The organism is Nocardia asteroides, from assembly GCF_900637185.1.
GTDB classification, from domain to species: domain Bacteria; phylum Actinomycetota; class Actinomycetes; order Mycobacteriales; family Mycobacteriaceae; genus Nocardia; species Nocardia asteroides.
The window spans coordinates 5,527,961-5,758,646 of sequence record NZ_LR134352.1 but is presented as its reverse complement, the minus strand read 5'-3'; the positions used below and the strand labels follow the sequence as shown (position 1 = coordinate 5,758,646).

Sequence of the window (230,686 nt, the reverse complement as noted above, 5' to 3'; positions counted from 1 at the left end):
TCGCGCAGGCTCTTGCGGCGCACCGGGTTCCGCAACCGCCCTATGCCGCCGTGCTCGACGTCGGCGGGGACGTGGCGCCGACCGCGCTCACCGACGTCTCCGACGGACTGCTCGCCGACCTCGGACACCTGGCCACCGCCTCCGGAGTCTCGATCGACGTGCACCGCGCCGCACTGGCCGACGCCGACCTGGCCGCCGTCGCCGCGCTGCTGGATGCCGATGCGGCGCAATGGATTCTGGCCGGCGGGGAGGACCACGCGTTCGCGGGGACCTGGCCCGCGGGCACCGCGCTGCCGCCCGGCTGGCGCCCGATCGGCGTGGTCGCCGCAGGCAGCGGCGTCACGGTGGACGGCGCGGCGCCCACCGGCGGCACCGGCTGGGAATCGTTCCGTGGGGCGGACGCCACGTCCGGGCACCCGAACCGATAGGTTGTGCGGTCATGGGTGCCAAACCACTGTCGGAGATCATCGATCCGGGCTGGGCCCGGGCACTGGAGCCGGTGTCGGACCGGATCAGCGAGATGGGCGAATTCCTGCGTGCCGAGAACGCCGCGGGCCGGGGCTATCTACCCGCCGGGGAGAACGTGCTGCGCGCGTTCCGCCGCCCGTTCGAGGCGGTCCGCGTGCTGATCGTCGGCCAGGATCCGTACCCGACGCCGGGACATGCCATGGGCCTGAGTTTCTCTGTCGCCCCCGATGTCTCGCCGGTGCCGCGCAGCCTGTCCAACATCTTCGCCGAGTACACCAAGGACCTCGGCTTCGACACACCCAGCTGCGGTGACCTGAGCCCGTGGTCGGATCAGGGTGTGCTGCTGCTGAACCGGGTCCTCACCGTGACGCCGGGCACCCCGGCCTCGCATCGCGGCAAGGGCTGGGAAGCGGTCACCGAGCAGGCCATCCGGGCCCTGGTGGCCCGGGACGAACCGCTCGTCGCCGTGCTGTGGGGCCGCGACGCGGGCTCGCTCAAGCCCACTCTCACCGAGGCCGAGATCCCCTACATCGAATCGGCCCACCCCTCACCCCTGTCGGCCTCGCGGGGATTCTTCGGTTCGCGACCCTTCTCCCGGGTGAACGAACTGCTCGACGAACTCGGCGCCGAACCCGTCGATTGGCGGCTGCCCTGACCCGGGGCGTCGCCCGCACCAGAAGAAAATGATGAAGGAGCACAACTCGATGCACACCACCACCGTCCGCGCCGCCGTCGCGACCGCCGCTGTCGCCGCCGCGCTCACCGCGGGCGCCGCCTCGGCGAGCGCGGCAGGCCTGGCCCTCGAGCCCTACAACGAGCAGGCCGCGCCGGTGGCCACCACCCAGGTCGGCGAGGAATGGACCTCCACCGGCACCTCCACCATCTCCTCCGGCGTGAACGCGAAGGTGACCTGCCTGCTGCAGAACACCTTCAGCGCTCTCGGCGCGCAGTGCTAGTCGGCGGCTGGTGCCGCGGGGTTTCGGCCTCGTAACCTCGCCGCCGAGGGGCGATACTGCGCCTGCGGCGTTCCGTCTCGCCCCTCGGCGGCGAGGCGGCCGAAACCGTGGGTGATCAGTTGAGCCCGAGGTAAGCAGGCTTGCGCTTGCCGACGAAGGCATCTACGCCTTCCCGGCCGGTTGCGCCGTTCGCGGCGGCGGCGATGCTGTCGCGTTCGGCGTCGAGCTGCTGGTCCAGGGTCGCGTTCGGCGACTGGGCCAGCAGCTTTTTCATGGCCGCGTAGGTGCTGCGCGGGCCGGTGACGAAGCTCTGCGCCACCCGCAGCGCCTCCGCGCGGACCTCGTCGTCGGCGACGGTGCGGCTCAGGATGCCCAGGCGCACGGCCTCCTCGGCGCCGATCACGGCGTCGGTGAGCAGGATCTCGGCGGCGCGGTTGGCGCCGACGACGCGCGGCAGCAGCCAGGACATGCCGCCGTCGGGGCTCAGGCCGATGCCCGGGTAGGCCGGACGCAGCTTGGTCGACGGGCCACCGATGGCGATGTCGGCGCCCAGCACCAGGCTCATGCCCGCGCCGGCGGCCCAGCCGTGCACCGAGGCGACGACCGGCACGGGGACGGCGTCCAGCGCGCGCACGAAATCGTGCAGCTCGGAGGCCAGCTGGTGCAGGTAGGCGCCGCGGTCCTCGGCACCGGCGAAGTGCATGACGTTGCCGCCTGCGCAGAAGTTGGCGCCGGACCCGGTCAGCAGCACGGCGCCGACCTCGGCGTCGAGCGAGCGCAGGGCCTCGGTGCCCGCGTTGATCAGGTCGAAGTTCATCGAGGTGCCCGCGGCGGCGGTGGCGATCGTCAGCTGCAGCACGCCGTCGACGACGGTCGGGGCGGTAACCGGTTCGGTGGTACTCATCCCGTCACCCTAGCGAGGGCCGCGGCGCCACAACTGTTCGGGCAGCAGGGTGAACGGGTCCACCCGGCGGACACCGGTGTCGGCGAACCCGTGCCTGCGATAGAAGGCGTGCGCGCGCGGATAGTCGCCGAACACCCACAGCGTGCAGCGGGTGCCGAGCACGGCGTCGTCGATGAGGGCGTCGGCCACGCCGGTGCCGTGCCAGGCGGCGCGGACGTAGAGCGCTTCCAGTTCGGTGGCGGTGGCGGCGGCGAAGCCGATCAGCTCGTCACCGGACAGGGCGACCGGGATGCGGTGCGTGCCGTCGGTGCGGCGGCGCTCCCAGGTGGCGGTGGACCGCTCGAGGTCGAAACCGGCGAGCACATGGCCGGGGACCACGGCGTCGTAGGCTTCGCGCCAGCTCGCGATGTGACAGGCCGCGAGGGCGGGGACGCGCTCGGCGGTCAGTGCGGCGAGGCGCCAGTCAGCCATGGCGGACCCCACTCACGACAAAGCCCCGGATCACCCACGAGGGGTGCCGGGGCGCTGTCGGCAGAATGTACGGGCTGAGAATCAGCCGCGGACGACCTTGCCCGCCTTCAGGCAGGAGGTGCACACGTTCATCCGGCGGGTGTTGCCAGGGGCAACCTGCGCACGCACGGTCTGGATGTTCGGGTTCCAGCGACGGTTGGTGCGCCGGTGCGAGTGCGAGACCGACTTCCCGAAACCGGGGCCCTTGGCGCAGACGTCGCAAACGGCAGCCATGTCGCGAGCTCCTTCATGTCATAAGCGGTCAGCGCGCACGAATGCCCGCAGAACCGGAAACTGATGTCGTCAATGCCTTGCCGACTGACGTCGGCCAGCGCAGACCGGGATCGGCCGCGCGAGGCAACCCTGCAAGGGTAGCTGGCCGGGCCGTGATCTTCCAAACCGGGTGTCCCGGTCGACACGCCGGGCACGGCCCGGATGACGGGCCCGTCCGCGCTCAGCATACCGCTGTCGGCCGCTGGCGCTAACCTGGCGTGCGGTGCCCGGCCGGCGGGCGCCCGACGACGGTGAGCGAGGTGGCGGTGTCGCAGGTGCGGGAGGCGCTCGACGGCGCCGAGCTGCTCGAGTGGGCCAGGACCTGCCGCACCGATCTGGAACGCCGCCGCGCCGAGATCGACGCGCTCAATGTCTTCCCCATCGCCGACTCCGACACCGGCACGAATCTGCTCGCGACCATGCGCGCGGCGGTGGCGGCGGCCGAAGCCGTCGTCATCGGCGGGGCCATGGCCGACGGCCGGGCGCGCATCGCCGGCCGGAAAGAAGCCGAAGGAACGGCCCGGCTGGCGGGGGCCGGCGAAGCCGACGGGCCGGGTGCGGTGGTGGCGCCTCGTCCGGCTGCTCCGTCGGCGGGCGGGGTCACGCCGACCGCGCACGTGGTCGCCAAGGCGCTGGCCCGCGGCGCGACGACCGGTGCGCGCGGCAACTCCGGGATCATCCTGTCGCAGGTGCTGCGCGGCATCGCCGAGGCGGTCACCGACGGCCCGCTGACCGGTTCCCGGCTGCGCACGGCCTTGCACCGGGCGGCGGTACTCGTCCGCACCGGACTCAGTGCCCCCGTGGAGGGCACGATCCTCACCGTGCTCGATCGCGCCGCGGTGGCCGCCGCCGAATCGGTGAGCGCGACGCTCGCGTCCGTGGCCGCGGCAGCCGCCGAAGGGGCGGCGCGGGCGCTGAACGAGACACCCGCCCAGCTGGGCGTGCTGCGCGCCGCCGGTGTCGTCGACGCGGGGGCCAGGGGTCTGCTGGTCCTGCTCGACTGCCTCGTGGGGCAGGTCTGCGGCGAAGCGCCCACCAGGGACAGATACACCCGCGCCACCGGGCCCACCGGCCGCATCGCGCAACCCGGCGAAGGATCTCGCGCGCCGGAGGCGTGGGTGGCAGATGGCGACGGGCATCCGTCGCCGTCGCCCGGTGGGCTGCCGTCGCCGGGTGCGCACGTGTCGTCCGGTGTGGCGCGCACGTCCGGAGCCGACGGGGCGCGGGGCGCCGACCTGTGGGATGAGCAGGAGCAGCGGGCGGAGGATCCGCACTTCGAGGTGATGTATGTGATCTCCGGGACCGACGAGGCCGCCGCGGGCACGCTGCGGGACCGGCTCGCCGTCCTCGGTGATTCGGTGGTCGTCGTCGGTGACGGGGACAGCACCTGGTCGGCGCATGTGCACTGCCGTGACGCGGGGGCGGCGATCGAAGCCGGACTCGCGGCCGGCAGCCTCACCGGAATCCGGATCGAGAGCTTCGCGGTGACGGCGCCACACGGCGGCCATGCCGTCGACCTCGTGCCGTGCGACGGCGATCGGGCGAACACCGCGGTCGACGCGCGGCACCAGGACAGCGGCGGTGCGGGCCGGACACCGGACGCGCGATCGGTCACCGTGCCGGAATCTCGCGTGGCGACGGACGGCGGGGCCGCCCAGGAAGCCAGGGTGCGGAGTCGGGACGGGTCCACGCCGGAACACCAGGGCGGTGCGGCGGCCGGTCTCGGCAGTCACGACCGTGGCATTCTCGCCGTCGCGTCCGGCGCCGCCGCCGCGCGCCTGTTCGAGGACGCGGGCGCGGTGGTGCTGCGCGGCGACCGTCAGCTGGACACCACCGCCCTGCTCACCGCCATCCGCGCCATGCCGAACCGGGAAGTGCTGGTGCTGCCCAACGGCGCGCTGCCCGCGCAGGAACTCGTCGCGGCCGGTGTGGCCGCGCGTGACGGGTCACGTGACGTCCTGCTGCTGCCGAGCGCCTCGATGGTGCAGGGGCTGGCCGCGCTGGCGGTGCACGATCGCGGGCGGATCGCGGTGGACGACGCGTTCGCCATGTCGGAGGCGGCCGCGACCACGCGCTGGGGCGCGCTGCGGGCGGCGCGGGTGCGCGCGCTGACCATGGTCGGCATGTGCTCGCCCGGCGACGGTCTGGGCCTGGTCGGCCACGACGTGGTGGTGATCGACCCCGATGTGGTCGGCGCGGGCCGCATCCTGCTGGACCGGATGCTCGGTCTCGGCGGCGAACTGGTGACTCTGCTGATGGGCGCCGACGCGGGGCCCGAACTGGCGCGGGTCCTCGCCGACCACGTGACGGCCGGTTTCCCCGGTGTCGAGGTCGTGGTGTATTCCGGTGGGCAGCAAGCGGATCTGGTGCAGATAGGGGTCGAGTAGGCGATGGCGACGTTGAGTGACCGGCTCGATCACGTGCTGGGTGTGAAGGCGGCCGACCGGCTGACCGAGGCGTTCGACATGACCACGGTCGAGGACCTGCTGCGCCACTATCCCGCGCGCTACGCCACCCAGGGGCAGCCGCTCACCGAGGAGGAGCCCGAGGAGAGCGCGCACATCACCGTCATCGGGCGGATCACCAAAACCGAACTGCGCCCGATGAAGAACCGTCGCGGCTCGCTGCTCAAGGTGCAGCTCGACACCGGTGCCGCCCGCCCGATCGAGGCCACCTTCTTCAACGGCGACAAGGTGCGCTACCTGGTGAAAGAGGGTGTGCGGGCGATGATGTCGGGCACCGTGCACTGGTGGCGCCCCGACCGCTGGAACCTCTCGCACCCGGACTACCTGATCCTGCCCGACAAGGCCGAGGCCGGTGTCGAGGAACTCACCTCGGTGCGCGGCAGCGGCGCGCTGCGCGGGCTGGCGCAGAGCGCGAAAGGCGCGGGGGGAGTGGATCCGGCGTTCTTCGAGCGCGAATTCGTCCCGGTGTATCCGGCGACGGCGAAGGTGCAGAGCTGGGACCTGCTGGCCTGCATCCGCCAGGTGCTCGACCAGCTCGACCCGATCGAGGACCCGCTGCCCGCCGACCTGCGCGAGGACCGCAACCTGCTCCCGGTGTCGGACGCGTTGCGCCTGATCCACCTGCCCGAACACAAGCTCGACATCGAGAAGGCCAGAGACCGGCTGCGTTTCGACGAGGCGCTGGCCCTGCAGCTGGTGCTGGCCGAACGCAGGCACGAGGTGGAAGGCCGCACCGCGCCCGCCTGCCCGCCCCGCGGTGACGGCATCGCCGCCGCCTTCGACGAGCGGCTGCCGTTCGAGCTGACCGAGGGCCAGCGGCAGGTGATCGACGAGATCTCCGCCGACCTGTCGCGCACCCGCCCCATGCACCGGCTGCTGCAGGGTGAGGTGGGTTCGGGCAAGACGATCGTGGCCCTGCACGCCATGCTGCAGGCGGTCGACGCGGGCCGCCAGTGCGCGCTGCTGGCCCCCACCGAAGTGCTTGCCGCCCAGCACTATCGGTCGCTGCGGGCGATGCTCGGTGATCTCGGGACCGCGGGTGAACTCGGCGCGGCCGAGCACTCCACGAAGGTGGTGCTGCTCACCGGCTCGATGTCGGCGGCGGCGAAGAAGACCGCCCTGCTGGACGCGATGACGGGCGAGGCGGGCCTGGTCATCGGCACCCACGCCCTCATCCAGGACGCGGTCGAGTTCTTCGACCTGGGCCTGGTGGTGGTCGACGAACAGCACCGCTTCGGCGTCGAGCAGCGAGACGCGTTGCGCGCCAAGGCCAAGAACGGCATCAGCCCGCACCTGCTGGTGATGACCGCGACGCCGATCCCGCGCACCATCGCGATGACCACCCTCGGTGATCTGGAGACCTCCACCCTCACCCAGCTGCCGCGCGGCCGCTCGCCGATCGTGTCGAAGGTGGTGCCGCGCAAGCTGCATCCGGGCTGGGTGGACCGGGCTTGGGAACGCATTCTCGAGGAGGTCGGCGCGGGCAGGCAGGCGTATGTGGTGTGCTCGCGGATCGGCGAGGACCCCGACGCCCCGCCGGCCAAGGGCAAGAAGGCCGAGGAGAAGGAAGGCTCCACCACTCAGGCGGCGGTCGAGATGTACGAGACGCTGAGCGCGGGTCCGCTGGCCGGGGTGCGGGTGGGGTTGCTGCACGGCAGGCTCCCGTCCGACGAGAAGGACCAGGTGATGCGTCAGTTCAACGACGGCGCCATCGATGTCCTGGTGTGCACCACCGTCGTCGAGGTGGGTGTCGACGTGCCGAACGCGACGGTGATGGTGATCGTCGACGCCGACCGGTTCGGCGTGAGCCAGCTGCACCAGCTGCGCGGCCGGATCGGGCGTGGCAAGCACCCCGGGCTGTGCCTGCTCGTCACCGACGCCGCGCCGGGCGGCACCGCCATGGCACGGCTGGAGGCGGTCGCCGCGACCACCGACGGGTTCGAGCTGTCGGTGCTGGACCTGCGGCAGCGGCGGGAGGGCGACGTGCTCGGCGCGGCCCAGTCCGGTACCGCGCGGTCGCTGCGGCTGCTGTCGCTGCTCGACGACCTCGAGGTGATCACCGCGGCACAGGAGCTGGCCCGTCAGGTGGTCGCCGAGGACCCGGGCCTGGTGAAGCACCCGGGGCTGGCGGGCATGATGGACGCCGCCGTCGACGGCGAACGCATCGAGTACCTCGCGAAGTCCTGACGCGCGGACTCAGCGCGGCAGGCGCGGATACGGCAGGTCGGTGCTGGTGTGCTCGGCCACCGCGAGCGGCCTGCCGATCTGCGGGAACGCGCGCTGCGGGCAGGCCGGCCGCTCGCAGACCTTGCACCCGGCCCCGATCGGCACCGCCACCTGCGGGTCGTCGAGTTGCAGACCCTGCGAGTACACCAGCCGGTCGGCGTATTCGATATCGCAGCCGAGCCCGATGACGAAGTTCTTCGACGCGGTCCCGTAGCCCTGCGGGGTGGCCGGCGTGGTGCGGGCGATCCACAGGTAGCGGCGGCCGTCGGGCATCTCCGAGACCTGGGTGAGGATGCGGCCCGGATGCGCGAATGCCTCGTGGGTGACCCACAGCGGGCAGCTGCCTCCGACCCGGGAGAAGTGGAAGGCGGTGGCGGACTGGCGTTTCGAGATGTTGCCCGCCCGGTCGGTGCGCACCAGGAAGAACGGCACCCCGCGCTGACCCTGTCGCTGCAGGGTGCTGAGCCGATGGCACACCGTCTCGAAACCCACTTCGAAACGCAGCGCCAGCATGTCCACGTCGTAGCGCAGTTCCTCGGCCGAACGCAGGAACCGCCCGTAGGGCAGGATCAGCGCGCCCGCGAAGTAGTTGGCCAGCCCGACCCGGGCCAGGGTGCGGGATTCGCCGGTGAGCGCTCGGGATTCGGCCAGCACGTTGTCGATCTCGCGGCCGTAGAGCAGCAGGCCGAGGGTGGTGGCGATCTGGAAGGCGCGCTGCCCCGGCCGCAGGCGCCGGGCCAGGGTGAGCGTGCGGGTGTCGGGGTCGTAGTGGCGTTTCGGGATGGTGGGGTCGGCGCCGTCGCCGCGGACCAGCACCGTGACGCCCGCGCGTTCCTCCGCGATCCGGGCCAGCTGCCGGTCCAGTGAGCCGATGCTCAACCCGGATTCCTCGAACAGCTGCTCGGCGGCGTGGTCCAGGGTGGAGATGTGATTGCGGTGGTCGTAGAAGAAATCGCGCACGTCCTCGTAGGGCATCGGGGTGCCCGGCGCGCCGCTGGGGGTGTCGACCCGCGACGACAGCAGATCGAGCTGATCGGTGGCCGCGCGCAGCCGCCGGTGCATGGCGATGACGATGCGAGCCACCTCCGGCAGCCGGGTGGCCAGCTCCTCGACCTCGGTGATCGGTGCGGTGTCGCCGCCGCCCGCGGCCTCCACCAGTACTTCGTGCAGGTCGGAGACGAGGCGCGCGTCGGAGTCGGCGGCGAAGAACTGCACGTCCAGGTCGAAGGTCGAGTTCAGTTTCAGCAGAACGGGAATGGTGAGCGGGCGCTGGTCGCGCTCGAGCTGATTGAGATAGCTGGGCGACAGATCCAGCGACTTCGCCAGCGCCGCTTGCGTCATCCGCCGTTCTTCCCGCAGCCGTCGTAGCCTGGCCCCCGCGTACATCTTGCGCACGCCGGAGATCCTAACTCGCCGGGTTCGCAAGGTTCGCTCGAAACGAGGATTGTCCGGGGAGAAGCGCAGTCCCGCAAGGGATTCTATCTGTGACTACCCGTGCGTAACGTGCGAAGAGACCGGCGGGTACGGCGACGGTGCGGGGACGGGGATTCGATGTCAGGCGCCGTCCCCCGGACGGGTTCCCATAGCGATCGGATATCACTCCTCGGACTCTAGCCGATCGATCTTCGCAAGCTTCGCCGATCGGCCGGGTGTCGCACACAAAAATACGCTTGTTCAGCGCGTTCACTTGAACTGAGTGAGTGCGTAGCGTGCGAATGGTGGCCGTGAACGAGCGGCCGGATTCGGAGGATCAGTGAAGAACCATCTTGTTCGCACGGTCGGGCCCGCCGAGGATTTCCCGCGAGAGCGGCACCTCGCCACCCTGCTCGCGGAGGTGGCCGTCGACCCCGTGCCGGTCGCCGGCGACGTCGCGGAGATGATCGTGAACCGGATCATCGACAACGCGGCGGTCGCGGCGGCGTCGGTGCTGCGCGGCCCGGTCCGTACGGCCAGGGCGCAGGCCGTGGCGCATCCGCTGCCCGCGACCGCGCGCGGATCGGGCGCCACCGTCACCGGACTGGGGCGCGCGCAGCGGTTCTCACCGGAGTGGGCGGCGCTGGCCAATGGAGTCGCGGTGCGCGAGCTCGACTTCCACGACACCTTCCTCGCCGCGGAGTACTCGCATCCGGGCGACAACATCCCGCCGATCCTGGCGGTGGCCCAGCACGCCGGGCGCGGCGGCGCCGACCTGATCCGCGGCCTGGCCACCGGCTACGAGATCCAGATCGACCTGGCGCGCGGGATCTGCCTGCACGAGCACAAGATCGACCACGTCGCCCACCTCGGTCCGTCCGTGGCCGCCGGCATCGGCACGCTGCTCGGCCTCGATCCGGCGACGATCTACCAGGCGATCGGGCAGTCCCTGCACACCACCACCGCCACCCGGCAGTCCCGCAAGGGCGAGATCTCGAGCTGGAAGGCCTACGCTCCCGCCTTCGCGGGGAAGATGGCGATCGAGGCGGTCGACCGGGCGATGCGCGGCGAGGGCGCGCCGGCCCCCATCTGGGAGGGTGCCGACGGCGTGATCGCCTGGCTGCTCGGTGGTCCCGACGCCGAGTACACGGTGCCGCTGCCCGGTCCGGGCGAGCCCAAGCGCGCCATCCTGGACAGCTACACCAAGGAGCATTCGGCCGAATACCAGAGCCAGGCCCCGGTCGACCTCGCCCGCAGACTGCGCGACCGGATCCCCGACACCGGCCGGATCCGGTCGATCGTGCTGCACACCAGTCATCACACGCACCACGTCATCGGCACCGGCTCCGGTGACCCGCAGAAGTTCGATCCGCACGCCAGCCGCGAGACCCTCGACCATTCGCTGCCGTACATCTTCGCCGTCGCCCTGCAGGACGGTGTCTGGCAGCACGAGCGGTCCTACGCGCCGGACCGGGCGCGCAGGCCCGACACGGTCGCGTTGTGGCACAGGATCTCCACGGTCGAGGACTCGGAGTGGACGCGGCGCTATCACGCGACCGATCCCGCGGAGAAGGCCTTCGGCGCCCGCGCGGTCGTCACCCTCGACGACGGCACGGTGATCGTGGACGAACTCGCCGTGGCCGACGCGCACCCCCTGGGCGCGCGCCCGTTCGCCCGTGAGCAGTACCTGGCGAAGTTCCGCGCGCTCGCCGACGGCGTGGTCCCGCCCGCCGAACAGGAGCGCTTCCTCGACGCCGCGCAGCGCACCGCCGAACTGGCGCCGGGGGAGCTCGACCAGCTGTCGTTCGCGATCGACCCGGCGCTGTTCGAGGTGCTGCCCGCCGACCGGGAAGGACTGTTCTGATGGAGGTCTCGGGACTGCTCGCCGCGCGCACGAGCCCGGCGGACAAGCGCGCGTCGATGCGCGCCGGACTCGCCTCCGGGCGCCTGCAGCGCTGGCCGGGCGCGATGAATCCACTGGTGGCCAGGGTGATCCAGAACATCGGGTTCGAGGGCGTGTACCTGTCCGGCGCGGTGGTCGCGGCGGAACTGGCGCTGCCCGACATCGGGCTCACCACGCTGACCGAGGTGGTCGAGCGGGGCAGACAGCTCGCGCGGGTCACCGAGCTGCCGGTCCTGGTCGACGCCGACACCGGGTTCGGCGAGCCGATGAACGCCGCCCGCACGGTGGCGCTGCTCGAGGACGCCGGTCTGGCCGGGTGCCATCTCGAAGACCAGGTCAACCCCAAGCGATGCGGTCATCTCGACGGGAAGGCGGTCGTCGGCACCGCGGAGATGGTGCGCCGCATCCGGGCCGCCGTCGCCGTGCGGCGCGATCCGGGGTTCGTGATCTGCGCCAGGACCGACGCGCGCGCCGTCGAAGGACTGGACGCGGCGATCACGCGCGCCAAGGCCTACGCCGACGCGGGCGCCGACCTGATCTTCACCGAGGCCCTGACCGGCGAGGCCGAATTCGCGGCGTTCCGCGCGGCGGTCGAGGTACCGCTGCTGGCGAACATGACCGAGTTCGGCAAGACTCCGCTGCTGTCCGCCCGGACGCTGACCGACCTCGGCTACAACGCGGTGATCTACCCGGTGACCACACTGCGGCTGGCCATGGGCGCCGTCGAGGACGGGCTGCGCGAGATCGCCACGGCCGGGACCCAGACCGCGCTGCTGGACCGGATGCAGCACCGGTCCCGGCTCTACGAGCTGCTGGGGTACCGGCACTACAACGAATTCGACTCCGGCATCTTCGACGTCACGGTGGGAGCAGGATCATGACCGATTCCGACATCGCCAAGGGGCTGGCCGGCGTCGTCGTCGACACGACGAGCATCTCCAAGGTGGTCACCGAGACCAACTCGCTTACCTACCGCGGCTATCCCGTCCAGGAGCTGGCCGGGCGCCGCACCTTCGAGGAGGTCGCCTACCTGCTCTGGTACGGCGAGCTCCCCGACGACGGGCAGCGGCAGCTGTTCTGCCAGCGCGAACGCGCGCAACGCCGGATCGACCGGTCGGTGCTGGCGCTGGTGGAGAAGATGCCGGACACCTGCCATCCGATGGATGTGGTGCGGACCGTCGTCAGCTACCTGGGCACCGAGGACGCCGCCTCCGAGAGCACCGCCGAGCGGGACCGGCTGGCCGCCGCGCTGCGCCTGACCGCCCTGCTGCCGACCGTGATCGCCACGGCGATGCGCCGGCGTCGGGGACTCGACCCGATCGCCCCGCACCCCCAGCTCGGGTTCGCCGAGAACTTCCTGTACATGTGCTTCGGCGAGGTGCCAGCGCCGCGGATCGTGCGCGCCTTCGAGATCTCGCTGATCCTCTACGCCGAGCACGGATTCAACGCCTCGACCTTCGCGGCCAGGGTGGTGACTTCCACCGGCTCGGATCTGTACAGCGCCGTCACCGCGGCCATCGGCGCGCTGAAGGGCCGGCTGCACGGTGGCGCCAACGAGGCCGTCATGCACACCATGCGCGAGATCGACGACCCCGACCGGGCGGCGGCGTGGGTGCGCGAGACCCTGGCCGCGCGGCGCAAGGTGATGGGCTTCGGCCATCGCGTGTACCGGCACGGCGACTCCCGCGTGCCGACGATGAAGGCCGCCCTCGACGAGGTCGCCGAGGCGACCGGGGGCCAGCGATGGGTGCGGATGTACGACGCGCTCGCCACGGCCATGGCCGAGCAGACCGGCATCGCGCCGAATCTCGACTTCCCGGCCGGACCGGCCTACCACCTGATGGGCTTCGACATCGAGATGTTCACGCCGATCTTCGTGATGAGCCGGATCACCGGCTGGACCGCGCACATCGCCGAGCAGTCCGCGGCCAACGCCCTGATCCGGCCGCTGTCGGAGTACCGCGGCGTCGAGCAGCGGCCGGTGCCGCTGTCGCGCGCCGCGCACTGAACGCCGTTCGTCCTCCCCTCATGGCGGACGAACGGCGCCCCGGCACTGCCCCGGACACCGAGAAGTGTCCGGGGCAGCGGTCTACCCGGCGTGGCGCGGCCGCGCGGCCGGACCGGTGCTCATCGCAGCGATCGCGCCGCCGTCACCAGATTGCGCAGCGCCGCCTCGACCTCCACCGGGCCCCTGGTCTTGAGCCCGCAGTCGGGGTTGACCCAGAGCCGTTCGGCCGGAACGGCTTTCACCGCGGCGGTCAGCGCCTCGGTGATCTCCGCGACCGAGGGCACCCGCGGGGAGTGGATGTCGTAGACGCCGGGACCGACGCCGAGGGCGAACCCGGCCGCGGTCAGATCGTCGAGGACCTCCATGTGTGAGCGGGCCGCCTCGATCGAGGTGACATCGGCGTCCAGGCCCGCGATGGCCGAGATCACCTCGCCGAACTCCGAATAGCACAGGTGGGTGTGCACCTGCGTGGTGTCGGCGACACCCGCGGTGGCCAGCCGGAACGCGTCCACCGACCAGCGCAGGTAGGCGGGCCGGTCGGCCGCCCGCAGGGGCAGCAGTTCGCGCAGCGCGGGCTCGTCGACTTGGATGATCCGCGCGCCCTGCGCTTCCAGGTCGACCGTCTCGTCCCGGATCGCCAGCGCGATCTGGCGCGCCGACTCGGCGAGCGGCTGGTCGTCGCGGACGAACGACCACGCCAGGATCGTCACCGGACCGGTGAGCATGCCCTTGACCGGCTTGGCCGTCAGCGACTGGGCGTAACCGATCCACGACAGCGTCATCGGCTCCGGCCGGGTGACATCGCCGAACAGGATCGGCGGACGCACGCAACGGGTGCCGTAGGACTGCACCCAGCCCGCCTCCGTGGTGGCGAAGCCGTCGAGGAGTTCGGCGAAGTACTGGACCATGTCGTTGCGCTCCGGCTCGCCGTGCACGAGCACATCCAGGCCGAGCCGTTCCTGCAGGCCCACGACATCGGCGATCTCGGCCCGCATCCGGCGCACGTACTCGGCGTCGTCGATCTCGCCCGCGCGCAGCGCGGCGCGGGCCAGGCGGATGGCCGAGGTCTGCGGGTAGGAGCCGATCGTGGTGGTCGGCAGCACCGGCAGGTCGAGGTGGGCGCGCTGCCGTGCGCGGCGTTCGTCGGCGGGGGAGCGGGTGAGGTCGCCGTCGTCCAGGGCCGCCAGGCGGGCCCGGACACGATCGTCGTGCAGGCGCGGGTCGCTGCGCCGGGTCGCCGCGGCGGTGCGCGCCGCCGCGAGTTCGGTCGCCACGGCGTCGGCGCCCTCGGCCAGCGCGGTCGCGAGAATCCTTACCTCGCCGACCTTTTCGGTCCCGAAGGCCAGCCACGAGCGCAGCCGCTCGTCGAGACCGGTCTCCGGGGTGAGCGAATACGGCACGTGCAGCAGCGAGCACGACGTGGACACAGCCACCCGACCGGCACTGCCGCGTAGTGCGTCGAGGGTGCCCAGCGCGGTGTCGAGGTCGGTGCGCCAGACATTGCGGCCGTCGACCACTCCGGCGACGAGCAGCTTGCCCGCCAGGTCGGGCACGGCGGCGCCCGCGGTGAGGTCGAGGGCGACGCCCTCGATCGCGGTGTCCGCCAGTGCCGTCAGCGCCGGGCCGGGATCACCGAAGTAGGTGGCGACCAGGATCGCGGGCCGATCGGCCGCGGCCGACAGCGCGGCGTAGGTGTCGTGCACCAGCCCGAGTTCGGCCTCGGTCAGGTCGGTGACCAGCACCGGCTCGTCGATCTGCACCCACTGCGCGCCCGCGCCGGCCAGGCGTGCCAGCAGGTCGCGGTACAGCGGCAGCAGGTCCGGCAGCCGGTCCAGGGCCGCGCCGTCGGCGGACTTGGCCAGCTTCAGGAAGGTGACCGGGCCGATGACCACCGGCCGGGCCGGCACGCCGAGCTGGATCGCCTCGGCCAGTTCGGCCAGCAGCGGTGCCGGATGCAGGGAAAACGTGGTGGCCGCGTCGATTTCGGGCACCAGGTAGTGGTAGTTGGTGTCGAACCACTTGGTCATCTCCAGCGGCGCGACGGTGTCGGTGCCGCGCGCGGCGGCGAAGTAGCGGTCCAGCGGGTCGGCGATCCCGGCCACCCGGCGGGGCAGCGCGCCGAGTAGCGCGGCCGTGTCGAGCATCTGGTCGTAGTAGGAGAAGGTGCCCACGGGCACCGAATCCAGTCCGGCCGCCCGCAGCTCGGTGAACTGTGCGGCGTGCAGCGCGCGGGCGACGTCGCGCAGGTGCCCGGCGTCGGCCCGGCCTGCCCAGTAGGCCTCGGTGGCGCGCTTGAGTTCCCGGCGCGGGCCCACCCGGGGCAGGCCGAGAACCGTTGCGGTGAACGGGGAATGCGAAACAGTCACGGAGATTCTCCAGTGTCGTGCGGGAGAGCCCTCGCCCTTCTCCGGGCGGCAACCGACACCGACGGGACCCGCCGCGCGCACGCGACAGGTCTCCCAGGGTGGTCCGCGCGCCCGATCCACGAGGCGGTGGCCGCCGGATACGGCGTATCCGGCACAGTCGGCAGGTCTTCGGACTCGCGGGCACCGGCCGAACTCGGCCGACCTACTGGCCGTCGCTTCCCGGGCGGTGCCCAGTGCTCATGACGGCGGTCGTTCCTGCATACCGCTGCGGGACAGTCCCGGATTCCCACCGGGTTCCCTCTTCACCCGGCATGGAGGCTTCCTGCCCGGGCTTCGACGCCGGCGCGGGAGGTCGGGGCTCCGACTCTTCCACCGCGCAGGCGAACCAGCTGCGTCACACAGCATAGGGCCTCGGCGCGCGCCGTTGTCACCACCGGTCTCGCGCGGACGGCGTGACCAGCGGATTGCGGCCGCACCGCGCGGGGCCGACCGCGGTGAGATGTGACGGCCGGATGAACGCAACTTCGCAGGTGGGCGGGCATGCGGTGTGAAGATTCTTGCGAAGCCACCGTGCGTGCGGGTGACGCGGCCCGGTCCGGGTACCGTGGTCCAATGTTCTCGAAAGTCTTGGTCGCCAATCGTGGTGAGATCGCCATTCGCGCCTTCCGCGCGGCATACGAACTCGGCATCGGAACGGTCGCGGTGTTCCCCCACGAGGATCGCAATTCCGTACACCGGTTGAAGGCGGCCGAGTCCTATCAGATCGGCGAGGAGGGACACCCGGTCCGGGCATACCTGTCGATCGAGGCCATCATCGAGGCCGCCAAGAGCGCGGGCGCCGACGCCATCTACCCCGGCTACGGCTTCCTCTCGGAGAACCCCGACCTCGCCGCCGCCTGTGAGCGCGAGGGCATCACCTTCATCGGACCTTCGGCCTCCGTGCTGGAGATGGCGGGCAACAAGGCCACCGCCATCGCCGCCGCCAAGGCCGCGGGCCTGCCGGTGCTGAAGTCCAGCGAGCCCTCGGCCGACATCGACGCGCTGCTGACCGCCTCGCAGGAGTTCGAGTACCCGATCTTCGTCAAGGCCGTCGCCGGTGGTGGTGGTCGCGGTATGCGCCGGGTGGCCGCGCCCGAGCAGCTGCGCGAGTCGATCGAGGCGGCCTCGCGCGAGGCCGAGTCGGCCTTCGGCGATCCGACCGTGTTCCTCGAGCAGGCCGTGGTGAACCCGCGCCACATCGAGGTGCAGATCCTGGCCGACCAGCACGGCAATGTCATGCACCTGTTCGAGCGCGACTGTTCGCTGCAGCGCCGTCACCAGAAGGTGATCGAGCTCGCGCCCGCGCCGAACCTGGATCCCGCACTGCGCGAACGGATCTGCGCCGACGCGGTGGCCTTCGCCCGCCAGATCGGTTACAGCAACGCCGGCACCGTGGAGTTCCTGCTCGACGAGCGCGGCAACCACGTGTTCATCGAGATGAACCCGCGTATCCAGGTCGAGCACACGGTGACCGAGGAGATCACCGACGTCGACCTGGTGCAGTCGCAGCTGCGGATCGCGTCGGGGGAGACCCTGGCCGATCTGGGCCTGAGCCAGGACAAGGTGTCGATCCGCGGCGCGGCGCTGCAGTGCCGCATCACCACCGAGGACCCGGCCAACGGCTTCCGTCCCGACACCGGCCGCATCACCGCCTACCGCACCCCCGGCGGCGCGGGCATCCGCCTCGACGGCGGCGCCAACCTGGGCGCGGAGATCGGCGCCTACTTCGACTCGATGCTGGTCAAGCTGACCTGCCGCGGCCGCGACCTGCCCGCCGCCGCCGCGCGCGCCCGGCGCGCGCTGGCCGAGTTCCGCATCCGTGGCGTCACGACCAACATCCCGTTCCTGCTGGCGGTGCTCGACGATCCCGACTTCCAGGCGGGCCGGGTCACCACCTCGTTCATCGACGAGCGCCCCGAGCTGCTCACCTCGCGCGGCTCGGCCGACCGCGGTACCAAGATCCTGAGCTACCTGGCCGACGTCACCGTCAACAAGCCGCACGGTGAGCGCCCGACCACGGTGTACCCCTACGACAAGCTGCCCGCCGTCGACCTGACGCTGCCGCCGCCGGACGGGTCGCGCCAGCGCCTGCTCACCCTCGGCCCCGACGGCTTCGCCCGCGCCCTGCGCGAACAGAAGGCGCTCGGCGTCACCGACACCACCTTCCGCGACGCGCACCAGTCGCTGCTGGCCACCCGGGTGCGCACCAACGGCCTGCTCGGCGTCGCCGGGCACGTCGCGCGGCTCACCCCGGAACTGCTCTCGATCGAGGCCTGGGGCGGCGCCACCTACGACGTGGCGTTGCGCTTCCTGCACGAGGACCCGTGGGAGCGGCTGGCTGCGCTGCGCGAGGCCGTGCCCAACATCTGCCTGCAGATGCTGCTGCGCGGCCGCAACACCGTCGGCTACACGCCGTACCCGGAGCAGGTCACCCGCGCGTTCGTGTCCGAGGCGGCGACCACCGGCATCGACATCTTCCGCATCTTCGACGCGCTCAACAATGTCGACCAGATGCGCCCGGCCATCGACGCGGTGCGCGAGACCGGCACGGCCGTCGCCGAAGTCGCGCTGTCCTACACCGGTGACCTGCTCGACCCGAACGAGTCGCTCTACACCCTCGACTACTACCTGAAGCTGGCCGAGCAGATCGTCGACGCGGGCGCGCACGTGCTCGCGATCAAGGACATGGCCGGTCTGCTGCGCGCGCCCGCCGCGGCGAAGCTGGTCACCGCGCTGCGCAGCAACTTCGATCTTCCGGTGCACGTGCACACCCACGACACCCCCGGCGGTCAGCTGGCCACCTACCTGGCGGCCTGGCAGGCCGGTGCCGACGCGGTCGACGGCGCCAGCGCCGCGATGGCGGGCACCACCTCCCAGCCCGCGCTGTCGGCCATCGTGGCCGCCGCCGCGCACACCGAGCACGACACCGGGCTGAACCTGCAGAACGTCTGCGATCTGGAGCCGTACTGGGAGGCGCTGCGCAAGGTGTACGCGCCGTTCGAGTCGGGTCTGCCCGCGCCGACCGGCCGCGTCTACACCCACGAGATCCCGGGTGGTCAGCTGTCGAACCTGCGGCAGCAGGCCATCGCGCTGGGGCTGGGCGACCGGTTCGAGGAGGTCGAGGCCAAGTACGCCGCGGCCGACCGGCTGCTGGGCCGCCTGATCAAGGTGACCCCGTCGTCGAAGGTCGTCGGTGACCTGGCGCTGGCGCTGGTCGGCACCGGCGTCGGCATCGAGGACTTCGCCGCCGATCCGGGCCGCTACGACATCCCGGACTCGGTGATCGGCTTCCTGCGCGGGGAGCTGGGCGAGCCCGCCGGTGGCTGGCCGGAGCCGTTCCGCAGCAAGGCGCTGGCCGGGCGCAACGAGCCCAAGCCGGAGACCCCGCTGACCGCGGCCGATCAGGCCGGTCTCGACGGCACCTCGCTGGAGCGTCGCGGCACCCTGAACCGGCTGCTGTTCCCCGGCCCGACCGCGGAGTTCCTCGCGCACCGGGAGAAGTACGGCGACACCACCGGCCTGTCGGAGAACCAGTTCTTCTACGGTCTGCGCCGCGGCGAGGAGCACCGGGTGCAGCTGGAGAAGGGCGTCACGCTGCTCATCGGCCTCGAGGCGATCTCCGAGCCGGACGAGAAGGGCATGCGCACCGTCATGTGCATCATGAACGGGCAGCTGCGCCCGGTCGCGGTGCGGGACCGGGCCATCGCCTCCGAGGTGCCCGCGGCGGAGAAGGCCGACAAGAACAACTCCGGCCACATCGCGGCGCCGTTCGCCGGTGTCGTCACCCTGGCGGTGACCGAAGGCGACGAGATCCACGCGGGCGACACCATCGGCACCATCGAGGCCATGAAGATGGAGGCCGCCATCACCGCGCCGCGCGGCGGCATCGTCGGCCGCATCGCGACGGCCAAGGTGCAGCAGGTCGAGGGCGGCGATCTGCTGGTGGAACTGGCTGCGCGCGAGTCGGAATGACGCGCATCGTCGCGGGTACGGCGGGCGGGCGGCGGCTGAAGGTGCCGCCCGCCGGTACCCGGCCCACCTCGGACCGGGTGCGCGAAGCCCTGTTCAGCGCGATCGACGCGCGCCTGGATCTCGACGGCGCGCGGGTGGTCGACCTGTACGCGGGGTCGGGCGCGCTCGGCCTGGAGGCACTCTCGCGCGGGGCCGCGCACGCCCTGCTGATCGAGTCCGATCGCAAGGCGGCCGCGGTGGTGCGCGCCAATATCGCCGAGCTCGGCCTGCCCGGCGCCGAGTTGCGCCTCGGCACGGTCGGTTCGGTGCTGGCGCACCCCGCGCCCACCGCGTTCGACGTGGTGTTCTCCGACCCGCCCTACGACGTGAGCACCACCGACGTGCTCGCCGACCTGACCGCGCTGGCGGCCAACGGCTGGCTCGCGCCCGACGCGCTGGTGATCGTCGAGCGGTCCATCCGGTCGCCCGAGATCGCCTGGCCCGCAGGCTATGCGGCGCTGAAGCCGCGCAAATACGGGGAGACCAGAATCGAGCTCGCCGAATTCGGTGCTAGCGTCTGAGCATGGCTGCAGCACTGTGCCCCGGCTCCTTCGACCCGGTCACCAACGGTCACCTCGATGTCTTCGCCCGCGCGGCCGCGCAGTTCGACGAAGTGATCGTCACGGTGATGGTGAACCCCAAGAAACAGGGCATGTTCACCGTCGACGAGCGCATCGAACTGCTGCGTGAGTCGGTCGCCCACCTGCCCAATGTGCGGGTCGCCTCCTGGCAGGGTCTGCTGGTGGACTTCGCCAAGCAGGAGGGCGTCGGCGCCATCGTGAAGGGCCTGCGCGACGCGGGCGACTTCGGCTACGAACTCCAGATGGCGCAGATGAACCACAAGCTGGCCGGCGTCGACACCTTCTTCATCGCCACCAACCCGGCCCTGAGCTTCCTGTCCAGCTCCCTGGTGAAGGAAGTCGCGGCCTACGGCGGCAATGTGAGCGACATGCTCCCGCCCGCGGTCCACAAGCGCCTCCTCGACCGCCTCGCCGAACGCCGGAGCTGATCTCAGCAGCACATGGGTAACTCGCCGGGGACGGGCGACGATCACTCACCGCTCTCCGTCGGCCGCCGACGCGCCGTGATTCCCGCCTGAATCTGGCCAGAGTCGCGGAGAGGCGGATCAGAAGACCAAGCCGCGCAGCGCGAGGAAGCGCATACCGCCGACGGCGGCGGTGATGGCGAGCACGGCCAGTGCCTGCACGCTGTCACCGAGGCCGGGCGCCCACACGCCGAGGGCGGCCAGGCCGGCCGTGGTGATGCCGAGGCCGAGCAGGGCCAGTCCGCCGCCTTCCCACTGGGCGGTGAACCAGGTGACCCGGTCCGCGGCGTGGAAGGTGAGCTGGCGGTGCAGCTCGTTGGCGATGACGGTGCTGACCACCGACCCCGCCACATTCGCGATCAGCGGCCCCACCCCGTGCATGGCGAAGAACAGCAGCACGTAGGCGATATTGCTGGAACCGCCGACCAGGGCGAAGCGGATGAGCTGGGGAAAGGCGCGGTCGCCGCGCAGGTAGGTGAGCGCCCGCTCGAACTGGGGGCGCAGGCTCGGCACCGGCTCCACGGGAACGACCGCGGGGAACGGGCCTGCCCAGGGTGCGAACATGCCCGCGACGTGCGACACCGAGGTTCTCGGTGTTTCCAGAACGGTCATGGTCGACTCCGATCGCAATGAACGAGCGTCGAGGAGTACAACAGCGGAGAACGTGCAGTGCTTCCCGGCGGACGGCGTTGTCGTGCCTTCCGATGGTAGCGGAAGTGGAGGGATTCACTCCACTTGATATCGATGCGATCTTGGACACTGTCGCGACACACCGCGACGACATTCGGAACACGCGCCGCCGACGGGCACACTGGGCGTCGGCGGTAGTGGGTTTCGCCGTGAGTCAGCAGGAGGGTAGTGAGCATGTATCGCGTATTCGAAGCGCTCGACGAACTGGTCGCCATCGTCGAAGAGGCGCGCGGCATCCCGCCGACCCGCAGCTGCATCGTGCCGCGCGGCGACGTCCTCGAACTGCTCGACGACGTCCGCGACGCCCTGCCCGGTGAGCTCGACGACGCCCAGGACGTCCTCGATCACCGCGACAAGATCGTCGGCGACGCCCGCACCGGCGCCGAGACCACCGTGAACTCGGCCAACGAGCAGGCCCGCACCACCATCGAGAACGCCCGCGCCGAGGCCGACCGGATCCTGTCCGACGCCAAGGCGCACGCCGACCGCATGGTCGCCGAGGCCACCGCGCACGCCGACCGCCTGGTCGCGACCGCGCAGTCCGAGGCCGAGCAGGTGATCGCCGACGGCAACGCCGAGTACGACGAGCTCACCGGCCGCGCCCAGATCGACGCCGACCGGGCCATCCAGGCCGGTAAGGACTCCTACGAGCGCTCGGTGGCCGACGGCAAGGCCGAGCAGGCCAGGCTGGTTGCCCAGACCGAGGTCGTGCGGGCCGCGCACGCCGAGTCGGCCCGGCTCATCGACACCGCCCAGGCCGAGGCCGACCGGGTCCGCGCCGAGTGTGACGACTACGTCGACGAGCGGATGGCCGATTTCGGCGGCAGGCTCGCCGAGATGGAGGAGACCCTCAGCACCACGCGGCGCTCGATCAGCCGCGGCCGCGCGCAGATGCGGGGTGGTCCGGCGGTCGACTACCCGGAATACGCCGCCGAGCACCGGCGCTGAGCAGCCGGGCGTTTTGAGTTCGGGCGGGGTCCTGCCGTACTGTTGAGTGGTTGCCCAAATCCCCTCAGAAGTAAGTGAGTCAGTGATGCCCGCCGCCTCCGGTTCGCCGTCGCGTCCGCACAAGACCAGTGGTCCTGTGTCCGACGCCGGCTTCGTGCTGGATGTCCGCAGTCTCGGCCGCAGGCCGGGAACCATGCGGGAGCTGCGTCGTACCGTCACCGACCATGAGCGGCTGGGTCTGGACCTGATCGCCATCCCGGCCGACGCCGCGGTGGAACTCGACCTGCAGTTGCAGGCCGTCTCGGAAGGCGTGCTGGTCACCGGCACGGTGTCCGGGCCGACGGTCGGGGAGTGCTCGCGCTGCCTCGAACCGTTCGACGACCAGGTCGAGATTCGTCTGACGGAGCTGTTCGCGTATCCGGACAGCACCACCGAACAGACGACCGAGGACGACGAGGTCTACCGCATGGAAGACGACCTCATCGATCTCGAGCCGGTGATCCTCGACGCCATCGGGCTGGAGCTTCCGCTGCAGCCGCTGTGCACCCCGGACTGCGCGGGCCTGTGCCCCGAGTGCGGTGTGCGGATGGCGATTGCGGGTCCTGATCATGGGCATGAGATACTGGACCCTCGCTGGGCCAAGTTGGCGAATTTCGCCGCTGACGCGCCCGGCACCGGCGACCCCGCTGAGGGTTCCACCACCCCAGACCGATCCGCTCCCGCGGCAGACGATGCCCGCGTGGTCAGCGAAAACACAGAGGAGAAGTAGCCGTGGCTGTTCCCAAGCGCCGGATGTCCCGTTCCAACACCCGGTCGCGGCGCAGCCAGTGGAAGGCCGTCGCGCCGACCCTGGTCACCTGCCCGAACCGTGCCTGCGGTGAGAAGACCCTCCCGCACATCGCGTGCCCGTCCTGCGGCACCTACAAGGGCCGCCAGGTCACCGCTGCTGTCTGATTCGTGACAGCCAGCAAAGATTCCGCGGGTTCGGCGGATCACGCCGACCTGCTCACCGCCCTCGGTGTCGACGTACGACCGGAGCTGCTGCGCCTCGCGCTGACGCACCGGTCGTACGCGTACGAGAACGGCGGTCTGCCGACCAACGAGCGCCTCGAGTTCCTCGGCGACTCGGTGCTCGGCCTCAGCATCACCGAGCGCCTCTACACCGAGCACCCGGACAAGTCCGAGGGTGAGCTCGCGAAGCTGCGCGCCAGTGTGGTGAACATGCACGCGCTCGCCGAGGTGGCCCGTGGCCTCGGCAACGGCGGCCTCGGTCAGTATCTGCTGCTCGGTAAGGGCGAAGAGCTCACCGGCGGCCGCGACAAGCCGAGCATCCTCGCCGACGGCATGGAGTCCCTGCTCGGCGCCGTCCATCTCGAGCACGGCATCGAAGTGGCCCGTGGCGTCGTGCTGCGCCTGTTCGCCGAACTCCTCGAGCGCGGCCCCCGCATGGGCGCCGGCCTCGACTGGAAGACCAGCCTGCAGGAGCTCACCGCCGAACGCGGTCTCGGTGTGCCCAGCTACGAGATCACCTCGACCGGTCCCGACCACAACAAGGAGTTCACCGCCACCACGGTGATCGCCGGTCGGCCCTACGGTTCGGGTGTCGGGCGCTCCAAGAAGGAAGCCGAGCAGAAGGCCGCCGGCGCCGCCTACCAGGCACTCACCGACGAATCCGCCACCGAAGCCGAAGCCTGACCGTTGCCCGAACTGCCCGAAGTCGAGGTGGTCCGGCGCGGTCTGGCCGAGCACGCGGTCGGCCGCGTCGTCGACACCGTCACCGTCACCCATCCCCGGGCTGTCCGCAGGCATCTCGGCGGCGGCGCCGATCTGGCCGCCCGGCTGACCGGGCGCACGATCGAGGCCGCGCGGCGGCGCGGCAAATACCTCTGGCTCACCTTCGACGAGCCCGGTACCGCCCTGGTCGTCCATCTCGGCATGAGCGGCCAGATGCTGGTGCAGCCCGCGGGCGCGCCGGTCGAGAAGCACGCCCACATCCGCGCCGCCCTCGGTGACGGCACCGAGCTGCGCTTCGTGGACCAGCGCACCTTCGGCGGCTGGGCGCTGGCCGAGCTCGTCGAGATCGACGGCACCGTGGTGCCCGACGTGGTCGCCCACATCGCTCGTGACCCGCTGGACCCGCGCTTCGACCGCGAAGCCGTGGTCGCGGCGGTGCGGGCCAAGAACACCGAGATCAAGCGCGTGCTGCTCGATCAGACGGTGGTGTCGGGCATCGGCAACATCTACGCGGACGAGGCGCTGTGGCGGGCCGGCCTGCACGGCACGCGGGTCGCGGCCGAGCTGACCCGCCCCGTGGTGCGGACCCTGCTCGACGGCGTCACCGCGGTCATGACCGAAGCGCTGGCCGTCGGCGGCACGTCCTTCGACGCGCTGTATGTGAACGTGAACGGTGAATCCGGCTATTTCTCCCGGTCACTGGCCGCTTACGGACGCGAGAACGAGCCGTGCGACCGGTGCGGCTCGCTGCTGATCCGCGAGCAATTCATGAATCGATCGTCGTTTTCCTGCCCGAAGTGTCAGCGGAAGCCGCGTCGCCGCTGATCCGGGCGCGCTACCGTTTCTCCTGACAGGTCGTTTCGGACCGGGTCCGTGCAGGAGGACGTTATGCGCAAGCTGACCTATTTCGTGGCATCGACGATCGACGGTTTCATCGCCGCCGAGGACGGGACCCTGGACTTCTTCCCGGTCGGCGGCGACCACATGCCCGCGATCATCTCGCAGTATCCGGAGACCCTGCCCACCAAGGTGCGCGAATCGCGCGGCATCGCGGCGGGCAACCTGTACTTCGACACCGTCGTCATGGGCCGCAAGACCCACGACTTCGGCGTGCGCACCGGGACCGCCAGCCCCTACGAGCACCTGCGCCAGTTCGTGGTGTCCACGACACTGCCCGAGGCGCCGGCGCCCGGTGTCGAGCTGATCGCGGACGACCCGCTCGGGGCCGTGCGCGCGCTGAAACGTGAACCCGGGCTCGGGATCTGGCTGTGCGGCGGCGGGGAGCTGGCCCAGACCCTGCTGCCCGAGATCGACCAGGTGTTCCTCAAACTGCATCCGGTGGTCCTGGGGACCGGCCGCCCGCTGTTCGGCGGTGGCGCGAAACTGCCCGCGCCGGAACGGTTCCGGGTGATCACCAGCCGCGTGTACGCCGACGGCGTCGCGTTCCTCAAATACGGTCGGATCAAGTAGCCGCCATGGCGACGGCGGCGGGGCCCGGTCCGGTGGCCGCACTGCGCGAGATCGCGTTCTGGCTCGAACGCTCCCGCGCGGAGACCCACCGGGTGAAGGCGTACCGCCGGGCCGCCGACGTCGTCGCGGGACTGACCGAGGCCGAGCAGGCCGCCAGGGCGCGCGAGCACAGCTGGCGCGAGCTGCCCGGCATCGGTCCCAAGACCGCGGCCGTCATCGAACAGGCATGGGCCGGAACGGTTCCCGACTATCTGACCGAACTGCGCGGCGCGGCCAAGCCCATCGGTCCTGACGGCGCGGCGCTGCGGACGCTGCTGCGCGGTGATCTGCACACCCACTCGGACTGGTCCGACGGTGGCAGCCCCATCGCCGAGATGATGGGCGTGGCCGCGGCGCTGGGGCACGAGTACTGCGCGCTGACCGACCACTCGCCCCGCCTGAAGGTGGCCAACGGCCTATCCGCCGACCGGCTGCTGCGCCAGCTCGACGTGATCGACGAACTCCGGGAACAGCTGGCGCCCTTCCGGATTCTCACCGGCATCGAGGTCGACATCCTCGACGACGGCGGCCTCGACCAGCGTGCCGACCTGCTCGAACGCCTCGACGTGGTGGTGGCCAGCGTGCACTCGCACCTGCGTGCCGACAGTGCCACCATGACCAAGCGCATGGTGTACGCGGTCGCCGACCCGAATGTCGACGTGCTCGGTCACTGCACCGGGCGACTGGTCACGGGCGGCCGCGGCACCCGGCCCGAGTCGACCTTCGACGCCGAGGTCGTCTTCGAGGCCTGCCGCACCTACGGCACCGCCGTCGAGATCAACTGCCGCCCCGAACGCCGTGACCCACCCGGGCGCCTGCTCGCGCTCGCCGTCGAGATGGGCTGCCACTTCAGCATCGACACCGACGCCCACGCCCCGGGCCAATTGGACTGGCAGGGTTACGGATGCGAGCGCGCCGTCGCCCACGCCGTGCCCGCCGAGCGGGTGATCAACACCTGGCCGGTGGACGAGCTGCTGGCCTGGTGCGCGACGACCACCGGGTGAAGACTCGCCGAACACCCGGCGTCGGGCGCCGCACGCGCGGATCCGCCTGATAGACAGTCGGAGACAGGTATCCGGGGTCAGGGGGAGTCGATGGGGGAGTTCCCGGTCGAGATCGTGCTGTCGACGCTGGGCCTGCTCGTGGCCACGGCGGCGTTCCTGCGCGAGTTCGTCTTCGTCGGGCGCAAACGCCTCGGCTATCGCGTGCAGATGAACACTCCGGCCAGCCGGATCCAGCTCACCGACGCCAACGGCGCCGCGGCACCGGACGCCACCGATCCGGTATCGGTGGTGCTGATCCGGATCGAGAACTACGGCTCCACGGTGATCGAGGACGACGACTACGCCGCCGCCGAGAGCCCGCGCCTGCTGTTCCCCCACCACACCATTCGCGCGCTGGAGGTGACCGAGCGGGTCACCCGCACCGGGCAATCGGTGCCGACGCACAGCGAGGCGCTGCGGGACTTGGCGCCGAGCACGGGCACCGACAACGTGGCGCGGATCGTGCTGCCGAGCGAGCGGCTCGAACGCGGCGAGCACTACAAGGTGCTGGCGGTGCTCACCGGCCCGGCGCCGGATCCGCAGGACGTCAACGCGGAGAAGGTGGTCCGCCAGGCGGGCAGCCTCAAAGGCGGCCGATTCGTCGAGACCACCAGCCGCTCGCGGCGCGAACCCGCGCTGCTGGGCCTGAGCGTGTTCCTCGCCCTGGTGGTGATGGTGCAGTTGCTGGCCACCGTGCTCCGCGGCGATCCACCGCCGCGCGACTGCGCCGCGGGCTCGCTGACGATCGTCGGCTCCACCGCCATGGCGCCAATGATCCGCCGGGCGGCCCAGACCTACGAGAAGACCTGCACCGGTGCGCACTTCACCTTCGACTTCGACGGCACCGAACCCGGGCTGCGCGCCCTGGCCACGGCGGGCCCGACCACGGGCATGCTGGCGATCGGCGACGGCTCCAAGGGCACCTCGTTCGAGACGCTGACCGAGCTGCCGCTGGCCCTGGCCTCGTTCTCGCTGGTGGTACATCCCGCGGTGGGCGTGAAAGATCTGACGACGCAGCAGATCAGGGACCTGTACCGGGGAAACATCCGCAACTGGAGCCAGATCGGCGGGCCGGATCTGCCGGTGGTGCTGATCGACCGGACCGCCGGATCCGGCACCCGGCGCGCACTGGAGGCGCGGCTGCTCGAGGACAACCGCAAGGTGTTCCGCTACACGAGCTGCGTCGGCATGGCCGCCGGCGGCGCGCAGTGCGAGGTGGACCTCACCGAGGAAGTGGCTGCGTTCGTTGCCAAAATCCCAGGGGCGGTGGGATATCTGGAGACCTCCGCCGTCCGGGACGGGGTGCGGGCGGTGACCGTCGACGGGGTGAGCCCGACGCCGACGACGATCCGGTCCGGCGACTACGAGTTCACCGGCGTCGAGTACGCCTACACGCACGGGCCGGTCGCCGGTGATTCGCTGGTTGCCCAGTTCCTGGACTATCTCACCCGGGGTAAGGCCAGGCTCACCATGACCGAGTTCGGCAACATCCCGTGCGTCGACCCGGTGGAACCGAAATTCTGTACACCGTAGACCGGCTCTGACGGCGTAATCTCCTGTCTTGTCGGGAAATCGCCGACAGACTCGGTCAGCAACCCACTGGTTTACTCCCGGGTAGCGGGGTACCTTCCACTACGGCCCCTCTGTTCAGACGGGCACCCGTGCGGTGCGCTCCGCGTCTGACCAGGCCAACCATGCCCCATGGACGGCGGTGAAGCTCTCGTCTCCACCCCGCCGAGGCGGCCATCTCTTGTTCGCGCAAGTGTTGCGAGGTTGTGTCCCTGGAAGGATGGTCATGAGTACAGATATGTCGGCAATGTCGCCGACCGGGTTCTCCACGTCCGATCTCTATTCGATCGAGCACAACGACGGCCCACTGCGGATCGCCATGGTGGTCCCACCGTATTTCGATGTCCCACCCAAGGCCTACGGCGGCGTCGAGGCCGTGGTCGCGGATCTGGTCGACGCACTGTGTGAGCGCGGCCATCACGTCACCCTGTTCGGGGCGGGCGAACCGGGCACCAAGGCGGAGTTCGTCCCGCTCTGGGACCGGATCGTGCCGGAACGCCTCGGCGATCCCTTTCCCGAGGTGGTGCACGCGCTGCGGGTGCGTCGCGCGATCGAGCGGCTGGCCGAGACCGACGGTATCGACCTGGTGCACGATCACACCTTCGCCGGTCCGCTGAACGCGCCCGCCTACGCCAATCTGGGCCTGCCGACGGTGGTCACCGTGCACGGTCCCGTCCAGGACGACTGCTACCGCTACTACCGCGAACTGGGCGAGGAATGCTCGCTCGTCGCGATCAGCGACCGGCAGCGGGAACTGGCGCCGGAACTGCCGTGGGCGGGGCGCGTGCACAACGCGCTGCGGCCGGACCTGTGGCCGTTCCAGACCGAGAAGCAGGACTACGCCCTGTTCCTCGGCCGCTTCACCATGGACAAGGGTCCACATCTGGCGCTCGACGCCGCGCACGAGGCCGGTATTCCGCTCATCCTGGCCGGTAAATGCTCCGAGCCGCCCGAAAAGGCGTACTTCGAGGAGTACGTGCGACCGCGGCTGACCGAGAGCGATCACGTATTCGGTCTCGCCGACGCGGCGGCCAAGCGTAAACTCTTGTCCGGAGCGAGGTGTCTGCTGTTCCCCATTCGCTGGGAGGAGCCGTTCGGCATGGTGATGATCGAGTCGATGGTCTGCGGAACGCCGGTCGTCGCGTTGCGCGGGGGAGCCGTGGCCGAGGTCCTGGTCGACGGCGTCACCGGACGCATCTGCGAGGAACCCGACGAACTGCCCGCTGCGATCGCCGAGGTCGCGTCGTTCGATCCGGCGGCCTGCCGGGCGCACGTGGAGGCGAACTTCGGCGCCGACACCCTCGGTGGTGGTTACGAGCAGGTCTACCGGCAATTGTTGGCCCGCACCACGATCGGCTACGGCAACGCGTTCGCGATGCCGATGCCCGTCGGGGCGGCGGTCAGCGGGCGCGTATGAGCCTGGACAGTACGTCGTCGCCGAGCCCGCTCAACGCGGGGGAACCCGCCGGGCTCGGCGGCAGCGGCGGCAACGTCACCCTCGTCGAAGGCGGCACCTTCTGCCTGTCCGACCGGCTCGGCGACATCGAGCCCGGCAAGCCGCAGGGCCTGTTCTTCCGTGACGCCCGGGTGATCTCGCGCTGGGAGCTGATGATCGACGGCAAGCGGCCCGAGCCGCTGTCGGTGCTCAGCCCGGAGGCCTTCGCGGCACGGTTCGTGCTGCGGAGGCCGCCGCAGCAGGGCCGGGCCGACAGCACGTTGCTCGTCGTGCGCGACCGCCTGGTCGCCGAGGGCATGCACGAGCTGATCACGCTGGAGAACATGAGCCGCGAGGCCACCGCGGTGGTGCTCGAGCTACACGTCGACGCCGATTTCGTCGACCTGTTCTCGGTGAAGGAAGGCCGGATGGGCGGCCGCCGGGCGGAGATGACCACCGCCGACGGTGAGCTGCTGCTGCACGACCGGGCCGACCTGTCGCGCGGACTCGCGCTCACCTCGACCGTGGAACCGATGGTGTTGCCCGGCACCATGATCTGGCGCGTCGTCGTCCCCGCGGGGGGACGCTGGCAGACCGAGATCACCGCGCAACCCGCGGGTGCCGCACAGCGCCCGCAGACCCAGGGCACCCCCGGCGAGCGCTACCGGGCCAGCGAGCCGGTGCGCAAGATCCAGGCGTGGCGGGCCACCGCCACCGACATCACCGCCGACTCGAGCCTGCTCAACCGGGTGCTGCGGCGCAGTGAGAGCGACCTGGGCGCGTTGCAGATCCACACCGATTCGGGCACGGGCAGGCCGTTCGTCGCCGCGGGCGCGCCCTGGTTCATGACGCTGTTCGGTCGCGACTCGCTGCTCACCGCGTGGATGTCGCTGCCGCTGGAGACCGATCTCGCCCTCGGCACCCTCCAGCAGCTCGCCGAATTGCAAGGTCAGACAGTGGATCCGCTGGTGGAGGAGGAGCCGGGCCGGATCATGCACGAGATGCGGCGCGGACCCGCCGTCGGCCAGGTGCTCGGCGGCCAGATCTACTACGGCACCGTCGACGCCACCCCGCTGTTCGTGATGCTGCTGGCCGAATGCCTGCGCTGGGGCGCCGAACCCGCCTCGATCGCGACGCTGCTGCCCGCGGCCGACGCCGCCATCGGCTGGATCACCGATTTCGGCGACCGTGACGACGACGGTTTCGTGGAGTACGTGCGCGCCACCGATCGCGGCCTGATCAATCAGGGCTGGAAGGACAGCTTCGACGGCATCAACGACGCCACCGGCCACATCGCCCAGGCCCCGATCGCGCTGTGCGAGGTGCAGGGCTACGTGTACGCGGCGTACCTGTCGCGCGCCGAACTCGCCGACGCCTTCGACGATCCCGCCCTGGCGACGCGGATGCGCGAGCGGGCCGCCGAGTTGCGGACCAAGTTCGCCGAACAGTTCTGGCTACCGCACTGCGGCTGGTACGCCGTGGCGCTGGACGGCAGCAAGCGCCAGATCGACGCGCTGACCAGCAACGCGGCGCACTGTCTGTGGTCGGGCATCGCCACCGACGAGCACGCCGAGATCCTGATCCGGAACCTGGCGAAGGCGGAGATGGATTCCGGGTTCGGGCTGCGCACGCTGGCCTCGAACATGGGCGCCTACAACCCGATGAGCTATCACTGCGGCTCGATCTGGCCCCACGACACGGCGATCGCGGTCGCCGGGCTGATGCGGTATCAGCACGTGCCGGGCGCGGTCGAACTGGCGACGAAGCTCTCGGCCGGCCTGCTCGACGCGGCCGCCGCGTTCGACGGCAGGCTGCCCGAACTGTTCTGTGGTTTCCCGCGCGCCCGCTTCGCGGCGCCGGTGCCCTACCCCACCTCCTGCTCCCCGCAGGCGTGGGCCAGTGCGGCGCCGCTGCTGCTGGTGCGGTCGTTCCTCGGGCTCGACCCCGACGTACCCGCCAAGACCCTGACGTTGCGGCCGCAGGTGCCGTCGACGTGGGGCTGCGTGCGGATGTCGGAGTTCCGGCTCGGTGGGGTCACCGTCGATCTCGAGGTCTGCGGGTCGGCGGTCACGGTGACCGGGCTGCCGGAAGGCTGGGCACTGATCACCGACGAGCAATGACACGGAGCGGGACCGGATCCGTCACGATCCGGCCCCGCCTCGGTCGTGGGTTCAGCCGCGCGGCGGGAACTGTTCGTCCAGTGCGAGATTGAGCTCGACGACATTCACCCGCGGCGCGCCGAGGAAGCCCAGCGTGCGGCCGTCGGTGTGGGCGTCGACCACCGCGCGCACCTGGTCGTCGGTGACGCCGCGTGCCCGCGCCACCCGCGCGACCTGGATGGCCGCGTACTCCGGGGAGATGTGCGGATCCAGACCACTGCCACTGGCGGTGACCGCGTCCGCGGGGACGGCCGGGTCGGCGGGGGCGTCCCCGAGGACCGGGATGATCCGGCCCACCGCGTAGTCCTCGCCGTCGCGCGCGCACTCCACCGCCACGTCACGGAAGGTGGCGAGGAACGGCCGCGCCGGGCAGAGTTCGTTGACGCTCACCACCTGGACAGGTCGGGACACGTCACCGTCGGCATCACGCGGCCCGATCACCGAGAGCACCGCGCCGACACCGTCTTTCGTGCAGAACTGCCGGGCGCCGTCGACCCCCTCACGGTCGCCGACCTCCTTCGATCGCGCGCATACGGTGCTCAGCAGACTCGTGCGGTCGGCGGTGTCGACGATGTCCTCCGGGCCGAGATTGCTCGCGCCGGTGGCCAGCGGGTCGTAGCCCTCGCCCGCCGCCGAGGGACGGCTCTGGAAGTACCGTGCCACCGCCTTGCCGTCGGCGTCGGTGAACGACTGCCCGATCAGGCTGGAGCCCACCAGCTTTCCGTCCCGCTCCAGCAGCGAGCCGTCGGCCTTCTCGCTGAGCCCCGGCAGCTGTGCCACCGCGAAAACCGCGACGGGGTAGACGATTCCGGTGATCACGGTCAGGACGAGCAGGGCGCGCAGCGCGGCCAGATGCTGACGGATCCAGGTTGACAGACGCATTTCAGGACATCCCGGGGAGGAGTTGAACGAGCAGGTCGATGAGCTTGATACCGAGGAACGGCGCGATGATGCCGCCCAGGCCGTAGATGGTCAGGTTGCGGCTCAACAGCGTCGAGGCATTGCTCGGCCGGTAGTCGACACCGCGCAGCGCCAGCGGGATCAACGCCACGATGATGATCGCGTTGAAGATCACCGCGGACAGGATCGCCGACTGCGGGCTGGCCAGGCGCATGATGTTGAGCGCGTCGAGGCCGGGGAACAGTCCCACGAACAATGCCGGGATGATGGCGAAGTACTTGGCGATGTCGTTGGCGATGGAGAACGTGGTGAGCGCGCCACGGGTGATGAGCAACTGCTTGCCGATCTCGACGATCTCGATCAGCTTGGTCGGGTCCGAATCCAGATCGACCATGTTGCCCGCCTCTTTGGCGGCCGAGGTGCCGGTGTTCATCGCCACGCCCACGTCGGCCTGGGCCAGGGCGGGGGCGTCGTTGGTGCCGTCGCCGGTCATCGCGACCAGGCGGCCACCGTCCTGTTCCTTCTTGATCAGGGCGAGCTTGTCCTCCGGCGTGGCCTCGGCGAGGAAGTCGTCGACCCCGGCCTCGTCGGCGATCGCCTTGGCGGTCAGCGGATTGTCGCCGGTGATCATCACCGTACGGATGCCCATGCGGCGCATCTCGTCGAAGCGTTCCCGCATGCCCTGTTTGACGACATCCTTGAGATGGATGACGCCGAGCAGCCGCGGCATGCCGTCCTTGACCTCACCGACCACCAGCGGCGTACCGCCCGACGCCGAGATGCCGTCGACGATCACCGCCGCCTGGCCCGGCACCGAACCACCCTGGGCGCGAACCCATTCGGTGACCGCACCGGCTGCCCCCTTGCGCAGCTGGTGCCCGTCGGCGAGGTCGACGCCCGACATGCGGGTCTGCGCGGTGAAGTCCACCCAGGTGGCACCGGGCAGCTCGCCCGCGGAGCGTTCCCGCTTGCCGAACGCCTGCTTGGCGAACACGACGATCGAGCGCCCCTCCGGCGTCTCGTCGGCGAGGCTGGACAGCTGCGCCGCGTCGGCCAGTTCGTCGTCGGGAATGCCCGGCATCGGAACGAATTCGGCGGCCTGGCGGTTGCCGAGGGTGATGGTGCCGGTCTTGTCGAGCAGCAGGGTGTTCACATCCCCGGCGGCCTCGACCGCGCGGCCCGACATGGCCAGCACATTGCGTTGCACGAGCCGGTCCATGCCCGCGATGCCGATGGCCGAGAGCAGCGCGCCGATGGTGGTCGGGATCAGGCACACCAGCAGCGAGACCAGCACGATGCCGGTGATGCCGTGCATGTCCAGCGCCGCGGTGTCGGGCACACCGGGGTTGTTCGACTTGGCGAAGATCGCCAGCGGCTGCAACGTGGCCACCGCGAAGACGAAGATGATCGTGAGCGCGGCCAGCAGGATGTTCAGCGCGATCTCGTTCGGCGTCTTCTGGCGACTGGCGCCTTCGACCAGGGCGATCATCTTGTCGATGAAACTGGCGCCCGGTTCCTGGGTGATCCGCACGACGATCCGATCCGAGAGCACCGTGGTGCCGCCGGTCACGGCCGAGCGGTCGCCGCCGGATTCGCGGATGACCGGGGCGGATTCGCCGGTGATGGCCGATTCGTCCACCGAGGCGATGCCTTCGACGACATCGCCGTCACCGGGGATGACCTGGCCTGCCTCGACCACCACGTGGTCACCGCGGCGCAGGTCGGGTGCGGCGACCCGCTCCTCGATGATGCGGCCGCCGGGAGTCCAGTCGGTCAGGCGGCGGGCGACGGTGTCGGTCTTGGCCTTTCGCAGGGTGTCGGCCTGGGCCTTGCCGCGGCCCTCGGCGACGGCCTCGGCCAGGTTGGCGAACACCACGGTCAGCCACAGCCACACCACGATCGCCCAGGCGAAGAAGCTCGGATCGGCGATCGCGAGGATGGTCGACCAGACCGCGCCGATCTCGACGATCAGCATGACGGGGTTCTTCCACAGCGTGCGGGGATCGAGTTTGCGCAGCGCGTCGGGCAGCGAGGTGAGCAGCAGCTTCGGATCGAGGACGCCCTTCTGAACGCCCTTGGTCCGGTGTTCGGGCCGGGGTGCGGCCGGTGTTTCGAGGGTGGGACTTGCCATCTCAGTGGATTCCTTCGGCGAGCGGCCCGAGCGCGAGCGCGGGCAGGAAGGTGAGCGCGACCAGGATCACCGTCACGCCGACGACCATGCCGACGAACTGCGGCCGGTGCGTCGGCAGCGTGCCGATCGACGCGGGAGTGGTGCCCTGGCGGGCCAGCGAACCGGCCAGTGCCAGGACGACGATGATCGGCAGGAACCGCCCGAACACCATGGCCAGGCCGAGCGCGGTGTTGAACCACTCGGTGTTGCCGGTGAGTCCGGCGAAGGCGGAACCGTTGTTGTTGGCCGCGGAGGTGAAGGCGTACAGCACCTCCGACAGACCGTGCGGGCCGCTGTTGAGCATGCTCGCCCGCTGGCCGGGCAGGGCCATGGCGACCGCGGTGCCGACCAGCACGATCAGCGGGCTCACCAGGAAATAGGAAGCGGCCAGCTTGATTTCGCGCGGCGTGATCTTCTTGCCGAGGTACTCGGGGGTGCGCCCGACCATCAGGCCGGCCACGAAGACCGTGATCACGGCGAGGATCAGCATGCCGTACAGGCCGGAACCGACGCCGCCGGGCGCGACCTCGCCCAGCTGCATGTTGAACATCGTCATCAGGCCGCCGAGGCTGGTGTAGGAATCGTGGAACGAGTTCACCGCGCCGGTCGAGGTGAGCGTGGTCGCGCCCGCGAAGGTCGCCGAATTCGCCACGCCGAAGCGGGTTTCCACGCCCTCCATCGACGCGCCGATCGCGGTCGGCACCGTGCCGTGGTGCTGCAGCTGGAACAGGTTGGTCAGCGCGATGCTCGTGAGCGCGATGGTGCCCATCACCGCCACGATCGCGTACCCCTGCTTGGTACTGCCGACCATCCAGCCGAACGTGCGCGGCAGCGAGAAGGCGATCACCATCAGCAGGAAGATCTCCAGGAAGTTGGTCCAGGTGCTCGCGTTCTCGAACGGATGCGCCGAGTTGGCGTTGTAGAAGCCGCCGCCGTTGGTGCCCAGTTCCTTGATGACCTCCTGGCCGGCGACCGGTCCGCCGGTGAGCGTCTGCTGCCCGCCGACGACGGTCTGCGCGACTTGATCGTGCAGGTGGAAGTTCTGGATGACGCCACCCGCGACCAGCACGATCGCGAAGACGAAGGCGATCGGCAGCAGGATCCGCAGCGTGCCGCGCACGAGGTCGACCCAGAAGTTGCCGAGGTCGCCGGTGTGGCGGCGGGCGAACCCGCGCACCAGCGCCACCGCCACCGCCATGCCGACGGCCGCGGAGACGAAGTTCTGCACGGCCAGGCCCGCCATCTGGACCAGGTGCCCCTGGGTGGACTCGCCGGAGTAGTTCTGCCAGTTGGTGTTGGTGACGAAACTGACCGCCGTGTTCCAGGCCAGCGCCGGGGTCATCTCGATGCCGGGATCGTTCAGGTGCAGCGGCAGCGCGCCCTGGACCAGCTGGAAGAAGAACAGGAACAGGATGCTCACCGCCGAGAACGCCAGCACGCTGCGGGCGTAGATCGGCCAGGTCTGCTCGACGTCGGGTTTGGCGCCGATGGCGCGGTAGATCAGCCGTTCGGCACGCGAGTGCTGGTCGCCGCTGTAGACCCGGTACATGTAGTCGCCCAGCGGTATGTGCACCAGGGCCAGCGCGAGGATCAGGGCCGCGACGAACGCGATCCCCGCTGTGGTCGTGTTCACCTAGAACCTCTCGGGGAAGAGCAGCGCCGCGATCATGTACACGGCGACGAGGACGGCCAGGGTGAGACCGGCAAGGTTCGCGATCACAGCTTTTCCACCCCCCGCTGGACCAGGCCCAGCAGCGCGAAGATCGCCACGGTGAGCACCGTGAACACCACGACAGACATTTCCAACCTCCTCGGCGCTCCGAGGTGAAGCGCCGAGGTGAGTGAAACGCCGATTCGGGCGCCGGCGTGGTTTCCTTACGACTTCTTGGCGGCCAAGCGCCCGGCCTTTGCGCGTTGTTGACGCCGAGGCCGCGCTGACCGGAAAAATGGCGTCAAGGTCGGGCCGATCCTCGTCAACACCCCGTAAAGATCCAGGTAGCAGCCGATGCCGGCCGGTAGAAAGTGGTCACCGGCGCGCGGTGGACGCGACCGGATCCCGCTCACGGAAAGAGAGATCGCGGTGTCTGCAGTGACCATTGCGGTGATCGCCGGGTTCGTCGGATCGCTGCTGACGATCCGGGCGCTGGGCCGGGCGAACCCGGCGCACGAGCCGATGACGGCCGTCGGTGTGTTGCCCGTGCGTGCGACGGACAACTCGCCGCGGCGCGCGATGATGGACCGGTGAAACGCGGACAGCTGCGCATCTACCTCGGTGCGGCGCCGGGTGTGGGCAAGACCTACGCCATGCTCGGCGAAGCGCACCGGCGGCGGGAACGCGGCCGCGACGTGGTGGCCGCCGTGGTGGAGACGCACGGCCGCACCAAGACCGCCGAGCTGCTCGACGGCATCGAGCGGATTCCGCCGAAGACCGTCGTCTACCGGGGCACCGCACTGCCCGAACTCGACGTCGACGCCGTGCTGGCCCGTCAACCCGCCGTGGTGCTCGTCGACGAACTGGCCCACACCAACGTCCCCGGCAGCGCGCACGAGAAGCGCTGGCAGGACGTGGAACAGCTGCTCGACGCCGGCATCGACGTGATCTCCACGGTGAACGTGCAGCACCTGGAGAGCCTCAACGACGTGGTCCGGCAGATCACCGGCATCGAGCAGCGCGAGACGGTGCCCGACGCGGTGGTGCGCGCCGCCGATCAGGTCGAGCTGGTCGACCTCACCCCGGAAGCGTTGCGGCGCAGGCTCTCCCACGGCAACGTCTACGCCGCCGACAAGGTCGACGCGGCGCTGCGCAACTACTTCCGGCCCGGCAACCTGACCGCCCTGCGCGAACTCGCGCTGCTGTGGCTGGCCGATCAGGTCGACGCCGCGCTCGCGAAATACCGGGCCGATCACCAGATCACCGAGCTGTGGGAGGCGCGCGAGCGGGTGGTCGTCGCGGTCACCGGCGGACCCGAATCCGAGACCATCGTGCGCCGGGCCGGGCGGATCGCGTCCAAGGCCAGCGCCGATCTGGTGGTGGTGCACGTGGTGCGCGGCGACGGACTGGCCGGGGTGTCGAGCGAGCGGATGAGCACGCTGCGCGAACTCGCGGCGGGCCTGGACGCCTCGCTGCACACGGTGACCGGCGACGACGTCCCCACCGCCCTGCTCGATTTCGCCCGCGAGATCAACGCGACGCAGCTGGTTCTGGGCACCTCGCGGCGGTCGCGCTGGGCCAGGATGCTCGACGAGGGCATCGGCGCCACGGTGGTGCAACGCTCGGGCAAGATCGACGTCCACATGGTGACCCACGAACACGCCCACCACGGGGCGCGCAAATGGCTGCGGCCACGCAGGCCGGTCACCGCGTGGCTGGCGGCGGTGCTGGTGCCGCTGCTGGTGAGCATGGTGTGCGGCGTGCTGCTGGATCGCTGGTTGCAGCTGGGCGGGCTCAGCGCGATGTTCTTCGTCGGCGTTGTCGCGGTCGCGCTGTTCGGCGGCGTGGTGCCCGCCGGGCTGTCCGCGCTGCTGTCGGGGCTGCTGCTGAACTGGTTCTACACCGATCCGCGCTACAGCCTCACCATCGCCGAGCCCGACAACTTCGTCACCGTGGTGGTGTTGCTGATCGTCGCGGTGGCCGTGGCGGCCCTGGTCGACGTGGCCGCCAAGCGAACGGTGCAGGCGCGCAAGGCCTCCCGCGAGGCCGAACTGCTCACGCTGTTCGCCGGCTCGGTGCTGCACGGCGCCGATCTGCCCAACCTGCTCGAACAGGTCCGCGAGACCTACGGCCAGCGCGCGGTGAGCGTGCGGTGCGGCGACCGGATCGTCGCCGCCGTCGGCCCGGAACCGCCGCAGCGGATCGCCGACGCCGAGACCGTCATCGAGGCGGGCGACGCGCGGAGTCACCTGCTGCTGTCGGGGCGCGCGATCACCGCCGCCGACCGGCCGGTGCTGAGCGCGGTCGCCAATCAGGCGGTCGGGCTGGTGCGGCAGGCGAAGCTGACCGAGGAGGCGGGCGCGGCCGCGGCGCTGCTCGAGGCCGACCGGTTGCGCCGGGCGCTGCTCTCGGCGGTCAGCCACGACCTGCGCACCCCGCTGGCGGGCGCCAAGGCGGCGGTGTCGAGCCTGCGCAGCGACGAGATCGAGTTCTCACCCGAGGACACCGGGGAGCTACTGGAAGCCATCGAGGAATCGGTCGACCAGCTCACCGCGCTGGTGGGCAATCTGCTCGACTCCTCCCGGCTCGCGGTCGGCGTCGTCAGCCCGCAGCCGCGGCAGGTGTACATGGACGAGGCGGTGCACCGGGCGCTGGTCAGCGTCGGCATGGGCACCCGTGGGCTGCGCCGCGCGGCGATGGACCGGGTGAAGGTGGAGGTCGGCGAGGTGTCCGTCCTCGCCGACAGTGGCCTGCTGGAACGGGTGCTGGCCAACCTGATCGACAACGCCCTGCGGCACTCCGGCCGCGAGACCCCGGTGCGGGTCACCGCCGAACCCGACGGCGACCGGGTGGCCGTCGCGGTCGTCGACGTGGGCCCCGGTGTCCCGGCCGGGACCGAGGAGCAGCTGTTCGAACCGTTCCAGCGGCTCGGCGACCGCGACAACACCACCGGCGTCGGCCTCGGCCTGTCGGTGGTGCGCGGTTTCGTCGAGGCGATGGGCGGCACGGTGCACGCCGAACCGACCCCCGGCGGCGGCCTGACCATGCTCGTCGACCTGCCCGCGGCCACGGTCCGAGCCCCGGACGCCGACGCCTCATGACAACCGAGGAAGGTGAGCACATGGGTAACTCATCGAGCACGGGCACACCCACCCCACCACCGGCCGACGACACCCACCACGCGCCCGAGTCCGGCCAGAAATCCCGGCGAGGCGGCACAGTGCTGGTGGTGGACGACGAGCCGCAGATCGTGCGCGCGCTGCGGATCAACCTGACGGTGCGCGGCTACGACGTCGTCACCGCGGGCAACGGCGCCGCCGCGTTGCGCGCCGCCGCCGAGAAGCACCCCGACGTCGTGATCCTCGACCTGGGCCTGCCCGACATGGACGGCATCGAGGTGCTCGCCGGGCTGCGCGGGTGGACCTCCGCGCCGGTGCTGGTGCTGTCGGCCCGGACCGACTCGGCCGACAAGGTCGAGGCGCTGGACGCGGGCGCCGACGACTACGTCACCAAACCGTTCGGGATGGACGAGCTGCTGGCCCGGCTGCGCGCGGCCGTGCGGCGCGGGGCGAGCGCGGCCGACAGCGTCGACCCGGTGGTCGTCACCGACGCGTTCACCGTCGACCTGGTCGCCAAGAAGGTCACCAAGCGCGGCGAGCCGGTGCACCTCACGCCCACCGAGTGGGGGATGCTCGAGATGCTGGTGCGGCATCGCGGAAAGCTGGTGGGGCGCAAGGAACTCCTGCGCGAGGTGTGGGGTCCCGCGTACGCTACCGAGACCCACTACCTGCGGGTCTATCTGGCCCAGCTGCGCCGCAAACTCGAGGACGACCCGGCCCACCCCCGGCACCTGCTCACCGAGGCGGGCATGGGGTACCGCTTCCAGGAGTGAGGCGTGCCCGGGGTCACCCCGCCGGAATGCCGCCGCGGGCGCGGACGTTCCCAGGCGTGAAACGTCTCCGACGCGAATGGCAGGATCTAGGACATGGCTGAGCAGAACGCACCCGTGACCACCGCGCCCACCGAGCTGTGGGTCGAGCGCACCGGCACCAGGGCCTACACCGGGCGCAGCAACCGCGGCGCCGAGGTACTGATCGCCTCGCAGGGCGTGGAAGGCGCGTTCACCCCCGGTGAACTGCTGAAGATCGCGCTGGCCGCCTGCACCGGACTCAGCTCCGACCTGCCGCTGTCGCGCCGCCTCGGCGACGACTTCGACGCCACCATCCGCGTCTACGGTGACGCCGACCGCGAGAACGAGCTGTACCCCCAGCTCGACGAGGTCCTCGAGCTCGACCTGTCGGAGCTGGACGAGGCCGCGCGCGAACGGCTGCTGGTCACCGTGCAGCGGGCCGTCGACAAGGTGTGCACCGTGGGCCGCACCCTCAAGGCGGGCACCAAGGTGACACTGAACTTCGCCGTCGACGCATGAGTGAACCGGCGCGGCTGAGCGCCTGGGTGCACGGCATGGTGCAGGGCGTGGGTTTCCGCTGGTGGACCCGTTCGCGCGCACTGGAACTCGGGCTGATCGGGTACGCCCGCAACCACGCCGACGGCCGGGTGCACGTGGTGGCCGAAGGACCACGAACGGCGGGCGAGAAGCTGCTCGAGCTGCTACGGTCCGGCCAGGCACCTGGCCGGGTCGAGCTGGTTGTGGAAAGCTGGGAGCCCGCGCGGGGCGACATGACGGGATTCGAGGAGCGCTAGTGGTGACTTCGGGGGCTAGGGGGCGGCAGCGGTGAGCACACAGAACCCTGGTCCGCCCGATCGGCCCGGCGAGCCCTCCGACGATGGCTCCGGCCGGTCCTCGTGGCAGCCACCGGATCCCGGGGCGGGCTGGCCGCCGCCCGATCCCGGGGCGGGGTGGCCACCGGCACCGCAGCAGCCGCCCGCCGCACCCGAACCACCCGCGGACCCGTCCGCGCGCCCGGGCCGGATGGCCAGGCAGGAACCCGGCGTCACGCAGCCGCGTCCGCCCACGGTCGCCGAGGCGCGAGCCCGCGACAAGGCGCGCAAGCAGGCCGACCAGGCGCAGCGCGCGGCCGCGGCGGCGGCCGAGGAGAAGAAGCGCACCAGGAAGCGGGTGATGATCGGCGGCGTCGCCATCGTCGGCGTCGCCGCGCTCGTCGGCGGCGGCTACCTGGCCTACCGCGCGATCACCGCGCCGGACCAGGTCACCGCCTCGTGCGTGCAGATCGACCAGAACGGCAACGAGATCGTCGTCCCCGACGACAACTGCGGTGACGGCAAGACCAACTTCCGCAGCGACACCAGCCACGGCGGCGCGGGCAGCCTGATCCTGCTCGGCTGGCCGCAGTACCGCTACCACTACGGCGGCACGCCGACCCTGGGCAAGCCGCCCGTCGGCGGCAGCTCGGTGAAGCCGCGCAACGCCACCATCACCACCAAGAGCGGCACCACGATCCAGCGCGGCGGGCTCGGCAGCAAGTCCACCGGCGGGAGCGGGTCCTAGTGCGGCGGACGACGAGTACGCCGCGACCGGGCTGGCAGCAGATCATCGAGAGTCAGGGCCTGGTCTACGGCGCGCCGGGCCGCGATGCCAGCGGCCAGCCGCGTCCGTATTGGGACGAGTCGGTGCACTACGAGTTCTCGATGGACGAGATCCTCGCGCTGGAAGCCGACGTGGAACTGCTGCAATCGATGTGCCTGCACGCGGCCGAGCAGGTGGTGCTCACCGAACGGTTCGCCGATTTCGGTCTGCCCGAATGGAGCTGGGGCCCGATCACCGAATCCTGGCGGCGCAGTGACCCGTACGTGTACGGCCGCTTCGACCTGCGCTACGACGCGCGTCGCCCGGCCAAGCTGCTCGAGTACAACGCCGACACCCCCACCTCGCTGCTCGAGGCCGCGATCATCCAGTGGCACTGGCTGCAGCAGGTGTATCCCGGTGGCGACCAATGGAATTCGCTGCACGAGAAGCTGGTGGAACGCTGGGGCACGCTGCGCGGCGTGCTGCCCGGCACCGAACTGCACTTCACCTGGTCGGGCGCCGACGCCACCGGCGAGGACAACGTGACCACCGCCTACATGCAGGAGACCGCCGCCGAGGCCGGGTTCGACACGGTCGCGCTGCCGATCGAGGAGATCGGTTTCGACACCGAGCTGCACCGCTTCGTCGACCTCGCCGAGGCGCCGATGGAGGCGGTCTTCAAGCTCTACCCGTGGGAGTGGATCCTCGACGACGACTTCGGCAAGCGCGTCGTCGAGAGCCTGCCCGCCACCGCCTGGATCGAGCCGCTGTGGACCACGCTGCTCAGCAACAAGGCGCTGCTGGCGGTGCTGTGGGAGATGTACCCGGGGCATCCGAACCTGCTGCCCGCCTACCTGGACAACCCGCACGAGCTCACCGAGTACATCCGCAAGCCCAAGCTGGGCCGCGAGGGCGCCAACATGACCATCGTCGGCGCGGGCATGGAGACCGCCACCGGCGGGGTCTACGGCGCCGAGGGCTTCGTCTACCAATTGCTGGACCCGCTGCCGGAATTCGACGGGATGCGCCCGGTGCTCGGCGCCTGGGTCGTCGGTGACACGGCGGCCGGGCTCGGCATCCGCGAAACCGCGGGCCTGATCACCGACGACGGCGCCGCCTTCGTCCCGCACCGCATCGTCGACTGACCCGTGACCACACAACACTGTTCGAAAGGACCACGATGACCGCCCTCGCCCTGGAATCGGGTTATTGGAGCGCGCTCGGTGAAGGCGTCGGCGCCATCATCCTGTACTGCCTGATCGGTCTGGTGCTGATGCTCATCGGCTTCTTCGCCATCGACCTGACCACCCCCGGCAAGCTGCGCGACCTGGTCGTCGCCGGCAAGCCCAACGCGCTGATCGTGTCCGCGGCGGGCATGGTGAGCATGGCGTTCATCGTCGTGTTCGCGGTGCTGGCCACCGGCGGCGTGAACAAGCTGTCCGAGGGGCTGATCGCCGCGGTGGTCTACGGCCTGGTCGGCATCGTCGCGCAGGTGGTCTCGGTGCGGGTGATCGAGAAGGTCACCGGCATCGACATCGGCCGCACCCTGCACGCCGAGACCTACACCCCCGAGGTGCTGGTGGTCGCGGCCGCGCACTTCGCGCTGGGTCTGGTGGTGGCGTTCGCCATCCTGTGATGCCGATCGGTTGACATCACACAGTGGAGGGTGGACGCTGGAACCAGCGGTCCACCGTGGTGGGTGAACGAGAGGATGCCGGCATGGACATCACACCGAGCACACGCGCGTCCGACGCCGAGCGCAACGCGATCGTCGCGCAGCTGGGCACCCACCTGGCCGACGGCCGCCTCGACCTGGCCGAATACGACCAGCGCGTCGCCAAGGTCTACGCCACCGCCACCCGCGACGAGCTCGCCGTGGTCCTCTCCGATCTGCCCGCGCTGACCAGCGAACAGCAGGCCGCCGCGGTCGCCGAACACAAGCCGCCTGTGCGCATCCCGGTCTGGCAGCGCATCGAGGCGGGCAGCTGGCTGGGCGTCAGCCTGATCACCGTGGTCATCTGGGGTCTCATCTCGCTCACCGCGGGCGAGCTCACCTACTTCTGGCCGATGTGGGTGATCGGTCCGTGGGGCGCGGTGCTGCTGTTCCGCGTGGTCACCGGCTGGGAGGCGACGCCGGGCACCCAGACCCATCTGCGCCAGCTCCAGAAGCAGATGAAGCACGTCCAGCACATGGATCCGCACAAGCCGCACTGAGCGGCGCCCGCGGACGGGCTGGTCGCGGAGCGGTTGCGGCAGCGGGCGTCGCCGGGCGGGCCGATACGTTCGGTGACGGCAGCCGCTTCCACTAGGCTCGGGGCTGCGTAGCGGTAGGTATGCTGACGCGGGCACATGGGTAACTCATCGGGGCCGCGTGCGCGGCATCCCCGCACCCGAGTCTGGCCCGAATCCCGGAGAGGCGGCACCGCGTGCATCTCAAGAGCTTGACCCTGAAGGGTTTCAAGTCCTTCGCGTCCGCGACCACGCTGCGCTTCGAACCGGGCATCACCTGCGTCGTCGGCCCGAACGGGTCGGGTAAGTCGAATGTCGTCGACGCCCTCACCTGGGTGATGGGCGAACAGGGTGCCAAGGCGCTGCGGGGCGGCAAGATGCAGGACGTCATCTTCGCCGGCACCGCGGGGCGCGCTCCGCTGGGGCGCGCCGAGGTGACGCTGACGATCGACAATTCCGACGGCGCGCTGCCGATCGACTACGCCGAGGTCTCGATCACCCGGCGGATGTTCCGCGACGGCGCGGGCGAGTACGAGATCAACGGCAGCAGCTGCCGGCTCATGGACGTGCAGGAACTGCTGTCGGACTCCGGCATCGGGCGCGAGATGCACGTCATCGTGGGGCAGGGCCAGCTCTCGGCGATCCTGGAGTCGCGTCCGGAGGACCGGCGCGCTTTTGTCGAAGAGGCCGCGGGCGTGCTCAAGCACCGCAGGCGCAAGGAGAAGGCGGTCCGCAAGCTCGACGCGATGCAGGCCAACCTGGCCCGGCTCACCGACCTCACCACCGAACTGCGTCGCCAGCTCAAGCCGCTGGGCAGGCAGGCCGAGGTGGCGCGGCGCGCGCAGACCGTGCAGGCCGACCTGCGCGACGCGCGACTGCGGCTGGCCGCCGACGACCTGGTCACCCGCCGCGGCGAACTGGCGTCCCAGCTCAGCAAGGAGGCCTACGCCCGCGAGCAGCAGATCACCGTGCAGTCCGAGCTCGACGCGGCCAATGCCGCGCTGGCCCAGCAGGAATTCCAGCTGTCGCGGCTGAGCCCGGGTGCCGAGGCCGCCGCGCAGACCTGGTTCCAGCTGTCCGCGCTGGCCGAACGGGTCAACGCCACCATCCGGATCGCCGGCGACCGGGCCAGGCATCTGCACACCGAGGTTCCGGTCGGGACCGGCCGCGACCCCGAGCAGCTCGAAGCCGAGGCCGACCGGATCGAGGCCGAGGAAGCCGAGCTGCGCTACGCGGTGGAAATGGCCACCGAGACCCTGGAGGCGGCCCGGGAAGCGCTGGCCGATCGCGAATACGCCGCCAAGGCCGCCGAGCAGGCGCATCTGGCCGCCGTGCGCGCCATCGCCGACCGGCGCGAGGGCCTGGCCCGGCTCTCCGGCCAGGTCGAGAACCTGCGGACCAAGGCGCAATCGGTGGACGCCGAGATCGCCCGGCTGTCGGTCGCGATCGCCGACGCCCGGCACCGCGGCGAGGCCGCCCAGGTCGAATACGACGCGGTGCAGGACGAACTCGGCGAACTCGACGCGGGGGAGAAGGGCCTGGACGCCCAGCACGAACACGCGGTCGCCGCCCTGGAACTGGCCGACGAGCGGGTCAGGGAACTGCGCGAACTCGACCGGGAGGCGAGCAAACTGGTCGCCCGGCTCGGTGCCCGCATCGAGGCGCTCGGGATGAACCTGGCCCGCAAGGACGGCGCGGCCTGGCTGCTCGAACACGGGGTGAGCGGTCTCGGCGACCGGCTCTCGGCGCGGCTGCGCGTCGACGCCGGCTTCGAGGCGGCCGTCGCGGCCCTGCTGGGCCCGTTGGCCGACGCCATCACCGCCGACACCGCCACCGTCGCCGACGCGGCCGTGCGCGAACTGCGCTCCGGCGACGGCGGCCGGGTCGCCTTCGTCTTCGCCACCGCCGGGCTGGTCCCCACCGAGCGTGGCGCGCTGCCCGCGGGCGCGCGCTGGCTGGCCGAGGTCGTCGACGGCGCCGAGGCGGTCCGCCCCGCGCTGGCGGCGCTCACCGCCGGGGTGGTGGTGGTCGACGATCTGGCCGCGGCCACCGGCCTCGTCGCCCAGCGTCCCGAGCTGCGGGTGGTCACCCGCGACGGCGACCTGGCCGGGTCCGGCTGGATCGTCGGCGGGTCGGAGCGGATGCCCAGCCAGCTCGAGGTGCAGGCCGAGATCGACACCGCCACCGCCGAACTGGCGGCCGCCCAGCGCCGCGCCGAGGAACTGGAAGCGGCACTGGCCGGCGCGCTGGCCGAGCAGACCGACCGCAAGGAATCCGCCGATCACGCGCTGATGGCGCTGCACGAATCCGATCAGGCGCTGCTGGCCATCTACGACCGGCTGGCCCGCGTCGGCCAGACCGCGCGCTCGGCACAGACCGAGGGTGAACGCCTGTCCGGGCAGCGGGCCGAGGCCGAGGCGGCGCGGGAGAAGTCCCTGGCCTCGCTCGCCGAGCTGGAGGACCGGCTGCGGCACGCGGAGATGGAACACGACGGCTCCGACGACAGCTTCGGCGCCGCGGGCACCGAGACCGCGGGCCGCGAACGCGAGGAGGCCGCGGCCGCGCTCGCCGAGGCGCGCACCATGGAGGTCGAGGCCCGGCTGGCCGTGCGCACCGCCGAGGAACGCGCCGAATCGGTACGCGGCAAAGCGGATTCGCTGCGCCGGGCCGCCCGCGCCGAACGCGAGTCCCGCGCCCGCGCCGAACGCGCGCAGGCCGCGCGCCGGCAGGCCGCCGCCGTGGCCGCCGCGGTGGCGGGCTCGGGCGCCAAGATCGCGCACGAGCTCGAACAGGTCGTGGCCGCGGCCGCCGCCCGCCGCGACGAACTGGTCCGCAGGCGCGGGGAGTGCGCCGCCGCGCTGGAGCAGGTGAAGGAACGTGCCCGCGCGCTGACCACCCAGCTGGCCCAGCTCACCGACGCCGTGCACCGCGACGAGGTCGCCAAAGCCCAGGCGGCGCTGCGCATCGAACAGCTCGAGACCACCATCTCCGAGCAGTTCGGCATCGCGCTGGCCGACCTGGTCGCCGAGTACGGCCCCGATGTGCCGCTGCCGCCGTCGGCGCTGGAGCTGCAGGAGTACGAGGATGCCAAGGGGCGCGGCGAGGAGGTCACCGCACCGCAGCCGATGCCCTACGACCGCGCGAGCCAGGAACGCCGGGCCAAGCGCGCCGAGAAGGACCTGACCACGCTCGGCAAGGTGAATCCGCTGGCGCTCGAGGAGTTCGCGGCGCTCGAGGAACGCTACAACTTCCTGGCCACCCAGCTGGAGGACGTCAAGAACGCGCGCAAGGACCTCCTGGACGTGGTCGCCGAGGTCGACGCCCGCATCCTGCAGGTGTTCACCGAGGCCTACGCCGATGTGGAACGCGAGTTCGTCGGGGTGTTCGCCAAGCTGTTCCCCGGCGGTGAGGGCCGGCTGGTGCTCACCGATCCCTCCGACATGCTCACCACCGGGATCGAGGTGGAGGCCAGGCCGCCGGGCAAGAAGGTCAAGCGGCTCTCGCTGCTCTCGGGTGGCGAGAAGTCGCTGACCGCGGTCGCGTTGCTGGTCAGCATCTTCCGCGCGCGGCCGTCGCCGTTCTATGTGATGGACGAGGTCGAGGCGGCGCTGGACGACACCAACCTGCGCAGGCTCATCGGCCTGTTCGAACAGCTGCGGGAGAAGAGCCAGCTGATCGTCATCACCCACCAGAAGCCGACCATGGAGATCGCCGACGCGCTGTACGGCGTGAGCATGCGCGGTGACGGCATCACCCAGGTGATCTCGCAGCGGCTGAACCGGGCCGAGGTGTCGGACCCCGATCCGGTGGGGGCCAACGTCTAGTCCCACTGTGTGGGATTGTGAAATTGCAACGCGTTTCATTGTGCTGGTGCGCTGTTAGCGTGCCAGAGATGAAACGTGTTACAGCATCTCTCGTGGTCGGCGTCGCGGCCGTGCTGCTCGCCCCGCTGCCCGCCGCGGGCGCCGACACCGGCTCGTCCTCGCTCTCCGGCGGCGGGTCGTCGTCGCTGTCGGGGAACAAGACCGAGCTGCCGCCGTACGCGCAGTGGCTCGGTGAGATCGTCCCCGTGGTGGCCGAGGCGAAGACCTACCTCGCGGGCAGGCTGCCCGGCGCGACCAAGCCGGCGATCGTGTTCGACATCGACAACACCACGCTGGAGACCTCCTACAACACCGGCCTGCTCATCCCGGCCATCCAGCCGGTGCGGGAACTGGCGATCTGGGCGAAGCAGAACGGTGCGGCGATCATCTTCGTCACCGGCAGGCCCGCCCTGGTCAACGCCTATTCGGAGGCCAACCTGACCTCGGTGGGCTACCCGGTGGACGACCTCTACGGCAGCGCGCCGACCACGCTGTCGGCGGGCAATGCCGGTCTGGCCGAATACAAGACGGCCAGTCGCGCCGACATCGAGGGCAAGGGCTACACGATCGTCGCCAACATCGGCAACAGTCCCTCGGACCTGTCCGGCGGGCACGCCGAACGCACCTTCAAGTTCCCGGACTACAACGGCGCGCTGAACTGAGATGCGCGCTCGGTCGCATCGGCGCCGGGCGGACGGGCATCCGCTCGGCGCCGGGGCGTGGTCCTCACCCCGCGTCACGCTGTTCGGGGCCGGTCGAGTCGCGGGGGCCGACGGCGACCAGGATCGCCGCGAGACCGATGGCGAGTGCCGCGAGCACGGCCGTCGCGGTCCAGCCGAACCAGGCGACCGCGGCCGCGCCGAACGCGGTGCCCAGGCTGCCGCCCACGAAGTAGGTCACCATGTAGGCGCTGTTGAAGCGCGCGGGGGCGGTCGGATCGATCGCCAGCACGGTGCTCTGGTTGGCGACCTGGGCGGCGAAGAGCCCGGCGTCGAACAGCGCGAGGCAGACGAGGGTCAGCGCGGTGCCGGTGAGCGCGCCGCCGAGGCAGAGCGCGGCGGCTCCCGCCACCGCCAGCCCGATCAGGACCACGCGGCGCGGACCGACCCGGTCGGTCCAGGTGCCCGCGACCCGCGTCGCCGCGATGCCCGACAGCCCGGCCAGCGCGTACAGGCCGATCCGTTCCGCCGAGTACGAGAACGGCGGTCCGGCCAGGGCCACGGCGAGCCCGCTCCACACCGCGCAGAACGCGAAGAACCACAGCGCGCCGCGGATCGACGCGCTGCGCAGCGTCGCGTGGCCTGCCACGAGCCCGGGCAGGGAGCGCAGCGTCGCGAGGTAACCCCGATCGGCCGCGCCGCGCGTGCCGGGCAGCAGAACCAGGCACGCGAGCGCCACGCACGCGCAGGCCGCGGCCACCGTGAGCTGCATGGCGCGCCAGCCGATCTCGTCGGCCAGCCTGCCGCCGACCATCCGTCCCGCCAGAATTCCGGCGGAGATCCCCGCGGTGACGATTCCGAGAACCGTGGCACGACGCCGCGCCGGAGCGAGCCGGGCCGCCACCGAGCTGAGCCCGGCGCCCACCGCCGAACAGGCGCCGACCACACCGATCACCAGCCCGAGCTGCCACGCGGTGCCTGCACCCGCGCACATCGCCGACGCCAGGGCCAGCACCCCGAACTGGATCGCGAGCAGACGCGAGGGCGGGAAGCGGTCGGCCAGCGGCACCAGCAGCGCGAGCCCGATCAGATACCCGACCGGCCCACCCGCCAGCGCCACCCCCACCACGGCGATCGACGTTCCCATCGAGTTCGCGACCTCGGCGACGGCGGGCTGCAACGGATACACCGCCGCGGTCCCCAACGCCGCGGCGAACGACATGAACCACACGACAGAGCCGGAGAGGGGAGTCCTGGTGCGCGGCACGGCAACGAGTTCGGCATTCACACCGACCGACGGTAAGAATCCGCCGCACCGGCCGCTGGCGGAATCCCGCCATCACCGTCCGGCACCGACACACGGCCGTCGGCCGGTCGGTGACTCGGTGGCCGTCGACGTCGCGCACTGCCACGCGGACGGGCGGGTGGGACTCGCCGGATCCGGGGCCGGGCTAGGTCACCGGGTAGGAGTTTTCCAGTCGGGCAAGGATTTTCGTCGCGCCGCCGGTGCTGAGCCAGTCGCGCAGGCTGGTGAGGTCCGGGTTCAGGCGGCGCAGGCCGGAAAGGTTGGCGTGCCACCCGCCGGATTCGCGGATCAGCCGCCAGGTGTTGCCCAGCTGGGGGCCGATCGCCTCGGCTTCGGCCTCGGTGATCTCGCGGTAGCGGACCGGCCGGCCGACGGCCGCGCTGATGGTGGCGGCCGCCTCGACGGGGGTCGGGGCGTCGCCGGCCAGTTCGAGGGCGCGACCGTGCCAGCCCACGGGATCGGCGAAGGCGAGGGTGGCGAACGCGGCGATGTCGGCGACGGCGATCATCTGCAGCGGCCGGTCGGCGGGGAACAGGTGGGGGTGTTCGCCTCCCGCGCGGACGCCGTCGACGGGCGAGCCTTCGAGCAGGTAGTTCTCCATGAACCGGACCGGGCGCAGCAGGGTGTAGCGCAGTTCGGTCGCGGCGATGGCGTCCTCGATGCGGCGCTTGCCCTCCTGACCCCAGGACTCCGCCGTGCCCAGCGTGGCGATGCCGGAGAAGACGATCTGTTCGGCCCCGGCCGCGCGCGCCGCCTCGACCACGGCGACGCCACGCTGCGCCTCGACGCCCGCCGTCCACCCGCTCGGGCCGTAATCGGCTGGGGGAACCAGGAATACGGCCCGCACGCCGAGGGCGGCGGTGCGCAGCGAGGCTGGATCGTCGAAATCGCCGATCGCCAGGTCGGCGCCGGCCTCGGCCAGGGCGCGGGCCGCCGGCGCGGCGGGATCGCGGACGAAAGCGCGGACCGGATGGCCGGCGGCGAGCAGAGCGCGCGCGGTGGCGCCGCCCTGCTTGCCGGTGGCGCCGGTGACCAGAACGGGATGTGCGGATGACATGGCGGATGAGCTCCGTTTCGTTGCCTAGAATCGGGCCGGGCGACCCGTATTCCGGACGGTACGGACGGTCGGCCCCGGCCGGCCAGCGATGGATGTGGGAAGGCGTAACGAAATGACCGTCGACAACGTCGTGGAACCGGCCCTGCGCGCGGACGCGCGGCGCAACCGCGCGCTCGTGCTGGCCGCGGCCCAGCGCGCGCTCGCCGAGCGGGGCGCCGGAGTGTCGCTGGCCGAGGTGGCGCGCCGGGCCGGGGTCGGCGCGGGCACGGTGCACCGGCACTTCCCGACCAAGACGGACCTGCTGGAGGCGGTGATGCAGCAGCGGGTCGACCGGCTGGCCGCACGCGCCGCCGAACATCTCGCCGATCCGGATCCGGGCGCGGCGTTCTTCGCGCTGTGCACGCACGTCATCGTCACCACGCCGGGCAACAAGGATTTGTGCGACCTGGTGCAGTCCGACGACGGCTGGCCCCGTGCGCTGCTGCGCGGCGCGGGCAACCGCTTCCATCGCGCCCTGGGCGCGTTGCTGGCCGCGGCGCAACGTCAGGGCGCGGTCCGCCCCGATGTCGTGGTCACCGATGTGCTCGACATCTTCACCGGCTGCGTGGCGATCCAGCGCCACCGCCGCCAGGGCGACCCGCTGGCGCCCGCCGTCACCCTCGTCCTCGACGCCCTGCGCGCCGTCCCGTCACCCGTCACGAAACACGCCACACCCGACCGTGACGAAACGACCACCCGTGACGAAACACCACGCTGCCCGATCTGCACCGGCCCGATCCACCGCTCCGCCACCGGCCGCCCGCCTCGCTACTGCTCCCCGGCCTGCCGCCAGAAAGCCCACCGCCGCCGCCACACCCCAGCCACGGACGAACCCCGGGTACGGCGCTAGAGCAGATCGCTGACGTCGTCGGGGACGTCGACCGCGTACTTGCGCAGGATGTCCATGGAGATGACCTCCAGCGCGTTCTCGTGTGTCGCGGCGAGCACCACCGGCGCGGCGACACCGTCCTCGTGGGCGTGCAGCCATCGCACCGCTACCACGCACCAGCGATCTCCCGGCTGCAGACCGGGGAAGTTGTTCTCCGGACGCGGAGTACTGAGGTCGTTGCCGATGGACGCCTGATGCTCCAGGAATTCCGCCGTCACGACGGTGCACACGGTGTGGCTGCCGAGATCCTCCGGACCGGTGCTGCAGCAGCCGTCCCGGTAGAAGCCCGTGAGAGGATCGGTGCCGCACTCTTCCAGCGGCCCCCCAAGCACGTTTCGATCGGTCACGCCGCCGATCCTATGGGTCCGGCGCCAGAAGTTCCGCAGGACAACGAATCTGTAGTGTTTCCCCGGCGTGCCGACGGCGGGCGCCGCGGCCCACCGACCCGCCGGGCCGACGCCGCCGACGTGCCGGAATCGGTCGCCCGAATAGACTCGGCCGGGTGAGTTCGCAAGCGTGGATCCTGATCGCCGCGATCGCCGCCGTCCTGGTGGTGGCGCTCGTCGCGGGTTTCGTCCTGTACAAGCGGCGCCAGATCTCCCTGGCCCCGCCGGAGCCGGACAAGGAGCTGACCGACCGGTCGGGTGGTTACACCGCCGCCGGTGGATTCAGTTTCAGTCAGGGCGGGTCGGCGGCCACGCTGCCGCGGCCCGAACCGGTCGGTGAGCGCACCGACGACGAGGGGCAGCCGCACGTCGGCGACGACGCCGCCGTCCCGCGCGACGCTCCCCGCCGCGGTATCACCAACGTCCCGCTGCCCGAGGCCGACGTGGAGTCCGCCGAGCCGGTGGTGGTCCCCGACGACCTGAGCTCCCTCGACACCACGCCCGCCACCGACACCGCGCCCGCCGACACCGCCCCGGCCGACACCGCGCCCACCGAGACCGCTCCGGCCGACAGCGCACCCACCGAGACGGCCCCGGCCGACGCACCGCAGGTCGACACCGCGCCCGCCGAGACCGCCCCGGCCGAGCCGGCCACCGAAGCTCCCACCGACACCGTCGCCGCGGAGATCGAGCAGATCGATCCCACCTCCGGCCGCCTGGTCCGCCTGCGCGGCCGCCTGTCGCGCTCCCAGAACGCCGTCGGCAAGAGCCTGCTCGGCCTGCTCGGCGGCGGCGATCTCGACGAGGACTCCTGGGAGGAGATCGAGGACACCCTGGTCCTGGCCGATATCGGCACCGCCAGCACGGCCAAGATCGTCGCCCGCCTGCGCGAGGAGATGGCCTCGCGCAGCGTCCGCACCCCGGAGCAGGCCCGCACGGCCCTGCGTGACGTGCTGATCGAGGCCCTGCGACCCGAGCTGGACCGGTCCATCCACGCCCTGCCGCACGCCGATCACCCGTCGATCCTGCTGGTCGTCGGCGTCAACGGCACCGGCAAGACCACCACCACCGGCAAGCTGGCCCGGGTCCTGGTCGCCGACGGCCGCCGGGTGCTGCTCGGCGCCGCCGACACCTTCCGCGCCGCCGCCGCCGACCAGCTGCAGACCTGGGGCGAACGGGTCGGCGCCGAGACCGTGCGCGGCAAGGAGGCCGCCGACCCGGCCGCCGTCGCCTTCGACGCGGTCACGGCGGGCATCGATCGCGGCGTCGACGCCGTCCTCATCGACACCGCCGGCCGCCTGCACACCAAGACCGGCCTGATGGACGAGCTGGGCAAGGTCAAGCGGGTGGTGGAGAAGAAGGCCGAGGTCGACGAGGTGCTGCTGGTGCTGGACTCCACCGTCGGCCAGAACGGGCTGATGCAGGCGCGGGTGTTCGCCGACGTCGTCGACATCACCGGCGTGGTGCTGACCAAGCTGGACGGCACCGCCAAGGGCGGCATCGTCTTCCAGGTCCAGCACGAGCTCGGTGTTCCGGTGAAGCTCGTCGGGCTGGGGGAGGGCGCCGACGATCTGGCGCCGTTCGAGCCCGGCGCCTTCGTCGACGCCCTGCTCGGCGGCGCCGCGTAACCCACTCCACCCTGCCCGCCCGATTCCCGCGATCGGGCGGGCAGTGCTGTGTCCAGGGGAAACACCCTGTCCGCCTCCCCGCGCGAACCCGCGGCGAACCGCACACTCGTACCAGCCTCACCGTGAGCCGACAGGCTGTGGCCAACCCCACGAAACCTGGAAGCAACACAACCGCGCTATCCGTTCACTCAGGTGAAACACCACAGCTCAACGGATGAAACACCGAGTGGCGACCCTTCTGTACAGGTCCTTGAGCCGTCATCGGCGAGGCCCGAGATGAGGAGGAAGACAAGGTGGCATTTCCACTGATCGGTACACCGGATACCGGTGACACCGCTTGGATGCTGGCGTCGGCAGCGCTCGTGCTGTTGATGACGCCGGGTCTGGCGTTCTTCTACGGCGGTATGGTCCGTGGCAAGAACGTGCTGAACATGATCATGATGAGCATCTCCGCGATGGGCGTGGTCACCGTCCTGTGGGTTCTCTACGGCTTCTCGATGGCCTTCGGTGAGGACAAGGGCAACCTCGTCGGTGACCCCCTCCAGTACTTCGGCCTGAAGAGCATCTTCGGCGGCACCGGTGCCGATTCGCCCGGTATCCCGCTGTTCACGGCCACGCCGGAGGACCCGACGGCCCCGATCACCGCGGGCATCCCGCTGACGGTGTTCGTCGCCTTCCAGCTCATGTTCGCGATCATCACCGTCGCACTCATCTCGGGCGCGGTCGCCGACCGCCTGAAGTTCGGCTCGTGGCTCGTATTTGCCGGAATCTGGGCCACGGTCGTCTACTTCCCCGTCGCGCACTGGGTCTTCGCCTTCGACGGCTACACCGCCGAGCAGGGCGGCTGGATCGCCAACAACCTCAAGGCCATCGACTTCGCCGGTGGTACCGCGGTGCACATCAACGCCGGTGCGGCGGGCCTGGTGCTCTGCCTGATCCTGGGCAAGCGCAAGGGCTGGCCGAAGTCCCCGTTCCGTCCGCACAACCTGCCGTTCGTGATGCTCGGCGCCGGTCTGCTGTGGTTCGGCTGGTACGGCTTCAACGCCGGTTCGGCGCTGGGCGCCAACGGCATCGCCGGTGCCACCTTCGTCACCACCACGGTCGCCACCGCCGCCGCCATGCTCGCCTGGCTGCTGGTGGAGCGCATCCGTGACGGTCACCCGACCTCCCTCGGCGCCGCCTCCGGCATCGTGGCCGGTCTGGTCGCGATCACCCCGGCCTGTTCCTCGGTGAACGTGGTCGGCGCGCTGGCCATCGGTGTGGTCTCGGGTGCGCTGTGCGCCCTGGCCGTCGGCCTGAAGTTCCGCTTCGGCTTCGACGACTCGCTCGACGTGGTCGGCGTCCACCTGGTCGGTGGTCTGGTCGGCACCCTGATGGTCGGCCTGGTCGCCACGGCCGAAGCTCCCGCAGCCGTCGAGGGTCTGTTCTACGGTGGTGGAGTCGAGCAGTTGAAGCTGCAGGCGGTCGGAGCCTTCACCGTCCTGGCCTACTCGCTCGTCGTGACGGCCGTCATCGCGTACGCGATCAAGTTCACCATCGGTCTGCGCGCGAGTGACGAGGCCGAGTCGGCGGGCCTGGACGAGTCCGAGCACGCGGAAACCGCTTACGATTTCGCTGCTGTGGGTGGCACGGCACGCTCGCTCGTCAAGGAGGCATGACGAACATGAAGTTGATCACGGCAATCGTCAAACCGTTCACGCTCGAAGATGTGAAGACCGGGCTGGAACAGGCAGGCGTGCTCGGCATGACCGTCAGCGAAGTCCAGGGGTACGGCCGCCAGAAGGGCCACACCGAGGTCTACCGCGGTGCGGAGTACTCGGTGGACTTCGTTCCGAAGGTCCGGGTCGAGGTCGTCGTCGACGACGCGTCGGTGGAGAAGGTCGTCGAGGTCATCGTCGAGGCCTCGCGCACCGGCAAGATCGGTGACGGCAAGGTGTGGGTGACCCCGGTGGACACCATCATCCGTGTCCGCACCGGCGAACGCGGTAGCGACGCACTGTAATTCGCCTCGCGGCGCACGGTTGTAAACGATCGAGCGGCGGCCCCGCTCCCACCGGCAGGACCGGTCGGGGCGGGGCCGCCCGCATGAATGGCGGTGGGACTGTGGCACAACAGAACGGCGGTATTCAGCACAACGGGGCGGCCGACCTGGTCAAGGCCAGGGCCCAGCTGCTCGACGGGGCGGGGACCCGCAATCCCCGGCTCGATCCGGAATCGCTGCGCTCGGCGCTGGTCGACCTGTTCGAACTGTGGCTCACGAGCAAGGGCAACGAACTCGGCATCACCGCCGACAGCGGGCTGGCCGTCGTCGCGGTCGGCGGTCTGGGCAGGCGCGAGATGCTGCCCTACTCCGACCTGGACCTGGTGCTGCTGCACGACGACGTCGACCCGGCGGTGGTGTCCGAGGTCGCCGACCAGCTCTGGTATCCGCTCTGGGACGCCCACATCAAGCTCGATCACAGCGTGCGCACGGTGCCGCAGGCGCTGCGGGTGGCCGCCGACGACATGATCGCCGCGCTCGGCCTGCTCGAGGCCCGGCACATCGTCGGCGACGAGGACCTGTCCAATCTGCTCATCGGCGGCGTGCGCCGGGAATGGCGGACCGGCATCAGGTCCCGCTTCGACGAGCTGATCGCGCAGACCACCGCGCGCTGGCAGCGCAGCGGCGAGATCGCCCACCGCGCCGAACCCGACCTGAAGAACGGGCGCGGCGGCCTGCGCGACATCCAGCTGCTCGACGCGCTGTCCATCGCCCAGCTCACCGACGCGATGCCCGGCCTGGGACCCGAGGTCCCCGGCGGCGGCCTGCAGCAGGCCCACCGCCGACTGCTCGACGTGCGCACCGAACTGCACCGGGTCGCCGGGCGCGCCCGCGACCAGCTGCGCGCCCAGGACGCCGACGAGATCGGGGCCGCACTGCGCATCGGCGACCGGTTCGACCTGGCCCGCACGCTGAGCGATTCGGCGCGCACGGTGAGCTACTCGACCGACGTCGGCCTGCGCACCGCCGCCAACGCGCTGCCGCGGCGCGGGCTGGCCCGGCTGCGCCGGATGCCGGTACGCCGACCACTCGATGAGGGGGTGGTCGAGCACTCCGGTGAGGTGGTGCTGGCCAGGGACGCGCGGCCGCAGCGCGATCCCGGCCTGATCCTGCGGGTCGCCGCCGCCTCGGCGCAGACCGGGCTGCCCATGTCGGCGACCACACTCAACCGGCTCTCCGAGGACGCGCCCGAGCTACGCGAGCCGTGGCCCAAGGACGCGCTCAACGATCTGCTGGTGCTGCTGGGCGCGGGCCGCGGCAGCATCGACGCGGTCGAGGCGCTGGACCGGACGGGCCTGTGGGGCAGGCTGTTTCCCGAGTGGGGCGCGGTGCGTGACCTGCCCCCGCGCGACGCGCTGCACACCTGGACCGTCGACCGGCACCTGATGGAGACCGTCGCCTACGCGGGCGGGCTCAGCACCAGGGTCGCCCGGCCCGACCTGCTCGCCCTGGGCGCGCTGCTGCACGACATCGGCAAGGGCAGGGCGGGCGATCACAGCGTGGTCGGCGCCGAACTGGCCACCCACATCGGCCGCAGGCTCGGCCTGTGGCCCTCCGACGTGCGCACGCTCAGCGCGATCGTGCGCCACCACCTGTTGCTGCCCGACACCGCGACCCGGCGCGACCTGGCCGACCCCGCGACCGTGCGCCACGTCGCCGACGCCCTCGACGGCGACGTCGGCCTGCTCGAACTGCTGCACGCGCTGGCCGAGGCCGACTCGATGGCCACCGGCCCCGGTGTCTGGGGCGAGTGGAAGGCCTCGCTGATCGGCGATCTGGTCCGCCGCTGCAAGCTGGTGATGGCGGGCGAGCCGCTACCCCAGCCCGAGCCGATCGACCCGGACCTGCTGGAGAAGGCACGGGCCGGCGGCGTGCACGTCACGCTGGCGCCGGGGGAGAGCAAGCACTCCCACGTGGTCACCGTCATCGCGCCCGACACGCCCGGCCTGCTGTCCGAGGCCGCCGGCGTGCTGGCCCTGCATTCGCTGCGTGTGCTCTCGGCCACGCTGGGCGGGGCGGGGGAGTCGGCGATCAACACCTTCGTCGTCACCCCGAAGTTCGGCGACCCGCCCGACGCCGGCCTGCTGCGCCAGGAACTGATCCGCGCGAGCACCGGCGCGCTGAACCTGCCCGAGGTACTGGCCAAGCGTGAAGCCGACGCGGTCGGCGCCGGCCCAGGCCGTTACGCCAGGGCACAGCCGCGGCTCATCTGGTCCGACGCGGGCACGCCCGGTCAGGTGATCCTGGAACTGCGTGCCGAGGACCGTGTCGGACTGCTCAGCAGGCTGGCCGGGGCCTTCGCCGCGGCGGGCGCCGATGTGCGCTGGGCCAAGGTGGTCACCATGGGTTCGGCCGTGGTCGACGCGTTCTGCCTCGAACTCGGCGACGCCGACGGACCGGCCCTGCGCGACCGCATCGAGAAGGCCGTGCTCGACGTGGTGCCCCAGCCGGCTCCGCCGCCACCGCCGACCACCGACGACACGAACTGAGATCATCAGGACACGGTTTCACCACCGATTGCTATCAGGTTGCCCCGCAAACCGCTTTCGCTGCCCGATCAGTCGAGATGGGACCTATAGCATTCGAGAGGTCTGGCTGTCACTCGTACGAGGGGAGCAGATCTGTGGCTATCGAAGTCGTTTCCGCATCGATGATGACCAGCGACGTGACCACGCACATCGCGCGCTGCGTCGGCGGTGACCTCTGGGTCGTGTCCTGGCTACCGGGCCGCACACTCAGCGGGCCGCAGGCACTGGCGGCGATGACCATCGCCTCGACCACCGCCCGGCACGTCGACAGTCCCGATGCCGAATGGGAACGGATCGAGTCGCTCGCCCGCGAGCTCGGCCTCACCGGCCGGGAAGCGGTGTACCTGGTGAACATCGAAAACCACGACTTGCGCCGCACCGCGCCACCGCACGTGCGCCACCGGGAATAACACCCATTACCCTGGGAGGGCAATAGACGTCCCTTTCAGATCAGGAGCGCGATCGGTGTTCGAATCCCTGTCCGACCGGCTTACCGGTGCACTGCAGGATCTGCGCGGTAAGGGGCGTCTGTCACCGGCCGACATCGACGCCACGGCGCGTGAGATCCGCCTCGCCCTCCTCGAAGCCGACGTCGCGCTGCCCGTGGTGCGCGGCTTCATCGCCAACGTCAAGGAACGCGCCAAGGGCGCCGAGGTCTCGGCCGCGCTGAACCCGGCGCAGCAGGTCGTCAAGATCGTCAACGAGGAACTGGTCAACATCCTCGGCGGCGAGACCCGCAGGCTCAACCTCGCCAAGAACCCGCCGACGGTCATCATGCTGGCCGGTCTGCAGGGTGCCGGTAAGACCACGCTCGCGGGCAAGCTCGCCAAGTGGCTCAAGGCCCAGGGCCATCAGCCCATCCTGGTCGCCTGTGACCTCCAGCGTCCCGGCGCCGTCACCCAGCTGCAGGTCGTCGGTGAGCGCGCGGGCGTGCCCGTGTTCGCCCCGCACCCCGGCACCTCGATCGGCGGCGGCGAGAACCCGCTCGGCATCACCGCGGCCGACCCGGTCGGCGTGGCCCGCGCCGGTGTCGAAGAGGCCAAGGCCAAGCAGTACGACGTGGTCATCGTCGACACCGCGGGCCGCCTCGGTATCGACGCCGAGCTCATGCGCCAGGCCGCGGGCATCCGCGACGCCGTGCAGCCCGACGAGACGCTGTTCGTGCTCGACGCCATGATCGGCCAGGACGCGGTCAGCACCGCCGAGGCGTTCCGCGACGGTGTCGGCTTCACCGGTGTCGTGCTCACCAAGCTCGACGGCGACGCCCGCGGTGGCGCCGCGCTGTCGGTGCGCAATGTGACCGGTTCGCCGATCATGTTCGCCTCCACCGGCGAGAAGCTCGAGGACTTCGACGTCTTCCACCCCGACCGGATGGCCTCGCGCATCCTCGGCATGGGTGACGTGCTCACGCTGATCGAGCAGGCCGAGCAGGTCTACGACGCCCAGCAGGCCGAGGAGACCGCCCGCAAGATCGGCAGCGGCGAGCTCACCCTCGAGGACTTCCTCGACCAGATGCTGGCCATCCGCAAGATGGGCCCGATCGGCAACCTGCTGGGCATGCTGCCCGGCGCCGGTCAGATGAAGGATGTGCTGGCCCAGGTCGACGACAAGCAGCTCGACCGGGTGCAGGCCATCATCCGCGGCATGACCCCCGCCGAGCGCGACAACCCGAAGATCATCAACGCCTCCCGCCGCCTGCGCATCGCCAACGGCTCGGGCGTGCAGGTCTCCGAGGTGAACCAGCTCGTCGACCGCTTCTTCGAGGCCAAGAAGATGATGGCCATGATGGGCCGTCAGATGGGCCTGCCCGGCGCTCGCCGCGGCAACAACAAGAAGGGCAAGAAGGGCAAGAAGGGTGGCCGCGGCCCCACTCCGCCGAAGATGCGCGGTGGTTTCCCCGGCATGCCCGCCGGTATGCCCGGGCTGCCCGCGGGGATGGATCTGTCGCAGATGCCGCCCGGTCTCGACCAGCTGCCGCCCGGTCTCGAGGGGATCGACCTGTCGCAGCTGAAGTTCCCCAAGAACTGAGCACACGTCACGACACCGCGCCCGGTGATCCGGGCGCGGTGTCGTCGGCTCCGGCTCAGATCACGCCAGGGATCAGCGCTTTGCGGTTCGCCGGGTACTCGACGAACTTCTCCCGGTACCAGCGGTGCGTGGCGAAGGCGCGCGGCACCAGATTGCCCGCGGTGATCAGGAAGATCGCGACACCGGCCAGCGACCAGGTGAGCAGCGCGAATCCCGCCCAGGCGATCAGCTCGCCCAGGTAGGCGGGGCTGCTGACGAACCGGAAGCCGCCGCCGAACGGGATGCGGTACTCCGCGGCGCCCGGATTGTTCTTGTCGCGCAGGTTGCGCACGATCGCCTCCGAGCGCACCAGCAGCCCGAAACCGCTCAGGTACACCACGAGCCCGATCAGGAAGCGGGGGTCGGTCAGCCACGCGGTGCCGTACTGATCCTTGTAGTCGTGGCTGAAGAAGGCGCCGTTGAGGTAGCCGTGCAGCGAGGTGACGAACACGCCGGCCGCGACCACCGAGAAGTTGAAACTGCTCTTCTTGCCCGGCACCTGCCGGATCGAGAGCGGGAAGAACCAGCCGCGATTGCCGTAGTGCAGCAGCCAGATCGCCGCCAGCACCAGCGGTACCGGCTCGAAACGGTCCGGGCCGGTCAGGTAGAACACCGCGAACACCACGGTCGCGGGCAGTTCCATCAGCCACCAGCCCAGTTTGGGATTGAGATTGAAGCCGATCGAGGTGGAGGCGAAGCGGCCGTAGGGGCTCTGGGCGAACAATCCGCCGACGATCACGAACGCGGCGAAGGCGAAGGCGATGGCCAGCACCGTGTCGTAGGTGGTGTTCCCGGTGTACCAGTCCATCGAGATTCCTTTGTGCGACAGAGCGCCGGCCACGATCGCCGACGCAAAACTAGAACACGTTCTATCATGGATCCGGCAGGGGGAGCGTGACTATGGAGGACGGACATGCCCGTGGATCGGACCGCTGAAGACCTGCTGGCGGCGGTACAGGCCTCACCGCGCGCGGTGGCCGCGCACGACAAGGGCGCCTGGGTCGGCCTGTTCGTCGACAACGCCGCGGTGCACGACCCCTACGGCGCGCGCGAGCACATCGGCCGCGAGGCCATCTCGCGGTTCTACAACGTGTTCATCGCGCCCAACTCGATCGCCTTCCGCGTCGACCGCGACCTGGTCGCCGGGCGCACGGTGGTGCGTGACCTGCACATCGAGACCACGATGTCGACCGGCGCCACCGTCACCGTGCCCATGCACCTGCGCTACGACCTGATCGAATCCGGTGACGGCTGGAAGATCGCGCGCCTGGCCGCGCACTGGGAGCTCGCGCTGATGATTCGGCGGCTGCTGGCCACCGGGCCGTCCGGGCTGCTGGCCGGGACCAAGCTGGGTCCGCAGCTGGTCGGCGAACTCGGCGTCGGCGGCGCGATGGGCATGATGCGCGGGCTGCGCGGGGTGGGCGCCACCGGCAAACGCGTCGTCGGCCGGCTGTTCGGCGCCGCTGCCGACGGGGATCTGGCCGGGGTGCAGGACCTGCTCGGCGCGCGGGCGGCGGTGGAGCTGCCCGCCGGTAACCCGGTCGCGGCGGCGGAGTTCGCCGAACTGGCCCGCGGGATCGAGTGGGACAAGATGATCGCCGCCGGGCGCACGGTCAGCGTGAGCGTGCGGATCGGGGCGCAGCGCGGGGTGGCCTTCGTCGACTTCGCGGCCGACGAGCCTCGGGTCGTGGCCCTGACGGTCTTCCTGGACGGGCCGCTGCCCGTCGGTTGATCGTCCGGCGCGTGCCGCCGAGCGGTGCGTGGCCGGGCGATGGGCGGTAGGTTGAGCCAAGGCCGACGTCTGGAGGTTCGTGTGCATCTGCGTGGTGTGGTTCTCCCCGGCGACGAGGAGCGCGATCTCTGGGTCGTCGACGGACACGTGACCTTCGAGCCGGTACCCGGGGCCGAAACCCTGTGTCGCACAGGGTGGATCGTGCCCGGCCTGGTCGACGCCCACTGCCATGTCGGCATCCGCTACGGCGGCGGCGACGAGACCACCGAGGGCGCGATCGATCAGGCCGAGACCGAACGCGACGCGGGCGCCCTGCTGCTGCGCGACGCGGGCTCGCCGATCGACACCCGCTTCATCGACGAGCACGCCGAACTCCCGCGCATCATCCGCGCCGGCCGCCACATCGCCCGGCCCAAGCGCTACATCCGCGAACTCGGCATCGAGCTCGACGACGAGCGCGACCTGCCCGACATCGTCGCCGAACAAGCCCGCTTCGGCGACGGCTGGGTGAAGATCGTCGGCGACTGGATCGACCGCTCCGTCGGTGACCTGCGCCCGCTGTGGAGTGACGACATCCTGAAACAGGCCATCGACGCCGCCCACGCCAACGGCGCCAGAGTCACCGCGCACGTCTTCGGCGAGGACGCCCTACCCGGCCTGATCAACGCGGGCATCGACTGCCTCGAACACGGCACCGGCCTCACCGACGACACCATCGAGCTGATGCTCACCCACGGCACCGCCCTGGTCCCGACCCTGATCAACATCGACACCTTCCCCGGCATCGCCGACAGCGCCACCAAGTTCCCCGTCTACGCCGCCCACATGCGTGACCTGCACCGACGCGTGCGCGACACGGTCGGCCGCGCCCACGAGGCCGGCGTGCCCATCTACGCGGGCACCGACGCGGGCGGCTCCATCCGCCACGGCCGCATCGCCGACGAGATCGCCGCCCTCACCGGCGCGGGCCTGTCCCCCCACGACGCCTTGGGCGCCGCCTCCTGGGACGCCCGCACCTGGCTGGGCCGCGAATCCGTCACCGAAGGCGCCCCCGCCGACTTCGTCGTCTACGCCGAAGACCCCCGCACCCACCCCGCCGCCCTCACCGACCCCCACTGGGTGGTCCTCCGCGGCCTCGTCGTCAAAACCCCGAACCCCGTCACCGGCCACCGCTGATACTGAACAGACCGGGCACGGCAAGCCCGCGCGGTTCTGGGGCTATACCCGTCGGCGAGACGGGCTACCGCCAGGAGGTCTTCGCTGCCGACGGCGAAGCGGTCAAGGCGCCGGGCCCGGTCCCGGTGGTCATCGACACCGCGCAGTTGCGGTGAGGTAGCAGCGCGAACCGGCAGGCGATTTCAGCTGGGCGCGGCCGGTCTGGCACAATGGTCAACCGTCCTTCCTGGACAGTGTCAGCCCGTCTCCGGTTCCGTACCGCGCGGCGGTCACGCACTCCATGCGCGAAACCGGACTCGCAGACCATGCGGGTCGCCGAATCGCGTGGTGACCACACTATCGAAAGAGGCAGATCAGCATGGCTGTTCGCATCAAGCTCACCCGCCTGGGCAAGATCCGCAACCCGCAGTACCGCGTGGTTGTCGCCGACGCCCGCACCCGTCGTGACGGCCGGGCCATCGAGTCCATCGGCAAGTACCACCCGAAGGAAGAGCCCTCGCTCATCGAGATCGATTCCGAGCGCGTGCAGTACTGGCTGGGTGTCGGCGCGCAGCCGACCGAGTCGGTGCAGCGTCTGCTGGAGATCACCGGCGACTGGCAGAAGTTCAAGGGCCTGCCGGGCGCCGAGGGCACCCTCAAGGTGAAGGCCGCCAAGCCGTCCAAGCTGGACCTGTTCAACGCCGCGCTGGCCGCCGCCGACAACGAGCCCGTCGCCGAGGCCGTCACCCCGAAGAAGAAGGCCGCCAAGAAGGACGAGGAGGCCGCCGAGGCCCCCGCCGCCGAGGCTGCCGAGTAATGACTGCCGTTGTTGCCGATGCCGTCGAACATCTGGTTCGCGGCATCGTCGCCAACCCCGACGACGTCCGTGTCGAGCTGATCACCGGCCGCCGCGGACGCACGGTCGAGGTGCACGTCCACCCTGAGGACCTGGGCAAGGTGATCGGGCGCGGTGGTCGTACCGCGACCGCGCTGCGCACCCTCGTCGCCGGTATCGGCGGCCGGGGCATCCGGGTCGACGTGGTCGACACCGACGCCTAGATGGAACTCGTCGTAGGCCGGGTCGCCAAGTCGCACGGCGTGCGCGGCGAACTCGTCGTCGAGGTCCGCACCGACGAGCCGGAACTCCGGTTCGCCCCCGGTGTGGTCCTGCACGGCAAGATGCCGAAGTCCGCGGCGATCCGCGACTACACCGTGAAGTCGGCCCGGGAGCACTCGGGCCGGCTTCTGGTGTTCGTCGAGGAGATCGCCGACCGCACCGCCGCCGACGCCCTGCGCGGCATGTTGTTCGTCGTCGACAGCGAGTCGTTGCCGCCCTCGGACGACGAGGACGCCTTCTACGACCACGAGCTCGAAGGCCTGCGCGTCGAGCTCGGCGACGGCACCGCCGTCGGCACGGTCACCGAGGTGCTGCACTCGGCCGCCGGCGAGCTGCTGTCGGTGCGCGCCGCCGACGACGGCCGCGAAATTCTCATTCCCTTTGTCACCGCCATCGTGCCGACCGTGTCGATCGCCGACGGACTGGTGGTCATCGATCCGCCCGAGGGCCTGCTCGATCCGGAGTAATTCGTGCAACTCGACGTCGTCACGATCTTCCCGGAGTACCTCGAGCCGCTGCGCACCGCGCTGCTCGGCAAGGCCGTCGACAAGGGCCTGATCTCGATCGGCGTGCACGATCTGCGTGACTGGACGCACGACGTGCACAAGTCCGTGGACGATTCGCCCTACGGCGGTGGCCCCGGCATGGTCATGAAGCCCACCGTGTGGGGCGACGCGCTCGACGCGGTGTGCCCCGACGACGCCCTGCTCGTCGTCCCCACCCCGGCCGGGGTGCCCTTCACCCAGGAGACCGCGCAGCGCTGGTCCACCGAGCGGCATCTGGTCTTCGCGTGCGGCCGCTACGAGGGCATCGATCAGCGGGTCTTCGACGACGCCGCCCGCCGGGTCCGCGTCGAGGAGGTGAGCATCGGCGACTACGTGCTCATCGGCGGCGAGGCCGCGGTCCTGGTGATGACCGAGGCCGTGGTGCGGCTGATTCCCGGCGTGCTCGGCAATCAGCAGTCCCACCAGGAGGATTCGTTCTCCGACGGACTGCTCGAGGGCCCCAGCTACACCCGCCCGGTGTCCTGGCGGGGGCTCGAGGTGCCGCCGATCCTGCTGTCCGGCGATCACGCCAAGGTCGCCGCGTGGCGGCACGAGCAGTCGCTGGAACGTACTCGTGCCCGCAGGCCGGATCTGCTGCCGGAGCAGTGATCGACGGGCCTAGGCCGGGACCACGCGGGTGGTGATGCAGAACGGATGCCCGGCCGGGTCGAGCAGCACCCGCCAGCGGGGATCCTGCTGGATCGGAGCGGGTTTCGCGCCGATCGCCATCGCGTGCTGTTCGCAGAGATCCAGGTCGGCGTCGGCGGCCAGCTCCAGCTGGACCGCGGCACTGCCCGGCCACTGCGGCGGGTAGTAGTCCTCGACGCGTTGCGCGGCCATGGTCAGTCCCGACGGCAGACGGATCCCGACGCTGTGCGCGTCGTTCCACAGGACCCGGCCACCGAGCAGCCCGAGATAGAAGCGGGCGAGGGTTTCGGGGTCGTCACAGTCCAGCGAGACGCCGGCCAGTTGAAAAGGCTCCGTCATCGGACCGACGGTACCGGGCCGAAACGACCGGCAGATTGTTTTGTCCCAAAGATGTTCGGGTATCCACAAGGGGCTTTCGTTGCGTCATCGTCCAAGCTGAGGGTTGCTGATTCCATCCGGAATCGGTTCCGCCGCAGTGATGTTCGTGCCGCCGCGGCGCACTGTGCGCGCAAGTGAGGCAACTGCCCAGTACAGACCATGTGCACCGTGCACTTTCGATGCTCGGAGCGGGCCGGTCGTCCGGGTTCTCCCGTGGTGCCCCACGGCAGCCGGGGTCGCCCTACGTTCACCCGGGGGCCACGAGCGAGTGCTCACCGCCCGACGAGTTGCGTTGTGAGGGTGACGAATTGCACATCAGGGCAGCAGCCCGTGACGCCGTGCGATCGCCACCGCCTCGTGCCGTGTGCGCGCGTCGAGTTTGGTCATCGCCTGCCGCAGGTAGCTCTTGACGGTCTCCGCGCCGAGCGAGAGCCGTAGCGCCGTCTCCTGATTCGTGCAGCCGAGCGCGATCTGGGCGAGCACGTCCAGCTCCCGTCGCGACAGCCGCGGCGCTTCGCCGGACGCTGTCCCGGTGAGCATCCCGGTGAGCCGGTCGCACACCCCGGACAGCTTGTCGCGCGTCGCGGTGTCGCCGGTGGCGGCGGCCATGGCGCGCAGGTCGGCGTGGATCTCGCGCAGTTCCTCGGTGACATCCGGCGCCGCGTGGGGTGCGGGCGCGGCGAGGGTGAGCAGCCGGACCCGGCGGTCCACCTCGTCGCGCACGGCGATCTCGGTCGCCAGCCTGCGGCTCGCCCGCACGATCACCTCGGTGGTGCGGTCACCGAGCGGGCCCGCGCCGCGGGTGGCCGCGTAGAGCACCGCCCGCGCCCGGTCGGCCACCACGACCGGGACGGCGACCACCGACCGCAGGCCCTCACCGACCACCGGCCCGTCGTAGTGGTGGGTGATGCCGGGCGCGCCCCGGTAGTCGGCCACCGAGGCGGGCCTGCCGAGCTCCATGACCTGGCCGCCGAGCCCGGAGCTGCGCAGCACCGACAGGCCGCGCAACCCGGTGGTGACGGTCCCGACGAACTCGGTGAGCAGCAGGGTGTCCTGGTCGACCGCGCCACCGAAGACCACCGGCACCCCGGCGTGCGAGGCCACCCAGCGGATCTCGGCGCGCAGGGCGTCGCCGTCGCGGGGGCGCAGCAGCGCGGTGGCCGACATCGGTCACCCCTTTTCGGGGGTAGTGGTGAACGTGAGGTGTGCCACATTCTAGGTCAGACCTGGCGGCCCGGCCCAGGCGATGAGGAGAACTGCGATGAGTACCGATCTGGACGCGCGGGTGCGCGACCTGCTCGAGCGTTACGACGGACCCGAGGCCTGCGCGGCCGAGCTGCTGTGCGACGGTCACCCGGCCGAGCGGGTCGCGTTCACGATCGTCGAGTCCGACCTGAGCGCGCACGCGCTGACCTACGGCGAACTGCGGGAGCGGTCGGCGCGGTTCGCCGCGGCGCTGGCCGACCTCGGCGTCGGTCCCGGCGACCGGGTCGCCACGCTGATGGGCAAGTCGGCCGAACTGGTGGTCGCGCTGCTGGGCATCTGGCGCCGCGGCGCGGTGCACGTGCCGCTGTTCACCGCGTTCGCCCCGCCCGCGATCGGCTTCCGGCTCACCGCGAGCCACGCGGCGGTGGTGGTCGCCGACGCCGATCAGGCGCCGAAGCTGGTGGTGAGCGACGACATCCCGGCCGATCCGGATCGCACCACGATCGTCGTCGGGCCCGCCGAGGTACCCGGCGCCCTGCGCTTCGACGAGCTGCTCGCCGCGGCCGATCCCGCGGACCCGCGCGCGGCGGCGGTGGCCGTGGGCGGCGACGGCTTGCTGGTCCAGCTGTTCACCAGCGGCACCACCGGCACTCCCAAGGGCGTGCCGATCCCGGTGCGGGCGCTCGCCTCCTTCCATGCGTACCAGGAGTTCGCCCTGGACGTGCGGCCCGACGACGTCTTCTGGAACGCGGCCGACCCGGGCTGGGCCTACGGGCTCTACTACGCGATCCTGGGGCCGCTGGCCACCGGCGTGCCCAGCCTGCTGTTGCACGCTGGCTTCTCCGCGCCGCTCACCCTGGAGGTGCTGCGCCGTTTCGAGGTCACCAATTTCGCCGCGGCGCCCACGGTCTACCGGGCGCTGCGGGCGGGTGCGGCGCCCGAGGGCATCGCGCTGCGACGGGCGTCGTCGGCAGGGGAGCCGCTCACCCCCGATGTCGTCGCGTGGTCCGAGCACGCGCTGGGCGTCGCCGTGCGCGACCACTACGGGCAGACCGAACACGGCATGGTCATCTGCCACGCCTGGCATCCCGATCTGGACCGGCCCGCGCCGGCCGGCTCGATGGGCGCCCAGCTGCCCGGCTGGACCTGCGCGGTCCTGGCCGAGGACGCCGACGTCGAGGCGGCGCCCGGCGAGGTCGGCCGGGTCGCGATCGACACAGACCACAGCCCGCTGCTGTGGTTCCTCGGCTACCTCGACGCGCCCGAACGCACCGCGAGCCGGTTCACCGCCGACGGCCGCTGGTATCTCACCGGCGATGTCGGCGCCCGTGACGCGGACGGCTTCTTCCGGTTCAGCTCCCGCGACGACGACGTGATCATCATGGCCGGCTACCGGATCGGCCCGTTCGAGGTGGAGAGCGTGCTAGTGCTACACGACCAGGTGGTCGAGGCGGCCGTGGTCGGCATGCCCGACGACCTGCGCGGCGAGGTGCTCGAGGCGTTCGTCGTCCTGCGCGACGGGGTCGCGGGCACTCCCGAACTGACCACGGAACTGCAGCGGCTGGTCAAGGACAAATTCGCCGCGCACGCCTACCCCCGCACGATCCACTACGTGCGGAGCCTGCCCAAGACACCCAGCGGCAAGGTGCAGCGATTCGTGCTGCGCGGCAAGGAGAACCACCGATGACCACCACCCTGAGCTACGCCTGCGGTCTGGCCGACACCCCGCTGCTGGGCGACACCATCGGCGCGAACCTGGACCGCACCGTGGCGGCGCACCCCGACCGCGACGCGCTGATCGACCGCCCGGCCGGGCGCCGCTGGACCTACCGCGAGGTGGGCGCCGCCGTCGACGCCGTCGCGACCGGCCTGGCGGCACGCGGGATCGAACCGGGCGACCGGGTCGGGATCTGGGCGCCCAACTGCGCCGAGTGGTACCTCGTCCAGTACGCCACCGCCAAGATCGGCGCGATCCTGGTGAACATCAACCCGGCTTACCGCACCAGCGAACTCGCCTACGTGCTCGGCCAGGCGGGCGTGCGGATGCTCATCGCCGCGCCGGAGTTCAAGACCTCGGACTATGTGGCGATGATCGAGGAGGTCCGGCCCGGCTGCGCCGACCTGGAGCAGGTGCTGATCCTCGGCACCGAGCCGTGGCGGCAGGTCGCCGCGACCGCACCCGACACCGAACGGCTGGCGATGATCGCGGCCACGCTCTCGGCCGACGACCCGATCAACATCCAATACACCTCGGGCACCACCGGTTTCCCGAAGGGCGCCACTCTCAGCCACCACAACATCCTCAACAACGGCTACTTCGTCGGCGAGCTGTGCGGGTACACCGAGGCCGACCGGATCTGCATCCCGGTGCCGTACTACCACTGCTTCGGAATGGTCATGGGCAATCTCGCCGCCACCTCGCACGGCGCGGCCGTGGTGATCCCGGCGCCCGCCTTCGATCCGGCCGCGACGCTGACCGCCGTCGCCGCCGAGCACTGCACCTCGCTCTACGGCGTGCCGACCATGTTCATCGCCATGCTGGCCGAACTCGACGCGGGCCTCGCGGTCGACCTGTCGAGCCTGCGCACCGGCATCATGGCGGGCTCGCCGTGCCCGGTGGAGGTGATGAAGCGGGTCATCGACCGGATGGGGATGAGCGAGGTGTCCATCTGTTACGGCATGACCGAGACGTCGCCGGTGTCCACCCAGACCCGCGCCGACGACAGCATCGACCGCCGCACCGCCACCGTCGGCCGGGTCGGGCCGCATCTCGAGGTGAAGGTGGTGGACCCGGCCACCGGCCGGACCCTGCCGCGCGGCGCCGCGGGCGAACTGTGCACCCGCGGCTATTCGGTGATGCTCGGCTACTGGAACCAGCCCGACAAGACCGCCGAGGCCATCGACGCCGCCCGCTGGATGCACACCGGCGACATCGGCGTCATGGACGACGCCGGCTACCTCTCGGTCACCGGCCGCATCAAGGACATGGTGATCCGCGGCGGCGAGAACATCTACCCCCGCGAGATCGAGGAGTTCCTCTACACCCACCCCGACATCGTCGACGCCCAGGTGATCGGCGTCCCCGACGCGAAATACGGTGAGGAACTGATGGTCTGGCTCCGCCTGCGCGACGGCGCCACCCCGCTCGACGCCGCCGCCCTGCGCGCCTTCTGCACCGGCCGCCTGGCCCACTACAAGATCCCCCGCTACGTCCACCTCGTCGACGAGTTCCCGATGACGGTCACCGGCAAGATCCGCAAGGCCGAAATGCGCGAACTGTCCCTGGACCTCATCGACTGACCGGCGCCCACCATCGGTCGCTCGACACTACGTAGCGGCCATGTTCGACAAATTCCTGCGGGCGCACACCGACACGCTGCTCGACCGGCCCGCGACCGAGCCCGAGCTGACGGCGGTCCGCTGACCTGGGCAGCGGCCGCGTGTCGGGGAAGGGCGGTAGTGTCTGCGGTCGTGACGACAGCGCCCGAGACCGCCCGTTCGACGTCGAACGGCACTCCGACCGACAGCACGACCACCACCCTGGCCAGCGTGGGCAGGCGGATCGCCGACGAACTGGGGGTGCGCGAAACCCAGGTCCGCGCCGCCGTAGAACTGCTCGACGGCGGTTCGACGGTGCCGTTCATCGCGCGCTACCGCAAGGAGGTCACCGGCGGCCTCGACGATGCCCAGCTGCGCCAGCTCGACGAGCGCCTCGGCTACCTGCGCGAACTCGACGAGCGCCGCGGCGCCATCATCGAATCCATCCGTGGCCAGGGCAAACTCGACCCCGCGCTGCACCAGCAGATCATGCTCGCCGAGACCAAGGCCCGCCTCGAGGACATCTACCTGCCGTACAAGCCCAAGCGGCGCACCAAGGCGCAGATCGCGCGTGAAGCGGGCCACGAGCCGGTGGCCGACGCGCTGATCGGCGACCCGACCACCGATCCGGCCGGCTACACCGCCGAGCAGCTCGACGGCGCCCGCGCGATCCTGGTCGAACGCTTCGCCGAGGACGCCGACCTCGTCGGTGAACTGCGCGAACTGATGTGGAACCGCGGCCAGGTCAGCTCGACCGTGCGCGCGGGCAAGGAGGAGGCGGGCGCCAAGTTCGCCGACTACTTCGAATTCAGCGAGCCCTTCCACAAACTGCCCTCGCACCGGATCCTGGCGCTGCTGCGCGGCGAGAAGGAAGAGGTGCTCACCCTGCACCTCGAACCCGACACCGAGGAACCCGCTCCCGGCGAACGTACGATCTACGAGGGCCGCATCGCGGTCGCGTTCGGCATCGCCGACCAGGGCCGCGCCGCCGACACCTGGCTGCTCGACACCGTGCGCTGGGCTTGGCGCACCAAACTGCAGGTGAGCCTGGGTATCGACACCAGGATGCGGCTGCGGCAGGCCGCCGAGAAGGACGCCGTCGACGTGTTCGCGGCCAACCTGCGCGACCTGCTGCTGGCCGCGCCCGCGGGCACCAGGACCACCATGGGCCTGGACCCGGGCTACCGCACCGGCGTCAAGGTCGCCGTCGTCGACGCCACCGGCAAGGCCGTGGCGACCGAGGTCATCTACCCGCACAAGCCGCAGGGCCAGACCGAGAAGTCCCTCGCGGTGCTCGCCGCGCTGGTCGCCCGGTTCAACGTCGAGCTCATCGCCATCGGCAACGGCACCGCCTCCCGCGAGACCGATGCCCTTGCCACCGAACTCATCTCGCGCATCCCCGAGAACAAGCCCACCAAGATCGTGGTGTCGGAAGCGGGCGCCTCGGTGTATTCGGCCTCGGCCTACGCCTCTGCCGAACTGCCCGACATGGACGTGTCGCTGCGCGGCGCGGTCTCCATCGCCCGCCGCCTGCAGGACCCGCTCGCCGAGCTGGTGAAGATCGATCCCAAGTCGATCGGCGTCGGCCAGTACCAGCACGACGTGTCGGAGACCCTGCTGGCCCGCTCGCTGGGCGCCGTCGTCGAGGACGCGGTGAACGCGGTCGGCGTCGACGTGAACACCGCCTCGGTGCCGCTGCTCTCGCGCGTCTCCGGCGTCTCCGGCTCGGTCGCGGAGAGCATCGTGGCCCACCGCGACCAGAACGGTCCCTTCCGCAGCCGCACCGCCCTGCTCGAAGTACCTCGGCTGGGCCCCAAGGCCTTCGAACAGTGCGCGGGCTTCCTGCGCATCCGCGGCGGCGACGACCCGCTCGACACCTCCGCCGTGCACCCCGAGGCCTACCCGGTGGTGCGCCGCATCCTGGAGCACACCGGCAGGCCGGTGGCCGAGGTCATCGGCAACACCGGCACCCTGCGCGCGCTGCGGCCCGCCGACTTCACCGACGAGAAGTTCGGTGTGCCCACCGTCAGCGACATCATCGCCGAGCTGGAGAAGCCGGGCCGTGACCCGCGCCCGGAGTTCAAGACCGCCGAATTCGCCGCGGGCGTGGAGAAGGTCGCCGACCTGGAGCCGGGCATGGTGCTCGAAGGCGTCGTCACGAATGTGGCCGCGTTCGGTGCGTTCGTCGACGTCGGCGTGCACCAGGACGGCCTCGTGCACGTCTCCGCCATGTCGCACACCTTCGTCAAGGATCCGCGCGAGGTGGTCAAGTCCGGTGACGTGGTGAAGGTCAAGGTGCTGGAGGTCGACGTGGCCCGGCAGCGGATCGGTTTGAGTTTGCGCCTCGACGACGAGCCGGGAAAGCCCGCGCAGGGGGACAATCGTGGTGGCGGCGCGGCGCGCGGCCAGGGTCGGGGTCAGGGCCGTCCGCCGGGCGGCCGTGGCCAGGGTTCGGAACGTGGGCAGGCGCAGGGTCGCGGCCAGGGACAAGGCCAGGGACGCGGCGGCAACCAGCGCAGGCAGGCGGCCGAGCCGAGCGGATCGATGGCCGACGCGTTGCGGCGGGCGGGCTTCGGCGGCAAGTAACTCGACGACAGGGCGGGCGGCATGCGACGGTGGCTCGAAGACGATGTGATCGCGCACGGCCGCCTGCCCCTGCTCTGTTTCCTGCTGGGATTCATGCTGGGGTTCGTCGTCATCCGGGTCAGCGTGCGGCTGATCCGGGCGAACGTGCGCTGGTGGCCGGGCAACATCAAGGCCGGCGACACGCACATCCACCACATGGTCTTCGGCGTGGTGACGGTGCTGCTGTCGGGCCTCGGGCTGATCGCGACCGCCGAGGACTCGACCCAGGTCACCTCCAGCGTGCTGGCGGCACTGTTCGGGATCGGCGCCGCGCTGGTGCTGGACGAGTTCGCGCTGATCTTCTATCTGCGTGACGTCTACTGGTCCGAGCAGGGCCGCACCTCGGTCGACGCGGTCTTCGTCGCTTTCGCGGTCACCGGGCTGCTGCTGCTCGGCGTGCAGCCCTCGACGTTCCTCGACTACGACAGCTTCCGGCAGTCCCGCGGTCTCGGGGTGCGCATCGGCGTGCTCGCCACCATCGCCCTGAACCTGGTGCTGGCCGGGGTGGTGATCGCCAAGGGCAAGATCTGGACCGGCCTGTTCGGGATGTTCTTCACCCCGCTACTGCTGATCGGCGCGATCCGGCTCAGCAGGCCGAGCGCGCCGTGGGCTCGCTGGCGCTACGGCAATCGTCCCAAGACCATGACCAAGGCGGTCAACCGGGAGCGCACGCTGCGGCGGCCGGTGATCCGGGCCAAGATCTTCATCCAGGACCTGATCGCGGGCAAACCCGACGTCGCGCACGCCAAGACCGCGGCCGAGGCCGAGTTGCAGCGCACCGTCGTCCCGGCGCCGTCCGCGCCGGTACCGCACCCGCACCTGCTGCCGCGCCGCCGGGCCGACGCCACCGCCGACTCGGCCGCGGGCGAGTGACCAGGGCCGGCCGATTTCGATCCGGGGTACCCGGTCTGGCACAATGAACCGGTTGCCTCGGCCGAGTCCTGTCCGAGAGCACTCCTGTTCTGAGCATGAACCGGTCGAGCGCGTCAGTGCCGCCAGGTTCCTCTGTTCGCGCAAAGAATCCGAAAAGGTGGAAAATGAACACCCTTGACTTCGTCGACGAGAAGTCGCTGCGCAGCGATGTCCCCGACTTCCGTCCGGGCGACACCCTGAACGTGCACGTGAAGGTCATCGAAGGCTCGAAGGAGCGCATCCAGGTCTTCAAGGGCGTCGTGATCCGGCGTCAGGGCGGCGGCATCGGCGAGACCTTCACGGTCCGCAAGGTGTCCTTCGGTGTGGGTGTCGAGCGCACCTTCCCGGTGCACAGCCCCAACATCGACCACATCGATGTCGTGACCCGCGGTGACGTGCGTCGCGCCAAGCTGTACTACCTGCGCGACCTGCGCGGTAAGGCCGCCAAGATCAAGGAAAAGCGCTGATCTCGCGGTAGCTGTTTTCAGCACAGAGGTTTTCGTAGCCCGGCGCTCCGACTTCGGTCGGGGCGCCGGGCTACTCTGTTCGGCGTGGCAGACGAAAGTGGGTCGGTGTCGGTGTCCGATTCGGGTGACGAAGGTGGACGGCGCAAGAGAAAGCGCGGCGGCGACAAGAAGCAGCGGCCGTTCTGGCAGGAGCTGCCGATTCTGATCGTGATCGCCGCGGTGATCGCCGCGCTGATGGTCACCTTCGTCGGCCGTCCGTATGTGATCCCGTCGCAGTCGATGGAGAACACGCTGCTGATCGGCGACCGCATCTACGTCGAGAAGATCAGCTACTACGGCTCCGAACCGGGCCCCGGCGACGTCGTGGTCTTCGTCGGGCCGCCGTCCTGGAACGGGCACTACAAGTCGGTGCGCTCCGACAACACCGTGGTGCGGGGCGTGCAGAACTTCCTGTCCTACTTCGGTCTCGTCCCGCCGGACGAGAACGACCTGGTCAAGCGGGTCATCGCGGTGGGCGGTCAGACCGTCCAGTGCTGCGATCCGCAGGGCCGGGTGATGGTCGACGGCAAACCGCTCGACGAGCCGTACATCAAGAAGGACTACCCCTGGTTCACCGACCGCCCCAACGCCGTCTACCCGGCGGGCCGGGTGTTCGGCCCGGTGAAGGTGCCCGAGGGCAACCTGTGGGTGATGGGCGACAACCGCAACGAGTCGGCCGATTCGCGCGCCCACGTCAGCGACGATCTGCAGGGCACCGTGCCGGTGGACAATGTGCGCGGCAAGACGGTCTTCAAGATCTGGCCGCCGAGCCGGATCGGTCCGGTGCACTCGCAGAACGCGCAGGACAACTGACACACGAACGAGACGACACGGGGACAATCGAACTGTGGGGCAGGATCGGACCAATTGGCCGCCGCGGGTGGTGATGCGCCGGGCCGGGGGACTGCGCACGCTCGAGGCGGCCCTCATCCGCGGTGGTCTCGGCCCGGTGGCCGGCGTCGACGAGGCGGGCCGCGGCCCGTGCGCGGGACCGCTGGTGATCGCCGCGTGCCTGCTGGCGCCCAAGGCCTACGACAAGCTGTCCGGGCTCGACGACTCCAAGAAACTCACGGAGGCGGCGCGTGAGGAGCTGTTCCCGGTGGTCCAGCGGCTGGCGCTGGCCTGGAGTGTGGTGGTGGTCCCCGCCTGGGAGATCGACTCGATCGGGATCCATGTCGCCAATATCGAGGGGATGCGGCGGGCCGTGGCCGGTCTCGGCCACACCCCCGGCTACATCCTGACCGACGGCTTCAAGGTGCCGGGCCTGCCCGCGCCGTCGCTGCCGGTCATCGGGGGCGACGCCACGGCGGCCTGTATCGCGGCCGCCAGCATCCTGGCCAAGGTCACCAGGGACCGCATGATGGTCGAGCTGGACGGACAGCTGCCCGGGTACGGTTTCGCCGCCCACAAGGGCTACAACACGCCCGAACACACGGCCGCGCTGCGCGTGCTCGGACCCAGCACCGAACACCGCCGGTCCTGGCGGAATGTGCGCGAACTCGAGGTGCCGGGTGGTAGCCGAGTGGCTACCGGCGCCGCGCATGCGCGATGATGTCATCAACGAACGCGGCGCTGCGAGAAGGAGGACGTCCCACCCGATGAGTGCTGAGGACCTCGAGAAGTACGAAACCGAGATGGAACTGTCGTTGTACCGCGAGTACAAGGACATCGTCGGTCAGTTCTCGTACGTGGTGGAGACCGAACGTCGCTTCTACCTGGCCAATTCTGTCGAATTGCGGCCGCAGAACGCCGACGGCGAGGTCTATTTCGAAGTGCGGATGAGCGATGCGTGGGTATGGGACATGTACCGTCCCGCGCGCTTCGTCAAGCACGTTCGAGTCATCACGTTCAAGGACGTGAACATCGAAGAACTGGAGAAGCCGGACCTGCGGCTGCCGGAGTGACCCGGCACCGTCCGCCGGTGGTTGTCCACAGGCGGGCGGTTGTCCACAGGGTTGTCGTTCGCCCAGGTCGGCGGGCCGCTGTCGAGGGTGCCGGTCGGCATGCTTCGACCCGTGGCAGACAAACAGGCGCTCGGCGCATACGGGGAGAAACTGGCCGCGCAGTACCTGCGTGAGTCGGGGATGGAGATCGTCGCCCGCAATTGGCGATGCCGCTACGGCGAGCTGGACCTGATCGTCCAGGATCCGACGGTGACGGTGTTCGTCGAGGTCAAGACCCGCTCGGGCCTCGGGTTCGGTACCCCGGCCGAGTCGGTGACCTTCGGCAAACAGCAGCGGATCCGCAGGCTCGCCCTGCTGTGGCTGGCCGAGCGGGAAGGGCCATGGCGCCGGATCCGGTTCGACGTGGTGTCGGTGCTGGTCAGGCGGGGATACCGGCCGGTCATCGACCATCTGGCCGGAGCGTTCTGATGGCGCTCGGGCGGGCGCTGTCGGTGGCGGTCACCGGAGTCGACGGTCAGCTGGTCGAGATCGAAGCCGATATCGGGCAGGGATTGCCGTCGGTGAACCTCGTCGGCCTGCCCGACACCGCGTTGCAGGAGTCGCGGAACCGGGTGCGGTCGGCGGTGGCCAACACGGGGGAGAAGTGGCCGGACGGCCGGGTGATCCTGGCACTGTCCCCGGCGACCCTTCCGAAGGTCGGTTCCGTCTACGACCTGGCGCTCGCGGTGTCGGTGCTGGACGCCTCCGGCGCGGTACCGGGGGAGCGGCTGGCCAAGACGGTGCTGCTCGGTGAGCTGGCGCTGGACGGCCGCGTACGCCGGGTGCGCGGGGTGCTGCCCGCCGTGATCGCGGCGCGCACCGCGGGCGTACCGACGGTGGTGGTGCCTGCCGCGGCGGTGGCCGAGGCGGCGCTGGTGGAGGGGATCGAGGTACTCGGCGCCACCAGTCTGCGGGCGGTCGTCACCTGGTTGCGTGGGGAAGGCTCGCTCCTGGAACCCGACGGGGAGCTCCCGGACGCCCAGGTCGTCTGCGGTGACCTGAGCGATGTGGTGGGGCAGGACGAGGCGCGCTGGGCGCTGGAGGTGGCGGCCGCGGGCGGCCATCACCTGCTGCTGACCGGACCGCCCGGCATCGGCAAAACGATGCTGGCGCAACGCCTCCCGGGCTTGCTGCCGCCGCTGTCGGAAGCCGAATCGCTCGAGGTCACCGCGATCCACTCGATGGCGGGGTCGCTGTCGGCGGCACAACCGCTGATGACGGTGGCGCCGTTCGTCGCCCCGCACCATTCCACCTCGGTCACCGCCATGATCGGTGGTGGATCGGGCATGGCCAGGCCCGGTGCGGTCAGCCGGGCCCATCGCGGCGTGTTGTTCCTCGACGAATGCGCCGAACTGGGCACGAAAGTGCTGGAGGCCCTGCGTACTCCGCTCGAGGAGGGCGAAGTGCGCATCGCCCGGCGCGACGGTGTCGCGCGCTATCCCGCCAGGTTCCAGCTGGTGCTGGCCGCCAACCCGTGTCCGTGCGCGCCCGCACGCGATGTCGACTGCATCTGCGCCCCGCTGGCCCGGCGCCGCTACCTGGGCAAACTGTCCGGACCACTGCTCGATCGCATCGATATCTGGGTACGCATGCACGGTCAGGCGGGCGCCACCTTCGGTGACGACAGCACCGAGACCAGTGCCACCGTGGCCGCCAGGGTGGCGCGGGCCAGAGAACGGGCCGTCCAGCGCTGGAGTGCCGACGGCTGGGCCACCAATGCCGAAGTGCCGGGCCATATCCTGCGTCAGCGGTTCCGCTTGCCCCGCGAGTCCATCGCGCCGATCGATACGGCGCTGCGGCTCGGCCGGATGTCGGCGCGCGGCGCGGACCGGGCGATCCGGGTGGCCTGGACGGTGTGCGATCTGCGCGGTGGCGAGATGCCCAGCGTCCAGGACGTCCTGTCGGCCTTGAACTTCCGGCAGCGAGGTGCGCAGTGATCCGCCCGGCGGCCGCGCCGGTCGATCTGGACGGTGACAGCGACGAACGCCGACTGGCATGGGTGTATCTGTCCCGGGTCGTCCAGGGGCCGTGCGCCCCGCTGTCGGCGCTGATCGCCTCGGTCGGGGTGTGCGAGGCGGCGCGGGCGGTCCGCGAGCACGAACTTCCGGAGGCACTCCGCGGACCGACGGCGGCCCGGCGCGAGATCGACCGGGCAGCAGCCGATCTGGAGGAGATGGCCCGGCTCGGCGGTCGTGTGATCACGCCGGACGACGACGAGTGGCCCGGCTGGCGCATGCTGGGACTGGACCAGCTCGACACCGAACGTGAGCGCGATGCCGCGGTACCGCTGGTGCTGTGGGCGCGGGGACCGCTCTCGCTGCGGACCGCATCGGAACGCGCCGTCGCCGTGGTCGGTTCACGATGCAGCAGTGGCTACGGCGTGCAGGTGGCCGGCGAGATCACCTGCGAGCTGGCAGGCCGGGGCTGGACTATCGTGTCCGGTGCCGCCTTCGGTATCGATGCGGCCGCGCACCGGGCGGCCCTCGGCGTCGGCGGCTCGACCGTCGCCGTCCTGGCCTGCGGCGTCGACCGTCCCTACCCCGCCCAACATGAGCGCCTGCTCGCCGCGATCGCCGAATCCGGCGTGGTCGTCAGCGAGTACCCGCCGGGCACCAGCGCGCAGAAGCACCGGTTCCTGGCCCGGAACCGGCTCATCGCCACCCTGGGCGACGGTGTCGTCGTCGTCGAAGCGGGCCTGCGCAGCGGCGCTCGCAATACCGTCAAATGGGCCCGGCGTCTCGGCCGTCCCGCCATGGCGGTGCCCGGCCCGGTCGGATCGGTGTCCTCGACCGGCTGTCACCGCATGATCCGCGAGGGCGAAGCCCTGCTGGTGACCAGTGCCGAGGACGTCATCGACGAGGCAGGTCCCCTCCGTCTGCCCGTAGGCGAGAACCCCGCCGACCCCGCGGCCCACCTCCGTGGCGCCGAAGCCGAGGTCTACGCGGCCCTGCCCTCGATCGGCTCCCGCCGCCCGGTAGAGCTGGCCCGCCAATCCGGCCTCGACCTGGCCACCGTCCGCGCCGTCTTACCCGGGTTGGAACTGGCGGACCTGGTCGGATGCGATTCCGACGGATGGTTCCGGATCCGTGCTCGTCCGCACTGAGGGGATCGGCGTTCAGGACAGGACAGGTTCGGCGAGCAGGGTCGCCACGGCACGGGCGTACTCGGCGGTCGCGGACCGGGCGTGCGGGTCGGTGAGCATGCTCACGAAACCGTGGGGCAGGTTGTCGAAGCGCCGCACTTCGGCGTCGACCCCGGCCTCGCGGAGCCGGGTGACGAGTGAGTCCCCCTGATCGCGCAGCACATCCATGCCCGCGGTCGCGACATAGGTGCGCGGCAGGGCCGACAAGTCCGGTGCCGACAGCACCGAGAACCGCGGATCCGCCTGGAGCTCGGGGGTGGGGGCGTACCACCGCATGGCACGACGGACATTGTCCGCGTCGAGCGGGACGGTGAACATCGCCGTCGACCGATGGTGCTCCAGGTTCCAGTCCAGCGCCGGGTACAGCAACGCCACCGCCGCGGGACGATACGTCGCTTCGGCCGTCATGGCGACCGCGGTCGCGAGGTTGCCACCGGCGCTGTCGCCGCCGAGCCCGATCCGGGCGGTGTCTATGCCCCAGCGTTCGGCGTGGTCGACCGCGTACCGCCAGGTCGCGCTGACATCGTCGAACGCGGCGGGAAACGGGTGTTCCGGGGCCAGCCGATAGTCCGCCGCCAGCACGGAGACCCCGGCACGATCCGCGAGGAACCGGAGTGTGTTCGCGTAACCCGCCACGCTGCCGACGTGCCAGCCACCGCCGTGCACGAAGACGAGCAGCGACGGTGGTCGAGTGTGCTGTTCGGGTTGGTACAGCCGCGCGGCCACCGGTCCCGCGGGCCCGGGGATCGTCAACTCCGACGTACGGACCGGTCCCGTTCGCGTTGTCGTCGCGACCCGCATCAGCCGGTCGAGCCGGGCCCGGCTGCGCGCCGTGGGCGCCCGACGGGCGAGCAGATCGCGTTTGCCCAGCACGGCGAGCAGATGCAGGCGTGGGTTCATGCGCTGGCCGTCGAGCACCGGGGGCCGGAGCGGCAACCGATCGGTGACTATCGGCGACATCGCCAGTGCCGAGCCGAGCACCTGCTCAGCCACCATTCCGGCGGCGTCCATGACACGGAACCGCAATCTTTTCCCTCGATCCGCCTGCTCGGCTGTGCATCCGACCGGATTCTAAGCACCGGCCGCGGGTTTGTGTGCCCATTCCGACACGCCGCTATCCGTCCGCTGCGACGTGCTCGACCTGGCGGCGCGCGGCGGCGTGGTGGGTTGCGTGGGGTGCGGGCAGCGGCCACGGTGGGAGGATGGACGTGCTGCCCGAGGATCTGACCGCGCTGCTCACCGAGTTCGGGCGGCACTTGCGGTTGGGGCGGAATCGGTCGGCGCACACCGTGCGCGCGTATCTCGGAGATGTGCGCTCGCTGCTGGAACACCTCTACGCGCGGTCGGCGGATTCGGCGATCCGGGAACTGGATCTGCCGTTGCTGCGGTCCTGGCTGGCCGAACTCGCTGCGGCGGGTGCCGCGCGCACGACCCTGTCCCGCCGGGCCTCCGCAGCAAAGACATTCACCGCCTGGCTCACCGAGACCGGGCGCCTGGCCGTCGACCCCGGGCTGCGCTTGCAGGCACCGAAAGCGCATCGGGTGCTGCCCGCGGTGCTCGCCCAGGTGCAGGCGGTGGAGGCGATGGACGCGGCGGAATCCGGGGCAGCTCAGCAGGATCCGATGGCGCTGCGCGACCGGTTGATCGTCGAGTTGCTGTACGCCACCGGAATTCGCGTCAGCGAGCTGTGCGGGCTCGATATCGACGACATCGACCGGGAACGCAGGCTCGTGCGGGTCCTCGGCAAAGGCAACAAAGAACGCGCGGTCCCGTTCGGAGATCCCGCCGACACCGCGCTCGACGCGTGGCTGCGAGCCGGACGGCCGTCGCTGGCGGGCGATCGATCCGGTCGTGCGCTGCTGCTCGGACAACGCGGTCGCAGGCTCGATCAGCGCCAAGCCCGCACGGTGGTCCACGAGGTGGTGTCGGCGATCCCGGGCGCACCGGACATGGGTCCGCACGGCCTGCGGCACACCGCGGCCACCCACCTTCTCGAAGGGGGCGCCGACCTGCGCGTCGTCCAGGAACTGCTCGGCCACGCCAGCATGGCCACCACCCAGCTCTACACCCACGTCTCGGTCGAACGCCTCAAACGCGTCCACGATCAAGCCCACCCGCGAGCATGACCATCGATCCGTGCCTCGTGCCGCCCGTCGGCGCGTTGCCCCCGGGGTATCAACCGGCACGGCAAGATGGGCTGCGGAGGTGGCGGACATGACGAGGTGGCGGACATGACACTGCCCGAGGTCGGAGCCGAATCCGACGACGGCGAGGAAGAACTGGATTACCGATTCACCCTCGCCAACGAGCGCACATTCCTGGCCTGGATCCGGACCGCCCTGGGCCTGCTCGCCGGCGGAGTCGCCGTGCACACCCTGATCCAGCCCCTGCGCCTGGCCGGCTTGGGCGGCGCCATCGCCCTGAGCTGCCTGGTCATGTCCTTCGCGGTCGCCCTCGGCGCCTTCCGCCACTGGCGCCGGGTAGACGTCGCCATGCGCACCGGACACCCCCTCCCCGGCACCGTCCTCGTCCCCGTCCTCTCGGTCGGCGTCGCCCTCGTCGCGGCCTTGGCCTGCCTGGCCGTCCTCCTCTCATGACTCCGCCACCGCCGACCCCGGCACCCACCGGGACCCGGAACTCCGAGCGCGGCACCCCGGGCCCCGCCGGCGGCGCCGGTCGGCAACCGGTGCGGCGCCGAGTCGACCCGCCGCCACACCGTCGCTGTTTCGCTGGTGCTCGGACCAGACCGCCGGCAGTGCGCCGACGGCGGGGGAACCCGCGACGAGCCCAGAGAGAACTCCACGGAACCGCGATCGTGCCGGTCGAAGCCGGGCCTTCTGCGGTGGAGGCGTCCGGATGACACAGGCGACTCTGGCGATGGAACGGACGGCGTTGGCTTGGCGCCGGACCGCGTTGGGCGCGGCGGGATGCGCGCTGTTGTTCGCGCACGAGGTGACCCGGGACGGCTGGCCCACCAATGCGCTGCCGATGGCAGCGGTCGTGGTCGCGCTGCTGCTGAGCTTCCTGGGGTGGTGGCGCGGCCGGGCGCTACATCACGGGCGGATGACCATCGGCCGGCGCGAAGTCACCACCGTGACAGTCGCAGTGGCGGTGATCACACTCATCGCAGTGGTCGGGGTGCTGGTGAACCGGTTCATCGTCTGATCGAGACGAAAGGCATATGCCGATGCCGGGCACCCGTGCGCCGCTGCCGCGGCACCGCGCAGGGGGACGTGGTCGGGATGGCGGCGATCGGGACGCGGCGGGGAATCGGGACGCGACGGGATGGCGCGGGAATCACGACGCGACGTGGACCGCAAGAGGGTGTGCGGATGACGCCCCGGGGATCGCAGGCGAAATCGTTCGACGGGAGCCGGTTCCCGTCACTACCCTCGGCGTTCATGACCACCGAATCTCTGGGGACGCCTGATCAGGCCCTGCGTGAGCGCCTGCGCGCCGCGCTGAAACCGGCGATGAAGGCGCGCGATCGTAGCGCCGTCGCGGCTCTGCGTTCGGTGCTCGGCGCCATCGACAATGCCGAGGCGATCGATGCCCCGGAGGTGAAAGCCGGTGCGCTGGAGGACAGCGCGGTCGGGCTCGGCGCCGCGGAGATGCCCCGGCGCGAGCTCTCCGAGGACGACATCGCCGCGATCGTACGCCGTGAGATCGACGAAAGGCGCAGTGCCGCAGCAGAATATGGGCGCCTCGGGCAGTCCGAGCGGCAGGATTCACTCACGGCCGAGGCGGACGCGCTCGCCGCGCTGCTGTAAAACCGATGAGAGCACGAGTCTGCGAGACGACCCACTTCGGTGAACAGCCACTCTCCCTGCGCGCAGGGAGAGACTGGTTCAGCTGTTGTGCGGGAGTGTCTCGAGATAGCGGCGGGCGAACCAGCGCTGGATCAGCCGGACGACGGGGCCACCCAACCGCACATACCAGGCACCGGGCTGGGAGAAGGACGTGATCAGGCCGTACACCGTGTCATCGGCCGGGTCGTATTCGACGGCGAACAGTTCCTCGCCGACCAGGGGATGGCCGGGCAGTGTGCCGTAGGCGAATCCGCGCCGGTCCGGTTCGTTCAGGACGTAGACGACGCGGCACGGCGCCGTGAAGCCGAGGGGTCCGAATCTCAGACGTACCGTCAATTCCGTTCCCGCCACAGCGGTTCCGGAGTTCGCGCGCTGGAATATGCCGGAACTCTTCTGAATTCCGAAGGTGAGGATATGAGCCTCGGCCCGGTCGAGCAGCGCGCGGCCGTGGCCGATCGGCCGCCGGTATCGGAAATGGTGGTAGCCGAGCGGAAAGTTGGATCGGGTGGCGCCCACCTCCGGATAGGTGAGAGGCGGGGACTCTTCCGGCATCCCGCGAGTATCCGCCCACCGAACTGTGCGCGCGGTGTGGGCCCGCATCGCCCGCGAGAGATGACGGTCCACAGTTCAGGCGCCGGTGGGCAGAGTACTGAGGTAGCGGTGGGCGAACCAGCGCTGGAAGCCGCGCGCGATCGGTCCGCCGACGCGGGTGTACCAGGTTCCCGGCCGCGAGAACGCGGTGACCAGGCCGTAGACGGAGTCGTCGGCGGGGTCGTATTCGACCGCGAACAGTTCCTCGCCGATCTCGGGGTGCCCGGGCAGCGTGCCGTAGGCGAAGCCCCGGCGGTTCGGCTCGTGCAGCACGTACACCACACGGCACGGGGCGACGATCCCCAGCGGCCCGACACCGAGCCGGATCGTCAATTCCGTGCCGGCCTCGGCGGTGTCGGTGTCGGCGTGCGCGAAGATTCCGACGCCTTTCTGCATACCGAAGGCGAAGATATGGGCGGCGGCCTGTTCGAAGAGGTCACGGCCGTGCCCGAGTGATCGGGTGTGCCGGAGCCGCTGGTATCCGGCGGGGAACCCGGCGCGGGTGGCGCCGACATCGGGGTAGGTGAACGGCGCTGGTTTCTCGGACACCCCTCGATTGTGGGCCCGCCGTCGCCGGCGGTGCCAGTCACCGCGGCGAGTGGTTGGTCACCTCGAGCGGCTTCAACCGCACCGGCACATCGTGCAGCAGACCCAGCGGGTCCACGTACTCCCGCCTGCCGTGGTCGCTCGCCTCGCGGCGCGCGCCCCAGTGCAGACAGGCGGCGACCGGGCACCCCTCGTGCCCGGCCACCAAGGCGCCGATCGGCGTGCCCCGCTCCACCCGGCTCCCCACCGTGACCGTCGCCTCGACCGGTTCGTACGTGGTGCGCAGGCCACCGGGATGGTCGACGGACACCACCGGCTTGCCCGCGACCTCTCCGGCGAACACCACGATGCCCGCGCCCGCGGCCAGCACCCGCTGCCCGGCCGTACCCGCCAGATCCACCCCGCGGTGCCCCGCCAGCCAGTCCCGCACCGGCTTGTCGAACCGCCGTTCCACACTCGGCCGCGGCCGCAACGGCCACCCGAACACGCCTTCGTCGACGGCCCGCACCGGCCCCGCCCCACCCGCCATCAGCCCCACCAGACAGGACAACACCACTGCCCCGCGCCCGACCACCCGCCCCCGCCTCTCCCGAAGCCCTACCTCCGCACGCGCAGCGGGCTCCTGCGGATTCGGGCGCGGCGACGCAGGGCGATGCGCGAGGGGTTTTGTGGCCCGGTCGACCAGGGCATATCTGTGACTCGACACTGCGGGCGTGAAACGATGCCGACCACGTCGAGTCGCCCGACCGGGTAGGCGCGGCACGGGGTGGGCCCATCGAAGGCGGGGATGGTCGTTCATCGGTCAGCGGTGCGGGCGGGGAGCGGGGACGCGTTGCGGTGTGACGACCGCGCGCACCAGATCGCGCAGCACCGTCGGCAGCTCCGCCGCGGAACCGCCGCCGCCGCCCCGGACGATGATCTCCACCTCCACCGGCGCCGCTCGGCCCGCGGCGGGTGGGACAGCGGTCAGGTCGTGGACGGTGACACGGACCGGGACCGGCTCGGGCGCGCTGTCCGCGCGAGGCGTCGTTGGGGCCGCGGCGGTGTGGCGTTCGGCTGGTGCGGGCTTGCCGGGCGAACCGGAGCACACCGGAACCGCGGGGTGGGCCGCGACGGGCGCGGCGAATACACCGGCGGCACAGACCAGCGGGAACGTGGAGAGCAGGGTTCGGGTGAAGGAGTTCATGACTCGACTTTCGGGCCCGAACAGCCGCCGCGGAGAGTACGTCGCACAATTGGGGACAACCTCGCCGGTTGTGGATACCGTGCACTTCACCACCTGTTTCGGCGGTCGTGGCGAGGGGGCGATTTCGGGCCTGGCCCTGCTCCGCGTAGACTGATCAACGCGGTTTGTGCTGTGCACAGCAGGAACCGACTTCGCGCGCCACCCGTGCTCGTCCATCCGGTCGCCGCTCGCAACGCAGGCAGTCCGTGAGGGCATGTCCGTGCGAGTTCTCCGACGGATGAACAGTGGAATCGTCGGCTGGTCCCGGTCTCTCCAGATCTGGGTCCGGCGGTTTCGGTGGCGCCAGGGCAGACGATCGCCGATCGGCTGCGTCAACCGGCAACGAAAGAGAGATACGGGAGCTATGGCTGTCGTAACCATGAAGCAGCTGCTCGACAGCGGCGCGCACTTCGGGCACCAGACTCGTCGGTGGAACCCGAAGATGAAGCGGTTCATCTTCACCGACCGCAACGGCATCTACATCATCGACCTGCAGCAGACGCTGACCTACATCGACAAGGCCTACGAGTTCGTCAAGGAGACCGTCGCCCACGGTGGCACCGTTCTCTTCGTCGGCACCAAGAAGCAGGCCCAGGAGTCGATCGCGGCCGAGGCGACTCGCGTCGGGATGCCCTACGTCAACCAGCGCTGGCTGGGTGGCATGCTCACCAACTTCTCGACCGTCCACAAGCGCCTGCAGCGCCTGAAGGAGCTCGAGGCCATGGAGCAGACCGGTGGCTTCGAGGGTCGCACCAAGAAGGAAATCCTCATGCTCACGCGTGAGATGACCAAGCTGGATCGCACCCTCGGTGGTATCCGCGACATGGCCAAGGTGCCCTCGGCCATCTGGGTCGTCGACACCAACAAGGAGCACATCGCCGTCGGCGAGGCGCGCAAGCTGAACATCCCGGTCATCGCGATCCTGGACACCAACTGCGATCCCGACCTGGTCGACTACCCGATCCCGGGTAACGACGACGCGATCCGTTCCGCCGCTCTGCTCACCAAGGTCGTCGCCTCCGCGGTGGCCGAGGGCGTGCAGGCCCGCGCGGGCCAGGCTTCCGGCGACGCGAAGCCCGAGGCCGGCGCCGGTGAGCCGCTCGCCGAGTGGGAGCAGGAGCTGCTGGCTCAGGCGACCCCGGCCGCCGAGGCCGCCGTCGAGACGCCCGCCGAGGCCGCTGCCGAGGTCAAGGCCGACCCGGCGCAGCACACCCCGGCCGACTTCTGAGCTGATCGGTAGCTCTACGTTCACCTTGCCGGCCCTTCTGAATTCAGAAGCGGTCGGCAAGGTGGTGTAAACACCCAAGCACCCCACACACGAGGAGGCTCGCCCCCGATGGCGAACTACACCGCTGCTGACGTGAAGCGGCTCCGCGAGCTCACCGGCTCCGGCATGATGGACTGCAAGAACGCGCTGGCCGAGTCCGACGGCGATTTCGACAAGGCCGTCGAGGTGCTGCGCATCAAGGGCGCCAAGGACGTCGGCAAGCGCGCCGAGCGCGCCACCGCCGAGGGTCTGGTCATCGCGAAGGACGGCGTCCTGGTCGAGATCAACTCCGAGACCGACTTCGTCGCCAAGAACGCCGAGTTCCAGGAGCTGGCCGAGGCCGTCGTCACCGCTGCCGCCGCAGGCAAGCCGGCCGACCTCGACGCCCTGAAGGCGCTGAAGCTGGACAACGGCACCGTCGACGAGGCCGTGCAGGCGCTGGCCGCCAAGATCGGCGAGAAGCTGGAACTGCGTCGCGTCGCGTCCTTCGACGGCCAGGTCGCCACCTACCTGCACAAGCGTGCCTCGGACCTGCCGCCCGCCGTCGGCGTGCTGGTCGAGTACACCGGTGAAGGCGATGCCGCGGCCGAGGCCGCTCGCGCCGCCGCCATGCAGGTCGCCGCGCTCAAGGCCCGCTACGTCACCCGTGACGAGGTCCCGGCCGATCTGGTCGAGAACGAGCGTCGCGTCGCCGAGGCCACCGCCCGCGAAGAGGGCAAGCCCGAGGCCGCGCTGCCGAAGATCACCGAAGGCCGCGTCAACGGCTTCTTCAAGGACGTCGTGCTGCTCGAGCAGGCGTCGGTCACCGACTCGAAGAAGACCGTCAAGGCCCTGCTGGACGAGGCCGGTGTCACCCTGACCCGCTTCGCCCGCTTCGAGGTCGGCCAGGCCTGATCCGCCCGCACGAGAGCCCTTCGGGAGCAGCGTCGTCTGCCTCCCGAGGGGCTTTCGCCGATTCCGGACGGCCCATGCCCCCGGTTCCGGGGTCACCGCCTCGCGCGAGGGGGTCTTGTGTGATGCCGGGAACCCGGTAAGGCAGGATGGATGCCGCTTCGCCTTGCTGTGCGGCTGCTTCGCGTGCCCGCAGTTCGAACCGCTCTCGACCTTTCCGAAGGAGACGAACACCGATGACCGACCCCGGTACCGACCGCCCTGGATACAACCGGGTGCTGCTCAAGCTGGGTGGGGAGATGTTCGGTGGCGGCGGGGTGGGCCTCGACCCCGATGTCGTGCAGACCGTGGCCGAGCAGATCGCCGAGATCGTCGAGACCGGCGTGCAGGTGGCCGTGGTGATCGGCGGCGGCAACTTCTTCCGTGGCGCCGAGCTCGAGGAGCGCGGCATGGAACGCGCCCGCTCCGACTACATGGGCATGCTGGGCACCGTGATGAACAGCCTCGCGCTCCAGGACTTCCTGCAGCAGCAGGGCATCGACACCCGGGTGCAGACCGCCATCACCATGGGACAGGTCGCCGAGCCGTACCTGCCGCTGCGGGCCAAGCGGCACCTGGAGAAGGGCCGCGTCGTGATCTTCGGTGCGGGCATGGGCATGCCCTACTTCTCCACCGACACCACCGCCGCCCAGCGCGCGCTCGAGATCGGCGCCGACGTCGTGCTGATGGCCAAGGCGGTCGACGGCGTGTTCGACGCCGACCCGCGCGTCGACGAGAACGCCACCATGTTCACCGAGATCACGCACAAGGAAGTGATCGAGAAGGGCCTGAAGGTGGCCGATGCGACCGCCTTCAGTTTGTGCATGGACAACCAGATGCCGATGCTGGTGTTCAATTTGTTGATCAAGGGCAACATTGCCCGTGCGGTCGCCGGTGAGAACATCGGCACCTTGGTTCGGTCCTGATCCCGCAACCGCGGAACATGCCGATGACGACGCTGTGGAGGAACCGGTCGTGATTGATGAAGCGCTCTTCGATGCCGAGGAGAAGATGGAGAAGGCCGTCTCGGTGGCGAAGGACGACCTCGGAACCATCCGGACCGGCCGCGCGAACCCGGGCATGTTCGCCCGCGTCGTGGTCGACTACTACGGCTCGCTGACCCCGATCACCCAGATGTCGAGCATCACGGTGCCCGAGCCGCGCATGGTGGTGATCAAGCCCTACGAGCAGAGTCAGCTCGGCCCGATCGAGAACGCGATCCGCAACTCCGACCTGGGCGTGAACCCCACCAACAACGGTGACATCCTGCGCATCACGGTGCCGCAGCTCACCGAGGAACGCCGCCGCGAGATGGTCAAGATGGCCAAGGGCAAGGGCGAGGACGCCAAGGTCTCGATTCGCAACGTCCGCCGCAAGGCGATGGACGAACTGGGCCGGATCCAGAAGGATGGCGAGGCGGGTGAGGACGAGGTCGGGCGCGCCGAGAAGGAGCTCGACAAGACCACCGCCAAGTACGTGGGCCAGATCGATGAGCTGGTCAAGCACAAGGAAGCCGAACTGCTCGAGGTCTGAGCGCAGATCTCGCCAGTCCCGCTCGTGCGGGGGATGAACGGAACGACGAGTTGAGCGACGGGACAATCGTGGCCGAAGACGCCGCCGCCACCGGAGCGGCACCGGAGCCGATGCCGGATCAGGTCGACGCGACCGACCCGGCGACGCCCACACCCGAGGTACCCACCGAGCCGCAGGCCCCGGCCTCGCGCGCGGGCCGCAATCTGCCCGCCGCGCTGGCCGTCGGCCTCGGTCTCGGCCTGTCGCTCATCGCGATCCTGCTGTTCGTCCCGAAGGTGTTCATCGGGGTGGCCGGCGCCGCGGTCGGCGTGGCCACCTGGGAGGTCGCCAAGCGGCTGCGTGAGGCCGATGTGCTGGTGCCGCGGATCCCGCTGCTGGTCGGCGGGCAGGCGGTGTTCTGGCTCGGCTGGCCGTGGGGGGCCAAGGGGGTGGTCGGCGCGTTCGCCGCGACGGCCCTGGTCTGCATGGTGTGGCGGCTGTTCGACCACGGGCTGACCACCGCCCCGAAGAACTTCCTGCGTGACACCGCGATCGCGTTGTTCACGCTGACCTGGATCCCGCTGCTGGCCTCGTTCGCGACGCTGCTGCTGCTCGAACCCGACGGCAACCTGCGGGTGCTGACGTTCATGATCCTGGTCGTCTGCTCCGACGTCGGCGGCTACGTCGCCGGTGTGCTTTTCGGCAGGCATCCGATGGTGCCCGCGATCAGCCCGAAGAAGTCCTGGGAGGGCTTCGGCGGTTCGCTGGTGTTCAGCGTGATCGGTGGTCTGCTGACCGTCACCCTGCTGCTCGAGGCCAACTCGATGATCGGCGTGGTCCTCGGCGTCGGCCTGGTGGTCGTGGCCACCTGCGGTGACCTGATCGAGTCGCAGATCAAGCGTGAACTCGGCATCAAGGACATGGGCACGATGCTGCCCGGGCACGGCGGCATCATGGATCGCCTCGACTCGATGCTGCCTTCGGCGTTCGTGTCCTGGCTGGTGCTCAGCGCCCTGCTCTGAGCCCGGTCATGGCTTCTTGGCCGCGTGCCGCAGTTGCAGGATGCGCACACCGCCGACCAGCCCCATCACCAGCGCGCCGGCGATCACCGACAGCAGGACGGTGATGCCGAGCGGCAGCGAGAAGTCCCAGAACAACATCTCGACCCTGGCCTGGTCGAGGTTCTGGATGATGAAGATCAGCAGGACGATGCCGAGGATCGCGGCCGCGAGCAGGCCGATCCAGGTGTAGCCGGTGCGCGAGCCGTGCACTCCCTTGGGAGTCACGCGCTTGGCCGGTGCGCGGTCGTCCTTACGGTGGCGCGAGGTCTCGGTCTGGTCGGTGGTCGACGCCGCGGGCTCGTGGTCGGCCGGTGACGCCCCGGATTCGGCGTTGGTGGACATGGTTCGATCATGGCCGACAGCTATCACCGGTGCACGCATCTTCTCGATAACGGCGTTCGGCGTGGCGGCCCGGCCGCCGGGCCCGCCGCTCCGTTTGGGACAATGGTGGAATTATGGCCACCTCCCTGCCCCTCGTGTTCGATGCCCCGCGTCGCGGTATGCCCCCGCGCCACCTCGCCGATCTCGACGCGACCGAGCGCAAGACCGCGGTGCAGGAGCTGGGGTTGCCCAAGTTCCGGGCCGACCAGCTGGCCCGCCAGTACTACGGCCGCTTGCAGGCCGACCCCGAGCAGATGACCGATCTGCCCGCCGACGTGCGCGCCAAGGTCGGTGAGACGCTGTTCCCCACGCTGCTGTCGGTGGTCCGCCACCTCGCCTGCGACGAGGGCGACACCCGCAAGACGCTGTGGCGTGCCCACGACGGCACCCTGCTGGAGAGCGTGCTCATGCGCTATCCCGATCGCAACACCCTGTGCATCTCCAGCCAGGCGGGCTGTGGCATGGCGTGCCCGTTCTGCGCGACCGGTCAGGCCGGGCTGAACCGGAATCTGTCGACCGCCGAGATCGTCGACCAGGTGCGGGCCGCGGCCGCGGCACTGCGCGATGGTGAGGTGCACGGCGGTCCCGGCCGCCTGTCCAACATCGTGTTCATGGGCATGGGGGAGCCGCTGGCCAACTACAAGCGGGTGGTCAACGCCGTGCGCCGGATCACCGCGCCCGCGCCGGACGGTCTGGGCATCTCGCAGCGTTCGGTCACGGTGTCGACGGTGGGTCTGGCGCCGGCGATCCGCAAGCTGGCCGACGAGGACATGTCGGTGCGTCTCGCGGTGTCGCTGCACACCCCCGACGACGAGCTGCGCGACACCCTGGTGCCGGTGAACAATCGCTGGCCGATCGCCGAGGTGCTCGACGCGGCGCGCTATTACGCCGACAAGTCCGGGCGCCGGGTGTCGATCGAGTACGCGCTGATCCGCGATGTGAACGATCAGCCGTGGCGGGCGGACATGCTCGGCAAGAAGCTGCACAAGGCGCTGGGTCCGCTGGTGCACGTGAACCTGATCCCGCTCAATCCCACGCCGGGCAGCGAGTGGGATGCCAGCCCCAAGCCGGTCGAGAAGGAGTTCGTGCGCCGGGTGATCGCGCAGGGTGTGTCGTGCACGGTGCGAGACACCCGCGGCCAGGAGATCGCCGCCGCCTGCGGTCAGCTCGCCGCCGAAGGTTAGGCGATCGCGACCGGCCGGACGAAGTCGTCGGAGGGCAGCGGGCCGTCGACGAAGGCGTTCACCGTCAGCGCGGTGAGGGTGATGTCGCCGCCGTGGTTGTCCAGGAAGGCGACGTCGGCGGCGTCGCGGCCGGTGGCGATGCGGACCAGGCTGGATCGCGGCGCCAGGCAGGTGGGGTCGAAGGTGTGCCACGCGCCGTCGACGTAGGCCTCGGCGACGGTGTGGAAGTCCATGGGCACGCAGCCGGGGGCGTAGACGGCCGCCACCCGGGCGGGCACGCCGACCGCGCGGAGCAGGGCCACGACCAGGTGCGAGAAGTCGCGGCACACGCCGGTGCCCGACAGCAGCGTCTCCACCGCGCCGTCGATCGGGGCACTGCTGCCCGCGACATAGGAGATGCGCCTGCCCACCCAGGCCGCGACCCGGGCCGGCACCTCGGGATCGATGATGCCGTAACCGAATTCGGTGGCCGCGTAACCGAGGAGTTTGTCGGACTCGGCGTAGCGGCTCGGCCGGCGGTACAGCGCGATGTCGTAGTCGCTGACCGGTTCGGGCACGGCGGTGCCGTACACCGTGGCGCGGTAGTCGAGCCGGAGCGTGCCCGCGCGGGCGTCGAGGACGTGCAGGCGCGACTGGTGCGGCCCGATCAGCTCGCGCGGGGTGAGCGGTTCCCCGTCGAGTTCGCACGTCAGGGATTCGACCAGGTCGAGGCCGGGTTGCCGGGCGACGGCGAGCTGCCATTGCAGCACCGTGTCGGCGTGCACTGTGATCTCCAGACCGGCGGAAACGTCCCGTTTCACGCCTCCAGCCTGACAGGTGCCGGCGCGCGGGGCGAGTCGAACAGCGCATCGGCCGGTCGGGTCGGCGCGCCGGGCGGACCACGGCGGGCGAAGCGACCGGTCGGACCGGACATGTTGCGGCCCAGGCGTTACCGGCGCGGGACCGGATCGAGGCCCGGGTCCGAGATCGTTGACTATGGCGCGCGAAAAAGCCTCTGTCACAGTCACTCTCGAACTCGAAGCGGGCAATGCCTCGCTGATGATCCTCGGCAAGATGCTGGGTCCCACCGGTGTCCCGCCGTTCGAGGTCAAACGCCGGTACGACGCGGCGACGGCGGACCGGCGCGGGGAGATCATCCCCGCGGTCATCACCGTCGATGCCCGCAAACGCTGGACCATGCGGCTCAAGACGCCACCGACGGCGTCACTCATCCGCGCGGCGCTCGGCAAGCCGGGTTCGCCGCAACCCGGACACAAACGGGTCGGCGCGCTGTCGCGGGAACAGCTGCGCCGCATCGCGATCCGTAAACTGCCGGATCTGAACACCACCGACGTGGAGGCGGCGATGCGGATCGTCGCCGGGACCGCGCGCTCGATGGGGGTGCGGATCGAGGAGTGAGCACGGCCCGCGATGTCTCGTCCGGCCCGGTCAGGCGTTAAGTTGGTGGCGGTCGGCCCGGTGGGACCGGCCGGCACCGATTCGGCGGGACAACGGGGGAAGCATGCTTGCGACGGGCGACGTCTTCGCCGGCTACGCGATCGAACGCCGGCTGGGCCAGGGCGGGATGGGGTCGGTGTACCTGGCCCGGCATCCGCGGCTGCCCCGGCAGATCGCGCTCAAGCTGCTCAATCCGGACTTGTTCGCGGACAACGAGATCCGGGCGCGGTTCGAGCGGGAAGCCGATCTGGCCGCCCGGCTGGAACACAGCAATATCGTCACGGTCTACGACCGAGGCGTCGACGGCGGGCGGCTGTGGATCAGCATGCAGTTCGTCGACGGCGTCGACGCGGCGACCATCGCGCGCCCGGTCCCCGTCGACCGGGCATTGCGCATCGTCGAGGCGACCGCGGCGGCACTGGATCACGCCCACCGCAACGGCGTGCTGCATCGCGACGTGAAACCCGCGAACATCCTGCTGGCGGACACCGACGGCACGGAGCGGGTGCTGCTCACCGATTTCGGGATCGCCCGCCCCCGCGACGATGTGCACCACCTCACGCAGACCGGCACCTTCACCGCGACGCTGGCCTACGCCTCGCCCGAGCAGCTCACCGGCGCTTCGCTGGATCATCGCGCGGACCAGTACTCGCTGGCCTGCACCTTGTATTCGCTGCTGACCGGGGTCGCGCCGTTCGAGGCGACGAATCCCGTGCTGGTCATCCAGGGGCACCTGCAGTCGCCGCCGCCGTCGCTGCGGACGCACCGGCCCGAGCTGGCGGGCGCGCTGGACGGGGTGCTCGCGCGGGCACTCGCCAAGCGGCCTGCCGATCGGTTCGACTCGTGCGCGGAGTTCGCGGCGGCCGCGCGACGGGCGGTGACCGGAACCGGCCCACGGCCCGTGGTGCGCGCGGGAACAGGGCCGCAGCCGATGCCGCGGCTCGCCCAGCCCGCGCCTCCGCCACGGCGACCGGCGCCGACGCCGGAAGCGGCACGCCCTGCCGTTCCGGTCCGCACACGACGTACCTCGCGGGTGATCGCACCGGCGATCCTGGTTGTGGTCCTGGCTGTTCTGGTGGGGGTGGGCTTCTGGGGTTGGCAGGACGAGAACAGTTTCGTGTCGAAGATCCTGAACCGCTCACCGGCGCACCGGGATATCGCCGCGTTGTCGGCGGCCTTCCCGCAGCTGCTGCCGCCGGGGGAGCCCAGCGGGCTCACCTTCGGCAACCCCTATATCACCGGCACGGGGCACGGTGGGCGGACCTGCTCGGCGTATGTGAACACGACGATCCGCAACGAAAGTCAGTGGGAGGCGACGTTCCGCGCCGCGAACGCCAAGTGGTCCTGCGAGTCCGCCGACCCCTTCGGGACCCAGTTCGCGTTCTACGCGTTTCCCACCGCGGAGTCGGCGGCGGCGGCCGTCACCCGATTCGAGGACGCGACGAAAGACGTGGGCAGCGGCGCCGAGGGGACACGCACCGATGACCACCGCGCCCTCTACAGCGGCGATCGGTACGTGCTGACGGCCGTGGTCTCCACCTTCGCTCATCCCGGTTGGGAACGATGGGTGCTGGTGACCCACCGCTCGCAATCGACCTCGGCCGTGGACGTGCGAGCCCTGCTGAAGGACTTCGTCGGTTTCCCGCTGGACTGAATCGGTCTGCGGCGTTTGGTAGGGTCCGCCCGGTCTGGCGGTGAGTGAGAGTGCGGGGGACCAGCGAGTGATGACCGACGGCGCGGTGTTCGCCGGCTACGCGATCGAACGCCTGCTCGGACGCGGCGGGATGGGCTCGGTGTATCTGGCGCGGCATCCGCGCCTGCCCCGGCAGATCGCGCTCAAGGTGCTCAATCCGGAGTTGTTCGCCGACACCGAGATTCGCGCCAGGTTCGAGCGCGAAGCCGATCTGGCGGCGCGGCTGGAACACCCGAATATCGTCACCGTCTACGACCGGGGCGTGGAGGACGGGCGGCTGTGGATCAGCATGCAGTTCGTCGACGGGGTCGACGCGGCGACGCTGGCGCACCCGGTGCAGGCCGAACGGGCGCTGCACATCGTGGAGGGTACTGCGGCGGCGCTGGATCACGCGCATCGCAACGGGGTGCTGCATCGTGACGTGAAGCCCGCCAACATCCTGCTCGCCGGTGCGGATCGGGTACTGCTCACCGATTTCGGTATCGCCCGTCCCCGCGACGACGTGCACCACCTCACTCAGACTGGCACCTTCACCGCGACGCTGGCCTATGCCTCGCCGGAGCAGCTGACCGGCGCGCATCTGGATCATCGCTCCGATCAGTACTCGCTGGCCTGCACGCTGTACTCGCTGCTGACCGGGGTCGCACCGTTCGAAGCGACGAACCCCGTGCTGGTCATCCAGGGGCATCTGCAGTCGCCGCCGCCGTCGCTGCGGACGCATCGGCCGGATCTGCCCGCGGCGCTCGACGCCGTGCTGTCCCGCGCGCTCGCCAAACGGCCCGCTGACCGCTTCGACACCTGCGGCGAGTTCGCCGCCGCCGCGCGGCGGGCGCTGAGCGGAACCGGCGCCCAGCCCACGGTGTTCGCCGGCACCAGCGCGCCGTCGATGCCGCAGGTCCCGCAGCCGCGCCCGTACGGTCAGGCCCACCTGGCGCCGCAGTACGCGGCGCCGCGACCGTTTCCGGCCTCCGGGCAGCCGTCGTACGGTCCGCCGCCGCAACGGTATCCGGGTCCCGTCGCCCCGCCCGCACGGCGCGGCGGGGGTTGGGCGGTGCTGGCGGTGGTGCTGGCCATTGTGCTCGGAACCACGTATTTCGTGTGGCAGGACGAGGACACCTTCATCGCCGACATGCTGCAACGCTCGCGCGGGCACAAGGACATGGACGCCCTGCACGCCGCGTTCCCGCAGATGCTGCCCACCGGGTACAGCAGCGGCCGTGTCATCGGGGACCGGCTGTGCTCCGGCCGCCTCGAACCGTCCAAGTACGGCGAGGACTGGATGAAGACCTTCGACGGCTACGAGGCGAAATGGAACTGCGCCGACCAGTTCGTCGCCGATACGCACTACGCGTTCTTCACCTATCCCACTTCTCAGGCGGCCGACGACGTCGTCGCCCGGTTCCGGCAGCAGACCGTCGACCACGGGCAGGCCACGGTGGGCACCCGCACCGACGACCGCAGAGAACGGCAGAGCGGCGGTAAGTACGTGGGCTCCGTCGTGCTGTCGCGGTACTCCGATCCGGACCGCAGCCGCTGGGTGCTGGTGTTCTATCGCGGCTCCGGCGACACCCCGCTGACCGGCAGCACCCTCGACCAGGCCATGCCGACCCTGATCTCCGACGTCGCCGGCTTCCCGCTGGGCTGAGCACGCTCGCCCCGGGGCCACCGGCGCTTTGGTAGGGTCCAGCGCGTCGGACGACGAGCGAGATTCGGGGGTCAGAGTGGTTTCTGACGGGACGGTATTCGCCGGTTACACGATCGACCGGCAGCTGGGCCGCGGCGGAATGGGATCGGTGTACCTGGCCAGGCATCCGCGTCTGCCGCGGTGGACCGCATTGAAACTGCTCAACCAGGAGCTCTACGCCGACGCCGAGATCCGGGCCCGGTTCGAGCGCGAAGCCGACCTGGTCGCCCAGCTCGACCACCCGAACATCGTGACCGTCTTCGACCGCGGCGTCGAGGACGACCAGCTGTGGATCAGCATGCAGTACATCGACGGTGTCGACGCCTCCACCCTGGACCCGCGCACGCTGCCGCCGGACCGCGCCGTGCAGATCATCGGCGAGACCGCCGCCGCGCTCGACTACGCGCACCGCGCCGGCGTGCTGCACCGCGACGTGAAGCCGGCCAACATCCTGCTCGCCCGCTCCAACAGCCAGGAACGGGTGTACCTCACCGACTTCGGCATCGCCCGGCTGCGCGACGACTCCGGTCACCTCACCGAAACCGGCTCGTTCACCGCCACCCTCGCCTACGCCGCGCCCGAACAGCTCACCGGCGCGGGCCTGGACCACCGGGCCGACCAGTACTCGCTGGCCTGCACCCTGTTCTCGCTGCTCACCGGCACCGCGCCGTATGAAGCGCCCAGCCCGGCCGCGGTCATCACCGGGCATCTGCAGGCGCCACCGCCGCCGATGAGCCCCCGCCGGGTCGGGTTGCCCGCCGCGCTCGACCCAGTCATGAGCCGGGCCCTCGCCAAACGGCCCGCCGAGCGGTTCACCTCGTGTGAGGAGTTCGTCGACGCCGTCCAGCGGGCGCTGCGGACCGGCACCACCGGCGCCCGGCCGATGGCCCGGCCGACCTCCGGCGCGCATCCGCAGCCCTTCGTGGGGATGGCGCCGATGAACCCGGTGAACGGGCGCGGAGTGCCGTATCCCGGGACCGGCGCGGCCCCCTACCAGCCGGTGCCGCCGCGGCCGGTCGCGCCGAATCCCTGGCAGATGCCCGCGTCGCGGCCGATGCCGCAGCCCGCGCCGTCGCGGGCGGGGTGGGGCTCGGTGCTGGGCACCTTCCTGATCCTGATCGCCGTACTCGGCACTGTCATCGCCGTGCTGTGGATGGTGAGCAACCTGTAGCGGTGGTCGGGGCGACCCGGCCGGTGCCATATTCTGGTCAGAATGAGCGACTTCGATGTCACCGCCGCCGACACCATCGACCTCGCCCGGCTGCGCCGCTTCGTCGCCGTCGCCGAGGAACTGCATTTCGCGCGCGCCGCGAAGGGACTGCGGATCTCCCGGCAGAGCCTGAGCGCCACCGTCATCGAACTCGAGCAGGAACTGGGCACCCGGGTGTTCGTCCCCGGCGCCTCACCGACCCAGCTCACCGACGACGGCACCGCACTGCTGCACCACGCCAGGATGCTGATCAGCGCCGCCGAACAGGCTGAGCGGGAACAGAAACCGGCCGAGCCCGCGAGTCTGCGGGTCGGGTTCGTGCCCGGGGTGACCGTGTCGAAGTGGGCGCGGATCTGGGGCGACCGGCTGCCCGATCACCCACTCGAGGTCGTCGGGATCGCGCAGGGCGAGCAGGAGAGCGCGCTGCGCGAGGGCCGGGTCGACCTGTGCTTCGTGCGGCTGCCGATCGACCGGAGTGCCACCAACGCCATCCCGCTCTGGCAGGAGACGCCGGTCGCCGTCGTGCAGAAGGACGACGCGCTCTCACTGCTGGACACGATCAGTCCGGCCGACCTGAGCGAGGAACGAATCCAGGACGGCAGCGACCTCGACGCGGCCGCCGACACCCTCGCCCTGGTCGCGGCCGTCGGCGGCGCCACGGTGCTGCCACAGTCCATCGCCCGGCTGCACCACCGTCGCGACCTGGTGTACCGCCCGATCAGCGACACCGCGTTCACCGAGATCGCCCTCGCCTGGCCGGCCGGTTCGGACAGCCCGCTGCTCGAGGAATTCGTCGGGATCGTGCGTGGCCGCTCGGCCAACAGCTCGCGCGGCGCGGTCGAACCGGCCCGGCAGGCCCCGGCGAAACCGGCGCGCAAGGCCCCCGCGAAGAAGGCCGCGCCGAAACAGCAGGCGCGCCAGGGCAAGAGCCGCAAGCCGGGCGCGCGACGCGGCCGCTGACACACGAAAACGCCTGCGGCGCAAGGAATGCGGCCGCAGGCGTTTCGAAGAATGCCGAAGCTGGTTACTTCGGGATGCGCCGGGTGAGCGAGTCGACGATCAGGATCGTCGCCATGATGCCGGCCAGACCGATCAGGAAGATGTCCTCGACGTGGCCCTGGTGGTTGCCGATGGTCATGCCGAGCAGCGCCACGATCACGACCCACGCCGCGATCCGGAAGGTCTTGCGCGACTCACCGCTCCAGCCCCATGCGGCCGAGGGCACCTCGGCGGGGTCGACGCTGGTGGCGACGGCGCGCTCGGTGCTGGCTGATTCGAGGTCCGTGGCGGCCACGATCGCTCCTTAGGGCTCGAGTTCTGGTTGGGCGAGTCAGCATATCGTGGCATACGACCGTCCGTCGTAGCCAGCAGCCCTGCCACAATGGGCCCGTGTCCCACCCAGCAACGCGTGCCGCGCACGGCCAGTCAACGACCACCGACCGGGTGAAGGTGCTGCTCCTGGGCAGTACCGGTTCGATCGGTACCCAGGCGCTAGAGGTGATCGCCGCCAACCCCGACCGCTTCGAGGTGGTCGGCCTGGCCGCCCGCGGCGGCAACACCGCCCTGCTCGCCGAGCAGATGGCGGCCACCGGGACCCGCAATGCCGCCGTCGCCGACCCGGCCGCCGCGCAGGCACTCGACCTCGAACTCGGCGGTCCCGACGCGGCCACCGAACTGGTCCGCCGCACCGAGGCCGACGTGGTGCTCAACGCCCTGGTCGGCTCGCTGGGCCTCGGACCGACCCTGGCCACCCTGGAGGCGGGGACCCGGCTCGCACTGGCCAACAAGGAATCGCTGGTCGCCGGTGGTTCGCTGGTGACCAGGGCCGCCGCGCCGGGCCAGATCGTCCCGGTCGACTCCGAACATTCCGCACTCGCGCAGTGCCTGCGCGGCGGCCGCGCCGAGGAGGTGTCGCGGCTGGTGCTCACCGCCTCCGGCGGCCCGTTCCGCGGCTGGACCGCCGAGATGCTCGAATCGGTCAACCCGTCCGAGGCCAAGACCCACCCGACCTGGTCGATGGGTCCGATGAACACCCTCAACTCGGCCTCGCTGGTGAACAAGGGCCTGGAGCTGATCGAGACGCACCTGCTGTTCGGTGTGCCCTACGACCGCATCGACGTCACCGTGCACCCGCAGTCGATCGTGCATTCCATGGTCACCTTCACCGACGGCTCCACCCTGGCCCAGGCCAGCCCGCCGGACATGAAGCTGCCCATCGCCCTGGCCCTGGGCTGGCCCGACCGCGTCCCCGGCGCGGCCGCCGCCTGCGACTTCGGCACCGCCTCGACCTGGACGTTCGAGCCGGTCGACGACGAGGTCTTCCCCGCGGTCCGGCTGGCCCGCCAGGCCGGTGAGGCGGGCGGCAGCGTCACCGCCGTCTACAACGCCGCCAACGAGGTCGCGGTGCAGGCCTTCCTCGACGGCCGGATCAGCTTCCCCGCGATCGTGCGCACCGTCACCCGGGCGGTGGAGGCCGCCGACCGCTGGCAGGCCGAACCCGATACCCTGGACGACGTCCTCGCGGCCGATCGCTGGGCACGGCGGTACGCCGCGGATATCATCGCGTCCTGAGCAGGGGCGCCGACCTCCCGGCGCGACTACCGCGTTTTCGGCCGCCTCGGTCCCGAGGGGCGAGACGGAACGCCGCAGGCGCAGTCTCGCCCCTCGGGGCCGAGGTCACGAGGCCGAAAACCCGCGGCGCCAGCCGCCAAGAGACACAGGAGCCAGATGGTATTCGCGCTGGGGTTCGCTCTGTTCGCCCTCGGTATCACGATCTCGATCGCGCTGCACGAGTGCGGGCACATGTGGGCCGCGCAGGCTACCGGGATGAAGGTGCGCCGGTACTTCATCGGCTTCGGGCCCAAGGTGTTCTCGTTCCGGCGTGGTGAGACCGAGTACGGCCTCAAGGCGCTGCCGCTGGGTGGTTTCTGCGACATCGCGGGCATGACGGCGCTCGACGAGCTCGAGCCCGAAGAGGTGGACCGGGCGATGTATCGCCAGTCCACCTGGAAGCGCCTGGTCGTGATGTTCGGCGGGATCGCGATGAACTTCCTGCTCGGGTTCGTCCTGCTGGTGATCCTGGCGATCGGCTGGGGCCTGCCGCAGTTGGAGCAGCCGCCCGCCACTCAGCTCGGCACGATGGGCTGTGTCGCCCAGGAGACGCCGGACAAGAAGCTCGCACCGTGTACGGGTGACGGCCCGGCTCAGCGCGCCGGTCTGCAGCCTGGTGACATCGTCAAGGCTGTCAACGGTGTCGAGGTCAGCACCTGGGTGCAGTTCCAGTCCGAAACCCAGAAGCAGACCGGCACCTTCACCTACACGATCGAGCGGGGCGGCCGGACGCTCACGATCGCGGTGACCCCGGAACGGGTCATGCGGTCGCCGAAGGAGGGGCCGAGCCGCGAAGTGAGTGCGATCGGTGTCGCACCAGCTCCGTTCGCCGAGCCGAAGCAATACGGCCCGATCGCCGCCATCCCCGCGACCATCACCTTCACCGGCGATTTCTTCATCGAGACGGTGAAGTCGCTGGCGAAGATGCCGCAGAAGGTGTCGGCGCTGTGGGAGGCCGTCACCGGCGGTGAGCGCGACCCGGAGACCCCGGTCAGCGTGTACGGCGCCAGCCGGATCGGCGGCGAGACCGCCGAGCGCGGCCTGTGGGGCATGTTCATCCTGGTCCTGGCCAGCCTGAACTTCTTCCTCGGCGCCTTCAACCTGCTGCCGCTGCTGCCGCTGGACGGCGGGCACATCGCGGTGGTCCTCTACGAGAAGATCCGCGACACCATCCGGTCGTGGCGTGGCAAGGCCCCTGCCGGTCCGGTGGACTACCTCAAGCTGCTCCCGGTGACGTATGTGGCGGTGGTGATCGGTGGTGCGTTCATGCTGCTGACCCTGGCCGCCGACATCGTGAACCCGATCCGGCTACCCTGACCCGCGTCCGCGCTGTCGTGCCCCTCACAGGGCGCCGGGTGTACCGGCGCGACTAAGCTCGACGGCAATACTCCCGGTCAAATCGACACACGTACGAAAGAAGGCAGCCGACCGTGACCAGCACCATCGGATTGGGGATGCCCGCCGCTCCCGCTGCTGTGCTCGCTCCCCGGCGCAAGACCCGCCAGCTGAAGGTGGGCAACGTCGGTGTCGGTAGCGACTCGCCGATCTCGGTGCAGTCGATGACCACCACCAAGACCCACGACATCAACGCGACGCTGCAGCAGATCGCCGAGCTGACCGCGTCGGGCTGCGACATCGTGCGGGTGGCGTGTCCGCGTCAGGAGGACGCCGACGCGCTGGCCACCATCGCGAAGAAGTCGCAGATCCCGGTGATCGCCGACATCCACTTCCAGCCGCGCTACATCTTCGCCGCGATCGACGCGGGCTGCGCCGCGGTCCGGGTCAACCCGGGCAACATCAAGGAGTTCGACGGCCGGGTCGGCGAGGTGGCCAAGGCGGCGGGCGCCGCCGGCATCCCGATCCGCATCGGCGTCAACGCCGGTTCGCTGGACAAGCGGATGCTGGAGAAGTACGGCAAGGCCACCCCGGAGGCGCTGGTGGAGTCGGCGCTGTGGGAGGCGAGCCTGTTCGAGGAGCACGGCTTCGGCGACATCAAGATCTCGGTCAAGCACAACGACCCGGTGATCATGGTCGAGGCCTACCGGCAGCTGGCCGCGCAGAGCGACTACCCGCTGCACCTCGGCGTCACCGAGGCGGGCCCGGCGTTCCAGGGCACGATCAAGTCCGCGGTGGCCTTCGGCGCCCTGCTCGGCGAGGGGATCGGCGACACGATCCGGGTCTCGCTGTCGGCGCCGCCCGCCGAGGAGGTGAAGGTCGGCGGCCAGATCCTGCAGTCGCTGAACCTGCGCCCGCGCAAGCTCGAGATCGTGTCGTGCCCGTCGTGCGGGCGCGCCCAGGTCGACGTGTACACCCTGGCCGACGCCGTGGCCGCGGGCCTGGACGGCCTCGAGGTGCCGCTGCGGGTCGCGGTGATGGGCTGCGTCGTGAACGGTCCCGGTGAGGCCCGTGAGGCCGATCTCGGGGTGGCCTCTGGCAACGGCAAGGGCCAGATCTTCGTCAAGGGCGAGGTCATCAAGACCGTGCCGGAGGCCCAGATCGTGGAGACCCTGATCGAAGAGGCGATGCGGATCGCCGAGGAGATGGGCGAGCAGCCGGGCGCCGAGCCCGTCGTGACCGTGGGCTGACCCCGCTGCCCGCACGGTCCGGACTCGGATTCGGCGGACCTGTACCACTGCGCCTGCTTTCGTGGCAGGCTGGTGCCGTGCGGAGTCTGCTGGAGCCGACGCGACGGTCCAAAACCGCGTCCGCGCGCCCGGTGTCCATGCGAGATCTGGGCGAGGTGCTGCGTGTCCTCGATGCCGACCCGGTCGCGTCGTGCATGATCGCGGCCCGGGTGCAGGAGTTCGGTCTCGACACCCGCACCGGCCTGGGTGAGCTGTGGAGCCGCGGCGGGCCGGCCGACTCGCTGTGTTTCTCCGGCGCGAACCTGGTTCCGCTGCGCGGTGACCAGCAGGCGCTGCGGGCTTTCGCCGAGCGCGCGTCCCGCTGGCCGCGGGTGTGTTCCTCGGTGGTCGGCAGGCAGGAGCTGGCCTTGCCGCTGTGGGAACTGCTGCTGCCCGCCTGGGGTCCGGCCAGGGAGTTGCGTGCCGATCAGCCGCTGCTCGCGCTGGCCGCGCCCGCGCTGGCCCGGGCCGACGGACAGGTGCGCCGGGTCCGGCCCGACGAGATCGACCGGTACCTGACCGCCGCGATCGCGATGTTCATCGAGGAGGTCGGCGTCGACCCGCGCGCGGGTGACGGTGGCCGCGGCTACCGCAGGCGGATCCAGAGCCTGATCGAATCCGGCAGGGCCTGGGCACGTTTCGACGAGGGCGAGGTCGTGTACAAGGCGGAGATCGGCGCGCTGTCGCGGCGCACCGGCCAGATCCAGGGCGTCTGGGTGCATCCGGAGTTCCGGGGGCGCGGGGTGGGGACCGCGGGCACCGCGACCGTCGCCAATGCCGTTGTGGCGACCGGACGTACGGCGAGCCTGTATGTCAACGACTACAACCGGATCGCCCGACGTGCTTACAGCCGTGTGGGTTTCCGCCAGATCGCGACCTTCGCCACGGTGCTCGTCGACTGATTCCGGGCGTGTACGGCGCCGTCCTGCCGGGTTTGCTGCCCGGTCGCCGCTACCATCGGTGCCGATGAGGACACGGATGGTAACCACGTACGCGGTGGCCGCCCTCGCGGTGGCGGCGACCGCCTGCGCCTCCGGCCCGCAGGGACCGGTCCCCGCCGCCGACGCGTTCGCCGCGGCCCTGGCAGGCCACGACCTGGCCGCGGCCGCCGGGCTGACCAGCTCGCCCGAGAAGGCAACGGCCGCACTGACTTCGGCCTGGCAGGCATTGCAGGCGGAGAAACTCGAGGTCAGGACGGGTGACGCCCGCGTCAGCGGGGACACCGCGACGGTCGACTACACCTACTCCTGGACCCTGCCCAAGGGCCGCCAGTGGACCTACAGCGGCGAACTCCAGATGGGCCGCAGCGGCGGCCGCTGGCTGGTCCGCTGGACCTCGGCCGACATCCATCCCAAACTCGGCGACACACAGACCCTGGAGTTGCGCACCGCCCCGGCGCCGCGCGCGCGGGTCAACGAGTCGGCCGGCAGTGACGTGCTGGTCCCGGGCAAGGTGTCGCGGGTGCGGTTCGACATGGCCGACGCGCCCGATCCCACCCGGGTGGCCGGCGCGCTCGCCGCGGCGCTGAGCCGCATCGACCCGGTCGCCTATACGCCGCAGTCGATCCTGGACGCGGCCCGCAAGGCCGACGGCGGCTACACCGTGATCCTGCTGTCGGAGTACGAGGCCGAGACGATCGGCGGCGAGCTGATCGGGCTCCCCGGGGTCACCCTGACCCAGGAGTGGGACATGGTGCCCACCGACCGCAAGTTCGCGCCCGATCTGCTCACCCAGGTCCGCAAGACGGTGATCGCCGAGGTCGACGGCAAGGCGGGCTGGAGTGTGGTGACCCGCAACGCCAACGGCGCCGATCTCGATGTGCTGCACGAGGTGGCCGCGCAACCGGCGCCCTCGTTCGCGCTGAGCATCGACCGGTTCGTGCAGAACTCCGCGCAGCACGCCGTCGACCTGCGGACCGAGCAGACCATGATGGTGGTGCTACGACCCTCCACCGGCGCGATCCTCGCGGTCGCGCAGAACAAGGCCGCCGACCGGGACGGTCCGGTGGCCACCAGCGGCCAGTACCCGCCGGGCTCGATCTTCAAGACGGTGACCGCCTCGGCGGCGATGGCGGCGGGCATCGCCACGCCGGACACGGTGCTGCCCTGCCCGAGTCACACCACCATCGGTGAGCGCACCATCCCCAACTACAACCTGTTCTCCGTCGGTGACGTGCCGATGGCCACCGCCTACGAGCGGTCCTGCAACACCACCTTCGCCCGGCTGGCCAGCCGGCTCGACGACGACGCGCTCACCCAGGCGGCGGCCCGGCTCGGCATCGGGCAGGACTACGAGGTGGAGGGGCTGCCGACCATGTCGGGGTCGGTGCCGCCCGCCGACGGGCTCGTCCAGCGCGCGGAGGACGGCATCGGCCAGGGCAAGGTGGTGGTGAGCCCGTTCGGGATGGCGGTGATGGCGGCGACGGTGGCGCACGGGTCGGCGCCGGTGCCGTACCTGATCGCGGGCAGGCCCACCGAGGTGACCGGCGACCGGCCCGCGATCGATGCCGACGTCGTCGACGGCCTGCGCACGATGATGCGCATGGTCGTCACCGGCGGCACCGCCGAGCGGATCCGGGATCAGGGCGAGGTGTACGGCAAGACCGGCGAAGCCGAGGTCGAGGGCGGGTCGCACTCGTGGTTCGTCGGGTACCGCGGCGACATGGCGTTCGCGACACTGCTGGTGAAGGGTGGCAGCTCCGACAACGCGGTCGCTGTCACCCGGGACATGTTCGCGGCGCTGCCGCCCGGTTACTGAGCGGGCGCCGAAGCGGTGTGGCCGGGTCCGTCGGCGCTCTCGGTCGCCAGCAGGCCCCGCACCACCGCGAGTGAACTGCTCTCGGAATGGGCTGTCGCCGTGTTGTGCAGGACGTTGTAGCCGGCGACGGGCTCGGGCGCGGCGTTGGTACCCGCGCCGTCGAGGAGGTCGATGGCGGCGGCGCCGCCCAGAATCATTCCGGCAGTGGTCAGGATCAAGGTGGAACGCCTCATGCTTCGTCTCCCTCGTTCAGGGTTTCGACGTGCTTTCCCGGGCAGCCTTTCGTTTGTCTTCGCGGTCGTGGCGATGGAAGAACCGTAGAACGGTGACATCTCGGGCAACAGGCGACGACGGCAAGCGACACACAATTGTTGCGTTATGTGCGGGCGTGTTCGAACACAACCGGTACCCGGCCGTGATGATCAGGTGAACGAACGGTATCGATCGTCGTCGCCGCAGTTCAGTGGCGGTGCGGAGGTGAATTCCCGATATCGGTGGCGCTCAGGCGCGTTGCAGAGTCGCGGCCAGATGGTGTTGCAGCGATTCGCCCACCGCGGCCATTCGCAACGTGTAGTCGATCGTGTCGCCGGTCACGTGGAAAGAACGGCCGACGGCGGTCACCTCTTTCGCCGATCCGGTGCGCCCGATATTCGTCGAGTTCAATTCCAGGCGAATTCCGTCGACGGTTTCGGTGATCGTGCCCTCGCAGATCTCGGTGATGCCGGTGGGATGGGCGAGCACCAGTTCCACCCGGCCGGGTGCCGGGCACCGCAGATAGCCGGTCTCGGCGTGCAGCGGCCTGCCGTCGGCGGCGGCCTTGGTGCGCTGGCGGTAGGTGAGGAACGGCCTGCCGAGATGACCGAAGGTGATCTCCTCAAGGTAGTCGAAGGACTCGATGGTCGGGTATTCGCCGTGACCGCGTCCGCGCCAGCTGCCGAGCAGCGGTGCCAGTGCGGCGATGTCGGGATGCGGGGCGACGGGGGCGGAGGGTTCGACCACGGCGACAGCCTAGACCTGCCCCCGCGTGGACGGTCACGGCACGCCGGAGCCGCGGTCAGGCTAAGGTCAGCCTCGCCTGAAACGCCGTCCGGCGGAGGTCGAAAGGATAGAACGTGAACGGACATGTGAGGAGTGCCCGCGGGGTGCGGTCCGGAATGATGCGCGGTGCGGTGCTCGCCGCGGCACTGCTGCTCGCCGCGGCCTGCTCCAGCACCGAGCCCGGTGACGATGTCACCGCGCTCGACGGCAACCTCTACAGCCAGACCAACCTGGCCGCCAACAAGGACTCCTACCACGCCCAGTTCACCTTCTCCGAGATGGTCGACGCCTGGGGGCTGGCGAATCGCCCCAAGGGCGCGGGCGGCCACTTCTGGGTCGGCGCGGGCGGCAAGTCCTTCCAGTTCGTCGGCGACGTGCACACCTCCTCGGACCCCAAGCTGCAGAAGCTGTTCCAGGATCAGCTCAAGCTCGTGGGCGTGCCCGGCGGCGACGCCGACACCTCGGACAAGAGCGTCGGCAAGGTCACCGGCGTGGCGTTCAATCCCGCGCCGATCAACTCCGACCTGTTCGCGGTGCGCGACCAGTGGGTCGACGTCGACGGCACGCCGGTCCCGCTGGGCGGCTCGTCGCGATTCATCTTCGCCACCGATTCCGGCAAGATCTCGGCCTGGACCGAGCAGGCGCCCGACGGCGCGATCGTGCGGCGCGACGGTGGCGCGAACCAGGTGTTCGACGGGTCGGCCCAGGGCATGGCGTTCTTCGGCATCGCGCTGAACCCGGCCGGTGACAAGCTGCTGGCCGCCGACTTCGGCGCCGACCCGCAGATTCGCACCTTCGACAAGTTCTGGCAGCCGGTGGCGACCACCGGGTTCGCCAACCCGTTCGCCTCCGGCGAGCTGATCGACCCGGCCACGCCCGAGAAGGGCAAGAAGGCCAAGCCGGGCGACCCGGCGCCGTTCAACGTCACCACCCTGGGCAGCCGGGTGTTCGTCTCCTACGCCATCACCAAGGCCGACGAGAAGGACAAGAAGGCCTTCGACAAGGGCGAGGTGGACGCGCTCGACGCCGACGACGACAAGGCCGCGCACGGCACCCCCGACAAGGGCAAGGTCGCCGAGTTCGACGCCGCGGGCAAGCTGGTGCGCATCATCGACGACGGCGGCAGGCTCAACGCCCCGTGGGGCGTGGCGATCGCGCCGAGCAACTTCGGCGCGCTCTCGGGCAAGCTGCTGATCGGCAACTTCGGCGGCCTCGGCCGGGTGCTCGCCTACGACGACACCACCGGCACCTTCGTCGACTACCTGCGCGACGGCGACGCGAAGCCGGTCGAGATCGCCGGCCTGTGGGCCCTGATGTTCGGCAATGGCGAGAGCCTGGGCGACGCGAACGCGCTGTATTTCACGGCGGGCCCGGAGGACGAGAAGGACGGCCTGTTCGGCAGCCTGCGCGTGCAGTAGTCCGGTACCGGGCGGAGGCGGCGACAGAGCGGACAATCCGAATGTCCGGTATGCCTTTCGCTTCCGTCCGGCGCCGTTGTGGGGGACAGTGGTGGCGGGACGATTGCCCGGTGCGCGCGATCCGCGCGGCGGCGGCCGCGTCCCGCCGCACACGAGGTCACCCACACCCGGGTGCCGTGCCCTGATCGGGAGGTCGTCGGATGAAGGTTTCGCGCCACGACGTCGTCGTTCGTCCGGACACCGGGCAGGTGCGGCGGACCGGTACGGCGTCGCTGCTGCCCGGCCGCGTGGAGCTGCTCGCCGCGTTCCGCGGTTTGCCACACGATGACCACCCCTTCCTCGACGCCGCGGGCGAGCTGGCGCTGCTGCACGAATCGCGGGAGCGCACCCCGCTGAGCGAACTCGGTTCGCTCGATCGGCGGCGGGCACAGCTGATGCGGGCGATCGACCGCTGGGTGATCCTGGCGGCGCCGGTGCCCTTCGCCGCCGCCGACGAACACTGCGAAACGCTGGGCGGGCTGGTCGACCGGCTGGCCGGGCTGTGCGTCCAGGTCTTCGTCGTCCTGGCCGGCGCGCCCGACCCGGTGTACTACGACGAATGGGTCCGGCTCGACGAGCTGGCCGACACCTATCAGCGGCTGGTCGACGATCTGTCCGCCGGTATCCGCACGCTGCCCACCCACGCCTACTGACGCCCGTGCCCCCGAAACTGTTGGGCCGGTGGTCGTTTCGTCCGACGTATCCTGTGTTGTGAGCAATCCCGCCGATCCCGCCGCGACCGCGGCTTGCGCGTGGTCACCCGATCGGCCCGATGCCTGTCCGGTGGTCCCGGTCCGCGCCGACGAGTACGGCGACGCGGCGGCGCTGTCGGTGGTGCTGCCGATCCGTCCGCGCGGCCCGCGCGTGACCGGGGCACCGCTGTTCTGCCTCCCCGGGGAAGCCGCGCTGGCCTGGAGTTTCGCCGGGCTGGTCGCGTGCGTGGATCCGGACGTCCCGATGTACGGGCTGCAAGCGGGCGAGTCGGTGCCGCGCTCCGTGCGGGCGTACGCCGGCGATCTGGTCACCGAGATCCACCGCATCGCCCCGGAGGGGCCGTATCAGCTGCTGGGGTGGTCGGCGGGCGGCTTCGTGGCGCACGAGATCGCGGCGCTGCTTCGCGCCGCGGGCGCGGAAGTCTCGGTCGTGCTGCTCGATTCCGATCCCGCCACCTGCGACGTGACCCCGTCCGCCCGGCCGACCGTCGGCGAGTTCGTCGCCGGGCTCGGTGTCGAGGTGGCCACGCCCGACCTGTCCGCGGCCGCGGCCGCCGCCGTCCTCGGCACCGCGCTGGCCGGAACGGTCCACCTCACCGGCGCCGACCTGGACCGGCTCGTCGACGCGGCCGGCGCCGCCACCACGATGTTGTCCGGTCATCGCCCCTCGGTGCTGCCGGGCGATCTCACGGTCTGCGTCGCGGGACGCGGACCCGACGGGACGGAGCGCCCGGATCCGGCGGCCGTGGTGCGCGGCTGGCGGCCGTATGTCGAGGGCACGGTGACCGGGGTGGTGCTGGACGGCACGCCCGCCGAGCTCACCGCGCCCGACCTGCTGCCCGAACTCGCCCGGGTTCTCGCCGCCGCGGCGCCTGCCGTGCGGCGGTGAACTCGGCCGGATACCGTGCGCGCGCCGAGCCCGTCACGCACCATGGGGCGGTGCAGATTTCGGCCGAACCGGTCGCCGGGCCCCGGGACGAGCCGGCGATCTCGGTGGTGTCCCAGTGGGTGGTGCTCGCCGGGCGATTGATCCGGCCGTCTTGGCGCACGGGGGAGATCGTCACCGCGGCCCTGGCGCCCGTGGTGTTCACCCTCGGCTTCTACGTGCCGCTGAACCTGGTGATGAGCGCGTACGGGCACGGGCTGAGTAGTTACGCGCAATTCCTGATGCCGATGATCGTGTTGCAGGCGATCTCGTTCTGCGCCATCGCCGCCGCCCACCGCTCGGCCACCGACGCCCGCGACGGCCTCGACGCGCGGTTCGCCACCCTGCCGATGCCGCGCTGGCTGCCCGCCGCGGCCAGGATCACCGCCGCCGCACAGCGTTCGGCGGTCGCGGTGGCCGGGGCACTGGCCTGCGGCCTGGTGATCGGCTTCCGCTTTTACGGAACCTGGTGGCACACCGTGGGGTTCGTCGGGCTGGCGATGCTGGTCGCCCTCGCGCTGTGCTGTGGCGCCGATCTGCTCGGCAGTGTGTCGAGCAGTCCCGAGGCGACCACCCAGGTGCTGGTGCTGCCCCAGCTGCTGTTCGGCATGGTGTCCACCGGCTTCGCCCCGGCCGGCCAGTTCCCCGGCTGGGTCCAGGGCTACGCGCGGCATCAGCCGGTGTCGCGCTTCGTCGACGGGCTGCGGGCACTGGCGGGCGACGCCACCGGCGACGCGGGCGCGGTCGACCTCGCCACCCTCGGTCCCGGCCTGGCCTGGGCGCTCGGCCTGCTGCTCGGCTGCGGCGCACTGGCCTGGTCCCGTGCGGTCCGGCGGCGCGGATGACCACGTCCACGCGCACCCCCCTGCCCAGGGTGACCCGCCACACCGAGACGCTGTGGCTGCTGCTGCCGCAGGCCATGATCCAGACCGAGCGGCTGCTGCGGCGCTGGTACCGCGACCCGCTGACGGTGATGCAGGCCCTGGTGTTCCCCGGCCTGCTGCTGGTGATGCTGAACTCCGTGCTCGGCAAGCAGGTCTCGGCCTTCGCCGAGGCCGACGCGCTCTACGGCTCGGTGCCGATGGTGTCGCTGGTGAGCGTGATGTCCGGTTCACTGGCGGGCGTGGTGACCCTGGGCCGGGAACGCGAGGAAGGGCTGCTCGCCCGGTTCTGGGTGCTGCCGGTGCATCGCGCCTCCGGCCTGCTGTCGCGGGTGCTCGCCGAATGCGCGCGGATCACGGTGTGCACGCTGGCGATCTTCGCGGTGGGGGCGGTGCTCGGCTTCCGCTTCACCCAGGGCCCACTCGCCGCGCTTGCCCTGTTCGCCGTCCCGCTGATCTATGGGCTCGGCTTCGCGACCATGGTGACCGCGCTGGCGGTGTACACCGCGAAAACGACACTGGTCGAGGTCATCTCGCTCGGCTCGTCGCTGCTGATGTTCTTCAGCAGCGGTTTCGTCCCGGTGTCGGCCTATCCGGACTGGGCGCGCCCCTTGGTGGCGCACAACCCGCTGACCCACGCGGTCGACACGATGCGCGGGCTCGCCCTCGGCGGTCCGGTGCGCGGGCCGCTGCTGGCGACGCTGGCGTGGTCGCTGGGCGCCCTCGTGGTGTTCGCGGTGCCGGCGGTGGTCGGGTACCGCCGCGCCAGCCGCTACTGAGCGATCGCGGCGCGCGCCTCGGCCAGCAGCACCGCCGAGTCCCGCGGGCTCAGCGCCATCGCGCGCAGCTGGTCGAAGATCACGCCGAACCGGCGGATCTCGGAGTGGCCCTCGACCAGGGTGTCGATGGCCAGGCTCTCCACGTACACCAGTTCGGGGTCGACCGGATTGCGGAAATCCAGCAGCGTGAACGAACCGGCCATGCCGGGGTGCGCGCCCGCGTCGAAGGGCAGGATCTGCAGGATCACGTTCTTGCGCTTGGTCTCGGTGATCAACCGGTCGAGCTGGCCCGCCATCACCGCCGGCCCGCCGACGACCCTGCGGATGGCCGCCTCGTCCATCACGACCCACAACTCCAGCGGGTCCTCCTTGGACAGGTTGACCGCGCGATCCATCCGCGCCTTGGCCCTGCTCTCATGGTCGCCGCGTCCAGCCGCGGCATCGAGGTGTCGATCACGGCGGCCGCGTACTCGTAGGTCTGCAGCAGGCCGGGCACCGTCGACGTCTGATATTGCCGCGCCGACAGCGCTTCGGCCTCGAAGTTGATGTAGGTGGCGTAGACGTCGGACACCGCGCCCTCGTAGGCGTGCGACATACCGGGTTTGAGCGCGTCGGAGAGCAGGCTCAGCGCTTCTTCGCGCGTTTTGTCGGTGACCTGATACAGGTCGAGCATCGCGCCGAGGGTGCGGCGTTGCGGGCGGGCCTGCGCCATTTCGATGCGATACAGCGTCGTCACGTTGATGCCGGTGCGTGCGCTGACGTCTTCCTTGCTCAGCCCCGCGCTTTCCCGCAACTCGCGCAGCATGGCGGCGAGCCTGCGTAGCCGGACGGTCAGTGTCGTGCGCTTGCCTGCCATGGTTCCCCTTCGCCTGTGGCGCGCTTCGTGAACGCATTATTGCGCTGTGCGACGCCGATGTCACGCGATCGGCCGATAGGTCAGGTTCGGACGCATAACCGATGGTCGGCGGTGGCTCGGCTACCGCGTAACGCCTTGCCGCCGTGCGGATGTGAGCGTGGGTTCTGTCAGGGCGGCTTTACCGCAAGGCTGACAACGCAATCTTGCGTTTCGCTGTGGGAGCGAGCATGATCCAGATAGCCTGGTTGCGAGCAATCCGAACAGAAGACCGGGATAACCGAATCGAGAGCCAATCATGTTGGTACACAAATCTTGGGTGTCGGGTGAATTCGGGGCGTTGCGATGAGCGCGCCGGTGATGGGGGTACTGCCGACTGCGCCGCAATTGTTGTGCGCATTCCAGGGCAGGCGTTTTCAGGATCGAGAATTGTTGCGGTCGGCGCACGCGCTCGCCGAACTGCACGAACGGCGGGCGCAGGTGCGCGACGCCGCGTTGATCGCCGAGATCGATTGCCGTCGCAGCGAACTCGTCGACGACATCAACGACTGGATCGTGCAGGAGATCCCGTTGCACCGCAACGGAGCGTCGCTGCACACCGAGAGCCTCGGCGCCGTCGTCGACCGGATGGCCCGTAGCTGGGTCGACGCCAACCAGGCGATCGATCTCGACGGCGCGCGCAGCGACAGCACGCACAAGCACTGGTACCACCTGGCCGAGCTGGTCGACGGCTACACCGATCTGGTGACCGACGTGGCGGGCGGCAGGCGCAGGCTGCCGGAGCAGTAGGAACTCACGCGTGCTCGGGTGACAGCCTCGCCTCGAAGGCGACGCGGTCACCCCGGTACAGCGACCGCACCCGTTCGATGGGTGCGCCGTCGGCGTCGACACTGCGCCGATGCAACAGCAACATCGGCAGCGCGGTGGTGCATTCGAGCAACCCCGCTTCCCTCGGCGCCGCCAGCACCGTCTCGATGCGTTCCCGCGCGCCGGCGAAGGTGATGCCGGTGGCGCGGATCGCGGCGTACAGCGAGGTGGTGGGGTCGTAGCCGTCGCGCAGCCCGGCGAATCGGGGCAGCGGCAGATACGTGCTCTCCAGGCCGATGCGTTCGCCGTCGGCGAGCAGTACCCGTTCCAGGTGCATCACCGGCGCGCCCGCTTCGAGTTCGAGGTCGGCGGCTGTCGCCCCGTCGGCGGCGATGTCCTCCCAGCCGACAACGATGCGGCCCGGCGTGCGGCCGAGGCTGATCGCGCCCTCGGTGTAGGAGCGCAGCGACAGTGGCTGGGTGAGTTTGGGGCGGGAGACCACCGTGCCCCGGCCGTGGCGCCGGATCCGGCCCGCCACCAGTAGCTCGCGCAGCGCTTGGCGCACCGTCTCCCTGGCGACGCCGAAGCGGGTGGCGAGCTCGCGTTCGGACGGAACGGGATCGCCTTCGCCGAGATCGGCCAGGATGGCGTCGATTTCGGTGCGAACCAGGAACACCTTCGGGACGCGCGTCGTGTGCGGGGCTTCCATGCCGCCCAGCCTACCCGGATTGGTCTATACCAAAAGTTAACGTAGCGTTCGCGCAGCCCACACCTATCGGTCTAGACCATTTGCCACCATCGGTGCATGCGATTGGTCATCATCGGTGGCGGGATACTCGGCACCGCACATGCCTGGGCGGCGATCGCCCGCGGCCACCAGGTCGTCCAGCTCGAACGCGAGCGGGAGGCGCGCGGTGCCACGGTGCGCAACTTCGGTCTGGTCTGGGTCTCCGGCCGGGCGGCGGGGGAGCTCGAGCTGACGCTGCGCTCGCGGGAGCTGTGGGCGGAGATCGGCGGGCGGGTCGCCGGAATCGGCTTCCGGCCCGCAGGCTCGATCACCCTGGTGCGCACGCCCGCCGAACTCGCCGTCGCCGAGGCCGCCGTGGCCGGACCCACCGCGACCGACCGCGGTTTCGACCTGCTCGAGCCCGACGCGGTGCGCGCGCTCAATCCCGCGCTGCGCGGGACCTTCCTGGCCGGACTGCACTGCACGGCCGATGCGGTCGTGGAGTCGCGTCAGGCGCTGCCCGCGTTGCGCGCGCACATGGCGAGCAGCGGGCGCTACACCTTCCACGAGGGCACCGAGGCTCGCTCGGTAGCCGACACCGGCTCCGGCGCCGTCGTGGTCGACGACCACGGCCGCCGCCACGAGGCCGATCTGGTGGTGCACTGCCCGGGCGCCGCCCATTCCGGACTCACCCGGGAACTGGCCGGTGACCTGCCGGTGCGCCGGGTGCGGTTGCAGATGATGCAGACCGCGCCGCTGGGTGAACCGCTCACCACCGCGATCGCCGACGGCGACAGCTTCCGCTACTACCCCGGGTTCGCCGGGGCCGAGGTCGACGCGCTGGCCGCCGAACAGTCCCAGACCGCCACCGCCGCCGAGCACAAGATGCAGCTGCTGTGCGTGCAGCGCCTGCACGGCGGTCTCACCATCGGCGACACCCACGAGTACGCCGAACCGTTCGCCTTCGATGTGGACGAGGCGCCCTACGAGCACCTCACCGAGGTCACCGAGGAACTGCTCGGCCGGAAGCTGCCGCCGATCGTGCGGCGCTGGGCCGGTGTGTACAGCCAATCCGTCGACCCCGACGCCCTCGTCACCCGGGTGCGTGCCGACACCAACGTCTGGGTCGTCACCGGCCCCGGTGGTCGCGGCATGACCCTGGGCCCCGCCCTCGGCGAGCAGACCGCCGACCACCTCGGACTGTGAGGAAGACCATGCCCGACAACACTATTCAGCTCGCCGTCCTCGACATGGCAGGCACCACCGTCGCCGACGGTGGACTGGTGCTGCGCGCCTTCGAGGCCGCGGCCACCGCCGCCGGGATCGAGCCCGAGGGTCCGCGCCGCGACGCGGCCCGCCGCTATGTCCTCGACACCATGGGCCAATCCAAGATCGCGGTGTTCCGGGCCCTGCTCGGCGACGAGAAGACCGCGCAGACAGCCAATCTCGCCTTCGAGGACGCCTACGACGCCCTCATCGAAGAAGCCGACATCGCCCCGATCCCCGGTGCCGCCGAGGCGATCACCGCGCTGCGCGAGGCGGGCGTGCGGGTCGCGCTGACCACCGGGTTCAGCCGTCCCACCCAGGACAAGCTGCTGGCCGCGCTGGGCTGGGACGACCTGGCCGACCTGACCCTGGCCCCGGCCGACGCCAGACGTGGCCGCCCCTACCCGGACCTGGTTCTCACCGCCGCGCTGCGCCTGCGCGCCGACGCGGTCGACCGGATCGCCGTGCTCGGCGACACCACCAGCGATATCGCCACCGGCCGTGCGGCGGGCGCGCGGGTCGTCGCGGGCACGCTGACCGGCGCGCACACCGCCGACCAGCTGTGGGCCGCGGGCGCCACCCACGTCGTCACCTCGGTCACGGAGTTCCCCGCGCTGGTGCTGGCCGCCTGAGCGCGCCACGATCTCCCTTCGATCCACCGTCCCTTCGATTTCCCTCGGCTTCCACACGAAAGTTGCTGTCATCGTGCGTACTTCCCTCACCGCGCGCCGCCTGTCCAGGGTCGCGCTGCTGCTGGCCGGCGTCACCGCCGTCGCGTTCACCGCGGCCTGCGGCGGCACCGGCACCGAATCCACCGGCGGCAAGACCGTCACCGTGTACTCCGCCGACGGTGTCGGCGGCTGGTACAAGAACCGCTTCGCGGAGTTCACCGAACAGACCGGCATCGCGGTCAACCTGGTGGAGGCCGGGTCCGGCGAGGTCGTCAACCGGGTCGACAAGGAGCAGTCCAACCCGCAGGCCGACGTGGTGGTGACCCTGCCGCCGTTCATCCAGAAGGCCAAGCAGTCGGGGCTGTTGCAGCCCAGCGGCATCGACACCGCCGCGATCCCGGCCACCGACAAGGATGCCGAGGGCACCTACGTCACCCTGGCCAACAACTATTTGTGCTTCATCGCCAACCCGTCGGTCGAGTCCGCCGCGCTCACCTGGGACGACCTGCTGAAGCCGGAGTACAAGGGAAAGCTGCAGTACTCCACTCCCGGCCAGGCCGGTGACGGCACCGCGGTGCTGGTGCTGTTGCAGCAGTTGCGCGGCAAGCAGGGCGCGCTGGACTACCTGGCCGCGCTGCAGGCCAACAATGTCGGCCCGTCCTCGTCCACCGGCAAGCTGCAGGCCAAGGTCGACAAGGGCGAGCTGCTCATCGCCAACGGCGACGTCCAGATGAACCTGACCACGGTCAAGGAGAAGGGCTCGAAGTTCGACGTGTTCTTCCCCGCCGCGGCGGGCAAGCGGTCCACCGTGTCGGTGCCGTACGTGATGGGCCTGGCCAAGGGCGCCCCGCACAAGGACGAAGCCACCGAGCTGATGAGCTTCCTGCTCGCCATCGACGCGCAGGCCGAGCTGGGCCCCGAGGCGTTCGCCGTCTCGCCGCGCACCGATGTGCCGGCCCCCGCCGACGGCGGACCGGCCGCGACCCTGCGCGGGGTAGAGGTCGTCCCGGTCGACTGGAACGCGGTGCTCACCGATCTCGACGCCGACCTGGCCGCCTACCAGAAGGCCACCGGCAGCTGAATCAGGCTGCGCGGGAGAGGAGTTGACGATGTCCGACGGTGACCTCGGTACGAAGTCCGCCACCGCCGCCCCCACCGGGACGGCGACGAACGAGCCGGCGATCGTGTTCGACCGGGTCGGGGTCAGCTACGGCAGGGGCCGCAAGGCCGCGGTCGCGCTGACCGATTTCACGCTGCGCGTCGCCGTCGGCGAGACCGTCGCGCTGCTCGGCCCGAGCGGGTCGGGCAAGTCGACCGCGCTCAAGGCGCTGGCCGGGTTTGTCCGGCCCACCTCGGGCACGGTCCGGCTGAGCGGGCGCGATGTTACGGGACTGTCGCCCGCCAAGCGTGGGATCGGGGTCGTGGTCCAGTCCTACGCGCTGTTCCCGCACATGAGCGTGCACGACAATGTCGCGTTCGGGCTGAAGTCGCAGCGGGTGCCGCGGGCCGAGATCGGCGCGCGGGTCGTCGAGGCGCTGGCGATGGTCGGCATGGACGGCTATGCCCGGCGGCTGCCGCGCGAGCTGTCCGGTGGTCAGCAGCAGCGGGTGGCCATCGCCCGCGCGCTGGCCATCCGGCCGCGCGTGCTGCTGCTCGACGAGCCGCTGGCCGCGCTCGACGCGCAGCTGCGGCACTCGATGCTCGGGGAGCTGCAGCAGTTGCGCACAGCGTTGCCCGACACCGCGATGCTGTATGTCACCCATGATCAGGCCGAGGCGCTGGCGCTGGCCGACCGGATCGCGGTGATGCGGGAGGCCCGGCTGGTCGACATCGACACCGCCGAGAACCTCTGGCAGCGTCCGCCCACCGAGTTCACCGCCGCGTTCCTCGGCGGCGCGAACCTGGTGCCGTGCACCGTGAATCACGTCTCCGGCACCGCGGCGCTGGTCACCGCGGGCACCAGTACCCTGCGGGCGCACGCGCCGAAACCCGGCGTCGGCCTGGCCGACTGGGCGCCCGGCGACGCGGCCCTGCTGTGCATCCGGCCGCACACCATCACGCTCGGTAAGCCGGGCGAGCGGGACGCGCTGCGGGCGACCGTGGCGAGCGTGGTGTGGCGCGGCGCGTCCACCCGGGTCGAGCTGGCCGTCGACGGGCTGCCCGACGCGATCGCTGTCGACGTGCCGGGGCATTACACCGGCGAGGTCGGGGCGGTGGTCGGCATGCGGTTGCCCGACCCCGCGGGCGTGCTCATCCCGAACACGGTCGGCGCCGGTCGCGGGCAGGAGGGCGCGTCATGACAGGGCTGGTGTGTCGTCGAAGGTTCCGCACCGGTGCGCCGCCACGGGTCCGGATGTCGCCCGTGGCGCATCGTGGCCGCGAGGTGCGGCGATGAGCGCGCCGGTGCTCGACCGGCCGGATCCCGAGGCCGCGTCGAACAACGTTGTCCCGCAGCGTTCCTGGCTGCCGATGCTGTGGACGCTGCCGCCCGTCCTCGTGGTGCTCGGCATCGCCGGCTACCCGATTCTGCGGGTGCTCACCGAGTCCACCCGAACCCCGACCGGACGCGGCACCGAAGTGTGGACCTCGGTGCTCGGGTCGGCGGCGTTCCTGGACGCGCTGTGGCGCACCGTGTCCATCGCGGTCTGCGCGACGGCGGGCTGCCTGGTTCTCGGCACCTTCCTGGCGATCGTGCTCGCCTTCGTGCCGTTCCCGGGCTCCGGGGTGGTGGGCAGGCTCATCGACACGATCCTGACGCTGCCCTCGTTCCTGATCACCCTGGCCTTCACCTTCCTCTACGGCACGGCGGGCGCGGTGAACGCGCTGCTGGCCGAATTGACCGGTGCGACAAGCCCGGTCGTCGACTTTCTGACCACGCCGCTGGGGGTGATCCTGGCCGAGATCACCTATTTCACCCCGTTCGTGGTGCGGCCGCTGCTCGCGGCGTTCGCGCAACTGCCGCGCGAACAACTCGACGTGGCCGCGAGCCTGGGTGCCTCGCCCTGGCGGGTCCTGCGCCAGGTGGTGCTGCCCGAGGCGTGGCCCGCGCTGGCGGCGGGCGGCAGCCTGGTCCTGCTGCTGACCCTCAACGAATTCGGGATCGTCCTGTTCACCGGCGCCAAGGGCGTGATCACCCTGCCCGCCTTGATCTACACCCGCGGCATCGTCACCTTCGACCTGCCCGGCGCCGCCGTGCTGGCCTCCGTGCAGGTCCTGCTCTCGCTGTCGCTCTACCTCGCCTACCGGTTCGTGTTCGCCCGGTTCACCGCCCGCCCGAAGGGAAACTGATCGTGCTCGTCTGGAGCCCGCGCGGAAAAGCACTGGTACTGGGCGTGTTCGCGCTGGTGGTCGCGGTGGTCTTCGTCGCCCCGATCGCCACCGTGGTCGCGGCGGCGTTCGCGGGCAGCTGGACCGGCCCGCTGCCGTCGGACCTCGGCTTCGCCAATCTGGGCACCGCGCTCAGCGGTGAACAGGTCGCCAGCCTGTCGGTGAGCCTGCAGACCGCGCTGCTGGCAGGCGCCGTCTCGCTGGTCCTCGGGACCTGGGCGGCACTGGCGTCCCGGGAAGCGCCCGACTGGGTCCGCCGCGTCACCGACGCGGTGTTCCACCTCCCCGTCGCTGTTCCGTCGGTCGCCGTGGGCCTGGGGGTGCTCATCGCGTTCAACGAGCGTCCGCTGCTGCTGGGCGGCACCAAGTGGATCGTGATCGTGGCGCACACCGTGCTGGTCCTCGCCTACGCGTTCAGCGCCGTCTCGGCGGCATTGGACCGCCTCGACCCCGCCTACCGCCAGGCCGCCGAATCCCTCGGCGCGGGCCCGATCCGGGTCCTGTGCCAGGTGACCCTGCCCCTGCTGCTCCCCGCTCTCGGCGCCGCCGCCGGCCTCGCGATCGCCCTGTCCATGGGCGAACTCGGCGCGACCATCATGGTCTACCCGGCCACCTGGAAAACCCTGCCCGTCAGCATCTTCGCCCAGACCGACCGTGGCGAGGTCTTCGACGCCGCCGCCGGAACCACCGTCCTCGTGGCGGTGACCCTGCTGGTGCTGGTCGTCCTCGGCCGGCTCCGCGGTCGCGCCGCACTCCGCTGATCAGAGGAGCGCGGCGGCGTCGACGGCGGTGAGGCCGCCGTCGACGCGCAGATCGTGGCCGTTGACGTAGGCCGCGTCGGCGGAAGCGAGGAACGCGACCGCGGCGGCCACCTCGTCGGCGGTACCGACCCGGCCCGCAGGCGACAACGCGCCGACGCCCGCCTGCGCGGCCTCGGAGAGTTCGGCGCGGAAGGCCGGGGTGTCGATATAGCCGGGGCTCACCGAGTTCACCCGGATGCGGCGCGGCGCCAGTTCGGCGGCGAGGGTGCGGGTGAGGTTGTGCACGGCGGCCTTGCTCGCCGAGTACAGAGCCGCCCCTGGGACGCCGCGGTGCAGGCCGAAGGACGCGTTGATCACGATGGCCGCGTGTTCGGGCAGCAGGGGCAGTGTCTTCTGGATGGTGAAGAACGCGGCCTTGACATTGGCGGCGATGACATCGTCGAACAGGGCACCGTCCACCTGATCGATCGGCTGGAACGAGCCGATGCCCGCATTGGCGAAGAGGACGTCCACGCGGCCGAAGCGGTCGGCCACGGCGGCGACCATGGTGTCGAGGTGGCCGAGATCGGTGACATCACCGGCGATCCCGTGCGCGCGCGGACCGAGTTCCGCCACGGCGGCATCGAGCCGCGCCTTGTCCCGGCCGGTCACCACGACCTGGGCGCCCTCGGCGACGAGCCGCTGCGCGGTGGCCAGCCCCATCCCGCTGCTACCGCCGGTGATCAGCGCCGTCTTGCTGTCGAATCGAGAACTGTTGTGCGTCATGGTCTCAGCGTGGCCGCCTGCGGGCGGTCGAGGCAGTGCGCAGTTATCGGGGGAGTGGTACCACCAGGCTCACGGCGTTCGTCACCGTCAGGCGGAGACACGCAGCCGCGGCAGGCGGGCGAGGCGTTCGACGGTGTCGGTGCCCGGTTTCGGGTTGTACAGCACCACAGACCAGTTCGGCTGATCGGCGACGATCAACGTCGTCGCGTCGAAGAACAACTCACCCACCTCGGGATGACGCAGGGCGTTCACCGCCTGCACCGGAACATCGACCTCGTGACGGTCCCACAGCCGCGCGAACTCGGGTTCGACGACAGCGAGTTCGCGCGCCACCCGATGGAATTCGTCGTCGTGCGGAGCCAGCGCCGCATCGGCCCGATAGGCGGCGACCACCCCGGGCGCCGCCGCATCCCACAGCTCGGGCAGTTCGCGGTAGCGCGGACTGGTGAAGAAGGTGACCAGGCAGTTGTGCGGCGCGCCGTCGTCACAACCGAACACCCGGCCCGCCAACACGTTGAACGCCAAGATGTTCCAATACCGATCCCGCACCACCGCGGGCCCACGCTCCCAGCCGTCGAGCAGCTCCCGGATCTCCGGCGTCACCACCGTCCCCGCCACCGCACTCGCCGCCGGCGGATTCAACCCCGCCAGCAGATACAAATGCGCCCGCTCGGGCCCACTCAACCGCAACACCCCCGCCACCGCGTCGAGCACCTCACCCGACACCGTGATGTCACGCCCCTGCTCCAGCCACGTGTACCAGGACACCCCGACCCCGGCCAACATGGCGACCTCTTCGCGCCGTAGTCCGGGCGTACGCCGCCGTCCCACCGCGGGCAGGCCGACATCGCCGGGCCGGACCCGGGCTCGCCGTGACCGCAGGAAATCGCGCAATTCTTCGCGTCGCCGGGCGGATGCCGCACTGACCATGGAACCAAGGTAGCAACGGGGTCGGTATGGTCCGGAAGTCCGTGGATGGACGGGCGGTGTGGCTTTCGTGGGGTCAGTCGAGGCGGGTGTCGTGTGCCGCGCGGTTGGCGAGTACCTCGTCCATGTGCGTCTCGGCCCAGCCCTTGATCTCACGGACCAGTTCGTGCAGTGAGAGGCCGAGGTCGGTCAGTTCGTAGGAGACGGTCACGGGCACAGTCGGCGTCACGGTGCGGGTGATCAGACCGTCTCGCTCCAGCGAACGCAGCGTTTGGGTGAGCATCTTCTGGCTGACGCCCGCCAGCACACGCGACAACTCCGAGTACCGCATGGCACCCGGCTCCCCGGCGCAGGGGTCGACAGGCTGACGCGATCCGCCGGTGGCGAGCGCGGTCACGATCAGAGTGACCCATTTGTCGGAGATTCGTTCGAGCAGTTTGCGGCTCGGGCACGCTGCCAGGAACGCGTCGTATTCGGACTTCGACCGGGCTCTCTTCTGGGCTGCCGTCATCGTCGCCATCAGTCGCTCCTCCAACCCGCGGGTGAGTTAGGCACTGGGAAGTGCCTACTTCCTGGGGGCAACCTACCTGTCGATGCTGAAGCGAGGCTCCTGTCGGTGCCAACCAGTTCGAGATGAAAGGCAGAGATATGAACGCACCCTCCCTCGCGCTACCCGGGGGAACCTGGACCCTGGGTGACCTGACTGTCACCCGATTCGGTTACGGCGCGATGCAGCTCGCCGGACCTGGGGTCATGGGGCCGCCCGCCGATCGCGACGGCGCGCTCGCCGTCCTGCGCGCGGTCGTCGACTTCGGCATCACCCACATCGATACCGCCGACGCCTACGGGCCACGCGTCACCAATCAGCTGATCCGCGAAGCGCTGCACCCGTACCCCGAGCAGCTACATATCGTGACCAAGGTCGGCGCGACCCGCGATCAGCGGGGTGGCTGGCCTCCGGCCCGACGACCCGATCAGCTGCGCCGCGCAGTCCACGAGAACGTGCGGGCGCTCGGCCTCGACGCGCTCGACGTGGTCAACCTCCGGCTGGGCGATGCCGCAGGGCCGCAACCCGGTTCACTCGCGGAGTCCTTCGAGACCCTCGCCGAACTCCAGCAGCGAGGGCTGATCCGCCACCTCGGCGTGAGCAACGCGACGGCCGAACAGGTCGCCGAAGCGCAGACGATCGCGCCGATCGTGTGTGTGCAGAACATGTACAACCTGGCCTACCGCCGAGACGACGGACTGATCGACCGCCTCGCCGGGCAGGGCATCGCCTACGTACCGTTCTTCCCACTCGGTGGCTTCACCCCGCTGCAGTCCGCAGCGTTGTCGGCCGTCGCCGCCCGGATGAACGTGACACCGATGTCGGTCGCCCTGGCCTGGCTGCTGCAACGGTCACCGAATATCCTGCTGATCCCCGGCACTTCGTCGACGACCCACCTGCGCGAGAACCTCGTCGGCGCGGGACTGCCGCTCTCCGGCAAGGACATCGATGAACTGGAACAGATCAGTCACGAGTCGAGTTCCGAGGAGGCGTAGCCGAAGCTGCTGCTCATGGCGCGGTGTCGGCGGCCTCGGTGAGTCGGTGGGCCAGGGCGCGTACGGCGTCGTTGAGGGTGTCGGGGTGCTCGATGACGAACGGGCGGTGCAGGCTCGCGAGCAGGGCGGGGATCCAGTCGAGTCGTTCGGCGCGGATGCGGATCCGGACCCACGGGTCGGTGTCGGCGCGCTGGGGGTCGATCTCGTGGACGGTCGCGATCGTTTCGGGGAGCAGCGGGCGGACCTGGGCGAGCGTGCCCTGGACCCGGACCGAGACCTCGTGGCGGTAGGGCGCGGTGGCCAGTGCGGACAGCAGATGCGCGGCCGGCTCGAATTCCGCGGGGGGAGTGAATGTTCCGGGCTGGGTGGTCACCGCGGTGATGCGGTCCAGCCGGAACCGGCGTAGTTCGTCGCTGTCGCTGTCCATGACCGTCACATACCACCGGCCGGAGTGGCGGACGAGCCCGTAGGGGTGCACGATCCGTTGGCTGGTCCGTCCGTTTCGGTCGGTGTACCCGAGTGCGACCGGTCGGTGCTCGCGGGTGGCCTCGGCGAGCCGGAGCAGGACGGAAGTCTCGACAGCCACGTCCGGGCGCTCGTCGGCGGTGAATTCGACGGTGTCGATCACGGCGTCCAGCCGGGCCGTCAGACGTGGGGGCAGGACGCGGCGGAGTTTGGCCGTCGCGCTGTCGGCGGCGCGGGCGGCGGCTGTCGGCCGGTCGGCGCCTCGGCTGGTGAGGAGCCCGAGCAGCACGGCTACCGCCTCGTCGTCGGTCAGCATCAGCGGTGGCATCCGGTATCCGGGAGCGAGCCGGTATCCGCCGTAGCGGCCCCGCACCGATCGCACCGGGATGTCCAGGTCGAGGAGGTGGGTGACGTATCGCCGGACGGTGCGTTCATCGACGCCGAGCCGTCCGGCGAGTGCGCCGACGGTATGCGTGCCGCCGGTCTGCAACAGCTCGAGCAGGGCCAGCACTCGGGCGGTGGGGCGCGTCATCGGGAAATTCTCGCATTCATACCGGGCGGAAACTGTCCGGTATCGGCTCTACCGTGGCCTGCGGCGGTGGAACCTCCGCCGCATCCGACAGCAGGAGCACACGATGAAGCTCGTCTCGATCCGACTGATCACCGACGACATCCAGCGGCTGGTCAGTTTCTATCGCCATGTGACCGGCGTCGAACCGCACTGGGCCACACCGGACTTCGCGGAGATCGTCACCCCGGCCGGCGCCCTCGCGATCGGCAGCACCCGCACCGTGGCGCTGTTCGCCGCGGGCAGCGCGCGCCCGGCCGACAATCACACGGCGATCATCGAATTCCTGGTCTCCGACGTCGATGCCGAATACCGGCGGTTGCGCGCGACGATCGAGGATTTCGTCAACGAGCCCACGACGATGCCGTGGGGGAACCGGTCGTTGCTGTTTCGCGATCCCGACGGGAACCTGATCAACCTCTTCACCCCGGTCACCGAGCAGGCTGTCGCGAAGTTCGCCGAGTGATATCCGCACACGCGGCTCCGCAGGCCGCCCTCGGTCACGGTGCCGACCGGGGCGGCGGGCCCGATCAGCAGGTGTTCGGTGCGGGCTTTCCGGTGAAGCGGTCGGCGAGGTAGGACATGGCGGTCGGCAGACCCACCATGGCTTCGGTGCCGTGGTCGCCGATCGGGTCCTCGACTCGGTGCACGGGAGTGCCGGTGGCGCAGTATTTCTCGGACAGGGCGCGAGCCGCGGCGATGGGGGACATCGCGTCGGGGACCGCGTGGTAGATCAGGGTGGGCGCGGTGGGGGAGCCGGGGAGGAACAGGGGGCTGGCCTTGCGAGTTGTCTCGCTCACCGCGGGGTTGTCGGTGATCGAACCGGGCCAGGCCTCCAGTGTCGCCGCGTCGAGGAAGGGGTAGGCGAGGGCCGCGTCGTGCATGCAGTGGGACTGGCTCGCGGCGAGTTTCGCGCGGCCGGAATCGTTGAGGTAGCGGGGGATGCCGGCCTCGGGGTAGGAGCGGTTCAGTCCCACCAGGCCGACCACGACCGCGCCGCCCAGCACGCCGCCGCTGAAGCCGGACATGGTGGCCTCGAGGTCGGCGACGACACCGCCCAGCGCGACCCCGGCCAGGCGCAGCAGCTCCGGGGCGTAGGCGCTCTGCGCCTGGGCGGCGATGGCGGTGGCCTGGGCTCCGCCGGAGTAGCCCCAGAGGCCGATCGGGGCCGCGGGGTCGATCGCCGCGGGCGCGAAGGCTCGGGCGGCGCGGATGCCGTCCAGAACGCCGTGCGCGGAGCCGTCGGCGCCGAACAGGTCGGAGTCGGGGCCCTGGTAGTCCGGGACGACCACCGCCCAGCCCTGTTGCACGGCGAGGGCGATCACGCCGGTCTCGCCGTAGGCGTTGCTCGGGCCGCCGCCGCGCAGGGCGTAGGAGGGCGCGCACTGCGAGCCGGCGCCGTCTTCGGCGACCTGGTAGGACAGCAGCGGGCGCGGTCCGGTCCCGGTCCACGGCGCGTGCGGGACCAGCACCGTCGCGAGATAGGCGCGCGGCGCGCCGTGCGTGTCGATCGTCTTGTACCGCAGCTGCCATGCCTGGGCGCGCAGCGGTTGCCGGAACGACTCGGTGTCCACGGCGCGGGACGCGAGCACAGTTCCGTCGGCCAGGCCGGCCAGGTCGGTGGGCTCGGCGTAGAACGAATCCTGTTCCGGGAGCGGCACCGCTGTCGCCCACCCCGCGCACGTCGCCGTCAGCGCGGCGATCGCACCGATCACCGCCGCCCGAAATACCATCGGCCGCATCACAACTCCCACCCCGAGAACGTGTTCTAGTTTGCGACCGCGAGTGTAGTGCGGCCGTCTCCGTGGGGCGGGCGAAAATCGCGAAGCTACTCGGCGGACATCGTGTGCTCGCCACCGGCGGATTGTCACCGCGCGGGCTTACGCTGGGCGGGTGTCGGTACTGCCTCTGATCTTCACCGCGGGCTGGGCCAGCGGGATCAACGCGTATGCGGTGGTGTTCCTGCTCGGGCTGTTCGGCCGGATCGGCTGGGCCGAGGACGTGCCACCCGGACTCCAGCGCACCGATGTGCTCGTCGCGGCCGCGGTGCTGTTCCTGATCGAGGCGGTCGCCGACAAGATCCCGTACCTGGACTCGTTCTGGGACGCCGTGCACACCGTGGTGCGGCCCGCCTCGGGGGCGGTGGTGTCGGCCCTGATCGCGGGCCAGGACGACTCGCTGCCCACCCTGTTCGCCGCCGCGGTCGGCGGGACGACGGCCCTGGCCAGCCATATCGTCAAAGCGGGCACCCGGATGGCGATCAACACCTCGCCGGAACCGGTCACCAATATCGCGGTGAGCACGGTCGAGGACGTGGGCGTCGCCGGCGTGCTCACCCTGGCGGTGTTCTTCCCGATCCTGGCCGCGGTGATCGCGGCGGTGCTGCTGGCGATCGGGCTGTGGGTGGTGTACGCCTGTGCCAGCCGGATCCGCCGCTATCTGCGCCGACGCCGGGAACGCCGGTCGGCCCGCGTGGGCGAGCCGACCGATGCGCTCGAATAGTCAGCGCACCTGCGGCGCCACCTTGGTGCCCAGCAGGTCGATGGTGCCGAGCACCTTCTCCGGCGGCAGCGTGCCGACGCTGGTGTGCAGCATGAAGCGGTCCAGGCCGAGGGTGTCGCGGACCTCGGCGATCTTGCCCGCCACGTAGTCGGGGGTGCCGACGAACAGCGAACCGCTCTGTGAGCGCAGCGCGTCGAACTGTTCGCGGGTCATCGGACCCCACCCGCGCTCACGGCCGATGGTCGACATGGCCAGCGCGTACGGCTCGTAGAAGTCGGCGACGGCCTGCGCGTCGGTCTCGGCGACATAGCCGTGGGCGTGCACCGCCACCGGCTGCTTCTCGTGCCCGCCCTCGGCGAGCGCCCGGTGATACAGCTCCACCAGCGGCTTGAACCTGGCCGGCTGGCCGCCGATGATCGCGATCGCCAGCGGTAGCCCGAGCAGCCCGGCGCGTACGACCGATTCGGGACTGCCGCCCACCGCGATCCACACCGGCAGCGGCCTGCCGTCGGTGCGCGGGTAGACCACCGCCTCGCGCAGCGGTGCGCGGAACCGGCCCTGCCAGGTCACCGGTCCTTCTTCGCGCAGGTGCAGCAGCAGTGCCAGCTTCTCCTCGAACAGCGCGTCGTAGTCGGCCAGGTCGTAGCCGAACAGGGGGAACGACTCGGTGAACGAGCCGCGTCCGGCCATCAGCTCGGCGCGGCCGCCGGACAGGCCGTCGAGGGTGGCGAAGTCCTGGAAGACGCGGACCGGGTCGTCGGAGCTGAGCACGGTGACCGCGCTGGTCAGCTGGATGCGTTCGGTGCGCGCGGCAGCCGCGGCCAGCACGACGGCGGGGGAGGAGGCCGCGAAATCCTTGCGGTGATGCTCGCCGACGCCGTAGACGTCGAGCCCGGCGGCCTCGGTCGCGACGGCCTCGTCGACGACCTCACGCAGCCGCTGGGCGGCGGTCGGCGCGGGCCGGTCGCCGGTGGGGTACAGCTCGGCGAAGGTGGTGAGCCCCAGTTCCATACGAACCTCGTTTCGGGAGACGGGCCGGTGCGGTCACCGGGTAAACGGACCGCAGTCCGAAATGATTCCCCAGTTATGGATGAATGCAGATTATCTATGACGAAACTATAGTGGCCGTATGACCGCACTCGCGCCCGCGCGCACCGAACCTGACCTGTCCTTCCTGCTCGACCGCACCAGTCATGTCCTGCGGACGCAGATGGCGGCGGCGCTGGCCGAGATCGGGCTGACCGCGCGGATGCACTGCGTGCTGGTGCACGCGCTGGAGGCCGAGCGCACGCAGGCGCAGCTCGCCGAACTCGGCGACATGGACAAGACCACCATGGTCGTCACCGTCGACGCGCTGGAGAAGGCGGGCCTGGCTGAGCGCAAGCCGTCGAGCGCCGACCGGCGGGCTCGCATCATCGCGGTGACCCCGGCCGGGGCGAAGGTCGCCGCGCGCAGTGCCGAGATCGTCGACGGGGTCCATCGTGCGGCGCTGGAGTCGCTGCCGAAGGCGGAGCGGGAAACCTTGCTGCGGGCGATGAATCGGCTGGTCGAGGGGCATCTGTCGACGGCCGTGGAGGCGGCGCCGGCGCGTCGCGCGCGGCAATAGTCCGTTATAGATTGTCTGCTACGAAACTATCTAGTACGGTCATTCTCATGACCTCGACTCAGCGCGTCGCCCTCGCGGTGCTCTCCGCCGCGACGCTGATGACCATCCTCGACGGCAGCATCGTCACCGTCGCCCTGCCCGCGATCCAGGCGGACCTCGGCTTCACGCCGGCCGGTCTGAGCTGGACCGTCAACGCCTACCTGATCGCCTTCGGCGGTCTGCTCCTGCTGGCCGGGCGCCTCGGCGACCTGGTCGGCCGCAAGCGGATGTTCCTCGCGGGCACGGTGGTGTTCACCGCCGCCTCGCTGCTGGCGGGCGCGGCGACGAGTCCCGCCGTGCTGGTGGCCGCGCGGTTCCTGCAGGGCGTGGGCAGCGCGGTGTCGGCCGCGGTGGTGCTCGGCATCCTGGTGACGCTGTTCCCCGGCCCGCGCGAACGAGCCACCGCCATCGGCGTCTTCAGCTTCACCGGCGCGGCGGGTGCCTCGATCGGGCAGGTGCTCGGCGGGGTGCTCACCGATCTGCTGAACTGGCACTGGATCTTCCTGATCAATGTGCCGATCGGAGTGGTGACGGTGCTGGTCGCGGCCTCCGCGCTGCCCGCCGACCGCGGGCGCGGCCTGGCCGCCGGTGCCGATGTGCTCGGTGCCGTGCTGGTCACCGCGGGCCTGATGCTGGGCATCTACACCATCGTCGAGATCGAGCGCTACGGCGCGACTTCCGCGCACACCCTCGGCCTCGGCGCCGTGTCCGCCGCGCTGCTCGCCGGGTTCTTCGTCCGGCAGGCCACCGCCCGCGATCCGCTGCTGCCGTTGCGGATCCTGCGTTCGCGCACCGTGGCAGGCGCCAATGTCGTCCAGATGCTCACCCTGGCCGCCATGTTCGCGTTCCAGATCCTGGTGGCGCTGTATCTGCAGCAGGTGCGGGGCTACAACGCCCTGCAGACCGGCCTGGCCATGCTGCCCGCCGCCGTGGCCATCGGCGCGGTCTCGCTGTTCGCCTCGGCGAGACTGATCACCCGCTTCGGGGAGCGCGCCGTGCTGATCGCCGGGCTGGCGCTGCTGCTGGCCGGGATGTCGTGGCTGATCCGGTTGCCGGTCGAGGCCGACTACGTCACCGACGTGCTGCCCATGATGGTGCTCATCGCCGGCGGCGGCCTGGTACTGCCCGCGCTGACGGGGCTGGGCATGTCCGGTGCCTCCGCCGACGACGCCGGACTCGCCTCGGGACTGTTCAACACCACCCAGCAGATCGGGATGGCGATCGGGATCGCGGTGCTGTCCACCCTCGCCGCCACCAGGACCGGTGCCGAACTCGCCGCGGGCGCGTCGCGGGCCGAGGCCCTGACCGACGGTTACCGGCTCGCCTTCGCCGTCGCGGCCGGGCTGCTGGCCACGGCCCTGGTGGTGAGTGCGACGGTGCTGCGTCGCCAGGGCACCGTGGTCCCCGCCGCGCCTGCTCGAGCGGTCCCCGCCTTCTGACTGCGCGTCTCTGACCAGGCGACCTGACCCTCCGCGGGGTCGGGCCGCCCGGTCGTCGTTCCCGGATCGGGCCGCGTGGCGCCTGGCTGTCCTCCCCGGGTCGGGGAAACTGCTCTCCGGCCCGGATCAGGTCGTCGAGTTGCCGCTTCCCGGTCGGACTGCGCGGCGAGTGCCCCGGCCGAGGTGCTCGCCGAACCAGGTGATCAGCTCCGGGTCGTCGAGGCCGTCGGCGACGAGTACTGCGGCCGACAGGTCCTGGGTGCGGGTGTAGGCGTTCTGAGCCGCTACGCAGGGTATGCGGGCGGCGGTGGCGGACAGCACCCCGTTGGCCGAGTCTTCCACGGCGACAACTTGTTCGGGATGGAGGTGGATGCGGTGCAGGACCTCCAGGTAGACCGCCGGGCTCGGTTTGAGGTCGGGCACCTCGGTGCCGGTGACCACGGTGTCGAAGACGTCCCCGAACACGGTGCGCAGCAGGGGTTCCACCCAGGCCCGGGTGCCGGTGGTGGCCACGTGCATCGGGATGCCGTCGCCGGCCAATCGCTCGATGAGCTCGCGGGCTCCCGGGCGCGGTTGGATCAGCCCGTCCCGCACCAGATCCCGCATCAGCTGGGTCTTGCGGGGATGCAGGCGCCGGGCCAGTTCGGCGGCGTGTTCCGGTGACCTGCCGGTGGTTTCGAACCAGTGCGTCATCCGCTGGGTCCCGCCGGCGATCCGCAGCAGCTCTCCGTAGCGGTCGACGTCCCAGCGGTCGGGCAGTCCGGCCTCGGCGAAGGCCGCGTTGAAGGCGACCCGGTGGCCGTCGCGTTCGCTGTCGACGAGGGTGCCGTCCACGTCGAAGATCACCGCCGCGAGCCGGGTCATCGGAGCCCACCCAGGGATTCACGGATCCGTTCGAGCACCCGGTCCACAGTGAACCCGTGCCGGGCCATCACCTCGGCGCCGGGACCGCTGTGCCCGAACTCGTCGATCCCGATCGCCACGTCGACCAGCCCGGCCCAGCCCGCGGTGCTGCCCGCCTCGATGCTGACGGTGTGCGCGCCGCGGTCGGGGGAGTAGCGGCCGCGGTCCAGCGCGGACACGACCCGGGTGCGATACCCGTCCGCGCGCAGCCGCTCGGCGACGGCCGTCGCGAGCGCCACCTCCGAGCCGGTTGCCACGAGCTCGACAGTGCGTGGGCGCTGGTCATCGGTCGTGGCCAGGGCGTCTTCCGCGTCGGTGGACACGGGGTCGGCGATTCGCGGCTCCCGGCCGCCGGCCAGGGTCGGCTGCCCGTCCGAGTCCGTGGCTACGGTCTCGATGGTGCGCATCTCCTGGTCTGCGGAAGTTGTCCAGCCGGGTTCGGTGGTCGAATCCGGCTGGGGCACAGACTGTCTGGACAGGATGAGGGCGGTCGGCCCGTCGGTGCGGGTGAGGGCCAGGTGCCAGGCGTGGGCGGTTTCGGCGTCACCGGCCGGGCGCAGGACCTGTAAGCCGGGGATCAGGCGGAGGGATTCGATGTGTTCGACCGGCTGGTGGGTGGGTCCGTCTTCGCCGACCGCGATCGAGTCGTGGGTGAGCACATAGATCACGGGCTGACGCATGAGCGCCGACAGGCGGAGCGCGGGACGCAGGTAGTCGGCGAAGACGAGGAAGGTGCTGCCGAACACCCGGAATCCGCCGTGCAGGCTGATGCCGTTGAGAATCGCGGCCATCCCGAATTCGCGGATACCGAAGGCGATTCCGGCGGCCGAGAAGTCGTCCCTGGTGACCACCGGGCCGCAGACCGTGCCGGTGGATCCCGCGAGATCCGCCGAGCCGCCGATCAGTTCCGGCATCACCGACAGCGCCGCGGTCAGGCAGGCTTGCGAGGATTGGCGGGTCGCCCGCGGCGCCGTGCCGACGATGCCCGACAGTGCCGCGTCGAGGCCCGCGGGCAGGATTCGCGCACCCGCCCTGGCGAATTCGGTGGCGCGTGCCGGTGCCGACGTGGCGAATGCGGTGTACCGGTCCCGCCAGTCGGCGTGCTCCCGCGCACCGGCGGCGGCGAGCACCGCGCACAGTGCCGCCACCGGCGCGGGCACGGTGAACGACGGGAATTCCCAGCCCGCGGCGGCTTTGGCACGGCCCAGCCGGTCGGCGCCCAGCGGTGACCCGTGGGCCGCCGCGGTACCCGCCACCTCGGGGGCGCCGTGGCCGATCACCGTGCGGACCGCGAGGAAGCTCGGTCGCGGATCGGCCTTCGCCCGGGTGATCGCGGCGTCGATCGCCTCGACGTCGGTGCCGTCGCCCACCAGTTCCGTGTGCCAGCCGTAGGCGGCGAACCGGGCCCGCTGATCGTCACCACAGGACCGCTCGACCGCGCCGTCGATGGTGATGGCGTTGTCGTCCCACAGCACGATCAGCCTGCCCAGTCCCAGGTGTCCGGCGAGCGAGGCGGCCTCGTGGCTCACCCCCTCCATCAGGCAGCCGTCGCCGACGATCGCGTACGTGCGATGGTCGGTGATCGCGGGGTAGCGGGCGTGGGTGAGTCGCTCGGCCAGCGCCAGCCCCACGGCCATCGCCAAACCCTGGCCCAGCGGGCCGGTCGTGCACTCCACGCCCGGGGTCTCGCCGAACTCCGGATGACCCGGCGTCCGCGACCCCAGCTGCCGGAACCGGCGCAACTCGTCGACGGGCAGGTCGTAACCGAACACGTGCAGCAGTCCGTACAGCAGCGCCGAGCCGTGCCCGGCCGAGAGCACGAACCGGTCCCGGTCGGCCCAGCCGGGATCGGCCGGATCGTGCCGCAGATGCCTGCTCCACAGGGTCCACGCCATCGGCGCGGCCCCCATCGGCATGCCCGGATGCCCCGAGTTCGCGGCCTCGACCATGTCGGCGGCGAGGAAACGCAGGGTGTCGACGGCGAGCTGATCGGTGTCGACCGACGGCTCGGCGACCGAGGCGGGAACAGTGGATTCCGGCATGGTGCGCCCTTTCTGATCGGGGTCGTTCCATCCGACCGCGTGCCAGGTCCGCCTGCCTCCCCCGGACGGGTGGGCGCACGGGTGAGATCCCGGAAATGTCCGGAGCCGCAGGCGTTCTCCGTCGTAGGCTGGCTCCATGCCGGAGCCGCCGCCGACCCCGTTACGGCTGGTGCTCGTCGACGATCACGAGATGGTGCTGCACGGGCTCGACGCGATGCTGCGCCACTTCCCCGACGAGGTCGTCATCGTCGGCCGCACCACCACCGAGGCCGCCGCGCTGCGCGCCGTCGCCGAACAGCGGCCCGACATCGTGCTGTGCGATGTGCGGCTGGGCAAGGCCAGCGGACTCGACCTGTGCAGGCAGATCACCCGCGGGTACCCGCAGACCAAGGTCGTGCTGCTCACCGTGTACGACGACGAGCACTACCTCTACCAGGCGCTGCGCGCGGGCGCCGTCGGCTACATCCTCAAACGCGTCGACGGCCGCGAACTCGTCGCCCAGCTGCTGCGGGCCGGGGAGGGGGAGACCGTGGTCGATCCGGCGCTGGCCGGGCGGGTCGCGCTGGCCGCCGCCCGGCTGGAGGCCGGACAGTTCTGGCCCGGCGCCCATCTCGGGCTCACCCAGCGCGAGTCGGAGGTGCTGGGCCTGCTGGTGTCCGGGCACTCGAATCGGGCGGTCGCGGGCAAGCTGGTGGTCAGCGAGGACACCGTCAAGACCCACATCCGCGGCCTGTACCGCAAGCTCGGGGTGTCCGAGCGCAGCGCGGCGATCGCGGTCGCCCTGCGCGAGGGGTTGTTCCGGTGAGCGTGCCCTCGGCGGCCGAGCTGGCCGGTCTCCTCGGCGCCGACGGGGTGCTGGTCTACGCCGTCGACGACCAGGAACTCGGGGTCGTCGACGCCTGGCCCGCGCACCCGTCGGCGACCGCGCTGACCCTGCCCGTCGGCTTCGGGGTGACCGGACGGGTCGCCCGCACCGGCGAGCCGGTCCTGCTCGACGCGGACTCGCCACGTAATGCCCTGCACCGCACACTGTTACGACTGCGACCCGCGCAGACCGTCGCCCGGATGTGCCTGCCGCTGCCCGGCCTCGACGGCACCGTCGTCGGCGTGCTGGCCGCCCACCGCGACCCCGCCGCGCCCTTCGGCCCCGCCGACCTCGACCGCGCCGCGAGCTACGCGCCGGTGCTCGGGCTGTCGCTGCACGCGAAACGCCTGTGGCGCACGGTCAACCGGCACCGCACCGAACGCGACCGGCTCGTCGAGCAGGCGATCTCGGCGCAGGAGGCCGAACGCCGCCGCATCGCCTTCGACCTGCACGACGGCGTCACCACCGCGCTCGCGTCGATGGCGTTCCACCTGTCCGCCGCCGATCTCACCGTCTCCGAACTCGCCGCCCATGTGCCTGGCGGCGACGCGGCCGGTGCACGCGCCCTGGCGCGGGCCAGGGCCGAACTGGTCAGCGCCCGCGCGCTGGCCGATGTCGCCTATCACCAGACCAGGGCGGCGATCTCGGGGCTGCACAGCCTGGTGCTCGACGACCTCGGCCTGGTCGCCGCGATCGAGTCGCTGGTGCACGCGGCGAGCACCGCCGACGGACCCGCCGTCGACTTCCTCGTCGATCCCGCCGCCAGCGTCGAGGGCCTGGGCGACCACGCGGCCGCCGCGCTGTACCGGATCGCCCAGGAGGCCCTGGCCAATGCGGTCGAGCACGCCGGCGCGCGCCGCATCGTGGTGTCGCTGCGCCGCGTGGGCGACTCGGTGGTGCTCGGCTGTTCCGACGACGGCGTCGGTTTCGACCCCGCCGAACGGCTGGCCGCGCGCGCCGACGGAGACCAGCATTTCGGGCTCAGCTCCATCGCCGAACGCTGCGCGCTGATGGAGGCCTCGCTGCGGGTGGAGTCGATGGCGGGCAGGGGGACCATCCTGCTGGTGGAACTGCCGATCTGATCAGCGGGTGGCCGCGGCCGCCGACCGGCAGTTGCCGAGCAGAACTCGCTGGGCCGCATCGAGATCGGACAGGTCGGCGGCCCAGGTGCGCAGCGCCGCGCTGACCAGCGCCCGGCCGAACGAGAAGGTGACCGTCCACGGCCGGTCCGCGCGGGCCGCCAGCTCCCGCAGGTAGTCGCAGACCCGCTCGGTCGGTTGCCCGCCGGACAGGAACGCGATCCCGGGCACCACGGCGGGGACGGTGTCGCGCAGCACCGCGAACGTCTCGTCCACCACCGCCGCCACCGGAACCGGCGCGGCGTCGAGGCCGGGGGTGACGAAGTTCGGTTTGAGCACGATGCCCGCCGGGTCGACACCCGCGGCGTCGAGCGCGGTGAACACCGAGCACAAGGTCAGCCGGGTCGCCTCGGCCGCCGCGGCCAGGTCGTGGTCGCCGGTGCACAGCAGCTCCGGCTCGACGATCGGCACGATGCCGTGCGCCTGGCACAACGCGGCGTAGCGGGCCAGCGCGTGCCCGTTGGTGTGCGCGGCGTACGGCGTGATCGTCCGCACGTCGAACACCGCCCGCCACTTGGCGAAGGCGGCGCCCCGCTCGGCGTAGGCGGCCAGGCGCGCGCCGAGCCCGTCGAGGCCCTCGGTGATCAGCGCCCCGCCCTGACCGGGCAGCGCGGTGGTGCCGGTGTCGACCTTGATCCCGGGCAGGATGCCCAGCTCGCGCGCCGCCACCGGGAAGGCGCGGCCGTCGGGCAGGGTCTGGCCGAAGGTCTCGTCGCACAGGATGATGCCGCTGACCCATTCGGCCAGACCGGGCGCGGTGAGCAGCAGGGCGCGATAGTCGCGCCGGGCGGTCTCGCTCGCCGGGATCCCCTCCTGGTCCAGGCGGGCGGACATGGTCTTGATCGACTCGTCGGCGGCGAGGATGCCACGGCCTGCGCCGGTCAGCTGGTGGGCGGTCGCGGCGAGGGCGGTGGGAGCGGGAAGTGTCGTCATCGATCGAGCGTGCGAGCCGCGCGCCGTTCGCGCCTCACCCCCGCGGGCGAGGCGGGGGTGTGAACCCGCCGCGTTGACATCGCCGGTGAAACTGGGAAACCTGAGGTCACCACGTCCGACGGCTGCCCTGCACGGAAAGAGACCGGCGATGACCTCGATCGACGACCCCACCGACGACCTGTCGGTCACGCCGCCCAAGACCTGGGCCGCCGGCGTGCCGGGGGTGGTCCACGCGCTGGAGTACTCGCTGTCGCAGACCTCGCCCGCGCGCACCGCGCTCACCCTGCTGAATGTCAACCAGCCCAAGGGTTTCGACTGCCCCGGCTGCGCCTGGCCGGAGCCGAAGCACCGGCACAAGAACGAATACTGCGAGAACGGCGCCAAGCACGTCAGCGACGAGGCCACCACGCGCCGTGTCACCCGTGAGTTCTTCGCCGCGCACACCGTCGACGAACTCGACGCCACCTCCGACTACTGGCTCAACCAGCAGGGCAGGCTCACCGAGCCGATGGTGAAGCGCCCCGGCGCCGCGCACTACGAACCGATCGGCTGGGACGACGCACTCGACCTGATCGCCGACACCCTGCGCGGCCTGAACTCGCCGAACGAGGCCCTGTTCTACACCTCCGGCCGCCTCAACAACGAGGCCGCGTTCCTGCTGCAACTGTTCGCCCGCGCCTACGGCACCAACAATCTGCCCGACTGCTCGAACATGTGCCACGAGTCCAGCGGCTCGGCGCTGAACCAGACCCTCGGCGTCGGCAAGGGCAGCGTGTCGCTCGACGACATCTACGCCGCCGACCTGATCTTCGTCGTCGGCCAGAACCCCGGCACCAACCATCCGCGCATGCTCTCGGCGCTCGAGGAGGCCAAACGCAACGGCGCGAAGGTCGTCGCGGTCAACCCGCTGCCCGAGGCCGGGCTGATCCGGTTCAAGAACCCGCAGGTCCCGCGCGGGGTGATCGGGCGCGGCACCGCCATCGCCGACCATTTCCTGCAGATCCGGCCCGGCGGCGACCTGGCCCTGTTCCAGACCCTGAACCGGCTGCTGCTCGAAGCCGAGGACGCCGCCCCCGGGACCGTGCTCGACCACGACTTCATCCGCGAGCACACCCACGGCTTCGACGACTTCGCCGCGCACGCCCGTGGCATCGGCTGGGACGACGCCCTCGCGGCGACCGGCCTGACCAGGGCGGCCATCGAGGACGTGCACCGCGAAGTGCTCGGGGCGAAGAAGATCATCGTGTGCTGGGCGATGGGGCTGACCCAGCACAAGCACGGCGTGCCCACCATCCGCGAGATCGTCGACTTCCTGCTGCTGCGCGGCAATCTCGGCCGTCCCGGCGCGGGTGTGTGCCCGGTGCGCGGGCACAGCAACGTCCAGGGCGACCGCACCATGGGCATCTGGGAGCGCGTGCCGCAGTGGTTCCTCGACGCCCTGGGCACCGAATTCGGCTTCACCCCGCCCGCCGCGCACGGCCTGGACTCGGTCGACAGCATCCGTGCCATGCGTGACGGCCGGGCGACGGTGTTCGTCGGGGTCGCGGGCAATTTCGCGCGCGCCACCCCCGACAGCGCGGTCACCGAGGCCGCCCTGCGCCGCTGCGCGCTGACCGTGCAGATCTCCACCAAGCTCAACCGCTCGCACACCGTGTGCGGTGAGACCGCGCTGATCCTGCCCACGCTGGGCCGCAGCGATCGCGACATCCAGGCGAGCGGCGAACAGTTCGTCACCGTCGAGGACTCGATGAGCGAGGTGCACGCCTCGCGCGGTCGGCTGGACCCGGCGTCGCCGCACCTGCTCAGCGAGGTCGCCATCATCTCGCGGCTGGCGCGCCGCACCCTGGGCGAAACCCCGGCCATCCCCTGGGCGGATTTCGAAGCCGACTACGACACCATCCGCGACCGCATCTCCCGGGTGGTCCCCGGTTTCGAGAACTTCACCGAACGGGTCTCCCGGCCCGGCGGGCTGCGCCTGGTCAACCCGGTCAACGAGGGCGTCTACCGCACGGCCAGCGGCAAGGCGGAATTCACCCGCAACGACTTCACGGTGCTCGACGTGCCGCCCGGCCACCTGCTGTTGCAGTCGTTGCGCTCGCACGACCAGTGGAACACCATCCCGTACGCGAACAACGATCGATACCGGGGCATCCACAACGCCCGCCGGGTGGTGCTGGTGAACCCCGAGGACCTGGCCGAGCGGGGACTGGCCGACCGGGACACCGTCGACATCGTCAGCGTGTGGACCGACGGCACCGAGCGGCGCGCGGAGAACTTCGTCGTCGTCGCCTACCCGGCCAGCCGCGGCTCGGCGGCCGCCTACTATCCCGAGACCAATGTCCTGGTTCCCCTCGACAGTGTCGCCGACGTCAGCAACACGCCCACCTCCAAGGGCATCGTGGTCCGCCTCGAACCGCGTCACCGCACCGGCGCGGACCGCTAGCTACACTCCCTTCTATGTCCGTGCGCACCCGTCAGCCACTCGTTCCCGGCACCCAGTCGCCGATCCGGGACGTCCCGCGTTCCATCGAACGCCCCGAATACGTGTGGAAGAAGACCGCCAACGAGGGGCGCGAGCCCTGGGTGCAGACCGCCGAGACCATCGAGAAGATGCGGATCGCGGGCAAGATCGCCGCCCAGGCGCTGGACGAGGCGGGCAAGGCGGTCGCGCCCGGTGTCACCACCGACGAGCTGGACCGCATCGCGCACGAGTACATGTGCGACCACGGCGCCTACCCGTCCACGCTCGGCTACAAGGGCTTCCCGAAGTCCTGCTGCACCTCGCTCAACGAGGTCATCTGCCACGGCATCCCCGACTCCACCGTGATCGAGGACGGTGACATCGTCAATATCGACGTCACCGCGTTCATCCACGGCGTGCACGGCGACACCAACCGGACCTTCCTCGCCGGGAACGTCGACGAGGAGGTGCGGCTGCTGGTCGAACGCACCGAAGAGGCCACCAACCGGGCGATCAAGGCGGTCAAGCCGGGTCGCGCGCTCAATGTGATCGGCCGCGTCATCGAGGCCTACGCCAACCGCTTCGGTTACGGCGTGGTCCGCGACTTCACCGGCCACGGTGTGGGCCCCACCTTCCACAGCGGCCTGGTGATCCTGCACTACGACCAGCCCGACATCGAATCGGTCATCGAGCCCGGCATGACCTTCACCATCGAGCCGATGATCAACCTCGGCGGCATCGACTACGACATCTGGGACGACGGCTGGACCGTGGTCACCAAGGACCGCAAGTGGACCGCCCAGTTCGAGCACACCCTCGTCGTCACCGAGACCGGCGCGGAAATCCTGACCCTGCCGTGAGCCGCGCCCGATGAGCACGCTGCGCGGGGGGCTGCTGATCGCGGGCACCACCTCCGACGCCGGGAAAAGCGTTGTCGTGGCGGGCATCTGCCGGATGCTGGCCCGGCGCGGGGTGCGGGTGGCGCCGTTCAAGGCGCAGAACATGTCGAACAACTCCGTCGTCACCCTCGACGGCGGGGAGATCGGCCGCGCCCAGGCCCTGCAGGCACGAGCCTGCGGTCTGGAACCGAGCGTGCGCTTCAACCCCGTACTGCTCAAGCCGGGCAGCGACCGGCGCTCCCAGCTCGTGGTGCGCGGGCAGGCCATCGGCACGGTGGGCGCGCGGGACTACTTCACCCGCAGACAGCAGTTGCGCGAGGTGGTCGCGGCCGAACTCGCCTCCCTGCGTGCGGAATTCGACGTGGTGATCTGCGAGGGCGCGGGCTCACCCGCCGAGATCAACCTGCGCGCCACCGACCTGGCCAACATGGGCCTGGCGCGCGCCGCCGAGCTGCCGGTGCTGGTGGTCGGCGACATCGACCGCGGGGGAGTGCTGGCGCATCTGTTCGGCACCGTGGCCGTGCTGGAACCCGAAGACCAGCGGCTCATCTCGGGGTTCCTGATCAACAAGTTCCGCGGTGACGTCGCCCTGCTGCAGCCGGGCCTGGACCAGCTGCGCGCGCTCACCGGGCGGCCCACCCTCGGCGTGCTGCCCTTCGCCGAGGGGCTGTGGCTCGACGCCGAGGACTCCCTCGGCACCGTCGCAGGGACCCCCGTCGGACGGCCCGGCCCGCCGCACGGCACCGAGTGGCTGACCGTCGCCGCCGTGCGCCTGCCACGCATCTCCAACTCCACCGACATCGAAGCCCTCGCCTGCGAACCGGGCGTCGCCGTCCGCTGGGCCGACGGGCCCGACCAGATCGCCACCGCCGATGTCGTCGTGGTGCCCGGGTCCAAGGCCACGCTCTCGGATCTGGAGTGGTTGCGCGACAAGGGGATCGGTGCCGCGCTGCGCGCCCGTGCCGCGGCCGGGCGTCCCATCCTCGGAATCTGCGGTGGCTACCAGATGCTCGGCGGCCGCATCGTCGACGGCGTCGAACACCCCGCCGAGCCCGGCTCGCCGCCGTCGGAGGCCGACGGGCTGGGCCTGCTCGACCTCGATATCGCATTCGCGAACCCCAAGATCGCCCGTCAAGTGACAGGTGTGGCGGGTGCACTACCTGTGCACGGTTACGAGATCCACCACGGTCGTGTCACCCGCACCGCCGACCCCGCCTGGCTGACCGTCGACGGGAGTCCCGAAGGCAGTGTGCGCGACGCGGTCTGGGGCACCCACGTGCACGGACTGCTCGAATCCGACGCGTTCCGCCGCGCCTGGCTCACCGAGGTGGCCGCGCGGGCGGGCCGCGCCGGGTTCGCCGTCGCGCCGGACACCTCGGTCGCCGCCACCCGCACCGCCCAGCTCGACCTGCTGGCCGACCTGATCGAACAGCACGTCGATCTGGCCGCGCTGGACGCGCTGATCGCCACCGGCGCGCCCACCGGGCTGCCGGTCATCCGCAGCGCCCCGGTGGGCGACGTCCTGGCCTGACGCCGGTCAGCGGTGGTGTAGCCGCCGACGGCGCCGACCCAGGCGCTGTGGCTCCCGCACACCGTGTCGCCGGTGTGCGTCCTGCTCACGGTGCGCGCCGCGAACCCGCGCCGCGAACCCGAAGCGGGGACCACCGCCGCGCGGGGTGGTGACGGGCATGGCACCGACCGGCGGGTGTGTGGCCGATCTCTGCGCGGCGCCGGGTCGCGACCGTTGTGACAGGTTCCGCAATTAGGGTGTCCGGGTTCGGGAAACCGCAGGACAGGGGCGAAAACCGACCGGCCGGGCCGAGCGGAACACCCTGCCGTGTTCAGCCGGGCCGTGTACCGTACACCGGCATGAAATCTCGGCGGATCACGGTCGGTGACCGGGCCTGGACAGTGCGGGTCGACGGCCCCTCCTCGCGGCACAATGTGCTGTTGCTTCCCGACGCGGGCGATCCGGCCGACGTGTTCGACGCGGTCTGCGCGCGGCTGCACGAATCGGATCTGCAGACCGTGGTGCTGGAGTCCGTCGACGAGCTCGAACCGGCCGACATCCACACCATTCTCGACGAGCTGGAACTGCCGTACGTGAACGTCGCGGGCCGCGGTGCCGGAGCGGCACTGGCCTGGCGGCTGTGCGCGGGCCGGTTCGGCCGGTTCATGAGCCTGGTCGTGGCCGACCACGGTCACCCGGCGGTGGCCGACGCCGAGGGCGGCGCCCCCGACGCGGCGTGTCCGCCGCTGGAGCTTCCCGTGACGATGCTGGTCACCAAGAGCCTGCCGCGGGCCGCCGCGGATGCCTCCGGCCGCTTCGTCTACGGCGAGTTCCGGGTGGTCCCGGTGGAGGTCGACAACATCGCGACCGAGGGCGCCCACGAACTGGCCACCGAGATCGTGCTGCGCACCAGCCTGTGGTGAGCGGCGGCCGGGACCACCCGGTCCCGGCCGCGGCCCGCTAGTTCTTGCGGTAGACCGCCAGCCAGTCCAGCCAGCTGTCGGTCTCGGCGAAAGCGTTGGCGCGCACCGCTTCCGAGGACAGGAACACATCGTGGCGGGCGCCGTCGATCGGGACGATCGTGGTGCGCTCGCCCAGGCAGCCCGCCCAGCGCTGGATCTGCTTGACGTCGAGCACGGCGTCGGCCACGTCCACGGCGGCGCTGTGCGCGCGGGCGAACTTGGTCAGCCGCGAGCGCAGGATCAGCGCGGGCACCCCGATTGCCAGCCCCTGGTGCAGGCGCGCCTGGCCGCGGCGGATGGCCCGCAACCAGCCCAGCCGCACCGGCTCGCCGCTGAGCGGCTTCCAGTCCAGGTTGTAGTCCCACTCGCCGGCCCGGCTGTGGTGCAGGCTGTCGCCGTAGGCCGTGCTCACCCCCATGCCCGGCAGCTCGGCGAAGGCGCGCAGCCTGCCGACGGCGTTGATGATCGGCGTGCCGACCGTGCGGTAGTACGCCGGGCCCTGCAGGTCGAACCACGGGCTGTTGAGCACGATGCCCACCACCCCGGCCGCCGCGCTGCCACCGGCGGCCTCGAGCCGGTCCAGCCACAGCGGCACCACCAGGCCACCGGTCGAGTGCGCCACGACCAGCACGTCGTTGCCGGTCTCGGCGCGCGCGATCCGCAGCGCCTCGTTCAGCTCCGCGTCGTAGAGCGCCAGGTCGCTGACGAAGTGCGCGCTCTGCCCCTCCCGCCGCGAACGACCGCATTTGCGCAGGTCGAGGGCATAGAAGCGGTGGCCGCGCGCGGTGAAGTGCTCGGCCAGGTGCTCCTGGAAGAAGTAGTCGGTGAACCCGTGCACGTAGAGCACGGTGGGCTCGGTGGCCGGGGCGGTGGCATCGGGCAGATGACGCACCAGGGTGGCCACCACCTCGCCCTCGCCGTCGGGATCGAGGCCCAGCGGCAGGGTCCGCTGCTGGTAGTCGGTGCCGAGGACATCGGTTTGCCACTGCTCATCGGTCCGCGCGACACGGCCGGCGGGCTCGAGTGAGGTTTCGTTCGTCACACCGGTCAATCTATCGCGCGGTCATCGCGACGTGCAGTGTTGGTTTAGATCACATTCGGTAGGTCGGTTGCGGTACTTCGATCTGCTGAGGTGCACAATTGGCTTCAGGTGAACGACGGGTAACCTACCCCCCGGCGATTCACCGCGAGTCGCACCAACCCCAAAGCGCCCGCGCCCAAGCGAACTCACCTGACGGTGGGTAGCTGAGAAGGACAAGGAAGTCGATCTACCCGTGCCGAACGCTGCGAAGACTGAAAAGACCGATGTAGTTCTCATCGGCGCAGGCATCATGAGTGCCACGCTGGGCGCGCTGCTGCGGCAGCTGCAGCCGGAGTGGACGATCTCGGTGTTCGAGCGGCTCGATGCCGCCGCCGCGGAGAGCAGCGATCCGTGGAACAACGCCGGCACCGGTCACTCGGCGCTGTGTGAGCTGAACTACAGCCCGCAGAACGCCGACGGCTCGGTCGACATCGGCAAGGCCGTCGATATCAACGAGCGCTTCCAGGTGTCCCGGCAGTTCTGGGCCTCCGCGGTCGACACCGGCGTGCTCGGTGACCCGTCCGGGTTCATCAACCCCATCCCGCACGTCAGCTTCGTGCACGGTGCCGACAACGTCGACTACCTGCGCAAGCGCTACGAGGCGCTGGCGCCGCACCCGCTCTTCCGCGGCATGGAGTACATCGACACCCCCGACGAGTTCGCCGCGCGCCTGCCGCTGATGGCCAAGGGCCGTGACTTCACCGACCCGATCGCGCTGAACTGGACCGACGGCGGCACCGACATCGACTTCGGCGCGCTCACCAAGCAGCTGCTGGCCTACATCGGCTCCTCCGGCGGCGAGATCGCCTTCGGCACCGAGGTCCGCGACCTGGACAAGCAGTCCGACGGCAGCTGGAACGTGACCGTGCGCAACCTGCGCACCTTCCGGTCGCGCACGATCAACGCGAAGTTCGTCTTCGTCGGCGCCGGTGGCGGCGCGCTGCCGCTGCTGCAGAAGTCCGGCATCAAGGAGGCCAAGGGCTTCGGCGGCTTCCCGATCAGCGGCCAGTTCCTGCGCTCGACCAACCCCGAACTGATCGCCGCGCACGAGGCCAAGGTGTACGGCAAGGCCGCCGTCGGCGCGCCGCCGATGTCGGTCCCGCACCTGGACACCCGCGTCATCAACGGCCGCAAGGGCCTGCTGTTCGGCCCCTACGCGGGCTGGACCCCGAAGTTCCTCAAGGACGGCTCCAACGCCGACCTGTTCAAGTCGATCAAGCCGAACAACATCGGTTCGCTCATCGGCGTCGGTCTGACCGAGATGGGCCTGACGAAGTACCTGATCAGCGAGCTGCTGAAGTCGCAGCCCGGCAAGGTCGGCGTGCTCGAGGAGTTCCTGCCGCGCGCCGAGGGCCGCGACTGGGAGCTGATCACCGCCGGTCAGCGCGTGCAGGTCATCCGCAAGAAGGGCGCGGGCGGCGTGCTCGAGTTCGGCACCGCGGTCATCTCCGCCGGTGACGGCACCATCGCCGGTCTGCTCGGCGCCTCGCCGGGCGCCTCGACCTGTGTCACCGCGATGCTCGACGTGATGCAGCGCTGCTTCCCGCGCGAGTACGCCGACTGGACCCCGAAGCTGAAGGAAATGATCCCCTCGCTGGGGCAGAAGCTGTCGGAGAACCAGGCCCTGTTCCAGGAAGTTTGGGACTGGACCGACAAGTCGCTGAAGCTGGACCGCACCGTCGCCTCGGCGCAGCCCGAGACCGCCGGCTACGCCCAGGTCTGAGCCGTGCCGTCGACGGTCACGCTGCGCCGGTCCTGGGCGGCGGACCTCGACGCGGCCACCCTCTACCGGCTGCTGAGCCTGCGGGTGCAGGTGTTCGTCGTCGAGCAGAAATGCGCCTATCCCGAGCTGGACGGGCGCGACCTGCTCCCGGCCACCCGGCACCTGTGGCTCGAGGAGGACGGGACGATCATCGGCACCCTGCGCCTGCTCGAGGAGCAGGAGGCGGTGGCCTATCGCATCGGCCGGGTCTGCCTGGCACAGGCCGCGCGCGGACTCGGCCACACCACGCGACTGATGCAGGCCGCCCTGGCCGAAACCGGTGCGGCCACGGTGCGATTGGACGCGCAATCGCATCTGGTCGGCATGTACGTCAAATACGGTTTCGTCGTGGACGGCCCGGAATTCCTCGACGACGGGATCCCGCACACCCCGATGCGTCGGGGCTAGGCGGTATTCCGCCGTCGATGCCCGGGCGGAAGCGGCCGCGGCGGCGCGCCTAGAGTTGGGGCGTGCCTGGTTTCGCTGATGTCGCCGCTGGTCCGCACACCGCCGCTCGATCGGTGGGTGAGGCGGGCTTCCCCTTCTCCGCGGTCGTCGGGCAGGAACAGCTGCAACTGGCGTTGATCTTGTCGGCGGTGCATCCCGGGATCGGTGGCGTGCTGGTGCGCGGCGAGAAGGGCACCGCCAAGTCGACCGTGGTGCGGGCCCTGGCCCAGCTGCTGCCGCCGGTGGTCGACGAGACCGGCGCCCGCCCCGCCCGGCTGGTGGAACTCCCGGTCGGCGCCACCGAGGACCGCGTCGTCGGCTCGCTCGATCTCGAGCGGGTGCTGCGCGACGGCGAACAGGCGTTCCGGCCCGGCCTGCTGGCCGCGGCCCACCACGGCGTGCTCTACGTCGACGAGGTGAACCTGCTGCACGACCACCTGGTCGACGTGCTGCTCGACGCGGCGGCCATGGGCCGGGTGCACGTCGAGCGCGACGGTGTCTCGCATTCGCATCCGGCCCGGTTCGTGCTGGTCGGCACCATGAACCCGGAGGAGGGCGAGCTGCGGCCGCAGCTGCTCGACCGGTTCGGTCTCACCGTCGACGTGGCCGCCTCCCGCGAGGTGGACACCCGCATGGCGGTGGTGCGCAGGCGCCTGGACTACGAGGCCGACCCGGCCGGGTTCGCCGCCCGCTACGCCGACGCCGATCAGGTTGTCGCCGAACGCATCCTGACCGCGCGCGACCGGCTGCCCGCGGTGGCGCTCGACAATGCCGAACTGCGGCGCATCGCGGCGCTGTGCGCGGCCTTCGACGTCGACGGGATGCGCGCCGACCTGGTCGTCGCGCGCACCGCCACCGCGCACGCCGCCTGGCGCGGTCGTGACCGGGTCACCGAGGACGATGTGCGGGTCGCCGCGGAGCTGGCCCTGCCGCACCGGCGTCGTCGTGATCCGTTCGACGAGCCGGGGATCAGCGAGGAACAGCTCGACGAGGCCATGCGGAACGCGGCCGACGAGGTCGAGAAGGCCGCCGAGCGGGACGAGTCCGCGCCGGGGGAGGACGATCGCTCACCGGAGGATTCCGGGCGCGCGGCGGCTGATTCGCCTGCGGGCGAGGACGATTCGCACAGTGGGCCCGGTCGTGGTTCGGACGCCGACGGGCCGGACGGCAGTCGTCCCGATGACGGTTCGGACGGTGGCCGTCCCGATGACGGCGGGCCGGACGACCGTGGACCCGACGACGACGGCCCCGACGGCGGGGGTCCGGACGACACCCCCGGTGGTGGACCCCGTGGCGGCGGCTCCCGCCCGGCGGCCGAAGGCGTCTCCGGCACACCGGTTTCGGCGGCGAAGCCCGCGCCGCGCTGGGAGGTGCCGGGGATCGGCGAGGGCGCGCCCGGCCGCCGCTCCCGCGCCCAGACCCGCACCGGCCGCACGGTGCGTCCCAGCGCCGACACCGCCGGTGGCCTGCACCTGCTCGGCACCGTTTTCGCCGCCGCCCCACGGCAATTCGAGCGCGGCAGGCTCAGCGGCCCGCTGGCGCTGAGCGCCGAGGATCTGCGTGGCGCGTATCGCGAAGGACGCGAAGGGAATCTGGTCGTCTTCGTGGTCGACGCCTCGGGCTCGATGGCCGCGCGGGACCGGCTCACCGCCGTCACCGGCGCCATCGTCACGCTGCTGCGCGATGCCTATCAGCGTCGCGACAAGGTCGCCGTGATCAGCGTGCGTGGCAGCGAGGCCGAACTGGTCCTGCCGCCGACCTCCTCGGTCGACATCGCCGTCCGCCGCCTGGCCGGGCTGCGCACCGGCGGCAAGACCCCGCTCGCCGCCGGCCTGCTGAAGGCCCGCGAGGTGATCGCCCGCGAACACGTCCGCGACCCGCGCCGCCGGCCGATGCTGGTGCTGCTCACCGACGGCCGCGCCACCGGCGGCGTCGACCCGCTGCCCCGCGCCCGCACCGCCGCCCGGCTGCTGGCCGGCGAGGGGCACACCGCCATGGTCATCGACTGCGAACGCGGCATGATCCGCCTCGGCCTCGCCGCCGACCTGGCCCGCGACCTGCGCGCCCGCTACCTGCGACTGGACGAACTCACCGGTGACACCGTCGCCGATGTCGTCCGCACCCAGGGACGGGCGCCGCGCGCGGCGTGACCTCTCGGTCGTGTCGGGGCGGGTGTCGAGGCCCTGATAGAAATGATGATCGGCCAGGTGGTCGCCGTGGTCGTGCGGCGTGCCGGGAGACAGATGGTCCGGACGGGCCGTGGAACGGTGCGTCGGTGCCGAGAAGGAGGAGGGCTCGTGCCCAAGGGTGTTCCCGAGGTCGTGCCGGAGGACGGGCTGACCACGCGGCAGCGGCGCAATCAGCCGGTGCTGGCCGTGCACACCGGACCCGGCAAGGGGAAGTCCACCGCGGCGTTCGGGATGGCACTGCGGGCCTGGAACCAGGGCTTCGACGTGGCCGTGTTCCAGTTCGTGAAGAGCGCCAAGTGGAAGGTCGGCGAGGAAGCCGCCTTCCGTACGCTGGGCACCCTGCACGAGCAGACCGGCGCAGGGGGCGCGGTCGAGTGGCACAAGATGGGTGAGGGCTGGTCCTGGACCCGCAAGCACGGCACCGAGGAGGACCACGCCGCCGCCGCGCTGTCGGGGTGGCAGGAGATCTCCCGCAGGCTGGCCGCCGAACAGCACCGCTTCTACGTCCTCGACGAGTTCACCTACCCGCTGAAGTGGGGCTGGGTCGATGTCGACGAGGTCGTCGAGACGTTGACCCACCGCCCCGGCAACCAGCACGTCGTGATCACCGGCCGCGACGCACCCCAGGCACTCGTCGACGCGGCCGACCTGGTCACCGAGATGACCAAGGTGAAGCACCCGATGGACGCGGGCCGCAAGGGCCAGCGCGGCATCGAATGGTGACTGCTGTGGGGGTGCGGTCGTGAGCGCACCCGCCGTGGTGATCGCCGCCCCGGCGTCCGGCAGCGGTAAGACGACGCTGGCCACCGGCCTGATCGGCGCGCTGCGGCGGGCCGGGCATCGGGTGGCGCCGTTCAAGGTGGGCCCGGACTACATCGACCCCGGCTACCACGGGCTCGCGGCCGGACGACCGGGGCGCAACCTGGATCCCGTGCTGGTGGGCGAGGATCGGGTGGTGCCGCTGTATCGGCACGGCGCGCAGGGCTGCGATATCGCCGTCGTCGAGGGCGTGATGGGCCTGTTCGACGGGCGGATCGACGAGAACCGGACCGAAGCGGTCGCCGAGGGATCCACCGCGCAGGTCGCGAGCCTGCTCGGCGCGCCCGTCGTGCTGGTCGTCGACGCGCGCGGCCACTCCCAGAGCCTCGCCGCCCTGCTGCACGGCTTCGCCACCTTCGACTCCTCGGTCCGGCTCGGCGGGGTGATCCTGAATCGTGTCGGCAGCGAACGCCACGAGCAGGTCCTGCGCGCGGCCTGCGACCGGGTCGGGATTCCCGTGCTCGGCGCGCTGCCCCGGATGGCCGAACTGGAAGTCCCCTCACGGCATCTGGGCCTGATCCCCGCCGTCGAACACGGCACCGCCGCCACCGCGGCCGTCGACGCCATGACCGACCTCGTCGCCGCCCACATCGACTTACGGGCCATCGTCGCCTTGGCGGGCGGATCGGTGCGGGGACCGGCCTGGGATCCCGTGGCCGAGCTGGCCGCGGCGGCCGAACCTGCTGCCCGCGAGGAGCACGCGGGGGAGTCGGGCGGCGCGGCCGGTGGGGGTCCGCTGATCGCGATGGCGGGTGGGCCGGCGTTCACCTTCGGGTATGCCGAACACCGCGAACTTCTGGTCGCGGCGGGCGCCCAGGTCGTCGTGTTCGACCCGCTGACGGATGAATTGCCCGAGGGCACTGCGGGATTGGTGCTGCCCGGCGGGTTTCCGGAGGAACACGCGGGGGCGCTGTCGGCCAACGAGAAGCTGCGCGCCGCCGTGGCCGAGGGCGCCGCGCGCGACCTGCCGATCCACGCCGAATGCGCCGGCCTGCTCTACCTGACCCGCACCCTCGACGGCCACCCGATGGCGGGCGTCCTGGACGCCGACGCCGCCTTCGGCCCCCGCCTCACCCTCGGCTACCGCGACGCCGTCGCCCTGCACGACTCCGTCCTCTGGCGGGCGGGCGCCCGTGTCCGCGGCCACGAATTCCACCGCACCCGCCTCACCCGCACCGGCCCCGAGGCCGCCGCCTGGGGCTGGCGCGCACCAGAATCCCGCACCGAAGGCGCGGTCCTCCGCCAGGTCCACGCCTCCTACCTGCACACCCACCCCGCCGGAAACCCCGACGCCATCGCCCGCTTCGTCACCGCCGCCCGCCACGTCGCCCGATGAACCCGCGGCGATGACCGAGCGGGTCGACGACTCCGACGCGACAGCCGCGATCCGCCAGATCCGCGACAAGAACGCGGCGACGCCGCCGCCCGCCTCGACACCGCCGCCTGCCACCAGCCCGCCGCCGATCGACGACCCGGCGTCGGACTCGCCTGTGGCTGCGGAGCGAGTAGCCGACTCGCGGGCCAGTGGCTCGGCGATCGGGGCCACATGTCTGGACCAGGCCGCGACCGCCGCGGGGCGGGACCGGGTTCGGGTGGTTGTCGGGCTCGGTCTCCGGCCGGGGACCGGCGCCGAGACGATTACTCGCGCCATCGACGCGGTCGTCGGTGCGGCCGCTGTCACGGTGACCGGTCTGGCCACGATCGATCGTCGTGCAGCGGAAGCGGGTCTCCTGTCGGCGGCGGATGTGCTCGGCGTCCCGGTGATCGCCTGTCGTGCCGAGGAATTGGCCGAGATCGATACGCCGCAGCGGTCGCCCAGGGTGGTTCGGGCCGTGGGGACGCCGTCGGTGGCCGAGGCGGCGGCGCTGCTGGTGGGGCGGGGTGAACTCGTGTGTGGGCGAACGGTTGTCGGCGGGGTCGTGGTGGCCGTGGCGACGGTGGCCGGTGGCGGGAATTAAATCGCTGGGCAAGATCACGTCGTCCGCGTACCGTCATCTTCAGCAGACGCACGGCGGACCGGATCCGGTCGGTTACCACTCGGGATGGGGATGTCGCAGGTTCGAATCCTGTCCACCACCGCATGGTGGTGGTAGCTCAGCCTGGTAGAGCACCTTCCGGTCGGGACACACACGCCCGCTGTGCCTCTGCGGCGACGCCGAGCAGGACGGACCGGATTCGGTCGGTTATCTGGTAAGGACCCATGGTCCAGCAGGTTCGAGCCCTGCGGCGGGAAGCGATTCCCGTTCTCCGGCCGGGCACACACGTCCGTCCGCTCCGCGCGCCGTCACACGCCCCGGTGGGTCCCGGGGCCGAAAACCATGACGCCGGTACTCGTATCGGAGGGGGAACCATGAACATTCTGTCGCGCTTTTCCCGGCGCAGCACGCCGCAGACCAGCCCTGCCGATGCCCGGCAGGTGGCCAACAACGCGGGCGGGTACGTCTTCGAGATCAGCCCGCAGGCGCGGGTGCGCCGATTCCTCACGCTCGGCACGGAATCCGGCACCTACTACGTGAACGCCGCGGCGCTCACCGCCGACAACGCCGACTTCCTGGTCGACTACGCCGCCGAGCACACCGCCGAGCTGGTGCGCGAGATCGTCGAGATCTCCACCACCGGCCGAGCGCCGCGCCCGAACCCGGCGCTGTTCGCGCTCGCCGCCGCCGCGTCGCTCGGCGATGTCGACGGCCGACGGGCCGCGCTCGCCGCGCTGCCGCTGGTCGCCCGCACCGGCACCCACCTGTTCCTGTTCGCCGGGTACGCCGAGCAGTTCCGTGGCTGGGGCCGCGGGCTGTCGCGCGCCGTCGCGAGCTGGTACCTGGACAAGCCGGTCGCCGACCTGGCGTACCAGGTGGTCAAGTACCGGCAGCGCGAAGGCTGGACGCACCGCGATCTGCTGCGCCTGGCCCACCCGGCGGCCACCGAGGACGAGCGGCGCAGGCTGTTCGACTGGATCTGCGGGCGCACCCCCGACCTCGACGGCCTCGCCCTGGTCGACGGCTTCCAGCAGGCCCAGACGGCACCGGTGGCGCGGATCCCGGAGCTGGTGCGTGCGTACCGGCTCAGCTGGGAGATGCTGCCCGACGCCGCGCTGAGCGCGCCGGAGGTGTGGGAGGCGTTGCTGGACAACGGCATTCCGCAGACCGCGCTGCTGCGGCAGCTGCCGCGCCTGACCCGGCTCGGCCTGCTCGACCCGCTCGGGTCGCGCACCGCCGCGATCTGCGCGCAGCTCACCGACGCGGACCGGCTGCGCAAGGCCCGGGTGCACCCGGTGGCGGTGCTGGTCGCGCTGCGCACCTACGCCGCCGGGCGGTCAGCGCGCGGCGCGGGCACCTGGACGCCGTCGGCGCCGGTGGTCGACGCGCTCGACTCCGCGTTCTACGCGGCGTTCGAGACCGTGCGGCCGACCGGGCTGCGGCACCTGCTGGCACTGGACGTGTCCGGGTCGATGACCGCGTCGATCAGCGGGCTGCCGCTGTCGGCGCGCGAGGCCTCGGCCGCGCTGGCCCTGGTCACCGCGCGCACCGAGCCGCGCCACCAGATCGTCGGCTTCACCTCGACGAAGGACGGCTGGCAGGGCGCGCGGAACCTGTCCACCCTGGCGATCTCGCCCCGGCAGCGTCTCGACGACGCCGTGCGCGCGGTCTCGGGGCTGCCGTTCGGCGGGACCGACTGCTCGCTGCCCATCCTGCACGCGCTGGAGCAGGGCATCGAGGTGGACGTGTTCTCGGTGTACACCGACAACGAGACGTGGGCGGGGTCGGTGCACCCGCACCAGGCACTGGCCCGCTACCGCCGGGAGGTGAACCCGGGGGCCAAGCTCGTGGTGGTCGGCATGACCGCGACGAAGTTCAGCATCGCCGATCCCGACGACGCGGGCATGCTCGACGTGGCCGGTTTCGACGCGGCCGTCCCGTCGCTGCTGGCCGACTTCGCCACGGCCGCCTGAGCTTTCGGAGCCAGAAGAGTCGGAGCCGCCGCGACCTCGTTGTCGCGGCGGCGCCTTCATCTCGCGCGAATGGCGGAGCCCGTCAGGGGGCTACCGAAGACCAGTCGGCGAAACCGGTGGGGTCGTGGCGGCCCATCGAGGCGTGCTCGAACAGGCCCCAGCCCTCGGCGTCGCCGCAGCGGGCGTAGCCGATGTGGTCGATCACGCCGTACGGGGTACGGCCGACGATCGCGGGATCGGTGAGGTCGTAGTCGCTCGACAGCGACCAGTCCCGGCCCATCCAGCGGCCGTGGGTCCAGTCCGGGTCGGGGCCGTAGCCGCAGCCCACGTGCAGGGCGATGCCGGGGCGGGATTCGATCTCGACCTCGAGCGGCTTGCCGTCGGGGGTGGTCATGTCCAGCCGCACCGACTTCGGGTGGCGGGTGCCGGACTCGTAGGTCCAGTGCATGCGTGGCCAGCCCAGCTGTTCCTTGCGGCCGTCGTGCCAGATCCGCACCGCGTTGTTGAGGGTGCGGGTGCCGTCGGGCTCCTCCTGCACGATCACCACGATGGCGAAGTCGTCGAACCGCAGCGGCGCGTACAGCCACCAGAACCCGCCCGCGCCCTCGGCCGCGGCACGGCCGGGCGGCTCCGGCTCACCGGAGGGCCGGATGCCCCAGGAGCGGTCGCGGCTGCCGGTCCACGTGGCCGGGTCGACGGTGTAGTCGCGGCCGTCCACGGCGAGCGTGCCCGACCAGGACCCCAGCTGGGCGAAGCGGGACGCCTCGATGATCGGCCTGGTGCCCGACAGGATCAGGTGCGGCTGCTCCTGCACGGCCGGATGCGCGCCGGTCCAGGTGAGGTCGAAGGCGAGATCGTCGTGCTCGCACACCACCCGCAGCCGCTGCAGCGGCTCGATCACCTCGATCCGGTAGCCGCCCACCGCGGTGGTCAGATCGCGGGCGGTCAGTGCGTCGGAGAAACGCACGCTGCGCTGGCGATCACCGTGGCGCACGGTGGCGAACGCGTCCACCACGCCCAGGTTCGGGTACACGCCGAACCCGGTGATCAGCATGGTGTCACCGGCCGGGTCGAAGGCGTTGAAGTAGTAGCGGTCGTAGAAGTTGCGGTCGCTGGTGGCCACCCGGGCCAGCGACAGCGGGGTCTGGTGGACGGGGTACTCGTCCAGCGGGACGGGCATGATCGCGGTCATCGTCGTTCTCCTGTCAGTCCCACTCGTAGGTGCCGTCGAGCAGTGCCTCGAGGCTGAGCCGGTGCATCACGTAGTCGTCGAGCTCGGCGGGCACGGTGTCCTCGCCGAAGTGGATCATCCGGCGCTTGATCCGGGCCATCACGATGGCGTGCCGCAGCGCCGCGTAGATGATGTAGAAGTCCAGGTCGCGGACCGTATGCCCGGTCAGCTCCTGATATTTCGCCACCACCGCGTCGCGGCGCAGGAAGTCGGGCAGGCCGGGCTGGTCGAAGCGGGTGGCGATGTCCTGGAAGAAGCGGTGGATGAAGATCACCCAGCCCAGGTCCAGTTCGCGCGGGCCGAAGGTGGCCATCTCCCAGTCCAGCACCGCGGCGGGGGCGAACCCGTCGAACAGGATGTTGCCCGGGCGGGCGTCGCCCCAGTTCAGCACGTCGGGGCCGGTCTCGGCGGGCCAGTGGGCTTCGAGCCAGTCGAAGGTCCGCTCGATCAGCGGGATCTCGACGCCGTCGTCGGTGAGCGCCCACCGGTACCAGGCGCGCTGGGCCGCGAAGTGCCTGCGCAGTGCCGAACCCTCGCCGTCGAGCAGCGGGAACCGCGCGGTGATGTCGTCGATGGCGTGCACGCGGGCGATCACGTCGACGGTCGCGTCGGCGATCAGCTCGCGCTCGGCCGCGGTGGCGTCGAACAGCCAGCCGAAGAACACGTACGGCGGGTTGTCCGAGGGGGCCCGCCCCTCGACCTTCTCCATTACCAGGAACGGCGAACCGAACACCGACTCGTCGGTCTCGAGCCAGCGCAGCACCGGCACGGCGACATCGGAGGCCGTGGCCACCCCCGCCATCACCTGGTACTGCAGCGGCAGATCGTAGGACTCGAAGACCGGGAACGAGCCGTCCTCGGGCGCCATCCGCAGCACGAAGGAGCCACCGTCGGTGCCGTCGGCCGCGGTCCATTCGGCGTCGAACAGGATGGTGGTGCTCGACATGCCGCCGGTGGCGGGCTTGCTCAGATTGCCGACCTTCGGCGGGGTGTCCGCGCCGACCTTGCCGGACAGCCACTGCGACAACTGCTCGGCGAGTTCGTCGAGATCACGCTCGGTGACGGTGAGCGACTGTTGCGCGGTGAGGTCCGGATCATCGGACATATGCGGGTACCCCTGTCGGAAGTTGAAACACGTTCCGTACCGGCGTACCGGATGGCCGGTGGGAATGTAAGGCGCCAGTCGGTCAGTGAGATTCAGGGTTGACACCCCGAAGATCGGGGTTTTCCCGGAAGCGCCCGGCCACGACACCGATTAGCTTCGGTAGCAATCGAACTCGACGAGGAGGCAGGGTTGACCGCCGTGACCATGGAGCGCGCGCACGACGAGATCGCGAGCCCGCCGCCACCGTCGCCGACTTGGCATCCGCTGACCCGGCTCGCCTTCCGGTTCAGTGTCGGCTACCTGGGCCTGTTCTGCCTGTGGATGGCCCAGATCAGCTTCGTCTTCCTCGGCGTGTTCGCGCTGCAGCTGCCCGAGGACGCCGTCGCGTGGCAGATGCTGTCCCTCGCGCCGGTCAGCCGCTGGATCGGCGAGCACGTGTTCGGCGTGCAGGCCGAGCTGACCATGAACGGCAGCGGCGATCAGGCCGCGATCTGGATCCAGTGCGGGCTGGTGCTGGTGGCGGCGGTGCTGATCACGGCGGTGTGGTCGGTGCTGGACCGGCGCAGGCGCGCCTACCCGCGGCTGTGGAGCTGGTTCCTCACCGTGCTGCGGCTGTGTGTCGGCGGGCAGATGCTGTTCTACGGTTTCGCCAAGCTCATCCCCACCCAGATGCCCGAGCCGGCCTTGACCACCCTGCTGACCCGGGTCGGTGACCTGAGCCCGATGGCGATGCTGTGGACCCAGGTGGGCTCCTCGCCCGCCTACGAGATGTCGCTGGGCGCCGCCGAGGTGGTCGCGGGCCTGCTGCTGTTCTGGCCGCGTACCGCCACGCTGGGCGCGATGCTGAGTGTGATCAGCATGGCTCAGGTGTTCCTGCTCAATCTGACCTTCGACGTGCCGGTGAAGATGCTGTCCGGGCACCTGCTGCTGATGAGCCTGGTCCTGCTCGCCCCGCAGGCGCGGCGGCTGGCGAATGTCCTGGTGCTGGAACGTGATTCGGGCCCGATGACACAGCCCGCGCTGTTCGACTCGCCGCGCCGGAACCGGTGGGCGAGCGTAGTGCAGGTGGCGGCCGGGCTGTGGGTGGTGGCGGGCTGTGTGTACCTGGGCTCGCAGTCGTGGACCGAATACGGCGGGGGCGCGCCGAAACCCGAGCTGTACGGGATCTGGGAGGTCACCGAGTTCACCGCCGACGCGACCCCGGTCCCGCCGCTGGCCACCGATCCGCTGCGCTGGCAGCGCCTGATCGTGGACGCGGGATCGGCCGGCTACCAGCGGATGGACGACACCGTCGTACCCGTGGTCGCGGCCTTCGACACCGAGGCGCACACGATGACCCTCACCGCGGCGCCGACGGCACCGGGCGAGGCGCCCGCCGCCGTCACGACCTTCGTCGTCGACCGGCCCGCCGAGGACCGGCTGGCACTGCGGGGCGAGCTCGACGGCCGTCCGGTCACGCTCACCCTGACCCGGCTCGACCTGGACAGTTTCCCGTTGCGCGGTACCGGCTTCCGGTGGGTGCAGAACAATCCGTACGTCGGCTGAGCCGTCCGGTGCGCGCCGCTCGGGCGCACGGGCGCGGTCCCGGCGGCACCACCCGGACCGGCCGCTCACGGCGGGCCCGTTCGGCGCCGGGCCGACCAGGAACTAGGCTGGGCCACTGTGCCGAACACGTCTGACACCGCAGCGACCCCGCCCGCCGGCGACCCGAACTACCTGGTCGGGCTCGATCTGCGGGGGCGCAGAGTCGTGGTGGTCGGAGGTGGCACCGTCGCCCAGCGCCGGCTCGGGCTGCTCGTCGCCTCCGGGGCCGACGTCCACGTGATCAGCAAGGCCGTCACCCCGGCCGTCGAGGGCATGGCGACCGCGGGGCAACTCAGCGTCGAACTGCGCGCCTACGCCGACGGCGACCTCGACGACGCCTGGTACGCCATGGCCTGCACCGACGAACCCGAGACCAACGCCGCCGTGGTCGCCGAGGCCACCGCCAAGCGGATCTTCTGCGTGCGCGCCGACATCGCCCGCGACGGCACCGCCGTCACCCCCGCCACCGCCCGCTACGACGGGCTGACCCTCGGCGTGCTGGCCGGTGGCGCGCACCGGCGCTCGGCCGCGGTGCGCAACGGGCTGCTCGAGGCGCTGCAATCCGGTGTGGTGACCGACGATTCGGAACCGGTGACCCCCGGTGTCGCCCTGGTCGGCGGCGGTCCCGGCGACCCGGACCTGATCACCGTGCGCGGCCGCAGGCTGCTGGCCCGTGCCGACCTGGTGGTCGCCGACCGGCTGGCACCGCCGGAGCTGCTCGCCGAGCTGGGGCCGCACGTCGAGGTGATCGACGCCGCGAAGATCCCGTACGGCCGCTCGATGGCGCAGGAGGCGATCAACCTCGCGCTCGTGGAGGGGGCCAAGGCGGGCAAGTTCGTCGTCCGGCTCAAGGGCGGCGACCCGTACGTGTTCGGCCGCGGCTACGAGGAGCTCGAAGCCTGCGCCGAGGCCGGCATCCCGGTGACGGTGGTGCCCGGCGTCACCAGTCCCATCTCGGTGCCGGGCGCCGCGGGCATCCCGGTGACCCATCGCGGCGTCACCCACGAGTTCGTCGTCGTCAGCGGGCACGTCGCGCCCGATCACCCCGACTCGCTGGTCGACTGGTCGGCGCTGGCCAAGCTGCGCGGCACCCTGGTGCTGATGATGGCGGTGGAGCGGATCGACAAGTTCGCCGAGGCCCTGCTCGCCGGCGGCCGCCCGGCCGACACCCCGGCCGCGGTGGTCCAGGAGGGCACATTGCGCACCCAGCGGGTCGTCCGGGCCGATCTGGCGACCGTCGCCGAGAAGGTCAAGGCCGAGGGCATCCGGCCGCCCGCGATCATCGTCATCGGCCCGACGGCGGGTTTCGGGCTGGACTAGCTCCATGGGCCGCGCACCCGCGCGTTGCCACCGCGCCAACTACACTGCCCCGTTGTGCTCGAGAAACCCGCTGCGACGATGCAGTATCCGGTGACGAAGCGGGCCTTCGGCCTGGCCATCCTCGTACTGAGCGGCCTGCAGCTCATGGTCGTGCTCGACGGCACCGTCGTGATCTTCGCGCTGCCGCGGCTGCAGGAGGAGATGGGGCTGTCCAGTTCGGGCAGCGCGTGGACGGTGACCTCCTACGGTCTGACCTTCGCCGGGCTGATGCTGCTCGGCGGCAGGCTCGGTGACGCGTTCGGCCGCAAACGCATGCTGATCTACGGTGTCGGCCTGTTCACCGCGGCCTCGCTGGCCTGTGGCCTGGCCACCGGCGAGGCGATGCTGCTGATCTCGCGCGCCTTCCAGGGCGCGGGCGCCGCGATCGCGGCCCCGACCGCGTTCGCGCTGGTCGCCACCACCTTCGCGCCCGGACCCGCCCGCAACCAGGCGATCGCGATCGTCGGGTCGATGGCGGGGATCGGCTCGGTCGGCGGCTTGGTGGTCGGCGGTGCGCTCACCGAGTTCTCCTGGCGCTGGATCTTCCTGATCAACGTGCCCATCGGCGCGCTGATCGTGCTCGGCGCGGTCTACAAGCTCACCGACACCGCGCACCACCGCACCCCGCTCGACATCAAGGGCGCCATTCTCGGCACCCTGGCCTGCGCGACGATCGTGTTCGGCGCCACCGAGGGGCCCGCGATGGGCTGGGACAGCCCGATCATCCTCGGCTCGCTGATCGGCGGGTTCGCGCTGCTGGTGATCTTCGTGCTGGCCGAACGCCGCGAGTCCGATCCGCTGCTGCCGTGGTCGCTGTTCGACAGCCGCGATCGCGTGGCCACCTTCGCGCTGATCTTCCTGGCCGGGGCGGTGCTGGGCGCGATGACGTTCTTCGTCGCCCAGCTGCTGCAGAACGTGCTCGGCTACAGCCCGCTGCAGGCCGGCGTCGCCTCGATCCCGTTTACCATCGGCATCGGCGTCGGCGGCGCGGTGGCCTCCAAGGCGGCGCTGGTGATCGCGCCGCGCTGGCTGCTGTCGGCGGCCGCGGTCGTGCTCGCCTGCGGTCTGCTGTTCGGCTCCACGCTGGACCGGCACGTGCAGTACCTGCCGACGCTGCTGGCGCTGCTGCTGGTGATCGGCTTCGGTGTCGGCGTCGCCATGGTGCTGGCCCCGCTGTGTGTGCTGGTCGGGGTGCCGCCGTCGAACATCGGACCGCTCTCGGCGGTCGGGCAGATGTTCATGAACCTGGCTACCCCGATCGCGATCGGCCTGCTGAGCCCGATCGCGGCCTCGCGCACGTTGTCCCTGGGCGGGCGCGACGGCCGCGCCGCCGACATGACCGACGCGGAGATCGACGCCCTCAACAGCGGCTACACCCTGGTGCTGCTGGTGTGCGCGGGGCTCGCGGTGCTCGCCGCACTGGTCGCGCTCACCCTGCGATTCACCCCGCAGCAGCTGGTGCAGGCCCAGCACGCGCAGGACGAGGCCCAGCGGAGCTGACTCCGCCGGGCCGTCGCGCTCAGAGCCGTCCAGCGACCCGGTGCGGGGTGACCCGGACCACGACGCGCTCCCCGTCGTGCACCGAGGCCGGATTGAACTCGCGATACGGCTTGCCGGTGTACTTCAGCGACATCTCGTCGGGCAGCGCCCGCTCCGGATCCGGGGTGGTGGTGGCGGTGCCGCGGATCTCGGCGTAGAGGAAGGGCCGGTCGGGTGGGTTCACCATCACCGTGACGCGCGGATCGCGCACCAGGTTCTTGGCCTGCTGCCGGTCGACGGTGGTGGAGAACAGCAGCTCGTCGCCTTCGCGTTTGATCCAGACCACGGTCAGGTGCGGATGCCCGTTGGCCCCGAGCGTGGCGACGGTCGCGTAGACCTTCTCCTCGTCGAGGTAGGACTTCAGGTCGTCGGAGAGTACGGCGGTATCGGTCACGTTCCCGGACAACGCGGGGCAGGGCGGGTGCATTCCGTCACAGCGAAAAAGGTTGTCGGGGAAGCCGAGTCCGCCGACACTGGTGGGCATGACGCTGTCGTCACTGGATCTGCTCGACCGCTGGACCGCTCTGGCCGGCCCGGACTCCGCCCAGCTCGGAGCCGGGATCATCGCCCGCTACGCCGAACCGCACCGCCACTATCACACGCTCGCGCACCTGCGCGCGATGCTCGACGCCATCGACGAATTGGCCGACAGCGCCGCCGATATCGTCGCGGTGCGCTACGCCGCCTTCTTCCACGACGCCATCTACGCCGTGGACCGGGCCGACAACGAGGAGCGCAGCGCCGACCTGGCCCGTGACGTCCTCGAATCCCTCGGCGCCGCGCCGGAGGTCGTGGCCGAGGTGGTGCGGCTGGTGCTGCTCACCAGGGGCCACGACTCCGAGGCGGGTGACGCCAACGGCGCGGTGCTGTGCGACGCCGACCTGGTGGTGCTCGGCAGCGATCCGGAGACCTACGCCGGCTACGCCACCGCCGTGCGCACCGAATACGCCCACGTGCCCGACGACCTGTTCCGCGCGGGCCGGGCCGCGGTGCTGCGCACCCTCGCGAATCAGCCGGTGCTGTACCGGACTCCGGCGGCGCGGGCCCGCTACGAGGAGCGGGCGCGGGCGAACCTGGCGGAGGAGCTGGCCCAGCTCACCGGCTGAGCGCGCCGCTCGCATCGATGGCGGCCACCAGGAGCTCGGCCACGCCGCGCTGACCGGCCAGGGTGGGGTGATAGGGGAGCAGGGTCTGGTCGGCGACCAGCGGGTCGAACCAGCGCACGGCGGGGTCGGCGCACATGCCGAGCGCGGGGGAGGCGTCGACGGTGTCGACATAGATCGCGCCGTGCGCGGTGGCCTCCCGCGCGACAACGGCATTGAGCCGCGCGAACTTGGCCTGGATGTAGGTGGCGTCAGCCGGGAGCAGTCCCAGCATCGCCGCGCAGCTGCTGTCGCCCAGGTAGGTGGGCCAGCCGTCGACGAACACCGTGGCGTGTGGTGCGCGGCGGGCGATCTCGACCAGCGCTGCCGCGTAGGCGGGGGCGATCGCGTCGATTTCGCTGTCCCACTCCGGATCCGCCTTCGCCGCGCACCCACCGGTGACCGCGCCCGCGTGGCACTGGCCCAGGATGAACCGGGTCATGTCGGCGTCGTTGGCGCCGATGTGCAGGGTGACGATCTGCGTCGCGGTACCCAGCGCGTCGAATTGTGGTCCGACACCGGGCATCTGGGCGGCAGTGAGGTCGGGGATCTTCGCGGAGCTGCAGGTCCGGTCGTCCAAGGCGAGGCCCAGCCGTGCGGCGACGAGCTTGGGCGCGTTGGTCGTCGAGCGCACGCAGCGCAGCGGCGCCGACAGGTCGAGGTTCGCGGCGCCGGTGGTGGCGGCGCCGGAATCGCCGAGCGCCACATAGGTCGCGCCGCCCGGGGCGGTGGGCTCGGCATGGGCGGGCGCCAGGGGCAGGGCGACGAGCGCGGCGCTCGTGGCGAGGGTCCGCAGGAGGTGCTTCGTCGAACGGCGGGGTTTCACCTGGCGAACAGTAGAAGCCTGTGGTCCGCACCACAAGGCCCGGCGACGGGCGTGGCGGACCCGGGCGGGCCCGCCACGCACGGCTCAGAGCGCGCCGAGCATCTCCGTGGCGAGCACCGCCGAGGAGGCCGGGTTCTGCCCGGTGTAGAGAGTGCGGTCGACCTCGATGTGCGGCGCCCACGGCTCACCCTCGCGGTAGTCGGCGCCGAGCGCGACCAGCTGGTCCTGCAGCAGCCACTTCGCCTTGTCGGCGAAGCCGGCCTGCGTCTCCTCGGCATTGCTGAACGCGGCGATTCGGTAGCCCGCGAACGGCGAGGAGCCCGCGGCGTCGACGGTGGCCAGCAGCGCGGCGGGCGCGTGGCACACCACACCGAGCGGCTTGCCGGAGGCCAGTGCGTCGACGAGGAGCTTGCCCGAGATCTGGTCCACGGCCAGGTCCTCCATCGGGCCGTGGCCGCCGGGGTAGAAGACGGCGTCGTAATCGGCGAGGTCGACCTCGGTGAGCGCGATCGGCTGCCGCAGCGGGGCGGCGTCGTCCAGGACGCGCGCGATCGCGGCCGCGCGCTCGGCGCCGCCGTTGGCGTCGGCGGCCAGGCTGGCCCGGTCGACCGGCGGGACGACACCGCCCGGGGTCGCCACGGTGACGGTGTGCCCGGCGCCGGTGAACGCCTCGTACGGCGCGGCGAACTCCTCGGCCCAGAACCCGGTGGGGTGCCGGGTGCCGTCCGCCAGGGTCCAGTGATCGGCGCCGGTCAGGACGAACAGGATGTGTGCCATCGGATTCCTTCTCCATTCCACGGTTGCGGTCGCGATCATCGGGTCGCGATATCCACGCTAGGGACGGCGGCATCCGCTGACCAATAGGATGGTCGATATGAGACATAGGACAGCCGATGGCTCGATGGATCTGGTGCAGTTGCGCACCTTCCTGGCGGTCCATCGCACCGGATCGCTCACCGCGGGCGCCGCCCAGGTGGGGCTGTCCCAGCCCACGGTCACCACCCAGGTCCAGGCCCTCGAACGGCATCTGGGCACGCCGCTGTTCGAGCGGCTGCCGCGGGGCGTGGCACCCACGGCCGCCGGACACGAGCTCGCGGCCAGGGTGAGCGGGCCGCTCGACGCGCTCGAAGCGGTGATCGGCGGTCCCGGCCCGGACCGGCCGGTCCCGCCCGAACCGCCGGTGCTGCTGGGCGGGCCCGCCGAGCAACTCGCCGTGCAGGTGCTGCCCGCGCTCGCGCCGCTGGTCGCCGACGGGGTCCGGCTCGTCGTCCGGACCGGGCTCACCGACGAACTGCTGGCCGGATTACGTTCGGGGACAATGGATCTGGTCATCGCCACGGCGCGCCCGCGCGGGCGGACGGTGCTGGCCGAGCCGCTGGCCGACGAGGAGTTCGTGCTCGTGGCCGCGCCCGCCGTGGCAGAACGCATCGACTCGGGGCTGCTGGCCGCCGACGGGCCCGGCGCGCTGCGCGGGCTCGCGATCGTGAGCTATGCCGCGGATCTGCCGATCCTGCGCCGCTATTGGCGGCACGTGTTCGAGACCCGCCTGGAGACCGCGCCCGCGCTGATCGTGCCGGACCTGCGCGCGGTCCTGGCCGCCGTGGCCGCCGGGGCCGGGATCAGTGTGCTGCCGCGCTACCTGTGCGCCCGCGAACTCGCCGAGGGCATCCTCGTGCCGCTGCTCGATCCGGCCGACCCGCCCATCAACACCGGCTTCCTGGCCCGCCGCGTGGGCGCGCCGCCGCGCCCGCACGTGGACCTGGTCCGCGCCCGGCTGCTCGCGGCGGCTCGCACCTGGCGCGCCGGATAGGCCTGCCGGGGGTGGCGGACGGGGACGCAGGCTGCGCCCCCTGAGCCGCCCACCTGCGGCAACGGTTGACATGCAAGTAGTAGCTTGCCTATTGTCCGAGGGGAGACGACGGGAGGAGCGCACCGTGACCGACATCTTCACCGCGCTGGCGGATTCGACACGGCGCGCGCTCCTGGACGAATTGGCCGAGCGCGACGGGCAGACTCTGTTCGAGCTGTGCGCCAAGCTCGTCACCAGGCACGGGATCAGTTCCTCGCGGCAGGCGATCACCCAGCATCTGGGCATGCTCGAGGCCGCCGGGCTGGTCACCACCCGTCGTCAGGGCCGCTACAAGTTCCATCACGCCGACTTCACGCCACTGCGCGCGGTGTCGGAGCGATGGCCGATCCCCCAGGAGGACGCATGATCCGCATCGGTGTGACCAGCATCTTCGTCGACGACCAGGACAAGGCCGAGAAGTTCTACACCGACGTGCTCGGGTTCCAGGTCAAGGACCGGGTCTCGCTCGGCGAACACGACTGGCTGACCGTGGTCTCGCCCGCCGACGTCGACGGCACCCAGCTGCTGCTCGAACCCGACCAGAACCCCATCGCGCAGAACTACAAGACCGCGCTCACCGCCGACGGCATCCCGTGCATGATCTTCACCGTCGACGATCTCTACGCCGAATACCGCCGGCTGACGGACCGCGGCGTGCTGTTCACCCAGCCGCCGCAGCCGATGGGCGAGGTGACCACCGCCGTCTTCGACGACACCTGCGGCAACCTCATCCAGCTGATGGGCGCCCCCGCTACCGCGTGATGACGAGAAGTTCGGTGGGGGAGGCGATCTCGGCGCGCAAGCCGGCCTTGGTCGCCACCCGCGCCACCGCGCGGATGTCGGTGGGCTCGGCCCGGGTGAGTACGAGCGCCCGGGCCAGCAGGCCCTTGTGATGCTTGTTGAAATGACTCACCACCGTGCGTGATCCGTCCGGATGCTCGGTGAGCACGTTGGCGGTGATCGCGTCGGGCACCCGGCCCAGCTGCTGGTAGGTGCCCGAGCGCAGGTCCACCACCAGCTCGCCGCCCGCCTCGGCGTAGAGCGCGTCGGGCAGCACGTCGCGCCACAGCGCCGACAGGGTCGGCAGGCCGGGCAGCTTGGTGCCGCCGGAGAGGCGGTAGGCCGGGATGGGGTCGGCCGCGCGGACCGCGCCGAACAGCGCCGAGCCGATCCCCAGGCGCGCGTACGCCTTCGCGCGCTGGGCCTTGGTGAACGCCTTCGCGTCCAGCGCGTCGTAGAGGACGCCGGTGTAGCGCTCGAGCGCGGGCCGGGTCGCCGAGGTGCGCAGGCTCGCGTTGCGCGCGATCTCGGCGTCGGCGCCCTTGCCCAGGCCGAGGACCGCGGCCGCGGCGGCCGGGTCGGCGGCGAGCTGGGTCACCTCGGTGATCAGCTTGTCGCGCACCGCCGTGAGCTGCGGCATGGCCAGATCGTCGAGGTTCAGGGGCGCATCCGAACCGCCGTCGGACTTGGTTTCGGAGGGAGGCAGCAGCACCAGCACGATCGACAACGGTACCGGCGCCGCCGCCCGGACCGGCCGCGGGCGGCACGGAACGGATATCGGCTTGCACGACGCCCCGGACCAGGGACTACCCTGTGCATCCGTGATCACCCGCCTCTCCCGCCTGTTCCTGCGCACCCTGCGAGACGATCCCGCCGACGCCGAGGTGCCCAGCCACAAACTGCTCGTCCGCGCCGGCTACGTCCGCCGGGTCGCCCCCGGCGTGTACTCGTGGCTGCCGCTGGGTCTGCGCACGCTGCGCCGCATCGAGGACGTGGTGCGCCAGGAGATGGACGCCACCGGCGCCCAGGAGATCTCCCTGCCCGCGCTGCTGCCGCGCGAGCCCTACGAGACCACCAACCGGTGGACCGAATACGGCGACGCCCTGTTCCGCCTGCAGGACCGCAAGGGCGGCGACTACCTGCTCGGCCCCACCCACGAGGAGCTGTTCGCGCTCACCGTCAAGGGTGAGTACAACTCCTACAAGGACCTGCCGGTCACGCTGTACCAGATCCAGGCCAAGTACCGCGACGAGGAACGCCCCCGCGCCGGCATCCTGCGCGGGCGCGAGTTCGTGATGAAGGACTCCTACTCCTTCGACCTCGACGACGACGGCCTCGCCACCAGCTACGCCACCCACCGCGCCGCCTACCAGCGCATCTTCGACCGCCTCGGGGTCGAGTACGTGATCGTGGCCGCCACCTCCGGCGCCATGGGCGGCAGCGCCTCCGAGGAGTTCCTCGCGCGCAGCGTCGTCGGCGAGGACACCTACGTCACCTGCCTCGAGTCCGGCTACGCCGCCAACGTGGAAGCGGTGGTCACGCCCGCGCCCGCGCCGCTGCCCCTGGACGGCCAGGCCGCCGCCGTGGAGTACGACACCCCGAACACCCCCACCATCGCGACGCTGGTCGACTGGGCCAACGAGGCGAAGGTGCTCGACCGCACCGTCACCGCGGCCGACACCCTCAAGAACGTGATGGTCAAGCTGCGCCACCCGGACGGCAAGACCGAGATCCTCGGCATCGGCATCCCCGGTGACCGCGAGGTCGACGACAAGCGGCTCGAGGCCTCCGTGGAGCCCGCCGAGGTGGAACTGCTCACCGAGGCCGACTTCGCCGCCAACCCCTTCCTGGTGAAGGGCTACATCGGCCCGAAGTCGCTGCAGGCCAACGGTGTCCGCTACCTGGTCGACCCCCGCGTCGTCGAGGGCACGGCGTGGATCACCGGCGCCGACGTGCCGGGCAAGCACGTGGTCGGCCTGGTCGCGGGCCGGGACTTCACCCCCGACGGCACCATCGAGGCCGCCGAGGTCCGCGACGGCGATCCCTCGCCCGACGGCGCCGGTGCGCTGGTGTCGGCGCGCGGCATCGAGATCGGTCACATCTTCCAGCTCGGCCGCAAGTACACCGACGCGTTCGACGTGGACGTGCTGGGCGAGAACGGCAAGCCGGTCCGGCTCACCATGGGCTCCTACGGCATCGGCGTGTCCCGCATGGTCGCGGTGATCGCCGAGCAGCAGCACGACGACAAGGGCCTGCGCTGGCCCGCCGAGGTCGCCCCGTTCGACGTGCACGTGGTGATCGCCAACAAGGACGCCGCCGCGCGCGAGGGCGCCGAGCAGGTCGTGGCCGGTCTGGACAAGCAGGGCCTCGAGGTCCTCTTCGACGACCGCACCGCCTCGCCCGGCGTGAAGTTCAAGGACGCCGAGCTGCTCGGCATGCCGTGGATCCTGGTGATCGGCCGCGGCTGGGCCGACGGCAAGGTCGAACTGCGCAACCGCCTGACCGGCGAGGCCGAGGAGATCCCGGCCGCCGACGCCGTCGCCACGGTCACCGCGAAGATCCGCGCCTGACCTCGACCGGCCCGATCGCGCCCGCTCCGGGCGGCCGCGATCGGGCCGGCGAAAGCCCCTGCGGCACAACGAATGCCCCGCTCGTACGCTCGCCGAGAGGGGGACGCCGCGGGCTGATAGTTTCGTCCGGGTGGACACGTTCAGCGATTCGCTGTCGCGGCTGGCCCGGGATTATCTCGGCGGGGCGATCGAGCAGTATTCGGCATTTCACGAGCAGATCCGGCCGGGGCCGACCCGGGTGGATCACCGATCCGGTCGGGTCTGGATCGGCGACCGGGAGTTCACCGGCTCCGGTGAGATCGGCACCTACGCCGAGGACCTGACCTTCATGTGGGCGTGGGCCAAGCCCGCCCTGGCGGGACTGCCGGGCGTGGCGGCCTCGGCCCGGGTGCGTGAGCTCGGATTGCGGCACGGCATCCCCGAATTCGCCGAGGGCGTCGTGGACCTGTCCGGCTTTCCCGACCCGATGCTCGCCGCCGACCACCTGTCGATCATCGCGCTCGGCGCGCTCGGCGCCCGCGGGATGACCAAGTTCAACCACGGCGGGCGCGCCTACGCCTACCTCGTCGTCGACGACGAGCAGGTGCCGTGCGCGGCGCCGGATCCGGGCCGGGTGGCCGGGCTGGTGCGTGCCGCCGCCCAGATGCTGCCGGGCGGGGGAGCCAGGGCGGTCGTGGCCGGCTACGCCCACCGCCACCACGCGCCCGTGCGCGAGATCGCCGACGGGCTGGAGGTCCAGCTGCCCGACGGGCTGCGGCTGGTCGCGCGCATCGACCGCACCGATCAGCTCGTCGACGCGGAGGTCGTCGACGCCGCGCACGGCACGGTCACCGCCACCGAGCCCGGCTGTGGGCCCGAACGCATCCCACCGTTCCTCCCGGACAGCCTGCTCGCCGCCCTCGCGCCCGCCGCGGCGGTCACCGTCGGCGGCCACGGGTCGTTGCGCGGCGCCGCGGCCGCCGCCCCGCAGCCGACCCTGCGCTGGCAGCCGATGTACGGCGATCTCGACGTGATCGAGGTGCCCGGCCGGGCGGTGGCCGTCCGCGAGATCGGTCGCTACGACGGCGACCAGAAGGTCTGGGAGTGGGCCGCGCAGGAGTGGGCGGGCACGGCCGCGCTGCGCCGGCTGGCGGGCGAGCACGGTGCCGGGCACCTGGCGGCGGACCGCGTCGACCTCGGCGCCACCATCCACCCCGACAATGTCGTGACCGTGCTCGTCGCCGGGGCCGCCGACCTGGGCGGCGCCGCGGGCTGGGCCGCCGTTCCCGGCGGCACGGGCTGGCGCTACTTCGCCGTCACCGACGAGGAGGTGAGCACGACCGGCACGGATCCGGACCTGGCGGCCCAGCTCATCGAGACCGCCGCGACCCTGCTGCACCCCCTGACCGACCCGGACAGCCGCTACGCCACCATGCGGGCCATGGTCGCCGGCTACTTCGACCGCCACGGCGTCCCCACCCTCACCTTCGGCGAACCCCAGCTACTGCTCGGCCACTTCGGCCTCTACGAACTGCGGGTCGAGTTCGATCTCTCCGGCGGTTTCCTCGGCACCCGCACCGGCCTGATCGGCGAACTGATGATCTGACGCCGACCGGCGGCCCGGCGCGTCAGGCGCCGAGGTCGGCGAACATCTTGCGTTTCATCGCGGGCACCGCGCCCGCCGCGCGGAGTACGAGCTTGCCCATCAGGCGGCCCAGCCTGCCGTCGGCGACGGCTCGTTCGGCGGTGTCGAGCGAGGTGCGGACAGCGGCGAAGCCGTAGTCGGTCATGGCGGCTTCGTAGGCGCCGATGGCGTCGAGCAGGCCGCGGTCGCGGCGGTCGGCGGCCACGAGCATCCGGCACAGCAGCTGGGCGTCGCGCAGGGCGGTGTTCGCGCCGATACCGGCGAACGGGGTCATGCTGTGGATCGCGTCGCCGAGCAGGGTGACGGTCGTGGGCGTCCAGCGCGGGACCGGGACCGAGGTCTTGATCGGGATGAGTGTCGTTGTGGCCGGATCGGATTCGGCGACCAAGCGGCGCAGCTCCGGGGCCCAGCCGCCGGTCATCCGGTTCGCGATCGTGTGCAGCGCTGCCGGGGCGAGTCCGGTGAGATCGGTGCCGAAGCGCGCTCGCTCGGCCGCGAACGCCCAGAAGACATACGGCTGGGAGTCGTCGAAGAGCAGTCCCGGCGGTAGCCCGTCGGCGGCGGGCACGGCCGAGGGCGTGAATTCGTGTGGTGCGAGGAACATTCCGCATCCGCGCGGCGGAATGACACTCCACGGGTGGCGCAGGAGTCGCGGATCGAGGCGGGCGCGGGTGGCCTCGGTGAGCGGGTACTTGCCGGAGATGGTGACGATGCCGGTGTCCACGCGCTCGGCGTGCGGCAGGTACTGCGCGCGCACCCGGGAGGTGCCGCCGTCGGCCCCGACCAGCACGTCACCGACCTCGGTGGTGCCGTCGGCGAAGTACGCGACCACCCGGCCGTCGGGCCGATGCTCGTAGTGTTCGAACATGCTGCCGTAGCGCACCGTGTCGCCGAGATCGGCGAGCAGCAGCTGTCGCAGCGTGATCCGGCTGATGCCGTAGTGGTCGTCGGCCGCGTCGGCGGTGTCGGTGACCGCGAAATCGACCAGCCGGTCGAACTGCTCGGTGACGAAGCCGAAACCGTTGCCGCCCTTGCCCGCCGCCGCGACGAAGGCGCCGAACAGGGCGGGGGAGAGCAGCTCGCTCAGCGCCGCCGCGCCGTGCGGGTTGATGTGGATACGGAAGCCCTGCAGGCGATCCGTGCGCCGCACTTCGCGTTCGTGCACGCTCACCGCGACGCCGGCCCGGCGCAGGCCGTTGGCCAGCGCGAGTCCGCCGATGCCGCCACCGGCGACGACGACCTTCAGTGGGGTGTTGGTTGCCATGACTGTGTCCTTTCCACGGTCAGGCCCGGCTCCAGCCGAACCCGCCGGTGCGCCGCTTCGACGCGCGCTGCTGCTGGGTGGGTCCCGCCTGCGCCCAGTCGGTGATCAACCTGATCGAGGAGGGCAGCGCGTCCAGGCGCTCGGCGATCTCCCCGGCGCGCAGCGGACCCGATTCCGCCACCGCCTGCAGCACCCCGACGCGGACCGGGTCGAAAGGCAACCTACGCCTACGTAGGGGAAACCCGCAGGTCACGGGCCCATGGTCCGGTGTGGCGCTGCTAAATTTGCTCCATGACGAGTTCGCCGAGCCTGCTGTTCAACCCCGCCACCTACGATCCGCAGCACTTCGATGCCGAGACGCGGCGGCTGCTGCGGGCCACCATCGAGTGGTTCGAGTCCAAGGGCAAGGCACAGTTGCTGGCCGAGGACCGCGACGCCGTGTGGACCCAGGAGTTCCTCGACTTCGTCGCGAAGGAGAAGCTGTTCGCGACCTTCCTCACCCCGGCCGCCTACGCCGACGGCGACCCGAACAAGCGCTGGGACGCCGCCCGCAACGCGGCCCTGGCCGAGATCTTCGGCTTCTACGGCCTCGCGTACTGGTACGCCGAGCAGGTCACCATCCTGGGTCTGGGCCCGATCTGGCAGAGCGACAACGAGATCGCCAAGCGCAAGGCCGCCGCCGACCTCGACGCGGGCCAGGTCATGGCCTTCGCGCTGTCCGAGCGTGAGCACGGCGCCGACATCTACAACACCGACCTGATCCTCACCCCGAGCGAGCCGGGCAGCGCCGACGCCGAGGCCGGAATCCTGTTCCGCGCCAACGGCGAGAAGTACTACATCGGCAACGGCAACGTGGCCTCGATGGTGTCGGTGTTCTCCCGGCGCGGTGATGTCGAGGGCCCGGAGGGCTACATCTGGTTCGCCGCCGACAGCCGCCACGAGAACTACCACCTGGTCGAGAGCGTCATCCACGGGCAGATGTACGTCAGCCACTTCCGGCTGGAGAACTACCCGGTGACCGCCGCCGACGTGCTGCACGAAGGACCCGAGGGCTTCTCGGCCGCGCTGAACACCGTCAACGTCGGCAAGTTCAACCTCTGCCACGGCAGCATCGGCATGGTCGAGCACTCGTTCTTCGAGGCCATCACCCACGCCAACAACCGCATCCTCTACGGCAACCCGGTCACCGACTTCGGCCACGTGCGCGGCAATTTCGTCGACGCCTACGCGCGCCTGATCGCGATGAAGCTGTTCAGCGACCGCGCGGTGGACTACTTCCGCAGCGCCTCGCTCGAGGACCGCCGCTACCTGCTGTTCAACCCGATGACCAAGTCCAAGGTCACCTCCGAGGGCGAGGTCGCGATGACCCTGCTGCTGGATGTGCTGGCGGCCAAGGGCTTCGAGAAGGCCACCTACTTCGCGCAGGCCTCGCGCTACATCAACCACCTGCCCCGGCTCGAGGGCACGGTGCACGTGAACGTGGGCCAGATCCTGAAGTTCATGCCGAACTACCTGCTCAACCCGGCGGAGTACCCGGCCATCGGCACCGACCTGGTGCCGGGCGACCAGGAGTTCTTCTGGAAGCAGGGTCCGGCGCGCGGCGCGGGCAAGGTGCAGTTCGCCGACTGGACCCCGGCCTACGAGCAGGCCGCCGACGTGCCCAATGTCGGCCGGTTCTACGAGCAGGCCCAGGCGCTGCGCACCCTGCTGCTCACCGCGGCGCCGGACGCGGCCCAGCAGAAGGACCTGGACTTCATGCTGACCATCGGCCACCTGTTCTCCACGGTGGTCTACGGCCAGCTGATCCTCGAGCAGGCCGAGCTCACCGGGCTCGACCGTGATGTGCTCGACCAGATCTTCGACTTCCAGATCCGCGACTTCAACACCCACGCCACCGCCCTGCTCGGCAAGCCCTCGGTGACCGAGGGCCAGCGGGAATGGGCGATCGGCGCGCTGCGCAGCCCCGTCGCCGACACCGCGCGGTTCGACCGGGTCTGGCAGCAGGTCGCGTCCTACGACGGCGCCTACGCGATGCGTCCGTAATCAGGTAGCGGTCTCGGGCCGTCCCGCGCATCGGCGGGGCGGCCCGAGCCGTATCGATGGGTGAGGCCGGGGTCGGGGGCTCCGGGGACGCCGGTCGCGACTAGACCGAGGCGCGCCCGGGGAACGTCGTCGTCACCGGGTTCGCGCCGAGGATCGCCTGCCAGCGGGCCCGGCGCACCGCGGACTCGGTGAGAGCTTCGGTGGCCGTGGCACGCACACTCGCGTCGTCCGCGTGCTCCACCACGGCGTACCACGCTGCGGCGCAATCGGATTCGACCGCCACCGCCAGGTGGGCGGCGGGGATCGGGTCGTCCACGGGGAACGGCGGGGTGTAGGCGGCGTCGGGGGCCCCGGGCGCGGTACCGCCCGTCTCCAGCAGCTCGATGGTGGCGTCGCGGCGGGCGCGGTGGGCGGCGCTGAACTCGGCGACCAGGCGGGACCGGTCCGCGTTGGCGTAGGCCGCGATGACGCCGTAGGAGTACACCGCGGCGTACTCGCTGTCGAGGGCGGCCTGCAGGGCCTGGCGTTGATCGGTCATGCGAGCAGTACTCCCGCCTCGGTGGCACAGGCCGCGCTGATCGAGGCCAGCAGCCCCGCGCGATAGCCGGATTCGGTACGCGCCAGCGCGGCGGCCGCCTGCTGCGAGCGGCCGAGCTGATCGCGCAGCTGAGCGATCGTGAGCGGCTGGGTCGCGGTCGCCACGGCCGTGGCGGGTACCTGGGCGCCGTCGGGGCCGGGCACGGTGATCTGACCGGTGCGGTGCACCGGCGTCGTGCCGTCGCCGTACACGCCGATCACCCGGTCGATCTCGGTGCGCAAGGCGTCGGCGTGGGCGGTGCGCTCGGTGGCGATGGTGGTCAGCGCGGCCTGGGCCTGCGGGGCGAGCGCGATCGCCGCCTGCGCGGCCGCCGCGTCGGCCCGGGCCAGCACCTCGTGCGCGGCAAGCGGATCCGGGGCGTGCACGGTGTCGTCCTCGGTGCAGGCGGCCAGCACGGCCGCCGTGGGCAGCCCCACGGCGGTGGTGCCGAGCAGCCGGAGCAGGGAACGTCGCCGCCAGCCGCCGTCCACGGTGCTCGTCGCGGCAGCGGGATCGCGCGGCGTCGCGTCGGGGCCCGCGGCCGTGCGGCGCAGGCCCTGCGCGAGACGGTGCGGCGCCGCTCCGGTCGTCGCCGCGGCCGAATGCCGGTGTGCGGGTGTGGCGGACGCGGTCGGTGCGGGCGCGGCGGGAGTCAGCGGTTCGGCGTGCGGCGGGTCGACCAGGGGCGACGACTCGGTCGTCATCGGGTGGGATCCGTGCCGGTCGGAGCGCATGCCGGAAGGTCGCCCGGCACGCGGCGGGGCGGTATGGCGGAAGGGCACGCGCACCATCGTGCCAGATCCGCGGCGGGCCGCCCGCCGCGCCGCGACACGGCCGGGCACGCCGGAGTGGACCGGTGCGCGGCGCCCGGTGGCTGGTCCTTTACACTCTCGGAGCGCGTTACGCTAGATCTTCGGCGTAGAAATTTCCGATCGCGTCACAACTGAACCAGGAGCCGCCCATATGCCGATGCCCACCGAGGAAAGGGTGAGCCAGCTCGTCGCTGAGCTCGTCGCACGCCGGGGATTCGACCTCGAGGGCGTAGCGATCGCCGCCGCGGGCAAGGACGAACTGGCTCCGGTTCGGGTGAAGGTCACCGTGGACAGTGACGGCCCGGCCGACCTGGACGCCATCGCCGAACTCAGCCGCGCGATGTCGGAACTGCTCGACGACGCAGGCGACTTCGGCGAATCCGCCTATCTGCTGGAAGTCACCACACCCGGCGTCGAGCGGCCGCTGACCGCCGACCGGCACTGGCGCCGCGCCCAGGGGCGCAAGGTGAAGATCGCGCTGGGCCCCGACGCCGAACGCATCGAGGGCAAGGCCCGCTTCGAGGCGCGCGTCGGTCAGCTCGCCGAGGACGGCACCGTCGCGCTGGTGCTCGGCGGGAAGAACAAGCCGCACCGGGTGCACGTGCCGCTCGCCGACATCGCCTCGGCGGTGGTCCAGGTGGAGTTCAGCGCACCGGGCGCCGCCGAACTCGAACTCGCCGGTGGCATCGCCGCCGGCCGCCCCGTCCCGGGCGAAGAGCCCACCGACCTCGCCGCCGACGGCCAACACAGTGACTCTCCCACCGAAGGGGTTGCGGAATGAACATCGAAATCGAAGCTCTGCGGGCGATCGTCGCCGACAAGGGCATCCCGATCGAGACCGTGATCTCGGCGATCGAGTCGGCGCTGCTCACCGCCTACCGGCACACCGAGGGCCATCAGCCCAACGCCTACATCGACATCAACCAGAAGACCGGCGTGGTCCGGGTGATGGCGCGCGAACTCGACGCCGACGGCAACCTCGTCTCCGAATGGGACGACACCCCTGAGGGTTTCGGCCGCATCGCCGCCACCACCGCCCGCCAGGTGGTGCTGCAGCGGCTACGCGACGCCGAGAACGAGAAGTCCTTCGGCGAGTTCTCCACCCACGAGGGCGACATCGTCGGCGGCGTCGTCCAGCGCGACGCCAGGGCCAACGCGCGCGGCATCGTGGTGGTCCGCATCGGCAGCGAGGCCAACGGCGCCGAGGGTCTGATCCCGCCCGCCGAGCAGGTGCCGGGGGAGACCTACGAGCACGGCGACCGGATCAAGTGCTACGTCTACGGCGTCTCGCGCGGCCCGCGCGGCCCGCAGATCCAGCTCTCCCGGACCCACCCGAACCTGGTGCGCCGGCTGTTCTCGCTGGAGGTGCCCGAGATCGCCGACGGCTCGGTGGAGATCGTGGCGGTGGCGCGCGAGTCCGGCCATCGCTCCAAGATCGCGGTGCGCTCCACGGTGCCCGGGGTGAACGCCAAGGGCGCCTGCATCGGCCCGATGGGTCAGCGCGTGCGCAACGTGATGAGCGAACTGGCCGGCGAGAAGATCGACATCATCGACTACGCCGAGGACCCGGCGACCTTCGTCGGTAATGCGCTGTCCCCGTCGAAGGTGGTTTCGGTCACCGTCGTGGATCCCGACGCCAGGGCGGCGCGGGTGATCGTGCCGGACTTCCAGCTGTCGCTGGCGATCGGCAAGGAGGGGCAGAATGCCCGTCTGGCTGCGCGATTGACCGGTTGGCGCATCGATATCCGCAGCGACGCTGCGCCGGACCAGGGCGGTTCGGTCCGTCCGGAGGCGCACCGTAGTTGAGGAAAACGCGGGAATCCCGGCCCCCGGATGACATGTTGGTAACTTCGGAAGGGGAGGGGTTCGTCGTTATGACCGGGTCACCGGTAGAGTGGACAGAAGACCGGCCTGCGCAATCCGTTCGAACCTGTATCGGATGCCGTCAGCGCGAGCCGTCTGCCGACCTGTTGCGGATCGTGGCGCAGCATCGGGACACCGGTTCGTCCGGGGTCGCGATCGTGCCCGACCCGCGGCGCAGACTTCCCGGACGGGGTGCCTGGCTGCACCCCGTTTCAGCTTGTCTGCGTTCCGCAGAGCGGCGCCGAGCATTCGGCAGAGCCCTACGAGTGTCCGGAAATCTGGATATCTCAGCCCTGGACCAGTACCTCGAGAACAGGCACGAGCACTCATGAGCACACCGTGAAGCACCAACGATGAACGTCCATCGGAGATAACCCGAGGTCGTGCGGGCCGCCGTCCCCTTACACGGTGGCGCTGCTCGGCCTCTCAGTGAGGAGAGCAGTGGCAGGCAAGGCCCGCGTGCACGAGTTGGCCAAAGAACTCGGTGTCACGTCCAAAGAACTACTCGCGAAGCTCAAGGAGCAGGGCGAGTTCGTGAAGTCGGCGTCCTCGACGGTGGAAGCACCCGTCGCACGCCGTCTCCGTGAATCGCTCGCGTCGAAGTCCGCCCCGGCGGGCGACGCGAAGCCCGCGGCCCGTCCGGGCCCGTCGCAGGCGGCCCGTCCGGCCGCCAAGCCCACCCCCGGTGGCGGCCCCCGCCCCGGTCCGCGTCCGGCTCCGGCGGCGCCCGCCGCGGCCGCGACTCCCGCCGCGCAGGCCACTCCGGCGCCGGCTCCGCAGGCCACCCCGGCCGAGGTCAAGCCGGCCCCGGCCGCCCGGCCCGCTCCGGCGGCGGCGCAGTCCGCGCCGACGGCCAAGCCCGCCGGTGCGCCCGCGCCCGGCCCGCGTCCGGCCCCCGGCGCTCCGCGTCCGGGTCAGCCGCGTCCGGGTCAGCCCGCACCGGGTGCCCAGGCCCCGCGTCCGGCCGGTCCCGGCCCGAAGCCGGGTCCGAAGACCCCGCGCGTCGGCAACAACCCGTTCAGCTCGGCTCCGGATCGTGAGCGTCCGGCGCCGCGTCCCGCCCCGCAGGGCGGCCCGCGTCCCACCCCGGGTCAGGGCGGTCCCCGTCCGGCTCCCGGTCAGGGTGGCCCGCGTCCGGCTCCCGGCCAGGGCGGTCCCCGTCCCGGTCAGGGCCCCGGTGGCCCGCGTCCGGCCGCCGCGCAGGGCGGTGCCCCGCGTCCCGGTGGTCCGCGCCCCAACCCGGGCTCGATGCCGCCGCGGCCGAACCCCGGTGCCATGCCCCAGCGCTCCGCGCGTCCGGGTCCGGCGGCCGGTGGCCGTCCGGGTCGTCCGGGCGGTGCGCCCGGTGGCGCCGGTCGTCCCGGTGGCGGCGGTGGCGGCTACCGCGGTGGCGGTGGCGGTGCCCCCGGTGCAGGTCAGGGTGCCGGTGCGCCCGCGGCCGGTGGTTTCCGTGGCCGTCCCGGTGGCGGCGGCGGTCGCCCGGGTGGTCCCGGTGGCCGTGGTGGCGCGGCCGGTGCGTTCGGCCGTCCCGGTGGCGCTCCGCGTCGTGGCCGTAAGTCGAAGCGGGCGAAGCGCGCCGAATACGAGAACATGCAGGCGCCCGCCGTCGGTGGCGTGCGGCTGCCCCGCGGCAACGGCGAGATCATCCGTCTCGCCCGCGGCGCGTCGCTGTCGGACTTCGCCGAGAAGATCGACGCGAACCCGGCTGCCCTCGTGCAGGCGCTGTTCAACCTCGGCGAGATGGTCACCGCGACCCAGTCGGTGAACGACGAGACCCTCGAGCTGCTCGGCAGCGAGATGAACTACGTCGTGCACGTCGTCAGCCCCGAGGACGAAGACCGCGAGCTGCTGGAATCGTTCGACCTCACCTACGGCGAGGACGCCGGCGGCGAGGACGACCTCGAGCAGCGTCCGCCGGTCGTGACCGTCATGGGTCACGTCGACCACGGTAAGACCCGACTGCTGGACACGATCCGCAAGGCCAACGTCCGCGAGGGCGAGGCCGGTGGCATCACCCAGCACATCGGCGCCTACCAGGTGCTGACCGACCTCAACGGCGACGAGCGCCTGATCACCTTCATCGACACCCCGGGTCACGAGGCGTTCACCGCCATGCGTGCCCGTGGCGCGAAGGCCACCGACATCGCGATCCTCGTGGTCGCGGCCGACGACGGCGTCATGCCGCAGACGGTGGAGGCGATCAACCACGCCCAGGCGGCCGACGTGCCGATCGTGGTCGCGGTCAACAAGATCGACAAGGAAGGCGCGAACCCGGACAAGATCCGGCAGCAGCTGACCGAATACGGCCTGGTGACCGAGGAATACGGTGGCGACACCATGTTCGTCGACATCTCGGCCAAGCAGGGCACCAACATCGACGCGCTGCTGGAAGCGGTCCTGCTGACCGCCGACGCCTCGCTCGACCTGCGGGCCAACCCGGACATGGACGCCCAGGGTGTCGCCATCGAGGCGCACCTCGACCGCGGCCGTGGCCCGGTGGCCACCGTGCTCATCCAGCGCGGCACGCTGCGCGTCGGCGACTCGATCGTGGCGGGCGACGCCTACGGTCGCGTGCGCCGCATGGTCGACGAGCACGGCGACGACGTCGAGGCGGCCCTGCCGTCGCGGCCCGTCCAGGTCATCGGTTTCACCTCGGTGCCCGGCGCGGGCGACAACCTGCTCGTGGTCGACGAGGACCGGATCGCTCGCCAGATCGCCGACCGCCGCAATGCGCGCAAGCGCAACGCGCTGGCCGCGCGCAGCCGCAAGCGGATCAGCCTGGAAGATCTGGATGCCGCCCTGAAGGAGACTTCGGAGCTCAACCTGATCCTCAAGGGCGACAACTCCGGTACGGTCGAGGCCCTCGAAGAGGCCCTGCTCGGCATCGAGATCGACGACGAGGTGCGTCTGCGCGTCATCGACCGCGGTGTCGGTGGCGTCACCGAGACCAACGTCAACCTGGCGTCGGCCTCGAACGCGATCATCATCGGCTTCAACGTCCGTGCGGAGGGCAAGGCCACCGAGCTGGCCAACCGCGAGGGCGTCGACATCCGGTACTACTCGGTGATCTACCAGGCCATCGACGAGATCGAGAAGGCCCTCAAGGGCATGCTCAAGCCGATCTACGAAGAGGTCGAGCTGGGCCGGGCGGAGATCCGCGCGATCTTCCGTTCGTCGAAGGTCGGCAACATCGCCGGTTGCATGGTGCAGTCGGGTTCGGTCAAGCGCAACGCCAAGGCGCGCCTGATCCGCGACGGCCGCGTGGTCGCCGAGACGATGACCATCTCCTCGCTCAAGCGGGAGAAGGACGACGCCACCGAGGTGCGCGAAGGGTACGAGTGCGGTATGACCGTCACCTACAGCGACATCAAGGAAGGCGACATCATCGAGGCCTACGAGTTGCGCGAGAAGCCGCGCGACTGATCTCGCACACCGTTCCGCACGCCGCACCCGAGTTTCGGGTGCGGCGTGTGGTCATGCGGGCAATCCATCTACCAGGAGGTGAGCACCGCTGTACATCGGTGCGCTCGAATTCGATGTCCTGCTCGGGGACGTGCATTCGCTGAAGGAGAAGCGGTCGGTGATCCGGCCGGTGCTCGCGGAGCTGCAGAAGCGCTTCGCCGTGAATGCCGCCGAAGCGGGAGATCAAGACCTGCACCGCCGGGCACTGCTCGGTGTCGCCATGGTCAGTGCGGAGACCGGGCACCTGAACGAGGTGCTCGACAAGTGTGAGCGGCACGTAGCCGCCCGTCCGGAGATAGAGTTGCTGGCAGTACGCCGCCGCATCTTCGGACCCGAAGATTAGAGGCACGAGAGGAGCAATGCCATGGTGGATCAAGCCAGGGCACGCCGGCTCGCCAAGCGGATTTCCGCGATCGTGGCCACCGCGATCGAGTACGAGATCAAGGATCCGCGGCTGCGGTTCGTCACCGTCACCGATGCCAAGGTGACCGGCGATCTGCGCGAGGCGACGGTGTTCTACACGGTGATGGGCGAGACGCTCGACGCCGAACCCGACTACGCGGCCGCGGCCGCCGGTCTGGACGCGGCCAAGGGCGTGCTGCGGTCGAAGGTGGGGGCCGGTACCGGGGTGAAGTTCACCCCGATCCTGTCGTTCACCCTCGACAAGGTGCCCGACGCCGCCCGGGAGATGGAAGAGCTGCTGGCTCGGGCCCGGGCCATCGACGACGAGGTCGCCAAGGTCGCCGCCACCGCCACCCATGCCGGTGAGGCCGACCCGTACAAGTCCGACCGCGACGACGACGACGCCGAGTAGCCGGCGCATGCCCGGTCGACATCCGGCGACGGTGACCCGCGTGTCCACGCGGGTCACCCGGTCGTGCCGGAAGGACGGCCGATGACGAGTCTGCGTGACGGCACCGCACTGGAGGCCGCCGTCGCCGCGCTGGCGGCGGCGCGATCGGTGACGGTGCTGTGCCATGTGCATCCCGACGCCGACACGATCGGCAGCGGGCTCGCGCTGGCGCTGGCGCTCGAGCGGCAGGGCGTGCCGGTGTCGGTGTCCTTCGCCGAGCCGGCGGAACTGCCCGCGTCGCTGCGCACGCTGCCCGGCAGCCGTCACCTGACGGCGCCCGCGGACGTGCCGGCGGAGGTGGACCTGCTGGTGGTCGTCGACTGCGGTGCGCGCAGCCGGCTCGGCGCGCTCGCCGACCGGCTGCCCGGTGCGACGACGACGCTGGTCATCGACCATCACCGCGCCAACGACGGGTTCGGCACCGTCGACCTGATCGACGAATCGGCGGCCTCCACCACCGAGCTGGTCACCCGGCTGCTCGACGCGTGGGGCGTGCCGATCGACGCCGAGATCGCGCACTGCCTGTTCGCCGGGCTGGTCACCGACACCGGTTCGTTCCGGTGGGCCAGGCCCGGCAGCCACGCGCTGGCCGAACGGCTGCTCGCCACCGGGATCGATGGTGCCGAGATCACCCGCGTGCTGCTCGACACCCACCCGTTCCGCTGGCTGCCGATGCTGTCGAAGGTGCTCTCGACCGCGGTGGTCGTGCCCTCGGCCGCCGGGGTGGGGCTGGTGTACGCGCTGGTGCGCGCGGCCGACACCCACGAGGTGGGGCCCGAAGAGGTGGAGAGCGTCATAGACGTCGTCCGCACCACCGCGGAGGCCGGGATCGCCGCCGTCTTCAAGGAGGCCCGCGGCCAGAACGACCGCTGGACCGTCTCGCTGCGCTCACGCGATTCCGCGCCCGGCGCCGCCGACGGGGTCGACGTGGCCGCGATCGCCGCCGGGTTCGGTGGCGGCGGGCACCGCTTCGCGGCGGGGTACACGACCTACGGCAGCGCCGCCGAGGTGGTGCGGTCGCTGATCACCGCGCTCGGCTGAGCACGGCTGCCCGCCGACGCGGTCGGTTCCGTGCCCGCCGGGACCTCGGTGGGGCGCAGGCCGCGTGCCGAGCTGTCCTCGCGACGCCCGTTCGATGAGGCCGTCCCGCTTCGCTCAGCGGCCTGCCGGGACAGTGTCGCGTCGTAGCCGGTGTACCAGTGGGACACCCAGAATTGTTGCGAGAGCGCATAATCCGAAGGCGGCCGCGGGCCGGTCGACCAGCAGGCCGGTGGCGCCCGCGACGACCAGGCCGCCGAGATTGCCGGTCATCCAGATCAGCCCGGCCGCGGTGCCCTCGGCCGCCCCGGTGTGGCGTTCGGTCATGGCGAGCACGATCGGCAGGGCGGGCAGCAGGGTGAGGCCGATCAGGACGAAGGCCAGGAACCCGGTGGCGAGGCCCGGCGCCACCGCGACGAGCAGGCAGGCGAGCGCGCTGGCGGTGAGCCCCACCATGACCGCGGGTAGTTCGGCACCGCGCCGCAGCACCGCCACCGGGATCACCGCGCACCCTACGACGCCGGCCACGACATTGATCAGCAATACGATGCTCGCCGCATCGGCGCTGACCCCGGCGGGTTCGAGCAGTGCCTGACCGTAGGTGGCCAGGGCGACGAACGTGCCGAACGGGAAGAAGACCGCCGCGCACAACCGGCGGACATACCGATCGCGCAGCGTCGCGGCCAACGCCGTGGGCCCGGTCACCGATCCGCCCGCCGAAAGCTTCGCGCCGCCCAGGGGCTCCCGGGTGTTCGGCGCCGGTCGCAGCACCTCGACGGTGAGCAGGAGCGCCGCCGCGGTGGCGAACACCGCGCCGACGGCGGTGAGCGTCCAGAGCTGGTCGCCGGCGGGCAAGATCGCGCCGAGCACGAATGCGGCGGCCATGCCCGCGAAGGTGGCGGCGGTGCCGATCGCGATGCCGGTGGGTCGGTCGTCCTCGTCGAGATAGTGCCCGGCGACGCCGGTGATGGCGTTGAGCACCAGCGGCTGCGCGATCGCCACGACGGTCTGGCCGAGCAGGGCCATCGCGAAGCCGTCGTGCAGCAGCCGGAGGTCGGCGCCGATCGCCGTGAGGACCGCGCCCGCGATGAGGGCCGGCCGGAACCAGCGGTCGAGCAGGATGCCCGCCGGGATCGCCAGGGCGACGTACAGCAGCGGGAACATGTTCGCCAGCCACCCGACCGCCGCCTCCGACACCCCGAAATGCTCGGCGGCCACCGTGGTGACGGGCGCGTAGGTGAGCCAGACGACCTGGGTCGCGGCCCCCACGAGGGCGAACGCCGCGATCACGCGCCACCGGTGTACAAACGCCATGGATGCCGTCCTGGGAGTTCGGGGCGAGCCGGAAGGGTCGCGCTGCTGGGCGAGTGACCAGTATTGCCCGCCGGACCGGGTACCGCGACCTTTCCGCGTCATCGTCCGGTTCCCCACCGACCGCGTCCGGTTCGGCCCCGTTCCCGGCGGGCCGCCGTCGCGGCGCGAGAGCGCGGTTCCGTGGGTGTGCGAGCATCGGTGTCGTGCGCCGGCTCGGGCGCCGGAGACGGGGAGGCGGAGTCGATGCGCACGGTGGAACCGGACGCGGAGGTGGGGCCGCGGCGGATTCTCGGGATCGCCGTGCCGACGCTCGGTGTGCTCGTGGCCGAACCGCTGTACCTGCTGTTCGACATGGCGATCGTCGGCAGGCTCGGGGCGCTGGCCCTGGCCGGGCTCGCGGTCGGCGGGGTGATCGTGGGGACGGTCAGCACCCAATTGACCTTCCTGTCCTATGGCACCACCGCGCGGGCGGCGCGCAGGCATGGCGCGGGAGATCGGGCAGGCGCCGTCGAGGAAGGCGTCCAGGCGACCTGGGTGGGGCTCGCGATCGGGCTGCTCATCGTGCTGGTCGTGCAGGTGTTCGCCGGTCCGCTGTGCGCGGCGATCGCCGGCGGCGGCGAGATCGCCGACGAGGCGCTGCGCTGGGTGCGGATCGCGCTGTGCGGCGTGCCGCTGATCCTGGTGTCGATGGCGGGCAACGGCTGGCTGCGCGGCGTGCAGCAGGTGCGTGAGCCGCTGCTGTTCGTGGTGGCGGGCCTGGCGCTGTCGGCGGTGCTGTGCCCGGTGCTGGTCTACGGACTGCTCGGGGCGCCCCGGCTGGAGCTGGCCGGGTCGGCGGTGGCGAATGTGGCCGGGCAGCTCGTCACCGGCGCGCTGTTCGGTTACGCGCTGCTGCGGGAACGGGTTCCGGTTCGGCCCCGGCCCGCCGTCATGCGGGCGCAGCTGGTGCTGGGTCGCGATCTCATCGTGCGCAGCCTGTCGTTCCAGGTGTGTTTCGTCTCCGCCGCCGCGGTCGCCGCCCGCTTCGGCGCCGCGTCGGTCGCCGCGCACCAGCTGGTCCTGCAGCTGTGGAACTTCCTGGCGCTCACCCTCGATTCGCTGGCCATCGCCGCGCAGACTCTCGTCGGGGCCGCTCTCGGCGCGGGCCGGGCCGGGGACGCGACCCGGATCGCCCGCCGGGTGACCGGCTGGTCGGAGCTGTTCTCGCTGCTGCTGGCCGGTCTCTTCGCCGCCGGCGCCGGGGTGATCCCGCTGCTGTTCACCGACGACGCGCGGGTGCTCGACCGCACCCACGTGATCTGGTGGTTCTTCGTCGCCATGATCCCGGTGGCGGGCGCGGTCTTCGCCCTCGACGGCGTGCTGCTCGGCGCGGGCGACGCCGCCTTCCTGCGCACCGCCACCCTGGTCGCCGCGCTGCTCGGTTTCCTCCCGCTGATCTGGCTGTCGCTGGTGCTGGACTGGGGTGTGGCCGGGATCTGGTCCGGCCTGGTCGCGTTCATGCTGTTGCGCCTGCTCGCGGTGGTCGCCAGAGCCCGCTCCGGCCGCTGGGCTCGGGTCGGTGCCGACGTGCCGCGGGGCGCCGCCTGAGGGGCCGGTCGACACCGAACCCGAGCACGCGCGGGCTTGTCGCACTACCGTCGAAGGGGATGACGGCACGCCGATGAGGAGTGAGGTACCCGTGCTATCAGTGTTCTCGCGGAAGGTCGGACTCCGCCTCGCGGCCGGTGCCGCAGTACTGCTGACCGGGATCAGCGCCGGTTGGGCGGCCGTGCAGGCGGCGCCGCCCGGTGCGGGCGAGTTGCTCGGACACCTCGATCAGCCCGCGGGCTGGGGTGACTGGTCGCGCGCGGCGATCGTGGACTACCGCACCGAGGGCCCGACCGGGGGACAGATCAACGCCGCCGGCCTGGTCCTGCTGCCGGACTCGCTGCCGCCCGCCGGTGGTTATCCGGTCGTGGCGTGGGATCACGGCACCAGCGGTCTGGGACCGCAGTGCGGCATCACCACGAACAAGGCGGTCCACGAGCGCCCGCTGCTGCAATCCTTCCTCGATCGCGGCTGGGCCGTGGTCGCACCGGACTATCTCGGGCTGTCCGCCGGTTCCGACACCGTGCATCCGTACCTGCACACCCGCACCGAGGCGACGGCGACGATCGACCTCGTCCGGGCCGCCCGCGCGGCCGAGCCCGCGCTCTCGCCTACCTGGGCGGTGGTCGGCGGATCGCAGGGCGGCCACGCGGCGCTGGCCACCGGCAACCTGGCCGGCGACTACGCGCCCGAACTGGACTTCCGCGGCACGGTGGCCCTGGCGCCGGAATCCACCTTCGAGCAGATCCTGTCCCGGCTCGACCCCCGGGTGCCGAACCTGCCCATCGTGGACGAGCTGGTCGGCCCGTTCGCCGGTATCCTCGCCGGCCTGCGCGCCACCCGCCCCGACCTGGATGTGAACGGACTGCTCAGCCCGCGCGGCCGGGAGGTCGTCGACGCGATCGCCACCAGCTGCGTCGACGACTTCGGCGCGGTGGTCGGTGGCGCGTCGATCGGCTCGCTGCTGGCCCGCCCGGTGGAGGCCGAGGGCGTCGGCGCGGCGCTGCGCGACTACATGGTGGTGCCGACCGTCGGCTACCGTCAGCCGATCCTGATCGTCCACGGCGCCACCGACACGGTGGTCCCGCTGCCGATGACCTACACGCTGCTCACCCAGATGCGCGCGGCGGGCACCGCGGTGGAATTCGGCCAGTACCCCGGCGGCCACCCCGAGATCGACGCGCAAGCCAGGCCGCAGGTGCTGTCCTTCGTCGCGAACCTGTTCGACGCCTGACCCCGAACAGGGCGTCCCGCGCGGCGGCCGTCGGTAGGTGTGCCACTGTGGACAGGTGATTCCGAAGTTGATGGCGGTCAGTGATGTGCACGTGGGGCATCAGGGCAACAAGCCGGTGGTCGAGCAGATCCAGCCGGATTCGCCGGAGGACTGGCTGATCGTCGCCGGCGACGTCGGCGAGAAGGCCGAAGAGGTCCGCTGGGCGCTGGAGCTGCTGCGCGGCCGGTTCGCCAAGGTCATCTGGGTGCCGGGCAATCACGAGCTGTGGACCACGCCCAAGGACCCGGTGCAGATGCACGGCGCCGCCCGCTACGACTACCTGGTCGCGATGTGCCGCGACCTCGACGTGGTGACCCCGGAGGACCCGTACCCGGTGTGGACCGGCGCGGGCGCCGAGCGGTACGGCGGCCGCGTCACCATCGCGCCGATGTTCCTGCTCTACGACTACTCGTGGCTGCCCGCGGGCACCAGCACCAAGGCCCAGGGACTGGCCGTCGCGCGCGAACGCAATGTCGTGGCCACCGACGAGTTCCTGCTGACCCCCGACCCGTACCTCACCCGCGACGCCTGGTGCCACGCGCGCGTGCAGTACACCCAGCGCCGCCTCGACGCGCTCGGCCCCGACGCCCCCGTCGTGCTGGTCAACCACTTCCCGCTGGTCCGCCAGCCCACCGACATCCTGTTCTACCCCGAGTTCTCGATGTGGTGCGGCACCGATCTCACCGCCGACTGGCACACCAGCTACCACGTGGTCTGCGCGGTCTACGGGCACCTGCACATCCCGCGCACCACCTACTACGACGGCGTCCGCTTCGAGGAGGTGTCGCTGGGCTACCCGCGCGAGTGGAAGCGCCGCGGCATGCCCGACCCGCTGCTGCGCCAGATCCTGCCCGAACCGGTCTACGCCGACGGCGACCTCAACGCCTGGGGCGGCCACTTCACCGTCACCCCGGAGATGGAAGCCGCAGCCGCCGAAATGCGGGCAAAGGCCGACCGCCGACGCGGCATCTGACCAGGAATTTGCTTCGAGCCGTATCCACTGATTTGGTGATGAACATGGGTAACTCACCGGGCACGGGCGCGCGCGCCCAGATGCGCCGCCGCCGGCCGCCGAACACACCGGTCGGCCACCTGAGTCCGGCCAGGATTCGCGGGGAGGCGGGACATGATTGAGAACATACTGCCGTCCGGGGTGGCGGCCGCCGAGCTGCTGGCGTATCCGGAGGATCTGAAGGCGCATCCCGCCGAGGAACACCTCATCGCCCAGTCGGTCGAGAAGCGCCGCCGCGATTTCATCGGCGCCCGCCACTGCGCCCGGCTCGCCCTCGAGCAGCTCGGTGAGCCGCCGGTCGCCATCGGCAAGGGGGAGCGGGGCATGCCGCTGTTCCCGCGCGGCGTGGTCGGCAGCCTGACCCACTGCGACGGCTACCGCGCCGCCGCGATGGCGCACGCGCTGCGATTCCGCTCGGTCGGCATCGACGCCGAACCGCACGGCGCGCTGCCCGAGGGGGTGCTGGAGTCGGTGAGCCTGCCCGCCGAACGCGACTGGCTGGCCGGGGCGCCCGCCGACGGCCTGCATCTGGACCGGCTGCTGTTCTGCGCGAAGGAGGCCACCTACAAGGCCTGGTTCCCGCTGACGCTGCGCTGGCTCGGTTTCGAGGACGCGCACATCACCTTCGAGATCGAGTCCCGCACCGCCGATTCCGGCTCGGGCACCTTCCACACCCAGCTGCTCGTCCCCGGGACGACGAACGACGGCGGCGCCCCGCTGACCTCGTTCGACGGCCGCTGGCAGATCGCCGACGGGCTGATCCTGACCGCGATCGCGCACGGCTGATGGGCGCGCGCACTCCCGCGGTGGACCCGCTGGGCGGACTGGTCATCGTCGACAAGGACGGCGGCTGGACCAGTCACGACGTGGTCGCGCGCAGCCGGAAGCTGTTGCGCACCAAGAAGGTCGGCCACGCGGGCACCCTGGACCCGATGGCCACCGGCGTGCTCGTGCTCGGTGTGGAACGGGCGACCAAGCTGCTGGGCCAGCTGATCCTCACCACCAAGGCCTACACGGCGACGATCCGGCTCGGCCAGGCGACCGTCACCGACGACGCCGAGGGCGAGATCACCACCACCACGCCCGCGCTGCACCTCACCGACGCCGGGATCGCGGCCGGGGTCGCCGCGCTGACCGGCGACATCCAGCAGGTGCCCGCCACGGTCAGCGCCATCAAGGTCGACGGCGAACGCGCCTACGCCCGGGCCCGCGCCGGCGAGGACGTGCAGCTGGCCGCCCGCCCGATCACGGTGTCGCGCTTCGACATCCTGGCCCGCCGCGATGTCGCCGACGGCGAGTTCGTCGACCTGGACGTGGAGGTCGAGTGCTCCTCGGGCACCTACATCCGCGCCCTGGCCCGCGACCTGGGCGCCGCGCTCGGCGTCGGCGGTCACCTGACCGCGCTGCGCCGCACCAGGGTCGGCCCGTTCACCCTCGAGCACGCCCGCACCCTGGAGCAGCTGGCCGCCGCGGCCGAGGCCGAACAGCCGCTGCTGAGCCTGGACATCGACACCGCGGTGAAAACCGCGTTCCCACACCGCGACATCGACGAGTCCCAGGCGAACGACCTGCGCAACGGCCGCTGGCTCGACCCGATCGGCACCAAGGGCGTCTATGCGGCGATCGACCCGTCCGGCCGGGCCATCGCGCTGCTCGAGGAGAGCGGCAAGCGCGCGGCGTCGGTGATGGTGGTCCGCCCCCAGGGCATCGGGGACTGACGCGGAAGGCCGTGCACCGCAGTGGCACCGGGGCCCAGCCGTGCTCACTTCGCGCAGCCATGCCGCGGGCGGGGCATGGCCGCTTCGGCGTCCGTAGAGTGGCGGTGACGGTCGTCGTGCGCATCTCGGCGGCCGCGGGGAAGGGTAGCGAGATGAGTACAGAGCCGGTCGACACGTTCACGCTGTGGGACCGCGACGGCGACGGGCTGGTGTCGGTCGACGACATCGCCGCCGGAATCCGTTCCGCCGGTGCCGAGGTCGATCGCGCGGCGATCGAACGCCTGGTGGCCGCGGCCGACACCGACGGCGACTTCCTGGTCTCCCGTGCCGAGTTCGACGCCGCCGTGGTCGCGGGGCGGATCGAGGTCACCGACGCCGACGCGGCGTTCCGGGTGTTCGACGTCAACGGGGACGGGCGGATCTCGGTGGCCGAATTGGATTCGCTCATCCGCCACGTCGGCGGCGGCCGGATCGAGGAACCCGCGGCGGATCTGCTCGCCGCCGCGGACCAGGACGGCGACGGCTACCTGTCGCTCGCGGAATTCCGTGTGCTGCTGGACTTCCTGTCGCGCTGACGCGATGTCAGGGCCACTGGACGGTGGTTAACACCACAATCCTGTTCGCCGATAGCCACCCTGTATAGCTATCGGCTTCGGAGGGTGGACCATGGCTGCGCAGCGGAGAATCTGGATCGGCGTCGTCGCGGGGGCGGCGATCCTGCTCGCCGGCTGCGGCACGGGTGACCCGCAGGCACCGGGTTCGTCGAGCCCGGCCCGCCCAACCAGCACGGCACGGCCGTCGGTGATCGTCCCGCCGAGCGCGGCGCCGACGAGCCTGCCGCCGATCGGTACCGCCGCCGCACCGACGACCGCCCGGACCACGACCCCGCCACCCGCCACCGCGACCGGCACCGTCGTCCTGCGCACGGCCACCCTGTCCGGCCTGCCGGTCCCCGGTGTGCCGGTCCACCTGTCGCTGCAGCAGCCGTGCGACCCGGCGGGCCACGACATCCCCGTCGGCGAGACCACCGAGACACAGCGTCAGGACGCCGTCACCGACGCCTCCGGCCTGGCCGTGTTCACGGCGGTGACCGGCTGCTACCGGTTCGGCATGACCGCGCCCGCGGGCACGAACCCCGTTCCCGAGGGTATGCACGCGCTGTTCCTCGTCGAGGCGGGCGCCACCGTCACCGGAAACCTGCGTTTCCAGGACGCGTCCGCGGATCCGGCGTCGGCCTGCGCGGAGACCACCGTCGAAACCGAGCTCGGCGTGGATCCGGGCCCGGACGCCGCCATCTCACTGTGCGACGGCCGCTGGGCCGTCGTCTCCTGGAACAGCCCCGGCGACAACCAGCGCATCATCACCCGATCCAGCGGCGCCTGGCTGACCTACGTCCAGTTCCCGCACACCGTCTGCTGGACCGAAGCGAGCGCCGCGGGCGTCCCCGACTCCATGCGGCACTACTTCTCCTGCTGAGATGTGGACCTAGGCCGTCAGCCAGATCGCCTCGGCGGCAAGTGTGCCCAGTTCGGTGGGGGTGGCGGCGGCGCCGAGGCGGACGGCGATGGTGCCGGCGAAATCGCGGCGTTCCTCGACCTCGATGACGGTGTCCAGGGCGATGCCGACCGAATCGAAGTAGCGCAGCATGGCCGGGTCGGAGTCGGAGATGCGGGCCACCCGGCCCGATTCGCCCGCGGCGAAGTCGGACAGCCGGCGGGCCGGAGGCGTGGGGACCGCGCCGTCGACCGAGGGGATGGGGTCACCGTGCGGGTCGCGGTCGGGGTGGCCGAGTTTGGCGTCGATGCGCGACATGAGCAGTTCGGAGACGGCGTGTTCGAGCACCTCGGCCTCGTCGTGCACCTCGTCCCAGCCGTAGCCGAGTTCGTTCACCAGGAACGTCTCGATCAGCCGGTGCCTGCGCACCATGGCCACGGCGGCGCGGCGGCCGTGCTCGGTGAGGGTGATCGCGCCGTAGCGGGCGTGCTCGACCAGGCCCTGGTCGGCGAGCTTGCGCACGGCCTCGGACACGGTCGAGGCGGACACGCCGATGCGTTCGGCGAGCAACTTGGTGGAGACCTTCTCCTGCGACCACTCCTGGGCGGTCCAGATGACCTTCAGATAGTCCTGCGCCACCGCGGTCAACTCGGGCGCGAGCGTCGCGGTGGCAGCGAGTTCGGCCTGTTCACCGGGCTGTGTCGACGCACGGCGGGTAGCGACATCTCGTTTACCTGGCACATCATTGATGTTAGGCATCCCTGGCCCGAATGACACATCGGCGAACCGGCACGGCGCGGGTGAATAGCGTTGCGTAGGCTTCGCTCTGTGCAGAGATGGCGAAGTCTCGACGATGTGCCCGCCGACTGGGGGCGCTGCGTCCTCACGATCGGTGTGTTCGACGGCGTGCATCGCGGGCACGCGCAGCTGATCAGCCGCGCGGTGGCCGCGGCGGCCGAGCGTGGTGTCCCCTCGGTTCTGATGACCTTCGATCCGCATCCGATGGAAGTCGTGCGGCCCGGGTCGCATCCGGCGCAGCTGACCACGCTCACCCGGCGCGCCGAGCTGGCCGAGGAACTCGGTATCGACGTGTTCTGCGTGATGCCGTTCACCCAGGACTTCATGAAGCTCACCCCCGCCGGCTACGTGCACGACCTGCTGGTCGAGCGGTTGCACGTCACCGAGGTCGTCGTCGGCGACAACTTCACCTTCGGCAAGAAGGCCGCGGGCACCGTCGACACCATGCGCGAACTCGGCGCGCGGTTCGGCTTCGAGGTCGACGGGGTGACCTTGCTCGGCGAGCACGCCGTGACCTTCTCCTCGACCTACATCCGCTCCTGCGTCGACGCGGGCGACATGGCCGCCGCGGCCGAGGCGCTGGGCCGCCCGCATCGTGTCGAGGGTGTCGTCGTGCACGGTGACGGGCGCGGACGCGGCCTGGGCTTCCCGACCGCCAACGTCGCCCCGCCCATGCACGCGGCGATCCCGGCCGACGGCGTCTACGCGGGCTGGTTCACCGTGCTGGGCCCCGGCCCGACGATCGGCACGGCCGAACCCGGCGAGCGGGCCATGGCGGCCATCTCGGTCGGCACCAACCCCACCTTCTCCGGGCGCTCGCGCACCGTGGAGGCGTTCGTCCTCGACGGCGAGGCCGACCTGTACGGGCAGCACGTGGCGGTGGACTTCGTCGAGCAGCTGCGCGGGATGCGCAAGTTCGACTCCATCGACGACCTGGTCGAGGCCATGGGCCGCGACGTCGAGAACGCCCGCAAGGTGCTCACCGCCGCCGACGCCTGAGGCCGGTGCGATCGGCCGTCGCGGGCTCCGGTACAGTCGATCCTCGGGTTTGCTGCGGTCCGCGGTGGCGCCCACCCCGGGTAACCGGACTGTCGAGCGCGGAACTGAGAAATGAGGAGTCTGCCCGCATGGCGCTGACCACTGAGCAGAAGTCGGCCATCCTGGCCGAGTACGGCCTGCACGAGAAGGACACCGGTTCGCCGGAGGCGCAGATCGCGCTGCTGTCGAAGCGGATCTCGGACCTGACCGAGCACCTGAAGCAGCACAAGCACGACCACCACACCCGGCACGGCCTGCTGGCCCTGATCGGTCGTCGTCGTCGCCTGTCGAAGTACCTGCAGGCCAAGGACATCGAGCGCTACCGTTCGCTCATCGAGCGTCTCGGCCTGCGCCGCTGATCTGCTTCGACACGCCTCCCCGCTGAGGCGGTCGGCGAGTAGCCAATGGGAAGAAGTACACTTCTTCTCGTTGGCTATTCGTGTATTCGGGGACCATCGGGTTTCCGCGTGCACTACAACATGTGACAGCCGTGTGCATCCGTCCGCGTGGCGTCGGTCTTCGGTAGTGGCCTTTCGGCAGGCATTTCCCGCCGCCGTCGGGCTTCGATCGATGATCGCCTCCGCGTCGCCTCTCTTCTGGAATGTTCCAGCCAAGGGGATACGGCCGGGTGCTGCGCGTGGCAGCCAGGAGGGTTCCCACGTGTCCGTGTCCGGTACGGCTGACGAACAGCCGGTTCGCGCCCACATGGTGCTGCGCTCCGGCGAGACGAGAGGTCGAGAGAAGAAATATGACGCAGACAACTGAACGTACTTCGACCGCGGTCGAGGTCGAGCCCGGTGTTTTCGAATCGGTCGCGCTGATCGACAACGGCACCTTCGGCACCCGCACCATCCGCTTCGAGACGGGCCGCCTGGCCAAGCAGGCCGCGGGTTCCGTGGTCGCCTACCTGGACGACGAGACCATGCTGCTGTCGGCGACCACCGCCGGTAAGCACCCCAAGGACCAGTTCGACTTCTTCCCGCTGACGGTCGACGTCGAAGAGCGCATGTACGCCGCGGGCCGCATCCCCGGCTCGTTCTTCCGTCGCGAGGGCCGCCCCTCCACCGACGCGATCCTGACCTGCCGCCTGATCGACCGTCCGCTGCGCCCGTCGTTCGTCGACGGCCTGCGCAACGAGATCCAGGTCGTGGTCACCGTGCTGAGCCTGGACCCGCAGGACCTCTACGACGTGGTGGCCATCAACGCCGCCTCGGCGTCCACCCAGATCTCCGGCCTGCCGTTCTCCGGCCCGGTCGGCGGCGTGCGCGTCGCCCTGATCGGTGGCCAGTGGGTCGCGTTCCCGACCGTGGAGCAGCTCGAGGGCGCCGTGTTCGACATGGTCGTCGCGGGTCGCGTCACCGAGACCGGTGACGTCGCCATCATGATGGTCGAGGCCGAGGCCACCGACAAGGTCATCGCCCTGATCGAGGACGGCGCGCAGGCGCCCACCGAGGCCGTCGTGGCCGAGGGCCTCGAGGCCGCCAAGCCGTTCATCGCCCGCCTGTGCCGCGCGCAGTCGGACCTGGCGACCCTGGCCGCCAAGCCCACCGAGGAGTTCCCGCTCTTCCCGCCGTACGCCGCCGACGTGTTCGAGGCCGTCGAGGGCACCGCCAAGCGTGAGCTGAACGAGGCGCTGTCGATCGCCGACAAGCAGGCCCGCGAGGCCAAGATCGACGAGATCAAGCTGGACGTGCTCTCGCGTCTGGGCGAGGACTTCACCGGTCGCGAGAAGGAACTGGGCGCGGCGTTCCGCTCGGTCACCAAGAAGCTGGTGCGTCAGCGCATCCTCACCGACGGCTTCCGCATCGATGGCCGTGGTCTGGCCGACATCCGCGCGCTGAGCGCCGAGGTCGCCGTGATCCCGCGCGCCCACGGTTCGGCGCTGTTCGAGCGTGGCGAGACCCAGATCATGGGCGTCACCACCCTCGACATGGTGAAGATGGCCCAGCAGGTCGACTCGCTCGGCCCGGAGACCACCAAGCGCTACATGCACCACTACAACTTCCCGCCGTTCTCCACCGGCGAGACCGGCCGCGTGGGTTCGCCCAAGCGCCGCGAGATCGGCCACGGCGCGCTCGCCGAGCGTGCGCTGATGCCGGTGCTGCCCTCGCAGGAGGAGTTCCCCTACGCCATCCGTCAGGTCTCGGAGGCGCTGGGCTCCAACGGCTCCACCTCGATGGGTTCGGTGTGTGCCTCCACCCTGTCACTGCTCAACGCCGGTGTGCCGCTGAAGGCGCCCGTCGCGGGTATCGCCATGGGCCTGGTGTCGGACACCGTCACCAACGACAAGGGTGAGGACGAGGTCCGCTACGTCGCGCTGACCGACATCCTGGGCGCCGAGGATGCCTTCGGCGACATGGACTTCAAGGTCGCGGGCACCCGTGAGTTCGTCACCGCCCTGCAGCTGGACACCAAGCTCGACGGCATCCCCTCGCAGGTGCTGGCCGGCGCGCTGAACCAGGCGCACGACGCCCGCACCACCATCCTGGACGTGATGGCCGAGGCCATCGCCACCCCGGACGAGATGAGCCCGTACGCCCCGCGCGTCACCGCGATCAAGATCCCGGTCGACAAGATCGGTGAGGTCATCGGCCCCAAGGGCAAGATGATCAACCAGATCACCGAGGACACCGGCGCCAACATCTCCATCGAGGATGACGGCACCGTGTTCGTCGGTGCGACCGACGGCCCGTCGGCGCAGGCCGCGATCGACGCGATCAACGCGATCGCCAACCCGCAGCTGCCGAAGGTCGGCGAGCGCTTCCTGGGCACGGTCGTCAAGACCACCGCCTTCGGCGCGTTCGTCTCGCTGCTGCCGGGCCGTGACGGCCTGGTGCACATCTCCAAGCTGGGCCAGGGCAAGCGCGTGGCCAAGGTCGAGGACGTGGTCAACGTCGGCGACAAGCTGCGCGTGGAGATCGCCGACATCGACAACCGCGGCAAGATCTCGCTGATCCCGGTCGAGGACGAGGCCGCCGCCGAGGCCGCCCCGGCCGAGGACGCCGCCGCCGAGTAAGCGCGCCGGTAGCCGCAGAGCACCGAAACCCCTCGCCGTCCCGGACGGCGGGGGGTTTCGTCGTCTCCGGGAGGGGCCCGGGGGGGAAAGTGGTGTGAATCACTGCGATGCAACGTTGATGCAACGTTGTTTCACATAGTGTTGCCCGACACAGTGTGAACCTGTGCCGACAGCCGCCACACCGTCCATGACGGACGATCGGGCGAGAGCTGTCCCCTCGGCGTATGCGGTCACGTTGCTGGACCGTTCTCAGCGCCGGAATTCCCGCCTCCGGGTCGAGATTTTGACGGAATCTGGTCCGGTTTATTATCGGACCGAATACGCTTCTCCTCGTCTGCGGGCGCGGGTGTCAGGTGTCGGGGTTGACGATGGAGGTCGGGAGATAACCGAGTCATAGCTGGTTGCATGGCGGCGAGCCGGAGGTTCGCGATCGTGTCATAGCCGATCGCATTGAATGCCGGTGTGAGAGGGCGGATTTCGGGCTGGGTGCCCGGGGTTGGCCGCCCCGCGCCGATCCCGTCACCCCGGTGGGTCCGGGGAGTTTCCGAGTTGTATTGCGGCCGCGTGGCGTCACCGGCGGCCGGTAGATGGAAGGCAGTCCAGATGACCAACACCACTCCGGCGCGCGCGGGAACAGAACAGCTGGCAGCGCTGGTGGCGACGGTCGCGGCGATGGAGCCGGCCCGGATCGCGGTCGCATTCGAGGGCACCTCGGTCTCCTACGCCGACCTCGACGCCCAGCTCACCCTCATGGCCGAGCTGACCGGTGGCGCACTGGATCCCGAGACCCTGGTGCAGGTCGTCCTCGCCGAACAGTTCCCCGGCGTGGTCGATGCCGCCGAGGGCACCTTCGGGCTGCTGCTGGCGGCGCTGGCCGGTGACGCCATGGCCGCGCTGGGAGTGGAAGCGCCGAAGCCGGGGCAGGCACCGACCCTGGTCGACCGCTTCACCGAGCAGCTGGCCCGTACCCCCGACCAGGTCGCGGTGCGGTTCGGCGCCGAGACGCTGACCTACGCCGAGTTCGATGCCAGGGTGCGGGTGCTGGCCGCGCGGCTGGTCGCGCTCGGGGTCGGACCGGAGGCGCTGGTGGGGCTGGCGATGCGGCGCAGCCTGGAGCTGATCGTCGCCGTGCACGCGATCGTGCGCGCCGGTGGCGCGTACGTACCGCTGGACCCGGATCATCCCGTGGAGCGGCTGCACTATGTGCTCGAGGTGGCCCAGCCGGTCGTGGTGGTGACCCGCGCCGCCGACGAGCCGGACCTGAACGGCGCCCCGGTCCTGCGCACCGACGACATCGACTGGACCGTGCCGGCCGCCGAGGTTGTCGGCGGGGCGCGGGCGGGCAACACCGCCTATGTCATCTTCACCTCGGGTTCCACCGGCAGGCCCAAGGGCGTGGCGGTCACTCACGGCGCCATCGTGGCGAACCTGGACTGGCGGCAGCGTCGCTACCCGCTGACCGCGGCCGACGTGGTGCTGCAGAAGACGCCCTACACCTTCGACGTCTCGGTGTGGGAGCTGTTCTGGCCCTTGCAGACCGGGGCCCGGCTGATAGTCGCCGAACCGGGTCGCCACGGTGATCCCGGCTACCTGGCCGGGGTCATCGCCGAGCATCAGGTGAGCGTCACCCACTTCGTGCCCTCGATGCTGGCCGCTTTCGCCGGTGAGCTGTCGGAGACCACCGCGCCGGTGGACCTGTCGTCGCTGCGGATGGTGTTCGCCTCCGGGGAGGCACTGCCCGCCGCCACCGCCACGCGCCTGCGCAAGCTGTCGGCGACCGCGCTGCACAACCTCTACGGCCCCACCGAGGCGGCCGTCGACGTCACCGCCCACGAGGTGACGGTCGCCGACGAGGTGTCGGTGCCGATCGGCGGTCCCGCCGACGACACGGGTCTGCTCGTGCTCGACGAGAACCTCGACCCGGTGCCCGCCGGGGTGGTGGGGGAGCTGTACCTGTCGGGTGTGCAGCTGGCCCGCGGCTATGTGGCCAGGCCCGGACTGACCGCCGACCGTTTCGTCGCCGATCCGTACGGGGCGCCCGGTGAGCGGATGTACCGCACCGGTGACCTGGTGCGGCAGCTGCCCGGCGGGGACGAGCTGGAGTACCTGGGCCGCACCGATTTCCAGGTGAAGCTGCGGGGACTGCGGATCGAGCTCGGCGAGATCGAAGCCGTGCTCGCCGCGCATCCGCGGGTCGGCAACGCGGCGGTGGTGCTGCATCGTCATGCCGCCGGTGAGGCGCTGGTCGGCTATGTGGTGAGCGTCGACGGCGAACCGCTCGACGAGGGCGAACTCGTCGCGCACGCGAAGGCGTCGATGCCGGAGTACATGGTGCCGTCGCTGCTGGTGCAGCTGCCCGCCATGCCGATCAACGCCAGCGGCAAGCTGGACCGGAAAGCACTGCCGGAACCGGACTTCCGGGTCGCCGCGGCCGAGTTCCGCGCCCCGGAGACCGTGACCGAGCAGGCCGTGGCCGAGCTGTTCGCCGACCTGCTCGGGGTGGCGCAGGTCGGCCTGGACGACGACTTCTTCCGCCTCGGCGGCAACTCGCTGATCGCCACCCGCGCCATCGCCCGCCTGCACGCCGCGTTCGGGGTGCGGGTGGACGTCCGGGACTTCTTCGACAATCCGACCGTCGCCGTGCTGGCCGCGCTCGTCGAGGGCGGGGCCGCCGACGACCGGCCCGCCCTGGTCGCGGGCCCGCGACCCGAGGTGCTGCCGCTCTCGCCCGCCCAGCAGCGCATGTGGTTCCTCAACCGCTTCGACCCGGAGACCGGCGCCTACAACATCCCGATCGCGGTCCGCCTCTCCGGCGCCCTCGACCTGGCCGCCCTGCGCGCCGCCGTCGGCGATCTGCTCGCCCGGCACGAGGTGTTGCGCACGGTGTACCCCGAGGTCGACGGCACCGGAACCCAGCGGGTGCTGGACCCCGCGACGGCCCTCGACTATCTCGCCGCCGACGAAAACCCGACCCTCCGCGCTGCCGACGCTGCTGGCGCTGCCAGCGAGTCGGTTGTGGCGTCGGGGTGGTCCGGCGTGCTGACGCCGATCGGTGTTGCGGCGCAGGATCTTCCGGAGATCCTGGCCTCGGTGATTCTGCGTGGGTTCGATGTGACGGTGGCGCCGCCGGTGCGGGCGCGGTTGTTCGAGGTCGACGGGGACCACGTGCTGGTGCTGGTGGTGCACCACATCGCCTCCGACGGTTGGTCGGCCGGTCCGCTGGTGCGCGACACCATGGCCGCCTACTACGCGCGGACCGAGGGTGCGGCGCCGGACTGGGCGCCGCTGCCGGTGCAGTACGCCGATTACACGCTGTGGCAGCGGGCGCTGCTCGGCGCCGAGGACGACACCGAATCCAGGGCAGGCCGGGAGATCGCGTTCTGGCGGGACGCGCTGGCGGGGCTGCCGGACGAGTCGAGCCTGCCGACCGATCGCCCGCGTCCCGCCGTCGCGTCGATGCGCGGGCGCCGGGTCGAGTTCGCGCTCGACGCGGAGCTGGTGACCGCGCTGGACGCCGTGGCCGCCGCGCACGGCGCGACGCTGTTCATGGTGCTGCACGCCGCGCTGTCGGTGCTGATCGCGCGGCTGTCGGGCAATGCCGACGTGGCGATCGGCACGCCGGTGGCCGGGCGTGGCGCGGCCGAACTCGACGATGTCGTCGGCATGTTCGTCAACACCGCGGTCCTGCGGGCCCAGGTGCGCGGCGGGGAGCCCTTCGCCGAGTTGCTCGGGCGCGTCCGCGCCGGTGACCTGGCCGCCTTCGACCACACCACCCTGCCGTTCGAACGCCTGGTGGAGGTGCTGGCGCCGCCGCGCTCGGCCGGTCGCCACCCGCTGTTCCAGGTGGCGCTGTCGCTGCAGAACCTGCCGCAGTCCGCCGTCGAGCTGCCCGGCCTGCGTGCCGCCGCCGTCGACCTGCCCTACGACATCGAGAAGTTCGATCTGTCGGTGACCCTGCGCGAGTCCGGCGCCACCGGTCTGTCCGGCGAATTCTCCTACGCCACCGATCTGTTCGACGAGCCGACGGTCGCGCGGATGGTGCGCCGCTTCACCGGCCTGCTCACCGCGATCGCCGCGACACCGCAGATCCCCGTGGCCGACCTCCCGCTGCTGATCGACGACGAACTCACCGACCTGACCCACCGTTCCGGCGGCGCGGCCGACCCGTTCCCGCTGCTGCCGCAGGTGCTGGCCGCCGCCGCGGCCGATCCCGGCGCGATCGCGATCCGCGACGGCGCGCGCACCCTGACCTACGGTGAACTCGACGCCGCGTCCGAGCGGCTCGCCGCCCACCTGACCGGTCTCGGCGTCGGCGCGGGCGACCTTGTCGCCGTGAGCATCCCGCGTTCGGCCGACTCCGTCACCGCCGTGTGGGGCGTGGTGAAGTCCGGCGCGGGCTTCCTGCCCGTCGACCCGACCTACCCCGCCGACCGCATCGCCCACATGCTCTCGGATTCCGGTGCGGTGGTCGGCATCACGGTCGACGCCGTGCGCACCGGCCTGCCCGCCACCGTCGAGTGGCTCGTCCTCGATGCCGTCGTCGACGCCGAGCGGACAGACCGGCTCGCCACCGAACCGGAGCTGCGTGCCACCGGCGCCGAGCAGGTAGGGAAGACCGTCGGCGGCGGCACTGCCGCGGTGTCGACCGCCGAGGCGGGTCAGCCGCCGGTCGGCTCGGGATATCGCGGGGCGCGGCGCGTAGTGGATCCGCTGGATCCCGCGTATGTCATCTACACCTCCGGCACCACCGGTCTGCCCAAGGGCGTGGTGATTCCGCACGGCGCCGTCGCGGCGTACCTGCCCGTGCAGGCGGAGCGCTATCTGGCCTCGGCCGACGCGCGGGTGCTGCATGTGGCCTCGCCGTCGTTCGACATCTCGGTGGCCGAGCTGCTGCTGACCGTCACCCGGGGCGCGACCATGGTGGTCGCGCCGACCGGTGTGTTCGGTGGGGCGGAGCTGGGTGAATTGCTGCGGGCCGAGCGGGTGACCCATGTGGTCATCACGCCGTCCGCGCTGGCCACGGTGAACCCGGACGGGCTCGACGACCTGCGGGTCGTGGTCGTCGGTGGCGAGGCGTGCCCGGCGGAGCTGGTGGCGCGGTGGACCGCCGCCATCCCCGGCCTGGTTTTCCGCAACGGCTACGGCCCCACCGAGACCACCATCGTCACCAACATCAGCGAACCCCTCACGGCGACAACGCCGATCACGCTCGGCGCGCCGGTGGAGGGCACCACCGAGCTGGTGCTCGACGAGCGGCTGCGCCCGGTCCCCGCCGGTGTCGTCGGCGAGCTGTACATCGCCGGTGCGCAGCTGGCGCGCGGCTACCACCGCAGGCCCGCGCTCACCGCGGGCCGGTTCGTGACCAACCCCTACGGTGCGCCGGGGGAGCGGATGTACCGCACCGGCGACACGGTGCGCTGGGTCCGGCGCGACGGCGCCTACGACCTGGAGTACCTGGGCCGCAACGACTTCCAGGTGAAGGTTCGTGGCTTCCGCATCGAACTCGGCGAGATCGACGCCGTGCTGGCACGGCACACCACGGTCGACTTCGCGGCCACCGTCGGCCATCGCACCGAGGCGGGTGCGACCGTGCTGGTGTCGTACGTGGTGCCCGGGACCGGTGCGACCGTCGACACCGCCGCGCTGATCGCGCATGCCGCCGAACACCTGCCCGCGCATATGGTTCCGGCCGCGATCGTCGTCCTCGACGCGGTGCCGCTGACCCCGGTCGGCAAGCTCGACCGTGCCGCGCTGCCCGCGCCGGTCTTCGAGGCCGCCGCCTACCGGGCGCCCGAGACCGCGACCGAGCGGATCGTCGCCGCCGCGTTCGCCGAGGTGCTCGGGGCTGAGCGGGTCGGTCGCGACGACGACTTCTTCGACCTCGGTGGCACCTCGCTGCTGGCGACCCGCCTGATGGCCCGCCTCGGCGCCGACCTCGACATCCGCATCCCGGTCCGGCAGCTCTTCGACACCGCCACGGTGCTCGCCCTCGCCGCCGCCGCCGACCGGCTGCGCGGCACCGGCGCCGGACCCGCGCTCCTCGCGGGCGTCCGCCCCGATCCGCTGCCGCTCTCGCCTGCCCAGCAGCGCATGTGGTTCCTCAACCGGTTCGACCCCGGCTCGGCCACCGACAACATCCCGATGGCCGTGCGGCTCACCGGCGCCCTCGACGTCGCCGCCCTGCAGGCCGCCCTCGTCGACGTGCTGGACCGGCACGAAGTCCTGCGCACCCGCTACCCGGAACGCGACGGGCACGCCGTCGCCGAGATCCTGCCCGCGACCGGCCTCGTGCCCGAGGTCCTGCCGCAGATCGTCACCCCGGCTGCCCTGACCGGCGCCGTCCGCGCCTGCGCCACCACGGGTTTCGACCTGACCGTCGATGTCCCGATCCGGGTCACGCTGCTGCGCGTCACCGACGGCGTGGTGCCTGGCGATTCGTCCGGTGCGGCATCGGCGTCGGTCGACGGTGAGGGTTCGGTCTCGGCGGAACCGGTGTCGCTCGCCGGTCCCGGTGCCGAACCGGCATCCGGCGAGGCGGAGTACGTCCTGGTGATCGTGCTGCATCACATCGCCGCCGACGGGTTCTCGTTCGGGCCGCTGATCCGCGATGTGCTCACCGCGTACGGTGCGCGGGCCGCCGGGAACGTGCCGCAGTGGGCGGCGCTGACCGTGCAGTACGCCGACTACGCGGTGTGGCAGCACACCGTGCTCGGCGACGCCGCCGATCCGGAATCGGTGGCGGCACGGCAACTCGCGTTCTGGGCGGACGCTCTCGCGGGTGTGCCCGAGCAGCTGGAACTGCCCACCGATCGGACGCGGCCCGCGATCGCCTCGCGCGGCGGTGCGCTGCACCCGATCGAGATCGACGCCGAAACCCACACCGCGCTGTCCGAATTCGCGCGGGCGCGGGGCGTCACCGTGTTCATGGCCGCGCACGCGGTGTTCGCGGTCCTGCTGGCGCGGTTGTCGGCGACCACCGACATCGCCATCGGCACCCCGGTGTCGGGGCGCGGTGACCGGGCCCTGGACGACCTGGTCGGCATGTTCGTCAACACCCTCGTCCTGCGCACCGAGGTGGCCCCCGCCGCTTCGTTCACCGAGCTGGTGGACCAGGTGCGCGCGACCGACCTGGCGGCGTTCGACCACGCCGATGTGCCGTTCGAACGGCTCGTCGAGGTGCTCGACCCGGCCCGCTCCACCGCCCGCAACCCCCTGTTCCAGGTGATGCTGTCGCTCAACGAGGACACCCCGCGCGTCCTCGCCCTGCCCGGCCTCACCGTCGCCGGCGTCGACCTGCCCACCGCCGTCGCCAAGTTCGACCTCGAACTGACTCTCACCGAGCACCGCGACGACACCGGTGCACCCGCGGGCCTGTCCGGTGCGTTCCTCTACGCCACCGACCTGTTCGACGCTGCCACCGTCGCCGGGTTCGCCACCCGGCTGCGCCGCCTGCTGGACGGTGTTCTCGCCGACCCGGCCCGTCCGGTCGGCGACATCGACCTGCTCGATCCCGCCGAATCCGTCGAGGTCATGACCTGGGACGTCACCGAGCTGGTCGTCGACCCCGCCGCCACGCTGGCCTCGCTGTTCGCCGACCAGGCGGCGGCGACGCCGGATGCCATCGCGGTGGTCGTGGACACCGATCCGCAGGACGGCAATCAGCCGGAGACCATGCCGGTGTCGTCCGCGCCGGCGCGCGACGGTGTGGCGGTCGAGCCGGGCAGTCATGACGACGGGCCGGCCGGCACCGGTCTCGGCAGCGGCCGTCCGAACCAGGTGCCCGTCCTCGCGTCGCACACCGCCGATTCGCTGACGTACGCGGAGTTCGCGAGTCGTGTCCATCGGCTGGCCCGGCACCTCGTCGGTCTGGGCGCCGGACCCGGATCGCTCGTCGCGATCGCGCTGCGACGTGGCCTCGATCAGCTCGTCGCCGTGCACGCCGTGCTCGCGGCGGGCGCCGCCTATGTGCCGGTCGACCCGGATCACCCGGCCGAGCGGACCGCGTACGTGCTGGAGCGCACGGCACCGGTCTGCGTGCTCACGGCCGCCGGTCATCGTGTGGCCATGGCGGAGCCGGTCGTCGAGATCGACGCACTCGATCTGTCGGAGCTCTCCGACCGGCCGCTCACCGACGACGAGCGCATCACCCCGCTGCGCCCGGAGCACCTGGCCTACGTGCTGTTCACCTCCGGCTCGACCGGCAGGCCCAAGGGTGTGGCGGTGCCGCACCGCGCCGTGGTCAACCAGCTGCTGTGGTTGCAGCGGGAGTACGCGCTCGTCGGCGACGATGTCGTCTTGCAGAAGACCCCGTTCACCTTCGACGCGTCGGTGTGGGAACTGCTGTGGCCGTTGCGGACCGGCGCGCGCCTGGTGCTGGCCACCGCCGACGGGCACCGCGACCCCGCCTACCTGGCCGCCGCCACCGCGCGGCACGCCGTGAGCGTCGTGCAGTACGTGCCGTCGGTGCTGGCCGCCGTGATCGCCGAGCCGGTGCGGACCGACGCGCTGCGGCTGGTCTTCGCCGGTGGCGAGGCACTCACCACCGAGCTGGCCCAGCGGGTGCGCACCGCCACCGGCGCGGCGGTGGTGAACCTGTACGGGCCCACCGAGACCGCCATCCAGGTCACCACCCACGAGGTCGGCGCCGAGACCACCGCGGCGGCCCCGATCGGCACCCCTGTCGCCAATACCCGGGTGTACGTGCTGGATTCGCGACTGCGCCCCGTGCCCGCGGGCGTACCCGGGGAGCTGTACGTGGCGGGCGTCCAGCTGGCCGACGGCTACTTCGGCCGCGCGGACCTGACCGCCGAGCGGTTCGTGGCCGACCCGTTCGGCACCGGCGGCCGCCTCTACCGCACCGGCGACCTCGTCGCCTGGCGCACCGGACCGGACGGCCGGTCCCTGCACTACCTGGGCCGCACCGACTTCCAGGTGAAGCTGCGCGGCCTGCGCATCGAGCCCGCCGAGATCGAGGCCGCTCTCGGCACGGTCCCCGGTGTCGGTCGCGTCGCGGTGCTCGTCCGTTCCGACGAGGGGCGCCCGGACCAGCTCGTCGCCTACGTCGTGCCCACTGCCCTCGCGGGTGCTGCCGCTGCCTGCGTGAGCGCGTCGGCCGCCGTCGTGCCCGAGCAGCTGTCGCCGGCCGACCTCGATGCCGCCGTCGCGGCGGTGCTGCCGTCGTACATGGTGCCGGGCGCCTACGTCTTCCTCGACGCGTTGCCGGTCAACAGCTCCGGCAAGCTCGACCGCCGTGCCCTGCCCGCGCCGGACGTGGCGGAGCGGGACTATCGCGAACCGGTGACCGCGACCGAGCGGCTCGTCGCCGCGACCTTCGCGGGCGTGGTCGGGCTCGACCGGGTGGGCGCCGACGACGACTTCTTCGCCCTCGGCGGCAATTCGCTGCTCGCCACCCAGGTGGCCGCGCGACTCGGCGCGGCACTGGACGCCACGGTGCCGGTGCGGGAACTGTTCGAGGCGAGCACCGTCACCGGGCTCGCGGTGCGCCTGGACGCCCTGCGCGGCACCGGCAGCAGGCGGGGACCGGTGGCCGGGCAACGGCCGCAGCGGATTCCGCTGTCCCCGGCCCAGCAGCGCATGTGGTTCCTGCACCGGTTCGACCCCGGCTCGGCCGCGTACCACATCCCGGTGGCGCTGCGGCTCACCGGCGAGCTCGACGTGCCCGCCCTGCGCGGCGCTCTCGGCGACCTGGTCGCCCGGCACGAGACCCTGCGCACCACCTACCCCGAATTCGACGGGCGGGCCACCCAGCTCGTCGGCGCGCCCTACGTCCCGGACCTGACCGTCGGCGACGTGGCCCCCGACCAGGTGCCCGCCGCGGTGGCCGCGGTCCTGGACGGCGGCTTCGACATCACCACCGAGGTGCCGGTGCGCGCCGCCCTGTTCCGGGTCGCCCCGGCCGAGCACGTGCTGGTGCTCGTGGTGCACCACATCGCCGCCGACGGCTGGTCGATGGGCCCGCTGACCCGCGACCTCGTCGCCGCCTACGCCGCGCGCGCCGCGGGCGGCACACCGCGGCTGCCCGCGCTGGCCGTGCACTACGCCGACTACGCCGTCTGGCAGCACGAGGGTCTCGGCAGTGCCGAGGACCCGGACGCGCCGCTGGCCCGCCAGCTCGCCTACTGGACCGACCGGCTCACCGGCCTGCCCGACGTCCTCACCCTGCCCGCGGATCGCCGCAGGCCCCTGATCGCCTCCAACCGTGGCGCGACCTTCACCACCACCCTCGACGCCGACCTGCACCGGCGGATCACCGAGCTGGCTCGCGCGCGGCGCGCCACCCCGTTCATGGTGCTGCACGCCGGGCTCGCGGTGCTGCTGGCCCGGCTGTCGGCGGGCAGCGACATCGTCGTCGGCACCCCGGTCGCCGGGCGCGGTCACCGCGAACTCGACGACATCGTCGGCATGTTCGTCAACACCCTGGTGCTGCGCGCCCGGGTACCCGCCGCCGCCCGCTTCACCGACCTGCTCGACGACATCCGCACGGGCGACCTCGACGCCTTCGACCACGCCGACGTGCCCTTCGAGAGCCTCGTCGACGCGCTGAACCCCGCGCGTTCCCAGGGCTATGCGCCGCTGTACCAGGTGTCGCTGGCCCTGCAGAACCAGCGCCCCACCGCGTTCGAACTGCCCGGCCTGACCCTGGCGGGCCTGACCCTGCCGGACGCGCCGATCGAGGTGGACCTGGACTTCACCTTCGTCGACCACTACGCCGCCGACGGCACCGCCGCGGGCCTCGACCTCGAACTGCGTTACGCCACCGATCTTTTCGATGCAGGCACTATCGCCGACCTGGTCGGCATGCTCGAGCGGGTGCTGCGCGCCGCCGTCGCCGACCCCGGCACCGCCGTCGGCGACCTGCCGCTGCTCGACGCCACCGCCCGCGCGGCCGCACTCGGCCCGCACGGCGACGCGGTACCGCTCGCGCCCCCGCTGGCCGAACTGGGCATCCGTGCCCCGCTGGCCGCACACCTGCTCGACGCGGCGGCCGCCCGCGACGCCAGGGCCGTGGCCGCCGTCTTCGAGGGCGAGCAGATCACCTACGGCGCCCTCGCCGCGCGCGCCAACCGCTTCGCGCGCAGGCTGATCGACTGCGGCGTCGGCCCGGAGACCCCCGTGGCCGTCGCCGTGCCGCGCGGCATCGACCTGCTGGTCGTGCTGCACGCCGTGCTCGCCGCCGGTGGCGTGTACGTGCCGATCGACCCGGCCCAGCCCGCCGACCGGATCGGGCACGTGCTCGAGACCGCGGCGCCGCGACTGGTCGTCGTGGCGGGGGCGGGCGATCTCGACCACGTCGAGCGCGGCATCCGATCCGCCACGGCCTCGGTGCATTTCGCGGCCGCGTCCCGCTCCGGTGTGCCGGTGCTGACGGTCGCCCAGCTCGAGGATCCGGCCCAGCCGCCGGTCTCCGGCGGACCCGTCGGCGACGCCGAACGTCTCGCACCGCTGCACCCCGACCACCCGGCCTACGCGCTGTTCACCTCCGGCTCCACCGGCCTGCCCAAGGGCGTGCTGGTCTCGCACCGCGCCGTGGTCAACGAACTGGCCTGGCTGCGTGGCGAATACGCGTTGACCGCCGCCGACCGGCTGCTGCAGCGCGCGCCCACCACGTTCGACGTGTCGCTGTGGGAACTGCTGTGCCCGGCCCTGCTCGGCGCCACCCTGGTGCTGCTGCGGCCCGGCGGCCACCTCGACCTGGCCTACCAGGCGCGGGTGGTGCGCGAACAGCGCGTCACTGTTGTCGAACTCGTGCCGTCGGTGCTGGCGGCGATGCTCGCCGAGGGCCTGGCCGAGGATCTGAGCGGGCTGCGGATGCTGCACGTGGGCGGCGAGGAGATGCCCGCCGCGCTGGCCGCGACCGTGCTGGCCACCGTGCCCGCCGAACTGCACAACACCTACGGACCCACCGAGGTGGCGATCACCAGCACCTTCCAGCAGATCACCGCGCCGGTCGAGCAGACCGAACTGCCGATCGGCAGGCCCACCTGGAACGTGCGCGCCTACGTCCTCGACGAGCGGCTGCACCCGGTGCCCACCGGGGTCGCGGGTGAGCTGTACCTGGCGGGCGATCAGCTGGCTCGCGGCTATCTCGGCAGGCCCGACCTGACCGCCGACCGGTTCGTCGCCGACCCCTTCGCGGACGACGACGGCGGCGCCCGGATGTACCGCACCGGCGACCTGGTGCGGCGCGACCGCACCGGCGCCCTGGTGTACCTGGGCCGCAACGACTTCCAGGTGAAGATCCGCGGTCTGCGGATCGAGCTGGGCGAGATCGAGGCCGCGCTCGGCGACGCGCTCGGCGTCACCCACGCCACCGTCGTGCCCGCGACCGACGACGCCGGACGGCAGTGCCTGGTCGGCTACGTCGCCGGTGCCGTCGACGCCACCGCCGTGCGCACGCACGTCGCGAGCCGGGTGCCCGCGTACATGGTGCCCACCCACCTGGTGGTGCTCGACACCGTCCCACTGAACTCCGCGGGCAAACTCGACCGTGCCGCGCTGCCCCCCGCCGACCTGTCCGCGGGCACCGTGTACGTGGCGCCGCGACCGGGCGCGCAGACCGCGCTGGCCACCGTGGTGGGCGAGCTGCTCGGGGTTACCCGCGTGGGCGCCGACGACGACTTCTTCGCCGTCGGCGGCAACTCGCTGCTCGCCATGCGGCTGGTCGCCCGCGCCAACGCGGTGCTGGGCAGCGCCCTGGACGTGCGCGACGTGTTCGACGCGCCCACCGTCGCCGGGCTGGCCGCTCGCGCCGCCGCCCGCGGCGAGACGCTGCCGTCGCTGACCGTCGTCGACCCGCGCCCGGCCCGGATCCCGTTGTCGCTGGCCCAGACCCGGCTCTGGCTGCTGAACCGGATCGAGCCGGACTCGGCCGTCTACACGCTGCCGATCGCGCTGCGCCTGTCCGGCGACCTCGACACCGCCGCGCTGTGGGCGGCCCTGGCCGATGTGCTGGCCCGGCACGAATCGCTGCGCACCGTCTTCCCGGAGGATGCCGAGGGCCCGGTCCAGGTCGTCCTCCCGGTCGCCCAGGTCCTGCCCGCCGCCGTGGTTCGTGAAGTCGCCGAGGACGACCTGGCCGACGCGGTCCGCGCGATCGCCGCCGCCGGCTACGACCTCACCACCCAGCCGCCCCTGCGCGCCGCGCTGTTCCGCCGCATCGGCGCCGTCGCCGAGCACGGATCGCCGCGCGCCGCCCTCGGCGACGGGGCAGCGCCGGAGGCGGAGCATGTGCTGGTGCTCGCCGTGCACCACATCGCCGCCGACGGCGTCTCGACCGTGCCGCTGGCGCGCGATCTGATCACCGCCTACGCCGCCCGCAGCGCGGGTACCGCGCCGGTGTGGACGCCGCTGCCGGTGCAGTACCCCGATTTCACGCTGTGGCAGCACGCCGTGCTCGGCGATGCCGCCGACCCGACCTCGCGGCTGGCCCGTCAGCTCGCCCACTGGCGGACCGAATTGGCCGGTGTCACACCGGTGCTGGAGCTGGCGACCGACCGTCCCAGGCCCGCTGTGCGGACCGGAGCCGGTGCGTCCGTCGGGTTCGAGATCCCCGCCGACCTGGTCGCCGGGATCGAGGAGCTGGCCCGCCGCCACGGCGTCTCCACCTTCATGGTCGCGCACGCGGCGTTCGCGGTGCTGCTCGCCCGCCACGGCGCGGGCGAGGACATCGTGCTCGGCACACCGGTCGCGGGCCGGGCCGACGCCGCGCTCGACGATCTCGTCGGCATGTTCGTCAACACGCTGGTGCTGCGCACCGCGGTCGACGGCGGCGCCGGATTCGCCGAACTGCTGGGTCAGGTGCGCGCGGCCGACCTGCGCGCCTTCGCTCACGCCGACCTGCCGTTCGAGCGGCTGGTGGAGGAACTCAACCCGGTGCGCTCGACGGCGTACGCGCCCATCGCGCAGGTGATGCTGGCCTTCGAACACCGCGACGACACCACCATCGAGCTGCCGGGGCTGCGCATCGCCGAGTTCGCGCTGCCCGCCGCGACCACCCAGTTCGACCTGTCGCTCGCGCTCACCGAGACCACCGGCGCCGCGGGCGAACCGGGCATGCTCGGCCGATTGCGCTATGCCACCGATCTGTTCGACGCCGACACCGTCGCCGCTCTCGGCGACCGGTTCACGCGGGTGCTCGCCGCCGTCGTCGCCGACGACACCACCCCGGTCGGCGCCATCGACCTGCTCGACGCCGCCGAGACCGCGCGGCTGGCGGCCTGGAACGACACCGCCGCGCCGTTGGACACCGACGCCACCCTGGTCTCGCTGTTCACCGCGCAGGCCGCGCGCACGCCCGACGCCGTCGCCCTCGAGTTCGAGGGCGAGCGGATCACCTACGGCGAGTTCGCCGTTCGCGTCGCCCGCCTGGCGCGCAAGCTGATCGCCGACGGCGTCGGCACCGGCGCGATCGTCGGTGTCGGACTGCGCCGCGGTCTCGACCTGCTCGTCGCGATCTACGCGGTACAGGCCGCGGGCGCGGCCTACCTGCCGCTGGACCCCGACCATCCGGCCGACCGGATCGCCGACGTGCTCGCCACCGCGGCACCGGTCTGCGTGCTGGCCGCCGCCGGTTTCCCGGCGACCGGCGTCCGCGTGGTCGACCCCGCCGCACTGGACCTGTCCGGCCTCCCCGGCGACCCGGTCACCGACCGCGACCGCACCCGGCCGCTGCGCAGCGCCGACCTGGCCTACGTGCTGTTCACCTCCGGCTCCACCGGCAAACCCAAGGGCGTCGCGGTGAGCCACACCGCCATCGTCAACCGGCTGACCTGGATGCAGGACACCTACCGGCTCGACCCGGCCGACACGGTCCTGCAGAAGACGCCGACCACCTTCGACGTCTCGGTGTGGGAACTGTTCTGGCCGTTGCAGATCGGCGCCACCCTGGTCGTGGCCCGCCCCGACGGGCACCGCGACCCGGTCTACCTGGCCGAGGTGATCACCCGCACCGGTGTGGGCGTCGCGCACTTCGTGCCGTCGATGCTGGCCGCCTTCCTCGCCGAACCGCGCGCCGCCGAATGCGTCTCGCTGCGTCAGGTGTTCGCCTCCGGGGAGGCGCTGCCCGCCGCCGACGCGCAGCGCCTGCGCGCGCTGATTCCGGGCGTGGCCGTGCACAACCTGTACGGCCCCACCGAGGCCGCGGTCGACGTCACCTTCCACGAGGTCACCGACGCCGACACCGTCACCGTGCCGATCGGCGCGCCCGTCGCCAACACCGCGCTGCACGTGCTCGACGCGCGCTTGCGGCCCGTGCCGGTCGGTGTGCCCGGCGAGCTGTACCTGGCCGGTGTCCAGCTGGCCCGCGGCTACCTGGCGCGCCCCGATCTGTCGGCCGACCGCTTCGTCGCCGATCCGTATGGCGCTCCCGGCGAGCGCATGTACCGCACCGGCGACCTCGTGGTCCGCACCCGCACCGGTGAACTGGACTACCTGGGCCGCACCGACTTCCAGGTGAAGCTGCGCGGCCTGCGCATCGAACTCGGCGAGATCGAGGCCGTGCTGTCCGGCCTGGCGGGTATCGATCGCGCGGTCGTCACCGTCCGCGACGACGGCACCGGCGACTACCTCGCCGCGTACCTCGTCCCCGCGCCCGCTGCCGCGGTCGATCTCGACGTGGCGAAGGCCGCTCTGCAGCAGGCACTTCCGGCCTACATGGTGCCCGGCGCCTTCGTCGTCCTCGACGAGCTGCCGGTCAACGCGTCGGGCAAGCTCGATCGGCGGGCGCTGCCCGCCCCGGCGCTTGTCGCGCGCGAATTCCGGGCTCCGGAGACACCGTCCGAGGAACTCGTGGCCGCGGTGGTGGCCGAGGTGCTCGGTCTGGAGCGGGTCGGCGCCGACGACGACTTCTTCGATCTCGGTGGCAACTCGCTGATCGCCACCCGCGTCGCCGCCCGCCTCGGCGCCGCGCTCGAGCGCCGGGTGCCCGTCGCGCGGATCTTCGAGACGCCCGTGGTGGCCGAGCTGGCCGCCGCGCTCGACGGACTCGGCGGCGCGGCCCGGCGCGCGCTCGTCGCGGGGGAGCGGCCCGCCGCGCTCCCGCTCTCGCCCGCGCAGCAGCGCATGTGGTTCCTCAATCGGTTCGATCCCGACTCGGCCGGCTACAACGTGCCGATCGCGGTGCGGCTGACCGGCGCGCTCGACGTCGACGCCCTCGCGGCGGCCGTCGGCGATCTGGTGCAGCGCCACGAGGTGCTGCGCACGTACTACCCCGAGACCGCCGACGGACCGGTGCAGCGCATCCTGTCCGCCGCCGAAGCCGGTGTCGCCCTGCAGGTTCGCGAGTCGGCCGCCGACGACATCGTCGCCGCGGTGACCGCGCTGGCGGCCACCACCTTCGACGTCACCGCCACGGTGCCGTGGCAGGTCGTGCTGTACCGGATCACCGCCGACGAGGCGGTGCTCGCCCTGGTGGTGCACCACATCAGCGCCGACGGTTCGTCGGTGCCGCCGCTGGTGCGCGACCTGATGACCGCCTACCTGGCCCGCCGCGACGGCGCCGCACCGGGGTGGACCCCGCTGCCGGTGCAGTACGCCGACTACGCGCTGTGGCAGCGCGCGATCCTCGGCGACGAGACCGATCCCACCTCGACGGCCGCCCGGCAGCTCGACTTCTGGCGCACCGAACTCGCCGGCGTCCCGGACGAGCTGGCCCTGCCGCTGGACCGTCCGCGCCCCGCCGTGCGCACCCTGGCCGGCGGGACCGTCCCGGTCACCCTCGACGCCGCCACCCACGCCCGCCTGAGCGAGCTGGCCCGGCAGTCCGGCGCCACCCTGTTCATGGTGGTGCACACCGCGTTCGCCGCCCTGCTCGGCCGGCTCTCCGGCAGTGCCGACATCACCGTCGGCACCCCGGTCGCGGGCCGGGGCGAAGCGGCGCTGGAAGACCTCATCGGCATGTTCGTCAACACCCTGGTGTTCCGCACCAGGCTGGCGCCGGGGGAGACGTTCGCGCAGTTGCTGACCCGCCAGCGGGCCACCGACCTCGCGGTCTACGCCCACGCCGACGTGCCGTTCGAACGGCTCGTCGAGGTGCTCGATCCGGCCCGCTCCACCGCCAGGCACCCGCTGTTCCAGGTGGGGTTCTCGTTCCAGAACTTCGAGCGCGCCGAACTGGCCCTGCCCGGTATCACCGTCGCCGGCCTGGACACCGGCAACGAGCTGTCCCAGTTCGACCTGCACCTGATCGTCAGCGACGACTACACCGCCGACGGCGCCCCCGCCGGGGTCACCGGCGTGCTCACCTACGCCCACGACGTGTTCGACACCGCCACCGCCGCGGCCGTCGCGTCCCGGCTGGAACGGCTGCTCACCGCCGTCGCCGCCGCACCGCACACGCCGCTGGACAGCGTGGACGTGCTCGCGCCCGCCGAGCGGACCCGCATCCTCACCGCGTGGAACGCCACCGCGCACGAGATCGACCGCACCGCGACCCTGCTCACCCCGTTCCGCGCGCGGGTCCTCGCCGAACCCGACGCGATCGCGCTCGTGTCCGAGGGCGTCGAACTCACCTACGGCGAGTTCGACGCGCGGGTCAATCGCCTGGCCCGGCAGCTGATCGCCGACGGCGTCGGCCCCGATGTGCTGGTCGCCGTGGCGCTGCGGCGCTCGGCCGACCTGGTCGTCGCCCTGTACGCGGTGCTCACCGCGGGCGGCGCGTACGTCCCGGTCGACCCGGATCATCCGGCCGAGCGCATCGCCCAGGTCCTCGACACCGCCCGGCCGCGCCTGATCCTCACGACGGCTGCGGACGAGTTCACCGTGGCGCCCGAGTGGGCGGCGCGGACGGTCGCGCTGGACGCGATCGACCTCACGGTCCACCCCGCGCATCCGGTGTCCGACACCGAACTGCGTGCGCCCCTGCGGGATTCGAACCTGGCCTACGTGCTGTTCACCTCCGGCTCGACCGGCAGGCCCAAGGGTGTGGCCATGAGCCACGCGGGCATCCGCAACCAGATCGCGTGGCTGCTCGCGCAGTACCGCATCGACGCCGCCGACCGGTACCTGCAGAAGTCCGCCGCCGGGTTCGACCTGTCGGTGTGGGGCTATTTCGCTCCGCTCGCCGCGGGCGCGACCCTGGTCCTCGCCTCCGCCGACGGGCACCGCGACCCGCTGTACCTGGCCGAACTGGTGGCCGCGCAGCGCGTCACGATCGCCGACTTCGTGCCGTCCATGCTGGCGATGTTCGCCGCGCACGCCGACCGTGACCAGCTGGCGAGCCTGCGCCTGGTGCTGGCCATCGGTGAAGCGCTCACCCCGGACACCGTGGCCGCGCTGCGCGCGAATTCCGCCGCAGCCGTGCACAACCTGTACGGCCCCACCGAAGCCGCGGTCTCGGTCACCGCCTGGCCCGCCGAGGGCGCCACCGGGGCGACCGTGCCGATCGGGGTGCCCGAATGGAACACCCGCGTCTACGTCCTCGACGACCGGTTGCGCCCGGTCGCGCCCGGCGTCGCCGGTGAGCTGTACCTGGCCGGTGAACAGCTGGCCCGCGGCTACCTCGGCCGCCCGGACCTGTCGGCCGACCGGTTCGTCGCCGACCCGTTCGGCGCCCCCGGCGAGCGCATGTACCGCACCGGCGATCTGGTGCGCTGGACTCGCGACGGTGTCCTGATCTATCTGGCGCGCATCGACTTCCAGGTCAAGTTCCGCGGCCAGCGCATCGAACTCGGCGACATCGAGAGCGCGCTCGGCGCGGTGCCGGGGGTCAGCCAGGCCGCCGCCGTCGTGTCGGCGAGCCCGACCGGTGACCGGCTCGTCGGCTACGCCGTCCCGGTGCCCGGGGTGGCACTCGATCCGGCCGAGCTGCGGTCGGCACTGGGTACGGTGCTGCCGTCGTACATGGTGCCGTCGGTCGTCGTGGTGCTGGAAGCCTTCCCGCTCAACACCTCCGGCAAGCTCGACCGCGCCGCGCTGCCCACCCCGGAATTCGTGGCCAGGCCGTTCCGCGCCCCCGTCACCCCGGTGCAGCGGGCCGTCGCCGAGGTCTTCGGCGAGGTGCTCGGCCGCGACCAGGTCGGTCTCGACGACGACTTCTTCGAACTCGGCGGCAACTCGCTGGTCGCCACCCGGGTCGCCGCCCGCCTCGGCGCGGCACTGTCGGCCCGGGTGCCGGTGCGCACCCTGTTCGAGGCCACCACCGTCGCCGATCTCGCCGCCGCGCTGGCCGCGAGCGCGGGCAGCGGCGCCGGCCTCGCGCTGACGGCGGGCCCACGGCCGCAGCGGATTCCGCTGTCGGCGGCCCAACAGCGCATGTGGCTGCTCAACCGGCTCGACCCCACCTCGGCCGCCTACAACATCCCCGTCGCGGTGCGGCTGCGTGGCGACATCGACGCCACGGCGCTGGCCGCCGCCGTGGCCGACGTGCTCGACCGGCACGAGGTGCTGCGCACCGCCTACCCGGCGACCGACGGCATCGGCAGGCAGGCGGTGTGGCAGTTCGTGCCCACCCCGGTCGTGGAGACCGTCGACCCGATCGCGGTGCCCGCCATGGTGGCCGCCGAGATCGGCCGCGGTTTCGATGTCACCGTGGCGCCGCCGGTGCGGGTGCGGATCCTGCGGTCCGCGCCCGACGAGGTGGTGCTGGTGCTGGTGATCCACCACATCGCCGCCGACGGCTTCTCCGCCGGTCCGCTGCTGCGCGACACCACCACCGCCTACCTGGCGCGTCGCGCGGGCGCCGAACCCGGCTGGGCGCCACCGGCGATCCAGTACGCCGACTACACGCTGTGGCAGCGCGCCGTCCTCGGCGAGGAGTCCGACCCCGCCTCGCTCGCGGCCCGCCAGGTGCGGTTCTGGCGTACCGAACTGGCCGGGCTGTCCGGCCCGCTGGAGCTGCCCAGCGACCGGCCCCGGCCCGCGATCGCCTCCCAGCGCGGCGCGAGCGTGGACCGCGGTATCGCGCCGGAACTCTGGCAGCGGGTCGGGCAGCTGGCCCGGCGCGCCGACGCCAGCCCGTTCATGGTCGCGCACGCGGCGCTGGCCGCGCTGCTGTCCCGGCTCGCCGGCACCCGCGACGTCGCGGTCGGCACGCCCGTGGCCGGTCGCGGCGAGGCCGCCCTCGACGAGCTCGTCGGCATGTTCGTCAACACCCTGGTGCTGCGGACCGCCGTCGACCCGGCGGCCTCCTTCACCGACCTGCTCGCCCTGGCCCGCCGCGTCGACCTCGACGCGTTCGAGCACGCCGACGTGCCCTTCGAGCGGCTCGTCGACGTCCTGGACCCGGTTCGCTCCACCGCGCACAGCCCGCTGTTCCAGGTGATGCTCGCCTTCCAGAACCTGGACGCCCCGGCCGAGGTCAGCCTGCCCGGCCTCACCGTGACCGGACTCGACATCGACACCGCGGTCGCCAAGTTCGACCTGGACCTGGTGCTGGCCGACACCGCCGACGGCGGCTGCGCGCTGAGCCTCACCTACGCCACCGACCTGTTCGACGCCGCCACCGCGGCCCGGATCGCCGACGGCTACGTGCGGCTCCTCGACGCCGTCACCACCGACCCCGGCCGCGCCGTGGGCGACGTCGACCTGCGCACCGACGCCGACCGGCGCCTGCTCGACACCTGGTGCGCCACCGCGCATCCGGTGCCCGGTGAGGTGCTGCCCACCGCGTTCGACCGGCAGGCCGCCGCCACCCCGGCGGCGATCGCGCTCACCGACGGCGACGTCGCGCTCACCTACGCCGAGTTCGCGGCCAGGGTGCACCGGCTCGCCCGCCACCTGGTCGCCCAGGGTGTCGGCCCGGACACCGCCGTGGCCGTCGCCGCGCGCCGCTCGCCCGATTTGCTGGTCGCGGTGCACGCCGTGCTCGCCGCGGGTGGCAGCTACGTGCCGATCGACCCGGACCACCCGGCCGAGCGGATCACCCGGATCCTGCGGGTCGCGCAGCCGGTGTGCGTGCTCACCACCGCGAGCGCCCTCGCCGACCTGCCCACCGCCGTCACCGGTTCCGCGGTGACCGGCGTCGACGTCGTCGTCCTGGACACCGTCGACCTCACGGGCTACCCGGCCGGGCCGCTCACCGACGCCGAACGGGTGCAGCCGCTGCTGCCCGAGCACACCGCCTACGTGATCTTCACCTCCGGTTCGACCGGCCTGCCCAAGGGCGTCGGCGTGCCGCATCGCGCCGTGGTCAACCAGCTCGACTGGATGGCAGCCGCATTCGCGTTCGGCCCCGGCGACACGGTGCTGCACAAGACCCCGATCACCTTCGACGCCTCGATCTGGGAACTGCTCCTGCCCTCCCGCGTCGGCGCCCGCACGGTGCTCGCCCGCCCGGGCGGCCACGGCGACCCCGCCTACCTGGCCGCTCTCATCGCCGACCACGGCATCGACACCGTCCAGTTCGCGCCGACCCTGCTCGCGGCCTACCTGGCCGAGCCCGCGGCCTACCCGGCCGGGCCCGCATCGCAGCTGGGCGAGTCTGCGGCCTTGCCGGCCGTGCGCGCAGCCCTTCTGGGCGAGCCCGTCACTTACTCGGCCGAACCTACGGTGCACCCCGCCGAGCTCGCGGCGCCTCGTGCACCGCAGCGCAATGGTGTTGCGCACCGGGCACTTCCACCGAGCGACGACGCGGCCGATGGTGACGGGACCATGCGGCCGGTCAACGGTCTGCGCAGGGTGTTCGCCGGTGGTGAGGCGCTGCCCGCCGCCCTGGCGCAGCGGGCCCGCGAGGTGACCGGCGCGCAGGTGATCAACCTGTACGGCCCGACCGAGACCGCGGTGCAGGTGAGCACCCACGTGGTGACCGACGCCGACACCGTGACCGTGCCGGTCGGCGCACCGGTGTGGAACACCGGGCTCCACGTGCTCGACGCGAGGTTGCGGCCGGTGCCGCCCGGGGTGACCGGCGAACTGTACGTCGGCGGAGCGCAACTCGCGCACGGCTACGTCGGCGCCGCCGGGCTGACCGCCGAACGATTCGTCCCCGACCCGTTCGCCGGGTCCGGCGCCCGGATGTACCGGACCGGCGACCTGGTCCGGTTGCGCGCCGGCGAGAACGGTTCGGCCGCACTCGAATACGTGGGCCGCGGCGACCTGCAGGTCAAGCTCAACGGCCAGCGCGTCGAACTGGGCGAGGTGGAGGCCGCGCTGCTGCGGCAGCCCGGCGTCGCCCAGGCCGCGGCCGCCGTGGTGAGCGGCGCGGGCGCGGACCGGCTCGTCGGCTACGTCGTGGCGGGCGCGCGGGACTCGCTCGATCCCGCGACCGTGCGGGCCGGGCTGGCCGTCGAGCTGCCCACCTATCTGGTGCCCGCCGTGGTCCTCGTGCTCGACGCCTTCCCGGTGAACACCTCCGGCAAGCTCGACCGCGCCGCCCTGCCGCGCCCGCAGCTGCGCCAGGCCGCCTATCGCGGCCCGGTCACCGAGACCGAACGGGTGGTGGCCGCCGAATTCGCCCGGGTCCTGGAGCTGGACCGGATCGGCATGGACGACAACTTCTTCGACCTCGGCGGCAACTCGCTGACCGCGGTCCAGCTGTCGTCCCGGCTCAGCGAGGCGCTGGACGTGGCCGTGCCGGTGGCCTGGTTCTTCACCGACCCGACCCCGGCCGTGGTGGTGGAACGGCTGCGCGCACAGGACGATTCGGCCGACGACGCGTTCGCGGTGCTGCTGCCGCTGCGTGCGGGCGGCACCGGCGCGCCGCTGTTCTGCCTGCACCCGGTCGGCGGCGTGTCCTGGTCCTTCGCCGGGCTCGCCCGCCACCTGGACCCGGACCGCCCGATCTACGGCCTGCAGTCGCCCGCGCTCACGGCGGACGAACCACTGCCCACCACCATCGAGGCGTGGGCCCAGCGCTACGTCGAGGCCATCCGCGCGGTGCAGCCCGACGGGCCGTACCACCTGCTCGGCTGGTCGCTGGGCGGGCTGCTCGCGCACGCCGTCGCCACCCGGCTGCAAGCCGAGGGCGCCGAGGTGGCCTCGCTGGCCATGATGGACAGCTGGCTCGGCGACGGGCCGGACCAGACGCCGCTGCCGACCGTCGGCGACCTGCTCGGCGGCCTCGCGGGGGACGCGCTCGACGTCACCTTCGACGCCGACGGCCTCGCCGCCGCCGCGGCCGGTCTCGGCGGACCCCTGGCCGCCCTGGACCGCACCCGCGTCGCCCGCATCGTCGACGCCGCCACGGCATCGATGACGATGGTCGACGCCTATCGCCCCGACCGGTTCGACGGCGACCTGGTGTACTTCGCCGCCACCGCCGACGATCCCACCGGCGCGCGCGGCGCGGCGAGCTGGGCCACCGCGATCGGCGGCGAGGTGCACCGCCACGGCATCGACGTCACCCACTGGGCCATGGCGAGCGAGGCCGCGCTGGCCCGCATCGCCGCGGTCCTCGACGCAACGGGCGGTGGTGAGCCGGCGAGGCCCGATGCGCGCGCGGGGGTGGCGGGCGCATAGAATCGCGGAGCCGGCCGTCGAGCCTGCTGCCTGGTCGTTCGAGGCATCCGCGCCCGCCGCCCGCACCTGTTCCGAGAGGTCGAGAAGCCATGTCAGTACAGCCGTCCGGTGGGATCGGGTGACGAAGCCACAGTTGACCGAGTCCGCTTTCGAAGCCGCCGACGACATCGCCACCACCGGGGGAGTGCGGCGCACCGTGCTCCCCGGCGGGTTGCGCGTGGTGACCGAACACGTCCCCGGTGTGCGTTCGGCGTCCATCGGCGTGTGGGTCGGCGTCGGCTCGCGCGACGAGGGCCGCACCGTGGCCGGCGCGGCGCACTTCCTCGAACACCTGCTGTTCAAGGCCACCTCGAGCCGCACCGCGCTCGACATCGCCCAGACCATGGACGCCGTCGGCGGCGAACTCAACGCGTTCACCGCCAAGGAACAGACCTGCTACTACGCCCACGTCATCGACGAGGACCTGCCGCTGGCCGTGGAACTGGTCTCCGACGTGGTGCTCAACGGGCTGTGCCGGGCCGTCGACGTGGACGTCGAACGCCAGGTGGTGCTCGAGGAGATCGCCATGCGCGACGACGACCCCGAGGACCTGGTTGCCGATTCCTTCCTCACCGCGCTGTTCGGCGACCACCCGATCGGGCGGCCGGTCATCGGCACCGTCGAATCCATCGAGGGCATGCGCGCCACCCAGCTGCGCGGCTTCCACCACCGCCGCTACCGGCCCGACCGGATGGTCGTCGCGGTGGCGGGCAATGTCGACCACGAGCGCACCGTCGAACTGGTGCATCGCGCCTTCGCCGACCGTCTCGATGCCGCCGCCGTCCCGGCGCCGCGCCGCGAGGGCACCTTCCGCGCGTCGACCGCGCCCGGGCTGGTGCGGGTCAACCGCGACAGCGAACAGACCCACCTGGTGTTCGGGGTGCGCGCCTTCGGCAGGCACGAGGGCCAGCAGCGCTGGCCGCTGTCGGTGCTCAACACGATCATCGGCGGCGGGCTGAGTTCGCGTCTGTTCCAGCGCATCCGGGAGGAGCGCGGCCTGGCGTACTCGGTGTACTCGAGCGTGGACACCTTCGCCGACACCGGCGCGTTCTCGGTGTACCTGGGCTGCCAGCCCGAGAACCTCGCCCAGGTCACCTCATTGGCGCGCGACGTGCTCGCGGACGTGGCCGCCAACGGGGTCACCGACGCCGAATGCGCCCGCGCCAAGGGCTCGTTGCGCGGTGGCCTGGTGCTCGGACTCGAGGACTCGGCCTCGCGGATGAACCGCATCGGGCGCAGCGAACTCAGCTACGGCAACCATCGCAGCGTCTCGGCCACCCTGGCTCGCATCGACGCCGTCACCACCGACGAGGTCAGCGCCATCGCCCGCACCCTGCTGGCCCGGCCCTTCGGCGCCGCGGTCGCCGGGCCGTACCGGCGCACCCGCGACCTGCCCGCCTCGGTGCGCACCCTCGTCGAGGGTTAGCCGTCCGCGCGGTTGGCCGCGGCCACGACGGCGGGCAGCAGGCCGGGCACCGCGTCCTCCACGGCCTCGGCGCGCAGCCGCTGGTAGGTCTGGCCATCGATGGTCATCCGCTCGATCAGGCCCGCTTCGCGCAGGATCTTGAAGTGGTGGGTCGCGGTCGATTTGTTGATCGCGTCGTAGAGCGCCGCACAGCGAACCGGCCCGCCCGCATTGGCCATGCGGCGGACCATCTCCAGACGGACCGGATCGTGCAAGGCGCTCAGGACAGCGGGGAGCCCGGCCACCGGCAGGACCGGTGCAGGGGGGAGATCTTTAGCCTCTGTCATGATCTACCTCACTCGGGGGTTTGATACTCATCATACTCGGCGTAGGGTCGAGTGCGTTCGATGGTGATCAAACTCTGCTGATGGGGGCTGCGATGGCGGCGACAACTCTGGCTCCGGTCGAGGCGGGAAAGCGCTGGGCCTACGGCCTGGTGCTCGCGGCGACCGGCGTCGCGCTCGGCGTCTCCGGCGCACCCGCGCCGCTCTACGGCATCTACCAGACCGAATGGCACTTCTCGCCGCTCACCACCACCATGGTGTTTGCCGTGTACGCGGTGGCCGCGCTGGGCGCGGTGCTGGTCTCCGGCCGGATCTCCGATGTCGTCGGCCGCAAGCCGGTGATGGTGGCGGCGTTCGCGACCATGATCCTCGGCCTGGTGATGTTCCTGCTCGCCGACTCGGTGCCGATGCTGCTGCTGGCCAGAGCCCTGCACGGCGCCGCCGTCGGCGCCACCGTCGTGGCGGGTGCCGCGGCCCTGCTGGACCTGCGGCCCACGCACGGCGCGCGCTCGGGCCAGCTCAGTGGCGTGGCGTTCAATGTCGGCATCGCCGTCGCGGTGCTCGGGACCGCGGTGCTCGCGCAGTACGCGCCGTCGCCGCTGCGCACCCCGTACCTGGTCATCGCGGTGGTCTGCCTGGCCGCCGGCGCGGGCATCCTCGCGCTCACCGAACCGCACACGGCCCGGGTGAAGACCCGCATCACCATCGCGAAACCGGCGGTGCCGCAGGAGATCAGGGCCGACTTCTGGTTCTCCGCGATCGGGGTGATGGCGGCCTGGTCGGTGCTGGGTGTGCTGCTGTCGCTGTATCCGTCGCTGGCCGCGGCCGAGACCGGCGTGCACAACCTGGTGTTCGGCGGCGTCGTCGTCGCGAGCACCGCGCTGGCCGCGGCGCTGGCGCAGCTGTTCGCCTCGCGGATTCCCGCGCGCCGGGCCGCCGTCATCGGTGACCTCGGTATGGCGGCCGCGCTGCTGGCGACCATCCCCGCGCTGGCGACCGCGCAGCCCGCCGTGGTCATCCTGGCCGGGCTGGTGCTCGGCGCGACCTTCGGCCTCGGCTTCGGCGGGTCGCTGCGGCACCTGTCGGAGGTGGTGCCCCCGCACCGGCGCGGCGAGACCATGTCGGCCTACTACCTGCTGGCCTACTCCGCGATGGCCCTGCCCACCCTGGCCGCGGGCTGGGCCGCCACCACCTGGGGGATCGCGTCGGTGTTCCCGTGGTTCATCGTCATCGTCGCGGTGGCCTGCGTGTTCGCCGCACTGCTCGGGCTCCGTGGAACCCGAGCAGCGGCACGGTGACTAGGCGGGCCACCCGCCGTAGGGCACGGTGATCAGTTCCATGAAGTGGCCGTTGGGGTCGAGGAAATAGACCCCGCGGCCACCGTCGTTGTGGTTGATCTCGTCGACCCCGTGTTGCATCGGATCGGCCCAGTGCTTCATGCCGTAGCGCTGGATCTTGGCGTAGGCCGCGTCGAACTCCTCCTCGGTGACGAGGAAGGCGTAATGCTGCGGCTGAATGTCGGAAACGTGCGGGGGGACCTTCGCGAAATCGAAGGTGACGCCGTTGGCGACGGGGACCGGAATGAACGGGCCCCACTCTTTTCCTACGTCCAATCCGAGGAGATCCGCCCAGAATTCGGCGGTTTCCCGATTATCGTGACATCCGACAATGGTGTGATTGAACTGCACTGACAGTGGATTTCTCCTTGTTCGTGACGGCGCCGACCCTGGGCTCGGTACAAGGCGGCCGACAGGAGCACCGTCACCGGGATCGAGATTAGCTCCACGATCCGCGATCGTGCAACGCCTCGCGCGGGGTAGCGTCGCGCGCATGAGGATTCGTGGAGCCGTCCTGGAGCGCATCGCCGCGCCCGCGCCGTTCGCCGCGTCGCGGCCGATCACCGTCTGTGAACTCGACCTGGCCGCGCCGGGACCCGGCGAACTGCTGGTCCACATCGAGGCTGCGGGACTGTGTCATTCGGATCTGTCGGTCGTCGACGGCAACCGGGTGCGCCCGGTCCCGATGCTGCTGGGCCACGAGGCGGCGGGCCGGATCGAGGCCGTCGGCGACGGCGTCACCGATGTGACGCCCGGCCAGCGCGTGGTGATGACGTTCCTGCCGCGCTGCGGCGACTGCGCGGGCTGCGCGAGCAACGGCCGCACCCCGTGTACGCCGGGCAGCGTCGCCAACAACGCCGGTGAGCTGCTCGGCGGCGGCCGCAGGCTGCGTCGCGACGGTGCCGAGGTGCACCATCACCTCGGGGTGTCCGGGTTCGCCACCCACGCCGTGGTCGACCGGCGCTCGGTGGTCCCCGTCGACGACGACGTGCCGCCGGAGGTGGCCGCGGTGCTGGGCTGCGCGGTCCTCACCGGCGGTGGCGCGCTGCTCAACGCGGCCGCGCCGGGCAAGGGCGACCGGATCATGGTGGTCGGGCTCGGCGGGGTGGGGATGGCGGCGGTGCTCGTCGCGGTCTCGCTGGGACTCGGCGAGGTGATCGCGGTCGACACCGTCGGCGAAAAGCTGGCGCTGGCACGGCAATTCGGGGCGACCGCCGCGTTCACCCCCGCCGAGATCGCCGAGCAGGGTGTGCAGGCCGAGGTGGTGATCGAGGCCGCGGGCAACGTCCGCGCCTTCGAGACCGCGGTGGTCGCCACCGCGCCCGGTGGCGTCACCGTGACGGTCGGCCTGCCCGCTCCCGACGCCACCGCCACGATCTCGCCGCTGGCCCTGGTGGCGCAGGGCCGCACGATCGTCGGCAGCTATCTCGGCTCGGCCGTGCCCGAGCGCGACATCCCCGAATACGTGCGCCGCTGGCGCGCGGGCACCCTGCCGCTGGAACGGCTGGTCTCGGCCCGGATCGGGCTCGACCAGGTCAATGAGGCGATGGACGAGCTGGCCGCGGGCGCGGCACTGCGCCAGGTGATCGTGTTCGACTGAGGTCGGCGCCGGGTCACCCGCCGCTGCTCGATAGGCTTGCGGACAAGCGAGAACGAGGCGAGGAGAAGCGGGTGACCATTCGGGTCGGAGTGCTCGGAGCACACGGCAAGGTCGGACAGGCGATCTGCGCGGCCGTGGAGGCGGCGGCCGATCTGGAACTGGTCGCCCAGGTCGACAAGGGCGACGCGCTGGAGACGTTCACCGCCGCCGGCACCCAGGTGGTCGTCGACTTCACCCATCCCGACGTGGTGATGCCGAACCTGAAGTTCCTGGTCGAGAACGGCATCCACGCCGTCGTCGGCACCACCGGCTTCGACGAGGCCCGCCTGGCCGAGGTGCGGTCCTGGCTGGCCCAGCGTCCCGAGGTGGGGGTGTTGATCGCGCCGAACTTCGCCATCGGCGCCGTGCTGTCGATGCGCTTCGCCGAGCAGGCGGCCCGGTTCTTCGAGTCGGTCGAGGTCATCGAGCTGCATCACCCGAACAAGGCCGATGCGCCGTCGGGCACCGCCTACCGCACCGCCGCGCTGATCGCCGCCGCCCGCGCCGAGGCCGGGGTGGGGCTCAGCCCCGACGCCACCACCACCGAACTCGAGGGCGCCCGCGGCGCCGACGTCGACGGGGTACGGGTGCACTCGGTGCGCCTGGCCGGGCTGGTCGCGCACCAGGAGGTGCTGTTCGGCACCCAGGGCGAGACGCTGACCATCCGGCACGACTCGATCGACCGCAACTCCTTCGCGCCGGGCGTGCTGCTCGGGGTCCGCGAGATCGCCGGCCGGCCCGGCCTGACCGTCGGGCTCGACCCCTTCCTGGACCTGTGAGCACACCCGGACCCGCCGGGCCGCGCTTCGACCGTCGGGTCGCGAGCATCGTCGCGCTGGTGGCGTTCATGGTGCTGGCGCTGGTCTACTACTTCGTCCGGCTCGGCGGGCTGGCCGTCGGGTACATCGCCGACGGTGAGCCGGCGGGCATCGTGATCGGCATCGGCATGCTGCTGCTGCCGATCGTCGGCGTGTGGATCGTGTGGACGACGCTGCGCGCTGCCCTCGACCACCAGCACCTGGCCCGGCGGATCGACGAGGAGGGCCTCGAGATCGACACCTCGCAGCTGCCCCGCCGCCCCTCCGGCCGGATCGAACGCCCCGCGGCCGACGCGCTGTTCGAGCAGATCAAGACCGAATGGGAAGCCGACCCGGACAACTGGCGGTCCTCCTACCGGCTGGCCCGCGCCTACGACTACGCCGGTGACCGCAGCCGCGCCCGCGAGACCATGCGCCGCGCGGTGGCCCTGGAAAAGCTGGAACGGCAGGCCTGACCCCGTGGCCCGGTTGCTGCTGATCCACCACACTCCCTCGCCTCACACGCAGGCGATGTTCGAAGCGGTCGTGTCCGGCGCCACCGACCCCGAGATCGAGGGCGTGGAGGTGATCCGCCGGGCCGCGCTGGCGGTCACCGCCGTCGACGTGCTCGAAGCCGACGGCTATTTGCTGGGCACCCCCGCCAACCTCGGCTACATGAGCGGCGCGCTCAAGCACGCCTTCGACACCGTCTACTACCCGTGCCTGGATTCCACCCGCGGTCGCCCGTTCGGCCTGTACGTGCACGGCAACGAGGGCACCGAGGGCGCGGAGCGTGGCGTCGCCGCGATCACGACCGGCCTCGGCTGGGTGCAGGCCACCGACCACGTGGTGGTGTCGGGCCCGCCGTCCAAAGCCGACCTCGAGGCGTGCTGGAATCTCGGCGCGACCGTCGCGGCCCAGCTGATGGAATGAGCCGCCGCGCACCGGAATACGGCTGGTCGCGTCGCCGCCACGACGGCGGCGATGGTCCGGCCCCGAATTCTGGTGGGCTGACATCCGGGCGCGCGATGCGGTAGAACTCGACTCCGACGGGTCGCGGGTCGGCCGCGCAGTGGTGTGTCGAGGATGGGGAGTGTCGGGTGAGCGAGTTGGAACAGACTCCGGTGGTGCGGCGGATCGGGCTGGTCGAGGACCACGAGTCCGTGGCGATCGGCCTCGCGGCCATGCTCGGCCCCGAGCCGGACCTCGACCTGGTCGCCACCGCCGACACCGTGGCCGGCCTGCTCGCCGCCGACGACGCGCTGGACCTGGTGGTGCTCGACCTGCGCCTACCCGACGGCTCCAGCCCCGAGGACAATGTGACCGCGCTGCGCGAACGCGGCATCGAGGTGCTGGTGTTCACCGGCGCCGACAACGCCTTCCTGGTGCGCTCCGCCGCCAAAGCCGGGGTGCTGGGCGTGCTGCGCAAGTCCGAGAGCGTGGCCACCGTGGTCGCGGCCGTGCGCGCGGCGGCCTCGGGCGAACAGGTCGTCACCACCGACTGGGCCGCGGCCATCGACGGTGACCCGCAGCTGTCCGACGTGGGCCTGAGCCCGCGCCAGGAAGAAGTGCTCATGCTGTACGCCTCGGGGGAGAAGGCGTCGCGGGTGGCCCGGCTGACCGGGCTGTCCGAGCAGACCGTCAACGACTACCTCGGCCGCATCCGGCAGAAATACGCCGACGCGGGCAGGCCCGCCCCCACCAAGACCGACCTGTACAAACGGGCCGTCGAGGACGGCTGGCTGCCCGTGCCGGAACGGCAGCAGCGCACATGACCGCCACCGCGGTCCGGCCTGCGACCGCACCCGCCGCCGCGGACACCGAGCTGTCCCGGGCGGCGACCGATCAGATCCTGCGCAGGCTCGGTGTGGTCATCGGCGTCGGCGCGGTGATCGTGATGACGCTGGAACTGCCCGCGGTGCTGATCCAGCCGGTCAACCGGTCGATCTGGCCCGAAGTCCACCTGATCGCGGCGTACGCGCTGTTCCTGCCGCTGGCGATGGTGTCGGCGCGCGGACCGGTCGCCGCGATCCGCCGGGTCGCCGGCGCGGCGGCGATCTGCTACTTCGCGGCGACGGTGACGACGCCGCTGGTGTACTCGGTGGTCTCGATCGGGTCCTTCGCGTCCTGGCCCTATCGCGGGCTGGTGCTCGGGGTGATGGCCGGCGGGCTGGCCTGGTCGGGCCGGCTGGCGGCCGGGTTCGCCGCGGTGCTCGCGGTGGCGACCAGTGCCTCCAATGCCGCTGTGGTGCCGGACAGTTCGGCCTGGGCGCTGTTCGGCGACATCACCAGGGCGCTCGGGGTGGCGGCGCTGTTCCTGTGGTGCGTGGTGTACGCGCGCACCGCGGCCGAGCGTGTCGACCGGGAAGCGGTCCGGCAGCGTTCGCGCGCCGCGACGGTCGCGGCGACGGCGGCCAGGGAACGCGAGGGTGCCCGCTTCGCCGCGCTCATCCACGACGCGGTGCTGTCCACCCTGCTCGAGGCCTCGCGGGCGGGGGAGTCGTCCGCGGTGCTGCGTTCCCAGGCCGCGCGCACCCTCGACCAGCTCGACCAGGCCCGCAGCGCGCCCGAACTCGACCATCTCGACGCGGCCGCTGCCGTGGAGTTCCTGCGTGCCGCCGTGCGCGAGGTCGACCCCGACGTGCACGTGCAGGACTTCCGGCGCGGTGCGGACCTGTGCCTGCCGCTGGAAGCCGCCCAGGTCCTGGGCGCGGCGCTGAGCGAAGCCGTGCGCAACAGCCTGCGCCACGCCGACGTGGCCGGCCGGCGGGTCCGGCGCGAGGTATCGATCACCGTGGCCACCGGCGGGATCAGGGTGGCGCTCACCGACGACGGCGCCGGCTTCGACCCCGCCCGGGTACCCGCCGATCGGATGGGCATCGCGGGCAGCATCCTGGGCCGGATGCGCACCCTCGCCGGTGGGGCCGCGTTCGTCGAGTCCGCGCCCGGCGCGGGCACCGTGGTGACCCTGGTGTGGGGCAGCGATGGCTGAGCGGGACCTGCCCTTCGGCATTCGCGATCTGTTCGGCCTCAGCGACGGCATGGCGTGGCTGTTCGTGGTGATCTTCGAGGCCACCATCGTGATGTACCTGCGGGTGAACTTCGACATCGTGCCGCCGATCCCGGCCGCCTGCGCGCTGGTGCTGATGGCCGTGGCCGCGCTGGTGGTGCTGGTGTTCCCGGTGGACCCGCTGCCCTGGCCCGCCACCGCCTACGTCGCCTGCGCCGGGCCGGTGGCGATGGCGCTGACGGTGCCGTGGGTGCAGAACCCGGTCGGGTTCTCGCATCAGCTGTGGACCGCCTACCCCACCTCCTATCTGCTGGCCATGCTGGTGCTGCGCGGGCGGATCCTGTCGGCCTGGCTCGGGGTGGCCGCCGCCGCGACGGTGCTGATCACGATGGGGGTGTTCACCACCTGGCATCCGGAGACGGTGGTGCGGGCGCTGACCCCGGTGGCCACCGTCGGCGTGGTGACGGTGTTCATGGCCATCGTGCGGCCCACCCAGCGCTCGCTGCGCGAACTGCGCGGCCAGGCCAACCGGCGCGCCGCCACCGAGGCCGCGCTCTCGGCCGCCAGCGCCGAACGCGACCGGCAGCTGGCCCGGCTCGACCAGGTCGCCCGCCCGATCCTGGCCCGGATCGCCGAGGGCGCCCGGCTCACCGCGGCCGAACGCGAACAGTGCCGGTTGCTCGAAGCCGAACTGCGCGACGGCCTGCGCGCCCCCGAACTGGTCACCGAACGGCTCAGCGCCGCCGCCCGGGGCGCGCGCGGCCGCGGCGTCGAGGTGACCCTGCTCGACGACGGCGGCTTCCGTGGCGTCCCGACCTGGGTGCGCGCCAACGTGATCGACGCCGCCGTCGCCGAACTCGACACCGCCGACGCGGGCACCGTCACCGTGCGGGTGCTGCCGATCGGGCGAAGGTGGGTGGCGACGGTGCTGGCCGCCGGGCCGCTGGGGGACCGGCGCACCGAGATCGATACCGCCGGGGTCGTGCGGGTCTCCACCTGAGCCCGCCGCACCTGTCGGACCCCTGTGCCAGGCTGAGCGGATGCAGCGGATGAATGCGGCGACGGCCCGGCGGATCGCGCTGGCCGCGCAGGGTTTCGGTAAGCGCAGACCGGCCAAGCCGAACCGCCGGGCGGTGCTCGACGTGGTCGCCAGAACCCGCCTGCTGCAACTGGATTCGGTCTCGGCCGTGGTGCGGGCACACTACGCGCCGGTGTTCAGCAGGATCGGTCCCTACGACCGCACCCTGCTGGAGCGAGCAGCCTGGTCCGACAGTCCGCGGGCCCGGCGCGGCCTGGTCGAGTACTGGGCGCACGAGGCCGCGCTGATCCCCGTCGCCGACTGGCCGCTGCTGCGCTGGCGGATGACCGAGTACCAGGACGGGCGCTGGGCGGGGATGCGCAAGGCCGCCGAACGCAATCCGACCCTGGGCAAGGACATCCTCGACGTGGTCACCGAGGTCGGCGCCGCCAGCGCCGGTGAGATCGAACGGCATCTGGAGCTGGACAAGCCCCGCGCCAAGGGCACCTGGTGGAACCTGAGCGACACCAAACTGGTGTGCGAGCAACTCTTCGCCGCGGGCGAGCTGTCGATCGCGCGCCGCGCCGGTTTCACCCGGCACTACGACCTCACCGAGCGGGTCGTGCCCGCCGACGTCCTGGACCGGCGCGTCCCCGAGGACGAGGCCGTGCGCGAACTGCTGCGCCGGTCCGCCCGCGCGCTCGGCATCGGCACCGAGGCCGACCTGCGCGACTACTACCGGCTGCAACGCCGCCAGAGCGCGCCCGCGATCGCCGATCTCGTCGACGCCGGTGAGCTGATCCCGGTCGACGTCGACGGCTGGGACGCGCCCGCCTACCTGCACCCGGAGGCGAGCACCCCGCGCCGGATCACCGGCGCCGCGCTGCTGTGCCCGTTCGACCCGTTGATCTTCTTCCGCCCACGCACCCAGCGGATCTTCGGCTTCCACTACCGCATCGAGATCTACACACCCGAACCCAAACGGGTGCACGGCTACTACGTCTTCCCGTTCCTGCTCGACGGCGAGCTGGTCGGCCGGGTGGACCTGCGCGCCGAGCGCGGCAGCGGCAGGCTGCTCGCACCCGGCGCCTTCGCCGAACCCGGCCACGCCACCGCCGAGACCGCGGCGGCGCTGCGCACGGCGCTGCGCGAGATGGCCGACTGGCTCGAGCTCGACGAGGTGGTCATCGGCGAGCGCGGTGATCTGGCGCCCCTGCTGTGACCGGGCGCGGTCACCAGCCCTTCGAGCCCGGGCCGCGCATCTGATCGCGCAGCGCGCCGGTGACGGCACCGGAGAGCCACGAGTTCAGCGACTGGCCGTTCTGCGCCGCCGCCTCCTCGGCCTTGGACTTGAGCTGCTCGACCAGCCGCAGGGTGACGCGGCTGATGTCGCCGGTCATCTCCTCGAAGGTCGGCGGCTCGTCGGAGCCCGTCGCCGTGTTCTTGCGCACGTCGGCGACCGCCTCGGTGCCCTCCAGGCGCACGTGCACGGTGCGGTCACCCAGCTCGGTACTGATCTCGGCGGCCAGTTCCGACAGCGCCGAGAGCAGCACCAGCCGGCTCGAACTCTCCACCGCCGCGGCCAGTGCGGCGGCGGTGGCCTGCGTTTTCTCGTCGCCGAGGGCGGCGGCGGCGATCAGTTCCTCGCGCAGCCGCGCGGTATGAGCGTTCAGATCCATGACACCAGTCTGGCGTCATAAATGACATCACGCAAGGAACCCGTGGCGTCACCGCTGTCCTGGGACAACGGTGAAAAACACCCACCGGCAGCCGGATCGGGCGCTAGGGTGTCGAGGCTGGTTCGGCGACCGGGTAGCCTTTCTGACCATGACGAACGGTGAATCGACGCCAACGGAGCTGCACGCGTCCGGCACGGTAGGTGTCGCGATGGTGACCCCCTTCAGCGCTGCGGGCAAGCTCGACGTCGATGCCGGTGTGGCACTGGCCGCGCGCCTGGTGGACCGTGGCGTGGATCTGCTGGCGATCTCGGGCACCACGGGCGAGTCGCCGACCACCACCGAGCAGGAGAAGGCCGAACTGCTGCGCGCGGTCGTCGACGCGGTCGGCGACCGGGCCACCATCATCGCCGGTGCGGGCACCTACGACACCGCGCATTCGATCGAGCTGGCGCGCGCCGCCGAGAACGCGGGCGCGCACGGCCTGCTGGTGGTGACCCCCTACTACTCCCGCCCGACGCAGGAGGGTCTGCTCGCGCACTTCACCGCGGTCGCCGACGCCACCGCCCTGCCCGTGACGCTCTACGACATTCCGCCGCGGTCGATCGTGCCGATCGCCATCGACACGATCCGCCGCCTCGCCGAGCATCCCAATATCGTCGCGGTCAAGGACGCCAAGGGCGACCTGGTCTCCGGCGCCGACCTGATCGCGACCACCGGCCTGGACTTCTACTCCGGCGACGACGGGCTCAACCTGCCCTGGCTCTCGGTGGGCGCCACCGGCTTCATCAGCGTGATCGGCCACATCGTGCCCGACCGCCTGCGCGAGATCCACCAGGCCTACACCGCCGGCGATGTGGCCAGGGCCAGGGAGATCAACGCGACACTGCTGCCGCTGTTCGCGGCCATGACCCGCCTGGGAGGTGTGGCGATGTGCAAGGGAGCGCTCAAGTTGCTCGGCGTCGACGTGGGTGAGCCCCGGTTGCCGCAGCTGATGCCCACCTCGGACCAGCTCGACGAGCTGGCCCTCGATCTGCAGGCCGTGGGGGTGACGGCATGAGCGAGCCCGTCGCGCGCCGTCCGCGCCGCCGTTCCGCCTCCCGCGCCGCGGGGGCACCCGAACCCACACCCGTCGAGACCCCGCAGGCCGCCGACACCGCGGCACCGGCCCAGCCGGTCGCCGAGATCGTCGCCGAGGCGAATCTGGTGGGCGCCGCCGAGGTCGGCACCGATCTGATCAGCGTCCCCGAGGAGCAGGCCACCGCGCCGAAGAAGGCGAGCTCGCGGCGCGCCAAGGCCAAGCAGCCCGCCGAGCAGGCCCCGCAGCAGCAGTCTCGCGGTGGCGGCCGGGGCAGGCAGGGCGGCGGCCGCGGCCGTGGCGCGGCCGGCACCGCCGAACCGCGGGAGAAGGCGGCCCAGGACAAGCTCGGCGCCCCGCCGAAGCTGCCGAAGAACGGCCTGCGCGTGTTCGCGCTCGGCGGCATCGGCGAAATCGGCCGCAACATGACGGTCTTCGAGTACAACGGCAAGCTGCTGATCGTCGACTGCGGCGTGCTGTTCCCCGAGGACCAGCAGCCCGGCGTCGACCTGATCCTGCCCGACTTCCGGCCCATCGAGGACCGGATGGACGACATCGTCGCCATCGTGCTCACCCACGGCCACGAGGACCACATCGGCGCGGTGCCGTTCCTGCTGCGCAACCGCCCCGACATCCCCGTGATCGGCGCCAAGTTCACCCTCGCGCTGGTCGCCGCCAAGTGCCGCGAGCACCGGCTGCAGCCCAAGCTCATGGAGGTCGCCGAGGGCGAGACCACCGTGCACGGCCCGTTCGAGTGCGAGTACTTCGCGGTCAACCACTCCATCCCGGACGCCATCGCGGTCGCCATCCGTACCGAGGCGGGCGTGGTCCTGCACACCGGTGACATCAAGCTCGACCAGCTGCCGCTGGACGGGCGTCTCACCGACCTGGCCGGCTTCTCGCGCCTCGGCGACGAGGGCGTCGACCTGTTCCTGGTCGACTCCACCAATGCCGAGGTCCCCGGCTTCGTCACCCCCGAACGCGAGATCGGCGGGGTCCTCGACAATGTCATCGGCAAGGCGCGCAACCGCGTCATCGTGGCGTCCTTCGCCAGCCATGTGCACCGCATCCAGCAGGTCGTGGACGTGGCGCAGAAGTACAACCGCAAGGTGTGCTTCGTGGGCCGCTCGATGGTGCGCAACATGCAGATCGCCCAGGATCTGGGCTATCTGACGGTGCCCGACAACGTGGTCGTCGACCTCGACGCCGCCGCGAACCTGCCCGGCAACCGCCTGGTGCTGATCTCCACCGGTTCCCAGGGCGAACCGCTGTCGGCGCTGGCCCGGATGGCGCGTGGCGACCACCGCCAGATCAACATCCGCGCCGACGACCTGATCGTGCTGGCCTCCTCGCTGATCCCCGGCAACGAGAACTCGGTGTTCGCCGTGGTCAACGGCCTGGCCCGGCTCGGCGCCACCGTCATCACCCAGCAGAACGCGAAGGTGCACGTCTCCGGCCACGCCTCGGCCGGCGAGCTGCTCTACCTGTACAACGCGGTGCGCCCCACCAACGCCATGCCGGTGCACGGCGAATGGCGGCACCTGCGCGCCAACGCCGCGCTCGCGGTGGCCACGGGCGTGCCCGAGGAGCGCGTGGTGCTGGCCGAGGACGGCGTCGTGGTCGACCTGGTCGACGGCATCGCCTCCATCGTGGGCCGGGTGCCGGTCGGGCACGTCTACGTCGACGGCCTCTCCGTCGGTGACGTCGGCGAGTCGACCCTGTCGGACCGGCTGGTCCTCGGTGAGGGTGGCTTCATCTCCATCACCGTCGTCATCGACTCGACCACCGGCAAGGCGGTCAGCACCGAGCTCAACGGAC

At 71.2% G+C, this 230,686-nt stretch carries 198 protein-coding genes, 1 pseudogene and 1 riboswitch (2 of these 200 cut by a window edge); of the genes and pseudogenes, 146 read left to right on the top strand and 53 right to left on the bottom strand.

Going from position 1 to position 230,686, the window contains the following annotated elements; translation table 11 throughout:
• The 3 genes in view from EL493_RS26855 to EL493_RS26845 are tightly spaced (at most 49 nt apart) and all read left to right on the top strand, a layout consistent with a single transcriptional unit that may run on beyond the window.
• Positions 1-428: the end of a thiamine-phosphate kinase gene (locus EL493_RS26855; protein WP_019048263.1), read on the top strand. Its footprint begins 550 nt before the window's first position; the window shows 428 of its 978 coding nt (coding positions 551-978); its start codon lies beyond the left edge, outside the window; the stop codon is at positions 426-428.
• A gap of 11 nt (positions 429-439) precedes the next feature.
• Positions 440-1,123, top strand: a complete 684-nt coding sequence (locus tag EL493_RS26850; RefSeq protein WP_019048262.1) for a uracil-DNA glycosylase — start codon at positions 440-442, stop codon at positions 1,121-1,123.
• Between the two features lie 49 nt (positions 1,124-1,172).
• Positions 1,173-1,424, top strand: a complete 252-nt coding sequence (locus EL493_RS26845; RefSeq protein ID WP_022565574.1) for a hypothetical protein — start codon at positions 1,173-1,175, stop codon at positions 1,422-1,424.
• A 115-nt stretch (positions 1,425-1,539) separates the two neighbouring features.
• Here EL493_RS26845 and EL493_RS26840 read toward each other — a convergent pair whose 3' ends face one another.
• The 3 genes from EL493_RS26840 to rpmB all read right to left on the bottom strand — a co-directional run bounded on the left by EL493_RS26840 (position 1,540) and on the right by rpmB (position 3,072).
• A complete protein-coding gene (locus EL493_RS26840; protein WP_019048260.1) occupies positions 1,540-2,328 on the bottom strand; it encodes an enoyl-CoA hydratase/isomerase family protein in 789 nt (262 codons plus the stop codon).
• A gap of 9 nt (positions 2,329-2,337) precedes the next feature.
• Positions 2,338-2,799, bottom strand: a complete 462-nt coding sequence (locus EL493_RS26835) for a GNAT family N-acetyltransferase (RefSeq protein ID WP_019048259.1) — start codon at positions 2,797-2,799, stop codon at positions 2,338-2,340.
• Positions 2,800-2,880: 81 nt separating this feature from the next.
• Positions 2,881-3,072 (bottom strand): 50S ribosomal protein L28, encoded by a 192-nt coding sequence (rpmB, locus tag EL493_RS26830; protein ID WP_011210730.1) that lies wholly within the window; start codon positions 3,070-3,072, stop codon positions 2,881-2,883.
• A gap of 290 nt (positions 3,073-3,362) precedes the next feature.
• Here rpmB and EL493_RS26825 point away from each other — a divergent pair, with 290 nt between their 5' ends.
• Both EL493_RS26825 and recG read left to right on the top strand, forming a co-directional pair.
• Complete coding sequence (locus EL493_RS26825) at positions 3,363-5,498, top strand: DAK2 domain-containing protein (RefSeq protein WP_019048258.1); 2,136 nt, start codon at positions 3,363-3,365, stop codon at positions 5,496-5,498.
• Positions 5,499-5,501: 3 nt separating this feature from the next.
• Positions 5,502-7,763 carry an ATP-dependent DNA helicase RecG gene (recG, locus tag EL493_RS26820; protein WP_019048257.1) on the top strand — a complete coding sequence of 754 codons (2,262 nt, stop codon included), beginning with the start codon at positions 5,502-5,504 and terminating at the stop codon, positions 7,761-7,763.
• A gap of 9 nt (positions 7,764-7,772) precedes the next feature.
• On the opposite strand, the gene EL493_RS26815 is transcribed toward recG, so the two are convergent.
• Complete coding sequence (locus EL493_RS26815) at positions 7,773-9,197, bottom strand: short-chain fatty acyl-CoA regulator family protein (RefSeq protein WP_022565576.1); 1,425 nt, start codon at positions 9,195-9,197, stop codon at positions 7,773-7,775.
• A gap of 358 nt (positions 9,198-9,555) precedes the next feature.
• On the opposite strand from EL493_RS26815, the gene EL493_RS26810 reads away from it, so the two are divergent.
• The 3 genes from EL493_RS26810 to EL493_RS26800 are packed head-to-tail and all read left to right on the top strand — an operon-like array spanning position 9,556 to position 13,126.
• Positions 9,556-11,079, top strand: a complete 1,524-nt coding sequence (locus EL493_RS26810; protein ID WP_019048255.1) for an MmgE/PrpD family protein — start codon at positions 9,556-9,558, stop codon at positions 11,077-11,079.
• Entirely contained in the window at positions 11,079-11,999 is a 921-nt protein-coding gene (gene prpB, locus EL493_RS26805; protein WP_019048254.1) for a methylisocitrate lyase, read from the top strand. The genes EL493_RS26810 and prpB overlap by 1 nt, the downstream gene beginning before the upstream one ends.
• Positions 11,996-13,126: a bifunctional 2-methylcitrate synthase/citrate synthase gene (locus tag EL493_RS26800; RefSeq protein WP_019048253.1), complete on the top strand. Its 1,131-nt coding sequence runs from the start codon at positions 11,996-11,998 to the stop codon at positions 13,124-13,126. Before prpB ends, EL493_RS26800 begins: the two co-directional genes overlap by 4 nt.
• 119 nt (positions 13,127-13,245) lie before the next feature.
• On the opposite strand, the gene metE is transcribed toward EL493_RS26800, so the two are convergent.
• Complete coding sequence (gene metE, locus EL493_RS26795) at positions 13,246-15,498, bottom strand: 5-methyltetrahydropteroyltriglutamate--homocysteine S-methyltransferase (protein ID WP_036836394.1); 2,253 nt, start codon at positions 15,496-15,498, stop codon at positions 13,246-13,248.
• A gap of 136 nt (positions 15,499-15,634) precedes the next feature.
• A riboswitch (cobalamin riboswitch) is annotated at positions 15,635-15,830 on the bottom strand.
• A 274-nt stretch (positions 15,831-16,104) separates the two neighbouring features.
• On the opposite strand from metE, the gene EL493_RS26790 reads away from it, so the two are divergent.
• Genes EL493_RS26790 through coaD form a run of 3 tightly spaced genes read left to right on the top strand, consistent with a single transcriptional unit; the run spans position 16,105 to position 20,551 of the window.
• Entirely contained in the window at positions 16,105-19,503 is a 3,399-nt protein-coding gene (locus tag EL493_RS26790; protein WP_019048251.1) for a pyruvate carboxylase, read from the top strand.
• Positions 19,500-20,063 (top strand): 16S rRNA (guanine(966)-N(2))-methyltransferase RsmD, encoded by a 564-nt coding sequence (gene rsmD / locus EL493_RS26785; protein WP_019048250.1) that lies wholly within the window; start codon positions 19,500-19,502, stop codon positions 20,061-20,063. The genes EL493_RS26790 and rsmD overlap by 4 nt, the downstream gene beginning before the upstream one ends.
• Before the next feature lie 2 nt (positions 20,064-20,065).
• A complete protein-coding gene (gene coaD, locus EL493_RS26780; RefSeq protein ID WP_019048249.1) occupies positions 20,066-20,551 on the top strand; it encodes a pantetheine-phosphate adenylyltransferase in 486 nt (161 codons plus the stop codon).
• A 117-nt stretch (positions 20,552-20,668) separates the two neighbouring features.
• Here coaD and EL493_RS26775 read toward each other — a convergent pair whose 3' ends face one another.
• The gene (locus EL493_RS26775; RefSeq protein ID WP_019048248.1) at positions 20,669-21,199 is read right to left on the bottom strand and encodes a GtrA family protein; all 531 of its coding nucleotides are present in this window, start codon (positions 21,197-21,199) and stop codon (positions 20,669-20,671) included.
• Positions 21,200-21,451: 252 nt separating this feature from the next.
• Here EL493_RS26775 and EL493_RS26770 point away from each other — a divergent pair, with 252 nt between their 5' ends.
• From EL493_RS26770 to EL493_RS26725, 10 genes are all read left to right on the top strand, one after another.
• Positions 21,452-22,225, top strand: coding sequence for a DivIVA domain-containing protein (locus tag EL493_RS26770; protein ID WP_019048247.1), 774 nt, complete (start codon positions 21,452-21,454; stop codon positions 22,223-22,225).
• Between the two features lie 85 nt (positions 22,226-22,310).
• Positions 22,311-22,994 (top strand): YceD family protein, encoded by a 684-nt coding sequence (locus EL493_RS26765; RefSeq protein ID WP_022565579.1) that lies wholly within the window; start codon positions 22,311-22,313, stop codon positions 22,992-22,994.
• Between the two features lie 2 nt (positions 22,995-22,996).
• A complete protein-coding gene (gene rpmF / locus EL493_RS26760) occupies positions 22,997-23,179 on the top strand; it encodes a 50S ribosomal protein L32 (RefSeq protein ID WP_022565580.1) in 183 nt (60 codons plus the stop codon).
• A 3-nt stretch (positions 23,180-23,182) separates the two neighbouring features.
• Positions 23,183-23,920 carry a ribonuclease III gene (rnc, locus tag EL493_RS26755; RefSeq protein ID WP_019048245.1) on the top strand — a complete coding sequence of 246 codons (738 nt, stop codon included), beginning with the start codon at positions 23,183-23,185 and terminating at the stop codon, positions 23,918-23,920.
• A gap of 3 nt (positions 23,921-23,923) precedes the next feature.
• The gene (gene mutM / locus EL493_RS26750; protein WP_019048244.1) at positions 23,924-24,784 is read left to right on the top strand and encodes a bifunctional DNA-formamidopyrimidine glycosylase/DNA-(apurinic or apyrimidinic site) lyase; all 861 of its coding nucleotides are present in this window, start codon (positions 23,924-23,926) and stop codon (positions 24,782-24,784) included.
• A 63-nt stretch (positions 24,785-24,847) separates the two neighbouring features.
• Positions 24,848-25,429, top strand: a complete 582-nt coding sequence (locus tag EL493_RS26745) for a dihydrofolate reductase family protein (RefSeq protein ID WP_019048243.1) — start codon at positions 24,848-24,850, stop codon at positions 25,427-25,429.
• A 5-nt stretch (positions 25,430-25,434) separates the two neighbouring features.
• A complete protein-coding gene (locus EL493_RS26740; protein ID WP_019048242.1) occupies positions 25,435-26,472 on the top strand; it encodes a PHP domain-containing protein in 1,038 nt (345 codons plus the stop codon).
• A gap of 90 nt (positions 26,473-26,562) precedes the next feature.
• Positions 26,563-28,044, top strand: coding sequence for a substrate-binding domain-containing protein (locus EL493_RS26735; protein ID WP_019048241.1), 1,482 nt, complete (start codon positions 26,563-26,565; stop codon positions 28,042-28,044).
• A gap of 283 nt (positions 28,045-28,327) precedes the next feature.
• On the top strand, positions 28,328-29,497 hold the full coding sequence (locus EL493_RS26730; RefSeq protein WP_019048240.1) for a glycosyltransferase family 4 protein: 1,170 nt from the start codon (positions 28,328-28,330) through the stop codon (positions 29,495-29,497).
• The gene (locus tag EL493_RS26725) at positions 29,494-31,635 is read left to right on the top strand and encodes an amylo-alpha-1,6-glucosidase (RefSeq protein WP_019048239.1); all 2,142 of its coding nucleotides are present in this window, start codon (positions 29,494-29,496) and stop codon (positions 31,633-31,635) included. The genes EL493_RS26730 and EL493_RS26725 overlap by 4 nt, the downstream gene beginning before the upstream one ends.
• Positions 31,636-31,686: 51 nt before the next feature.
• Here EL493_RS26725 and EL493_RS26720 read toward each other — a convergent pair whose 3' ends face one another.
• The 4 genes from EL493_RS26720 to EL493_RS33335 all read right to left on the bottom strand — a co-directional run bounded on the left by EL493_RS26720 (position 31,687) and on the right by EL493_RS33335 (position 36,544).
• Positions 31,687-32,556, bottom strand: coding sequence for a potassium-transporting ATPase subunit C (locus tag EL493_RS26720; protein WP_019048238.1), 870 nt, complete (start codon positions 32,554-32,556; stop codon positions 31,687-31,689).
• A 1-nt stretch (position 32,557) separates the two neighbouring features.
• Entirely contained in the window at positions 32,558-34,705 is a 2,148-nt protein-coding gene (gene kdpB / locus EL493_RS26715; protein ID WP_019048237.1) for a potassium-transporting ATPase subunit KdpB, read from the bottom strand.
• A gap of 1 nt (position 34,706) precedes the next feature.
• Positions 34,707-36,377 (bottom strand): potassium-transporting ATPase subunit KdpA, encoded by a 1,671-nt coding sequence (gene kdpA, locus EL493_RS26710; RefSeq protein ID WP_019048236.1) that lies wholly within the window; start codon positions 36,375-36,377, stop codon positions 34,707-34,709.
• A gap of 83 nt (positions 36,378-36,460) precedes the next feature.
• The gene (locus EL493_RS33335; protein WP_267890436.1) at positions 36,461-36,544 is read right to left on the bottom strand and encodes a potassium-transporting ATPase; all 84 of its coding nucleotides are present in this window, start codon (positions 36,542-36,544) and stop codon (positions 36,461-36,463) included.
• A gap of 280 nt (positions 36,545-36,824) precedes the next feature.
• On the opposite strand from EL493_RS33335, the gene EL493_RS32105 reads away from it, so the two are divergent.
• From EL493_RS32105 to EL493_RS26655, 11 genes are all read left to right on the top strand, one after another.
• Positions 36,825-36,989 (top strand): hypothetical protein, encoded by a 165-nt coding sequence (locus EL493_RS32105; RefSeq protein WP_022565582.1) that lies wholly within the window; start codon positions 36,825-36,827, stop codon positions 36,987-36,989.
• Positions 36,986-39,496, top strand: a complete 2,511-nt coding sequence (locus EL493_RS26700) for a sensor histidine kinase (RefSeq protein ID WP_019048234.1) — start codon at positions 36,986-36,988, stop codon at positions 39,494-39,496. The genes EL493_RS32105 and EL493_RS26700 overlap by 4 nt, the downstream gene beginning before the upstream one ends.
• A 119-nt stretch (positions 39,497-39,615) precedes the next feature.
• Positions 39,616-40,287, top strand: a complete 672-nt coding sequence (locus EL493_RS26695; protein WP_019048233.1) for a response regulator — start codon at positions 39,616-39,618, stop codon at positions 40,285-40,287.
• 93 nt (positions 40,288-40,380) lie between these two features.
• Positions 40,381-40,824 carry an OsmC family protein gene (locus EL493_RS26690; protein WP_019048232.1) on the top strand — a complete coding sequence of 148 codons (444 nt, stop codon included), beginning with the start codon at positions 40,381-40,383 and terminating at the stop codon, positions 40,822-40,824.
• Positions 40,821-41,099 carry an acylphosphatase gene (locus EL493_RS26685; RefSeq protein ID WP_019048231.1) on the top strand — a complete coding sequence of 93 codons (279 nt, stop codon included), beginning with the start codon at positions 40,821-40,823 and terminating at the stop codon, positions 41,097-41,099. Before EL493_RS26690 ends, EL493_RS26685 begins: the two co-directional genes overlap by 4 nt.
• A 229-nt stretch (positions 41,100-41,328) precedes the next feature.
• The gene (locus tag EL493_RS26680) at positions 41,329-41,865 is read left to right on the top strand and encodes a hypothetical protein (protein WP_019048230.1); all 537 of its coding nucleotides are present in this window, start codon (positions 41,329-41,331) and stop codon (positions 41,863-41,865) included.
• Complete coding sequence (locus EL493_RS26675; RefSeq protein WP_019048229.1) at positions 41,865-43,028, top strand: glutathionylspermidine synthase family protein; 1,164 nt, start codon at positions 41,865-41,867, stop codon at positions 43,026-43,028. The genes EL493_RS26680 and EL493_RS26675 overlap by 1 nt, the downstream gene beginning before the upstream one ends.
• A 35-nt stretch (positions 43,029-43,063) precedes the next feature.
• The gene (locus tag EL493_RS26670) at positions 43,064-43,519 is read left to right on the top strand and encodes a DUF350 domain-containing protein (protein WP_019048228.1); all 456 of its coding nucleotides are present in this window, start codon (positions 43,064-43,066) and stop codon (positions 43,517-43,519) included.
• A gap of 83 nt (positions 43,520-43,602) precedes the next feature.
• Entirely contained in the window at positions 43,603-44,097 is a 495-nt protein-coding gene (locus tag EL493_RS26665) for a DUF1707 SHOCT-like domain-containing protein (RefSeq protein ID WP_022565585.1), read from the top strand.
• 212 nt (positions 44,098-44,309) lie between these two features.
• Complete coding sequence (smc, locus tag EL493_RS26660; protein ID WP_019048226.1) at positions 44,310-47,936, top strand: chromosome segregation protein SMC; 3,627 nt, start codon at positions 44,310-44,312, stop codon at positions 47,934-47,936.
• A 68-nt stretch (positions 47,937-48,004) separates the two neighbouring features.
• Positions 48,005-48,637 carry an HAD family acid phosphatase gene (locus tag EL493_RS26655; protein WP_030202931.1) on the top strand — a complete coding sequence of 211 codons (633 nt, stop codon included), beginning with the start codon at positions 48,005-48,007 and terminating at the stop codon, positions 48,635-48,637.
• 64 nt (positions 48,638-48,701) lie between these two features.
• On the opposite strand, the gene EL493_RS26650 is transcribed toward EL493_RS26655, so the two are convergent.
• Together EL493_RS26650 and EL493_RS26645 are read right to left on the bottom strand one after the other, a co-directional pair.
• Positions 48,702-49,922, bottom strand: coding sequence for an MFS transporter (locus EL493_RS26650; protein ID WP_022565586.1), 1,221 nt, complete (start codon positions 49,920-49,922; stop codon positions 48,702-48,704).
• A gap of 163 nt (positions 49,923-50,085) precedes the next feature.
• On the bottom strand, positions 50,086-50,997 hold the full coding sequence (locus tag EL493_RS26645) for an NmrA family NAD(P)-binding protein (protein ID WP_019048223.1): 912 nt from the start codon (positions 50,995-50,997) through the stop codon (positions 50,086-50,088).
• Positions 50,998-51,109: 112 nt separating this feature from the next.
• Between EL493_RS26645 and EL493_RS26640 the strand changes: the two genes are divergently transcribed.
• Positions 51,110-51,886, top strand: a complete 777-nt coding sequence (locus EL493_RS26640) for a TetR/AcrR family transcriptional regulator (protein ID WP_019048222.1) — start codon at positions 51,110-51,112, stop codon at positions 51,884-51,886.
• Here the strand turns inward: EL493_RS26640 and EL493_RS26635 are convergent.
• Complete coding sequence (locus EL493_RS26635; protein ID WP_019048221.1) at positions 51,883-52,272, bottom strand: DUF2237 family protein; 390 nt, start codon at positions 52,270-52,272, stop codon at positions 51,883-51,885. The genes EL493_RS26640 and EL493_RS26635 overlap by 4 nt on opposite strands.
• Before the next feature lie 155 nt (positions 52,273-52,427).
• Here EL493_RS26635 and ftsY point away from each other — a divergent pair, with 155 nt between their 5' ends.
• The 6 genes from ftsY to ffh all read left to right on the top strand — a co-directional run bounded on the left by ftsY (position 52,428) and on the right by ffh (position 60,536).
• Positions 52,428-53,939 carry a signal recognition particle-docking protein FtsY gene (gene ftsY / locus EL493_RS26630; protein ID WP_019048220.1) on the top strand — a complete coding sequence of 504 codons (1,512 nt, stop codon included), beginning with the start codon at positions 52,428-52,430 and terminating at the stop codon, positions 53,937-53,939.
• Positions 53,940-54,280: 341 nt separating this feature from the next.
• Entirely contained in the window at positions 54,281-55,597 is a 1,317-nt protein-coding gene (locus EL493_RS26625) for an ammonium transporter (RefSeq protein ID WP_019048219.1), read from the top strand.
• 5 nt (positions 55,598-55,602) lie between these two features.
• The gene (locus tag EL493_RS26620; RefSeq protein WP_030202924.1) at positions 55,603-55,941 is read left to right on the top strand and encodes a P-II family nitrogen regulator; all 339 of its coding nucleotides are present in this window, start codon (positions 55,603-55,605) and stop codon (positions 55,939-55,941) included.
• An 83-nt stretch (positions 55,942-56,024) separates the two neighbouring features.
• Positions 56,025-58,469 carry a [protein-PII] uridylyltransferase gene (locus EL493_RS26615; RefSeq protein WP_036836295.1) on the top strand — a complete coding sequence of 815 codons (2,445 nt, stop codon included), beginning with the start codon at positions 56,025-56,027 and terminating at the stop codon, positions 58,467-58,469.
• Between the two features lie 134 nt (positions 58,470-58,603).
• Positions 58,604-58,918 carry a hypothetical protein gene (locus EL493_RS26610; protein ID WP_036836293.1) on the top strand — a complete coding sequence of 105 codons (315 nt, stop codon included), beginning with the start codon at positions 58,604-58,606 and terminating at the stop codon, positions 58,916-58,918.
• A 55-nt stretch (positions 58,919-58,973) separates the two neighbouring features.
• On the top strand, positions 58,974-60,536 hold the full coding sequence (gene ffh / locus EL493_RS26605) for a signal recognition particle protein (protein ID WP_019048215.1): 1,563 nt from the start codon (positions 58,974-58,976) through the stop codon (positions 60,534-60,536).
• 55 nt (positions 60,537-60,591) lie between these two features.
• Here the strand turns inward: ffh and EL493_RS26600 are convergent, their stop codons facing one another.
• Positions 60,592-61,383, bottom strand: coding sequence for a phosphatidylethanolamine N-methyltransferase family domain-containing protein (locus EL493_RS26600; protein ID WP_019048214.1), 792 nt, complete (start codon positions 61,381-61,383; stop codon positions 60,592-60,594).
• Positions 61,384-61,488: 105 nt separating this feature from the next.
• Here EL493_RS26600 and EL493_RS26595 point away from each other — a divergent pair, with 105 nt between their 5' ends.
• The 6 genes from EL493_RS26595 (at position 61,489) to trmD (ending at position 65,733) form a co-directional block, all read left to right on the top strand.
• Positions 61,489-62,307, top strand: coding sequence for a nuclear transport factor 2 family protein (locus tag EL493_RS26595; protein ID WP_019048213.1), 819 nt, complete (start codon positions 61,489-61,491; stop codon positions 62,305-62,307).
• Positions 62,308-62,346: 39 nt separating this feature from the next.
• The gene (locus tag EL493_RS26590; protein ID WP_051719533.1) at positions 62,347-63,483 is read left to right on the top strand and encodes a metal-dependent hydrolase family protein; all 1,137 of its coding nucleotides are present in this window, start codon (positions 62,347-62,349) and stop codon (positions 63,481-63,483) included.
• A gap of 358 nt (positions 63,484-63,841) precedes the next feature.
• On the top strand, positions 63,842-64,279 hold the full coding sequence (rpsP, locus tag EL493_RS26585; protein WP_019048211.1) for a 30S ribosomal protein S16: 438 nt from the start codon (positions 63,842-63,844) through the stop codon (positions 64,277-64,279).
• Entirely contained in the window at positions 64,279-64,521 is a 243-nt protein-coding gene (locus tag EL493_RS26580) for an RNA-binding protein (RefSeq protein WP_019048210.1), read from the top strand. The genes rpsP and EL493_RS26580 overlap by 1 nt, the downstream gene beginning before the upstream one ends.
• A complete protein-coding gene (gene rimM / locus EL493_RS26575) occupies positions 64,522-65,046 on the top strand; it encodes a ribosome maturation factor RimM (RefSeq protein WP_019048209.1) in 525 nt (174 codons plus the stop codon). It abuts the gene before it with no gap.
• 3 nt (positions 65,047-65,049) lie between these two features.
• Positions 65,050-65,733 carry a tRNA (guanosine(37)-N1)-methyltransferase TrmD gene (trmD, locus tag EL493_RS26570; RefSeq protein WP_019048208.1) on the top strand — a complete coding sequence of 228 codons (684 nt, stop codon included), beginning with the start codon at positions 65,050-65,052 and terminating at the stop codon, positions 65,731-65,733.
• 9 nt (positions 65,734-65,742) lie between these two features.
• On the opposite strand, the gene EL493_RS26565 is transcribed toward trmD, so the two are convergent.
• Positions 65,743-66,111, bottom strand: coding sequence for a VOC family protein (locus tag EL493_RS26565; RefSeq protein WP_019048207.1), 369 nt, complete (start codon positions 66,109-66,111; stop codon positions 65,743-65,745).
• A 354-nt stretch (positions 66,112-66,465) separates the two neighbouring features.
• Positions 66,466-67,317, bottom strand: a complete 852-nt coding sequence (locus EL493_RS26560; RefSeq protein ID WP_019048206.1) for a helix-turn-helix transcriptional regulator — start codon at positions 67,315-67,317, stop codon at positions 66,466-66,468.
• Positions 67,318-67,411: 94 nt separating this feature from the next.
• On the opposite strand from EL493_RS26560, the gene EL493_RS26555 reads away from it, so the two are divergent.
• From EL493_RS26555 to dprA, 11 genes are all read left to right on the top strand, one after another.
• Positions 67,412-69,043 (top strand): AMP-binding protein, encoded by a 1,632-nt coding sequence (locus EL493_RS26555; RefSeq protein ID WP_019048205.1) that lies wholly within the window; start codon positions 67,412-67,414, stop codon positions 69,041-69,043.
• Positions 69,040-70,656: an AMP-binding protein gene (locus tag EL493_RS26550; protein WP_019048204.1), complete on the top strand. Its 1,617-nt coding sequence runs from the start codon at positions 69,040-69,042 to the stop codon at positions 70,654-70,656. The genes EL493_RS26555 and EL493_RS26550 overlap by 4 nt, the downstream gene beginning before the upstream one ends.
• A gap of 171 nt (positions 70,657-70,827) precedes the next feature.
• On the top strand, positions 70,828-73,260 hold the full coding sequence (locus tag EL493_RS26545; protein WP_019048203.1) for a Tex family protein: 2,433 nt from the start codon (positions 70,828-70,830) through the stop codon (positions 73,258-73,260).
• A 21-nt stretch (positions 73,261-73,281) separates the two neighbouring features.
• Positions 73,282-74,172 carry a hypothetical protein gene (locus EL493_RS26540; protein ID WP_019048202.1) on the top strand — a complete coding sequence of 297 codons (891 nt, stop codon included), beginning with the start codon at positions 73,282-73,284 and terminating at the stop codon, positions 74,170-74,172.
• A 164-nt stretch (positions 74,173-74,336) separates the two neighbouring features.
• Positions 74,337-74,678: a 50S ribosomal protein L19 gene (gene rplS / locus EL493_RS26535; RefSeq protein ID WP_019048201.1), complete on the top strand. Its 342-nt coding sequence runs from the start codon at positions 74,337-74,339 to the stop codon at positions 74,676-74,678.
• Positions 74,679-74,762: 84 nt separating this feature from the next.
• Positions 74,763-75,530, top strand: coding sequence for a signal peptidase I (gene lepB / locus EL493_RS26530; protein WP_126405895.1), 768 nt, complete (start codon positions 74,763-74,765; stop codon positions 75,528-75,530).
• Positions 75,531-75,603: 73 nt separating this feature from the next.
• A complete protein-coding gene (locus tag EL493_RS26525; protein ID WP_036836381.1) occupies positions 75,604-76,269 on the top strand; it encodes a ribonuclease HII in 666 nt (221 codons plus the stop codon).
• Between the two features lie 46 nt (positions 76,270-76,315).
• Complete coding sequence (locus tag EL493_RS26520) at positions 76,316-76,621, top strand: DUF2469 domain-containing protein (RefSeq protein WP_011210678.1); 306 nt, start codon at positions 76,316-76,318, stop codon at positions 76,619-76,621.
• A gap of 111 nt (positions 76,622-76,732) precedes the next feature.
• Complete coding sequence (locus EL493_RS26515; protein WP_030202914.1) at positions 76,733-77,089, top strand: YraN family protein; 357 nt, start codon at positions 76,733-76,735, stop codon at positions 77,087-77,089.
• Positions 77,089-78,597, top strand: a complete 1,509-nt coding sequence (locus tag EL493_RS26510; protein ID WP_019048197.1) for a YifB family Mg chelatase-like AAA ATPase — start codon at positions 77,089-77,091, stop codon at positions 78,595-78,597. Before EL493_RS26515 ends, EL493_RS26510 begins: the two co-directional genes overlap by 1 nt.
• Positions 78,594-79,763, top strand: a complete 1,170-nt coding sequence (gene dprA, locus EL493_RS26505) for a DNA-processing protein DprA (protein WP_019048196.1) — start codon at positions 78,594-78,596, stop codon at positions 79,761-79,763. The genes EL493_RS26510 and dprA overlap by 4 nt, the downstream gene beginning before the upstream one ends.
• Before the next feature lie 12 nt (positions 79,764-79,775).
• Here dprA and EL493_RS26500 read toward each other — a convergent pair whose 3' ends face one another.
• Entirely contained in the window at positions 79,776-80,813 is a 1,038-nt protein-coding gene (locus EL493_RS26500; RefSeq protein ID WP_019048195.1) for an alpha/beta hydrolase, read from the bottom strand.
• A 191-nt stretch (positions 80,814-81,004) separates the two neighbouring features.
• On the opposite strand from EL493_RS26500, the gene EL493_RS26495 reads away from it, so the two are divergent.
• The 4 genes from EL493_RS26495 to EL493_RS26480 all read left to right on the top strand — a co-directional run bounded on the left by EL493_RS26495 (position 81,005) and on the right by EL493_RS26480 (position 83,572).
• The gene (locus EL493_RS26495) at positions 81,005-81,928 is read left to right on the top strand and encodes a tyrosine recombinase XerC (protein WP_019048194.1); all 924 of its coding nucleotides are present in this window, start codon (positions 81,005-81,007) and stop codon (positions 81,926-81,928) included.
• 105 nt (positions 81,929-82,033) lie between these two features.
• Positions 82,034-82,399, top strand: coding sequence for a YidH family protein (locus tag EL493_RS26490; RefSeq protein ID WP_022565592.1), 366 nt, complete (start codon positions 82,034-82,036; stop codon positions 82,397-82,399).
• A gap of 259 nt (positions 82,400-82,658) precedes the next feature.
• Positions 82,659-82,967: a DUF202 domain-containing protein gene (locus EL493_RS26485; protein ID WP_019048192.1), complete on the top strand. Its 309-nt coding sequence runs from the start codon at positions 82,659-82,661 to the stop codon at positions 82,965-82,967.
• Between the two features lie 236 nt (positions 82,968-83,203).
• Positions 83,204-83,572, top strand: a complete 369-nt coding sequence (locus EL493_RS26480; RefSeq protein WP_019048191.1) for a GatB/YqeY domain-containing protein — start codon at positions 83,204-83,206, stop codon at positions 83,570-83,572.
• A 78-nt stretch (positions 83,573-83,650) separates the two neighbouring features.
• Here EL493_RS26480 and EL493_RS26475 read toward each other — a convergent pair whose 3' ends face one another.
• From EL493_RS26475 to EL493_RS26460, 4 genes are all read right to left on the bottom strand, one after another.
• On the bottom strand, positions 83,651-84,163 hold the full coding sequence (locus EL493_RS26475; protein ID WP_019048190.1) for a DUF1990 family protein: 513 nt from the start codon (positions 84,161-84,163) through the stop codon (positions 83,651-83,653).
• Between the two features lie 75 nt (positions 84,164-84,238).
• The gene (locus tag EL493_RS26470; protein WP_019048189.1) at positions 84,239-84,751 is read right to left on the bottom strand and encodes a DUF1990 family protein; all 513 of its coding nucleotides are present in this window, start codon (positions 84,749-84,751) and stop codon (positions 84,239-84,241) included.
• Between the two features lie 37 nt (positions 84,752-84,788).
• Positions 84,789-85,277 carry a M23 family metallopeptidase gene (locus EL493_RS26465; protein ID WP_051719548.1) on the bottom strand — a complete coding sequence of 163 codons (489 nt, stop codon included), beginning with the start codon at positions 85,275-85,277 and terminating at the stop codon, positions 84,789-84,791.
• Positions 85,278-85,550: 273 nt separating this feature from the next.
• Positions 85,551-85,934 carry a hypothetical protein gene (locus tag EL493_RS26460; RefSeq protein WP_019048187.1) on the bottom strand — a complete coding sequence of 128 codons (384 nt, stop codon included), beginning with the start codon at positions 85,932-85,934 and terminating at the stop codon, positions 85,551-85,553.
• A 403-nt stretch (positions 85,935-86,337) separates the two neighbouring features.
• Here EL493_RS26460 and rpsB point away from each other — a divergent pair, with 403 nt between their 5' ends.
• The 5 genes from rpsB (at position 86,338) to EL493_RS26435 (ending at position 90,704) form a co-directional block, all read left to right on the top strand.
• Positions 86,338-87,201, top strand: coding sequence for a 30S ribosomal protein S2 (gene rpsB / locus EL493_RS26455; RefSeq protein ID WP_019048186.1), 864 nt, complete (start codon positions 86,338-86,340; stop codon positions 87,199-87,201).
• Between the two features lie 108 nt (positions 87,202-87,309).
• Positions 87,310-88,134, top strand: coding sequence for a translation elongation factor Ts (tsf, locus tag EL493_RS26450; RefSeq protein ID WP_022565596.1), 825 nt, complete (start codon positions 87,310-87,312; stop codon positions 88,132-88,134).
• A 233-nt stretch (positions 88,135-88,367) separates the two neighbouring features.
• Complete coding sequence (gene pyrH / locus EL493_RS26445; protein WP_019048184.1) at positions 88,368-89,096, top strand: UMP kinase; 729 nt, start codon at positions 88,368-88,370, stop codon at positions 89,094-89,096.
• A 49-nt stretch (positions 89,097-89,145) separates the two neighbouring features.
• Complete coding sequence (gene frr / locus EL493_RS26440; RefSeq protein ID WP_030202900.1) at positions 89,146-89,703, top strand: ribosome recycling factor; 558 nt, start codon at positions 89,146-89,148, stop codon at positions 89,701-89,703.
• 110 nt (positions 89,704-89,813) lie between these two features.
• Entirely contained in the window at positions 89,814-90,704 is an 891-nt protein-coding gene (locus EL493_RS26435) for a phosphatidate cytidylyltransferase (protein ID WP_036836377.1), read from the top strand.
• A 6-nt stretch (positions 90,705-90,710) separates the two neighbouring features.
• On the opposite strand, the gene EL493_RS26430 is transcribed toward EL493_RS26435, so the two are convergent.
• The gene (locus EL493_RS26430; RefSeq protein WP_019048181.1) at positions 90,711-91,085 is read right to left on the bottom strand and encodes a LapA family protein; all 375 of its coding nucleotides are present in this window, start codon (positions 91,083-91,085) and stop codon (positions 90,711-90,713) included.
• Positions 91,086-91,198: 113 nt separating this feature from the next.
• Here EL493_RS26430 and rlmN point away from each other — a divergent pair, with 113 nt between their 5' ends.
• A complete protein-coding gene (rlmN, locus tag EL493_RS26425) occupies positions 91,199-92,308 on the top strand; it encodes a 23S rRNA (adenine(2503)-C(2))-methyltransferase RlmN (protein WP_022565598.1) in 1,110 nt (369 codons plus the stop codon).
• Here the strand turns inward: rlmN and EL493_RS26420 are convergent.
• Complete coding sequence (locus EL493_RS26420; protein ID WP_019048179.1) at positions 92,305-93,108, bottom strand: transglutaminase-like domain-containing protein; 804 nt, start codon at positions 93,106-93,108, stop codon at positions 92,305-92,307. The genes rlmN and EL493_RS26420 overlap by 4 nt on opposite strands.
• Before the next feature lie 175 nt (positions 93,109-93,283).
• Between EL493_RS26420 and EL493_RS26415 the strand changes: the two genes are divergently transcribed.
• The 5 genes from EL493_RS26415 (at position 93,284) to EL493_RS26395 (ending at position 99,292) form a co-directional block, all read left to right on the top strand.
• A complete protein-coding gene (locus EL493_RS26415) occupies positions 93,284-93,706 on the top strand; it encodes an uL11 family ribosomal protein (RefSeq protein WP_019048178.1) in 423 nt (140 codons plus the stop codon).
• Positions 93,707-93,809: 103 nt separating this feature from the next.
• On the top strand, positions 93,810-95,399 hold the full coding sequence (locus EL493_RS26410) for a serine/threonine-protein kinase (protein WP_019048177.1): 1,590 nt from the start codon (positions 93,810-93,812) through the stop codon (positions 95,397-95,399).
• A 40-nt stretch (positions 95,400-95,439) separates the two neighbouring features.
• The gene (locus EL493_RS26405; protein WP_378885024.1) at positions 95,440-97,083 is read left to right on the top strand and encodes a serine/threonine-protein kinase; all 1,644 of its coding nucleotides are present in this window, start codon (positions 95,440-95,442) and stop codon (positions 97,081-97,083) included.
• A gap of 76 nt (positions 97,084-97,159) precedes the next feature.
• Positions 97,160-98,293 (top strand): serine/threonine-protein kinase, encoded by a 1,134-nt coding sequence (locus EL493_RS26400; protein ID WP_022565601.1) that lies wholly within the window; start codon positions 97,160-97,162, stop codon positions 98,291-98,293.
• A 42-nt stretch (positions 98,294-98,335) separates the two neighbouring features.
• The gene (locus tag EL493_RS26395; RefSeq protein ID WP_019048174.1) at positions 98,336-99,292 is read left to right on the top strand and encodes a LysR family transcriptional regulator; all 957 of its coding nucleotides are present in this window, start codon (positions 98,336-98,338) and stop codon (positions 99,290-99,292) included.
• Between the two features lie 64 nt (positions 99,293-99,356).
• Here the strand turns inward: EL493_RS26395 and EL493_RS26390 are convergent, their stop codons facing one another.
• Positions 99,357-99,626 carry a DUF2631 domain-containing protein gene (locus EL493_RS26390; protein WP_019048173.1) on the bottom strand — a complete coding sequence of 90 codons (270 nt, stop codon included), beginning with the start codon at positions 99,624-99,626 and terminating at the stop codon, positions 99,357-99,359.
• A gap of 95 nt (positions 99,627-99,721) precedes the next feature.
• Between EL493_RS26390 and dxr the strand changes: the two genes are divergently transcribed.
• The 5 genes from dxr to EL493_RS26365 all read left to right on the top strand — a co-directional run bounded on the left by dxr (position 99,722) and on the right by EL493_RS26365 (position 106,323).
• Positions 99,722-100,903 (top strand): 1-deoxy-D-xylulose-5-phosphate reductoisomerase, encoded by a 1,182-nt coding sequence (gene dxr / locus EL493_RS26385; protein WP_232017253.1) that lies wholly within the window; start codon positions 99,722-99,724, stop codon positions 100,901-100,903.
• Between the two features lie 156 nt (positions 100,904-101,059).
• Entirely contained in the window at positions 101,060-102,259 is a 1,200-nt protein-coding gene (locus tag EL493_RS26380) for a M50 family metallopeptidase (RefSeq protein WP_019048171.1), read from the top strand.
• A 113-nt stretch (positions 102,260-102,372) separates the two neighbouring features.
• On the top strand, positions 102,373-103,527 hold the full coding sequence (ispG, locus tag EL493_RS26375) for a flavodoxin-dependent (E)-4-hydroxy-3-methylbut-2-enyl-diphosphate synthase (RefSeq protein WP_030202891.1): 1,155 nt from the start codon (positions 102,373-102,375) through the stop codon (positions 103,525-103,527).
• 137 nt (positions 103,528-103,664) lie between these two features.
• Positions 103,665-104,468 carry a GNAT family N-acetyltransferase gene (locus EL493_RS26370; protein WP_030202890.1) on the top strand — a complete coding sequence of 268 codons (804 nt, stop codon included), beginning with the start codon at positions 103,665-103,667 and terminating at the stop codon, positions 104,466-104,468.
• A 76-nt stretch (positions 104,469-104,544) separates the two neighbouring features.
• Positions 104,545-106,323, top strand: a complete 1,779-nt coding sequence (locus tag EL493_RS26365) for a penicillin-binding transpeptidase domain-containing protein (protein WP_019048168.1) — start codon at positions 104,545-104,547, stop codon at positions 106,321-106,323.
• Here EL493_RS26365 and EL493_RS26360 read toward each other — a convergent pair.
• The gene (locus EL493_RS26360) at positions 106,317-106,556 is read right to left on the bottom strand and encodes a hypothetical protein (protein ID WP_019048167.1); all 240 of its coding nucleotides are present in this window, start codon (positions 106,554-106,556) and stop codon (positions 106,317-106,319) included. The two genes, EL493_RS26365 and EL493_RS26360, sit on opposite strands and share 7 nt — an antisense overlap.
• Before the next feature lie 268 nt (positions 106,557-106,824).
• A complete protein-coding gene (locus tag EL493_RS26355; RefSeq protein WP_019048166.1) occupies positions 106,825-107,322 on the bottom strand; it encodes a peroxynitrite isomerase in 498 nt (165 codons plus the stop codon).
• A 155-nt stretch (positions 107,323-107,477) separates the two neighbouring features.
• Between EL493_RS26355 and EL493_RS26350 the strand changes: the two genes are divergently transcribed.
• From EL493_RS26350 to EL493_RS26330, 5 genes are all read left to right on the top strand, one after another.
• On the top strand, positions 107,478-108,779 hold the full coding sequence (locus tag EL493_RS26350) for a TIGR03118 family protein (RefSeq protein WP_019048165.1): 1,302 nt from the start codon (positions 107,478-107,480) through the stop codon (positions 108,777-108,779).
• A 200-nt stretch (positions 108,780-108,979) separates the two neighbouring features.
• Entirely contained in the window at positions 108,980-109,471 is a 492-nt protein-coding gene (locus EL493_RS26345; RefSeq protein ID WP_019048164.1) for a hypothetical protein, read from the top strand.
• A gap of 58 nt (positions 109,472-109,529) precedes the next feature.
• Positions 109,530-110,420, top strand: a complete 891-nt coding sequence (locus tag EL493_RS26340) for a thioesterase domain-containing protein (RefSeq protein ID WP_162178099.1) — start codon at positions 109,530-109,532, stop codon at positions 110,418-110,420.
• Positions 110,421-110,470: 50 nt separating this feature from the next.
• Positions 110,471-111,301, top strand: a complete 831-nt coding sequence (locus EL493_RS26335) for an ABC transporter permease (protein ID WP_022565607.1) — start codon at positions 110,471-110,473, stop codon at positions 111,299-111,301.
• Positions 111,298-112,116 (top strand): ABC transporter permease, encoded by an 819-nt coding sequence (locus EL493_RS26330; protein WP_019048161.1) that lies wholly within the window; start codon positions 111,298-111,300, stop codon positions 112,114-112,116. Before EL493_RS26335 ends, EL493_RS26330 begins: the two co-directional genes overlap by 4 nt.
• Here the strand turns inward: EL493_RS26330 and EL493_RS26325 are convergent.
• Positions 112,110-112,921, bottom strand: a pseudogene (locus EL493_RS26325) (helix-turn-helix domain-containing protein). The gene EL493_RS26330 and the pseudogene EL493_RS26325 overlap by 7 nt on opposite strands.
• Before the next feature lie 477 nt (positions 112,922-113,398).
• Here EL493_RS26325 and EL493_RS26320 point away from each other — a divergent pair.
• Positions 113,399-113,758, top strand: a complete 360-nt coding sequence (locus EL493_RS26320; RefSeq protein WP_019048160.1) for a DUF4254 domain-containing protein — start codon at positions 113,399-113,401, stop codon at positions 113,756-113,758.
• 4 nt (positions 113,759-113,762) lie between these two features.
• Here the strand turns inward: EL493_RS26320 and EL493_RS26315 are convergent, their stop codons facing one another.
• Positions 113,763-114,485: a GntR family transcriptional regulator gene (locus EL493_RS26315; protein WP_019048159.1), complete on the bottom strand. Its 723-nt coding sequence runs from the start codon at positions 114,483-114,485 to the stop codon at positions 113,763-113,765.
• A 96-nt stretch (positions 114,486-114,581) separates the two neighbouring features.
• On the opposite strand from EL493_RS26315, the gene EL493_RS26310 reads away from it, so the two are divergent.
• The 6 genes from EL493_RS26310 (at position 114,582) to EL493_RS26285 (ending at position 120,528) form a co-directional block, all read left to right on the top strand.
• The gene (locus tag EL493_RS26310) at positions 114,582-115,709 is read left to right on the top strand and encodes a TIGR03364 family FAD-dependent oxidoreductase (protein WP_019048158.1); all 1,128 of its coding nucleotides are present in this window, start codon (positions 114,582-114,584) and stop codon (positions 115,707-115,709) included.
• An 8-nt stretch (positions 115,710-115,717) separates the two neighbouring features.
• Positions 115,718-116,401, top strand: a complete 684-nt coding sequence (locus EL493_RS26305; protein ID WP_022565610.1) for a phosphonatase-like hydrolase — start codon at positions 115,718-115,720, stop codon at positions 116,399-116,401.
• 73 nt (positions 116,402-116,474) lie between these two features.
• Entirely contained in the window at positions 116,475-117,521 is a 1,047-nt protein-coding gene (locus EL493_RS26300; protein ID WP_019048156.1) for a 2-aminoethylphosphonate ABC transporter substrate-binding protein, read from the top strand.
• A 28-nt stretch (positions 117,522-117,549) separates the two neighbouring features.
• Positions 117,550-118,740 (top strand): ABC transporter ATP-binding protein, encoded by a 1,191-nt coding sequence (locus EL493_RS26295; protein WP_019048155.1) that lies wholly within the window; start codon positions 117,550-117,552, stop codon positions 118,738-118,740.
• A 91-nt stretch (positions 118,741-118,831) separates the two neighbouring features.
• Positions 118,832-119,728, top strand: coding sequence for a 2-aminoethylphosphonate ABC transporter permease subunit (locus EL493_RS26290; RefSeq protein ID WP_019048154.1), 897 nt, complete (start codon positions 118,832-118,834; stop codon positions 119,726-119,728).
• 2 nt (positions 119,729-119,730) lie between these two features.
• A complete protein-coding gene (locus EL493_RS26285) occupies positions 119,731-120,528 on the top strand; it encodes an ABC transporter permease (RefSeq protein ID WP_022565611.1) in 798 nt (265 codons plus the stop codon).
• On the opposite strand, the gene EL493_RS26280 is transcribed toward EL493_RS26285, so the two are convergent.
• The 3 genes from EL493_RS26280 to EL493_RS26270 form a co-directional block, all read right to left on the bottom strand.
• On the bottom strand, positions 120,529-121,293 hold the full coding sequence (locus EL493_RS26280; protein WP_019048152.1) for a glucose 1-dehydrogenase: 765 nt from the start codon (positions 121,291-121,293) through the stop codon (positions 120,529-120,531).
• 87 nt (positions 121,294-121,380) lie between these two features.
• Positions 121,381-122,223: a helix-turn-helix transcriptional regulator gene (locus tag EL493_RS26275; RefSeq protein WP_030202879.1), complete on the bottom strand. Its 843-nt coding sequence runs from the start codon at positions 122,221-122,223 to the stop codon at positions 121,381-121,383.
• A 73-nt stretch (positions 122,224-122,296) separates the two neighbouring features.
• On the bottom strand, positions 122,297-122,740 hold the full coding sequence (locus EL493_RS26270; protein ID WP_019048150.1) for a winged helix-turn-helix transcriptional regulator: 444 nt from the start codon (positions 122,738-122,740) through the stop codon (positions 122,297-122,299).
• A gap of 128 nt (positions 122,741-122,868) precedes the next feature.
• Between EL493_RS26270 and EL493_RS26265 the strand changes: the two genes are divergently transcribed.
• A complete protein-coding gene (locus EL493_RS26265; RefSeq protein ID WP_019048149.1) occupies positions 122,869-123,762 on the top strand; it encodes an aldo/keto reductase family oxidoreductase in 894 nt (297 codons plus the stop codon).
• A gap of 13 nt (positions 123,763-123,775) precedes the next feature.
• Here the strand turns inward: EL493_RS26265 and EL493_RS26260 are convergent, their stop codons facing one another.
• Positions 123,776-124,759, bottom strand: a complete 984-nt coding sequence (locus tag EL493_RS26260) for a helix-turn-helix transcriptional regulator (RefSeq protein ID WP_022565612.1) — start codon at positions 124,757-124,759, stop codon at positions 123,776-123,778.
• A gap of 103 nt (positions 124,760-124,862) precedes the next feature.
• Here EL493_RS26260 and EL493_RS26255 point away from each other — a divergent pair, with 103 nt between their 5' ends.
• Positions 124,863-125,261 carry a VOC family protein gene (locus EL493_RS26255; protein WP_019048147.1) on the top strand — a complete coding sequence of 133 codons (399 nt, stop codon included), beginning with the start codon at positions 124,863-124,865 and terminating at the stop codon, positions 125,259-125,261.
• Between the two features lie 64 nt (positions 125,262-125,325).
• Here the strand turns inward: EL493_RS26255 and EL493_RS26250 are convergent, their stop codons facing one another.
• Positions 125,326-126,528 carry a lipase family protein gene (locus EL493_RS26250; protein WP_051719545.1) on the bottom strand — a complete coding sequence of 401 codons (1,203 nt, stop codon included), beginning with the start codon at positions 126,526-126,528 and terminating at the stop codon, positions 125,326-125,328.
• 160 nt (positions 126,529-126,688) lie between these two features.
• Between EL493_RS26250 and EL493_RS26245 the strand changes: the two genes are divergently transcribed.
• A complete protein-coding gene (locus tag EL493_RS26245; RefSeq protein WP_019048145.1) occupies positions 126,689-127,297 on the top strand; it encodes a DUF4126 domain-containing protein in 609 nt (202 codons plus the stop codon).
• Here EL493_RS26245 and EL493_RS26240 read toward each other — a convergent pair whose 3' ends face one another.
• Positions 127,298-128,308, bottom strand: a complete 1,011-nt coding sequence (locus EL493_RS26240) for an LLM class flavin-dependent oxidoreductase (RefSeq protein WP_019048144.1) — start codon at positions 128,306-128,308, stop codon at positions 127,298-127,300. It abuts the gene before it with no gap.
• Positions 128,309-128,426: 118 nt separating this feature from the next.
• Here EL493_RS26240 and EL493_RS26235 point away from each other — a divergent pair, with 118 nt between their 5' ends.
• Both EL493_RS26235 and EL493_RS26230 read left to right on the top strand, forming a co-directional pair.
• Positions 128,427-128,903 (top strand): MarR family winged helix-turn-helix transcriptional regulator, encoded by a 477-nt coding sequence (locus EL493_RS26235; protein WP_019048143.1) that lies wholly within the window; start codon positions 128,427-128,429, stop codon positions 128,901-128,903.
• A 47-nt stretch (positions 128,904-128,950) separates the two neighbouring features.
• Positions 128,951-130,381, top strand: coding sequence for a DHA2 family efflux MFS transporter permease subunit (locus EL493_RS26230; protein WP_019048142.1), 1,431 nt, complete (start codon positions 128,951-128,953; stop codon positions 130,379-130,381).
• Positions 130,382-130,507: 126 nt separating this feature from the next.
• Here EL493_RS26230 and EL493_RS26225 read toward each other — a convergent pair whose 3' ends face one another.
• Positions 130,508-131,245, bottom strand: a complete 738-nt coding sequence (locus EL493_RS26225) for an HAD-IA family hydrolase (RefSeq protein ID WP_019048141.1) — start codon at positions 131,243-131,245, stop codon at positions 130,508-130,510.
• Entirely contained in the window at positions 131,242-133,326 is a 2,085-nt protein-coding gene (locus tag EL493_RS26220) for a transketolase family protein (protein WP_019048140.1), read from the bottom strand. The genes EL493_RS26225 and EL493_RS26220 overlap by 4 nt, the downstream gene beginning before the upstream one ends.
• A 136-nt stretch (positions 133,327-133,462) precedes the next feature.
• On the opposite strand from EL493_RS26220, the gene EL493_RS32805 reads away from it, so the two are divergent.
• Together EL493_RS32805 and EL493_RS32800 are read left to right on the top strand one after the other, a co-directional pair.
• Complete coding sequence (locus EL493_RS32805) at positions 133,463-134,131, top strand: response regulator (RefSeq protein ID WP_019048139.1); 669 nt, start codon at positions 133,463-133,465, stop codon at positions 134,129-134,131.
• Complete coding sequence (locus EL493_RS32800; protein ID WP_019048138.1) at positions 134,128-135,273, top strand: GAF domain-containing sensor histidine kinase; 1,146 nt, start codon at positions 134,128-134,130, stop codon at positions 135,271-135,273. The genes EL493_RS32805 and EL493_RS32800 overlap by 4 nt, the downstream gene beginning before the upstream one ends.
• On the opposite strand, the gene EL493_RS26210 is transcribed toward EL493_RS32800, so the two are convergent.
• On the bottom strand, positions 135,274-136,263 hold the full coding sequence (locus tag EL493_RS26210) for a class I fructose-bisphosphate aldolase (protein WP_019048137.1): 990 nt from the start codon (positions 136,261-136,263) through the stop codon (positions 135,274-135,276).
• Between the two features lie 148 nt (positions 136,264-136,411).
• On the opposite strand from EL493_RS26210, the gene EL493_RS26205 reads away from it, so the two are divergent.
• The 4 genes from EL493_RS26205 (at position 136,412) to EL493_RS26190 (ending at position 142,056) form a co-directional block, all read left to right on the top strand.
• Positions 136,412-138,706: an FdhF/YdeP family oxidoreductase gene (locus EL493_RS26205; RefSeq protein ID WP_019048136.1), complete on the top strand. Its 2,295-nt coding sequence runs from the start codon at positions 136,412-136,414 to the stop codon at positions 138,704-138,706.
• Between the two features lie 14 nt (positions 138,707-138,720).
• Positions 138,721-139,584 (top strand): type I methionyl aminopeptidase, encoded by an 864-nt coding sequence (gene map, locus EL493_RS26200; protein WP_019048135.1) that lies wholly within the window; start codon positions 138,721-138,723, stop codon positions 139,582-139,584.
• 10 nt (positions 139,585-139,594) lie between these two features.
• The gene (locus EL493_RS26195) at positions 139,595-141,154 is read left to right on the top strand and encodes a cobyric acid synthase (RefSeq protein WP_019048134.1); all 1,560 of its coding nucleotides are present in this window, start codon (positions 139,595-139,597) and stop codon (positions 141,152-141,154) included.
• A 338-nt stretch (positions 141,155-141,492) separates the two neighbouring features.
• Positions 141,493-142,056 (top strand): hypothetical protein, encoded by a 564-nt coding sequence (locus EL493_RS26190; RefSeq protein ID WP_022565615.1) that lies wholly within the window; start codon positions 141,493-141,495, stop codon positions 142,054-142,056.
• 37 nt (positions 142,057-142,093) lie between these two features.
• Here EL493_RS26190 and EL493_RS26185 read toward each other — a convergent pair whose 3' ends face one another.
• The gene (locus tag EL493_RS26185; protein WP_019048132.1) at positions 142,094-143,137 is read right to left on the bottom strand and encodes an alpha/beta hydrolase; all 1,044 of its coding nucleotides are present in this window, start codon (positions 143,135-143,137) and stop codon (positions 142,094-142,096) included.
• A 289-nt stretch (positions 143,138-143,426) separates the two neighbouring features.
• On the opposite strand from EL493_RS26185, the gene mqo reads away from it, so the two are divergent.
• The 7 genes from mqo to EL493_RS26150 all read left to right on the top strand — a co-directional run bounded on the left by mqo (position 143,427) and on the right by EL493_RS26150 (position 152,342).
• Positions 143,427-144,899, top strand: a complete 1,473-nt coding sequence (gene mqo, locus EL493_RS26180; RefSeq protein ID WP_019048131.1) for a malate dehydrogenase (quinone) — start codon at positions 143,427-143,429, stop codon at positions 144,897-144,899.
• A gap of 3 nt (positions 144,900-144,902) precedes the next feature.
• Positions 144,903-145,346, top strand: a complete 444-nt coding sequence (locus EL493_RS26175) for a GNAT family N-acetyltransferase (protein ID WP_019048130.1) — start codon at positions 144,903-144,905, stop codon at positions 145,344-145,346.
• 113 nt (positions 145,347-145,459) lie between these two features.
• The gene (locus EL493_RS26170; protein WP_019048129.1) at positions 145,460-147,535 is read left to right on the top strand and encodes a magnesium chelatase subunit D family protein; all 2,076 of its coding nucleotides are present in this window, start codon (positions 145,460-145,462) and stop codon (positions 147,533-147,535) included.
• A gap of 147 nt (positions 147,536-147,682) precedes the next feature.
• On the top strand, positions 147,683-148,297 hold the full coding sequence (gene cobO, locus EL493_RS26165; protein ID WP_019048128.1) for a cob(I)yrinic acid a,c-diamide adenosyltransferase: 615 nt from the start codon (positions 147,683-147,685) through the stop codon (positions 148,295-148,297).
• 19 nt (positions 148,298-148,316) lie between these two features.
• Positions 148,317-149,729, top strand: coding sequence for a cobyrinate a,c-diamide synthase (locus tag EL493_RS26160; protein ID WP_019048127.1), 1,413 nt, complete (start codon positions 148,317-148,319; stop codon positions 149,727-149,729).
• A 10-nt stretch (positions 149,730-149,739) separates the two neighbouring features.
• A complete protein-coding gene (locus EL493_RS26155) occupies positions 149,740-150,351 on the top strand; it encodes a cobalamin biosynthesis protein (RefSeq protein WP_019048126.1) in 612 nt (203 codons plus the stop codon).
• Positions 150,352-150,743: 392 nt separating this feature from the next.
• The gene (locus tag EL493_RS26150) at positions 150,744-152,342 is read left to right on the top strand and encodes a TROVE domain-containing protein (RefSeq protein WP_019048125.1); all 1,599 of its coding nucleotides are present in this window, start codon (positions 150,744-150,746) and stop codon (positions 152,340-152,342) included.
• A gap of 82 nt (positions 152,343-152,424) precedes the next feature.
• Here EL493_RS26150 and EL493_RS26145 read toward each other — a convergent pair whose 3' ends face one another.
• Both EL493_RS26145 and EL493_RS26140 read right to left on the bottom strand, forming a co-directional pair.
• Entirely contained in the window at positions 152,425-153,534 is a 1,110-nt protein-coding gene (locus EL493_RS26145; RefSeq protein ID WP_019048124.1) for a hypothetical protein, read from the bottom strand.
• Positions 153,535-153,547: 13 nt separating this feature from the next.
• Entirely contained in the window at positions 153,548-154,678 is a 1,131-nt protein-coding gene (locus EL493_RS26140) for a phosphotransferase family protein (RefSeq protein WP_019048123.1), read from the bottom strand.
• A gap of 189 nt (positions 154,679-154,867) precedes the next feature.
• On the opposite strand from EL493_RS26140, the gene EL493_RS26135 reads away from it, so the two are divergent.
• From EL493_RS26135 to EL493_RS26125, 3 genes are all read left to right on the top strand, one after another.
• Positions 154,868-156,223: a hypothetical protein gene (locus tag EL493_RS26135; RefSeq protein WP_019048122.1), complete on the top strand. Its 1,356-nt coding sequence runs from the start codon at positions 154,868-154,870 to the stop codon at positions 156,221-156,223.
• Positions 156,224-156,340: 117 nt separating this feature from the next.
• Positions 156,341-157,582 carry a uroporphyrinogen-III C-methyltransferase gene (cobA, locus tag EL493_RS26130; RefSeq protein ID WP_019048121.1) on the top strand — a complete coding sequence of 414 codons (1,242 nt, stop codon included), beginning with the start codon at positions 156,341-156,343 and terminating at the stop codon, positions 157,580-157,582.
• A 78-nt stretch (positions 157,583-157,660) separates the two neighbouring features.
• Positions 157,661-159,121, top strand: coding sequence for an MFS transporter (locus EL493_RS26125; protein ID WP_019048120.1), 1,461 nt, complete (start codon positions 157,661-157,663; stop codon positions 159,119-159,121).
• Positions 159,122-159,140: 19 nt separating this feature from the next.
• Here the strand turns inward: EL493_RS26125 and EL493_RS26120 are convergent, their stop codons facing one another.
• Positions 159,141-159,644, bottom strand: coding sequence for a PPOX class F420-dependent oxidoreductase (locus EL493_RS26120; RefSeq protein ID WP_022565617.1), 504 nt, complete (start codon positions 159,642-159,644; stop codon positions 159,141-159,143).
• Between EL493_RS26120 and EL493_RS26115 the strand changes: the two genes are divergently transcribed.
• Positions 159,643-160,266, top strand: coding sequence for an HD domain-containing protein (locus EL493_RS26115; protein ID WP_019048118.1), 624 nt, complete (start codon positions 159,643-159,645; stop codon positions 160,264-160,266). The genes EL493_RS26120 and EL493_RS26115 overlap by 2 nt on opposite strands.
• Here EL493_RS26115 and EL493_RS26110 read toward each other — a convergent pair.
• Positions 160,256-161,128, bottom strand: a complete 873-nt coding sequence (locus EL493_RS26110) for an SGNH/GDSL hydrolase family protein (RefSeq protein ID WP_019048117.1) — start codon at positions 161,126-161,128, stop codon at positions 160,256-160,258. The two genes, EL493_RS26115 and EL493_RS26110, sit on opposite strands and share 11 nt — an antisense overlap.
• 84 nt (positions 161,129-161,212) lie before the next feature.
• Entirely contained in the window at positions 161,213-161,905 is a 693-nt protein-coding gene (locus tag EL493_RS26105) for a type 1 glutamine amidotransferase domain-containing protein (protein WP_019048116.1), read from the bottom strand.
• 97 nt (positions 161,906-162,002) lie between these two features.
• Between EL493_RS26105 and EL493_RS26100 the strand changes: the two genes are divergently transcribed.
• The 3 genes from EL493_RS26100 (at position 162,003) to EL493_RS26090 (ending at position 163,739) form a co-directional block, all read left to right on the top strand.
• Positions 162,003-162,938 carry a LysR family transcriptional regulator gene (locus tag EL493_RS26100; protein WP_030202868.1) on the top strand — a complete coding sequence of 312 codons (936 nt, stop codon included), beginning with the start codon at positions 162,003-162,005 and terminating at the stop codon, positions 162,936-162,938.
• Between the two features lie 124 nt (positions 162,939-163,062).
• Complete coding sequence (locus EL493_RS26095; RefSeq protein WP_019048114.1) at positions 163,063-163,344, top strand: ArsR/SmtB family transcription factor; 282 nt, start codon at positions 163,063-163,065, stop codon at positions 163,342-163,344.
• Entirely contained in the window at positions 163,344-163,739 is a 396-nt protein-coding gene (locus EL493_RS26090; protein ID WP_030202867.1) for a VOC family protein, read from the top strand. Before EL493_RS26095 ends, EL493_RS26090 begins: the two co-directional genes overlap by 1 nt.
• Here EL493_RS26090 and yaaA read toward each other — a convergent pair.
• A complete protein-coding gene (gene yaaA, locus EL493_RS26085; RefSeq protein WP_030202866.1) occupies positions 163,729-164,475 on the bottom strand; it encodes a peroxide stress protein YaaA in 747 nt (248 codons plus the stop codon). The genes EL493_RS26090 and yaaA overlap by 11 nt on opposite strands.
• Positions 164,476-164,578: 103 nt before the next feature.
• On the opposite strand from yaaA, the gene EL493_RS26080 reads away from it, so the two are divergent.
• Together EL493_RS26080 and EL493_RS26075 are read left to right on the top strand one after the other, a co-directional pair.
• Positions 164,579-166,327, top strand: a complete 1,749-nt coding sequence (locus tag EL493_RS26080) for a proline--tRNA ligase (RefSeq protein ID WP_019048111.1) — start codon at positions 164,579-164,581, stop codon at positions 166,325-166,327.
• Positions 166,328-166,457: 130 nt separating this feature from the next.
• On the top strand, positions 166,458-167,912 hold the full coding sequence (locus EL493_RS26075; protein ID WP_019048110.1) for a DUF6882 domain-containing protein: 1,455 nt from the start codon (positions 166,458-166,460) through the stop codon (positions 167,910-167,912).
• A gap of 22 nt (positions 167,913-167,934) precedes the next feature.
• Here the strand turns inward: EL493_RS26075 and EL493_RS26070 are convergent, their stop codons facing one another.
• Both EL493_RS26070 and EL493_RS26065 read right to left on the bottom strand, forming a co-directional pair.
• Positions 167,935-169,215 carry an FAD-dependent oxidoreductase gene (locus tag EL493_RS26070; protein WP_019048109.1) on the bottom strand — a complete coding sequence of 427 codons (1,281 nt, stop codon included), beginning with the start codon at positions 169,213-169,215 and terminating at the stop codon, positions 167,935-167,937.
• 19 nt (positions 169,216-169,234) lie between these two features.
• Positions 169,235-169,435: a helix-turn-helix domain-containing protein gene (locus tag EL493_RS26065; protein ID WP_022565620.1), complete on the bottom strand. Its 201-nt coding sequence runs from the start codon at positions 169,433-169,435 to the stop codon at positions 169,235-169,237.
• Positions 169,436-169,506: 71 nt separating this feature from the next.
• Between EL493_RS26065 and EL493_RS26060 the strand changes: the two genes are divergently transcribed.
• Positions 169,507-171,258 carry an acyl-CoA dehydrogenase family protein gene (locus EL493_RS26060; protein WP_019048107.1) on the top strand — a complete coding sequence of 584 codons (1,752 nt, stop codon included), beginning with the start codon at positions 169,507-169,509 and terminating at the stop codon, positions 171,256-171,258.
• A gap of 100 nt (positions 171,259-171,358) precedes the next feature.
• Here EL493_RS26060 and EL493_RS26055 read toward each other — a convergent pair whose 3' ends face one another.
• Positions 171,359-171,796 (bottom strand): ferritin-like domain-containing protein, encoded by a 438-nt coding sequence (locus EL493_RS26055; RefSeq protein ID WP_030202864.1) that lies wholly within the window; start codon positions 171,794-171,796, stop codon positions 171,359-171,361.
• Positions 171,793-172,539 (bottom strand): hypothetical protein, encoded by a 747-nt coding sequence (locus tag EL493_RS26050; RefSeq protein ID WP_198041053.1) that lies wholly within the window; start codon positions 172,537-172,539, stop codon positions 171,793-171,795. Before EL493_RS26050 ends, EL493_RS26055 begins: the two co-directional genes overlap by 4 nt.
• Before the next feature lie 259 nt (positions 172,540-172,798).
• Here EL493_RS26050 and rimP point away from each other — a divergent pair, with 259 nt between their 5' ends.
• From rimP to EL493_RS26015, 7 genes are all read left to right on the top strand, one after another.
• Positions 172,799-173,428 (top strand): ribosome maturation factor RimP, encoded by a 630-nt coding sequence (gene rimP / locus EL493_RS26045; protein ID WP_019048105.1) that lies wholly within the window; start codon positions 172,799-172,801, stop codon positions 173,426-173,428.
• The gene (gene nusA, locus EL493_RS26040; RefSeq protein ID WP_019048104.1) at positions 173,425-174,453 is read left to right on the top strand and encodes a transcription termination factor NusA; all 1,029 of its coding nucleotides are present in this window, start codon (positions 173,425-173,427) and stop codon (positions 174,451-174,453) included. Before rimP ends, nusA begins: the two co-directional genes overlap by 4 nt.
• A 68-nt stretch (positions 174,454-174,521) precedes the next feature.
• Positions 174,522-174,842, top strand: coding sequence for a YlxR family protein (locus EL493_RS26035; RefSeq protein ID WP_074965606.1), 321 nt, complete (start codon positions 174,522-174,524; stop codon positions 174,840-174,842).
• A 109-nt stretch (positions 174,843-174,951) separates the two neighbouring features.
• Entirely contained in the window at positions 174,952-177,933 is a 2,982-nt protein-coding gene (gene infB / locus EL493_RS26030; protein WP_022565622.1) for a translation initiation factor IF-2, read from the top strand.
• Positions 177,934-178,021: 88 nt separating this feature from the next.
• Positions 178,022-178,315 (top strand): DUF503 domain-containing protein, encoded by a 294-nt coding sequence (locus EL493_RS26025; protein ID WP_030202862.1) that lies wholly within the window; start codon positions 178,022-178,024, stop codon positions 178,313-178,315.
• A 21-nt stretch (positions 178,316-178,336) separates the two neighbouring features.
• Complete coding sequence (gene rbfA / locus EL493_RS26020) at positions 178,337-178,786, top strand: 30S ribosome-binding factor RbfA (protein ID WP_019048101.1); 450 nt, start codon at positions 178,337-178,339, stop codon at positions 178,784-178,786.
• 81 nt (positions 178,787-178,867) lie between these two features.
• A complete protein-coding gene (locus EL493_RS26015; RefSeq protein ID WP_019048100.1) occupies positions 178,868-179,866 on the top strand; it encodes a DHH family phosphoesterase in 999 nt (332 codons plus the stop codon).
• 114 nt (positions 179,867-179,980) lie between these two features.
• Here EL493_RS26015 and EL493_RS26010 read toward each other — a convergent pair whose 3' ends face one another.
• The gene (locus EL493_RS26010; protein WP_022565625.1) at positions 179,981-181,177 is read right to left on the bottom strand and encodes an MFS transporter; all 1,197 of its coding nucleotides are present in this window, start codon (positions 181,175-181,177) and stop codon (positions 179,981-179,983) included.
• A 243-nt stretch (positions 181,178-181,420) separates the two neighbouring features.
• Between EL493_RS26010 and EL493_RS26005 the strand changes: the two genes are divergently transcribed.
• From EL493_RS26005 to EL493_RS25975, 7 genes are all read left to right on the top strand, one after another.
• The gene (locus EL493_RS26005) at positions 181,421-182,764 is read left to right on the top strand and encodes an MATE family efflux transporter (RefSeq protein WP_022565626.1); all 1,344 of its coding nucleotides are present in this window, start codon (positions 181,421-181,423) and stop codon (positions 182,762-182,764) included.
• A gap of 100 nt (positions 182,765-182,864) precedes the next feature.
• Positions 182,865-183,998 (top strand): lipase family protein, encoded by a 1,134-nt coding sequence (locus tag EL493_RS26000; protein ID WP_019048097.1) that lies wholly within the window; start codon positions 182,865-182,867, stop codon positions 183,996-183,998.
• A gap of 55 nt (positions 183,999-184,053) precedes the next feature.
• The gene (locus EL493_RS25995; RefSeq protein WP_019048096.1) at positions 184,054-185,010 is read left to right on the top strand and encodes a metallophosphoesterase family protein; all 957 of its coding nucleotides are present in this window, start codon (positions 184,054-184,056) and stop codon (positions 185,008-185,010) included.
• A gap of 153 nt (positions 185,011-185,163) precedes the next feature.
• Positions 185,164-185,835: a 4'-phosphopantetheinyl transferase Npt gene (gene npt / locus EL493_RS25990; RefSeq protein ID WP_022565629.1), complete on the top strand. Its 672-nt coding sequence runs from the start codon at positions 185,164-185,166 to the stop codon at positions 185,833-185,835.
• A complete protein-coding gene (gene truB, locus EL493_RS25985; protein ID WP_019048094.1) occupies positions 185,835-186,767 on the top strand; it encodes a tRNA pseudouridine(55) synthase TruB in 933 nt (310 codons plus the stop codon). The genes npt and truB overlap by 1 nt, the downstream gene beginning before the upstream one ends.
• A gap of 152 nt (positions 186,768-186,919) precedes the next feature.
• A complete protein-coding gene (locus tag EL493_RS25980) occupies positions 186,920-187,342 on the top strand; it encodes an EF-hand domain-containing protein (RefSeq protein ID WP_051719542.1) in 423 nt (140 codons plus the stop codon).
• Positions 187,343-187,433: 91 nt separating this feature from the next.
• On the top strand, positions 187,434-188,243 hold the full coding sequence (locus tag EL493_RS25975; RefSeq protein ID WP_019048092.1) for a hypothetical protein: 810 nt from the start codon (positions 187,434-187,436) through the stop codon (positions 188,241-188,243).
• A 9-nt stretch (positions 188,244-188,252) separates the two neighbouring features.
• Here the strand turns inward: EL493_RS25975 and EL493_RS25970 are convergent, their stop codons facing one another.
• Positions 188,253-189,020 carry a metal-dependent transcriptional regulator gene (locus EL493_RS25970; protein WP_030202858.1) on the bottom strand — a complete coding sequence of 256 codons (768 nt, stop codon included), beginning with the start codon at positions 189,018-189,020 and terminating at the stop codon, positions 188,253-188,255.
• A gap of 69 nt (positions 189,021-189,089) precedes the next feature.
• Between EL493_RS25970 and EL493_RS25965 the strand changes: the two genes are divergently transcribed.
• The 5 genes from EL493_RS25965 (at position 189,090) to EL493_RS25945 (ending at position 217,990) form a co-directional block, all read left to right on the top strand.
• Positions 189,090-190,058: a bifunctional riboflavin kinase/FAD synthetase gene (locus EL493_RS25965; protein ID WP_030202857.1), complete on the top strand. Its 969-nt coding sequence runs from the start codon at positions 189,090-189,092 to the stop codon at positions 190,056-190,058.
• Between the two features lie 128 nt (positions 190,059-190,186).
• Positions 190,187-190,456: a 30S ribosomal protein S15 gene (rpsO, locus tag EL493_RS25960; protein WP_019048089.1), complete on the top strand. Its 270-nt coding sequence runs from the start codon at positions 190,187-190,189 to the stop codon at positions 190,454-190,456.
• A gap of 389 nt (positions 190,457-190,845) precedes the next feature.
• Positions 190,846-193,113: a polyribonucleotide nucleotidyltransferase gene (locus tag EL493_RS25955; RefSeq protein WP_019048088.1), complete on the top strand. Its 2,268-nt coding sequence runs from the start codon at positions 190,846-190,848 to the stop codon at positions 193,111-193,113.
• A 603-nt stretch (positions 193,114-193,716) separates the two neighbouring features.
• On the top strand, positions 193,717-216,525 hold the full coding sequence (locus tag EL493_RS25950) for a non-ribosomal peptide synthase/polyketide synthase (RefSeq protein ID WP_019048087.1): 22,809 nt from the start codon (positions 193,717-193,719) through the stop codon (positions 216,523-216,525).
• 133 nt (positions 216,526-216,658) lie between these two features.
• Positions 216,659-217,990 (top strand): M16 family metallopeptidase, encoded by a 1,332-nt coding sequence (locus EL493_RS25945; protein WP_019048086.1) that lies wholly within the window; start codon positions 216,659-216,661, stop codon positions 217,988-217,990.
• On the opposite strand, the gene EL493_RS25940 is transcribed toward EL493_RS25945, so the two are convergent.
• Positions 217,987-218,316: an ArsR/SmtB family transcription factor gene (locus EL493_RS25940; protein ID WP_022565631.1), complete on the bottom strand. Its 330-nt coding sequence runs from the start codon at positions 218,314-218,316 to the stop codon at positions 217,987-217,989. The genes EL493_RS25945 and EL493_RS25940 overlap by 4 nt on opposite strands.
• A gap of 92 nt (positions 218,317-218,408) precedes the next feature.
• On the opposite strand from EL493_RS25940, the gene EL493_RS25935 reads away from it, so the two are divergent.
• Positions 218,409-219,611 (top strand): MFS transporter, encoded by a 1,203-nt coding sequence (locus tag EL493_RS25935; RefSeq protein ID WP_019048084.1) that lies wholly within the window; start codon positions 218,409-218,411, stop codon positions 219,609-219,611.
• Here the strand turns inward: EL493_RS25935 and EL493_RS25930 are convergent, their stop codons facing one another.
• Positions 219,612-220,007, bottom strand: a complete 396-nt coding sequence (locus EL493_RS25930; RefSeq protein WP_030202855.1) for a VOC family protein — start codon at positions 220,005-220,007, stop codon at positions 219,612-219,614.
• Positions 220,008-220,143: 136 nt separating this feature from the next.
• Here EL493_RS25930 and EL493_RS25925 point away from each other — a divergent pair, with 136 nt between their 5' ends.
• From EL493_RS25925 to EL493_RS25890, 8 genes are all read left to right on the top strand, one after another.
• On the top strand, positions 220,144-221,250 hold the full coding sequence (locus tag EL493_RS25925) for an alcohol dehydrogenase catalytic domain-containing protein (RefSeq protein WP_019048082.1): 1,107 nt from the start codon (positions 220,144-220,146) through the stop codon (positions 221,248-221,250).
• Positions 221,251-221,321: 71 nt separating this feature from the next.
• Positions 221,322-222,068, top strand: coding sequence for a 4-hydroxy-tetrahydrodipicolinate reductase (gene dapB, locus EL493_RS25920; RefSeq protein WP_022565632.1), 747 nt, complete (start codon positions 221,322-221,324; stop codon positions 222,066-222,068).
• Positions 222,065-222,562, top strand: coding sequence for a hypothetical protein (locus EL493_RS25915; protein ID WP_019048080.1), 498 nt, complete (start codon positions 222,065-222,067; stop codon positions 222,560-222,562). The genes dapB and EL493_RS25915 overlap by 4 nt, the downstream gene beginning before the upstream one ends.
• Before the next feature lie 4 nt (positions 222,563-222,566).
• Positions 222,567-223,019: a flavodoxin family protein gene (locus tag EL493_RS25910; protein WP_019048079.1), complete on the top strand. Its 453-nt coding sequence runs from the start codon at positions 222,567-222,569 to the stop codon at positions 223,017-223,019.
• 167 nt (positions 223,020-223,186) lie between these two features.
• Positions 223,187-223,861 (top strand): DNA-binding response regulator, encoded by a 675-nt coding sequence (locus tag EL493_RS25905; protein WP_019048078.1) that lies wholly within the window; start codon positions 223,187-223,189, stop codon positions 223,859-223,861.
• Entirely contained in the window at positions 223,858-225,078 is a 1,221-nt protein-coding gene (locus EL493_RS25900; RefSeq protein WP_019048077.1) for a sensor histidine kinase, read from the top strand. Before EL493_RS25905 ends, EL493_RS25900 begins: the two co-directional genes overlap by 4 nt.
• On the top strand, positions 225,071-226,096 hold the full coding sequence (locus EL493_RS25895) for a hypothetical protein (RefSeq protein WP_019048076.1): 1,026 nt from the start codon (positions 225,071-225,073) through the stop codon (positions 226,094-226,096). Before EL493_RS25900 ends, EL493_RS25895 begins: the two co-directional genes overlap by 8 nt.
• A 40-nt stretch (positions 226,097-226,136) precedes the next feature.
• Positions 226,137-227,336: a winged helix-turn-helix domain-containing protein gene (locus EL493_RS25890; protein WP_019048075.1), complete on the top strand. Its 1,200-nt coding sequence runs from the start codon at positions 226,137-226,139 to the stop codon at positions 227,334-227,336.
• A gap of 10 nt (positions 227,337-227,346) precedes the next feature.
• On the opposite strand, the gene EL493_RS25885 is transcribed toward EL493_RS25890, so the two are convergent.
• A complete protein-coding gene (locus EL493_RS25885; protein WP_019048074.1) occupies positions 227,347-227,793 on the bottom strand; it encodes a toxin-antitoxin system HicB family antitoxin in 447 nt (148 codons plus the stop codon).
• 148 nt (positions 227,794-227,941) lie between these two features.
• Here EL493_RS25885 and dapA point away from each other — a divergent pair, with 148 nt between their 5' ends.
• Both dapA and EL493_RS25875 read left to right on the top strand, forming a co-directional pair.
• Entirely contained in the window at positions 227,942-228,850 is a 909-nt protein-coding gene (dapA, locus tag EL493_RS25880; RefSeq protein WP_019048073.1) for a 4-hydroxy-tetrahydrodipicolinate synthase, read from the top strand.
• Positions 228,847-230,686: the 5' portion of a ribonuclease J gene (locus tag EL493_RS25875; RefSeq protein ID WP_019048072.1), read on the top strand. Its footprint extends 194 nt past the window's final position; 1,840 of the gene's 2,034 nt are visible here — the first part of the coding sequence; the start codon lies at positions 228,847-228,849; its stop codon lies beyond the right edge, outside the window. The genes dapA and EL493_RS25875 overlap by 4 nt, the downstream gene beginning before the upstream one ends.

What these genes read in the sequence shown, in the direction of transcription:
- EL493_RS26850 (WP_019048262.1), top strand. Translation starts at nt 440, where the DNA reads ATGGGTGCCAAACCACTGTCGGAGATCATCGATCCGGGCTGGGCCCGG.
- EL493_RS26845 (WP_022565574.1), top strand. Translation starts at nt 1,173, where the DNA reads ATGCACACCACCACCGTCCGCGCCGCCGTCGCGACCGCCGCTGTCGCC.
- EL493_RS26840 (WP_019048260.1), bottom strand. Translation starts at nt 2,328, where the DNA reads ATGAGTACCACCGAACCGGTTACCGCCCCGACCGTCGTCGACGGCGTG.
- EL493_RS26835 (WP_019048259.1), bottom strand. Translation starts at nt 2,799, where the DNA reads ATGGCTGACTGGCGCCTCGCCGCACTGACCGCCGAGCGCGTCCCCGCC.
- rpmB (WP_011210730.1), bottom strand. Translation starts at nt 3,072, where the DNA reads ATGGCTGCCGTTTGCGACGTCTGCGCCAAGGGCCCCGGTTTCGGGAAG.
- recG (WP_019048257.1), top strand. Translation starts at nt 5,502, where the DNA reads ATGGCGACGTTGAGTGACCGGCTCGATCACGTGCTGGGTGTGAAGGCG.
- prpB (WP_019048254.1), top strand. Translation starts at nt 11,079, where the DNA reads ATGGAGGTCTCGGGACTGCTCGCCGCGCGCACGAGCCCGGCGGACAAG.
- EL493_RS26800 (WP_019048253.1), top strand. Translation starts at nt 11,996, where the DNA reads ATGACCGATTCCGACATCGCCAAGGGGCTGGCCGGCGTCGTCGTCGAC.
- EL493_RS26790 (WP_019048251.1), top strand. Translation starts at nt 16,105, where the DNA reads ATGTTCTCGAAAGTCTTGGTCGCCAATCGTGGTGAGATCGCCATTCGC.
- rsmD (WP_019048250.1), top strand. Translation starts at nt 19,500, where the DNA reads ATGACGCGCATCGTCGCGGGTACGGCGGGCGGGCGGCGGCTGAAGGTG.
- coaD (WP_019048249.1), top strand. Translation starts at nt 20,066, where the DNA reads ATGGCTGCAGCACTGTGCCCCGGCTCCTTCGACCCGGTCACCAACGGT.
- EL493_RS26775 (WP_019048248.1), bottom strand. Translation starts at nt 21,199, where the DNA reads ATGACCGTTCTGGAAACACCGAGAACCTCGGTGTCGCACGTCGCGGGC.
- EL493_RS26770 (WP_019048247.1), top strand. Translation starts at nt 21,452, where the DNA reads ATGTATCGCGTATTCGAAGCGCTCGACGAACTGGTCGCCATCGTCGAA.
- EL493_RS26765 (WP_022565579.1), top strand. Translation starts at nt 22,311, where the DNA reads ATGCCCGCCGCCTCCGGTTCGCCGTCGCGTCCGCACAAGACCAGTGGT.
- EL493_RS26745 (WP_019048243.1), top strand. Translation starts at nt 24,848, where the DNA reads ATGCGCAAGCTGACCTATTTCGTGGCATCGACGATCGACGGTTTCATC.
- EL493_RS26740 (WP_019048242.1), top strand. Translation starts at nt 25,435, where the DNA reads ATGGCGACGGCGGCGGGGCCCGGTCCGGTGGCCGCACTGCGCGAGATC.
- EL493_RS26735 (WP_019048241.1), top strand. Translation starts at nt 26,563, where the DNA reads ATGGGGGAGTTCCCGGTCGAGATCGTGCTGTCGACGCTGGGCCTGCTC.
- EL493_RS26730 (WP_019048240.1), top strand. Translation starts at nt 28,328, where the DNA reads ATGTCGCCGACCGGGTTCTCCACGTCCGATCTCTATTCGATCGAGCAC.
- EL493_RS26725 (WP_019048239.1), top strand. Translation starts at nt 29,494, where the DNA reads ATGAGCCTGGACAGTACGTCGTCGCCGAGCCCGCTCAACGCGGGGGAA.
- EL493_RS26720 (WP_019048238.1), bottom strand. Translation starts at nt 32,556, where the DNA reads ATGCGTCTGTCAACCTGGATCCGTCAGCATCTGGCCGCGCTGCGCGCC.
- kdpB (WP_019048237.1), bottom strand. Translation starts at nt 34,705, where the DNA reads ATGGCAAGTCCCACCCTCGAAACACCGGCCGCACCCCGGCCCGAACAC.
- EL493_RS33335 (WP_267890436.1), bottom strand. Translation starts at nt 36,544, where the DNA reads ATGTCTGTCGTGGTGTTCACGGTGCTCACCGTGGCGATCTTCGCGCTG.
- EL493_RS26690 (WP_019048232.1), top strand. Translation starts at nt 40,381, where the DNA reads ATGGCTGAGCAGAACGCACCCGTGACCACCGCGCCCACCGAGCTGTGG.
- EL493_RS26685 (WP_019048231.1), top strand. Translation starts at nt 40,821, where the DNA reads ATGAGTGAACCGGCGCGGCTGAGCGCCTGGGTGCACGGCATGGTGCAG.
- EL493_RS26680 (WP_019048230.1), top strand. Translation starts at nt 41,329, where the DNA reads ATGGCCAGGCAGGAACCCGGCGTCACGCAGCCGCGTCCGCCCACGGTC.
- EL493_RS26670 (WP_019048228.1), top strand. Translation starts at nt 43,064, where the DNA reads ATGACCGCCCTCGCCCTGGAATCGGGTTATTGGAGCGCGCTCGGTGAA.
- EL493_RS26665 (WP_022565585.1), top strand. Translation starts at nt 43,603, where the DNA reads ATGGACATCACACCGAGCACACGCGCGTCCGACGCCGAGCGCAACGCG.
- EL493_RS26655 (WP_030202931.1), top strand. Translation starts at nt 48,005, where the DNA reads ATGAAACGTGTTACAGCATCTCTCGTGGTCGGCGTCGCGGCCGTGCTG.
- EL493_RS26645 (WP_019048223.1), bottom strand. Translation starts at nt 50,997, where the DNA reads ATGTCATCCGCACATCCCGTTCTGGTCACCGGCGCCACCGGCAAGCAG.
- EL493_RS26640 (WP_019048222.1), top strand. Translation starts at nt 51,110, where the DNA reads ATGACCGTCGACAACGTCGTGGAACCGGCCCTGCGCGCGGACGCGCGG.
- EL493_RS26625 (WP_019048219.1), top strand. Translation starts at nt 54,281, where the DNA reads ATGCTGGCGTCGGCAGCGCTCGTGCTGTTGATGACGCCGGGTCTGGCG.
- EL493_RS26620 (WP_030202924.1), top strand. Translation starts at nt 55,603, where the DNA reads ATGAAGTTGATCACGGCAATCGTCAAACCGTTCACGCTCGAAGATGTG.
- EL493_RS26615 (WP_036836295.1), top strand. Translation starts at nt 56,025, where the DNA reads ATGAATGGCGGTGGGACTGTGGCACAACAGAACGGCGGTATTCAGCAC.
- EL493_RS26600 (WP_019048214.1), bottom strand. Translation starts at nt 61,383, where the DNA reads ATGGACTGGTACACCGGGAACACCACCTACGACACGGTGCTGGCCATC.
- EL493_RS26595 (WP_019048213.1), top strand. Translation starts at nt 61,489, where the DNA reads ATGCCCGTGGATCGGACCGCTGAAGACCTGCTGGCGGCGGTACAGGCC.
- EL493_RS26590 (WP_051719533.1), top strand. Translation starts at nt 62,347, where the DNA reads ATGGGCGGTAGGTTGAGCCAAGGCCGACGTCTGGAGGTTCGTGTGCAT.
- rpsP (WP_019048211.1), top strand. Translation starts at nt 63,842, where the DNA reads ATGGCTGTTCGCATCAAGCTCACCCGCCTGGGCAAGATCCGCAACCCG.
- EL493_RS26580 (WP_019048210.1), top strand. Translation starts at nt 64,279, where the DNA reads ATGACTGCCGTTGTTGCCGATGCCGTCGAACATCTGGTTCGCGGCATC.
- rimM (WP_019048209.1), top strand. Translation starts at nt 64,522, where the DNA reads ATGGAACTCGTCGTAGGCCGGGTCGCCAAGTCGCACGGCGTGCGCGGC.
- EL493_RS26565 (WP_019048207.1), bottom strand. Translation starts at nt 66,111, where the DNA reads ATGACGGAGCCTTTTCAACTGGCCGGCGTCTCGCTGGACTGTGACGAC.
- EL493_RS26560 (WP_019048206.1), bottom strand. Translation starts at nt 67,317, where the DNA reads ATGTCGGCCACCGCGCTGCTGCGCCCCCGCGACGGCGACGCCCTGCGC.
- EL493_RS26555 (WP_019048205.1), top strand. Translation starts at nt 67,412, where the DNA reads ATGAGTACCGATCTGGACGCGCGGGTGCGCGACCTGCTCGAGCGTTAC.
- EL493_RS26550 (WP_019048204.1), top strand. Translation starts at nt 69,040, where the DNA reads ATGACCACCACCCTGAGCTACGCCTGCGGTCTGGCCGACACCCCGCTG.
- EL493_RS26540 (WP_019048202.1), top strand. Translation starts at nt 73,282, where the DNA reads ATGCGACGGTGGCTCGAAGACGATGTGATCGCGCACGGCCGCCTGCCC.
- rplS (WP_019048201.1), top strand. Translation starts at nt 74,337, where the DNA reads ATGAACACCCTTGACTTCGTCGACGAGAAGTCGCTGCGCAGCGATGTC.
- EL493_RS26525 (WP_036836381.1), top strand. Translation starts at nt 75,604, where the DNA reads ATGCGCCGGGCCGGGGGACTGCGCACGCTCGAGGCGGCCCTCATCCGC.
- EL493_RS26520 (WP_011210678.1), top strand. Translation starts at nt 76,316, where the DNA reads ATGAGTGCTGAGGACCTCGAGAAGTACGAAACCGAGATGGAACTGTCG.
- EL493_RS26510 (WP_019048197.1), top strand. Translation starts at nt 77,089, where the DNA reads ATGGCGCTCGGGCGGGCGCTGTCGGTGGCGGTCACCGGAGTCGACGGT.
- EL493_RS26500 (WP_019048195.1), bottom strand. Translation starts at nt 80,813, where the DNA reads ATGGACGCCGCCGGAATGGTGGCTGAGCAGGTGCTCGGCTCGGCACTG.
- EL493_RS26495 (WP_019048194.1), top strand. Translation starts at nt 81,005, where the DNA reads ATGGACGTGCTGCCCGAGGATCTGACCGCGCTGCTCACCGAGTTCGGG.
- EL493_RS26490 (WP_022565592.1), top strand. Translation starts at nt 82,034, where the DNA reads ATGACACTGCCCGAGGTCGGAGCCGAATCCGACGACGGCGAGGAAGAA.
- EL493_RS26485 (WP_019048192.1), top strand. Translation starts at nt 82,659, where the DNA reads ATGACACAGGCGACTCTGGCGATGGAACGGACGGCGTTGGCTTGGCGC.
- EL493_RS26480 (WP_019048191.1), top strand. Translation starts at nt 83,204, where the DNA reads ATGACCACCGAATCTCTGGGGACGCCTGATCAGGCCCTGCGTGAGCGC.
- EL493_RS26475 (WP_019048190.1), bottom strand. Translation starts at nt 84,163, where the DNA reads ATGCCGGAAGAGTCCCCGCCTCTCACCTATCCGGAGGTGGGCGCCACC.
- EL493_RS26465 (WP_051719548.1), bottom strand. Translation starts at nt 85,277, where the DNA reads ATGGCGGGTGGGGCGGGGCCGGTGCGGGCCGTCGACGAAGGCGTGTTC.
- EL493_RS26460 (WP_019048187.1), bottom strand. Translation starts at nt 85,934, where the DNA reads ATGAACTCCTTCACCCGAACCCTGCTCTCCACGTTCCCGCTGGTCTGT.
- rpsB (WP_019048186.1), top strand. Translation starts at nt 86,338, where the DNA reads ATGGCTGTCGTAACCATGAAGCAGCTGCTCGACAGCGGCGCGCACTTC.
- tsf (WP_022565596.1), top strand. Translation starts at nt 87,310, where the DNA reads ATGGCGAACTACACCGCTGCTGACGTGAAGCGGCTCCGCGAGCTCACC.
- pyrH (WP_019048184.1), top strand. Translation starts at nt 88,368, where the DNA reads ATGACCGACCCCGGTACCGACCGCCCTGGATACAACCGGGTGCTGCTC.
- EL493_RS26435 (WP_036836377.1), top strand. Translation starts at nt 89,814, where the DNA reads ATGCCGGATCAGGTCGACGCGACCGACCCGGCGACGCCCACACCCGAG.
- EL493_RS26430 (WP_019048181.1), bottom strand. Translation starts at nt 91,085, where the DNA reads ATGTCCACCAACGCCGAATCCGGGGCGTCACCGGCCGACCACGAGCCC.
- rlmN (WP_022565598.1), top strand. Translation starts at nt 91,199, where the DNA reads ATGGCCACCTCCCTGCCCCTCGTGTTCGATGCCCCGCGTCGCGGTATG.
- EL493_RS26415 (WP_019048178.1), top strand. Translation starts at nt 93,284, where the DNA reads ATGGCGCGCGAAAAAGCCTCTGTCACAGTCACTCTCGAACTCGAAGCG.
- EL493_RS26410 (WP_019048177.1), top strand. Translation starts at nt 93,810, where the DNA reads ATGCTTGCGACGGGCGACGTCTTCGCCGGCTACGCGATCGAACGCCGG.
- EL493_RS26395 (WP_019048174.1), top strand. Translation starts at nt 98,336, where the DNA reads ATGAGCGACTTCGATGTCACCGCCGCCGACACCATCGACCTCGCCCGG.
- EL493_RS26380 (WP_019048171.1), top strand. Translation starts at nt 101,060, where the DNA reads ATGGTATTCGCGCTGGGGTTCGCTCTGTTCGCCCTCGGTATCACGATC.
- EL493_RS26370 (WP_030202890.1), top strand. Translation starts at nt 103,665, where the DNA reads ATGCGAGATCTGGGCGAGGTGCTGCGTGTCCTCGATGCCGACCCGGTC.
- EL493_RS26365 (WP_019048168.1), top strand. Translation starts at nt 104,545, where the DNA reads ATGGTAACCACGTACGCGGTGGCCGCCCTCGCGGTGGCGGCGACCGCC.
- EL493_RS26360 (WP_019048167.1), bottom strand. Translation starts at nt 106,556, where the DNA reads ATGAGGCGTTCCACCTTGATCCTGACCACTGCCGGAATGATTCTGGGC.
- EL493_RS26350 (WP_019048165.1), top strand. Translation starts at nt 107,478, where the DNA reads ATGATGCGCGGTGCGGTGCTCGCCGCGGCACTGCTGCTCGCCGCGGCC.
- EL493_RS26345 (WP_019048164.1), top strand. Translation starts at nt 108,980, where the DNA reads ATGAAGGTTTCGCGCCACGACGTCGTCGTTCGTCCGGACACCGGGCAG.
- EL493_RS26330 (WP_019048161.1), top strand. Translation starts at nt 111,298, where the DNA reads ATGACCACGTCCACGCGCACCCCCCTGCCCAGGGTGACCCGCCACACC.
- EL493_RS26315 (WP_019048159.1), bottom strand. Translation starts at nt 114,485, where the DNA reads ATGGAAGCCCCGCACACGACGCGCGTCCCGAAGGTGTTCCTGGTTCGC.
- EL493_RS26310 (WP_019048158.1), top strand. Translation starts at nt 114,582, where the DNA reads ATGCGATTGGTCATCATCGGTGGCGGGATACTCGGCACCGCACATGCC.
- EL493_RS26305 (WP_022565610.1), top strand. Translation starts at nt 115,718, where the DNA reads ATGCCCGACAACACTATTCAGCTCGCCGTCCTCGACATGGCAGGCACC.
- EL493_RS26295 (WP_019048155.1), top strand. Translation starts at nt 117,550, where the DNA reads ATGTCCGACGGTGACCTCGGTACGAAGTCCGCCACCGCCGCCCCCACC.
- EL493_RS26290 (WP_019048154.1), top strand. Translation starts at nt 118,832, where the DNA reads ATGAGCGCGCCGGTGCTCGACCGGCCGGATCCCGAGGCCGCGTCGAAC.
- EL493_RS26280 (WP_019048152.1), bottom strand. Translation starts at nt 121,293, where the DNA reads ATGACGCACAACAGTTCTCGATTCGACAGCAAGACGGCGCTGATCACC.
- EL493_RS26275 (WP_030202879.1), bottom strand. Translation starts at nt 122,223, where the DNA reads ATGGTCAGTGCGGCATCCGCCCGGCGACGCGAAGAATTGCGCGATTTC.
- EL493_RS26270 (WP_019048150.1), bottom strand. Translation starts at nt 122,740, where the DNA reads ATGGCGACGATGACGGCAGCCCAGAAGAGAGCCCGGTCGAAGTCCGAA.
- EL493_RS26265 (WP_019048149.1), top strand. Translation starts at nt 122,869, where the DNA reads ATGAACGCACCCTCCCTCGCGCTACCCGGGGGAACCTGGACCCTGGGT.
- EL493_RS26260 (WP_022565612.1), bottom strand. Translation starts at nt 124,759, where the DNA reads ATGACGCGCCCCACCGCCCGAGTGCTGGCCCTGCTCGAGCTGTTGCAG.
- EL493_RS26255 (WP_019048147.1), top strand. Translation starts at nt 124,863, where the DNA reads ATGAAGCTCGTCTCGATCCGACTGATCACCGACGACATCCAGCGGCTG.
- EL493_RS26250 (WP_051719545.1), bottom strand. Translation starts at nt 126,528, where the DNA reads ATGGTATTTCGGGCGGCGGTGATCGGTGCGATCGCCGCGCTGACGGCG.
- EL493_RS26240 (WP_019048144.1), bottom strand. Translation starts at nt 128,308, where the DNA reads ATGGAACTGGGGCTCACCACCTTCGCCGAGCTGTACCCCACCGGCGAC.
- EL493_RS26235 (WP_019048143.1), top strand. Translation starts at nt 128,427, where the DNA reads ATGACCGCACTCGCGCCCGCGCGCACCGAACCTGACCTGTCCTTCCTG.
- EL493_RS26230 (WP_019048142.1), top strand. Translation starts at nt 128,951, where the DNA reads ATGACCTCGACTCAGCGCGTCGCCCTCGCGGTGCTCTCCGCCGCGACG.
- EL493_RS26225 (WP_019048141.1), bottom strand. Translation starts at nt 131,245, where the DNA reads ATGACCCGGCTCGCGGCGGTGATCTTCGACGTGGACGGCACCCTCGTC.
- EL493_RS26220 (WP_019048140.1), bottom strand. Translation starts at nt 133,326, where the DNA reads ATGCCGGAATCCACTGTTCCCGCCTCGGTCGCCGAGCCGTCGGTCGAC.
- EL493_RS32805 (WP_019048139.1), top strand. Translation starts at nt 133,463, where the DNA reads ATGCCGGAGCCGCCGCCGACCCCGTTACGGCTGGTGCTCGTCGACGAT.
- EL493_RS26210 (WP_019048137.1), bottom strand. Translation starts at nt 136,263, where the DNA reads ATGACGACACTTCCCGCTCCCACCGCCCTCGCCGCGACCGCCCACCAG.
- EL493_RS26205 (WP_019048136.1), top strand. Translation starts at nt 136,412, where the DNA reads ATGACCTCGATCGACGACCCCACCGACGACCTGTCGGTCACGCCGCCC.
- map (WP_019048135.1), top strand. Translation starts at nt 138,721, where the DNA reads ATGTCCGTGCGCACCCGTCAGCCACTCGTTCCCGGCACCCAGTCGCCG.
- EL493_RS26195 (WP_019048134.1), top strand. Translation starts at nt 139,595, where the DNA reads ATGAGCACGCTGCGCGGGGGGCTGCTGATCGCGGGCACCACCTCCGAC.
- EL493_RS26190 (WP_022565615.1), top strand. Translation starts at nt 141,493, where the DNA reads ATGAAATCTCGGCGGATCACGGTCGGTGACCGGGCCTGGACAGTGCGG.
- mqo (WP_019048131.1), top strand. Translation starts at nt 143,427, where the DNA reads ATGAGTGCCACGCTGGGCGCGCTGCTGCGGCAGCTGCAGCCGGAGTGG.
- EL493_RS26155 (WP_019048126.1), top strand. Translation starts at nt 149,740, where the DNA reads ATGACCGAGCGGGTCGACGACTCCGACGCGACAGCCGCGATCCGCCAG.
- EL493_RS26150 (WP_019048125.1), top strand. Translation starts at nt 150,744, where the DNA reads ATGAACATTCTGTCGCGCTTTTCCCGGCGCAGCACGCCGCAGACCAGC.
- EL493_RS26145 (WP_019048124.1), bottom strand. Translation starts at nt 153,534, where the DNA reads ATGACCGCGATCATGCCCGTCCCGCTGGACGAGTACCCCGTCCACCAG.
- EL493_RS26140 (WP_019048123.1), bottom strand. Translation starts at nt 154,678, where the DNA reads ATGTCCGATGATCCGGACCTCACCGCGCAACAGTCGCTCACCGTCACC.
- EL493_RS26125 (WP_019048120.1), top strand. Translation starts at nt 157,661, where the DNA reads ATGCAGTATCCGGTGACGAAGCGGGCCTTCGGCCTGGCCATCCTCGTA.
- EL493_RS26115 (WP_019048118.1), top strand. Translation starts at nt 159,643, where the DNA reads ATGACGCTGTCGTCACTGGATCTGCTCGACCGCTGGACCGCTCTGGCC.
- EL493_RS26120 (WP_022565617.1), bottom strand. Translation starts at nt 159,644, where the DNA reads ATGCCCACCAGTGTCGGCGGACTCGGCTTCCCCGACAACCTTTTTCGC.
- EL493_RS26105 (WP_019048116.1), bottom strand. Translation starts at nt 161,905, where the DNA reads ATGGCACACATCCTGTTCGTCCTGACCGGCGCCGATCACTGGACCCTG.
- EL493_RS26100 (WP_030202868.1), top strand. Translation starts at nt 162,003, where the DNA reads ATGAGACATAGGACAGCCGATGGCTCGATGGATCTGGTGCAGTTGCGC.
- EL493_RS26070 (WP_019048109.1), bottom strand. Translation starts at nt 169,215, where the DNA reads ATGGCAACCAACACCCCACTGAAGGTCGTCGTCGCCGGTGGCGGCATC.
- EL493_RS26060 (WP_019048107.1), top strand. Translation starts at nt 169,507, where the DNA reads ATGACGAGTTCGCCGAGCCTGCTGTTCAACCCCGCCACCTACGATCCG.
- EL493_RS26055 (WP_030202864.1), bottom strand. Translation starts at nt 171,796, where the DNA reads ATGACCGATCAACGCCAGGCCCTGCAGGCCGCCCTCGACAGCGAGTAC.
- EL493_RS26050 (WP_198041053.1), bottom strand. Translation starts at nt 172,539, where the DNA reads ATGACGACCGAGTCGTCGCCCCTGGTCGACCCGCCGCACGCCGAACCG.
- rimP (WP_019048105.1), top strand. Translation starts at nt 172,799, where the DNA reads ATGCCGATGCCCACCGAGGAAAGGGTGAGCCAGCTCGTCGCTGAGCTC.
- nusA (WP_019048104.1), top strand. Translation starts at nt 173,425, where the DNA reads ATGAACATCGAAATCGAAGCTCTGCGGGCGATCGTCGCCGACAAGGGC.
- EL493_RS26035 (WP_074965606.1), top strand. Translation starts at nt 174,522, where the DNA reads ATGACCGGGTCACCGGTAGAGTGGACAGAAGACCGGCCTGCGCAATCC.
- rbfA (WP_019048101.1), top strand. Translation starts at nt 178,337, where the DNA reads ATGGTGGATCAAGCCAGGGCACGCCGGCTCGCCAAGCGGATTTCCGCG.
- EL493_RS26015 (WP_019048100.1), top strand. Translation starts at nt 178,868, where the DNA reads ATGACGAGTCTGCGTGACGGCACCGCACTGGAGGCCGCCGTCGCCGCG.
- EL493_RS26010 (WP_022565625.1), bottom strand. Translation starts at nt 181,177, where the DNA reads ATGGCGTTTGTACACCGGTGGCGCGTGATCGCGGCGTTCGCCCTCGTG.
- EL493_RS26005 (WP_022565626.1), top strand. Translation starts at nt 181,421, where the DNA reads ATGCGCACGGTGGAACCGGACGCGGAGGTGGGGCCGCGGCGGATTCTC.
- npt (WP_022565629.1), top strand. Translation starts at nt 185,164, where the DNA reads ATGATTGAGAACATACTGCCGTCCGGGGTGGCGGCCGCCGAGCTGCTG.
- truB (WP_019048094.1), top strand. Translation starts at nt 185,835, where the DNA reads ATGGGCGCGCGCACTCCCGCGGTGGACCCGCTGGGCGGACTGGTCATC.
- EL493_RS25980 (WP_051719542.1), top strand. Translation starts at nt 186,920, where the DNA reads ATGAGTACAGAGCCGGTCGACACGTTCACGCTGTGGGACCGCGACGGC.
- EL493_RS25975 (WP_019048092.1), top strand. Translation starts at nt 187,434, where the DNA reads ATGGCTGCGCAGCGGAGAATCTGGATCGGCGTCGTCGCGGGGGCGGCG.
- EL493_RS25970 (WP_030202858.1), bottom strand. Translation starts at nt 189,020, where the DNA reads ATGCCTAACATCAATGATGTGCCAGGTAAACGAGATGTCGCTACCCGC.
- rpsO (WP_019048089.1), top strand. Translation starts at nt 190,187, where the DNA reads ATGGCGCTGACCACTGAGCAGAAGTCGGCCATCCTGGCCGAGTACGGC.
- EL493_RS25955 (WP_019048088.1), top strand. Translation starts at nt 190,846, where the DNA reads ATGACGCAGACAACTGAACGTACTTCGACCGCGGTCGAGGTCGAGCCC.
- EL493_RS25950 (WP_019048087.1), top strand. Translation starts at nt 193,717, where the DNA reads ATGACCAACACCACTCCGGCGCGCGCGGGAACAGAACAGCTGGCAGCG.
- EL493_RS25940 (WP_022565631.1), bottom strand. Translation starts at nt 218,316, where the DNA reads ATGACAGAGGCTAAAGATCTCCCCCCTGCACCGGTCCTGCCGGTGGCC.
- EL493_RS25935 (WP_019048084.1), top strand. Translation starts at nt 218,409, where the DNA reads ATGGCGGCGACAACTCTGGCTCCGGTCGAGGCGGGAAAGCGCTGGGCC.
- EL493_RS25925 (WP_019048082.1), top strand. Translation starts at nt 220,144, where the DNA reads ATGAGGATTCGTGGAGCCGTCCTGGAGCGCATCGCCGCGCCCGCGCCG.
- EL493_RS25900 (WP_019048077.1), top strand. Translation starts at nt 223,858, where the DNA reads ATGACCGCCACCGCGGTCCGGCCTGCGACCGCACCCGCCGCCGCGGAC.
- EL493_RS25895 (WP_019048076.1), top strand. Translation starts at nt 225,071, where the DNA reads ATGGCTGAGCGGGACCTGCCCTTCGGCATTCGCGATCTGTTCGGCCTC.
- EL493_RS25890 (WP_019048075.1), top strand. Translation starts at nt 226,137, where the DNA reads ATGCAGCGGATGAATGCGGCGACGGCCCGGCGGATCGCGCTGGCCGCG.
- EL493_RS25885 (WP_019048074.1), bottom strand. Translation starts at nt 227,793, where the DNA reads ATGGATCTGAACGCTCATACCGCGCGGCTGCGCGAGGAACTGATCGCC.
- dapA (WP_019048073.1), top strand. Translation starts at nt 227,942, where the DNA reads ATGACGAACGGTGAATCGACGCCAACGGAGCTGCACGCGTCCGGCACG.